Below are 230686 nucleotides of genomic sequence, written 5' to 3'. Positions count from 1 at the left end.
GAACACCCCTGCGGGCCCCTGCATGAAACCTACCGGGATGAACACCGCGGCCATCACAATGGTAATGGAAACGATGGCACCGGAGATCTCCTTCATGGAACTAACGGTTGCCTCCTTGGGCGACATATGTATGGCGGACATCTTGGTATGGACGGCCTCCACCACCACAATGGCATCATCCACCACAATACCAATGGCCAGTACCAGTGCGAACAGGGTCAGCAGGTTGATACTAAAGCCAAATAACTGCATGAAGAAGAAGGTACCTATAATAGCTACCGGCACTGCGATGGCCGGGATCAGCGTGGAGCGGAAATCCTGCAGGAAGATGAACACCACGATGAACACGAGGATGAATGCTTCTATCAGGGTGGTTTTCACCTGGCTGATAGATTCGTCCAGGTATTCCTTGGTGCTGTAGATAACGGATTGTGTAACACCGGTGGGGAAAGCAGCTTCTGCTTTCTTCATCAGTTTCAGGATAGACTCCTGGATCTCGTTGGCGTTGGAACCGGCTGTTTGGAATACAGCGATACCAATACCGGATTTACTGTCCACTTTTGTATCTGCAGCATAACTGAAGGAGCCGAATTCAACGCGGGCTACATCTTTCAGGCGTAATACAGAACCATCCGCATTTGCTTTGAGGATGATATCTTCATATTGTTCCCCTTTATTGAGTTTCCCTTTGTATTTGATCACATATTCAAATGCCTCTTCTTTGCTTTCACCGCCGAATCTGCCGGGTGCGGCTTCCACGTTCTGTTCGCGGATAGCGCCTAACACTTCCTGTGTGCTCAGGCCGTATGCTGCCAGGCGTTCAGGTTTGAGCCAGATACGCATGGAGTAGTCCTTTGCACCGAACACCATGGCCTGACCAACACCGGGCACCCGTTGAATTTCGGGGATGATATTGATCTTGGCATAGTTCTGCAGGAATGTTTCATCATATGCTTTGTTCTCACCGGTGAGGTTCACCACCATGATCATACTGTTCTGTTGTTTCTGCGTGGTGATACCGGCAGCTACAACTTCAACAGGCAGCAGTGCGGTAGCTTTTGCCACGCGGTTCTGTACGTTCACAGCTGCCAGATCGGGGTCTGTACCCAGTTTGAAATAAACGGTGAGTGTCATGGAGCCGTCGTTGTTGGAGTTGGAGCTCATGTAGGTCATGTTCTCCACACCGTTCACGGCTTCTTCTATGGGAGTAGCAACAGAACGCGCCACCACCTCAGCGTTTGCACCAGGGTACGAAGCCGTCACCTGAACGCTGGGAGGTGCAATGTCCGGGAACTGCGTCACTGGTAATGATACCAGCGAGAGCAAGCCCAGCAGCACCAGTATGATGGATACAACCGTTGCTAATACGGGTCTTTCTATAAATCTTCTTAACATGAATCAGGTTTTGAAAAGTAAACGAATCCTCTCCCCGCCTATAAAACATAAGCAGGTTTCCGTTCTTAATGATTTGATCAGAGTGGTTTCGCTTTCAGTAAACTATCGATCGTAATAGGTTGCGGTGCTATTACGGCGCCATCACGGAGGCGGTCCAGGCCGGTATACACAATACGTTCGCCTGCTTTCACTCCTTCTTCCACAAACAGGTATCCACCACTTTTACCGGAGATAGTGATCAGTTTGCTGACAACTTTATTACTGTCTCCTACTGCAAACACAAACACTTTATCCTGTAATTCGAAAGTAGCTTCTGCAGGCACTATCAGGGCATTGCTATGCTGCCTGGGGATGCGTATTTTACCGGTTGAGCCGGAACGAAGTACACCTCCTGCATTCGGGAAGGTAGCGCGGAAGCTGATAGCACCCATGGTTTTATCAAACTGTCCTTCTACTGTTTCTATTTTACCTTTCGATTCGTAAATACTGTTGTCTGCCAATACCAGTTCCACCTGCGGCAGTTGTTTGATCTTATCCTGGATGGTGGCGCCGGGGATCTCTTCTTTAAATTGCAGGAAGTCTATTTCACTCATGGAGAAGTAAGCATACAGGTCTTTAACATCGCTTAACACGGTTAAAGGCTGCAACTCTCCTCTTCCAACGAGGCTACCTGCTTTAAAGGGGATACGGCCTACATAACCGCTTACGGGTGCAGTGATCACGGTATAGCCAACATTGATATTAGCATTACCTACCTGGGATTGTGCCTGTGCAACCTGTGCTTTAGCCGCCAGTAAAGAGGCCTGCGCTGTTTTCAGCTGCACTTCACTCACTACGTTGTTCTCTACAAGGGGTGTGAGCTTTTCAACTTCCAGTGCTGCTTTGTCCTGGTTGGCCTTAGCGGCTTGCAGGGCGGCGCTGTTATTGCTTAACTGCTCCCTGTAAGGACGGTCGTTGATCTTGAATAAAGGCTGGCCTTGTTTTACATAAGCGCCTTCATCTACATAGATCTTTTCCAGGTAACCATCTACCTGCGCCCGGATCTCTACATTCACCTTGCCTTCCAGCGCGGCGGTGTATTCACGGAAAGTAGTGGCTGGCATGGACTGCAGGGTAACTACAGGTAATGCCTGCGCCTGTGGAGGCGTTTCTGCATTACCGGAAGAAGAGCTGCATCCATATAATAGAATAGCAAAGGCGATACTCGCTAAAGCGCCTGCTATCAGCTTTCTGTTAAAAGAAAATAATAACGATTTCATACTACGGTTTTTATAGATCATAAACACAGATTGCGCAACCATGTTCCCCTGCGCTGGGAATTAGTTAAATTGATTTGTATCGGGCATGACAGTCCCTCCGTAATCAGAACATGGAGTAGAAAAAAAGGAAGACTACACTAAATACTGCCTGGGCTTGCAGTATATCCATAATCGTTCGAGGTATGCTTTTTGTTACTGCTGTTGTAAAAAAAGTCCTTTCCCGATCATAGTTAGGTTACATGATTTTCATGATTCGTTCAAACTTGATGCGTTGCAATTGACAATGCAAATTTAGAATAATAGGCGACACTTTACATGTTCCATATCGCGGGATTAGTTGTACTTTTCACGGATAGTCTTTTGAAAGAGTGCCGGCGTCTGCCCCGTATGTTTTTTAAAGAAACGGTTAAAATACGCGTCATCGTCAAAATTCAATTCCCCCGCAATCTGCTTCACAGAGTGCTGTTGCCAGAACAGTAGCCGTTTTGCTTCCATTATACGTTTAGCGTCTATGATCTGCTTGGCACTCCTGCCTATGGTAGTTTTTACTGTATCGTTCAAATGTCCGGGGGTTACGTGGAGCATCTCCGCATAGTCCGTAACCTGTACTTTTTCACGGAAGTGCTGGTCTACCAGGATCTTGAACTGGATGCCCAGGCCACTGAAACTGGTTTCGGTGCGGTAGAGGTCCACATTATCCTCCGGCCTGGCAATACGCCCGCAGGCAATGATAAAAGCACTGAGCACATTCCTGATAATGGCTTCCTTCCGGGGTTTGTCGTTCCTGAACTCAGCCAGGAGGATACGGGCGAAAGAAAGCACTTCCTGCAGCTGGCTTTCTTCCAGGCGCAGTATATTATCCTTGAATACACATTGCCAGCAGCTCAGTACGCCTAAAGTTTCCGTGATCAGGAAATCCCGGGTAAAATACAGGCCTATCACTTCCGCGTCCGAACTCATATCATACTGGCGGATCTGTTCCGGGTCCATCATGATCACGGCAGGTGCATTAATAATGTGTTTCTCGAAGTCTATATATAATGTAACGGAGCCTCTCAGCAAGATGTCTATGGTGTACCCGTCATGCCGGTGCGGCACTTCGAATCCTTCCCATTTGATATCCTTCAGGTTGGTCCGGTGGATCATGAACTGTGAGCCTTCTACGGCAAGACTGTTATCCTGCAGGGTGATCAAGGGTATCTGATTATATTTAGCCAGCTGCATGTTTTTGTATTTATAGGTTATTCAACTTTCTGGCGTTCCTGTACTAATACGAGGTCGCTCATTTTTACATTGATGGGAATATTCCCTATCTGTACGATGGCACTCTTATTCCTTAGTTCTGTTACTTTTCCTACCTGGTTATTCGTCCGGATCTTTACCCGGTCCCCCACTTTAATCTCTCCTGCCAGTTCTTCGAATTTATCCTGTACCTTTTTCTGTAATTTCTCGTTGATAGACTTTTCTTTCTTACGGAAAAGCAGCGCCTCTGCCTGTTTGATCACTTTTGCCTTATCGTCTGTGCGCTTCCATTCAAATACGATCTGCTTCAGTTTGCGTTCCATATCCTTCAGGTAGATGATCTCTTCTTCCCTGATCTTGTTCTGCAGCTTTAGCAGGGTGTATTGCTGCTGTACGCGTTCTTTGTCAGACAGTACTTCGTATTCCTTTTTAAGTTTTTCGTTCTCTTTGAGTAGTTTTTGCAGTTCTTTTTCTTTGCTTTCTACTTTTTGCAGGTCCTGTTCTGCTTTATTCAGTAATTTATCTAAGCGGAAATGTCCGTCATCTACTAATTTGCGTGCCCTGTTGATGAGGGCGGGGTCCAGGCCTATACGCTGGGCAATGGAGAATGTATAAGAGCTGCCGGGTTTGCCGATCAGCAGTTTATACATGGGGAGCAGGTTCTCTTCATCAAATCCCATGGCGGCATTCACAATTCCTTTCACTTTACCGGCCATGATCTTCAGGTTGAGATAGTGGGTGGTAACAATGCCAAAGGCATGTTTCCTGGCCAGCTCTTCCATGATCACCTCTGCAAAAGCTCCGCCCAGGTTAGGATCGGAGCCGCTGCCCAATTCGTCAATGAAGAACAATGTTTTACCATTGGCGTTCTCCATGAAGTATTTCATATTCTTCAGGTGTGAACTATAGGTGCTCAGTTCAAATTCCAGGCTCTGGGTGTCCCCGATGTGGATCATCAGGTTCCGGAAGATGCCCAGCTGGCTGCTGGGGTGTACCGGTACTAATAATCCTGCCTGCAACATCAGCTGAATGAGCCCTACAGTTTTCAGCGTCACCGTTTTCCCTCCTGCGTTAGGGCCACTGATCACGAGGATGTGGTTATCCTTGTTCAGCGTCATGTTCACGGGGATGGTGGGCTTTCCCTGTTTGCGGTTATACAATAGCAGCAAAGGATGATAGGCCTCTACCAGATGCACCTGCGCGTGTGGCACGAGCATGGGGTAGTTTCCGTTGATATCCAGTGCCAGGCGGGCTTTTGCTCGTATAAAATCATAGATCCCAAGCAGGGTATGATATTGCTGCAATAAGCCATGGTGTTTGGCCAGTTCTGCCGTGAGGTTCTTGAGGATGGCATAGACTTCTCTCTGTTCATCCCTTTCCAGGGAAAAGACCTCATTGTTCAGCTGAATGGTTTCTTCCGGTTCCAGGAAAGCAGTGCGGCGGGTATCTGATTCGCCGTGCAGGATCCCTTTCACCATTCGTTTTTGTTCTGCAAAGATGGCCACTACCCTGCGCCCGTTGAGGAAACTCTCTTCGATATCCGCCAGGTAGCCCTGTTTCTGCAGTTTACCCAGTATCCGGTCAAACACCCTCCGGAGATCTGTTCTTTTACGGAACAGGTTTGTCCGGATCTTTGCCAGCTCAGGTGTTGCATTGTCGCGCACCTGCCCGGTTTCATCCAGCACTTCATCTATCTGCGAAACGATCTTCTTTTCGTAATGGGTTTCTTTGATCAGGCTATACAGCCCCCAATATGTCACTCTTCTGTCTGCATCAAAGAACCGGACGATACTGTTCATGCTTTCCGCCAGTTTGCGGAGTTGCATGAATTGTTCCCCGGCGAGCACGGCCCCCTGAATTTCCAGCAGGCGTAATTCCTGCTTGAGATTGAGGACGTGATCATTGGGAAAGTGCTGCTGGATCAGCACCAATTGCTTATACTCATGCGCCTGTTGAAGCGCAGTCTTTACGTAATCGATATGTGTATGCAGGCGCAGCTCATCGGCCATTTGCTTGCCCAGCTCCGTTTTACAATGCTCCTGCAACAAAATCTTTACCTTGTCAAATTCCAACTGCACCGGCGCCGATTCTGGAAAATATTTCACCTTCTGTTTTTTTAATATACGGCTGCCGGCCCATGCAGCCTATCCTTTTTTTCGTTCCGCAAAGTTGGCCTATCCACCGGAATTGATAAAAAATGATTGATCAACAGCCAGTCGCGAATGACAAATGCGGTTCATCATTCATACGTTCTCCAAAAGAATGTTAAAGTTACTTAACTTGTTGATCCAAACCGCCATGGATATCGTAATTTGATGTACAGTTAAAGATTATGAGACAGCTAAAAAGATACCTTTTGTTCGTGGCTATGCTGGGTTCCAGCCTCGCATCCTGCGCTCAGCAGCAAACAAAAACCGAAAAAGAACCAGGAGATATGACCATTAATAAAGACACAAAAACCGCAACGGCCATCTTTGGAAATGGCTGTTTCTGGTGTACAGAGGCAATATTCCAACAGTTAGAGGGGGTATTAAAGGTGGAATCCGGCTATTCCGGTGGCGCCAACCCCAATCCCACCTACGAGGAGGTATGTACGGGCCTTACCGGGCATGCGGAAGCGGCCAGGATCACCTACGATCCTTCGAAGATCAGTTATGCCACCCTGCTGGAAGCATTCTGGGGGAGCCATGACCCTACTACTTTGAACCGCCAGGGGAACGATGTGGGTACGCAGTACCGCTCTGTGATCTTCTATGAGAACGAAGAACAGCATAAAGAGGCTGAATTTTACAAAAAGAAGCTGCAGGAGTCCGGCGCTTATGATCAGCCGATTGTAACGGAAATTACCCCATTTAAGGCGTTCTATGTAGCGGAGAACTATCATCAGAACTATTACAACCAGAACGGTTCGGCACCATATTGTACGTATGTGATCAAACCTAAGTTGGAAAAATTCAAGAAAGCATTTAAGGATAAGCTGAAACACTAGTTAATTAAATATAATATTGGAAAGGAAGAGGGGTCTTGGGGCTCCTCTTTTTTTGTTTATCAGAGAGGGAGCTAAGGAGGGTCAAGGCCGTTATAAGGCCGATCAAGGCCGTCACGAGGCCGGTATAAGGCCATTAAAGGCCGTCACGAAGAGTTACAAGGCCAGTTAAAGGCGGCTTTACAATAGTTCCAGCTTTTTACTACCCTTGTACAACCAGGACAACATAAAATAGGCAATAGCAGTGATGATGAGTACATAGCCGATAAAACCGACCGTTAAAACTGTTTCAATGCGAACCCAGTTTTGAAGTTCCGCAAAGTAAGCGAGTACTGCGAGCAGCACTCCTGTTAATCCACCAATAATGGTTACCGTTTTCATGAGGTGTTTATTTGGGTTAAATAGTTTCGGTTGTTCATATAACGTACCAAAAAGTAAAAGGTTTACAGGCTGTTTTAAAGAATTTTGAAATATCATTAATGTTAATAGCTTTGCCATCAATATTCGATGCACGCTAATTTTGCTCTAGTTGAAGAACTACTCTGATGTTCAGTTGCTGAAGATGCTCCGGGAGGACAGTGAACAAGCATACCGGGAAATCTATGACCGGTACTGGAAAGTATTGTATGAAACCGCCTTCCGCAAAACTACAGCAGACGATGCCTGTGACCTGGTGCAAGATATTTTCCTCTATTTGTGGAAAAACAGGCACACTATCTTTCTGGAAGTGCAGCTCAATACCTACCTGCAGGCAGCCTTACGCCACAAGATCATAGACCTTTACCGCCTCCGTTCCGTACGGGAGCGTTATTATGCACAGATCTTCCCCTCAGGTGCGTTTTCCGGCAATGAATATGAACTGAAGGAACTCAACCAGGTGATCCGTTCCGCCATCAACCGTATGCCTTCCCGCATGCGCGAGATCTTTCTGCTTAACCGGGATGGAGACCTCCCCTCCGCCGCCATCGCCGAAAAGCTTTCCCTCTCCGATCAGACCATCCGTAACCAGATCTCCACGGCCATTCAAAGGATCCGCCTGGCTGTAGACCACTACCAGCGCAGCAAATAATTTTTTTTATTCCATCTGGTACAATCCTCTTCGTAGCACGACTAAGAGCATGACCATTCTATTCACCTTAAAAATCCACGTCATTGAACCAGGAAAGAATCGATCAGCTTTTAACGCTCTACGGCCGGAACGAATGCTCCACGGAAGAACTGGCAGAACTCCACAAGTGGTATCAGCAACTGGACACCAACCAGGCACCGCCTTTTACAGATGATAAAGCAGCAGCACAACTGCAGGCGCAGCTTTGGGAACAACTCAAAACAGCCCGTCAGCCAACCCGTGTATTCCGCCTGCCCGTATGGGCAAGAGTGGCTGCTGTAGCCATTGTACTGGCCGGCGCGGCATTCTGGCTCGTACAAACCAATTCATCCAAAACCACTACTCCCCTGGCAGTGACACCTGCGCCCAAAAAGATCAGCATACCTTATGGCGCTACAAAGAAAATCCAATTACCGGATGGTACGGAAGTATGGCTGAATGCCGGTAGTGAACTGCTCTATGCTGCTGATTTCAACACCAGGCACCGCACCGTACAACTCAGCGGGGAAGCCTTTTTTGATGTAAAGAAAGATGCAGAACGGCCCTTTATCATTAATACGGGCAAAATGAACATCCGTGTACTCGGTACTGCTTTCAATGTAAAAGCTTACCCGGAAGATAAAACATCGGAAGCCTCCCTGATCCGCGGTGCGATTGAAGTAAGCATGCACGGTGATCCGAAAAAGAAATTCATTCTCCGCCCGAACGAAAAGATCGTGTTTCCCAACAGGCCTTTACCGGGCAGCAACGATCTGGAGGCATTACAGCGGGAAGGATATGCCCTCTCCAGTGTATCCATCAACCCGGTGGATAGCAGCGTAGTAGAAACGGCATGGACCAATAACCGCCTGGCCTTTATGAATGAACGCTTCGGGGATATTGCGCAGCAGCTGGAAAGGAAGTTTGAAGTGAAGTTACATTTTGAAGACAGTACAGCCGCGGGCTTACGTTTCACTGCTACTTTTGAGGATGAGGATATCCGTGAAACGCTGGAAGCACTGCAGTATTCATTGCCTTTTAATTTCAGGATAGATAAAAAAGATATTTATATCACACGTTAAAAAACTGCCTATGTAGTACGTAAAGCGATACTAAAAGAAAACAGGGAAATGTTTGCGGCACTTCCCTGTAAGAATTTAGAAAACAAGACAGGTACTTCAGTTGGGACCATAGTCCTGTCATTATTTTATTGACCTAAATCCACTTAAAAGTATGAAAAAAATCAGACTTCCGGGCGTCTTATTGCCATCACCGGTTGCCGTTTTAAAATTGCTGCTCTTTATGAAATTGATCTTTACAATTGTTCTCATAACGTGCATGCAGGTATCAGCCAAAGTTTATTCACAGAAGACCAAATTAACATTCCGCGCAGAAAAGGTACAACTGGCCAAAATCTTACGATTAATAGAGAAACAGACTAACTATCGCTTTGTATACAGTAATGAGGTCCTTCCCGCTGAAAAAAAGATCACTGTCCACGCTTTAGAAACGCCATTTGACGAGGTGATGAAAACTTTGCTGGATGATACCGGCCTGAACTTTAAATTATTGGCCAACAACCTGGTGGTGATTGCACCGGGGCGTATGGTCATAGAAGATATCACCATCAAAGGAAAGGTATCTGATGCTACGGGTGTACCCTTGCCAGGTGTGAGTGTAAGAATTGAGAACACCACCAAAGGCACCTCCACCAATGCCGGCGGCCAGTTTGAACTGCAGGCACCCGGCACTGCCAATCTCGTATTCAGCTACCTGGGATATTTAACGCAGGTAATACCTGTAAATAGCCAGACTACAATTAACGTTATACTAAAAGAAGATACCAAAGGCCTGAATGAAGTAGTAGTGGTAGGTTATGGCAGCCAGAAAAGAGTGAACATGACGGGTGCTGTGGCTACAATCAGCCCCGCACAGATCACAGAGCGGCCGGTTACTTCTATCCAGAATGCTTTACAGGGCCTCACTCCGGGCTTAACTGTACTCAACCGCCCCGGCGATGTAGGCAGTGATGTAGGTACACTTACCGTACGCGGAAGAACAAACCTCGGCGCTCCCGGCCCATTGATCATCATAGATGGTATACCTGCATCCAACCGCGAACTGGCTTCGCTGAACCCTAACGATGTGGAAAGCATGAGTGTGTTGAAAGATGCTGCCTCCGCTGCCATTTATGGTGCCAGGGCTGCCAATGGCGTAGTACTGATCACTACCAAAAAAGGGGTGGAAGGAAAGATGTCCATCGACCTGAATGCCAATTACGGCTGGCAATCCCCTACCCGCTTACCGGACTATCTTGGCTCCGGAGATTTTGCCCGGCTGTATAATGAAGCCATGAAAAATGCCGGCAAACAACCCCGTTATACCGCAGAAGAGATCAGCAAATTTGATAACGGCACGGATAGGGACCTTTATCCGAACACAGACTGGTATAAAGAAGCGCTGCGTAAAAACCCTGCCTACAAAGACATTCAGCTGGGTGTTAGCGGCAGCAGCAAACTCACCCAGTATTATCTGAGCACCGGGTATTTTGGCCAGGAATCGCTGGTACAGAACAAAGGGCTGAACAGGTATACGATCAGGTTAAACACCAGTTCACAGGTATTACCCATCCTGAACATAGGCACCAATATGTCCTTCCTGAAACAGGACCTGGACACAAAAGGCGGGGAAATGAACTGGGTAAGTCTTAACCGCCTTGGCCCCACTATGGCTGCCCGTCACTCAGATGGTTCCTGGGGAACAGTCAATGGCGGTAAAGTAGATGCTACGCTCGCTAAAGATAATGTGCTCCGTAACATGGCAGAAGGCGGACGCAGCTGGACGCGCAACCAGGTGATACAAACTGCGCTCAATGCTACACTTACTCCATTACCCGGATTAACCATTAAAGGACTCGGTTCACTCAAATACAACAATGAACTCAATAACAGTTTCACGAACGAATTGCCCGCACTGATCAATTTCATTACAAAGGCACCCATTGCCTCTACGGCAGTAACGCCTAATGAAATGACGGAATACTGGGGCCGCCGGCAGGAAATACTGGTGCAGGCCTATGCTGAATATGATAAACATTTCGGCAAACACGGCGCAAAGATCATGGTGGGCGCTTCCCAGGAAAGCAATGAATACCGTAATGCTTTCATCGGCCGCAAACGCTTCCCGAACAACGCCGCCACAACAGTAGGACTGGGTGCCGGTGGTTCCGAGAACATCAGCTCAGATGGAACTGGTTCCGCTAACCGTTCCACTGCAGAAGAATGGGCCATCCGCTCTTACTTCGGCCGGGTGAATTACAATTACAACGACAAATACCTGCTGGAAGCAAACCTCCGTATGGACCTTTCTTCCCGTTTCCATCCGGATCACCGTCTTTCTCAATTCCCTTCCGTATCTGCCGGATGGCGTATTTCAGAAGAGCCTTTCCTGAAAGGGAATGTTTCCTGGCTGAACAACCTGAAACTACGCGGCTCCTGGGGTATACTGGGTAACCAGGACAATGTGGCCATAGGCAACTATTACGACCGGCTCAATACAGGGTATGCCTACAATTTTGAAGGCGCTCCTGCAGATGGTGTATGGCAAAGCATAGGCACCAATAAACTGGCCAGCTGGGAAAAGGTGAACATGACTGACATAGGTATAGACCTCACCCTGTTCAATGGTTTGCTGGATGTAACAGCGGATTATTATGTAAAGAAAACCAATGGCATTCTTTTACCACAAAGCGTACCCAGCACTTATGCGCTGGATGCAGCTACGGTAAATGCAGGTTCTACCAGGAACACCGGTATTGAATTAATGCTTTCTCATAATAACCAGATAGGCAAGGATTTCCAATACCGTGTAAGTGTGAACCTTTCACACATCCGTAACAAGATCGTATTCCTCGGTAATGGTGTGCATGAAAGACTGGCAGACAGGTGGATAGAACGTGTAGGCGAATCCGTGGGTTCTTTCTATGGCTGGGAAGCACAGGGTTTATTTAAAGATCAGAAGGATGTGGACGATCATGCCAAACAATCTGCTTCCACCAAACCGGGCGACATCAAATACAAAGATCAGAATGGCGACAAGGTGATAGATGCCAGTGACCGTGTGATCATTGGAAATGATGTGCCCTGGCTCAACTACGGCGGCGCAATAGGTGCCAGCTATAAAGGATTTGATTTTGAAGTACTGATCTATGGTGCAGCCAAAGTAAAAACTTACCTGGATGGCGAAGCTGCATTCTCTTTCTTCAATGGCGCCAGCGTAAAAGATTATCACCTGAAACGCTGGACAACAGAAAACCCTGATCCGAATGCAGCTTATCCGCGCATCCTGATCAGTGCTGATGGTAAACACAACTACGATAACCGTTCTTCTTTCTGGCTGTTCGATGCATCTTACCTGCGGATACGCTCCCTGAGCCTGGGTTACACCATTCCCCGCCAAATCACCAAAAAAGCAGCTATGCAACAGGCCAAAGTATTTGTGAGCGCCAACAATCCCTTCACTTTTATGATGGACAAAAGGCTGACGGACTATGATCCTGAGATCGGCTCCGGAAGAGGTGGTTACCCTGGTGTTAAAACATGGGCCGTTGGTTTGAATGTAAGATTCTAATACAGAACATTAAAGAGATTATTGTATGACGAAGTATAAATTCCATATCGTTACAGCTATCACTGCTGCCTCCCTCCTGCTCTCCTGTAATAAGGATTTCCTGGACAGGCCGCCACAGAACCAGCTTTCAGAAGGTACCTTCTGGACGGGAGAAAAAGATGTATATGCCGCATTGAATGCCATCTACAACCAGATAGATGGTGGTGAAGGCAGCATCTTTGAAGATGGTTCCACGGATAATGCCCATGCGCAATACCCCTGGGAAAGCAATGCCACTACTATCTCTCTTGGAGATGTGACCACTTCCATGAATGAAGGCTGGAGTTTTACAGCCATACGCCGCGTGAACTACTTCCTCGAGAATGTGGACAAAGTGCAGATGGATGCTACGCTGAAAGAACGTTTCAAAGCAGAAGCCCGTTTTATGCGCGCCTTCCGCTATTTCAATATGACGAACAACTTCGGGGATGTGCCACTGATCACTAAAACATTATCTGTGGAAGAGTCCTACGTAGCACGTACGCCTAAAGCAGATGTATTGAAATTTGTGCTGGATGAGTTAACCGCAGTGTCCGCCATACTACCTCCCAGCTATAGTGGCGGCAAGAATAACGAGAAAGGCCGTATCACCAAAGGCGCCGTTATTGCTTTGAAAGCAAGGGTGCATTTATACAATGAACAATGGCAGGCCGCTGCTGATGCAGCTTCGCAGGTGATGGGAATGGGTTATGAACTGTTCACCATCACAGCAGAAGATGCCAAGGACCAGGCAGACGATTATGCACAATGGGTGAATTTTGCAGATGCCACAGAAGCAGCAAAGTTCCGCTTAGGGCTGCGCAGTTACGAAAAGCTTTTCTGGCAAACGAATGAAAGCAACAAAGAAGTGATCCTGGACAGGCAGCATATTCCTGAGAAGGATGCACAGTTCGTGAACACTTACCTGCTTTCTGATGATCTGGGAGGATGGAGTTCTGTTGCCCCCACGCAAAGCCTCGTAGATGCTTACCAGAGCTTTAAAACGGGAGAAGCTATTACACCGGTTGCACCAGCTGCCAGGGCAACGCTGTATGCCGCCCGTGGCACCAACCCTGCCTTTTATGATGAATACAAAAACCGCGACCCACGTTTCTATGCCAGCATCCTTTTTGATAAAGCATCCTGGAATTTCATTGAGCAGGGCTACCTGTTCAAATGGGTGAAAGGTGGTAATAACTGTTCCAAAACGGGATACAATTTCCGTAAGTATGTAGATCCTCCCACCTGGGCTGCACAGGTTGATAATCATGCCAACCATATTATCATCCGCCTGGCAGAAATATTGCTCACCTATGCGGAAGCAAAGAACGAAGTAAGCGGACCGGATGCCAGCATCTATGATGCGGTAGACAAGATCCGTGTACGTGCAGGTATGCCTGTGCTGGACAGGGCTAAGCTCAATACAAAAGAACTGCTTCGTGCAGCGATCCGTAATGAACGCAGGGTAGAACTGGTGCTGGAAGGACAACGTTTTATGGACATCCGCCGCTGGAAGATCGCGCCTGCAGTAATGACCAACTTATACGACCTGGAGAATGGCCTGGTGCAAACAAGAAGATGGGATAACAAATTGTACCTGATGCCGGTACCACAAGCTGATATTGATAAGAACCCCAAGTTGAAACCTAATAATCCTGGTTATACGCAGTGATTATTTAAAGGTGCTACTCTTTATGAAAAAGGCCGCTCTGTTATGGAGCGGCCTTTTTGTTTTATTTCTTTGTAAGGTCCTTGATGCGGATGTTCCTGAAACGTACCACAGAACCATGGCCCAGGAAACCAATGTGCCCGGTAGTGTTCTTCAGACCGGGATGGTCTTTATGGTCCAAAGTACCTTTATCACGTGCTTCAGCAATATCACCGTCTGTGATCACAGTACCGTTCAGTTCCACGGTGATGCGCGTGCCTTTTACGGTTACCTGCTGATAGTTCCACTCTCCTACCGGTTTGAGGAAACCACGTTTGGCAGGGATCACACCATACACAGAACCATGGTATTGATAAACCTGCAGGTTCTTGTAGATATCTGCTTCGTTATCCAGGATCTGTAATTCCATGCCCTGGTAAGCAGCATCTCCCGTGAGCGGAGCGCGGATACCCAGCCCGTTGTTAGCACCGGGAGTAAGCTGGAATTCCATGCGGTAAACGAAATCAGCATATTCATCTTTGGTATAAAGATTACCGCCGCCACCGTTCTTCGGATAACAAACGATATCTCCGTTCTCAATGATATAGCTGGTGGTGTTACCTGTCCATTCGTGCATGTTAGTGCCATCGAACAGGATCTTGTACCCTTCTTTCTTTTCTGCTTCGCTGAGTTCGAAAGGTTTTACTTTCTCAAACTCGCGGATGTAGAGATTACGGTAAGCTACGTAGGTGCCGTGTGCCTGCAGTTCCAGCTGCTCTTCGGCAAAGATGGGCAGCTTGCGGTCCCAGTAGTTTTCCAGCATCACATTGTTCACCACCAGTTCACCGTTCAGGTATACCGTTACACGGTCTCCCTTCATGATGATGTGGAAGTTGTTCCACTCACCAATGGCATTATCCGCCAGTTTGAGGGGTTTGCTTTCGTTCTTCTGGTTATTATAAAGACCACCGGAACCTACCTGTGCACCCACATCCCTGCGGGAGGTATCCCAGATCTGTACCTGTGGTGTACCGCGTAAATAAATACCGGCATCCCCATCTTTGGTGATCTTCCAGTCCACAAACATTTCAAAATCGCCGTATTTCTTTTCGGTGCAGAGGTTATCTCCATGACCACTGAATACCAGCAATCCATCTTTCGCACTCCATCCTTCTTTCATTTTCACATCTGCTTTCTCCTGTTCTTTTTTCAGGGTGGCAGCATCCATTTTAGCGCGTTTGATGGGATCAGCTACGAGGCCTTTCCAGCCGCTGAGGTCCTTACCATTGAACATGGATACATATCCTTCGCCGGCAGGCATTTCAGAGAGGTATTTACGAATGGCTTCGCGTTGATAATCCGCATCGCCGCCTTTCAGTACTTTGGAAGTTTTTTCCAGCAGGCCGCGTACGGTTGCACCACTATAGGTTTTATCAGCCAGTGCAATGTTCATCACGGCTATTGCAGCTTCCTGCTGTACGCTTGCATCATCCAGGAAATTACCGGCAAAGATCAGTGCGGGGAATGTTTTGCATTGCTCTGTCTGTTGCAGGATCGCTTTCTTCAAACGTGCATCCTGTGCCAGTTCCATAGCATTGGTGAGCATCAGCAAACGCTGGTCCGGAGTAGCAGCAGTTTTTGCCAGGCGTACGTAACCATTCAGCGCAGTTGTGCGGTATGTTGCATCAGCGCGTGCGATCTTTAAGAGTGTTACGGCTGCGCTGCCATCTTTCCATTCATTCAGAGCTGATACGGCAGCTTGTTTCTGGGAAGCATTGCCATTCTCAAATGCCGCATTCACTTCACTCATAGCATCCGCACCGCCGATACCGGCCAGGATAGCATAGTAACGTTCTTTCTTAGCAGGCGCTTCCTGTGCCATTTGTGCCTTAATCGCTTTCGCATCAGCACCGGAGTTGATCACGGCAGCCTGTAGTGCTTTGATATCTTTAGCATTCTCTGCTGCAGATAACAGTTTGAATATAGCAGGCAGGTTCTCTGTGGTTACGAGATCCTGTAAACCATTGATAGCTGCTGTACGTACGCTTTCATTGGGAGATGTTGTGAGGGCCAGTACGGGTGCCACCTGTTGATCTGCTTTGCGGGCAGCTACCACATCTATCAATGCCACCTGTGCGGCAGCAGGCATAGCAGGAATAGCAGCAGCAGCCTGTTGCGCTACTTCATCTCCTTTGATGGTTTTCAACACCCCTTGTACCGCAGCTACTTCTTTTGCATCACCTTTCTTCATCACAGCCAGCAAAGCAGGAATAGCCTGTACTCCGCCAGCCTGGCCTGCTGCTTTAATAGCAGCCAGTCTTACGCCGGCATCTTTATCAGTTAACGCTTTGAGGATAACAGGTACTGCTTGCGTTGCTTTATTGTTACCCAGCATGCTGATCACGGCAGCTTTGCCGCCGTTATTCGCTTTTGCCAGGGATTTGATCCAGAGAGCGGTAGCAGCGGGATCCAGCGCACTGCCTGCATATTTTAATGCAGCATCGCGGAATTCCGGTTGCGGGTCATTTACTGCTGAAAGCAATACAGGCAGATTTTTGCTGCCATCTACCTGGTTGAGCAGATACAATGCTGCAGTGCGCACATGCACCTGGTCTGCAGCTTTGGCTTCTTTCACTAATGTCTGTGCGATCTTAGCCGCTGCAGCGCTTTGACCTTTTACATGCAATTGCTGTGCATACAGGAGGTAAGAAGCGGTAGCATTCGTTACATCATACTTATAACCTGCTTTTGCTGCTGCTCCGGATAACGCGCTGCCTGCAGCTGCATCGCCGATATGCGCGAGGGCATAGAGAGTAGTTTTGGTGAGCATGGGATCCTGGTTGAGCAGGGGCAGCAATGCTGGTGTAGCATTTGCTATCTGGCCATCTCCGATCACTTCCACCAGTATTTGTTTATTGCGGCCGTTTACCTGGGGCAATGCAGCCAGCAGGGCTTTTTGTGCAGCCGGTGTGTTGATCTTCACCAGTGTACGGGCAGCGGGGTCGCAGAGGCGTTCATCCAGCAGGTAAGGTTGCAGTACGCTTACAGAAGCATCGTTACCTACCTGTTGCAGTTGAAGGATAAAGAAGGATTTAAGTTCTTTATCCTTTACCAGGTCCAGTGCATTGCCAAATGCTTTGGCAGCAGTTGCACGCTGGCTTTCTTTACCGGGTTGTGTTACATAAAAGGCATAACCGGCCAGCGCATATTCCAGCGCGGAGTTATCTCCCTTACCGGGTGCAGCCAGCATAGCAGCCATACCCATGATGCCCTCTTCGCCCAATGCAGACAATGCGTCCATATTGGTCTGTAAAGCGGCTTTATTTTTTGCAGGCTGCTGTGCCAGCAGGTCTGCTATTTTAGTATGTGCGGCACGGTTATCCTGCTTCGGCTGTGCCATTACGGCCATCTGAGCGATACAACATGCAGCTATTAATAGAATCTTCTTCATGCTTTTTTAAGTTTAGATGGTCCACGGTCCGCGCATCGGTTGAAAGATCAGCCTGTTAGCGCCTTCATCGTTGATGAACTCCTGTTTTACCGGATCGAACTGAAGATCACGGCCTAATTGCAATGCAATCTTACCCATGTTCACAATGGTAGCAGAGCGGTGCCCGTTCTCTTCGTTCAGTGCAAATTTCTGACGGTTCTTAACGGCGCCTACAAAATCTGTTACCTGCGGAGCAGGATCAGGGAATGCAGCCAATTTCTTTTCCAGGTCCGGGATATCCGATTTGAAACCCGGGTACAGCTTGCCTTTCGGGCCTTCAATATAAGCCGCCTTGGTTTCAGTGCCAGCACCATCCAGTATGATCTGGCAGCCATCTGCATAAGTATAGGTGATCTTACGCCAGGTACCTACTGCATCGAAGTGTTGCTGTGGTGCATCTATTTCTACTTTCACAGGGCTGGTATCATCCTTGCCCAGGAAGTACTGAACGGGGTCCAGGTAGTGTTGACCCATATCCCCCAAACCACCGCCATCATAATCCCAATAACCTCTGAAAGTGCCATGCACACGGTGAGGGTTATAGGGTTTATAGGGAGCGGGGCCTAACCACATATCATAATCCAGTTCTTTTGGAACGGATTGTTGTTCCAGGTTGGTTTTACCCACCCAGTAGAATTTCCAGTCGAAGCCCGTGTGTTTGCTTACCGTTACTTTTAACGGCCAACCCAGCAGGCCGCTATCTACTAATTTTTTGATGGGCTCTACGGTAGTACCCATGCCATAAAATCTGTCTGAAAAACGGAACCAGGTATTGAGCCGGAAGATCCGTCCATGCTGCTGCACCGCTTCAACGAGGCGTTTGCCTTCGCCGATGGTAGCCGTCATGGGCTTTTCACACCAGATGTCCTTTCCTGCGCTTGCTGCATCTGCAGCAATGATACCATGCCAGTGTGGCGGGGTGGCAACGTGAACGATGTCTACTTCAGGCAGCTGGATCACCTCACGGTAGTCGCTGAAGGTTTTAACGCCTTTAGCTTTTTCGCCTAAAGCGTCCAGTCCTTTCTGGATGTGATTTTTGTCCACATCGCAAATAGCTACTACTTTGGTGCCTGCGTACTCAAAGTGGCCGCGGCCCATGCCGCCTGTACCGATAACTGCTTTTGTAAGGGTATCACTGGGTGCCAGGTAACCGCGCCCTAATACGTGGCGGGGTACAATAGTGAATGCAGCCAAGGCCCCCACGGAGTTCCTGAGGAAGGACCTCCTGGAAGAATGGATTTCTTTCTTTCCCATGGTTTTATTTAAAGTAAACGTGAATGTCAGCTGTTGACGACACACAAAATACAAATTACATTTTTGGATTTCTGGTGGAAATTTTATGAATGCTGGTAATAAATGAACGGTGAGCAGCGTACTGCTCACCGTTTAAGTGTTAGTAGTCATCGTTTTGTTCCATATTGGGATTAGAGAGCATCTCCTTTTCCGGAATAGGCCAGTAGTAGTCCCTGGCTGTATAGGCCCTGTCCTGCACCTTGATGGCAATGCCGGTAGCGGGGTCAGTTGCGCCAAATACTTCTCCGTTCATGACGGTGCTTACAGTGCCCCAGCGGCGGATGTCGAAGAAACGTTGTCCTTCAAAGCATAACTCTGCCTGGCGTTCGCGGCGAACGAGGGCACGCAGGGATGCCTGGGAGTTGTAGCGGGCAATTGCTACAGGCGGCATACCTGCCCGGCTGCGGATATCATTCAAATGAGTAATAACATCCGGGTTTTGCCAGTCGTTGTTTTCTATCAGGGCTTCCACATAACTCAGCAATATTTCTGCATAACGGATGAACATGAAGTCCAGCGTACCGCTTTTCGCCTGCCTGTCTTTAGCATCGAGGTATTTACGTACCCAGAAGCCGGTGGCAGTGGATTTCTGCTGACCGATCCTGTCCAGGTTCAATGGGTTTGGATCGAAAGGTTTCAGAATGTAGTTAGCGTCAATGAAGTTCTGACCGGGAACCAGTAACGCGCCGGTTAACCTGGGGTCCCGGTTATTTTTGAAGTTAGGATTGATCCTGTAGGCCAGTAAAGAATCTGCACCCAGCTCCTGGATGGTGAAGCCCTGTTTTGTTTCAAAATTATCCACTACCGTATTGGTAGGAGATAAATAAGTTTCACCGCCAATGCCGGCAGGTGCAAACCTCGTCCATGCACTACCGCAACCATCCCTCCGATACCAGATACGTTCTTTATTGAGTTCACCTGTATAAGTGAACAACTCTGCATAACTGTTCACCGTGGCATTGGTACTGCGGTGCAACCTGTACACACCGGAGACGATCACTTTCTTTGCGGCATCGATGGCCACATCATACTTCTTGAAATACATGGCCATACGAACGATCAGGGCATAACAGGTACCACTGGATATACGCCATGCTTCTTCATTGGAATATTCCTTTGGTAATTTCTCTCCGCAGGCATTCAGTTCAGTGAGGATAAAGTTATATACTTCTTCCTCTGTATTGCGTTTGAGTTTATTCTCCTCCGGTGTTAGTGAAACGGTGGAAATAGGAATGCGGCCAAAGAACAACAGGCATTCCAGGTGATAATATGCACGCAGCGCTCTTGCTTCATATTTCATACGGTCCCGTAAAAGGGAATCCATGAAACATTTATCTACATTCTCCAGGAACCTGTTGGCGCGGCGGATATCCAGGTAGTTATCGCGCCAGATCCATTCCGCCACATCCCATGTAGGGTTCTGTAATCCGCGGGTATAGAGATCGTATTTCCCGATATGATCTCCGCGGTTCACTGCTTCATCGCTCAGACCTGAAGTAAGCATTACATTCCTTCCGCTGGAACCATCCGGTACACCTGCGTAAACGGAACCCAATGCACCAATGGCATTGGCTTCCGTGATCCACCATTCAGCATCTGAAACACGGGTAGGGTGATCGTTGGTCAGGAATTTTTCACATCCTGTTAGTGCTACCGTGATAGAAAAGGCAGCTATGCATATATAGGAAAATTTCATTTTCATGATAACAGAATTTAGAATTGAACAGTTGCACCCAACATGTAGGTTTTCATGATACCATACGTCCACTGGTTACCCTGGCTTTCGGGATCAACGAGCTTCATGCTGGTGATCACAAATGGGTTCTGGGCATTAGCGTATAATCTCACACCTTGTATACCGGCACGTTTTAATTTTGCGCTGCGAAGGTTATAACCCAGCTGGATAAATTTCATGCGCATGTATGCACCATTCTGAAACCAGAAGGTGGAAGATGCTTTGTTACTTTCCGGCGCTACGTTCAGGCGGGGGAAACGGGCATTCGGTCTTTCCGGCGTCCAGTAATTTTCTGCATAATACTGCGTAGGAACACCACCATCAGCAGACATATCCAGTGGATATGCCAGCATTCCTTTCATGGCGATATCAGCATGAGACACACCTTGTATGAGCCATTCCAAGTCCCAGTTCTTATAATCCACTCTGAAGTTGGCGAAGTAATTATACTCGGGGTTTGCATTACCGATCAGTTTCTGGTCCCTTGAATCTATGAGGCCATCAGCATTTTGGTCCATGTAACGGATATCACCAGGCTTTTGCCCAACAGCAACAGGTACCAGACCCTTTCCATCTGCTCCGAAGTCGGAGGTTTGCAGCAGTCCATTTGCCTGGTAACCATAAATACCGAAGACGGGGCCATTATTCTGGTTAATGGTGCTTGTATTCAGATCCGGCGTAATGTACGGGCCTCCGATGAGCAATAAGATCCTGTTCCTGTTATAAGTGATACCAGGGCGGACAGAGAAGCCAAAGTCTTTATTCACTCTTTCGTTATAATTCACAGCCAGCTCCCAGCCTTTATTGCTTACTTCACCTGCATTGAGCGGAACTTTACCTAAACCACCCACATAAGAAACCGGAGGTTCTAACAGGATACCGCTGGTCTTCTTATCGTAATAATCAAAGGTCACTTCTACTTTATTTTTGAACAGTCCCAGATCAAAACCAAGGTCTGTCATCTTTACTGTTTCCCAGGTAATCTCCGGATTACCCCAGACCTCTTCTACCCCACTGCTGGTATTGATCAGGTTCTGATAACGATAAGCGCCGATATCCTGGTTACCCAGCTGGCCATAAGAAGCTCTGAGCTTAAGGTTACTGATGGCGCGGGAATCTTTCAGGAAGTTTTCTTTATGTATGTTCCAGCCCACTGCTACCGAAGGGAAATAACCGTACTTGTTCCCGGGGCCGAATTTGGATGATCCGTCCATACGGAGCGCTGCTTCCAGCAGGTATTTATCATCATAAGAGTAGTTCACTTTAGCGAAGGTGCTGAACATGGAAGCGATATCCCACTCACCACTCTGCTGTTGCTCTACTGAAGTTCCCAGCATGGCAAAGAAATGATGCTTCTTTAAGTCAAAAGTATAATCGGCAGAACCACTGGCGTAGTAATAAGTACCTCTTGCAGTTTCATAAGTACGCTGAAGTGCCCATGTCTGCACGAGGTTGTTGTTATAATAATCGAAGAAGTAAAAATTATCCCTGCGGGTACGGGTAGCATCACTATTCAGGCGGTAACTGAACTGGCCTTTTAAATTGAAGCCAGGGAACACTTCCCATTTAGGCTGCAGATTGATACTGCTTTGCATGGATTCAAATTTTCTCTCCCCTCCTTTTTCTGCATAAGCGATAGGATTGGCAATATCCACATAACGGCCGTAACTATCAGGTTTTCCTGGTCTGGACGGATATTTAGGCAGAATTGTCGGTGGCACCCTATATATATCTTCCAGGATCCTGTTACCATCAAAGTTATTCGGCCTGTTTGGATAAGTCACATTCCTTTTAATGGCCATCATATCCATAAACACCGTGAATTTCTTACTCAGCGATACGGAAGTGTTGGCGCGGATATTATATTTCTTAGAATCATTATCCGGCACCATACCGCCATGATACTGATAGTTGGCAGATAAAGCAAAACGGGCCATGTTATTACCACCGCTTACGGAGAGGGAATGACTGGTGATAGGTGTTGTTCTGTCTATCACTTCTTTCTGCCAGTCTGTATTGGGATATTTAATTGGATCAGTTCCTGCAATGGTCTGATCAATATCGTTCTGGGTATAGAAAACAGGTTTGCCTGCATTTACCTGTGCTTCGTTATACATCTTCATGTAAGTAGCAGCGTCTACCAGTTTAGGCATAGTGGATGGGGTCTGAATTCCATAATAACCATCATAGGTAACCTGTACTCTTCCCGGCACACCACGTTTAGTGGTTACAAGGATCACCCCGTTACCTGCACGGGCACCGTAGATAGCAGCTGCTGCTGCATCTTTTAATACGGTTACACTTTCTACAGTGAGCGGGTCAATAAAGTTCATATCCATAGGTATACCATCTACCAACACCAGGGGACTGCCACCGCCTGAGTTAGTGGTACTAAGCCCCCGTATTTTGATAGTAGCCGCATCGCCACCCGGTAAACCCGAGCCCTGGCGTACCTGTAAACCGGTTACCCCGCCCTGTAATGACTGAGATATTTGTGTAATAGGTTTCCCTGCTATCTGTGATTCTACATTTAAAGATCCTACCGCACTGGCAATGTGTTTGCGTTGCATTTCGGAAAGTCCCACCACTACTACTTCATCCAGTGCGGAAACATTTTCTTTAAGGGAGATCGTTAAACTGTTGGTTGCTTTTGTTACAGTATATTCCTGGGGCTCAAAACCCATCAGGCTAAACAGGAGTACATCATTCTTCTCTGCGTTGATGGAGAAATAGCCATCTGCATCCGCCATTACTCCTTTATTTGAATCCTTGATGCGGATCGTAACACCGGGGATACCGCTGGGTGGTTCCTTGGTATCGAAGATGCGGCCTTTTACGATAAAACCGCTATCTGCCATGATGGGCATGTAAAACAAGCGGTCTTCTTTCTCCACGATTGCCACCTGCTTGCGGATAATGCGGTAAGTAAGTTTTGTATCTGCCAATGCCAGGTCCAGCACTTCCCGGATGTCTTTATCTTTTACATCCAGGCTTACCTTCCGCTCATTAAGCATCAGATCATCCTTATAAAAAATGCGCCAGCTGCTTTGCTGCTTGATCTGAGAGAACAGTTCAGGCAGACTTCCTCCCGTCAGCTTAATACTAAGCCGGCCCTGAGAGTACGATTCAGATGAAAAGGCACAGGTGGTTGTTACTAACAATAAAAAGAGACTTAGCTTCATAATCCGTAGCACTTTTAAAACAGCCTCTCCCCTGCGCGGGGAGCGCTTGCAGACATGGATTTTTTGCATACATTTACAGTGTTTAATTTAGAAAATAGTTAAGCCTGTCCCGCAGTCATGCGGGACCAGTAACCGGGAGAAGGGCCAACTTCTTCCGGTTTTTTCAGCTCTTTTTGGTTGTTTACTTTATTTTTTAAAGATGAATCCCTCTTCTGTACGTTTGTAAGTTAATCCTGTACTGGCGCTTACTGCGTCCAGCACTGTTTCTACATCGTCCGCCAGATCAAGATCTCCGGAGAATGTTGCCTGTTCACTGGCTTGTAAGGTGATACGAATGTTAAAATACCTGCCTAGTCTCTTTACTATATGATTTAATGGTGCATGTTCAAATTGTAATTTCCCGTCTTTCCAGGAAGTATATTCCAGGGTATTAACGGTCTGTTTGCTAAGACGCTCATCACTGATGGTGAACCCGGCTTTTTCGCCCGGTGATAATAACTGCTCATTATTGCTGCTGTTGGCTTTTACCTTTACATTGCCGCTCACCAGCACAACAGATTGCTCTGCATCATCCGCATACGCACTTACATTGAAACCGGTTCCCAATACCGTGGTGCGGAGTTTATTCGTATAAACAAAAAATGGAACGTCCGCTTTTTGTGATACATCAAAGTAAGCCTCTCCTTCCAGGAACACCTCCCTTTTCAACCCATCAAACACAACAGGATAGATCATCCTGGAACCTGCATTCAGCCAGGCTACCGTGCCATCTTCCAGTGTGATGTGTGCACGGCGGCCGTAGGGTACGATGAGGGTGTTATACTGTTCCCCATTATGCGCCTGGTCCACCTGTTGCGAATTGTTCAGCAATACCCCCTGCTGATTGTATTTCAGCGTGGCATTGGTACCATTTAATGTCATCTGCCGGTTGTTACCCAGCATAAGCCTGGTTTCCGTTGTTGTATCTGAAATATGTTGTTGTTTCGCAAACTGCAGGATACCGCTTTCTCCTTTCTCTGTTTTACCCGGCAACAGCCACCATGTGGCAGCTATTAATACAGCAGCAGTGGCGGCCACTGCCTTCCAACCTATCCGGCGGTAAAGTGGTTGTTTTACTGCAAAGTCATTTTCAATACGTTCCCATAACGCCGCTTTTTCCTCCTCCTGAAAAACCTCATTCCCCGCGGACAGGCTGATCTGTTTTACAGATGCCTCCAGCGGATCGTTTTCTCCGGGCTGTTTTTCTTCATGGGTGTACTGCGTCATGCTTGATTTATTGTATAGAGTGAGGGAATAGGTATATATAGACTAACGGGAATAACTTTTTAGAAAAATTATTTGAGAAGGGCCAAAAGCACGGCAGCCAGGTAATAAACAGGGACTTGCTTAAGCTGTTCACGGAGCTGCTGGAAAGCACGGTATGCCAGGGTACGGCAGGTAGGGATACTGATCTTCATCACGGAAGCGATCTCTTCATAACTTAATTCTGCGTTATAACGCAGGTAGATCACCTCTTTTTGGCGGGCCGGGAGCTGTTTGAGGGCAACTGCCAGCTGACGCATGGTTTGCTGCTGTTCTTCGTCAGCGATCTTCAGGTGTTGTGTATCATATTCTATGAGGAATTCCATTTCCGGATCTACCCCGGCCTGCCAAACGGCGGCTTTTTTACTGGCTTCGTGGAGCCTTCTGCGGAAGGCGCCCAGCAGGTAAAAGCGGATATTAACTTTGGCGGAAAGGTTACGGGAATAACGGTGCAGATCAACAAAGAGATCATGGATACAATCCTTGATGGTATCAGCGTCTTTCAAATAGCGAAGGCCATAACGATACAGGACATCCGCATACGCTTCATACAACTCCTTAAATGCAGCTGCATCACCATCCTTAATGGCGGACCACAGCGCATTTTCATCTTTAAAATGCTTCAGATTGTCCAATTGCGGTTCTTGATGATCTTATTTAGTGGAAAGATGCAACGCCAATATATAAAACTTTTCGAAATGATTCCTGAAAGGTAAGTTAACTTTATGCAAGTGTATCTCACCTTCCAGCCTCCGCCGCAACTGGCCCGGCATGTGCGCATGTTCTGGGTGTTCGAGTACGATGTGCCCGAAGGGCAACCTTATGTATATCGTTCTATGGCAGATGGTTGTGCCGAAATGGTTTTCCATTACCGGGGGGATTTTTCGGAGGTTGATTCAACAGATTACCATCCTGCAGTGCTGCACGCACAAACTAACCGGCACCGGCGCTTCCTTACCCACGGGAGCTTTGGTATTTTCGGTGCCTACCTCTACCCTACGGCCTTACCACAGCTTTTTGGCCTGTCCTCTTCCGCATTCAGCAACCAGATGCCGCAATTAACGGATTTCCTGGGGGCTGAGGGCCGCTTTTTAACCGAGCAGATCATGACCGCTCCCAGCCACAAGCTGCGGGTACAGCTGCTGAGTGAATTTTTACAGCGGCGGTTGGGTGAGCGTGAGCAGGAAGAAACAGCTGCCCATGTAGCCGTGAAACATATCATTCGTGTGAACGGACAGGTGGATGTTGCGTCTCTTGCCTCCCGTATTTGCCTCTCCACCCGACAGTTTGAAAGGAAGTTCAAAGAGTTCAGCGGCTTCTCCCCCAAGATATACACCCGCATCATCCGCTTTCAGCGTGCCCTGGCTGAATATGGGAACAAACAGCTGAATATGACAGAAATAGCCTACCAATGCGGGTATTATGACCAATCCCACTTTATTCACGACTTCCGTGAATTCTCCGGATATCATCCCCGCCAGTACTTTTCCGGCCGGCCTGAGGGGATAGAGTACCGGGAGGGTTAAAATGTCGTGTTTCTCCAATTTTGGTCTGGCTTTTGCCCGTTATTTTGTGTTCATAAAACCTAATTATATGGCACATCCTACTGTAAGCCCTTATTTCATCTTAAAAGATGGCGCGGCTTTTCTTTCATTTCTGACCAAGGTATTTGGCGCAACAACAATTGCGGTTCACCACAATGACAAAGGTGGTATTATGCATGGTGAAGCAGGCATTGGTGACAGCGTGGTGATGTTCGGGGAAAGTAACGGTGCTTTTCCTGATGAAACAGGATCTGTATTTATTTATGTAAAAGACACGGACGAAGTTTATCGCAAAGCGTTGGCTGAGGGCTCAGAGTCCCGCCAGGAGCCCGAGGATAAAGATTATGGACGTGCAGCCGGGATAAGAGATCCGTTTGGGAATTCCTGGTGGATCACGCAGGTGTAGGTACTGCTGTCAGGTCTTCTGCTCCTCCATGGGCTAAATAATGGTCCCACATCATCATAAAGATCTTTTCCTTCAGTGCAGGCAGGTCTTCCTTTGTGAGGCCCTTTGTTTCCACAGGCGGCAGAAAGTGATAGTCTATCCTGTGCGGTAAAGCGAAAAAGAATTTATCGGGCACCAGTATTTTGCGGGTATGAAAAATTAAGGACGGAATAATGGGCGTTTGGGTTTCAATAGCCAGCGCAAACGCCCCATCATAAAACCGCTTTAACGGGAAGGGTGTGCGGTTACGGGTACCTTCAGGGAATAAAGCCATGTGCATACCCATTTTCAAGGCGTTCCGCATATGTTCAAAGCTCTGTTTGCGGCTTAGATCATCGTTGCGGTTCACTATAATGCCCCCGATCTTGTACATCATACCAAAGATTGGCACATTCACCAGATCATGTTTAGCCAGGGTTTTATTGGTACCGGGAATGCCGGGTGTGGCTACCAGTACATCCACAAAAGAATTGTGGTTGCATACCACTACGTAGACCTTTCCTTTTTCAAAATACTGCTTGCCTTTGCGGAAAACAGGGCAAAAGATGAGGGTCATATAAACTTTCATCCATATCCGGCCTAATATCAGGAAGTTGCGTGTCTTAGCAGGATCGGGTAAAAAGGAGAAGATCCAGATAGGGATAAGTACAATCAACATGGTGATCACGAAGAGTAACAGTCCGTAAACTGCAAAAACACGACCAACGATGTTTCTGAACAATTTTATCATAGTTATAGTTGCCAGTTAACCGGTTCTTTTCCCTGCTTCACAAGAATCTCATTTGTTTTGGAAAAGTGGCGGCATCCGTAAAAACCTTTATCTACACTAAATGGTGAGGGATGGGCCGCTTTTAAGATATAATGCCTGGTAGCGTCTATCAAAACCTGTTTATCCTGTGCAAATTTGCCCCAAAGCAGAAAAACAAGGCCTTCTTTTGTATCGGAGAGCCTTTTTATCACGGCATCTGTAAAATTCTCCCAACCTATTTTACTGTGGGAAGCGGGCTCCCCTGCCCTCACTGTCAACATGGCATTCAGCAACAGGACGCCGTTTTCTGCCCAAGGCGTGAGATCGCCGGTATCGGCAATGGGAATGCCCAGGTCCGTATTCATTTCCTTGTAGATATTAACCAGGGAAGGCGGTGGTTTAACGCCTTTCTGTACGGAGAAACAAAGGCCATGGGCCTGGCCCGGGCCGTGATAAGGATCCTGACCTAATATCACTACCTTTACCTTATCAAAGGGTGTTTTATCGAACGCATTAAAGATCAGGTTACCGGGGGGGTATATGGTCTTTCCGGAGGCCTTTTCATGCTTGAGGGACATGACGATCTGCTCAAAATAGGATTTTTGGAATTCGTCTTTAAGTGCCTCTTTCCAACTGCTTTCAATCTTTACATCCATTTAATTAGCTTTGAAACAACGGAATATTTGATTTATTGATGGAAAATTATATAAATTTGCACTCCCAATAAAAAAATAATTTATCTGTGGGGTAAGTTAGGGATTATTGGGGAGAATGAGCGGCAGCTTCCCAAGCTGAGGGTGCTTAATCTTGACAACAAACATGTTGGACCGGTAGCTCAGCTGGATAGAGCAGCTGCCTTCTAAGCAGCAGGTCATTGGTTCGAATCCAATCCGGTTCACTTTTCTAAAAGCAAGTCTGTAAGGCTTGCTTTTTTTATTTCGTTAGCTGGATAGAGCATCCCGCTTTTGAGCGGGAAGGTCATTGATTCGAATCCAATCCGGTTCACTTTTCTAAAAGCAAGTCTGTAAGGCTTGCTTTTTTTATTTCGTTAGCTGGATAGAGCATCCCGCTTTTGAGCGGGAAGGTCATTGATTTGAATCGAATCCAATCCGGTTCACTTTTCTAAAAGCAAGTCTGTAAGGCTTGCTTTTTTTTATTTAGTTAGCCGGATAGAGCATCCCGCTTTTGAGCGGGAAGGTCATTGATTTGAATCGAATCCAATCCGGTTCACTTTTTTAAAAGCAAGTCTGTAAGGCTTGCTTTTTTTATTTCGTTAGCTGGATAGAACATCCCGCTTTTGAGCGGGAAGGTCATTGGTTCGAATCCAATCCGGTTCACTTTTTTAAAAGCAAGTCTGTAAGGCTTGCTTTTGTGTTTAGTTAGCTGGATAGAGCATCCCGCTTACTGGTTAAGCCAGGCATGAATGGCCAATGTAAACCCGTTTTACATAGTGTTTACATTGTTTTACAAAACTTTTTACACTCTTTCTGGCTACACCAGCAGAAGAACAAATAGGTTTGCTAACTATGAAAAAAATCAGTTTAGCAGTCCTTTTGTGCCATTGGCTTACGGCAGTCACCGCACAGCAGCATTACTCCAAAGCCGTAAACGAACAGATCTCCCGGGTGGAAGCCAACGTATCGGGCAACCTGATTATCGACGGTAAACTATATAGCCTTACCGAAAGAATGAAGCACTACAATGTGCAGGGATTAAGTGTCGCCGTTATCGACAATTACCAGATTGTGTGGGCCAAAGGGTATGGTTTTGCTGACAAAAAAGAAGGCAGGAAAGTAACTACCAGTACCATGTTTGAACCCGGATCGATCAGTAAGTCACTAAACGCCGTTGGCATCTTGCAATTAGCGCAGCAGGGAAAGCTGGATCTTTACCAGGACATCAACCAGTACCTGGGCAACTGGAAATTCCCTTATGATACTGTGTCCCATGGCAAGAAAATTACAACCGCCCAGTTGCTCAGCCACACCGCAGGCCTGGGGGTTCATGGTTTCCCCGGTTACCACCGCGATAGTGCAATTGCATCGGTCACCGATATTTTAGATGGCCGGGCTCCGTCGAACACGGAAGCCGTAAGATCGGTGGCGGAACCAGGCACGGGACCCCGCTATTCCGGGGGAGGCACCCTTATCACGCAACAAATACTTACCGATCTTACGAAACAGCCATATGAACAATACATGTATGAGCATGTGCTCCGGCCACTGGGAATGACCAACAGTTCTTTCAATCAGCCCCCTGCAGCCAGCCAAAGGAAAAATCTGGCAACAGGATATAAAACCAATGGCAATGAAGTCCCGGGTAAGTATTTTGTATACCCGGAAAAATCAGCGGCTGGATTATGGACTACACCTACAGATCTATGCAAATACATGATTGAAATGCAGCAGGCTTACCAGGGTAAATCATCAAAGGTGTTGAACCAGGAAATGGTCAAACTGCATTTGACGCCCTACAAAAATGATATCGCTCTGGGCACATTCATACAGAACAGGAATGGCGAGAAATACTTTGTTCACTCGGCGAGTAACGAGGGATTCACAGGTTATTTCCTTGCCGGACTCACCAATGGGAAAGGAATGGCGTTGTTTGTGAATTCCGAAGATGGTTACGTTTTACTGGAATTAATCAACAGCATAGCACTGGAATACAATTGGGCTGGTTTCAAAAAACCTGAACAAATAACTACTGTGCCGGTAAACGACACGCTCATCTCAAAATACATCGGCGAATATATACTAGACGGATTTTTTTCAGAAATAAAAAAAGAAAAAGACGGACTTTACTTGTGGACCGATGGCATTAGCAGCAAAATGTATTTTACGTCGTCAACCGATTTTCGCAATATCGAATTAGGGGGCACAAAGACTTTTACTTTCGATAACGCCGGGACAGTAACCGGTTATTCGAATACGATTAATGGTCGGCTGCGTGCAACTGGACAAAGGATAACCACTTTAGATACACTGAAACCGAGACCCGGGCAATCGGGTGTTTTGGGTCGTCATTTGCTGGAGACTAAAAATTACGACAAAGCGATTGGCTTTTTATCGAAGGGTTTGGCCAGCGAGCCTTCAGACTCGTCGCTGGTAAAAAACTTAGCTCACTCGTATCTCTTTAAGGGCGATGTCACCAAAGCGATTGAGCTATATAGACAATATTTAAAGTCAGGGCACACTGTGAGCGAGTTAAGCAAAAGTTTGAAAGATGATTTTGAATATTTCCGCAATGCGGGGTTTGACCGTTCAGTGATAAAAAAGGCAAGCGAGATGCTTTCACTATAGAATCAATAAAAAAATTATCAAATATGCATACGTATATGCTTTGTTCCTGGTGTTTGCTTTTCACGCCTTCTGTGGATAAAACAAAACAAACGTACCACAAGATAATATCAAGTCCGAAACCAAAAACATAGTCACTTCCCTCGGAGCTAATCCGGTTCACTTTTAAAAGCAAGTCTGCAAGGCTTGCTTTTCTATTTAATAGCTGAGATACCCGTATTCCAATGCACAGTTAGCGATCGTGCATTACTTTATCATAAAGACGCTTTAATTGGGTGTCACCAAAACCATAAATGCTTTCTCTCCTCCAAAACTCTTTGAGCACTTCATGAAAGTCAGTAGAAATATTTTCTGTGATGTCTTCAATAACTTTTTCAGGTCTTCCTTTTGAGCCATCTTTTGGAAAACGGTCAACATGCGCCTTTACTGCTTCCTGTATATACGGAAAAGCTAAAGATTGATCCTTTGAAAGATCTGTCAACTCTTCAAGATTGCCATTTCTGTAAGCTTCCCACAAGTCTTTCCCTAAATTTAGGTCGGCTTCACTTAAAGGAATTTTATTCGCATAACAAACTTTAAGTTCATCTGAATTTGCTGGCCCAAAGCCATTCCAAAATTGTTTATTGGCTTTGTCTAAATAAGAAGTATAAACAGCAAAAACGTTTTTCTTTATGGGCAAACTACTGATAACTGAAATAACAAACCACATATTTACCTGACAAAACAAGTCATACTCAAACCAAAGATTAAACACTGAATTATCAGGCGCATTCCTTATTTTTTCAAACTCTTTTACCACTTTATTATGGTATTCCGTTTCTGTTAATCCTATATATTTTGCCCTTGATTGCCAAAAGTCATGCAGATTGCCGCCTGACAGATCTCCATCTATAAGAGCTTCTCTAACAACTATTACATCTCCTTCAATTTTCGTGTCTGGGAAACTGTAAGCAAGAGAGTCGCCGTTTAAAATATTATAGATCATGATTGTGATGTTTTTTGGGTATTACTGCTAACGCTTGCATCAACACAGCTAAATTAGCATTATTTGCATAATTGTAACAGCAACATTTTAGGGAAGAAATCAGCCAAATTACCGTTTTGGGTAGATTTTGCCCTTTAAAATCCCATTCAACAACCTTTCTGCCTAACCACTGGTTAAAACTGTTGCCGTTGAAACGTTATCTTTGCCAATATGGTACTCCAGGAATTTAAGCCACACTCCCACCTGTCATCATATATTGATGCATATTGGGATATCACCGGCAACGCCGGGGCTTTCTCTATGGACAAGGTCGTTCCTGACGGATGTATTGATATCATCATCAATCTCGGAGAAGCGTTCCATGTCAGCACCGTAAACGAGGTACTTAAAAGCGAAAAGGCTTATCTGGCAGGTGCTATCACCCATTCCATGGAGGGGGAAACATTTCCAGGTACCCGCTTAGTCGGTATTCGTTTTAAGCCCGCTGCTTTCTCCTATTTCTATTCTTTTGCATCTTTACATGACGTCACCAATCGTTTTATAGAACTGGACAGTCATTTTATCCCTGAAATCAGGGATTTATTCGACGATATCCCTTCAGCATTTGATTTTCATTTGTCGCGCAGGTTGATGCAGCCTAAGCATTTTTTACTGCCTGTTGTAAATAATATCATCAATAGAAAAGGGAACGTGTCTATACAAAATTTAGCCAGTGAACATTGTACTACTATCAGGCAACTGGAAAGAAGCTTTAAATATCATGTTGGCCTGAGCCCCAAAGAATTCGTCAATATTATCAGGTATAAGTCTGCGCACGATGTTATCATCTCGCAATACCCCCAAAAAGACCTTCTTGAGATTGCACTGGAGTTCGGTTATTATGATCGCGCTCATCTTAGCAATGAAGTAAAAAAATATGCCGGTGTGATACCCTCCGCGCTGGTTAAGAAAGTTTAATCCTCCCTTCATTTTGTCGCATTTCTCCAACTGTATAGTTCATAGATATGCTAGTTTTGCGGCAAATAAGACAATGAGAACTTTAATCACCAAACACATTGGCAATATTATTATCATTACGGGCGTATTACATCTGATGCTGGGGTTCTTTGTAAACTGGCAGACAGCAATGGATATGTATCGTTCCGGCCTGGTAAACACGGCGGATCAAAACGTAGAGCGATTTGGCTTTTTCTGGTTTCAGATAAACGGGCTCTTTGTGTTATTTACAGGGAGCTTCATACAACATTATACAACCGTATCCGATAAGCAAATCCCTGTGAGATTTGGTTATTATCTTTTATGTATTGCCCTAATAGGTTGTTTGCTGGAGCCTTTGTCAGGGTTCTATCTTTATGCGATACTGGCGCTTTTTATCATTTTCCAGAAATGATATAGACATATTCTACAAACATATTAATTCTTAACAATGGCAAGGATCAGTATAATATTAGCTTCAGCAATTTTATTGTTTTTTGGACTGCTGCATTTGCAGGGTACATTTTTTTCAACAGATCTTCATCCCGAGAACATAGATTTAGTTGAAAAACTTAAATCGTCCAGCATACAAATGACTAAAGCCGGAAATATTTGGAAACTGTGGATAGGATTTAATGCAATGTTTAGTGTCGGTCTCATTTTTATAGGTTCTATAAATCTGTACCTATCAGCAAAACATTTTCAATTATTGATCAGCCAGCGTTTTATACTACTGTTGACAATTCTTTCAAATGCTTTTTTTGTATGGGTAGGGTATCAATACATGATAACAGGTTTTATCATTAGTATGTCTATTCCATTATTATTATTCGTTACAGGATTTACATTAATTCAATTTAAACAATCTAAGCACTACGCTTAGGGGTGGGTTTGTATTAGTTATCCCCTGTCACCGCGGACTAACAGATGGTCCTATTCCCTCTCTTTATACTATTCCACACAAAAACATACCCTATTCATGCATTTTATAAAATCTGGCATTGAAGTTGTCCAGTGCGTGGGTCTAATTTAAATATTAACCTAACTCAAAACACACATTTTAGTATGACTCGAATTCACGCCAGTTTTCCCAAATTTTCTTTAGCAGTTTTTACATTGAGTGCGTTACTGGCTTCTTCCTGCAGTAAGGACAAAGGCGATTATCCAAAAAAAGAAGATGTAGTATTCCAGGACAATTTTGACAATGGAGTTACTGCCATCTGGCAACCAGGCACCAGCGGCCCGGTGACAAAATCTGTGGCGGACGGCCATTTTGTATTGACCCATAGTGGTACCGCTGCGGCTGTTTATAAAACATGGGCCAGTACAAAGGTTTTTGCTGCCGCACACTCGAAGCAGGCTATTGAAATCAAGCAGACTCATGTTAAAGGTCATGAGTACGACAAAGCTGGTCTTCTTTTTTCCGTTGCCGATGAGAATTACATCCTTGCCTTCCAGGTGGGCGATAAAGAGTTCCGGATATATCAGAAAGTGAATGCCACAAATACCAACCTGGTTCAGTGGACAGTTTCTCCGCACATCAAAGGAGCATTGAATGAATCCAATAAGCTGAAGGTTACACTGGCTGAGGGTAAGTTACAGTATTATATCAACGATGCCCTGGTAGCAACCATGGAGGCTGGTCCTATTACTACCCTGGATAAAGTGGGCTTTGAAATTGTAAAAGGTGCTTCTGCGGAAGCTACTTACAAAGTAGATTACCTGAAGGCGATAAAATTATAATCGTACACCGGGCAGGCCTTACGCGCATTGCCCGGTTTCTATTTTTATGGGGAATTTAGTGACTCCCCTTCTTATACAAGTCAAACAGCTCCATAATTTCATCTGGCTTTTTAGAGAACTTATCCACGGAAACACGTTTCGAACTTCCGTCTTCAAGTGCCAAACTAATTGAATGAACATCACTCTCATGGTAAGTACTGGTTTCATGTGAATAATACCTGTCAGTTTCCGTTATCAATTGGTAAGACTTAATATCCTCCCATTTATAAAAAAAGACTACAGAAGCATTCTTCCTATGATTATCCTGAAAAGCCACACCTTCCGTAGTTAAGGTCAAAGAACTATGGTATCTGAAGATCACCCTGAAACTAAAAACCGCAATAACAACTACTAAGAGCGTAAAAAGTGCAGCAAGGATAAAAGCAAGATCCGCAGGACTGTTTTCAGACATGATATACAAGCCCGGAAACAGGGCCAGGATGGCAATGAGAACCATCATTGGCACATCACCTCTCGTTCTTTTTATGGTTACCGTTTTCATTTTCAAGCGGGTTAAAACACAAAAATTTCCTATAAATATATTAAGCTAAGAATTATATTTGAATACATAAGCCCTAACCGTAAATTCCCACTGTGAAATTTCTTACTTCAAGCCTCCTATTTGGTATATTCGTCCTATGGATCTGGACAACATACTCGACAATATATACCCGCTGCCTGAACAGTCAAAGACCCTGCTGAAGGAAAAGATCTATGAGATCACTTATCCCAAAGCACATGTGCTGTTTAAGCTGAACAGGATAGCGCCAAAAGTATATTTCATCAGGAAGGGAATAGTGCGGGCCTATGCCAGTCCGGAAGGAGAAGAAGAAATAACCTTCTGGTTCGGAAAAGAAGGGGATGCCGTTCTCTCCATGAAGAACTATGTTGAAAACCAAAAGGGCTACGAAACCATCGAATCACTGGAACCATGCGATCTCTATCAAATACAAACGGAGGATCTGAGGGCCTTGTATAATACGGACATACATATCGCCAATTGGGGAAGAACGTTCGCAGAACAGGAATTGATAAAGGTTGAAGAGCGGTTTATTTCCAGGCAATGCAGGACAGCGCTGGAACGCTATAAAGAATTAATGAACAACAACCCTGACCTGTTGCAAAGGGTACAACTTGCACATATAGCTTCTTATCTGGGAATAACCCCGGTATCCCTGAGCAGAATCCGGTCTGAACTTAAATAATTATCATTTGTTAATTATTCCCGCCTCCCTTATCACGAACTTTGCAGGTATAAAATCTATAAGTCGTGAATTGGATTATTTTAATTATCGCTGGTTTATTTGAGGTAGCCTTTACCTCCAGCCTGGGAAAGGCCAAAACAACAACAGGCCTAGAAATGTATCTCTGGTATGGCTCATTCCTGGTTTCGCTGGTGGCAAGTATGCTGCTGCTGATGAAGGCAGTCCAAACCCTGCCGCTCGGAACCGCTTATGCGGTATGGACAGGTATAGGTGCCGTGGGCACCGTTCTGGTGGGTATCTTTGTATTTCATGAAAGTGTGAACTTCTGGCGGTTATTCTTTATAGCAACATTGATAGGATCCATTGTTGGATTGAAATCAATGGCGCACTAAGGCTCCCTGGACAGATCATTCATCGTAAACCTCAGATCCCTGATCTGCCCGTTATAGGATTGGAGCTTGCCCTCAAGCTCCTCTCCCTGTATCTTACCACAGGTCACATATCCTCCTTTTATTTTAGTAAGGTCTTTCTTCAATGCTTTAACCAAAATGGTTTTCTGGTTAAGTTTTACTTCCAGTTCGCCTTGTGAAGATAATTTTAATACCAGTTGTCCCTGCTTTCCGGGGATCATTTCACTTTCCAGTTCAGTACCATCCGCCAGTTTCAAGCCTATTTTGTTGCGGTAGGCATACAGCCTGAAATTGGAAAAATAGTCGCAAACAACACCTCCTTTATCCATATCGTTCAGATAGGCGGTAATGAACAATACATCCGGGTTCCATTTCTTTTTATTGAAAGAAAGATCTGATGCACTTTTTTGCTGCCTGATGGTATAGCTCTGATCAAAGAAAACCGGCAGCGTTCCTTCTGATATCATCTCACTGGTTTCGCCCAGCCTGTTTAATTCCTTATCAAGCAACTTTTCCAGCTCCATCAGTTTACTATTGTAAACGGGATTATAGACGAGATTCTTAAACTCATCACGGTCTGTATCCAAATTATACAACTCTTCCGGCTGACGATAGCTATAGCGGTTGAGCAGAAAGCTGATCTTAGGATCATTTTCGGCAGCTGCCACCCAGGTATCAAAATAGAATTCATTCTGCCCGGCCTTATCTATATGGGTAATAAAGCGAACACCGGGATGATAGTTTCTGATATAATGGAAACCGTCATTGCTAATGACAGTACGGGAAGGTGTATAGTTGTACCAGAAATGAGGTTCCATGGACGTTTCCGCGAAAATGTACTGATGGTGGTCTTTCTTCTTATTTAATAGTACATTTTTTAACGATTCTCCATCCAGTCCCTCCATCTTCTTTCCACCGGCAAGGTCCACCAGTGTAGGCGTCAGGTCTACCAGTGATACAAGCGCATCTGAAGTAGTGCCCGCTTTAACTTTACCGGGCCATCTCACAATCATGGGTACTCTTAAGCCCTGATCATATACGGTCCATTTTGCTGAGGGGAATTGCGCGCCCTGATCAGCAATAAACATAAACATGGTGTTGTTTTTCTGGCCCGCTCTATCTATTGCCTGCATTACTTCCCCTAACATTTTGTCCGCCTCTCCTATACTTTGATAATACGCGGCCAATGCTTTGCGGGTAGCTTTGGTATCTGCCAGGTAATTGGGCATTTTTAATTTCTCCGGATCAAAATCTCTGTTCGGAAACCAGGGTACATGCGGAACCCATGGCGCCACGATCAGGCAGATGGGTTGCTCAGGATGCTCGCTGAAATGCTGCGCTATCATCTGCACAGTTTCCTTCTTTCTATCCAGCCGGTTTTCAATGGGGGCATATTTGCCAAACTCCTCACCTATTCTTTCAAAAGGGAAATTATGTAGCGGAAAAACATCCGTTTTACCGGCAATCACTACCCGGTACCCCAGTTTCTTCAGGAACTGTGGCAGGTTAGCGGTGTTGGGCTTTACCGTAAAGTGATTCATTTGTGAGCCATTGCGGAAAGGGTAAAGCCCTGTAAACATGGCACTTCTTGAAGGCGTGCACATCGGGGCCACGGCATAGGCTTTATTAAACCGCATGCCGCCGGCAGCCAGCGAATCCATATTAGGTGTTCTCACATCTGCATTGCCATAACATCCAACATCCATTTGGTTCAGATCATCTGTAAGGAAAATGACCATGTTGGGCTTGTCTTGGGCATAAGAAGAACATAAGCCGGCAAAAAAAGCCATAACAATAAAACGAAAAGACAGCATTTACAAAGAATTATACGCTTAACGAACCACGGAATCCCCTCACACCATAATAAGAATCCGCACCGTTATGATACACGAAAACTTTGCCATAACGGAAATCACAGAACAGCGCGCCACCCAGTTCACGAATATCATCGGGTGTTTGAATCCAGCTGGATGTTTTAGCATCAAAATCTCCCAGTTGCTGCAACTCCCGGTACTGTTCTTCCGTTAGCATTTCAATACCCATAGCTGCAGCCATGTCCATAGCGCTGTCTGCCGGTTTGTGCTGTTTCCTGGAATCCAGTGCTTCCCGGTCGTAGCAAATGCTTCTGCGGCCTTTAGGAGTTTCAGGGGAGCAATCATAAAAGATGAATGCATCTTTCTTTTTATCATATCCCACTACATCCGGCTCACCACCGCTTATTTCCATTTCTTCCAGTGACCACATTTTCTCTGGACTGGCTTCCAGTTTTGCCTGTACTTTAGCCCATGAAAGGCCCGTATGGCGTTTCATGTTTTTCTCAAAACGGGCTTTCAAAATCTTGAGGAGCCCTGCAGTTTGTTCTGCTGACAACTTCTTTTTGATCTTGCTCATATAATAAGGTTTATTCCTATCTACAATATAAACATCATGGATCAATAAATCACGTGTAAACCTGACAATTGTTTCTCCGTTTTTCTATCCTGCTGTATCCGCATAAACAAGCAAAGCCCCGATGGATCATCGGGGCTTTGCTTGTTTACCTAATGAAAACTTATGCTATATCAAACCTGTCCAGGTTCATCACTTTATTCCAGGCAGCCACAAAGTCCTTCACAAACTTACCCTGCGCATCTGAACTTCCATAGACTTCTGCAATAGCTCTCAGTTCTGAATTAGAACCAAACACAAGGTCTGCACGGCTACCTATCCATTTTATGTCACCGATAGTACGGTCCGTTCCTTCATACAATTCTTTTGCATCAGACACTGCTTTCCATGCAGTGCTCATATCCAGCAGGTTTACAAAGAAGTCATTGGTCAGCTGGCCGGGGCGTGATGTGAAAACACCGTGGTTAGAACCATCAAAGTTAGTGTTCAACACACGCAGGCCACCCACCAGTACTGTTAATTCAGGTGCTGTAAGTGTAAGCAATTGTGCCTTATCTATCAGCAACGCTTCAGTGGATACCTGCAGTTTTGATTTGCGGTAGTTACGGAAACCATCAGCAGCAGGCTCTAAAAATCCCATTGATTCAACATCCGTCTGCTCCTGCGATGCATCCATACGGCCAGGTGTAAATGGCACTGTGATGGTATGACCTGCATCTTTTGCCGCTTTTTCAACACCTGCACAACCAGCCAGTACAATCAGATCTGCCAGTGAAACCTTCTTGCCACCTGTGTTAAATCCTTTCTGAATGCCTTCCAATACCTCCAATACTTTTTGCAGCTGCGGCGGATTATTTACCAGCCAGTACTTCTGGGGAGCCAGGCGGATACGTGCTCCATTCGCTCCACCACGTTTATCCGAACCACGGAAAGTGGAAGCAGAAGCCCATGCTGTGGAAACCAATTCAGATACGCTTAAACCTGATGCCAGTACTTTAGCTTTCAGCGCTGCAATATCATTGCTGTCTATCAATGCATGATCAACCGCAGGGATCGGATCCTGCCAGATCAGTACTTCTTCCGGTACATCTGGCCCCAGGTAACGGGCACGGGGTCCCATATCACGATGTGTCAGTTTAAACCACGCCCTTGCAAAAGCATCTGCAAATGCATCGGGGTTTTCTAAAAAGCGCCGGGATATTTTTTCGTAAGCCGGGTCAAACCTTAAAGCGAGGTCAGTAGTAAGCATAGTAGGTACATGCTTTTTGGAACTATCGAACGCATCAGGAACAATAGCCGGAGCATCTTTAGCTACCCATTGATGAGCGCCGGCAGGGCTTTTAGAAAGCTTCCATTCAAAACCGAAAAGGTTTTCGAAGAAGTTATTGCTCCATTTAGTGGGCGTGGTTGTCCATATTACTTCAAGGCCGCTTGTAATGGTGTCTGCACCTTTACCGGAGCCATAGGAGTTGCTCCAGCCCAGGCCCTGTAATTCCATGCCTGCAGCTTCAGGCTCCTTGCCCACATGGGAAGAAGGAGCAGCACCATGGGTTTTACCAAAGCTATGCCCTCCTGCTATCAGGGCCACGGTTTCTTCATCATTCATTGCCATGCGGCCGAAAGTATCACGGATATCTTTAGCGGCTGCAATAGGATCAGGGTTGCCATCAGGGCCTTCAGGATTCACATAGATCAAACCCATCTGTACAGCAGCCAATGGTTTCTCCAGGTTACGGCCATGCACATTACCATCTGCATCATCGTCTGACGACACTACACCATGTTCTTTTGGCACTCCATGGGAACCATGCGCATAACGCAGATCGCCACCCAGCCAGGTGGTTTCTGAGCCCCAGTACACATCTTCATCCGGTTCCCAGACATCTTCACGCCCTCCGGCAAAACCAAATGTTTTAAAGCCCATTGATTCCAATGCCACATTACCGGTAAGGATCAGCAGGTCTGCCCAGGAGATCTTGTTACCATACTTTTGTTTGATAGGCCAGAGTAATCTGCGCGCCTTATCAAGGCTCACGTTATCAGGCCAGCTGTTAAGCGGAGCAAAACGTTGCTGTCCTGCACCGGCACCACCACGACCGTCACCTACACGATAGGTACCTGCACTATGCCATGCCATGCGGATGAACAAAGGGCCATAATGCCCGAAGTCTGCAGGCCACCAGTCTTGCGAGTCCGTCATAAGTGCATGAAGGTCTTTCTTCACTGCTGCCAGGTCGAGGCTTTTAAAAGCTTCGGCATAACTAAAACCTTCATCCATCGGGTCCGATAAGGACGAGTGCTGACGCAGGATACTTAACTTTAAATGGTTGGGCCACCAATCACGGTTCCTGGTTCCGCCACCACCTACATTCTGCTTCATACTCCCATTATGAAACGGGCATTTACTGATGTCATTTGATTCTCCCATTGTTATAAGTTTTATGGTATTGAATGGACAATTGCTTGGATCATAAAAGTATGACTTCAACAATATAATCAAAATCTATTTAATAGATATTTAGATAGTTAAAATCTATCCCTACTCTCCTGCTCCAATAATTCAACAATTGTACGGGGCTTCTTGTTGAACTGATATTTCACCCAATCCTTTTCCTTCAACCTGGTAAGCGCCAGGAACATGGCCAGCCCTTCTTCCTGTGACCATTGGTTACGTTTCCTGCGAAAGCCGGAGATAGCAGTATCTCTGTTCACACGGCCTCCCCGGGGATGCATCAGCCAGTATACCGCCACGTATTGCCCCAGCCCTTCCATGGAAAGGAAAATATCATCCAGTGTTTTCAGGATCTCTCTGTTACCTGTAAAATATTTTGCCTGCCTTGCTTTCAGTAAGGAAAGTCCCTTCCTCACAGCATCCTTTACCTCTTTTTTGTCTGTTGCAGCAGCGGCAGTATAAAAAGCATCTATCTCTTCCCGGAAGCTTTGTACATAATCACTGTCTGCTTTAAAATAGCCCTGTACAATATCATCAGACAAGGATACCTCCCTGAAGGTATGTACACGTTCTATGGAATCCACCAGGTGCCCAAAACTCTTTTGCTGCCTGGTATGCGTGAATTCATGCAGGAATACGCCGGTGAGCATTTTATCCAGCGTAAATGCACTGCTTTCAATACCAGCTGCTTTCCAGAATGCAGGGACTGCCATTACAAAGAAACTTCTTCCATCGGGAGCAGGTGCAGCGAAACTCATTAAACCAACCGGTACACGCTGGCCATCCGGTAATGTCAGCGTATCGCTGTGCCGGTTTTTCTTCCATTGCAGCGGTTTTCCATACATGCGCGGGCCGTTCATGACGGAACCAGCAATAGCAGCAGTAGTATATACCCAGGTATCATCATAAAATACCATTTCAGGTGGCCTGTCAGCAGGAAGTAGCAGCAGTTCACGGTCCACCAGTTCCCAGGCGTGAAACTAATTATCTAACCATTGTTCTTTGCTTTGAGATTGTGCATGTAGAGAGGTTAAAATAAAAACGAAACATAGAGTTATTTTCATGAAGCATGTTTGTCAAAAGATAACATTTTCGTTTTAACTTTTCATTAAAGTTCCCTTAACTTTTTATTCTAATATCAATGTTCAACTTACGGCATTATCTCATGCCTTAAAATTGATGTTATGCTTAAAAACTTTACCCTCGCAGCATTACTCCTGTTAACAACTGCATATGTTAATGCACAAACAAAAATTGCCTACATCCATATGCAGCAACTTATTTCCAGCATGCCGGAAACTAAACGGGCGCTTGATACGCTGCAATTATATGAACAGGAACTCAATAAAGACGGGCAGGTACTGGTAACAGAATTTCAGAAAAGGGTGGCGCTTTTTACAAAAGAGGAGCCTACCCTGAAACCGGATATCAGAGATATAAGGATAAAAGAACTGGAAACCGCTAAAACAAGTATTGACGACTATAAAATGCGCATGGAGCAAAAACTGGCGCTCCGTGAACAGGCACTTACTGACCCGATCATAGCAAAGGCTAAAAAAGCAGTAGCTGACCTGGCAGCAGAAAAAGGATTTGTTTGCGTGCTGGATAGTTCAAAAGATATAATAGTGGCAGCCACCTGTGAAGACCTGATGGCCCCGGCCAAACTGAAGCTGGGGATTAAATAGGAACGAAAACAATAAAAAGCCTTCAGGGTCATTGAGCCCTGAAGGCTTTTTATTTATCAGTGCCCGTTACCCGGACAAGAACACTACCCCATTTGGCAATTAATATTAACTTTACTACCTAACTAATATAAAGTGATAAGCCATTGGTGAACGATATTTCTCAGCATAATAATGAACCGGAACTACTGAAGCTGCTCGCCATTGGCGATCAGCAGGCATTTACGGCTATCTATCTTCATTACCATGGCGGCATTTATAACTACCTGCTTAAATTCACCAAAAACCCTAAACTTACCGAAGACCTGGTACATGATGTTTTCCTGAAGATCTGGGAAGTAAGGGAGCAGCTGGACATTAAATCGTCCTTTTCGGCTTACTTGTACCGCTTTGCCAGAAATATTGCCATTACCCAGTTAAACCGGATCGCTTTATATAGTACCATCAGAGACGAAGTACTGCACCGTGTTTCATTGAATATAAATGACCAGGCATTAATGGATGCCGTTGAGAGCAGGCAATATGAAGAATTATTGCAGAAAGCGATCATAAACCTGCCGGTACAACGCCGTGAAGCCTTTATCCTTTGCCGTCAGCAGGGAAAAACGTATGAAGAAGCGGCTGCATTGATGAATATTTCCCGTAATACGCTAAAACAGCACCTGGCGCTGGCTGTAAAGTCGATCAAGGCGTACCTGCTGGAATATGGTGATATTTCGCTGTTGATGCTCTTAGTGTCGCTAAAATAATTTTCCCGGCTCATCCACCCATTTCATTTACTCGTTAGTCTTACTATTATGGAGCTGAAAAAGATTCCCGAAACAGACCTGCTTCAAAAATACCTGGATGGCTCCATATCGGAGGCAGAGGGCATGGCATTGTTCGAATGGCTAAAGGAAAATTCAATTGAGGATAATGCAGGAATTGAAGAGTTGCTGCATTCCGTATATGAACAGTCGCTTGCTGAAAAACCAGGAATCTCCGCAGAGGCCGGCAGACGGATCCTCTCCGGCTTATTGGACGCTGTGAACAAGGAGATACCGGCAGAACAGGCCGTAGTCCATTCTATGCCGGCAAAGCGCCGCCCATGGATACGTTATGCAGCAGCAGCTATACTAATTATCGCGGTTTCAAGCGCCATTGTGATATATACAGGCAGCATCAGGAAAGATACCCGCCCACTCGCTGGTACAAACAGGACTATACTTAAGCTCGCTAATGGTAAAGAAGTATTCCTGGACAGTATTGAAGGCAACATCATTCAAAACGGAAGTTTTGTCATTAATAACAAAGGCGGTGTGCTGAATTACCCCGGTAACACGGGTGCAGTGGAATACCATACGCTTTCTACTCCACACGGAAAGCAATACAGAGTACAATTACCGGATGGTACAAACGTTTGGCTGAATGCCCGTTCAAGTATCACTTATCCTACTGCTTTCGTTGACCAGCAAAGAAAAGTAAGGATAACCGGCGAAGCATACTTTGAAGTAGCGCAGAACCAGGAAAAACCATTCATTGCAGACATAGATGGCGAAGCCACTGTAGAGGTACTGGGTACCCACTTTAATATCAGCGCGTATAAGGATGATCCGGGGATCTATGCCACTTTACTGGAAGGGCGTGTTAAAATATCCCATCAAACACAATCTGCCGTGCTGAATCCCGGTCAACAGGCGTTGATCAGCCAACAGCAGATGAAAGTAGTTGATCATGCAGATATAGACCAGGCTATTGCCTGGAAGAACGGTGTTTTCCGTTTTGACCACACCAGGCTGGATGATGTAATGCGCCAGCTGGCAAGGTGGTACGAAATAGAAGTGGTGTACGAAGGCAGTATCCCTGCTATTGTACTCAGCGGTGAAATAAAAAGGGATGCAGGCCTCCCGCAGGCACTCGCTGTATTAAATACAATGGGGCTTCGTTTCAGGCTGGAGGGGAATAAAGTGATCATCGCTCCCGGTGAATGATCAGAATATAAGTGAAAAATAAAAATGTGGATGTGAGAAGGTCAGAAGCAACCAGGCTTCCTGGCGGAGCTTTGCCTTAGCAAAAAATATGCATACAGTCTGTTTATAGTTGCCGATGCGCGCCGGCACATCATTATCAATACTTATCAACCAAATTGCAATGTTAAGATCAAACTTTAACAACCGGTTGACCGGGAGAGAACTGTGTCCTCCTGTCCGGGCCAATCAACCATTAAAATGGCTGTTCGCGTTCCTGCTATTAAACCTCCCTTTAAAAAGCATTGCTCAAACGATCACCTGGAGTGGCAGGCAGATCCCGCTGCAGCAGGTTTTCGCTGAAGTAAAAAAGCAAACAGGTTACACGGTGGTCTTCAATCCGGAACTGGTAGACGTGCAGACCAAAGTAACGGTAAAAGCAAAGGAGCAGCCACTGGAAGCTTTTATGAAAGCTGTGTTTAACGGGAAAGGATATACACATACGATCGTTGGTACTACCGTTGTAGTAACGCGCAAGCCAATATCAGAATCAAAAATACCATCGGACACCACGGAAACACAACCATCCGGCCGGGAGATCAATGGTATCGTTTTAGATGAGAAAACGTTCGCCGTTGTTCCCGGTGTGACTGTTATAACAGAGGATGGCGCCAAAGGCACACAAACAAACGAAAAAGGACTATTCACACTGAAAAATGTGGCGGATAAGGTTACGCTTATTGTCACCTGCATCGGGTATGAAAAAGCAATCGTTAAGGCAGACGGGACTACTCCTCTTGTAAATGTTCATCTGAAAGTTTCCACGAGCCAGTTGGACCAGGCAGTAATACAGGGTTATGGGATCACCAGTAAAAGGCTGGCTACCGGTAACATTGCCAAGATAACAGCAGAAGAAATTGCACGGCAACCAGTGATGAACCCGCTCCAGGCATTACAGGGAAGGGTGCCCGGATTGATAGTGACACACACCAGGGGCTATGCCAGTTCCCCGCTGACAGTAGAGATCAGGGGAAGAAATTCGCTGAACAAGCAATTTCTTTCAGAACCCCTGTACGTGATCGATGGAGTACCACAAACCATCCTGGATGTGAAGGGATCTACCCGTTACAGTTCAAACACCTCACCTGGTTTTGTACAGGGTGGTGCTTCCGCAACCAACGGTCAAAGCCCTTTATTCAGCATCAACCCAAAAGACATAGAAAGCATTGAAGTACTGAAAGATGGCGATGCAACAGCCATCTACGGCTCCCGCGCAGCAAATGGCGTGATCCTGATCACCACCAAAAAAGGAATGCCAGGTAAAACATCTTTCAATCTCAATATCTCTAAAGGAGTGGTTACCGTGCCCCGTTACCGGGAAATGCTGAACACGCAGGAATATGTGGCCATGCGGCTGGAGGCACTTAAAAATGACGGCATTCCCGTAAATGCGGCTTCTGCGCCGGACCTGGTAATATGGGACACCACCCGTTATACTAACTGGCAAAAGGAAATGCTCAGTGCAGGCAGCGAAACATCTGTTTCCGCAGGTCTCTCCGGAGGTGATAACCGCGTCTTCTTCAATCTCAATACCAACTATACAAAGCAGACAGATCTGATGACCAGGAACGGCGGTAATCAACGCGCCACATTAAACTTCAACATCAGGCACCGCAGCACCAACCAGAAACTGAATGTGGGTTTTGGCGTGAAATATGGTTACACAAAGGTAGATGCTATTTCAGACCGTACCTCGGCATTTACCCTTGCACCTAATGCCCCTCCCATCTTCAATGAAAAAGGTAATCTTAATTTCCAGGCATGGAATGAGGCAAACATGTTATTCGATTTTCCTTTCACCTACCTGCTCAGACCTGCCACTGCTAAAACACAAAGCCTGAACGGCAATCTGAATATCAGTTATCAGCTGGTGAAAGGCTTCACACTGAATGTTGACGCCGGGTATACTTTCATGCAGAACAACAATGATTTTTTAACGCCCATCTCTTCCCAGAATCCATTATTTAATCCCTCGGGGAGTGCAGTATTCGGCAAGTCAGGGAATAATAACTGGATCATTGAGCCGCAACTCAGGTATTCGCGGATGATCAGCAAGGGTACACTTTCCATACAGGCAGGCGCAACACTTCAGAATACTTCTACCACTGGCACCACAATAATGGGAATGGGGTACACTAATGATGTACTCCTCCACAGCATTGCCAACGCTCCTGTTCAGAGAGTGATGGAAGGCATCAGCGAATACAAGTATGCCGCTGTGTTCGGACGCATCAACTACAACTGGGGTTCCAAATATGTAATCAACCTGAACGCACGCCGCGATGGCTCATCGCGCTTTGCGCCTGGCAGTCAATTCGGTAATTTTGGTTCTGTTGGCGCAACCTGGATCCTGTCCGAAGAAAACTGGATGCGCAACACACTCCCCTCCTGGCTCAGTTTGATCAAGCTCAGGGGAAGTTATGCCCTTACCGGCAACGATGCCATCGGAGATTACCAATACCTCTCGCAATGGAGCAGAACACAACCTTATTCATTCACACCATCATATGCATATGACGGCATCAATCCTTTTGTGCCGGTACATGCCGTGAACCAGAACTATCGCTGGGAAGAACTCAGGCAATTGGAAGGTGCACTGATCCTGGGATTCCTGGAGGACAGGATCAACCTGGAAGTGGCCATGTACCGCAAACGCTCCGGCAATCAGCTCACAGACTATCCCACTCCGCAGTACACCGGCTTTCAAAGCGTAACTGCAAACTGGGACGCAGTTGTGCAGAACAGTGGCCTGGAGGCCACCTTGCTCGCAAAACTGGTACAGCAAAAAGACCTCTCATGGAACTTCAACTTCAATATCGGCAGCAACCGCAACAAACTCATATCTTTCCCCGGATTAGCCTCCTCTCCTTACGCCACTCAATATAAGATCGGGGAATCTCTGAGCGCTGTTTACCTGCTGCATTACCTGGGTGTTGATCCGCAAACCGGGGATTATGCGTATGAAGATTATAACAAAGACGGAAAGGTCAGCAACAATTTCAGCGTAGTACCAGGTACAGGCGATGACGACCGTTATGTTGCCGTAGACCTGAATCCTTCCTTTACCGGCGGCTTCGGGTCTGACTTCCGGTATCGGAACTTCAGCCTGTCTTTCTTTTTCGACTTCATTAAACAGATGGGTACGCATCCATTCGCCACTATAACACCCGGCAGAATGAATAACCTGGTGATGCCGAAGGAAGTAATGGAAGATCACTGGCGTAAGCCTGGGGATATTGCAACCTATGCCCGCTTCTCTACCACAGCTCCCAACACTCTTCTGGGTTCTGACCGTGGATATATCGATGCTTCTTTTCTCCGTTTTAAGAATGTTTCTTTCAACTATACATTACCGGAAAAACTGGTCAAAAAAGCCAGGATGCAATCCTGCAACTTTTCCATCCATGTACAGAACCTCTGGACCATTACCAGGTACAACATGGACCCGGAATTGCAGAATGCCACCTTCAACCCTATTCCGAGGATCATGACCTGTAACTTATCCTTCAATTTTTAATCTCCCGGGTATGCACTTTCAACAAATCAATAAGCCGATCATTTTTACCTGTGTGCTTTTATGCATAACATCCATTTCATGCAAAAAGCTGGTGGAGATATCCGCACCAACAGATACCATCACCACAGGTGAGATCTTTAGTACAGAACCGCAGGCAGAAGCCGCCATGGCTGGTGTATATAACCACATGATCCATGGCGCCGATCCACAATTCACCGAATCCCCAGGCGTCACCACATTCAGTGCCGGGCTGGCCGGTATAGCCGGCGGCCTGTCTTCCGGGGAACTGTATAATTACCGGGGTAGCGAGCAACAGGACTTTTACGCGCTCAGCACTAATAAACTCAGCATTTATAACAATGCACCCGCTACCAACATCTGGAATTCTGCCTATACGATCATTTATAACGCCAACTCCGTGATCGAAGGTATCGCAGCATCTAATTCGCCATTGCTGCGTGATAGCGTTAGAAAAGAATTGACGGGAGAGGCAAAGCTGGTACGTGCATTTTGCTATTTCTACCTCACTAACTTTTTTGGAGATGTACCACTGGCGCTTACTGTCGATTTCAATAAAACAGCAGGCATACCTAAAACACCTCAGCCAACAGTATACCGCCAGATCATTCAGGACCTGAAAGATGCAGAGGCTGTACTGGCAAAGGATTACTCCGTTGCCAAAGGGAAAAGGGTACGCCCTAACAAATGGGCGGCGGCGGCTATGCTGGCTAAGACTTACCTGTTCACCGGAGACTATCAGAACGCTGCGCTGAAAGCCACGGAAGTGATCAGCCAGGCGGACCTTTATCAGCTTGAGCAGGACCTGAATGCCGTATTCCTTACCGGCAGCCGCGAAGCTATCTGGCAACTGAAACAGACAGAACAAAGCCCTGTATTAAAAAATTCCACTCCGGAAGGGATGACGATGCTTCCCGCAGTGGCCTATACAAGTACTGCCAGTTTCTGCCTTTCCGATGCACTCATCAATGCTTTTGAACAGGGAGACCTCCGGTATGTACATTGGGTGGATAGTACACTGAACATCCTGAATGGTGTATCAGCTGGCAAAACCTATTACCCTGCCAAATACAAGACCGGGGGCAACAATGCCATGGCTGGCGCGCCGGCAATGGAATACCATATGGTGATGCGGCTGGCAGAAATGTACCTGGTAAGAGCGGAAGCAAAGATCAATGGTGCTCCCGGCGGTAAAGAGGGAGCTATAGATGACCTGAACGCCATACGAAACAGAGCAGGGCTTGGCATGCTTGCCGGATCGCTGAGTGACCAGGCTGTTAAAGCTGCCGTGGCAAAGGAAAGGCAGATTGAGCTTTTTGCAGAAGGAGGTAACCGATGGTTTGACCTGAAGCGCACCGGCGCAGCACATGCCGTACTCACCACAATACCATTGAAGTTACCCTGGGAAGGAGACTATCAGTTGCTTTATCCTATTCCGGTCAGAGAGATTCAAACCAATAGTTCACTAATACAGAATGACCGTTACTGATAACAGAACAACAGGCACAAATACAGAGTAAAAACATATTATGAGCAGTATACTTAAAATAGAAGGACTATCACACAGGTACAGCGCTGCATGGGCAGTACGGGATGTGAACATGGAAATAGACCAACCCGGCATTGTGGGACTGCTGGGTTCTAACGGCGCAGGTAAGTCTACCACCATGAACATCATCTGCGGTGTATTGAATCAAACAGAAGGCCATGTTTATATCAACGGTGTAGACGTAAGGAAAAAACCTCAGCAGGCCAAACAGCTGATAGGTTTCATGCCACAAAACCCGCCGCTGTATCCTGACCTCACAGTGGATGAATATCTCTCCTATTCTGCGGAGCTGCGTAAGATAGAAGATCATAAAATAAAGGCGGCAGTAGAAGAAGCAAAAGAACGCTGTATGATCACCCATGTTAGTTCCCGCCTGTTACGCAACCTCTCAGGTGGTTACCGGCAACGTGTGGGTATTGCACAGTCCATCATTCACAAGCCGCAATTGGTAGTAATGGATGAACCTACAAATGGCCTGGACCCTAACCAGCTCATAGAAGCCAGGAAACTGATCCGGGAGATCGCTAAAAACTGCACCGTTCTGTTATCCTCGCACATCATGTCAGAGATCCACCTGCTTTGCCGGGAAGTGATCATGATCGAAGGAGGCAGGATCATCTTTTCTGATTCAATGGATGCATTCAATAATTATGTACAACCCAGCAGCCTGCTGATGGTTATGGAAAATCCACCCACCGCATCGGAGCTCATGAAAGTAGCCGGGGTTACCCGCGTGGAGTTCCTCACTGCCAAACAAGTGCGCGTCTATTTTGAAGGAAGCCAGGATATCACCGAAAAAATGATCGCTGTAAGTGTACAACACGAATGGCGGCTCCGTGAGATCAGCCTGGACAAGACCCTGCTGGACGATGTATTCAAACAATTATCCAATCAATCCTTACAATAAGACCAACAGATGAAGATGATATTTAAAATCGCAAAAACAGAACTGCGCAATCTCTTTTATTCCCCGGTAGCCTGGTTCCTGGTTATTGCGTTCCTTGTACAATGTGCGTTGTTTTATTGCATTCCCCTGGCTAAGATAGCTACCTACCAGGATTTAATGATACGGAACAGTCCGAAATTCACAGACACAGGAATTGCGATAACAAAGTTTATCTTCCTGAGTGGAGACGGTGTTTTTCTGAACGTCCTCCAAAACCTTTACCTGTTTGTTCCATTACTTACCATGGGGCTCATCAGCCGGGAAATAAACAACGGGTCCATTAAACTATTGTACTCCTCTCCCGTTAGAACACGCGAAATAGTACTGGGAAAATACCTGGCCATCCTGATCTATAACCTTCTGCTGGTAGCTATTGTAGCTATTTTCATTGTGTCCGGCCTGATCAATATCAGGAATCCTGACCAGGGCATGCTCTTGTCTTCGTTACTCGGATTTTACCTGCTGATATCCGCTTTTGCAGCTATTGGTATGTTCATGTCCAGCCTCACTACCTATCAGATCGTATCTGCCATTGCCACCTTTCTGCTGATATTCGTTATTGAACGTATCGGCGGGCTTTGGCAGAAGTATGATTTTATACGGGACCTCACCTACTTCCTGTCTATGAGGGGGAGAACAGCAAAAATGCTGTATGGGCTGATCACCTCAAAGGATGTTATTTATTTCCTGGTGATCATTTATATGTTCCTCGGCTTTACCTTGTTAAAACTGAAAGGGGGAAGGGAATTCAAGGCATGGTACCTGAAAGCTTTCCGGTATCTGGCGGTGATCGCTTCTGCATTGCTCATTGGATATGTTACATCACAACCCGGCCTGACCGGCTACTGGGATACCACCTGGGATAACAGGAATACCCTGCACGAGAAAACGCAGGCCGTTATTGCAGACATGGAAAAGGACGAAACACTTGAGGTAACATTATATGTGAACCTCCTGGGGAAAGGTTTAATACAAGGGCTTCCTGAAGCAAGGAACGCTTACCTGAATGGTTTATGGGAACCATTTCTGCGTTTTAAGCCGGATATCAGGTTTAAATACGAATACTATTACGATGTGCCCCCGGATAGTTTAGTATGTAAGACCTTCCCCGGTAAAACCGTCAGGGAGATCTCTGTGGAGATCGCCAAAGCAATGGGCGCTGATATTTCCAGGTTCAAAACTCCTGAAGAGATGCGCGCGATCATTGACCTGGCCCCGGAAGCTCACCGCCTGGTAATGCAGTTGAAATATAAAGGCAAAACAACATTCCTGCGCACATTCGATGATAGCGGTTTCTGGCCGGCAGAAACGCAGGTATCTGCTGCCCTTAAACGGCTGCTGCAAACGAAGATGCCGAAAATACTGTTTGCTACCGGCAACCTGGAACGCAATATCCACAAATCAGGCGAAAGGGAATACAACTCCCACAGCACGGCAAAATATGAGCGTAATTCGCTTATCAACAACGGGTTTGATGTGGATACCATTTCGCTGGAAACAACGGATATTCCGGCAAACATCTCCTCACTGGTGATCGCAGATCCTAAAACCGAATTGAGCCCCACTGTGCTGGCAAAGATACAGCAATACAAAGATGCCGGAGGCAACCTGCTGATCTTTGGCGAGCCAGGGAAGCAACACATCCTCAACCCTGTTTTACAGGACATGGGGCTGCAGTTCAGCTACGGCACACTGGTACAACTTTCTGCAAACGAGATGCCGCACATGATCACACCTTACTTTACTCCCAGCAGTAACGAGATGATCGATGCAGATGATTTCTTTTCCAGGAGAGGGCGGTTTCTTGAAGACTCCCTGAAATTATATACACCGGGAGCAGCAGAAGTAGCCACAACCGGCAACAGTCCTTTCACAATTACAACACTATTGAGAACACTGCCCAAAAACCAGATCTGGAATAAAGCCGGTCATCTTGTAACGGATTCCCTTCCTCCTGTATTCTCTGCGCAGGAAGGCGATATAAAAAAGGATTCATTCGCTATTAGTCTTGCGCTCAGCAGAACTATTGCAGGCAGGGAGCAACGTATTATCGTGTGCGGAGATGCTGACTTTATGAGCAATATGAGGATCATAGGCTATCCCAGCGTTGCCACAGGGTTATACAGCTGGTTAGACTATGGCAGGTTTCCCATTTATACACCACGCCCGGAAGCGAGAGACACCATGCTGAATATTTCACCTGCCGGCGCAAATACATTACGGATCATTTATGTATGGGTATTGCCTGTACTGGTGTTACTGCTTTCCATTATCCTCCTGATACGCCGTAAAAGAAAATAATGAATATGATGATCTTGCAAACAGATGACCAGACGATAGAAGACCTTCGGATCTTCGGCCGGCAGAACAATGCCGGAATATTTGATCTGTATAACAATACCCATACCAGGGGGGCAGAGATCCGGCTGCGGGATATGTTCAGAACTCCGTTATCAGATATGGGGGAGATTAACAGAAGAAGCAGTATCATTGAACATTTTGCCAGGATGAACGCCGCCTTCCCTTTTTCCGCCACGCAATTTGATATGGCGGAGAAATATCTTGTTAACTCCGGAGAACAAAGCCTGCTGGGGGAAAAAGAGATCCATAACGGGGTCACGGCGGTAATAGCGCTTATACAGGAAACAAAACGGTTCATCGCACAACCTGAGGTAAAAAATATAATTGCCTATACAGATGAACGACAGGCAATGGAAACACTGCTGGCCGACCCTGCCTTCCGGCCGGTGCTGAACGAACAGTTCAAAAGCAAATTGTCCTACGGAGCTGTCACCGCTTTTGACGTATTGTTAAGAATAAGGGAAAGGAACAAAATAGAACAACTGCTGGAATGTATCTATCAGCTGGATGTATATCTTTCCGTAGCCAAAGTTGCCATCGAAAAGAAGTTCATCTTCCCGAAAGCGCTTGCTAAAGGCCAGGGTAAACTTGTACTGGAAGGGGTATATCATCCCGAACTGAAACAACCCATTGGCAATAACATGGCAATGCATGCAGGCAGGAACCTTATTTTCCTCACCGGGGCGAATATGGCAGGAAAGTCTACCTTCCTGCGTTCCATGGGTACGGCGGTATATATCGCGCACATGGGTTTTCCCGTAGCAGCAAAGGCCATGGAATTCTCCGTGATGGATGGCCTCTATACCACTATCAACCTGCCGGATAACCTGGGTATCGGAGCCAGCCATTTTTATGCGGAAGTATTACGGGTGAAAACAGTGGCTTCAGCACTGAACAACGGTAAATCCCTGTTCGTCATCTTCGATGAACTTTTCCGGGGCACCAATGTAAAAGATGCGCATGAAGCTACCGTGGCCATTACCCAGGCCTTTGCCGGTAAAACGGACAGTATGTTTATCATTTCCTCCCATATCGTGGAAGCCGGCGAGGAACTGAGACAACGTCCCACAATAGGGTTCAGCTATCTGCCTACACGCATGAAAGGCCATACGCCGGAATATACTTACACACTGGAAGAAGGCATCACCAACGACCGGCATGGTATGATCATTATCCGGAATGAGGGCATACTGGATACCTTGAAAAACGGCAGAAAACGTGCCGGCCTTGCAGGATCAAATTAATCACACAAGCACATGAGTTTCAGAATAGACAAGCAGACACTGGATGAGTTGAACCTGTTGGGAAAGTTCCGGCACGGATCAGTCTATCACCTGTTCAACCAGGTGAAAACAAGAGGCGGGGAACAATTGCTGGAAAACATGTTCCGTTACCCACTGGAAGATGCTGCCGACATCAATGAACGAAGCAGTATTTTCAGATCTTTCCAGCAATTACAACTGGCTTTCCCTTTTGATGTGCAACAGGTAAGCCTTATGCGGGAATACCTGGATGCAGGTACAGGAACAAACATACTGATGGTGGCAGCAGACACTTTGATAAAAAAAATGCTATCGTCTCTTACCCGGGATCAACGCTATAAGAAGAATATCCAGGGATTGCAGGCTACTATCCTCACCCTGCAAAGATGTTACGCTGTAGCAGAGATGATACCTGTTCACAACAACCCGTTTTCCGGCAGGCTGAAAGCTATCAAACAGATCCTCGCCAATAATCAGTTGCAGAAACTCCGCGATACTGATATCTATAAAGCACTATCCATAAAAACGATCGCACTTTATGATCACCTGCTAAAAACCAGGCTGCATAAGGAGATGGCCAACATCCTGTCTTTCATTTACGAACTGGATGTGAACATTGCCGTGAGTGATGTGGCAGCTGCTAAAGGTTTCATCTACGCTACTGCACTACCCGCTGAACGGAACGTGCTTTCCGCTCAGAAGATCGCTCATCCCTGTATTGACGGCGCCGTAGGTAATTCCCTGCATATGGGAGAGAACAGCAACGTAGTATTCCTTACCGGGGCCAACATGGCCGGCAAATCCACCCTTATGAAATCCATCGGTATAGGAATGTACCTGGCACATATGGGCTTCCCTGTTGCTGCATCACATATGGAGTTTTCCGTACGGCAGGGGCTGTACACCTCCATCAATGTGGCGGATAATATCAGCCTTGGTTACAGCCACTTCTATGCGGAAGTGATAAGGGTAAAGCAGGCTGCTGAAGCCGCCAGTACCGGCCAAAGGCTCATGCTGATGTTCGATGAGCTGTTCAAGGGCACCAATGTGAAAGATGCCTACGATGGCACACTGGCGGTAACAGAAGCATTTTCCGAATACAGGGACTGCCTTTTCATCGTTTCAACACATATCATAGAAGTAGGGGAAGCTTTAAAAGGAAAACCGAATATTCAGTTCAGATATCTGCCTACCGTTATGGATGGCGCCCGTCCAAGATATACTTACCAGCTACAGGAAGGCATTACCGAAGACCGCCAGGGTATGATGATCATCAGGAACGAAAAGATCCTTGAACTGATCAATTCTTAACAGATAAACTTTGTCAGACCAACACACCAATAGTTGCATTAAACATAAAAAAATGAAAAAGAATTTGAAATTTGGCATCACTGCCATATTGGTTCCTTATTGCCTCACAACGTCCGCACAGGAGAAAACACTGCCAGGCCTGAAGCAGGCTGATCTTATCGCCGATTACAGGCTCGCGGTTGACATCCTGAAAAAACAACATCCTAATCCATATAAATTCATTGACTCCATTTCCCTGGAACGGAAGGCAGACTCACTCATAAAAAAAGCAGCTGCGCAGCCAGGCATTCTCAGTAGCCGGCAGTTCTCCCCTATTCAACTGATAAGGGACGTACACACCAATATGAGCTTCTCCGCAGAGAATTCCAGGGATATTTACGCCATGATCGATTTCTTTCCTTTCCCTGTTGTAATAGAACGGGAAAGGATCTTCATCAATATTAAAGGCACAGAGATCCCCTTTGGGTCAGAAGTGCTCCGGATCAATAATATGCCTGTAAAAGATATTATCAGTGCATTATCTGCCTCTACTTACAGCGATGGCCATATCACAACCGGTACCGACAGAGCATCGGCCGATTTCCAGTTGCTCTTCAGTCTGCTGGCGCCCAGCCGTAAAACTTTTGAGATTGCTTATCTTGCACCTGGCAGTAATTCACCCAGGAAAGTAACAGTGCCTTTCGCCAAACCATCCCAGGCCTTCCATGCTAACAGGCAGGCAGTTTTCCCTCTCAATCTTTTGCAGCGGGCATACCTCGTATACAGGAACTATGATGATGAAACTCAAACCGGCGTGCTCACGGTAAATACATTCGGCTTACACGAATCAATGGCCTATAAGGAATTCAGCGAATTTTTCAGGGAAGTGAACAAGCGGAAATACAAGCAGGTTATTATTGATATCCGTAGTAATGGCGGTGGTAATCCCGGTATATCTGCCTTACTTTATTCGTTCATGGCAGAAGCTTCCTTTAAGAATGTATATAATTACCGGACCAAAACAATTAATATAGCTTACCCGGAATATGCTGTGGACGATAATGGCAGAAGGTTATCCGATGAGGATATTCAGAACAATAAAAACTTCCTTTACCAACGTTTTGATAAGGACAGTTCCGGATTTTATGTGGGTAACGAGAGATTAAAAGATGGATTGTCTGAGAATTTCCCGCCGGATAAAGATGTTTTTAAAGGAAAGGTATATGTACTGACCGGAGGAGGTACTGTTTCTGCCGCTACCTATTTCGCTTCCCTTGTACAAAAGAACAAACGGGGTATGATCATCGGAAAGGAAACCGGAAGTGGCGAAAACGCTACTACAGCCGCTTGGTTCCTGAGATACATGTTACCAGGAACCAAATCCATACTCACCGTACCTATGTCTGAACTTTATTTCTTTAATGCCGCAACAGATAATGGCCGTGGCATTTTGCCGGACCGGGAAGTACCTCTGGAAAAATTCACAGGCTATCTGCAGGCAGGCCAGGACCCGGAAATGACTTATGTGCTTGAACTGATCAGGCTCGGCAAATAATCAACCTGTATTACCTGCTATAAACCGGATCCACCATTGTACAAAGAAGCCGTCTCATGAATAATGAGGCGGCTTCACATATGTCAATGCCCCAAAAAGTGTTCAACTTTTTGGGGCATTCTATCGTACGCTTTTGATACAAGCCATTAAATACCCGGATCAGCCGGTGTACTCGTATTGTTATCTCTTTCAATCAAAGGATAAGGATAAAAGTTCCTGTTCCTTTCTTCACCCGCTACATTGGGCGCAGGCCGTGCAAAACGGCGGCTGTCCTCTAACTCCTGGCCACTGATGAACATCTCCAGCCTTCTTTGTTTGTAGATATCCGTCAGCAAAGCTGCCATGGTCATTGCTCCGCTGTATGCAGGCTGGGAAGCCCCGATGCCATATATATCGGTTGTTTTGGTACGCACCGCATCCAGGGCTGTTTTACTTTGCGGGAACATAGATTGCCGTGCATAGTTCTCTGCTATGATCAGGCTCATCTCTCCCGGTAAATAAACAGGATAGGAAGCAGTTGTATTCAGGGCAAATGCTTTCAGCGGATAAGTAGTGGGCCCTGTTCTGCTGATATAGAATCCTACGCGCGGATCAGTAGCTGCAGGTACCGGCGCCAGGCCATTCCTTAAACCGAGTGTGGAATCAATAGCCCCGAAAACATTCACGGTAAAGTTCCATTCACCCAACGGATTAGTGGTAACGGTAGAAAACCGGAATTCAGATTTAACGACCTGACTGGCGGCTGCGGCAAAGGTCAAAGCCTTATTGCCGGACGCTGCATTATAAGTACCACTGATCATGCTCTGTACATTATAATACCTTGCCAGCAATGCTTTTACGGTATTCTTAATATCAATACCTGCAGGAATTTTAGCAAGGAACTTTGCACTGGGATTAGCAGTTGCAAGATCTGTATCCGCACTTTCCAGTGCCTCGATGGCTTTTTGCAGCGCATCCGCACGCGGATTAAAGGGTGCATTCTCTCCTTTCACCAAAGGGATCTGTTCAAAGAATTGCACCATGGTGCCAAGGCTCAGCGCATAAAAGATACTGGCGTATGCTTTCATCCCTACCCTGTCTCCAGGGTCTGCAGCTATCGTCAGATTACTTAAAACAGTTTCTGCTTCCGTTTTGGTGAGCAGGCATTGCGCCCACAACTGGGTTATTACTGCATTCCCCTGTGTTACGGCACCTTTGCCGGTTTCCAGTTCCTTTTCAGCGGTATTACCAATGTTAATGGTGTATAATGCATATACACTATATCCACCGGCAATAGGCGCACAATACAAAGGGCTCTGGCGGCCGATCGTAAACCTGCGCTGCAATCCGGCACAAAGGGTCATTAATCCATCCACACTGGTTGTTACGCTTGGAACGGATGCCTGACTTGGATTAATATATTCTTTATTACAGGACACAATGGGGAAGCAACTGCCCAGCATCAGTAATAAAATAGTTTGTTTTATTCGAAGCATTTTCATGTTACAATAGTTTGAGATTAAAAACTGGCCCTGAAGGATAACTGGAATGTTCTGGGAATGGGTACATTACCAAAATCAATCCCTCTCAATACAGAACTGTTTCCACCGGCATTCGTTTCAGGATCATACCCATCATAATCATCCCAGCTGATCAGATTCCTTCCTATTAATGAAATGGAGGAAGACCTTATAAACCTTGCAAAGGTGGGTAATTCGTAAGACAGGGCTACTTCTCTTAACTTCACATAGGAAGCATCTTCCACCCGCCATTCTTCGGTATTATAGATAGCGAAAATGTATCCCCTGGGTAATTCTCCCTTTATTTCCTTTTCGGAATAATCACCAATGCCCACACCCTGCCTTGTTCTTCTGTCTGCATTAAATACCTGGTGCCCTAATGCACCATCTACCAGGAAACTCAGTGTCAGTTTTTTATAAGCAAGGCTGTTATTAAAGCTCACTATCCAATCCGGATTGGGATCGCCGAGTATTTTCCGCTGCAGCACTTTTGCCGTAGGGTTATTCACTGCAGCAATAGGCCTGCCCGCGGCATCAAGCGAGAGGTTACCATTCGCATCCCTTTCAAAATAGTTGCCATAGAAAACGCCCAGCGGCTGGCCAGCCAATATAACAGATACAGAACCGGCGGCATTAGCCAATGCGATTGGCGACACCTGGCTGGATGATGTAACGAGGTTCTCATTCTTGCTGACAGAGGCACCGATATTCCAGTTGAAATTATTACCGGAAACAGGATTGGCGGTGATCCCAAGTTCCCATCCCTTGTTGGTAAGGTTACCTACGTTCTGTACTTTGTTGCTGCCTCCGGAAGATGGAGCAAGTACCCTGGCCACCAGCAAAGAACTTCCCACTATCTTTTTATCATACACGGTGAAGACCACACCCAGTTTATTATTCAGGAAAGACAGGTCTGTACCGAATTCAAATTCGCTCGATCTTTCAGGCTCCACTGTTTCATTACCCAAAGTTGGGTTGATATTATAGGTAGCCACTCCATTAAGGCTCCCGGAGAGATAGGTGCTAAATCTTTCATAAGACCCAATACCGCTAAGATTACCCGCAAGCCCCCATGAAGCCCTCAACCTCGCTGAACTGAACCAGCTGCTCATGCCTTTCCAGAAGGACATATCGCTGAGATTAACAGAAGTACTCAGCTTTGGATAAAAATACGTTCTTGTATCCTTTGGAAAAGAAGTACTGCCATCGATCCGGCCGGCTGCTGTTATGAATACAATATTCTTATAACCGAAGGTCTGCTGTAAAAACCCTCCGTAGATCTGCCTTTGATCATAGGTGTAACGTGGATCCAGCCTTACTGCCGCACCCATCACATTTGAGATCCCGGGCAACAGGTCCCGCCCTTCATTGAACAAGCCTGTAATTTTCTGGTATTGGTGATTGAAACCAACAACGGTTAAAGAAGAAAAGTCACTGAACTTCTTATCTAAGGAAATATTAATGTCGTTATTGAGCTGCATGGAAGATACCAAAGCATTGGAAGCATACCCCAGGCCTTCCTGCGCTGCTATATACGGATACCTTTCTATAAGGTTACTTCCTTCCTGGGCGTAGTTATCAATACCAAGGATATAATCTATGCTCAACCCTTCCAGCGGCCTGATCTTTACCTGTATATCACTGATCGTTCTGCTGACTGACTGCTTCAGGCTCATGTCTTCGATCACACTCAGCGGATTCACACGGGTAGGCTCTACATTTTTGAGGTTACCATTCACATCCCTTTCCTTTATATTATAGATGTTATTGGTGATGTTGATGGAATTAATAGGGCTCCAGAATACGTTCCCATTGGGTTTTTCATTAGACATACTATTCACATAGGATATACCGCCTATCACCGTCAGGTATTTATTAACGGTCTGCTCAATCCTGGTTTTAAAATTAAACCGCCTGAAATTTGTATTCTTTATAATGCCTTCATTGTTATAGTAACCACCGGAGAAATAATACTTTGTTTTATCTGTTCCGCCGCTCAGTGAAATGTAGTTATCCGTGCCAATGCCGGAGCGGAATATCTGGTCCTGGTAATCATAGCGGGTAACATCTACCAGGTCTGTTGACAATCTCCTCACCTGCCCGTCCGGCCTTGTATAGATTGTAACATTCCCCGGCCCATCGCTGATATTCCCCAAACGGAGTGCGGCAGATCCAAACTGCTTTCCATAGGTGGAAATGTATACTTTCTTCCGTAATGAGTTGGTGATGATGCTGGTACCAAAATCAATTTTCAGTTGCCCGGCTTTTCCGGATTTGGTAGTGATCAGCACTACGCCATTACTGGCCCGTGAACCGTAAATGGCAGAAGCGGAGGCCCCGGGTATTATATCGATCTTTTCAATATCATTAGGATTAATATCCGCCATACGGTTAGTTCCCAATTCAGCAGTACCTGTTCCCACACCCAGGTTCGCTACACCCGTAGCAGATACGTTGAGGTTTGTGACGTTAACTGTTGAATTACTCACCACCACACCATCAATAACGTACAAAGGTTCTGAAGATCCCATAATGGTACTTGTTCCTCTCATACGAACAGAAATTCCACCGGAAGGATCACCGGAAGTCTGCTGGATCTGTGCACCAGGCACTTTCCCCTGAAGGGCTGCACCTAGATTACCGGATCCTGTATTGGTCAGCTGTTTTGCGTTCACCGAATTAACGGTGTTCCCCAGCTGCTTCCTGGATTGCCTCAGAGAAGAACCGATCACCACTATTTCATCCATCTTCAACACATCCTCTTCCATCTGCATATCCGCGGTAACAGCATTGCCGCTTACAGTAATGCTTTTTCTCATTGATTTGAAGCCGATACCGGAAAACTCCAGTACATAGTTACCCGGCTGAATGTTGGCATTGAAACTGTATTTACCGGAGGCATCTGTATTGTCTCCAACGGTGGCATTCTGCAAGCGGACGGTAATACCAGGCAGCGCTGTTCCATCAGGCGCTGTCACGGCTCCGCTTATACGCACCTGTGAATAGGCAAGGGCGGTAATTAATTGAAAAAACAAGATCAATGAGTATGTTTTCCATCTCTTTTGTTTCTTCATGAATACATTTTTCATGATGTGCAATTTTGGCGTTAGTAAAAGAATACAGCTTCAGGGCTTGCGAGGTTGTGGAGTTCCTCAGCCGCTAAAGCATTCATGCGATCGCTGAATAGTAAGTGGTGGCATTGCAGGGGGAAACAACAGCACTGCTAACCGAGGCGCTGCTCGTAACAGCGTTTTTCACGGTTATATGTACTCGTAAATGATTTTAATGCCCGGGCTTATCAGTAAGCAGCGAATTGATCTGGTTGAAATAATAATCCTGAATGTTCTCTTTGTAAAAGCCTTCCTTTGTAAAGATCCAATGCGTTTAATCCTTCTTTGACGGTTACTATAAAGATAAAGATAAAATGCCGTGAAAAGTTTCTTAAGCCCCTTGTTTTCAGATATTTAGAACAGGAATTTCTTATCAAGGTGCTCCTTCCCTCCTGAATTGACGTAATCGCCCTCTATTTTGGCGTAATCACATCCCTGCTTGTTCATTATTTGGATGTAAGTTTGCTCCACTTAAAACAACGCATCACATGCAGACGACGAATAAGAAAGCCGCCCTCGGCTTCATCTTTGTTACATTACTGATAGACGTAATGGGCTGGGGTTTGATCATCCCGGTAATGGCGGACCTGGTGGCAGAATTAAAAGGCCTGCCGATCAATGAAGCCAGCACCTATGGCAGCTATTTGCTAACCGCCTTTGCTGCAACTCAGTTTGTATTTGCACCACTATTGGGAAATCTGAGTGACAGGTACGGCCGCCGCCCTGTTCTTTTATTTTCATTACTTGGTTTTGGCGTGGACTACATTATCCTGGCGTTATCACCAACATACGGATGGCTGTTTGCAGGCCGTATCATTGCCGGTATTACAGGCGCCAGTTTTACTACCGCCACCGCCTATATTGCGGATATCAGTCCGGATGAAACATCCAAAGCCAAAAATTTTGGTATGATCGGTGCCGCTTTTGGTTTAGGATTTGTGCTGGGCCCTGCCCTTGGTGCCCTGCTGGCAACATGGGGTATCAGAGCTCCTTTTTATGCCGCCGCTGTACTTTGCCTCGTGAACTGTTTATATGGATACTTCCTGCTGCCGGAATCACTCAGCAAAGAAAACCGCAGGCCCTTTGAATGGAAACGGGCCAACCCTTTCGGCTCATTGAAATTCCTGACCAAACACCCTGAGATAGGAGGACTGGCAGTAGGTTTCTTCCTTATTTATCTTGGCGCGCAGGCTGTTCAAAGCAACTGGAACTTCTTCACCATTTATCGTTTCAACTGGAGCGAAAAAATGGTGGGTATTTCATTAGCTGTAGTAGGCGTGCTCGTAGGAGCCGTACAGGGAGGATTGACAAGAGTGGTTATTCCAAAGATCGGAAATGAAAAAAGTATATACCTGGGCCTGGGGCTTTATACATTAGGCCTCTTCCTCTTTGCCATTGCCACACAGGGATGGATGATGTTCGCTTTCCTGGTACCATATTGCCTCGGGGGTTTATGCGGCCCTTCATTGCAATCTGTTATATCGGGCCATGTTCCTTCTAATCAGCAGGGAGAACTGCAGGGAGCACTTACCAGTTTGATGAGCCTCACTACTGTTATAGGCCCGCCGATCATGAGCGGCACATTTGCTTATTTCACCTCCGCCCGCGCACCCTTCCATTTCCCGGGAATACACTTTTTAATCGGAGGCGTATGCATGCTGCTGAGTATAGTTATTATCAACAAGGTGCTGAACCGGGAGAAAAAAGAACATCCTGAATTACTGGAAGTGATCAAAGGAACCGGGGGATTAAGTGAAACACCTGTGCATTAAAACAAGCAAAACTTTCTAAAAAAAGGCTTTAAGTCTACCACGACTTAAAGCCTTTTTCATTCAAACTACTTTACATTAATTTTTTTAACATAAGTAAACAAAAGCTGTTCAATTGATATTTATTTCTGCTTATGCTATGATTTTCTATATTTTTTTTGTTCTTTTATATCGCTAAGTAAATATCATCGTTAAAAATTGGATATTAAAAATAAATACCATTCTTTAGATGAATCTATAATTCTTGCTTCCCTGAGAGAAGGCGACATGGAAGCCTTTAAACATATTTACGATAGCTACTGGCCAAAATTATATGGTTATGTATACAATCGCCTGAGGAGTAAAGAAGTTGCAGAAGAAATTATCCAGGAAGTTTTCTTCGCCCTGTGGAAGAAACACAAAGAACTGGAAGTAAACCACTCTCTTTCCGCCTATTTGTTCTCCGCCGTAAAATACCAGCTGTTAAATTATATAAAGGCAAGCCATATCCGGCAAAATTACAACCAACAGTTTTTAACGTCTGAAAGAACAGCAGATAATTCCAATGAAGAGCAGGTGAATGCCAATGATCTGAAAAAGACCATGGATAAGGCTGTGGCTATGTTACCTGAAAAATGCCAGCAGGTTTTTCGTATGAGCCGGCATGAACAGCTCTCTATCCGCGATATTGCAGATGCCCTTCACATTTCCCACAAAACCGTGGAAAACCATCTCACCAAAGCACTTCGGCAATTGCGGGCCGTATTGGGCCACTACTTCTGATAAGAAAAAAATTTATGCCCGGAGTAGGTGTTCTCTCCTTTTCAGTTTACTTACTTATAAGAACATCATCACCACGTAGCAATTATGGAGAATAATGCAATAAAAGAACTGATCGATAAATACCTGAAAGGTCTTCTTTCCGCCCAGGAAGCAAAACAGGTAGAACAGTTACTGGAAAGAATGGCGGATGAGCAGGCATTTGAGACCCTGCCGGAAGAGGAACGGAAAGAAGCACAGCAGGGAGGTTACGATCGATTATTAAGCCGCATCCAGGCAGCAGAACAACCTGCTCCGGTGAGAAAAATATTCACGGTAAAACGATTAAAGATAGCTGCTGCTGTTGCACTCTTTATCATAGCCGGCACGCTGTACAGGAACAGTTTACTCAACATGGTGGCGCCGCATCGCCTCACAGATCTATCGAGCACCAGCGGTAAGATCAGGAAGCTGATCCTTTCCGATGGTTCTATCGTATGGCTGAAGGATAACAGCAAACTGATCTACCCTGTTACCTTTGGTAAAGGCAGCCGCGTTGTAACGCTGGAAGGGGAAGCATTGTTTGAAGTAGCGAAAGATGCAGAACATCCTTTTTATATCCATTGCGGCCCGCTGACCACACAGGTATTAGGTACCAGTTTTAATATCAGGAGCAATGGCCGGCAAACAGAAGTAACTGTACTAACAGGCAAGATCTCTTTATCAACGGAAAAAGCAGGCCGCATACTGTTATATCCAAATGAAAAAGCCGTTTATGCTGTATCATCTGAAACAATTGCCAAAGACAGCAAAACAACAACACCTTTACATGAGCTTACACGCGGCACAGAGTATAATATGGCTTTCAACGATGCACATATGCCGGATGTAATAAAACGCATAGAAAACAAATTCGATGTACGGATCCTGCTGAAAGACACTACCATCAATCATCATCTGATAACTGCCGATCTTACTGATCAATCATTAGACAACACCATGAAGATGATCGGGCAGGCACTTAACCTGGAAGTAGTAATAGAGGGAAGAACGATCTCCCTGCAACAACAAAGAAAACACAACTAACAACAACCAAAATCAAACTGAAAAGGAAAAGCCTATGACTAAAGTAAGCACTGATTAAAAAGGAAAGCAGGAGGGCTGACATCCCTCCCGCTACAAAATGACAGCCCTCTTATTCACCGCATGTGCGTGCGGTAAGGGAATTCCTTGTGTCGTTCAACCAAATCTACTAACAAGAAATCCGGACTATGTCTACAAATGTAAGCGCTAAGGCCCTCCTCTCCAAATCCATGCGAACAGCGTCCATGCACCTTATAGCGGTGATCTTCCTCTTCGGGATGGCTTATCCTCAGACAGGTTATTCACAGAGCATCCTTAATAAAAGGATCTCTATACAGGTGGATGACATGAGTTTAAAGAACGTACTGCATCAGATCGGGAATAAAGCGGATGTAAAATTCGTGTACAGTTCCAGCCACATTGCATTAGACCAAAAAGTAACGGCCAGTGCACGCCAGGAAGAGTTGGGTAAAGTATTGAACAGGTTATTCAATCGTACTGAAATTGATTTTGAAGTAAGCGATCGTTTTATTATCCTGAAAGAAAATGAAACAAGCCCTCCTCCTGAAATGTCTGCCATACGCCCGGTGGCAGATTCACTGATCAAAGGGAAAGTACTGAGTGAAACAAATGATCCATTTCCCGGCGCCACCATCCTGGAAAAAGGAACCGGCAATGGCGCCACATCCGGTGCGGATGGTGCATTCTCTTTAAAAGTAAAACAGGGTGCCACGCTGGTAGTAACTGCTATCGGTTATCAACCGCTGGAGATCAACGCCTCCAATGCCCGCACTATCCATTTAAAAATAGCTGTAAAACAATTGCAGGATATTGTTGTGACAGCGGCTGGTATTGCCCGCCAGAAGAACAGCCTGGGCTATTCTGTATCTACCGTTACATCAGATAAACTGGCACAGAAATCGGAACCTGATCCTGTAAGGGCGCTCACCGGAAAAGTAGCAGGCGTGAATATTCAATCGGCAGGGGGTGTGGCAGGAGGCGCCACCAATATAACTATTCGTGGCAACTCTTCTCTGAATGGCAATAACCAGCCTTTATTTGTGGTGGATGGGGTTCCTTTCGACAACTCAAGTTTTGCAAACGTAGGTGCTACCACAGTAGGTGGTGTAGGTGTTACCAACCGCGCGTTTGACCTGGACCCTAATAATATCCAGAGCATGACAGTACTGAAAGGTGCTGCTGCCGCAGCATTATATGGTTCCCGTGCTGCCAACGGTGCCATCATCATCACTACAAAGGCTGGCAAAAAAATGAGCCGCAAAGGAACAGAGATCACTTACAGCACCTCTTATGCTTTTGAAAATGTAGCAGGGCTGCCTGAATATCAAACAAAATACGGACAGGGTACCAATAACGATTACCGCCATGGTGTATACGCTTCATGGGGGCAACCTTTCCCAGGTGTAAACAGCCTGCTCCCTACCCGCACCACTGTTCCACATCAGTTGACACGGACCTTTGGTTCAGATATATTCCCGCAATTCTATGAGGAAGATGGCGTAACGCCCATACAGGTACCCTACAGATCATATGCAGGCCAGAATGTAAAGAACTTCTTCAGAACAGGGAATGTATATGAGAATGCGATCACCATCTCTTCCGGCAGTGAAAAAGGGAACTTCAACGCAGGTTTCTCACATACCATGAATAACGGCGTAGTGCCCTCCAACGAGATTAACCGCACTTCTGTGAACGTAGGTGGTAATATCAAACTGGAGAATAAATTCTATGCCAGCGGTTCCATCAATTATGTAACAACCCGGCAAACCACCCCTCCTATTGGCGGCACCACAGGATCTATCATGTCTGCCCTGATGTATGTTCCCACCAGCTTCGACCTTACCAACTATCCATACGAAAATCCAAAGGACGGTAGTAACGTGTATGACTATACCGGTGTGGACAATCCTTACTGGTCTGTAAAACACAGCCCCTCCACCAGTGCGGTGGACCGTTATTATGGTAACCTGATCCTTGGTTTTGATCCCACTCCCTGGCTGAATATTCAGAACACCATCGGCTTCAATTCTTATACAGACCGCCGTACGAACGTGCGGGGCAAAGGATCCGCATCCTACCCCAATGGCAGTATCACTACAGACAACATCTATCGCCAGGAGCTGGACAATACGCTATTGGCAACGGTGACCACTAAACTGAAACCGGACCTTTCCCTGCGGGCCATCATAGGCAACAACGTGAACCAACGGTTAACGGACCGTAAAGCCTTCTATGGTGATAATATCATTGTAGCAGACCTGGTGGACATTCATAACACCAGTTCCATTACGCCCATTCAGCTCAACAATAACAGGAACCTCCTGAAGCAGCGTTACTTTGCTTTCTTTACAGATATCACTTTCGACTATAAGAACTTTGCCTCCCTCAACTTTGTAGGGCGGAATGATGTATCCTCTACCCTGCCCAAAAATAACCGCAGTTACTTTTACGGTGGCGTGAATGGTTCATTTGTATTTACAGATGCCTTTCAGTTATCCGACCGCATCCTGAGTTTTGGTAAGATCAGAGCGGGTTATACCAGGGTAGGTAATGAAGCGTCTCCTTATCAGACAGCTGCTTTTTACCAGATCAATCCTTCACTGGGCGCACCAAATACTCCCGGGAATGTAGGCTTACCTTTCACCGGCAGCAATGGCTCTTATAATGTTGTAACAAAAACAGACGTGCTCACCAATGCCAACCTGAAACCTGAATTCATCACGGAACTGGAGTTAGGTACAGAGTTACGTTTCTTTAATAGCCGTATTGGAATAGATTTCACTTATTACAATAAGAAAAGCACTTCGCAGATCTTTGAAGTAACCGCTGCTCCCTCTTCCGGTTACACCTCCCAGATCCTCAACCTGGGGGAAGCCACGAACAAAGGAGTGGAAATAGGCCTCACCATCGCAGCCTTACAATCCAACAACGGCCTTAACTGGAACATCAATGCCAACTTTACACGCAACCGCAATATCATCCAGGACCTGGGAGGTTATGACCGCTTCAGTTATGGCGGCGCAAGTGGTACCAGCAGCGTACACATTGTGGGGCAGCCATACGGACAGATACAGGGTACGGGGTATGCACGGGATGATGAAGGGAACATCCTGATAGACCCTAATACCGGCAAACCATTGGTATCAGGCACCTTGCTACCCATCGGAAATCCGAACCCTGATTTCATGATGGGCATTACCAACACTTTTCACTTCAGGAATTTTGGCCTCAACGTTTTATTCGACTGGAAACAAGGTGGCAACTTATTCTCTTCCACGGTGGGCAATATGATGTCCCGGGGTGTAACAAGGGATACAGAAAACCGCGAGTTCCAGATCGTAGCACCTGGTGTATTGGGAGACATCAATACCCAAACCGCCCTGCGCGATCAAAGTGGCAAGAAGATCCCTAACAATGTAGCCATCTCCTATGAAGATCATTTCTTCAGCGGAGGCATGGGGCCTGGTGGTGTGAATGAAGGTTCTGTGTTTGATGCCACCGTTTTCCGTCTTCGTGAAATAGGGCTCTCCTATGATCTGCCCAAATCCATGCTGGGCAGAACTCCTTTCGGCTCCATCTCCCTTTCCCTTTCCGGCAGGAACCTCTGGTACAAAGCACCCGGCTTCCCGAAGTATACCAACTTCGATCCTGAAGTAAGTACACTGGGCGCCGGTAACTCCCAGGGATATGATAACCTGGGTGTACCTACTACAAAACGTTTCGGGTTTAACTTAAAATGTTCTTTCTGATGAAACTAAAACATATAACACAGGTAATTGGTATCGCCGCGCTCCTGTCCGCAGCAGGTGGTTGCAGTAAATTTGTGGATATCAATTCTGATCCGAATAACCCTACTACGGCCCAGTTATCTTTACTGTTGCCTTCTACGGAAATATCGCTGGTAGGAAATATGTATGCACTGAACAGTGGTACTGCCACTTTTGTGCAGCATACCATTTTCACCAATGGACTGAGCCGTTACCAGCAACAGGGCACCAGCTTTGATGATCCCTGGACTGGCTTTTACACCCAAACCTTAAACGACCTGCAATCCATTATCACCAGTGGTGCTGCACAGGACCAATGGGGATATGTAGGCATTGCACGATTGGAGAAGGCTTACCTCGTTACCCTGATGGTAGATATGTGGGGAGATATCCCTTATTCTGAAGGAACAGAAGAAGGCCCGGTGAATGTGAGCCCAACGTTCTTAAAAGGTGCAGACATTTACGAAAAATGCCTGGTGCTCATAGATTCTGCATTGGCAAACCTGAACAGTGTTGCCGGCACTTCACTGGTACCCGCGGTAGCCGACCCCATTTATGGCGGCAGTAAGGCAGCCTGGATCAGCATGGGAAAATCTTTACAGCTAAAACTCTATAACGGCATCCGGCTTGTGGATCCTGCACGTTCTGCCAATGCTATCAAAGCATTGCTGACAGACCCTTCCAAACTGATCAGTTCCAATGCCTCGGATTTCACCTTTAAGTTCGGCACGGTACAGAATCCCAACAACCGGCATCCATGGCATCGTTCGGAATACCAGGGCGGCAAGAGTTTCTACATGAGCCAGTCACTGATAGACCTGTTGTTCAATAACGATGATCCCCGTTTGCGTTATTATATCTCACGGCAAAACACCACTGCCGGTTTGAACAACTCTAACAACAGCAATGGTTATTACGGACGTAATCCGGGTGATGGCACAGCCTCCCCTGCAGACCAGAGCCGCCGGTCTTCCTTTGGCATCTATCCTGCCGGCGGCCGCTTTGATAATGCAGCTATCAACAACCTGCCTCCTGCTAATCTTTATCTTACCAATGCAGGTGCTACAGGTACAGCTAAAGTACTGGCGGTAACAGATGGTACAGGAGCAGGTATTATGCCTATGATCACCTACGCCATGGTAAAGTTCATTCGCGCGGAAGCAGCCTTAACACTGGCCACAGGGGATGATGCAAGAACAAGTTTCAGGGATGGTATTATAGCACATCTGAGCAGCATGAGCACCTATGCAGCTGCTAACGGAGGTAATGCACTGGCACAAACAGTGATCGATGCTTTTGCTGCACGGCTGGTAGCACAATACGATGCAGCAGATAATGCCGGCAAGCTCAACCTGGTGATGACGCAGAAATATATTGCACAATATGGTAACGGCATGGAAACCTATTCAGATTACCGCCGCACGGGCCTGCCTGTTCTGCGTGCACCACTATCACCACTGAATACTTTCCCCCTGCGCCTCTACTATTCTGAAGCAGAACTAACGGCTAACACCAATTTAGGTGCAGAACCCGGCCAGCTGCAACTGGCACAGCAAACCACACCTGTATTCTGGGACAAATAAAAACAACATCATGATGAAACCAATAATATGCCTGGCCACTATTATGATCGTAATGATATGCTCCTGTAAGAAAGCACATTATGAATGGGAGAACTATCAATACACCGCAGTGCCCACCGTAAAGATCGATACAACTAAATCTGCCCTCCCTACTTTTCAGAATGCAAAGGTGGTGTTCTTTAATCTCAATGATCCCAACCTGGCGAATGAACAATTTGCATTTGAACTGAACTGGGAAGGTTTTGGCAGAGAAGAAGTGAGCTCTATAGAAGTCTATGCCAGCTTCAATAAAGCGGAAGCCAGCGTACCGGCCTATCCCCTGGTGATCTCTTACCCTGGCAACCTGTATCCTAACATTGCGCAATTCCCTTTACCCAGCATTGTAGGAGCAGGCGATATACTGCATGAAACAGTGACCAGCTTCCCGAAAAGCTATTCCTTTACTGCAGCACAGCTGGCCGCCATTACCCATGTAAACCTGGCGAATGTGGCAATAAATGACTATTTTCTTTTTAAATTCATCCTCAACCTGAAGGATGGCCGCAGGATAGTAACCTTTTTCAATAACATAGCCGATGAAGCCCGTGGAGAACCTGGTGATTGCCGCACAGGCGCCAGGTTTAAGAGAGCTTAAAAAATACAATAAATTCTTATGATGTATAAATTCTATCGCATGTTGATCCTGTTGTTACTCATGGTAACAATAGCCTGGGCACAAACCGTTCCCTCTCCCAAAGAGCACTTCGGGTTTAATATCGGGGACGATTACAAACTAGCCACCTACACACAAACAGAAGCATACTTTAAAAAACTCGCTGCTTCCGGCCGTACCAAACTGGTAGACATTGGTTTAACCGAAGAAGGAAGGCATCAGTATATGCTGATCATTTCAGACCCGGAGAACCTTTCCAAACTGGAGCGCTACAGGGAGATCTCTCAAAAGCTGGCACATGCGGAAGGATTAACGGATGAGGATGCACGCAACCTCGCTGCCGAAGGGAAAGCAGTGGTATGGATAGATGGCGGCCTGCATGCAACAGAAGTAGTAGGCACCCATCAGCTGATCGAAAGCATGTATCAGCTGGTAAGCCGCAACGACCAGGAAACAAAAGACATCCTGAAGAACGTGATCATCCTGATGGCACATGCTAACCCTGACGGGCAGGAGATTGTATCCAACTGGTACATGCGGGAAAATGATGTAAAGAAACGTGCACTGAACATCCCGAAGGTGTATAACAAATACGTGGGCCATGATAACAACCGGGATTTTTATATGATGAATATGAAAGAGAGCCGGAACATCAGCCGGCAGTTATTTGTAGAGTGGATCCCTCAGATCATGTACAACCACCATCAGCGTGGCCCCGCAGGTTCCGTTCTGGCAGGCCCTCCCTATCGTGACCCTTTCAACTATGTGTTTGATCCCCTGATCATGACCACTACGGATGCAGTAGGTGCCGCCATGAATAACAGGCTGAACGTGGAAGGCAAACCCGGTTATACAGAACGGGAAGGCTCCCAGTTCTCTACCTGGTGGAATGGCGGATTACGTACAACGCCCTACTTTCATAATATGGTGGGCATTCTAACGGAGATCATTGGCGGCCCTACCCCGGAAAATGTTCCGCTGGTACCGGAAAGACTGATCCCCAAAGGCTCCACTCCTAACCCGGTTGTTCCACAGGTATGGCATTTCCGTCAGTCCATCGATTATTGCATATCCCTCAACTATGCCGTACTGGACTATGCAGCCCGTTATCGCAGCAGCCTGTTGTATAACATTTATAAGATGGGTAAGAACGGAATAGAACGTGGCAGCAAAGATAACTGGACCTTCTATCCTAAATATGCGGATATGATCAAAGCCTCCAACAAGGCGGCAGACAGCAGCAAAACAGAATCAGCGACCGGTGAAGGAGGTGAAAGTGAATTCTCTTTTGGACGGGAAGATACCACCAGCACTAAATTCTTTGATGCTGTACTTAAGAATCCTTTATACCGCGATGCCCGTGGTTATGTGATCCCGGCGGACCAGGCAGATTTTCCAACGGCAGTGAAATTTATCAATGCACTCAGCCGCTCAGGAATTACCATACATAAAGCCACCGCTGCCTTTATCATTGGCGGGAAAAATTATCCTGCAGGCTCTTACATAGTGAAAACCGCACAGGCTTTCCGCCCACACGTGATCGATATGTTTGAACCACAGGACCATCCGAATGATTTTGCTTATGCAGGAGGCCCTCCCATCCGCCCTTACGATGCAGCGGGATGGACACTCGCCTTTCAGATGGGCGTTCAGTTTGACCGCCTGTTGGATAACTTTAACGGCCCGTTTGTACAGTTGCCTTATGGTCAGATCGAAACACCACCTCAACAAACTATCGTGGCAGCAAAAGCAGGTTACCTCATCAGCCCAAAGATCAATAATGCATTCCTGGCGGTAAATGACCTGCTGAAAGCCGGTTTAAAAGTATTCCGTGTAACCACTGCCGCAGGAGCTTTTTATGTTCCCGCATCTGCCAAAGCGCAATCCATCTTACAACAAAACAATATAGTAGTGAGCAACCTTGCCCAAAAACCAGATGGCCTCAGCCCCATATCTTCCATGCGCATTGCCATCTGCGATAACTATGGCGGCTCTATGCCTGCCGGCTGGACGAGATGGTTGTTTGAACAGTTCAATTTCTCTTATGAAATGATCTATCCTAAAACAATAGATTCCGGTGAATTGCGTAAGAAATTCGACATGATCATTTTCACTTCTGGCGCAATCCCCGATACAGGAAAACCAAGAGCAGGTGCAGCGAGAGGAAGAGGCGGCGCACAACCCAAAGCAGCAGACATCCCTGCTGAATACCGCCCCTGGTTGGGCCGCATCAATGCAGATACTTCTATCCCGCAATTGAAAAAATTCCTGGAAGAAGGTGGTCAGATCGTTACCATCGGATCCAGCACCAATCTCGTTTATCATCTGAAACTTCCGGTAACCAATGCACTAACAGAGAAAGGGCGCCCTTTGGCCAACACTAAATACTACATCCCCGGCAGCCTGCTGATAGCAGACCTGGACACAACAGCCCCGGCCAACTATGGTATGCCTGCAAAGAACGATGTGTATTTCGATCGCAGTCCTGTATTTAAATTTACAGACAGCACAAACCTGCAAAAGCTGATGTGGTTCTCTTCAGAAACACCCTTACACAGCGGATGGGCCTGGGGTCAAAAATACCTGAAGGATGGCGTAGCTGCTTTTGTAGCACCCGTAGGAAAAGGAAAACTGTACGTATTTGGTCCTGAGATCACTTTCCGCGCGCAATCACACGGCACATTTAAGTTATTGTTCAATCAACTGTATCAAACGAAATAATTGCTGCATGAAAAATAAATTCCCCCTGCTGCTTGCTGCGGTGTTGCTATTGAATAGCGCAACAGGCTTTGCTCAAAAAGTACCTTCACCCAAAGAACATTTTGGCTTCAACATCGGAGATGATTATCAGCTGGCTAATTACACACAAACAGAAGCTTATTTTAAGAAACTCGAAGTTTCAGATCGTGTAAAGCTGGTGGATATTGGTTTAACGGAAGAAGGAAGGCATCAGTATATGATCATTGTTTCCTCTCCAAAAAACATAAAGGAACTGGACAAGTACAAATCCATCTCTCAGCAGCTCGCACATGCAGAAGGGCTGACAGACGAGCAGGCCCGTTCATTGGCAGAAACGGGAAAAGCAGTGGTATGGATAGACGGCGGCCTGCATGCAACAGAAGTAGTGGGTACACATCAGCTGATCGAAACAGCCTATCAGCTGATCTCCCGTACAGATGCAGAAACTATGCGCATCCTGGATAATGTGATCATCCTTTTCACACATGCCAACCCCGACGGGCAGGAACTGGTATCCAACTGGTATATGCGGAACAGTGATCCTTTAAAACGGTCTACCGATCTGTTACCTGTGTTATATGAAAAGTACGCAGGGCATGATAACAACCGGGACTTCTATATGATGAACCTGAAAGAAAGCACCAACATGGGTAAACAATTGTACATAGAGTGGATCCCGCAGATCATGTACAACCATCACCAGCGTGGCCCGGAAGGTTCAGTACTGGCTGGTCCTCCCTACCGTGACCCATTCAGTTTCTTCTTTGATCCGTTATTGGTGACCGGCATCGATGCATTAGGCGCCGCCATGATCAACCGTTTGAATGCGGAGAATAAACCCGGCTTCACACGCCTGAACGGCTCCAGTTTTTCCACCTGGTATAATGGTGGTTTGCGCACTACCTCTCAGTTCCATAACCAGATAGGTTTGCTGACAGAGATCATTGGCAATCCTACACCGGAGAAAATACCCGTAGTACCACAAAGGCTCATCCCTAACGGTGCAACACCTTTCCCCGTATTACCTAATGACGACTGGCGTTTCCAGCGCTCTATCGATTATTCCGTGTCCCTCAATTATGCGATACTCAATTATGCAGCAAGGCAGCGGGATGAAGTATTGTTCAATATCTACAAGATGGGAAAGAACGCCATTGAGCGTGGCAGCAAAGATACCTGGACGCTTTCTCCCAAAACTTCTGATTCTATTACACAGGCTTTCAGAAGAGACCAGGATGCGAAAGGTGTTAAACGGCCGGAAGATGATGGCTCAGATCCTTACGGCTGGAGAAGAAGAGGTAATAATATACCCCAGAGCTTTTACGATGGAGTACTAAAGAATCCTGCTAACCGGGATGCACGGGGTTACATTATTCCGGCTGATCAACCAGATTTCGGCACAGCAGTGAAGTTCATCAACACACTGGTTAAAACAGGCATTGCTATTGAGAAGGCAACTGCTCCTTTTACAGTTGCAGGCAAACAATATCCTGCAGGGTCCTACATCGTAAAAGCTGCACAGGCATTCCGCCCTCATGTATTGGATATGTTTGAACCACAAGACCATCCAAACGATTTCCAATATCCCGGTGGCCCTCCTATCCGTCCATATGATGCAGCCGGCTGGACACTCGCTTTCCAGATGGGTGTGAAATTTGACCGTATTATGGATGGCTTTGAAGGTCCTTTTCAAAAATTGCCTTATGGTGAATTACAATCTCCGCCAAAACAAACCATCGCTGCCAATGCAGGTGCAGGATATTTATTAAGTCCGCATGAGAACAATGCTTTCCTTGCTGTGAACGATCTGCTGAAAGCAGGCGTGAAAGTGTTCCGTATGACAGCAGGCAGTGCCGGCATAGCACAGGGAACATTCTTTGTACCGGCAGGCGCCAAAGCAAAAGAGGTACTGCAGGAAGTGGGATTAAAAGCCACCCCGGCTAAAAAGCGCCCGGCTAATACCATCAGCGTGAACCAGATGCGCATTGCATTATGGGATACATATGGAGGTTCCATGCCTTCCGGCTGGATGCGCTTTATCATGGAGCAATTCCATTTCCCTTATACCCTCATCTATCCGAAAGATATTGATGCGGGTAATCTGAACAGCAAGTATGATGTGATCATCTTCCCTACACGCGCTATCCCCGCACTGGCCGGCCGTGAAAACCCTGCAGGCAATAGCGGCTTTACCCCGCGTGAACCAAAAGAAGAAGAAACACCTGCGCAATACCGTGCTTTCATTGGTAAGATCACTCCGGAGAAATCAATACCGGAACTGCAAAAATTCCTGGAAGCAGGGGGGTCTGTTGTTACCATCGGTTCCAGTACCAGCCTGGCTTATCATCTCAAATTACCAGTGAGCAATTACCTGGTGGAAAAAGATAAGGAAGGAAAAGAACGTCCGCTGCCCGGTACTAAATATTTTGTACCAGGCAGTATCCTCCATGTATCCATTGATAGCACATTGGCAGATACCTGGGGCATGCCGGCTGAAGGCAATGTGAACTTTGATAACAGCCCTGTATTTAAGCTGGAAGCTGATGCTGCCGGCAAAGGCATCAAACCCATTGCATGGTTCTCTACTGATCATCCTTTACGAAGTGGCTGGGCTTTCGGGCAGGCCTATCTGAAAGATGGTGTGGCAGCATTCATAGCACCAGTGGGGAATGGTAAGCTATATGCATTTGGACCGGAGATAACTTTCCGAGGACAGTCGCACAGCACTTTTAAATTACTGTTCAATGGTTTGTATAACCTGGGCATGAAATCGTCATTGTCTAACGACAAGAAGTAGTTAGCGTTTCAATCAACTAGTGGTAAGTGAGCGGAGCCTTTGGGCTTCGCTTCTTTTTTGAAATAGGTACAAACCAATTTTTATTTCTTAATTTACCCCCGGATCAACCAACATGCAGGACCGGGCCCTTATTGAAAATGAAACATTACACCTTGTGGCTACAGGAGACAGGGCGGCATTTAACAGCCTCCTGCACGCATATTGGAATAAAGTCTACACCCTCGCCCACACCTATCTCCGCTCTCCGGAAGATGCCCAGGAAGTAACACAGGATGTTTTTCTCAAGGTCTGGCAGGCCCGGCAACAGTTAACAGGTATTCAGAATTTTAACGGCTGGCTCTTTGTACTCACGCGTAACGAGATCCTTTCTGCATTAAGAAAAAGAAAAGTACGCCCCGTGATTTCAGCAGAACCGGGAGAAAAAGAAGAAGATACCATCCTTCCTGATCACCCCTTGCTGTATAAAGAGGCCAGTGCCATCATAGCCACTGCCATTAATGCCCTGCCCCCGATACGCAAAAGGGTGTTCACACTTAGCAGAATGGAGGGAAAGAGTTATGAAGAAATTGCCGCCCTCCTCCAGATCTCCCGCAACGGGGTGAAAGATCATATTGTAAAAGCCCTCCATTTTCTCCGGAATTACCTGCGTGAACATGCCGGAGACGCGCTGCTGCTCATTCTTCTCTTCATTCAGCAGCACATCAGAAAATAATTTTCGTACCGGACTACCCTACCCTCTTTTTCATGCGTCTCTTATATTATGAACGGATCCCGATTCAGCGTTTTGCTGGAATTATATATTACTGCGCAATTATCCCGGGAGGAAAAAGCCGAATTCCTTCAGATGCTGGACAGCGGGCTTTACAACGCCCAGCTTGAAAAAGCGATGGAAGAAGACTGGCATACCGGCAGGTACGAACAGGAGGAAGATCTTCAGTTGCGTTCCCTGATCACGGAGCAGGTAAATAAAACCATAGACAGTAAGCCCATTCGCCGCCTGCCATTCCTTCAAAGACCATGGCTGCGGTATGCCGCTGTTTTCATACTCCTCTGCAGTATAGGTACTTACATCTGGCGTTCGCAACCTGCTGAAAGTACAAAGGTGGCAGATATTGCACCCGGTGGTACCAAAGCGATGCTCACACTGGCAAACGGTACAGTAATAGCACTGGACAGTACCGGCCATCAAAGCATACAACAGGGAAAAACGGCTGTGATGCAGCAAGGCGGGCAATTACAATATGATGCCCGGGAAGTTGAAAATGAAATGCACTACAATACACTCACAACACCACGTGGCGGCCAGTTCCGGATCGTTCTGCCGGATGGCAGTAAAGTATGGCTGAATGCAGCCTCTTCCATCCGCTACCCTACTGCCTTTGCAGGAAAAGAAAGATTAGTGGAGATCACAGGAGAAGCTTACTTCGAAGTAACCCGTAATGAGAACATGCCCTTTCTGGTAAAAATGCAGAAGGGCAATACAGTAGAAGTGCTGGGCACACATTTCAACGTTAATACTTACCCGGACGAACCCAAAATACAAACCACATTACTGGAAGGCGCAGTTCGCGTCAGCAATGCCACCGGCCGGTTTATATTATCTCCCGGCCAGCAAGCGCAGGTAACAGCAGACAATAACATCAGGATAGTACAAGCAAAGAACATGGCACAGGTAACAGCATGGAAAGACGGGCTTTTCAATTTTGAAGATGCTTCGCTGGATGATGTGATGCGCCAGCTTTCCCGCTGGTATGATATTGAAGTAGTGTATGAAAAAGGCGTACCGGACATTGGTTTCGGCGGTAAGATGGAAAGAGACCTCTCGCTTACCCATGTACTTGGTATTCTTGAAAGAGCGGAAGTACATTTCAAACTGGAGCAAGGCAGAAAACTGATCGTTACACCATAGCAGAACCAACCATTAAATAATAACACAAGCCTGTTCATGTAAAAAACCGCTCCGGCTTAGGACCCGGAACGGTTGGATGATGACAAGCTTTTGAGACAATCAATTTGGAGATCAATTGTTTATTCACTTATCAACCAATGCAAAGCTATGCAAAAAACAGCTATTTGTAATCGCATGCCCATGTCCGCAACGGAAGCGTTTTTGAACCTGCACCCGGACAGGCATGGAACCAAAATCAGGCTGTTCAGCCGCCTTTACCGGAAAGTGGTGCCCTGGCACATGAACAGCAACACAATTGTGAATGCAATGAAACTGACCTTCCTGCTGCTGCTCGCAGCATTCCTTAGTGTACATGCTTCCGTTCGGTCGCAAACAGTTACGTTCACCGGCCAGCGGGTGAACCTGGTGAAAGTTTTTTCTGTGATAGAAGAACAAACCGGCTATGTGATCTTCTACAACCGTGATCTGCTGAAAGCAGTAAAACCGGTGACCGTGAATGCACAGGCCATGCCCTTGGATGCATTCCTCAAACAGGTCCTTGGGCCACAAGCCTTAAAATTTAATCTGACTAATAAGACCATCTCCGTTTTCAGGAACCCTGAGCCACTGTCTCCCCTGAGTGAACAGATCCTGCACGTGGAAAAAATGGCAAAAGACCTGAAAGGCCAGGTGCTGGATATGGAAGGCCATCCCGTTCCCGGCGCCACCATTGCCGTAAGGAACACCACCATAGCCACTTCTGCCAATGCAGATGGCAACTTCGTTTTACAGGGTGTGCCGGATGATGTTACCATTATTATTTCTGCTGTTGGATTTACACCTACAGAGATCGGTTTCCGCGATGGCATGCCTTATGCAAAAGGGAAGGCAGCAGAACTCAGCAATCGTGGTGATGGTGGCTGGCTGATCCGCATCGCTAAATCGAATATCAAACTGAATGAAGTGCAGATCACTGCCTATAATATTGAGAAACGTACAAAAGAATTAGGCTACTCCATCGCTAAGGTCAGTGGCGAAGAGATCAACAAAGCCAACTCCGGTAACCTGCTCACAGGGCTGATCGGAAAAGTATCCGGCATGACCATCACTACGCAGAGTTCAGATATGACGCCGGAAATGCGCATCCTTGTAAGAGGTATCCGCTCCTTTGGTGCCAACAGCAATAACCAGCCGATGTTCATCCTCAATGGCGCTCCATTATCTTTTGGAACAGATCAAACGGCTGCGCAGCAGGTGATGGCCTTTATCAATAACATCAACCCTGCGGACATTGATAACGTAACCGTATTGAAAGGTGCCAATGGTACAGCCCTGTATGGGCCGGAAGGGATCAATGGCGTGATCATCATCACTACCAAAAGAGGCGCTGCAGGCAAACCTTCCATCAACTTCCGCAACAATACTTCCTTTCAGCGTATCGATTACCGGCAGGAAAGAAGACAACGGGCCTTTGGCAGCGGGTCCGGTGTGATGGATGCTTTTGGGAATGGCTTATTTGATTCCAGATCCAATTACGGATGGGGCCCTGCCTATGACGACAGCATGGTGCCCATTGGTTACCCGGATGAAAATGGCGAATGGCAAATGGTGCCTTACCAGGATACAAAGCAGGCACGCAGATTTATGAATGTAGCTAAAACTGTCAGGAATAATCTCTCCTTCTCTTCTTCCGATGCACGTTCTTCCTTTTACCTTGGCCTTGGCCAGACTTTTCAAACAGGCCTGCTGCCGGGTGATAAGCAACAGCAGCAAACGGTATTGCTCAACACCAGCAGAAATTTTGGTGTAGTAGATATCCGCATGAACATCAACTATGCACGCAGCACTGATGACCGTGGACCGGAAATTGCTGATGCTGTACGTAACCTTCCTACTTATATCCCTATACTGAGATACAAAGACTACAGGAATGACCATTGGTCCCATCATGATCGTTACTGGAATTACATCAGTCCCTATGAAATGATCGACAACATCCGCTCCAAATCAACTACCAATGCGATTTCCGGCAACCTGATCTTTGAGATCAAACCATTTACCTGGCTGAATATCCGCGATCAGCCGGGAATGAATTATAACGGTGTATATAGGAAAGCAACCAATGCACCCATCTATTTTTCCGATTTCGCGGCGCAGGATTATAACAAAATATATGACAAGTATGCGACTGTAGGAGAAGATATGCTGGTGGCCACTTCTATCAATAACGACTTCGTGATCTCTACCATTCATCATCCCGGTAATTTTCTCATCCGCACCAATGTGGGCAACACCATCCGGGAAAACTATTCAAAGAATTTAAAAGCCGGAGCATCCCTGGTAATTCCTGTATACAATCTTGCCTTCTCCCAGTTTTCAATAAACCCTACTGAAGTAGCCGTGCTATCAAGGTCCTGGTCGCTGTTCGGAAATGTGCTGGTGGGATATAAGGACAGGATCTTTCTTGAACTCACCGGCCGTAATGAGTGGGATTCCAAACGGGCCAAAGTAGCCAGGGGACAGGATATGTATTTTGGTGCCAACACTTCCGCTGTGATGACGGAAATCTTTCCCGTGATGAAAGAATGGAAATGGCTGACCACTGCACGCCTCCGCGCATCTGTGGCACAATCTGCCAACATGAACATTTCACCTTACCAGTCTGAACGCACATTGGGGCTGATCAATCCTCCTTATCCCGTAGTGAATAATACCACCGGCGATTACCTGCTGGGTTATGTGTTTTATCCCGATAATCCTAACCCTCTCCTGAAGCCGGAAAGAGTGATATCACAGGAGTATGGCGGGAATTTCTCTTTCCTGAACGACCGTATCATACTGGATGCCACCTACTATTATCAACGCAATAATTCCGTGATCCTGGGTGTAAACAATTCATGGCTGAGCGGTTATCCCAGTATTGATAATGCAGGGGATTTCCAGAACAACGGATGGGAAGTTGATTTGAAAGTAGATCCCATCTTCCAGTTGCCCAATAAAATGGCCCTCTCCCTGGAAACCCGCTTTGCGATCAATGACAACAAAGTACTATACCTCACAGATATATACAATGGCCTTTTCCCTGTAATGGACGGCAATGGTCAAACCTATTATGCTGAGGAAGGTAAACATGCCTTCTCTTATGCATTCCGCGACTGGAAACGTGATCCGCAGGGAAGAGTGATCGTGGACAAGGTTACCGGATTGCCGGAATCTCAGGGGTATGATGAATTCTCCTTACGCGGAAGGACCCTGCCCAAATATTCCCTTTCCTTTGGCCTGAATTTTACCTGGAAGAATTTCACAGCCAGTGTATTGATGGATTACCTGGGTGGTTACGATCATAAGTTCAGCACGGACATAGGGCTCTATACCGGCCTGCATACCCTCACCACCCTCAATGGAAGGGAACGGTTTGTATTCCCTAATTCTTCTTATGATGATGGTTCCGGGAAATATGTGCCCAATACAGACGTAGTAGTAAGTAATGCAAACCAGGAACTATTTGCAAGGTTCTCACAGGTGAGTATGCATGGTTTCACGAGTGCAGCTTTCTGGAAAGTAAGGGAAGTTACTTTTCAATATCAGCTTCCTTTCAAAAGGGGCATTCTCAAAGAAGCTACCTGCAGCTTATATGGCAGGGACCTCTTTTCCTTCTATCCCCGCTCCAATATCAACGGAGACCCTGGTTTGGTCAAGGGCCCCGGCCAGCGCGACTTCTCCACGGTTTCCAACAATCTCACCGGAGGGAGTTCTGATCAGACCGCACTGCCCGGAACAGTATTATATGGTTTCACCCTTGGCCTTAAATTTTAAAAATGATAACGATGCGTTTTTCAAATAAGATATTACCATTACTCCTCTGCCTGCCTTTGCTGATAACAGGCTGCAAAAAAGGATGGCTGGATGTGAACTATAATCCAAGGGACCTTACCAATACAGATGCCACACCAGACCTGATAACAGCACCTCTCCTGGAACGTGCAGTGGCCACACAGGACACAAGATTCCTGCAAAACTGGATGGGCTATTGGGCCTATTACCATTTCCCGGCCGGGCACCCCATACAAACATACGACCGCATACAGTTGAGTTCGGAAACTTACAACGGCAGTATTCCTCCTGAGCTTACCTTTCTTGAAACAAGGTCACGTGAATTAAAGATGACATTCTATACCGGTATTGCCAAAGTACTAAAAGTGTTACATTTCCAGCGTACTGTTGATATAGTGAGCAGCATGCCTTACAGGGATGCCTTTAATGCTGCCATCCTGCAACCAAGGTATGATGATGGGCTGATGATCTATGAAGACCTGATGCGCCAGCTGGATACAGCTTCCAACCTGATCAGGGATGCCAAATCAGCGGATAATATAAAGATCAGCACCGTAGACATCATGTTCCATGGAGATCAGGCCAAGTGGCTCAAATTCATCAATACTATAAAACTGCGCTTACTGGTACACCAGGCTAACCGTACAGACCGTGCTGCATATATTGCCGCTGAAATAGCTAAGATCAAAACAGAAGGCTCGGGCTTTCTTGAAAGCGGGCAGGATGCATCCGTTAATCCCGGATATATCATTAATAGAAAACTATCTTATTACTATGGCTGTTTTTCCAGTCATAATCAATGGGGTGGCGGGGATTTCAATGCGGTGACGCAAGTGGGTTCCTGGGATTGGGCACATGCGAATGTATTTGCCATGAACCTGCTGAAAGAAAATAACGATCCCCGGCTGGGATTCTTTTACAGCACCATAGATATGCCCTTGCCTGCCGGTGCACCGGAACCATTTCCTCAACCCGGTTCACAGAACTTCAGGGGAAATAAGTTCGGCATATATGTAAACAGCGGCACCTACCCTTACCAGGGTGGCGCATATGTTTCGGCTGTTGGCGGCTCCCGGAATACGGATGTGGTGAAACCAACTGCCAGCGGCATCATCAAAGGAAGAGACATGGCAGACTGGGTAATGACCAGTATTGAAAGTAAATTCCTGCAGGCCGAAGCTGTACAACGCGGATGGCTGCCCGGTGATGCAGAAGAAGCTTATAAAGATGCCGTAAAAGAATCTTTCCGCTGGTTGAATGTGGGTGGTAACACAGCTGTACCCTCTTTATCAGATGCGGTATTTGACACCTGGTACAATGCAGAAACCCTTGCAGGAAATATAAATGTAAGCTGGGCCGCAGCACCGGATAAATACAAACTGCTGATGTTCCAGAAATACATGGCCTTCAACGGCATTGAACCAATGGAAGCATGGACGGATTACCGCCGCAATGGCCGCTATCCTGATGTTCCCGTTTCCGCTGATCCTGCCCGTGTAGGCAATACCGTTCCCTTCCGCCTGATGTACCACAGTAACGAATACATCGTTAATGCCGCCAATGTAAATGCGGTAGGGCCAGTCAACGTATTCACCAGCAAAATATGGTGGATGCCTTAATCAATTTCCTGATCTCAACAATGCAACACATGAAACATACTCCTTCCGCCCTTTTATTAATCTTCCTCTTATCAGGTTGCCTGAAAAATAATGTAGTGCTTGATTATAGCGGCATTCAGCCTATTGTACTGATACCTGATTCCAACTGGCCCGCGCGGGGATCCAGCGCCACGCCTCTGACAGATAGTATAAAAGGCACCACCCTCCTAAACCTCTATGCAAAAGTATCCTACGTTAATGCGCTGGATAAAAATGTACTGGTAAAATTTGTGCCGGACAATGATCTGATAACAGCTTACAATGCACAATGGGGAACGGATTACAAATTACTGCCAGACAGTTGCTACACGGTGAACAGCCTGGAATTAACCATTCCTGCAGGCACCAAACAGGCGTCATTACCTGTAACGCTGATCCCTTCAAAGATCAACGGGCAGTATGACTACATCCTGGCTTACACTATTTCCCAGGCAGGTACAAGCACCATTGCCTCGAATTTTAAGAGTATGATCTTTACGTTGAAAGGCCAGTAAAAAAAAGAAAAGCCGTCTTCTATATACGGAAGACGGCTTTTATCAATATCCTGTAATGATCGTTGTAACACTGGCCGGTGCTATATCAATTGCTCCGGCCATTACTTTTTGTTTCTGCAGCTTACTGGTTGAACTGGTCACATACATTTCCAGTACCCGCTTAGGTAGGATCAGTTTCTTCACAACAGGTTCTGCATTGATCAGTACCACTACGATCCGTTTACCTTTTTCCTGCTTAAATGCAGAAATCATACAGTTCGCCGGTGTATCAAAACCCGCTTCTATCCTTTTCATGCCCGGTCTCACAAACCGGCTGTAATTTCCCAATACCCAAAGCATTTTACTGTCGTAAAAGTTGCCATCCTCTTTTCCCTTATCGATGTAAATGAGCCCATCTTTATAATTGTAAGGAGAAATGGCCAGCCACCACTGCCAGGCAGCAGCATTCGCCACCGTCAGGTCTGTATGGATGGTACGGGCAACATACAAAGCAGCATGCATACCTGTATCTCTTTTCTCACCGTTTATTTCCCCGTTGTTATCTCCCAGGATGCAATATTCCGATTGCCAGTATTTCAATCCTTTTATTTCTGCCATGCGGCGGGCAATGGCCTGCCTTATTTCTACGGCGGAAGATAAGGGAGAGGTAGAGAAGTAACTATGTGCCGCCACTGTTTTGCTGACGTTGGATAAGTTGCCTGTATAAAAAGGAGAAGTTGGATTAAAAAATGCATTTACCTGGTTACCTTTTCCCGGTTTGTCTTCATCTGCCAGCAGGTATTTCACATGCCCTGCTTCGGGGATCAGGATCTTTGTGGGCAAACGATTAGCCAGTAGCGATGCACTCAATGATCTTACCACACCAGCTACCTGCCCGTTACTATATGGGTTTCCCTCCTGCCCGCCATCACTCCAGTCCCATTGCGGTTCATTGACCGGGCTTACGTAATCCAGCGTAATACCTGTACGTGATCTTATTCCTTTCACCACACCGGCAATATATTCGCCCAGTGCATCATACTTCGCCTGGTCGATATTACATTGTGCCTGGGAGGCGAATGCTTTGCCATTATTGGTAAGATGTACCGGCGGGCTGTTCAGGAATCCCAGGAACTGTTTTACGCCCCGTTCTTTTGCAGCCTGTAATAACCATACCTGGCCAGCTACTTCCTGCCAGTTATATTTACCATCCTTACCCAGCAGATTTCCGGCACGCCGCCATTCATCCCTGATACCACTTTCCCTTCCCTGCTCCCTGCTGCCTGCACCAATATTGTAACGCCACATGGAAAGGCCAATACCTTTCGGGCTGCCGTCAGGGAAATTCCCTGTGCTGAATAACAAGTCAGCAATCGCATTCTTTTTAGCCGCTGGCCATGTTCCTACAAACTGGCCGGACCATGCATCGGATGCCGCGAAATTCTCTATCACCTGGTATTCTTTCGCCGGATCTAAGATCACTTTTACCTGGCCGGATATGCTGTTATACAGCAGCATACCGGCCAGGGATAAAATTTTAGTAGCCTTCATTCTGGGTTATCTTATTATTAGACGCCTGTATCTCTGCCCTTGGAATAGGAAGCCAGTAATGCTTCGTTTGAAAGAGCCTGCCTGTTAGTGCAACTTTACGTGTATACGTAAAGGTATTGCCATTTTTAACAACATCTATACCGTAAGCAGGTACATTCTCTGTTACATCGGCAATCTTCCAGCGGCGTACATCATAAAAACGATGCTCTTCAAAAGCAAGCTCTACCCTTCTTTCATTCCGGATGCGTGTACGCATCTCTGCCTGTGAAAGCCCGGCAGGTAAAGGAGGCATGCCCACACTCTGTCTTTGCCTTACCCTGTTCACGGCATCGTACACTGTTGCATCAGGACCAACGGCTTCATTCTGTGCTTCCGCATAGTTGAGCAGCACTTCCGCAAAACGCATGTAGATCCAGGGTTGGAAACCTGCCACATCCCATGGGTTATTGATCGGATAAGCATCATTCTGAAACTTCTTTGTATAATAACCTGTTTTGGAAGTATTCCAGTTCTCGTTACCATCTTTACTATCCCTCCCGCCCGGTACAAAAGTTTCTACAACACGTCCTCTGTGATTCGCCGTATTATATAGGATGGAAGCAGCGAGGCGCGGATCCCTGTTTACATATGGATTTTGCGGATCATAACCGGATGTGGGATCAGTGATGAATTTACCGGAACTCGTTTCATAATCATCCACCAGGTTCTGCAGAGGCGTATTACCACCCCATGCACCATAACCGTTTGGTGAGGATGCTATTTCAAGCGGGAAGTGAGAAGCATTTTTTGTATAAAGTCTTTCAAAGATGATCTCATTACTTTCCGGTGTGAGGAACAGGTTGGCATAACCACCGGTATGCAAACTGTAACGGTTTAAGTCTATCACTGCTTTGGCAGCGGCTGCAGCGGCTGCCCAGGTACCTGCGTTATACAATGGACTTGCAGCATACAGAGCCAACCTGGCTTTTAATGCCAATGCAGCACCATTAGTGGCCCTGCCCAGTTTCCAGCTATCGCTGTTGGTTGCAGGCAGGTCTGGTGCGGCTGCAGTCAGTTCTGCCAGAATATAATCTACTGTTTGTTTGATGGTAGAACGTACAAAAAGTGCAGGATCTGAAAGATTGTCTCCAAGATTATATACTTTATCTCCCATCAGTATCGCACCGCCATAATTGGTGAGCAGATCGAAGTAACGATAGGCCCTGATGAAACGTAATTCCGCTGTCAGCATTTTTTTATGTCCTTCAGAAAAGGGTACTTCACTGATATTCGTCAACGCATAGTTACATTCCCTGATGCTACGATAACTCCTTCCCCAAACTGTTCCGGCAATACCCAGGTTTTCCGGTGCCAGTTGCCCTCTTACTATCAGCCAGGTATTATCGTCATTATTATAGATGCATTCATCACTTAAAGAACTCCACATGGCCCAGGTGAAACCTCTTCCGAAACCGGGAATGTCTTCTTTGTCCTGCAACCTTGCGCCGAGGTAACGATTGGTAACAAATGCTTCGAACAAAGTAGAGTCCGCCAGCAGGAATTCCTGCGAAACCTTATCTGTTGGCTTTACCTCCAGGAAATCTTTCTGGCAGGACGCTGCCGTTGCCCAGATGGCAACTAAGCTCAGTATATATATAATGTTGTTTTTCATTGCTGGAATTTTTAAAATTAGAATCGCACGTTTACGCCAATATTCACAATACGCTGTTGCGGATAGAACTGTCCGCTGTTGCTGTTCCCTTCCGGATCATAATCTTTCACTTTGGTGAAAGTGATCAGGTTGAAAGCATTTACATATAGCCGGAGTGATTGCATCCGTAACATCCCTGCCGGGAAGTTATAACCCAGTTCAACATTTTTCAATCTTAAAAAAGAGGCATCATTCAGCCAGAAAGTATTGGGATATAATCCTCCATTTACAGAAGAAGAAGCCCTGGTATCTACTCTTGGATAAGTGCCCTGTGTGTTGGAAGGGCTCCAGCGGTTATCAGCCCAACTGCTGTAAAAATTCCCTACGGTTCCTGATTCCGGCAACACGTACTGGCTCACCCTGGACTGGCCAGCCCATACCATAGAGATGTCAAAGTTTTTATAGTCGGCATACGCTGTGATACCATAAGAGATCTCAGGAATATTTCCGTATTTGGAACGTACCTGGTCATCAGCTGTGATCTTACCGTCTTTGTTATAATCTTCATAGATCAGGTCTCCCAATTGCGCACCGGTGAGGTGAGGATTTTTATCCAGGTCCGCCTGCGTGCGGAAGATGCCGATGTTGTTATACAGGAGGTAAGTATTTAAAGGCTGACCTGTTTGCCGTTGATAAGGCAGTACGCCGGGAGCTTCATCAATGAATACGATATCACTCTTTGCGTAAGTGAAGTTTCCGGAAACGCCATAGTGGAACTTTCCTTCCCGGCGATCATAACCGAGCGTAGCTTCAATACCATTGTTATCTATCTTTCCTATATTTTCTGAAGGCACCAGCGGGTCTGCGCCAAATGGATTAACGATACCGGAAACAAAGGGAATAGATGCATTCCTTACGGCCAGGATATTAGAACGCTGCTGCCTGAAGTAAATGAACTCAAAAGAAAAATTATTGAATATGGTTCCTTCAATACCGATGTCTGTTTTCTTTGCTTCTTCCCAATGTATCGCCAGGTTGGCCAGTTTAGTGAGGTCAATACCTGGTGTGATATTAGAGCCGGATACAAATACGTTATTGAAAGAATAGTTATCAAAATACTGGAACTGCGCCACGTTATCATTCCCCAGCATACCATAGGAAGCACGAAGTTTTAAATTATTCACAAAAGCCACATTACTGAACCAGGGTTCTTTGGAGATCCGCCAGCCAACTGATGCTGCGGGGAAGGTTCCATACCTGTTGCCTTCAGGGAAAGTAGAGGAACCATCGATACGAACCTGTACTTCTGCCAGGTACTTTTCATGGTAATCATAGCCCAGTTTACCGATAAAACTTCTGCGGGTGAAGTTGTAGCTCTTACCACCATTATTCCTGTCCGTTGCCGCAGTACCTCCCTGGGATAGTTCAGGTGTAAGCACGGTAGGGAAATTCTGCCGGGAAGCACCGAATGTATCCCGTTTGAAAGTGCTTTGCTCGTAACCCGCAAATGCATTCACATTATGATCCCCGAATCTCTGCTGATAGTTCAGTTTAATATTGGTAGTTACCTGCGCCTGGTTCTGCTGGTTCTCATTCAGAAAAGCGGCTCCTGAAGAACCACCTACCACCCTTTTATTATAGGTGTTAGCCGTTTTATCATAACTATACAATACATAAGGGGTACCAAATGCTTTGCTGAAATTCCATGATTTATCCACGGCAAGGAATCCATCCACAGAAAGCCCCTTTACCCAGGGGAGTTGGTAACTGCCTTTCAGGATACCATTAAATACCTGAGTAGGGTTCCTGTTCAATCCGCCTGCATCCGTAGCCATCATCACGGGATTATTCCCTTCAATACCTTCTGAAGGCAAACCATTCGGATACCTGGCATTAACAGTGGAATAAGCCCTGTAAATAGAACGGAAAATATCTCCGGCGCCAGTCATGGGAAACCTGCGGTTTTCTTCCCGGCCAGAGAGATACAATCCTACTTTAAAGTCTTTGGTAATATCCGCATCAATATTAGAGCGGAAACTGTATTGGGTGTATTTGGTAGCGCCATTTTTGTACAGCCCGTCCTGCGAAAGCATGCCGGCAGAAATATAATAATGTATGTTTTCAGAACCGCCTGAAACCGCAATATTGGCCTGGTTCTGTGTGGTGGTTTTCTTCAGTGTTTCCTTTGCCCAGTCTGTATTAGGATAATTGAGCGGGTCTGAACCGTCCGCGAATTTCCTTATCTCGTCTGCACTATAATGTTGGTTCATGCCACCGCCCGGGTTATTATAATAATCTATCTCATTATTAATAGCGGCATAAGTTGCGGCATCTGCCATTTTAGGCAGGCGGGTGGGAGAAGAAAATCCCTGGTTGAAACTGGCGGAGATGGAAGGTTTGCCTGATTTCCCCCGTTTGGTGGTAACCAGAATCACCCCGTTTGCAGCACGGCTTCCATAAATAGCCGCAGAGGCATCCTTTAAGATAGACATGCTTTCAATATCATTCGGATTCAGCCTTTCCAGCCCTCCGATCTGACCCGGCACCCCATCTACCACAACGAGCACATCGTTATTCCCGGTAGTGGCCAACCCGCGGATAGTGAAATTAGAGCCATCATAGCCCGGCTCACCGCTCCGGTTATTGATCACGATACCTGAAAAACGGCCGGCCAGTGAATTGGACACATTGGCCTGAGGGCTTTTAACAATATCCGCCCCTTTGAGTACAGAGATGGAACCTGTGATCGTGGCTTTTTTCTGCGCATTATAACCTACCACCACTATTTCACCCAGGTCTGCATTCTTTGATTCCAACTGTATTAAGATACCGCTGCGTTCTTCAGGGCCCAGTACAATTTCTTTGCTGGCATAGCTCATGTGAGAACAAACAAGGGTGACCTGGCCGGTTGCGTTAAGGGAAAACTTTCCCTCCCCATCTGAAACGGCTGCCACCTTGGTTCCCTTTACTAAAATGGTAGCGCCGGGTACAGGGCCGTCAACGGACCTCACTGTACCGGAGATCTGTTGCTGCGCAAACCCCAGCAGGCTAAAAAGCTGGAAACATCCCAGGAGGAGTAACCTGAGGATAGTTTTGCGGTACGGAGATGCCACCGCATCATTGTGCAATTGTCGTGATTTTTTCATAACAGACATACGTGGTTTAAATGTGGTAAAATGTCATTGGTTGATATGAGCGCGGGTATTGTTCACTTCCCCCTTTCATGGAATTATACTGCACAAAGTAGCCTTAACAGCGGGGATGCTATGGGGGGTAAATCACTTAAAAGAGGGGGTAAACTAACAGTCCGGGGGATTTTACCCCCTATTTTTCTTCTGTGCGGATCACGTTAAAATCCCGGTTAAAGGAATGGCGGTATTTTTTAATATATTCTGAAGGAGGCATTCCAAAGAGTTTCACAAACTGCGCCCTAAAATACTTGATATCTCCGATGCCTACATGAAAGGCAGCCTGGCTAACATTCATACTTTCCGTTAACATCAGCACCGCTGCCCTCCTCAACCGGATGGAGCGGATAAAGGCATTGAGCGACTGGCCGGAGATGGATTTTACTTTCTGGTATAAGCCGGAATGGCTCATGCCCATCAGCTTGGAGAATTGTTTGATGGTAAAATCCTCTGCTTCCAGGTTGGCTTCTATCACGGTTATACATTTCTGGAGAAAGTCCTGGTATTCCGCCGGAACTTTTACACTGGTTTTCTTCAGGGTGATATTATCCAGGAAATAGCGCTGCAGGAGACCCCGGTTTTTCAGAAGGGTATCCAGCCTGGCCAGCAGCAATTCCGTATCAAAAGGTTTGGTAATGTAATCGTCTGCCCCGCTTTCGATCCCTCTTAATTTAATATGTGTTTCCGTCATACCCGTGAGGAGGATCACGGGAATATGGCCGGTACTTTCCGTTTCCTTTATTTTACGGCACAATTCCACGCCATCCATTCCAGGCATATTGATATCACTGATAATAAGGTCCGGGATGAGCTGCTGTGCAATACGGAAACCATCTTCACTGTCCGTAGCCGTATAAAGCAGGTACCGTTCAGCAAATACCTGTTGGAGGTAGTCTTTGATCAGGGGGTTATCGTCAATTAGTAGAATGGCCTTTTTCCCGGTAACGGTTTCTTCCGCCGTCATGCCTTTTTGCTCATTCACTTTATTTGTTTTCAGCGGCTCCACATCTTCCCTGAGTTCCTCCAGCAGTTCATGTTCCTTCACCTGTTCCTGCAGCAGGTGGTCAGCAGGCAAATGGGAGGAGCCTTTTAGCAGGGTAATGGTGAATACGCTCCCTTTGTCCGGAACGCTTTCGCAAACCACGGTACCCTTATGGCTTTCTACAAAATGTTTCACCAGGTATAAACCAATGCCGAATCCCATTTTATGGGAGATCTTACGGGAGTCCGCCTGCCGGAACTTCTCAAACACCCGGGTGAGGTCTGCCGATTCGATCCCGCAGCCATTATCCCGTACTTTGATCATTACCTCACCGGCCTGGTCTGTTACTTCCAGGGAAATGCTGCCGCCCTGGGGTGTGAACTTAAATGCATTAGAAAGAAGATTGAAAACAGCGATCTCTGTTTTTTCCTGGTCGAGGGATAATTCCAGGGGACCTTCCGGTGCAATGAACTGGTAATTGATCCCTTTAACTTTTGCCTGCTGTGCAAAGCAACGGAATACTTCATCGCAAAGTTCAATCACATCCAGCCGGGAGATCTTCAGGAGATCTGCTCCGCTATCTGCTTTCCTGAAAAGCATTAACTGGTCCACCAGGTTCAGCAGGCGGCGGGCATTACGGTACACCACATCCAGCTCCGGATCATTTCCGTTGCTGTGCTGCACCATTTCTTTCACCGGGTTAATGATCAGGGTAAGGGGTGTTCTGAATTCGTGAGAAACATTGGTGAAGAAAGACAGTTTCCTTTCATTCAGTTCTTTTTCCTTTTCCTTTTCCAGGTGCGCCAGTTTCACTTCATACTGCAAACGCTGCTTTGCAGCCGTATAACGGATATACAGCCAGATGCAGCCTGCCGTGAAACTGAAATACAAAAGATAAGCCCACCAGGTACGGTACCATGGTGGTAACACAACAATCTTCAGCGCCGTTACCTCCTGCCCCCATTTACCCTGTGCATCGGTTGCTTTGATCCGGAAATAGTAAGTGCCTTCCTCCAGCCAGGAATAGTTGGCCGTATGCACACTGTTACTGTAATTCCATTGTTTGTCCCAACCGTCCAGGAAATAGGCATACTTTATCTTATCGGAAGCATCATACTCCAATGCAACAAAGTTGAACGAAAGGGAAGACCGGTTATAAGGGATGCGGATGGCCTGTACATTTTCCAATGTTTTTTCCGTAATGAAAGAACTGCCGGAGGTAAGGGATTTCCCGTCTATCCGGATGTCCGTTAAAAGCAGCTCCGGCGGAGAAACCTGTCCTGTGACACTATCCGGATAAAAGATATTGAAACCTCTTATGCCGCCGAAAAGGAATTCCCCTGAACGCAAGGCAGCCGCAGCATGAAAACTGAACTGGTTACTTTGCAATCCATCCTGTGTTGAAAAGGGCCTGAACTTAAACTCTTTGGTATCCATCCGTACAAGGCCTGTAAAAGAACTGAGCCATAAATATCCCTGTCCGTCTTCCAGGATCCGTAACACAATATTGCTCTGCATGCCATTGCTCTCATCAAACCGTTTAAAAGTACCCGTTTCGCGGTTAAATAAAAGCAATCCCCCACCCTGCGTACCGATCCAGAAATTCCCTTTTTTATCTTCATGGATACAGCGGGCAGTATGCCCCAGTTCATAGACCTTATGTTGTTTGGAAACACGGTCTATCTTTATCAGTGTGGTGTAGTTTCCGCCCCATAGGTTACCGGCACTGTCTTCTCCCAGGCATTGTATATTCACAATACTCCTGTCGAATACTTCAAAGGTATTGGTGGTTTTAGAAAAGCGGTATAAAGTGCCATCGTTTGTAGTGCTTGCCCAGAGGGTCTTTTGTTTATCTTCATACAACAACCAAACCCTTTTCTCCTGGCAGGTATAATGCTCAAATGATCCCGTTCTTTTATTAAACCGGGAGATCCCGCCCAGCCAGGTGGAGACCCAGATGTTATTCTCCGCATCGTTGATAATGCTGGTAATGAAATTACTGCCGATGGTGTTTTTATTGGCAGGATCATGTGTATAAACCGTATGGGTATTTTGTTTGCGGTTCCAGTAACGTAAACCTCCCCCATCTGTTCCTATCCATATATTCCTGTCCGCATCTTCGCAGAAAGAGAGGATGAAATTATTGTTAGGGTTATTATTCTTCTCATCTTTATAGACAATTGTTTTGAAAGGGTCCGGGTGTGGCTCCACTACATTGATCCCTCCCCTCAGCGTGCCTATCCATTTACGTCCCTCTTTATCCTCATAAATGGAATACACGGCGGCACTATTGATGAGGGATTTGCCATCCTGGGAGATGAAGGGTTTTGCTTTGGCGGTGGTGCCATCATAAAACAGCACACCTTTTCCATCTGAAGCGATCCACAATACGCCCTTCCTGTCAATGCAGAGGGAAGTGATCTTGCAGGTCACATCTATATAGTTGGCGGACAAAGTATCCGTTTTCCTGTTATACCTGAATAAACCACTCTCCGTTCCTATCCAGAGGTCACCGGAGACATCTGTTTTGATACAGCTCCCCTGCCGCATGGACTGGTTCACGATAGTAACCACTGTATCTGTGGGCGCATACCTGCACAGCCCTACATTCTGTACAAATAACCACAGGCTTCCGTCTTTCGGATCTTCTTCCAGCGCCGTCACCTGGTAGCTGTTCAATTTATAACGTGCATCCACCAAAGGGATCTGGCGGCCGACAGGGTTTCCGGATTTAAATTGCAACAGCCCCGCCATTTCTGTTCCTGCAAAGATGGCTCCCTTCTTAGTTGTAATGATGGTAGTAACGGAAAAGGAAATATTCTTCTTAACAGGGCTGCCACTTTGCGTATAATAAGCAGGAGCAAACAAACGGCGCCCCGGATCGTATATGCTGATCCCGCTCCTGTTCACGATCCATAAATTATGTGCCGCATCTTCCGTGAGAGAATAGATCTCATTCCCGTTCAGCGAAGTGGTATCATTGATCTTGTTCCTGAAAACAGTGAAAGTGCTGCCATCGTATTTATTCAGTCCATCGTAAGTGCCAAACCACATAAAACCTTTATGGTCCTGGAAAAGACAGGTTACTACGTTATTGGACAAGCCATGTTCTATCCCTATATACTTTACAGGAGGGTCTGCTGCGAATAATGCAACCGTGAAGCAAAAGAGAATAAGCATAACTACCGCCGCTTTTCTGACGCAGAACAACATAACGTGCGATTTAGATCTGGAATGGCCTCTCACTACTAAGATAACGCAATTTACATTCCAGCCCTGTTTTCCTCCTCGTTTTTACTGTTCTGCTTTCCTTTGTGTGTAGACCTTCCAAAGCTGTAATTCAGCGTAGCCACTACTCTCCTGTTACCAAACCAGTGGGAAAGTTCATTATTCAGGATCTGCTTCTCCCGGAATATGTAGTATACCCGGTAGGTATCCAGTATATCATAATAACTGATCTTGGCATTCAGCTTTCCTTTCATCCAGCTTTTCTGCAGGCTCAGGTCAACGCTGCCAAGGGGTTTTATCCGATAGATACCATTACCGCTACGGGATTTGTAATAATAAGTGAGGTCGAAAGTGATGGCATGAGGCAGTGTGAACACCTGGCTTCCTGAAATGGTGTAATCAGTGATGGGGATGGTATAAATAATATCGTGATAGGGTGTTTGTTCTTTCCTGTAACCACCTCTGATGCTATGCTGCATCCGCCACCAGGGTTTGGGAGAAAGCGGGAAGCTAAACTCTATAGCGGCAAAGTCGCCATAAGGCAGGTTGCGGCCTAAGTATTCCAGCTCATTGGTGGCACTGTCGTATTCAGGATACCGGGCCATGGGACTTAACTCACGGCCTACCTGCACCGCCACGTTAAAGCTTTTATGCGAATAAGTGAGGCTCAGCGTATTTGTCTGGGAAGGCTGCAGCTGCGGATTACCCACTACGTAATTAAGCGGGCTGAGATAAAACCGGAAAGGGTTCAGCTGTGTGAAATTAGGTCTCGTCATCCGGCGGCTGTAAGAAAGATGCAGTTGCTGTGTTGCATTAATAGCATAAGTAAAGAGGAAACCGGGCAGCCAGTTCAGGTAATCCCTTGTAATGGTATCTGCCACGCTGTGTGTATGTTCCGCACGTAAGCTGAGGGTATAGTTCCATTTACGCCAGCTCCTTTCATAAGAAACATAGGCTGCGGAAATATATTCGTCATACTGAAAATTATTAGTGCGGCTGCTGTCCAATCCAAAATCATTATTCGGGAGCAGTGTATCATAACGAAGGTCGTTCTTAGTAGTGGTATAGGCGAACTTGGCTCCTGCCCCCACTTTCCCTTTCCATACCTGTAAAGAAAGATCGGCCTGCGCCATGCGGATCAGGATGTCATTTTTCAATGCAGTTTTCCAGTAGTCCAGTAACGTTTCTGCTTCCCTGTTCTGAATATCCTCATACTGCCGGTTGCTGACTTTTGCAACAGTACTCAGCAGATCCAGCTGATGATTCCCGAACTGAGCGGTATAATTGAGATTGGCGGCATAGTTACGTTGTTTGGGTGCGGAAATGTTAATACTATTAGTATGGAAGACGATTCTTTTAGCAGATGAATCCGTAGCGAAAAGTGTATTGAAAGCATCCACATCCCGGTTCAGATTAAAAACCCTCAGCCCCACATCTATCCGTTGCCCCTTCCTGAAACTGTATTCCGCGCCTAACTGGTAACTTAAATTATTATTACCGGTAAGCGTTTCCGTATTGGTGGCCATGATGTTTGTATTCGCCTGATGCTGTAAAGCGGCATAACGATGTACTGTGGTACCGGCTCTGTAACCCAGGCGGGCTGTATAAGCAACCTTTCTTGTCTTGTAACTGAGCTGAACCGTATTTTCAGATAAGGTATGATTGTTCCTTTGGAGGCTGAGGAATGCATTTCCTTTCCAGCCTAAGGTCTGATCACGTTTCAGCTTAATATCAATGATGCCTTTGTATTCTCCGTCATACCGGGAAGAAGGATTGGTGATCACTTCTATGGAGGCAATCATTTCCGGGGTGAGGCTGGCCAGGTATTGCTGTAATTCTTCCGCATTCATCAACACCGGTTTCCCATCAACAAAAACTCCCGGCGTGATCCTGCCGGACATGGTGATAGTGCCATCCCCGTTTACCTCCAGGCCCGGTACTTTTCTTAGTATATCAAATGTATTGGCCGAGGCGGTAAAAAGTTTGTTCCCGGAAACGCTTAAGATCAGTTTATCCCCGGTTCGCTGAATGGCAGGCCTCCCGCCGGCAACAACCACTTCGTCCAGCAAACTGGCATCGGCGGCCATGAGGATATCCCCCAGGTTTCCTGTTTCCGCCGGTTTCCAGGTTTCCTTATACCCCAGGGTGGATAAACGCAACAGGTAAGTACCCGCCGGTATCCCGGAGAATTGAAAAACACCGGCAGAATCAGATACCTGTCCTGCTATCAGCGTAGTGTCTTTTAAAGATAACAGGCTCACGGTAACGAAGCCTATGCCCAGATGCGTTTTGTCGTCCACCGCTTTACCACGGAGAACAGTTTGCGAGAAAACAGGAAATTGTAAGATAAGCAGGCTAAAGAACAGGGATACCCGTACCATCATCTTTGTTTTCCGCAAACCTAAAAATGGAATGGATAGCCGGGGTGCAGGTTCCCTGAATCAGGCGTACGGATTTATAAAACCGTACTCGTTATAACTGATTTTCAATGCTTTCTCTATACGGCACCGGTCACAGATCAATGCTTTTGCAATACAGCACCGGTCACAGATCAACGCTTTCTCAATACGGCACCGGTCACAGATCAATGCTTTTGCAATACAGCACCGGTCACTGCCCAATGCTTTCTTTATAAAGGGCCGGCGTCATATCCTTGATCTTCCGGAACGCCGCATAGAAGGTAGACTTCGAATTATACCCCACTTCATACCCGATCGCTTCAAAAGTAAGCCGCTCATTGGTGGTGATCAGCTTACAGGCTTCCGCGATCCTGTATTCATTGATATAGGTAGAAAAGCTTTTTCCGAGATTGTCATTTAACAATTGTGACAACTGGTGCATGGAGATATTAATATGCTGCGCCAGGTCGTTCAGTTTCAGGTTGGGATCTTTATAAAGCGCCTTATCATGGATCACTTTCTCCAGCTTATCGATCCACACACTGGCATCCGTTTCTGCGATCTTCTTCCTTTCCGGTTTACCATTGTTCTCAAACCCCGCCCCTGATAAACTAAAGAAAACCGTGAGGAATAACATGAAAGTGAAGCAGATGCCGCCACTGATATAGATCCCATGCACTACCCTGAAGAATGCCAGCAGGTAAGCCAGGAAAATAAGACAGTTGCCCAGGAACAGTATCAGCCAGAATTTCTCCGTGTCGCTAAGTGCTGAGGGGTTCACAAATAAAGTCTTCAGCACCTGTTTCAGTAAAAATCCCGTAGCCACCAGGTAACAGGGCCATTGCAGGTAAATAACGTACACAATGATGTTATTCCATACATCAGGACGGCTATGATAAGGGAACAGCATACCCACCACCACCACAGTGCCCAGCAGGATGCCCCAGATCCATTTCCACGAATTGGGGATCCCCGTACTTTTTAGCAATACCGCTTTGAAAAAGTAATATAAAGAAGGCCCTATAAGGAAACAGGCAGACAATCCTATCTGTAAGCATATTTTAGGAAGGCCGGGATTGAAAAACAGGAATACTGATTTTGTTACCCGGATACTGAATGCCAGCAGCAGCAAACCCAGGAAAAAGGAGGCTACGGACCTTCTCTTCTTACTTAAGAAAAGGTAAACGCTCAGGATAATGCCGTTAAATGCGCCTAAAGCACTGACAAGAAATAATAATTGCCGATCAAGGTCCATAGTATAAACGGGTTAAACAGAAAACCGGGCTTCCCGCGTATGCGGAAAAGCCCGGTTCAAATATAAATGTATCCCTCTATTATACCAATCCCTGTATGGATTGAATAAGCGTTTTTTTGTTAAACGGTTTTTCCAGGAAAAGATCAGCACCGTTTTCCAATGCAACATCTTTAGCAGCAGCATCTACTCCGGAGATCATAATGATCTTTGTAGCTGGATATTCCGCCCTGATGAAGTTAATGAAATCAATACCGTAGCCATCCGGCAACCTGTTATCCAGTAATACAACAGAAGGCGCTTCCTGTTGAAAATATTCCACAGCATCGGAAATTGTTTGCACATGATCTATCTCCATCCCTTCCCCATCAAGCAGGAGATTGATCAGTAAACACATTTCCCCCTCGTCTTCCACGATCAGTAATTTTTGTTTGCGAATGGTATCTGTAGCGGCATTTGTCATAAAGCTGGCTTTAAAGGTTTGTGTTAATAACTTAAAAACCATACCAACAATTAAAAGAAAAACTTTAGGCAACCGAATAGTTGCCTATATTTGCAACCTAATGGTTGCCTAACCCATTAATAATCTACCATGAGAAGAGATGTATTTCAGGCAATAGCCGATCCTACCAGGCGGGAGATCATTGGCTTGATTGCCCAACAGGCCATGACGCACTCTGCCGTGGCAGACAGTTTTGACGTGAGCCGGCAGGCTATTTCAAAACACATTAAGATCCTCACAGAATGCGGCCTTATTGTGATCAAACAACAAGGAAGAGAAAAGTACTGCGAGGCTAAACTGGACAGGCTGAAAGAAATAGCATCCTGGGTGGAACAATACAACAAATACTGGGAAGTGAAACTAGATTCACTGGAGAGATATTTAGATAAACTTCAAAAAGATAAAAAACATGGCAGAAAAAAGTAAGTCCTTCCGCCAGGAAGGCAATGCACTGATCCACACCAGGTTACTGAATGCTCCCCGCGAGCTGGTATGGGAAGTATGGACGGAACCCCAACACATCAAGGAATGGTGGGGTCCCAACGGGTTTACCTTAACCCACCGCTCTATGGAAGTAAAAGAAGGCAAAACATGGGATTTCATCATGCATGGCGGGGGGCAGGATTGGGACAACAAGATCGAATACCTGGAAGTAGTAAAGCCCTCCCTTCTGAGGTACCGCCACGGAGATGGCAAAGGCGAATTGAGTTTTATGGTAACTGTTACGTTTGAAGAGGAAGACGGTAAAACACTGCTTACCATGCGTTCCGTATTCAAGTCAGAAGAAGTGATAGCTATGCTCGACAGAGAGGTGAAAGCAATAGAAGGTGGTAAACAAAACCTGGACAGGATGGAAGAATACGTTAAAAGGCAACTGGAAATACGTAAGGATTCAAAATGAACGTTGTTACCAACGTTCATTTTGTAAAAGGGAAGGCGCAGCTAAACAGCTGCGCCGTTCCTCTTTACATCTTTAACAGTATGGAGCCCCCCGCAATCTTTTGCGAGCTGAGATCAAACACTTCCAGGAAATAAATACCTTTTCTCAACGAAACATCCGGCACTACCGTAAACCGGTGTAAGCCATTCGCAAACGTAGTATACAATACTGTTCCATTGAGTGCATGTAGCGTGAGTTTATAACTTTTAGCTGCATCCAGCCCTTCTACAACAAACTGTGTAGTGAACGGATTCGGATAAACGAAAATTGCGCTTTTATTATCGAAGTCTTTACCCGGAATACCGGATAAGAATGTTTTGAGTATGCGGATGTTATCTGTTGCTGTGCTATCTCCTATGCGCAGCCTTACATAAATATCGTTCTCCCTTTTGGTCAATGCCGAAGGATGAAGTTTTAATACGGAATCAGCACCCTCCGGCCTGAAGAGGTCTGTAAACGCAGCATCCTTCGCAAAAGTGAAAAGCCCCGGGCCATTTCCATGTGCAGTGAGCACAACCGTATCGTTGTTATTATTGATGATATTCCTGTTGGCAGACAAAGTAACCACCGGCTGCAAAGGAACCGCAGCAGCAGGAAATAACCTGTAAAGAGAATCTGCATAAGCAGCAAACCAGGTAGCGTTATTATAAAAAATACCAGGTATCAAGCCTCCATTCCACATAATAGGAACAAGGTGCCTGGATGCACTGTCCAGTGCCGTGTAATGAAAACCATTCTGCCACATATAGTCATTCTTCCTCACCAGCAGGCCGCCTGCGTCATTCACACCCCAGATCTCGGGATACACATAGGATACATTCCTCGCTCCTATCTGCTGAAAACCTAACCTTCTTCCCCCATCAGCCCCTCTCACATATATATTCGTTTCCGCAACAGAATAAGGCCAGATCCCCTGTCTGTCTACAGACACAAAAGCCACATGCCCATTATTAAGATGATATTGCCTTTTAGGAAACACCTGCTGATGCACGCCACGCAGTATGGCTACCGTATCCGTTGTAATGCCATTGTAAAGATAAAGTGTGGGCGACTGCTGTGCTTTCTCCATCATATACAATACCTGCTGCTTATCTATTTCCGCGTAAAGAAATCGTTCTGCGGTTGTCTCTCCTGTCGCAAAAGCCGCAACAACCCCATTCTGATATTTATACAAAGTATCATTGAGGCTATACAGGTACCAGCCTTCAGGGGACATGGCAAAGGTCCCCGGATTGGTAGATACTCTTACCACTTCTTCCCGTGGCCGCTTATGATAGAAATATCCCCAACTGGTAAACAAGGCATAATTGCCTCCTACTTCCACACTGGTAGCCTGTTTTTCTATCTCTGTAAGTTCATTGCCCCGCCATTCATACAATGCTACCATACCTGAAATTGTAGAAGCCGTAGTTATGAATGCACCGCTATCTGTTAACCATCCGCGTTTGATCTGTTTCTCCGCAAAGGCAGGCGGGCTATTCAGCGGAATATCAATGATATCCGGTGTGTTAAGCTGATGAATATGATAAGCACTGTCCCGCCAGAAAAGCAGGCGGTTACCTTTAAAGTCCAGCACTTCTGCCGGTCCGCCGGGGATATCATAATAAAATTGCAATTGCGCATATGCGCTCAGTTCAGTTAGCAACAGTAAGCTAAATAAGAGGTAGAGTTTTTTCATAAAGACGGGGTTGAGGGTTTTACTAAAATTACTTTCAATTCCGATGAAAAACGATACTTGAACAAGTAGTTATTTGATCATGAAAAAAAGCCGCCGCCAACTGTGCTATTTTCGCCGCCGGCTCACCCGTTTCCGGGAATGGCTAAACAGCAGTTCAGCTGTTTACAGATATGTTGACTTTTGAGGTAGTAATATTTCCTTACCCCGGTATGTATCAGAAGATCAGCATATTACTTTTACTGCTGCTTGTTAGTCCCCTTTTCCTGCAGGCACAAAATGTGGAACAGTTATTACGTTCCAAACCCTTTGGCTTCTCCGGCAAAGTGGACGTAAACACCATTTTCTATAATGCAACAGGTATCTCCAACAGGTACCTTCCTTTTAACTATGTTATTTCCGGCGCTCCTGTTATTTCCATTTACGGTATGCAGATACCATTTTCCTTTATTATTGGCAAGCAGCAGAGCAGCTTCACGCAGCCCTTTAACCAGTTTGGCTTAAGCCCCTCTTATAAATGGATCACGGTACATGCCGGCTACCGGAACCTCAGCTGGTCCCCCTTAACCCTGGGTGGGCATACATTCCTGGGAGCGGGTGTGGAACTAAACCCCGGCAAATTCCGCTTTGGCGCCATGTATGGGCAGCTGAACAAAGCCACTGCACTGGACACAGCACAAAGCATGTATTTCTCCAATTTTTCTTATAAACGTACCGGCATGGCCGTAAAGATAGGCGTAGGTACAGAAAACACCTTCTTCGACCTGATTGCTTTAAAGGCAAAAGATCATGAAGGTAGTATACAGGGTAATAAAGGGCTGGCAGACAGTCTCAGTATAACACCCGCAGAAAACACGGTGGTAGGTTACAAGATGCAACTGAGCTTCTGGAAACAACGGCTCACTTTTGAAAGTGACGGCGCACTCAGTCTTTATACAAACGACATCAACGCCATCCCTTTGCAGGACTCCTCATTCGACAAAGCCGTAAAAAGATTCAGCAACCTTATACCCGTAAACATCAGCAGCGAACTATTCAGCGCTATACAGGCCAGCATACGTTATAAAGCAAAATACTTCTCCCTCCGCCTGCAATACCGTCACATAGATCCCGGATATCAATCCATGGGCGCTTATTTCCTAAACAATGATCTGGAGAGTTATACCGTTGCACCCGCATTTACACTGTTAAAGAACAAGCTGCGTTTCAGCGGAAGCCTGGGTATACAGCGGGATGACCTTGCCAATGTAAAAAGGGCAAAGGCCAATAAGGTGATCGGGTCTGCCAATCTGAGTGCAGACATTACAAAACAACTGGGTATCGATCTTAGCTTCAGCAATTACTCTGTTAATCAGACAATAAAAACAGTGCGTTTTGCAGACTCCCTGAAAGTGGTGCAATCCAGCCGCCAGTTGTTTTTCATGCCGCATTATATGATCCCCGGCATCAACATGTCCCACAACATCACCTTTTCCGCCAATCTCAGCCAAGCTAAAGAATTGAATCCTGCCAGGGCTGATAGTATAAATGGCGATATCAATACCAATAATTATGCACTTAACTATCAGCTGAATTTTATCCGCGAACAACTGGGTGTTTTCATGTCTTTAAACCATACAAAAATGAAAAGCCAGGTACTCCAGGATGGTAATATGGGTGTTACGCTCGGCGGCTCCAAAAGCTGGTTGAAGAACAAACTGAACATTTATGTTACAGGCGGGTACCTGTTAAGTAAAAGAAATGAAGAGAAAGGACATATCATTAACGGAAGCATGCAGGGCCGGTACAATATTTACGGTCCGCATGCCTTTCGTGTAAGTGCTTTTTATACGGTGAACACCCCTGATCATCCTTCTGTATCCTATCCTAAATTTTCAGAGTTAAGGGCAGAAGCAGGTTATGGTTTTTCATTCTGATGTAAACTATTGTTATAATGAAAATTGCAGTATACATAAGCCTCATCCTGTTGTGCAGCAGTCTTTCTGTTAAAGCGCAGCAGGAGATCAGTGTGCGGATCCAGATAAACCGTTTGCCCAACGGTTCCTCCCCCACCAAGGTCTACCAGTTTCAGGCAACACCAGGCCTGGTTACTGTTACATTGATCAATCGCACCAATACTGATCAAAGCATTTATCTTACCGGCACCGTAACGGGAGACAATGGTGTAAAAGTAAGCACTGCCAAAGGATACCGGCCAGGCACCATTGCACTGAGACCACTGGAAACAAAAACCCTGAACGCAATAGAGGCCGGCAACCTGTTTGATGTCAACTACCTGGTATATACTTCCGGCAGCAATAACATCAAACCATCCATACTGGGAGAACAGGGATTACCTGAGGGTAGTTACCAGGTTTGTGTGAGAGCTTTTCATGCCGGCACATTTCAACCCATGTCTGAAGAAGAACCTATTGGCTGCAGCAATGTGTTCTTCATTACAACACTGGAACCACCGGTGATCCTGAACCCATTCAACGAATCCTCCATACCCGCAGATCCCGTTCAGAACATTGCATTGCGCTGGACAACCCCACCCGGCGCACCACCATCTGTAAGCTACCGTATCAGGATAGTAGAATTATTCAACAACCGCAACCCCAACGATGCCATACTGTCCACCCCCACTCCTTTCTTTGAAACCACTGTACAGGGAACACCGGCATTACTGTATTCCATGCAATATCCCCAGCTGCAGGAAGGCCGCAGTTATGCCATGATGATCACTGCTACAGATCCAATGGGAGGTGCCAGCTTCCGTAACCAGGGCCGTAGTGAGGTGATACGGTTCACTTATGGGAAAATAGCAGAAGAAGTAACACAACAGGGCAATACGCAAGCCCCTGCAGAATATGCCACCAATGTTCTTAAGGGGCGCCTTTTATGGACATTCAAAAAAACGGAACAGGGAAATCATAGCCTGTACACCGGGAAAGTTGTGAGTGCTGTACAAAAAACAACTACCACAGCGTATGTTGCAACCAATGCATTTCAAAAGCAGGTAGCCACCACGCCCTTGATCAAAATGAATACTCTGCTCGCCGTCAATACAGATAATACACTAAAAAAAGTAACCACTATAGCATACCTGCCATCCCTCCCCACCGATGTACTGGCAGATGCAAGAGCCAGCAGCACCAGCTGCACGTATGAAGATATTACGGTAGACTCATCCGCAGAAAGGTATCCACTGGAAGGTGTGAATGTTACATTGAATATTGCGGACCCCGCTGCAAAAAACGGTACTACCCTGCTGGCAACCGGTAAAACAGATGGCAGCGGAATATTCACCCTTCAATTCCTCCATCCTTCCTATACTAATATCAGCAACAATGCTACACTAACATTATCCGTACAAACAAGCGATTTTGAATCCAGCACCTTCCGCATACCCGCTTCCGCTATCCGGAACAAAAATGCGGCAGACATTGGAACTTATCTGCTACTGGCCAAAACCTATCGCTTTTACACGAAAGTAACTTTCCAGGAAAGTGATGATACCGATGCAGGCAATTATGGTGTTCATCTATACCGCGACGCCACAGAGCTGGAAACACGGCCCTGGTTATTGTATGAAGGCCAGGCTGGCGGCAAAAAGCAACAGGTGATCACAGTGGATGGGAGAAAAGTGATAGAGATAGGAAGAGATAGCATTACCGGAACAAAAATAACCTCGCTCCGTGCTCAAATAGAAGCCTGGGGAACAGGAAGGATCTTTTACGGTGGTAACACCTACCTGAAAATTATACCCGCCAGTGCCAGCTATCGCACGCTTAATTCAACCATCGCCGTACTGAATACACCGGTACCTTCCGCTAAAATATTACAGGCCAAAGCTACTTATGAACTATACACCAAACCTTCGCATATTGAAGGTACCGTTGCCCTGTTCCTGAATGAACAGGGAAGTGTTCCTGTAAAAGGAGCCACTGTGCGGATGCTTTATAAAACGGTGGATGTAGAAAAAGAAGCTCCCGGCCTCCTTACAACAGGGCTGACGGGGGTAAAAGCCACTGCTTATCTGAGCGCGGTGAACAATAAACAAAATGTTTCCACTACACTATCCCAGATGAAATACACCCCGGCCATACTTGTTCAGCAAACCAGCGATAATAAAATGATGGCAGACCTGGCTACATCCGCCTTTTCTGTGATCAATACCCCTCCTGCCATTCCTGATGGCTTCAAAGCCCTCACGGTTACTACGGATGAACAGGGACAATATTATGTGAGTAACCTGCCTGTATTGAAAGCTGGAAAAACCTTCCTGGTAGAGGTGATCAAAACACCTTATGAGTTCAGCACATTTGTTGTGCGCCCGAAATCAGGTGGAGAATATCCTGTTCCCGCCAGCATAGGAAAAGGCATTTCCAAACAAATAGACTTTGCAGTAGATGCCGATGTAGCAGATGTTGTGGGGCGCATTGTAGATGATAAGGGCCAGCCCCTGCAAAATGTGCGGGTTAATTTCAAAGGGAATACGCTGTGTACATCCGGTGAAAGCGGCATTTTCCAGTTCAAGCTCTACCCTGGCAACCATACCGTAACGCTGGATAAAGAAGGTTTTGTAGAGAAACAGGCTACCATCAATATCCCGCAGTTAACCGGCAATAACAAAGAGCAACAGGCTTATCTGGCACAATGGAAGAGTTTAAGCGTTGTACAAAAACAACAGGCTACACTGAGCCGCATTGCAGAATCCCCCACCGTAAAAGCAGCCCTTTCCAGGGGCAATACACTTTCCGCGGCCATGTTTGGTATTGCAGCAGACACCAAAGGCGGTGCACTCGCAACAACCACACAGTTCAACTCCAGCCTGGCCGTTGCATTCGGAATGCCGGTAAGCGGAAATACACCGGGATATGAACTGCCAAGGAAATTTGCAGTAGACGTCCGCGATATTGGCTATCTGTCAAAGATCAGCGGCAAAGTACGCTTCCGCATTGTGGATGAATTGAATAATAGTACCCGTATACCCGGCGCCGTTATCAGCCTGTTTGATACTACGCATGTTACAGATAACAATGGCGAATGGTATTACGAAGGATTTGGCGGTACTACCACCATTACAGTAACCCCTCCCCTCAATTCCACGTATGTACCGGAACAAAGGACTTTTGCTTTAACAGAAAATGGTACGGAAGAAGTGATCTCCATTTCCCTGAAAAAAGGTGTGCGGATAACAGGAAGAGTTACCTCAGGCGGACAGCCACTGCGGGATGCAAGAATAGCTGTAGACGACCAGGATTTCCTTTCTGCTGTTACAGATGCCCAGGGGAATTATGTGTTATACACCACTGCCGGCGAACATATCCTGAATGCACGCAAACAGAATTATGTAGGCATGGATAATACCAGTGTCATTCCAGCTGCCGGCACTACCATCAACTTTGAGCTGAAAGGAGGAGACGGAAGAAAGAATTACGGCAAACTGCTGGGCTTTAATATTGAACTCTCTGCCGTAGAAACACTCCCTAATGGAAAAGAAAGATGGAGTGGTGCTTTTACAGACCTGAAACCGGTGAATGTCTCCGTTTTCAGCATTGCTGAAAAACTACGGATCCCATTCAGCAACCTGGTAGTAAGTTTCGAAGCAGGTACAGGGAATGCCATACCAGATGGCCAGTCCGTAAAAACAGATATGACGGCTTTATCTCTCCGGTTATTCGGCTACCTGCCTGTAAAACTGCAGGGCGAAGAGGTGATCACTTTTACCCGGACTGCCGGAGGAACCGGACAGCTAAGTGGTAATATACGCATCGACTTTAACGCCATACAGGGATATCGCGGATGGAGCATCAGTGATAATGTACCGGTAATGCTTGCTGCTGCTGATAAAATAATAGTGTTCAGCTCTGCTGCACAAGCTCCTGCCCTGCCTGATAAATATATCATCGCAACAAAAGCGGCCGGTAAACTTTATGGCTTTAACATTGCCCTCAACAACGGTGCTGTAATAGACAACAACGGCATAGAGTTCAAAGGCACCATTGCAACACCTGCATTGGGACCGGTGAAATCCATGAATATCGGCCTTAACAGGTTATTCCTCAACCGCGCACTGGCTGTAGGAGGTACGGAAATTCAAACAGAACAACTTCCTTCCCTTGAAATAGCCGGTTGGAAAGCAGCCATCAATAACCTGCTTTTCAACGAAGATGGATTTAAGCTGGGTGGCACCCTCTCGCTGACCATCCCCCGTTCAGGAACTTCGAACATCAATTTCACCAACCTGTCTATCGCCAAAGATGGTATGTTCGGAGGTAGTTTCTCCATTCCGGAAAGTGGCATCAACATCTTATCTGTTGCCAACATCAACACAGATGGAAGCCCGCTCTCTTTCAGCAGATTGGGGAACAGTAATGTCTACCGTGTAGGTGGCAAAGCCAATTTCAAAGTGAATGTTGACATAGTGAACAAGTCATTTAAAGTTCCTTCATTTGAAATAATGACCAATGGTGATTTCAGCTTGCAGGTACCGGCTAACTATTCTACCACTATCGGGCCTTTCGGTTTTTCCATTGGCAATATTTACATCAATACAACAGACAATACACCCTTTATTGGTATACAGGGCACATTCAAGGCCGATCTCGATTTCCTGAAATTTGAAGTAGCAGATCTGAAAATAAAACCAACTGCATCCGGCCCTTCCTGGTCCATAGAAAAGCTGGGCGTAAAACTGGATGTGCCTGTTGTGCAGACGGATGCGCTGGTAGCCTTCAGCCATGAAGGATTCTCCGGTAATGGATCTTTACGGATACCTGGCACACCTGTGAATGGTTCCATAAAATTTGAGTATTTCAAACGTGCCAACGGTACACAATTGAAAGCAGACTTCTTTACCAACCTGCCACCCGTTCCCATAGGAGGCCCTGTTACGCTGGATGGTATTGGCGGTGGCTTTGCCTATAAAGAAGGAGGTGCTAACGGAGGATTCCAGGTAGATGTAAGAGGGAAACTTTCTTTTGCCGGTACAGGGCCCCTGGTAGCCGTGAATCCTCTCGGACTTACCGTGAGCAGTGCAGGCATACTGAAAGGATATGGAGATGTGGAAGTAGCTTCTTACCTGAAAACAGCGCATGCGGAAGTGATCTTTGATGGCCCTGATAAAACCTTCACCATACAGATCAATACAGAAATGTCGCCCCTGCAGGGCCTGATGTCTCAGAAAATAGAAGGTGCATTGGTGATCAGCGCCAAACCTGATGATGAGTTTGCTTTTCTTGGCTGCAGGATAGGTGTTAAACTGCTGGGGCTTATTAATAACCATGGCGAGCTGGCAATGGCCATCCGCCTGAAAAATCCTAAAACCCGCGGAGGTATTATTTCCCCCTACTTTGAATATGCACCGGAAGATTTTATGCGGGAACGCTTTTCAGGTGTATATGTGAATGCCGGTGCACAGTTAGGCATTCCCAAAGACCGCCCTTTTGAATTTGATCTTTTTGTTGCCAGCGCCAAATTGTGGTGCAGCTCTGAATACAGGGCCAACCTCCTGCTGAACCTGGAAGAAATGGCTTTCCAGATAAAATTCGGGGGCAAGTTTGATGCAGGTATAGAAGGATGTGTGGCAAAAATTGCCTGCGTGGGCCTTTCAGCTGGTCTCTGTTATATGGTGGAAGGCAGTAGGAATGATACGCAGGGATGGTATTTCGGAGCAGTAGCCTCTGGTGAGGCAAGTTTTTCTGCACGTCTCGGAGTTGGGAATTGCAAACCGGGATGTAATGAAATAGTGACCATTACGGATGGATGTGTTGGCGGCTCATTTAAAGTATGCGGGGCCGCTTCCCTTGATTTTGGTTTTTCTGAAAGAGAAGGTGTGCGGTTCAAAGCCCGCGCAGGAGGAACCGGTGCCCCTTGTTTCTGATCTATAACAATAAGAAATATGTACAGGATAATCATCTGGATACTGTTTTGTTTTCTGCAACTGCGTGCGTCTGCCCAGCAGTTCAGGCAATATAGAAAGATGGCCACAGATAGTGTTCTGATGGCCACCTGGTATACTGCGGGCATCCATGCCGTTTCTGCGAAAATATTCAGGGCTTCAGACAAGAACGGGAAATATGCTGAAAGTGCCATTCTTCCTGTGTATGTAAGAAAAGATACTACGTTTGTTACTTACAGTACGGCCACAAAACCAGGCCAGATGTTTTCGCTTTTCCTGCGTGCTGAAGATACGCTTGGCAGAACAGGCCCGGCTTCTGATACCATCCACCTGTTAGCACTCAGCCTTTTAAATACCGAAACTGTTAACGGTTTAACGGCAACGGATACACTCGGCGGGATCCTCCTGCGATGGTCTCCCCTGCCTGCCAAAGCTTATTTTACCGGCATACAGGTGATGAAATCCCGTTCCGCCACAGAGGATTATATCATCGCAGATACTTTACCTCCCGGCGCAACTGCATATATAGATAGAAAAATATTACCCGGTGTCCAATATCACTATACCCTAACTCCTGTCCTGTTTAACCTGAAGCAAAGTGGAGCGGTTACACCAGCCCGTATAACCATACTGGCCAATGCAAAGCCCCGGAATATCCCGGCGCCGCAAGGTGTAACCGCATCTTTCACGCCTGCCGGTGATGTGAAACTTCACTGGCTGCCCAACAGCGAATTGAACATCTTTGCCTACTATGTGCTGCGCGGTACTTCAAAAGTAAATATGCAGGTGATCTCAGGAGCCATAAGAGATACGGTGTACATAGACTCTCTCAAAAATACGGAAGCCGGCACCAGTTATGTTTATGCGATCAATGCAGTGGATATGGACCTTCACAGAGGGGATACTTCAGACCTGCTGATCATGCAGCCGCAGAAAGCAAGGATAGTAACAGCCCCGGCAGGGCTGATCACCAAAACAACACCGGGGGGTATTAAACTGTACTGGAATGATGTAACAAAGTCAGACGCTTCTGTTATTGGCTATATGCTCTACAGAAGAAAAAAAGGAGACAAATATTTCACAGCACTAAGCAACAAACTTATACCCGGCACCTATTTCACAGACACGATTGCTACCCCCGGTATTTATCAGTATGGATGTGCAGCCGCCGATGCATCCAACAATCAGAGCATCCTTTCCACATTGGCTGAAGTAACCGTCACCAATGATGCGGCTGCATATCCGCCCGCAGACTTCAATATCCGGAACCTGACAGCCGGGATTGAGATCAGCATCCCTCCCTTTGCCAACGGGAACGCCAGCCAGGTCAGTTACGTTATCTACAGGCGTACTACAAATGCCTTTAAAAAAATAGCTGAAATCCCTTCCAGGGAAGGGAGCTATATAGACAGGCAGGTGATCAGTAAACAATTGTATGTATATGCCATCAGCATAAAACAGTTGCAGACAGAAAGCCCGAAGAGTGATGAAAAAGCTATCAGAAGAAAATAACATCGTTTAAATACTTTTTATGAACCGCATCGTTCTTTTTTTATTAGCAGGCATCTTGTTTTCCTGCGCCAGGAAAAATGTTTTTGATGAACCACCTGCCCAGCCGGTGATAGACAGCATAGCACCAAAGTCCGGCACAACGGGCACGCAGATACGATTGTACGGCAGTGGGTTTTCCCTAAGACCCTCCCTTCATACCGTAACTATCAACGGCGTACCTGTTCAGGTAGATTCCCCCTCCACCAGCACCGTATTAATGGTTACCGTGAACAGTAGGACCGGCACCGGAATTGTACATGTAAAAGTGCATAACAAAGAAGCAGATGGCCCGGTATTTACCTATGTAGATGCTCCCAGTTCTAACCTGGTGGTAAGCACAGTGGCAGGAAGCGGTACACGGGGTTATGTAGATGGTGCTGCGCTTACAGCTCAGTTCCGTACAGTCTGGGGCCTTGCTATAGATTATTCCGGCAGTATCATTTTAGGAGATGGAGATAATAACCGCATCCGCAGAATATCTGCCGGTGCAGTAAGTACAATGGCAGGCAGTGGTACTGCAGGTTTTTCCGATGGTTTACAGAACGTAGCGCAATTCTATAATCCATTAGGCGTAGCAGCAACCGGCTCTGGTACATCTGCCGGGGTATATGTGGCAGATGTGGTCAATCACCGTATCCGTTATATTGCAGCAGCCGGCAATGTAAGCACAAGAGCAGGCACCGGCGTTTCCGGATATACAGATGGCACCGGCACTACTGCCCAATTCGCCAGGCCTATGTCAGTAGCCATCAATACACAAGGTATCCTTTACGTAGCGGACATGGATAATAACTGTATACGCATGATCCCTCCTGCCGGTGGCGTAAGCACCATAGCCGGTAATGGCACCGTTGGCAATGCTGATGGAAATGGAGCTGCCGCCAGGTTCCGCACACCATTTGGTGTAGCAGTGGACCTACAGGGAAATGTATATGTGGCCGATTATGGCAATGACCGCATCCGGAAAATAACACCGGCCGGAGTAGTGACTACATTAGCCGGTGGCAATAGTGGTTACCAGGATGGTGTTGGTGCAGCAGCCAGGTTTTCCGGCCCCCGCGGAGTTGCCGCAGATGCACAGGGCAATGTATATGTAGCAGATGCAGGCAATCACCGCATCCGGAAAATAACACCGGATGGCACGGTTAGCACCATTGCCGGCAGCACACAAGGTTATGCGGATGGCCCTGCATTACAGGCCAGGTTTAGTGACCCCAGCACAGTGGTGGTAGATGCGCAGGGCAATATATATGTAGGAGACTCCGGGAATTACAGGGTAAGGAAAATATCACCGCAATAACATGCGCAAAGCATTAAACAATTTATCAGTAATTTACAGGAAACGAATTCCCTTGAAAGGCATGTACCGGTATTGCCTGTTTATCACGGCCTTATTGTATACCCAAACGCTGATGGCGCAGGCGGACAGCCTGCGTTTCAGCAGGTTGGGACTGGAAGACGGATTACCGGATGCAGCCATCACCGCCATCGTACAGGATGCAGAAGGTTTCCTATGGCTCAGCACCACAAACGGGCTCAGCCGTTATGATGGCACCGCATTCAGGAATTTCTTTCACGACAGCAGTAAAAACTCCCTCCCCGGCAATCACATTCAGAACATCGTGAACTATGATGCAGACCACCTGGTGATTGCCACCTCTTCAGGCCTCGCTTTATTAAACACGCGCACCCTTCAGTTCAGGAACTTCCTGGTGAACAGCAAACCATTTATGTTCAGCCGCGATAATAATTTCAGGGCTTTAGCCATTGACGCCAACAAAAATATCTGGGCAGGTACAAGAACAACATTATATTGTTTGAATGCAGAATTAAAGGTCCTGAAAACATTCAGAGGTTATAGTGAAAAAGACTATAACAGGTTGCGCATGAACTACGTTTCTGACATTGGCGTATTGCAGGGAAATGAAATCCTGGCATGCCTTCAAAGGGAAGACGAAACAGGCGAGCTCTACATCTACAATCCACAAAAAGATTCGCTGCAAAAAATACAGCAACTCCCCCAGCATCCATTACGTGCGCTCAATAATGCCATAAGCACCTACTGGAATATCGATGAAAATGGAGCTGTGCGTATTGTACAGTTCCTGACGGACAGTTTAATATATTTCAGCCCCCTTAACCAAACCCGCCAGGCTACCAGGCTCCTATTCAGCAATTCATCCAGGCGGATAGAAAGTACAGTGACCAGGATCATAAACGTGGAGGATCACCTTCGCGGCATTATTTTTCAATCAGGAGGTTTTGTACTGCTTCCTCCATCATTTACGGGCCAGCCACTGCACGTCTATCTTCCGGAAATAAATATTACTGCCGTTAAAAAAGATAAAGACGGTAATCTTTGGGTAGGCAGCACAAATGGTTTGTACAAGGCCGTTGGTACTGCAAAAGGCATAAGGTCTGTTGCGATCAGTTGTGATACTGATACAACTGACTGGCAGCTGGAAAATATCTCATTCGTGAATGATACCGTATGGTTAAGTTCTACGCCTTCAGGTTTTTTCCTCTTTTCAAAGGACCTCAACGCGCTGGACCATGTGGTGCTTAAAGGGCATGCTTATGAAAATATCACCTGGTATGCCCTGCAGTCAAATGCCAGGGATACCTTATGGCTCAGTACCCAATCGGGCATGCGCTGGTATCACCAGGCCACACGCACATTTGGTATACTGAAGGAAAAAGGCAAACCCGATGTGATGGACCGGCATCCTGTACTCAATGCCTTCAGGGATAGTAAAGGACTAATATGGATGGGCATCGGTTTTGGAAATGGCGTAGCAAATTATGATCCGGCCGATCGTAGTTTCAGCCATTATCCCTCCAAAGAAAGCAGTAACCCGCTCCCTATCCGTCATGCATATGCGATTGCAGAAGATAACGAAAGCAATTTATGGATGGGAAATGTAGATGGCGTTGGGCTGGCCCGCTGGAAAAGGAATACCAACACTTTTGAATTGATCCCGCAGGATTATTATTCAACATTCGACAATGCCTCAATTTTTGCATTGCTCTGCAACCGCAGGCCTATACTCTGGGCAGCTACCGGAAACGGGCTTTTCAGATATCATATCCCCAGCCGCCTTTTTTCAAAATACACCGTTGCAGATGGCCTGCCTTCCAGTTCATTAACCACTATGACGGAAGACAGCAAAGGCCGTTTATGGATAGGCACCAGCAATGGGATCAGCTGCTTTCTGCCGGAAGAGAATAAGTTCATGAATTTCATGTATCCCAATGCCCTGCCTGAACCCAAAGTAGCAAATATGGCGTACGACAGCAGCTCCGGGAAGATCTTTTTTATCACACAACATTACCTGAGCTCCTTTAACCCGGATAGCCTGCTGGCACAACGGCCTGTACTTTCCTTAAAGATCACCGATGTACGCATCGGCAATACCTCCTGGCCCATTCAGGCCAGCTACCGCATTCCATATACGCAGAACGACATCAGTCTTGGTTTTACCGCCATCAATTTTTCCGATGGCCCCCTGAACAGATACTTTTACCGCATAGACCATAAAAATTGGATCCCGGTTGGCAATCAGCGCCAGATCAGTTTTTTGAACCTCCCTCCCGGCGAATATGCCATTGCTATAAAAGCCGTCAACAATTCCGGTATCTGGAGCAATGAAACCAGTATTCATTTCACCATCCTGCATCCCTGGTGGAAAAAATGGTGGGTGTTAACAGCTGCTATTTTAATAGCTGCAGCCATCATTACCTGGCTGGTAAAGCGGCGGATCAAAGGGATCAGGAGTGTAGCCGGCCTGAAACAAAAAATGACCGAGATAGAAATGCAGGCCCTGCGTGCACAAATGAACCCACACTTCATTTTCAACTGCATCAACAGCATCGATGGCCTCATACAAAGCAATGACAAATACCACGCCACCGTATATCTTAATAAATTCGCCAAACTGCTGCGCAACATACTTGACAGTTCCCGGCAAAACACGGTAACACTGGCAAAAGACCTGGAAACATTACAGCTTTATATAGACCTGGAACAACTCAGGAATGAAAACAAATTCACCGTGCAGATAGAAGCAGATGACTCACTGTTACAGGATGATTATAAAGTGCCTGCCCTGATCGTGCAACCTTATGTGGAAAATGCGATCATACATGGCTTGAAGAACAGGCCAGATAATGAAGGCAGGTTATTTATCAGGATCTCTCACCGGCAGGACCATATCGAATACCTGATAGAAGATAATGGTGTGGGCAGAGAGGCATTTAAAAGCAATACCCGCAGGCAGGATAACTCTTATGGCATGCAAATGAGCCGTGACAGGATCCGTTTTTTCAATAATGAAGAAAATGCTTCTGTATCGGTGACCGATCTGAAGAAAGAAGGAAAGGCAGCAGGTACCATTGTAAAAGTATTATTAAAGATCCAATGATGCTCACAGCTATTATCATAGACGATGAACAAAAAGGGCGCCTCGCGCTCCGGGAAAAACTGCACGACTACTGTCCGGATGTAAAACTGATCGGTGAAGCGGCAGATGGTATAGAAGGTCTGCAACTCATCAGGGAAAAGAAACCTGCTATTGTTTTCCTGGATATTGAAATGCCCCGCATGGATGGATTTGACATGCTGCAGGAACTGCCGGAGAAAAATTTTCACCTGATCTTTACTACCGCATATGATCAATATGCCATTAAAGCCATCCGGTATGCCGCGTTTGATTATCTGCTAAAGCCAATAGACATTGAAGAACTCAGAAATGCTGTTAAAAGAGCAGGCACCCAATCGCAGCCACATACTAACGAAAAGCTGGAAGTATTACAGCAGAACCTGCAAACCAGGCAACAACTGAATAAAATTGCCATCCCTACCCTGGAAGGCATGCTCTTCTTTAATACCACAGACATTGTGCACCTGGAAGCCCAGAGCAACTATACTACTATTTATTTCACCAATGCGCCCAAACTGATCGCATCGCGCACCCTGAAAGAATTTGAAGAATTACTCCCCTCAGATATTTTCTTCCGCACACATCATTCTTTCATCATCAACTTACATCATATCAAACGTTACATCAAAGGAGATGGCGGACAGATTGAAATGCAGAACGGGCATTTTGCATTACTGTCCCGGCGAAAGAAAGATGGATTCATGGAGATCTGGGGCGGAATGATATAAAACCCTTTATTCGATCTTCCAATCAAAAGCTTTGAGTTCCGCAGGTGTTTTCGACTTCGCCGCCAATGCACTTAGCTCCTTTACCTTACGGGGTTGCTGATTGGCCAGGTTATGCTGCTCTCCTATATCATTCGCCAGGTTATACAACTCTACTACCCCGGGTTCTCCTTTCGATTTAATTTTTACCAGTTTCCAATCCCCTTGCACCACTGCTTCTTTATATTGCTTTTCATTGAATTGCCAATATAAATATGCATGTTGCTGTACCTGCTTTTTCCCCTTAAGGGCATTTGTAAAAGAGATGCCATCGATCCCTGCAGGCACAGCGGTATTCGTAAGACTACACAGGGTTGGCAATACATCCCAGAAAGCCCAAATATCGTTACGGGTAACATTAGCCGGAACTTTTCCCGGTGCCCTTACCAATAACGGTACACGGATGCCCCCTTCATACAGATCTCTTTTAATTCCCCGTAAAGGGCCATTGCTGTCAAAGAATTCAGGATCTCCACCACCTTCTTTATGCGGACCGTTATCACTCGTGAAAAATATGTAGGTATTATCATCCATCCCCAGGGATTTCACCAATGCCAGTACACGCGCCACATCATCATCCAGTTTGGAGATCATGGCAGCAAAAGCGGCATGCGGTTGTGGCTGGGAATGATAACTGGCTATGTTACCTGTTACAAAAGGTGTTTCAGGCCCCAGTTTACTGCTGCCATCTGCGTTTTGATAACGTCTCATGAAAACTGGGGGCGCATGTAATTCCGCATGCGGGATCGTTAAAGGAAGATACAGGAAGAAGGGTTTGTTCCTGTTATCCTCTATAAAGCTCAGGGCCTTCTGTATGATCAGTTCATCAGTATACTGCGTGGAATCCAGTTCAACCCTTACCGTTTTTCCATGCTGTATTTCAAACAGGCGGTTGGTATAATAATGATGTGCATGTGTTTGATTCAGGTAACCATAAAAAGCATCAAAGCCTTGCAGCTCCGGAGCCCCTGTAGTATTCTCCTCTCCCAATCCCCATTTACCAAACATGCCTGTGGTATATCCATTATTACGCAAACGGGTGGCCAGTGTGGTATCCTGCAAACGGATAGGCTCACGGCTGTTGCCACGGATATAAGCATGGCCCATGTGTTTCCCCGTCATCAAAGCACAGCGGCTGGGGGCACATACTGTACTGCCGGAATAGAACCGGGTGAATTTAATACCTTCTTTTGCCAGCCTGTCGATATTAGGCGTAGGCACTTTGTGCGCTGGATTATAAGCAGTAAGGTTACCATATCCCAGGTCATCTGCAATGATGAAGATGATATTGGGCGGCTTTTGCTGTTGTGCCATTGCGGCGGGAGCATATGCTGCCGTAAGTATCAGGAGGCTTGCTAATTGTCTGATCATACAGTATAATTAGCAATTTTAAGTCATAATATCAAGCAATACCTGGAATATGCTGGGCGGATATTCCGCCACCCTGTTCAACAGGTAGAGATACCATTCCTGGCCGTATACAACATAGATCCGGCAACGATGTCCTTCTTCCTTCAATGCTGCTAAAAGGTCGTTTTCAATACCGAGCAGGCTTTCAAATTCATATCTTTCTTTATCAGGCTGAATGGTGAGCAGTATTTCCTTCACAGCTTCCTGGATAAGGATATCATGCGTGGCAATAGAGCAGTGATGATCAGTTGATAATAACCCGTATGCGTATTCCAGGTATACTTTATTTAACGCTTCGCCTCTTTTATAGGCAACATGGTCCGGTACATCAAAAGCCCCTTTCACCAGCCGGATCTTATTCGGCAGCTTTTTCAGTTCTATCAGATCATCTTTACTCCTGTAGAGATATGCCTGTACAGTAATGCATAAATGAGGATACTTTCCACTGAGTGTTTTGTATACCTCATGGATACTATCTGTTCTGTCAATTCCTTCCGCACTGATCACTACTTCCTTCCCTATCTTTTCAGCAGCATCGCAGATCTTTGACAGGTTCTGCATCGCCAGTTCTTTATCTATCACCAAACCAATGTGCGAAAGGTCCAGGGAAATACTGCTGTTCAATCCATGTGTACCGATGGCCTCACATACCCGGAGGAACTCGGCTGTTGCTTTATTCGCCTCCTCTTCCTTCCGGATACTTTCTCCCATAAAATCTGTGGAACAGGCAAAACCGCGGGCATTTAATGCTTTAAGGGTTGAAATTGATTCCAGCAGATCATCTCCGCCAAGATACCTTTTAGCCCCTTTCTTAAATAAGCCGTTCAATTCCTGATTGGCAAGCAGGTAAGCTTTGGCATCTTCATTTAAAGCCGCTTTGCGTAATGCAGCAGCAGCCTGGTCCATGAGTTCTTTGTGTAACATAGCCCTCCTAAGTTAGCTGAAAATCAAGCAACTAAAAAAAGATTTATACATTTCGATATATCTATTTATATTTGCATTGTAAATGAGGAAGTATGGACAGTAAAAAGTTTGAAAAGATCTCTAAAGCCTTGAGTGACTCAAGCAGAATTGCTATTCTCGAGAAGTTCAAAAAGAAAAAAGACGACTGTTTATACTGCACCGAAGTACACGATTTTCTTGACCTGGCCCAACCCTCCATTTCTCATCACCTGAAGCAACTGGTTGACGCGGACCTTCTCATTCCTGAAAAAGAAGGACGAAACCTGAAGTACTTATTAAACCAGGCCGTCCTGGATGATTACATTAAATTTCTTAGCGCACTGAAATGCTAATATAGACCTCTGAGAAGAACCCAATTTAATCACTTGCGATGCAAAACATCGAAACATTTGAATGTTTGAATTTATGAAGAAGTCGATCTATATTATGGCGCTTGGCGCATTTGGTATTATTACCACAGAATTTGGCGTGATAGGAATTATGCCAACCATCGCCAAAGAGTTTGCTGTTTCTATTGATACAGCGGGATGGCTGCTGAGCGGCTTTGCTTTAACGATTGCATTAACGGGGCCCTTTTCCGTAATGCTCACATCAAAGATCAACCGTAAGCTGATGATGTGCCTGGTGCTGGGCATCTTTGTGTTATCCAATATCATGTCTGCCCTCGCACCTAATTTCACGGTGTTGATGATTGCACGGATCTTACCTGCATTCCTGCATCCTGTTTTCTGGGCAGTAGCTACCGTGGCGGCCTCTAAACAGGTAGAGCCGAAAGACGCCCCCAAAGCAGTGTCTGTTGTGTTAGGCGGATTGAGTGTAGCTGCTGTGTTAGGCGTTCCCATCACCACTTATGTGGCAGAACTTTATAACTGGCAGGCCTCCTTTTACCTTTCAGGGCTCATTAACCTGATCGCCTTTGCAGGGCTGGTGGCTTACATCCCCTCTATGCCGGTAAAGGAAAATGTAACACCGGAAAACCAGTTAAAAATATTAGGCAAACCACAGCTCTGGGTAAACCTGGTTGCTACATTGATCATGATCGCTGGTATGTTTGCCACCTTTGGTTACCTCGCGGAATTTTTAGGAAAGATCTCTCATATGAGCGGAGGTCACATCAGTCTCATGTTGTTACTGTTCGGCACCACCGGTATCGTTGGTAACTGGCTTACAGGGATTGCCTTAAGTAAAAATGTGATCCTTACCACCAGGGTATTCCTGCTTTCGCTGGTAGCAGTACATCTCCTGGCCTATGCTTTCGGCGGATTATTTGTACCCATGGCTATCATCATATCCATCTGGGGATTCATCCATACCGGCGGGTTCTTAATCGGGCAGACGCGCTCTACATCCGAAGCGCCTGAAGCAACGGAACTGGCAGCCAGCCTGATGGTTTCTTTCGGGAACGCAGGTGTAACATTAGGCTCCTTATTAGGTGGATTTATGATCATCCATTATGGCATTCAACAGGTGATCTGGATCAGTATCGTCCTGTTTGCCGTAGCCTTTGGATTAACCTTTGTGAAAGTGCGGAAATTAGTTACGCAGGAAGTGGAAGAAGAAACAACAGAAGAAGCAGAATTGGAAGAAGAACCTGTGCTTGAGCTTGCGAGGGACTAAGTGAAACAGTGTGTATGTTCCGTGAAGACCTGCAAAGGTTTTCACGGAACTTTTTATTTTGAATAATATCCTACTACCTTATAGTTGCCCTGCACTTTGCCAAACACAAAAACAAAGTGGTTGCCTGTTTGTGCAGTATGCACTTCAAACAGCTTGGCATCTTTGTCTGTTGTTTTGCGCAGCTGTGTATAATAAGTTTCCTGGTTACTGGCAGCTACTTCCTTTGTATGCCCCTCTCCCGCTTTGGGTATTAAGTTCCTCACATCTGCATTAAATACTTCTTTGTATTTCGAATGAAAATCCGCATCACTCAGCTCCCCGTCTGATGTCTGCAAAGGGAAATGCATCATACCTTTCAACAACTCTTCACTGTTCTGCTCTACAGCTGTTTTAAAGCTGCCAAAGGCTGTTTCAAACAACTGATCATCTGTGCTCACAGAAGATTTAGCGCCACTGCCCGGCATTTGCGCCAGGGTATCTTCTGTTGCCGGAATGGAAGTACTGGAAGTTTGCTGCGGGTTACTGTTGTTGCAAGCCAGAACGGCCATACATAAACAACTTAATAATAAACGTGGGTAGATCATAACACAAAAGTTTTGATCTGATAAGGGAACAATTAACATGCCCTTTTATCGAAGAATACTATATTTCCTTCAACTTCAGTTATACTTTCTTCATCTTCAGTTTCAGCACACCCGCCGCTTTCGTATAACCGCCTTCTGCCCCGTCCACAAAATGAATATGATCATCTTTCAGATCACGCACGTAACAGGACATTACAGACTCACTGCTGACATATAACGCATACCTGATCTCTCCGGCCTCCTCCAATGCATTTAACGCATCCTGCAAAAGCAAACGCTGCTGCGCCATACCGGTTATCACCGTATTGATCTTACCGTCCACTACCAATGTATCAGACATCTCTACCAAACGGTTCAGGTAATTCTTTCCATTCTGCGTCCGGAAGTAAATGAACCCCAGCAAAGCCGTGAACCAATCCTGTATCAGCTTAAACATCTTCACATTGCCGGACTTCATCCGCATTTCCTGCCTGATAGCTGCATAAGTGGATTTCAGTTTAAGCTTTGCAACTGATATGGGTTGCCTTTTCTGTGGCATGCCATAGATCTCATCAATAGCTGAGATCACTTTTTTATAAGCCGTGGATTGTTTAGTTCCCTCTGCCGCAATAGCCAGTAAGGTCACAACTTCAAAATTGATTTCAGGTGGTTTGATCTTATCCCACCTGCACATCATACCCGTAAGGTCCAGCTCATGATCAGGCGCCTCCAGTTCACCCAACTGGTAATCTTCTCCCTTTATCACTTTCTCTGCATAGTTCAGGCCATCGCCTAATATAACAGGGATGGCAAAGTTCCCTGAGCTGCTGAACTTTGTTACTTTCAGTTCATGCCCTAAAGCATAAATGGCTTTAACCGGCACGGTGCCTGCACGTAATTCAAGATTAAAATCCCGGAGTATGTTCTTCCGGTACAACTGCAATGCCCGCATAGCAGTATCTACAACAGCAGGTGGTACAATGAAAGTAGCCCCATCCCCTCCAAAGAAGAAAGGGATGGTGATATTTGCCTTATAACTGATGTTGAGTACAGCCACAATACTTCCTGTGGCAATCAGGTTAACGTTTTGATGCAGCCCGTTCTGTATGGCTGAAGTGGAGTTTTTAATGTCTGTGATGATAACATGCCAGTTCTCCGGCACATTATAAAATAAATGGTCCTCAGTTAAAAGATCACTGAGTGCAATGCGGTTTACCGGCAACCTGGAATAGAACTGTTCGTTGTTATCAGACATGCATCCGAAATTTAAGATAAATTACGGATACATGTGTCTTTAAGCTTTATAAGGACTGCCTGCTCCGCCATCGTTCACTTTTGCGGCTGCGCCACTATAGTCTATTGACCACCAGGCAGCAATACCTGTGGTAAGGACTGAAAAAATAACTTCCGCTGAAGCCTGAACTGCCAGGCTGCTCCTGTAATCTGTTGTTGTCATAAGATGGTTCCTTTTATACAAAAATAAAGGCCGCAAAACCAGGGAAAGGGGGCTAAAAAGACAATACACCGGGGCAATTTGGCCAAAACTATGCCCTAACTTTGTTTCAAACGGATTTTCCATGAAAACGCTCACCATCTTAGTACCCGAAGGACAGGATAACTTAACCAGCGTAGTAGGGGCTTATAAGTTTTTCACCAAGGCAAATGCCTATTATAAAAAAGAAGTATTCAAAGTACAGCTCGCAGGCGTCACGGATGTGGTAGACCTCTATGATGGTTTATTCGCCATCCGCCCACAGATCCATATCCGGGATATTGAAAAAACAGACCTGATCATTATACCTGCACTCGCCCATAACAATATCCCCGGCGTAATGGCCAGGAATAAGGAAGCCATTGACTGGATAAAGCAACAACACAAACTGGGTGCAGAAATAGCAAGCATCTGCACAGGCGCTTTCCTGCTTGCCTCCACTGGGTTACTGAAAGGTAAGGTTTGCTCCACCCATTGGAATGCAGCCGGCAAATTTGCAGAACTCTTCCCGGATGTAGATCTGCAAACGGATAAAATAATCACAGACGAACAGGGGATTTATACCAACGGGGGCGCTTTTTCTTTCATGAACCTGCTCTTATACCTCATCGAAAAGTATTACGACAGGGCAACTGCTGTATTCTGTGCAAAAGTGTTCCAGGTAGATATAGACCGTAGCAGCCAATCCCCTTTCACCATTTTCAACGGGCAGAAAGATCATGCGGATGAAGAGATCCGCAAAGCGCAGACTTACCTGGAAAGTAATCTCTCCGATAAGATCTCCATGGACGAACTGGCCAGCAGTCTTGCTATCAGCAGGCGCAACTTCGACCGCCGTTTCATCAAAGCAACCGGTAATACGCCCATTGAATACCAGCAAAGGGTGAAGATAGAACTTGCGAAAAAATCACTGGAATCCGGCCGTAAAACCATCAATGAAGTAATGTATGAAGTGGGTTATGCGGATACCAAAGCATTCCGCGACCTCTTTAAAAAGATCACCGGCCTGGCGCCCATCGATTACAGGAATAAGTATAACAAAGATGCAGCGGTGAATGAAAATTACTGAGTACGGTCTGCGATCAGCATTGAAATAAAACATCCTATGCCGGCAACAGTACGCAGGAGGTTAAAGTTATCCCAGGTGTGCAGTATATCCTGCCAGTTTGCAGGAGGCGCATCCGGCGGCCAGGTTCTCATCAGCTGATTGATAGGCACATTCCCGAACCTTGTTACCAGTAAGGAAGTCAATGCAAGGCCAGCCGCAACAAACGCAAACTTACTCCGGAACAGGTATGCATACACCAAAGGTGCAATAATGGAAAAACCCATCAGCGTCTGTACCGTAATGCCATTATGGTTCATGAGCTGTACCCGGAAAATGAGATGGATATTCACAGGCACTTCATAAAAAGCAGGTACCAGGTTCACATAACCATAAAAGAAAGACCCGGCCAGCAATCCGCTTGCTATTAATGCGATGTACCTTGTAAGCGTTTTCATGAAAACAATTTTAACTGATCAGGGTTTTCTGATACCTGTGTGGTCAGTTCCTCCAATTCACTTTCTTCATCCGGGTAGGATACGAAATGGATATTCAGGTTGATGATATTTTCATAGAGGATACATAAACTATGCCCCTCGATATTTTTCTGCTCACCGGGCTCATTGATCATTCGCTGATTACCGTCCTCCCCTGTTTCCTGTTTCTTAAAATCCCTTTTGATCACATTCTTCAGGTAGATCTGGTTCAGCACTTCTCCTTCACAATCAAAATCCACCAGGAAGCCGGAGTAGATCATAGTGCCTTCCTGCACTCTCACCAGCGCGTCTACAAAGATGATATCAAAATCTTCCCCTTCCGGTTTGTACCCGTTAAAGTAGTAATACCACCGGTTATATAACCTGAACAATTCGTACCTGGAATGAAGGGAATACCTGATCACCAGCCATCTTAATCCACGGCCTAATACAATACAGCTCAGCAGCAATACCAGGTTATAAAAAGCAAAGCCTGTGAGCAGGGATTTAAATGCCGTATTGGAGATCTTTGTATCAAACGATTTGAGATCGCCTCCGGAAATTAAAGCGAGTATATCAAAACGGATCTCTTTTGAAATGAACAGAACGGCAGCGGCATGTATCAGTAAAGAAAAAACGGCGGAAGCCATTAGACCTTCCAGTAAAGTGAATTTGGGACCTGATTTAGGAAATCGACCGAATGAATAGGAAAGATATAAGGATAGTGGCGGAATGAGGAGAATGAAGATAAGTACCGCGCTAAGGGCAACGTTCATGGATATGGCATTTCAGCAAACTCCTAGGAGTTCAGTCTGACATTAATTTTTTTCTCGGCATCAATGGTCACAGAGAGATTACGGCCGGACACCCCGGACTTCATCTCACTGGCTACGATCGCCTTTGCAATAGCAGCCGAAACCTGGCTGTTACTCAGCACGATCCTTGCCTTTTTTGAAATTTTTGCATTTGACATATCGTAAAGTTAATGAATTTATCGGAAAATCAGGTAAGGTCCTTTGTGTATACATTCCCCATCAGGTCATACGCCTCTACCCTGCGGGCCTTCTTTTTCACCGGGTATTCCCACACCTCTTTCTTCTTGTTAAAAACCGCCGGTTCCCCGTCTACCAGTACTTCTTTTACGCTATGGTCATTTTTCATCTTCACGGTCACCGCTTTATCGGAAACGTTCACCCCGGTGATCTCAGCTCCATGAAAAGCATCACTAAAGGCAACATTATAGGCAGATTGGCCGTTTTGGGCACGTTTCTGGTACTGTGCTTTCCTTACGGGGTCTGCGATGGCTTCTTTGGCAAATGCATTCGCTTTGGCAAAACGCTCCTGGTTAGCCACCTGGGTAGCCGTTTTGGGCGGATAGGGCTTCGGGAGCTTGCACATCACCGTTTTCCCGTTCCTTTGCCGGAAAACCACTTCTCTGCCAAAGGTGCCCTGGGCGCCTTTCATGATAGAATTGTTATCTATTATTGCCATGAAGCAAAGGTAGTGAATATATCTGACATAGGCTTCACATAGGGTCAAAATAGGGGGATCCTATACTTTGCCTATATTTACAGTATGCTGAAGCTGGAAAGATCACAATACCTGGGTACTAATGTGCATAATTTTAGCACAGGAGGCCTCACAGTGAGTGAAACCATCTACCGGCAAAAGGTATTTGAGGGCTGGCATTACCATGAAAACCACCATATTACGCTGATCCTCAGGGGTGGTAACCGGGAACAAAGGAAACAACAGGAGATCATGGCCGCTCCGGGGGCTGTTTTACGTTATAACGAAGGGGAATTACACCGGAACATGCATACCCAACACCCTTCCCGGAATATCAATCTTGAAATTGAAGGGGATTTTCTAACCCGGCACCAATTACAATTCACTGATCTGCAACACTCCCCGGGCCTCAGACTCTCTGTTCTGAAGATCTACCGGGAAAGCAAACTGGCGGACACCTGCAGCCAGGCCTCCATCGAAACTTCCCTCCTGCAGTTGTTCAGCAACAAAACATCCCAACACACCCCGCCCTGGATAACGCGGCTAAGTGACCTGCTGCACGATCGATGGAATGAATCATTTTCTTTAAATGAACTATCTGCCCAGCTCAATATTCACCCGGTAACCATCTCCAAATACTTCCCCCGTTACTTTGGCTGCACATTGGGAGAATACCTGCGTAAACTGAGAGTAGAAAAAGCAGTGGACCTCATGCAGCAGGGTGACATGTCCCTTACGGAACTGGCTTATCATTGCGGCTTTTTTGACCAAAGCCATTTTATCAGGGCATTCAAAACCTACACCGGCTTCCGGCCAAAAGAATGGGCTAATTACATACAATTTTAAATTCCTGCACTAACAGACCTTTGCTGTTATGAAAGGCATTATACTGATCATCATATTGAGCACCAGTTTTGCTCAGGCCCAGCAAACGATCATAGAAAAAACAGCGCAGCTGATCAAAGCGCACTATGTATCGGAAGAAAAAGGTGCAAAGATCGCCGCGCACCTGTTGCAGCAATACAAAGCAGGTACTTTCAACACTAAACCCCTGGACTCCGTAGTCACCGCCGTATTGCAAAATTTCAGCCACGATGGGCATCTCTATCTTTTCTATGATACAACAATCCGCCGGGAAGAAGAAGGTAACGAAGACATGTTCTACTATGGACCAAAAGCCAAAGAAGATAATTACGGCTTCCGGGAAGTGAAGATCCTGGATGGCAACATTGGTTATATTAAACTCTCCGGGATCAATATCTCCGATAAAAGCCTGCCCTTACTCTATGCCGCCATGCGGTTTGTATCCAATACAAAAGCCCTTATTATAGACCTTCAATACAATGGTGGCGGTGGCAGTAATATCGGTTCTGTGCTGGAAAGTTACTTCCTTCCAAAGAACACCCCACTGCTGGAATTCAAAAGCAGGACCGGCGGTGTGGAAGTAGAAAAAACAGTTAGCTGGCTGACAGAAGAGAAGTACAATAAACCCTTATACATCCTGGTGAATGGCAGAACAGCATCTGCCGCAGAAGCCTTCGCCTTTGTATTACAAGCCCGTAAAAGAGCGAAGATAGTTGGCCAGACCTCTGCAGGCGGGGCCAATATGAATCAATTCTACCGTGTGAATAATGAATACTACGTGTCTGTTTCCATTGCAGCACCTTCATTGCCGGGAACGGATAGTTCCTGGGAGCAGAAGGGTATTCAGCCAGATCATGTAACCAAGCCGGGAGAAGAGATTAAAGTGATCAGGGAACTTATTGCCGCTGATAAGACTGTAACTGCAACAGGCAGAACATTTACTTCTTCTGATAAAACAGCAACCACAACATTAGATAGCCGTTAGCTACCAGGGGCAGCGCCACATCACAATACGGATCGAAATTCTCGATCACCAGGATGTTGCTGATATAATGCGCAACGGAAGGATCCGGTTGTAAGGACTGCGTGTGCATGGGTAACAAATATAATCAATCCTCCTTCCAATCCTCACTCCAGCCGCCCAGCACAGGATGGTACATTTCATCTCCCGAATGCTGGGTGAACTCTATGTTCAACCGCTGCAAGCCCAACACCTCCTCACAACAGGCGATCAGTGCTTCTGCCAAGGCAGCTCTTGTTTCCACCGGCCGGCCGCGCCGGATATCACACATCAGCAATGCTGCGGGAACGGGCGTTTCTGCATTGCAACGCCAGACGGCCCCTTCCCCCAGCTCCCTGATAGTGATGGTGATCCTGTTCACATCCGCCTTCATAATGCCGGCGTAAAGAGCGCCCATTCTTTGAGCCAGCAGCTGTTTGGTGGCAACAGGATAATGATCATTTACATCCAATTGTAGATACGGCATTCCTTTTTTATAAAGGTACCGCTTTGTAGGTAACGATATCTATACCCACCCCGTTGGGGTCCTGGATGGCAAAGTGACGGTCGCCCCAGGGTTCATCCCTGATAGCTATTTTAATATCCACTTTTTTGGCTTTCATTTTTTCGTACACCTCGTTCACGTTATCCACCTCTATGGTCAGGTAAACACCTTTACCGGCAAAGGGAGTCCGGAACAGGGGTTGCTGGGAAGCATGCTCCGGCAGCAGGAAACTGAGTTCTGCCTGCTTATTTGGTGTATGGAGTAATAGGTAGAAGTCGTTTTCAAAGATTACGCCAAAGCCCAGCACTTCCGTATAGAACTTTTTACTTTCCGCGATCTTAGACGTTACGATCCCTGCATTGAGTTTCATTTGTGCATAAATATTAGTGATGAATAAAGAGAAGATCAGCAATAAGAGTAAGCGTTTCATGTGTTACGATTTATACAGCAAAGTTATCCCGGGGTTAAACAGGAACATTGTAAAAAACGGACAACTTACTTCAGCAGGGCCTTGCCGGGTGTAAGGCCATAAAGGTTTTTGAACTCTTTGATAAAATGGGCCTGATCGTAATACCCTGAGTTCAGGTAATCTTCCGGCGCCTGCAAGGTTTTCTGGAACCTTACGATCCGGGAAAACTCCTTCGGCGTATCCCCGATATAGAATTCAAACAACCGCCGCAACTGCCGGACGCTGATGCCCTGTGGCAACTCCTTCTCTATACTTACCGTTCCCCCGTTCTGCAGGATAAGGTGAATGGATTCATACAAACGGCTATCTGCATCAATACGGATGTTTGCAACATGCCGGAGGAAATGTTCATCCAGCAAGGCTTTCAGGTTTGCCGGGGAAAAGGTATCGGAAAAGGAATCCGCTATGAACTTGGCCAGATCCGGCAACACCTCATCCAGGGATGCTGCCCGGTTGCTTAATTCAGCCGCGCTGATCTTATACAGCTGCGGGAACATACTGGGAAAGAACCGTACGCCCACGTAGTTGAAAGTCCTTGCCAGCTCAAACTCCACAAAGGAATTCGAGAAGCCCATCACAAAGCTCTGATCCGGTTGTTCCAGCTCAAAATAAACATCCATACAGCCGTCTGCGATAACCCTGTAATGGAAGGGGTCTGCCAAAGGATGTTTGGTGCGCAGTTGCCAATAACAGTAAATATAGTCCTGTAACCTTTGGTCAGGAAGGATCTCCTGGTACATCACCCCTTCGGCAGGATGTTTGAAATTGGGCTGTACAGGCAGATAAAGTAATCTTATGTTAATCGGTGTTTTCAGTACTTCAAGATAGTTATTTATAATATTCTGATAAAATTTCACTAACTTATGCGTGCCTTAAAACCGCCACAGGCAAGGATAAGTGGTCAGGTAATGGTGTTGATGGCTGTCGATCACATTCAGAAATACGCTGAAATCCCCGCTGGTGGCCTAACTACAAAAACAATGACACCGACAATTGTTCACACAGAACCAGTACTAACCGTACACAGTGTAGAAGAAACCATTAAATACTGGCAGGAGGTCTTTGGCTTCCCCGATAAATGGATGTGGGGAGACCCACCTACACATGGCGCAGTTTCCTGGCATGGCGCCCAGGTACAATTCTCCTACGATCCTGCATTAGCCGCCACTTCCAGGGGCAATGCCATCTTCGTCCGGGTAAGGCAACTGGAAGCCCTATACGATTTCCACAAGGAAAGAGGGGCCGACATCGTTTCCCCCCTTGAAAACAAACCCTGGGGCATGGCTGGTTACACCGTCCGCGACCTCAATGGTTATTACATTGACTTTGGCGGGCAAACCATCACCATCCGGCAAAAAAGTCAGAGTAGTTTACCTTCCTACATCCAGGTCCTGAAAAGGACGCCCACTCCGGAAGAGTTCAGGCGTATAGCCATCTCAGTAGGTTGGGCAGATCCTGAAAGGGACAATATGGAAAAGATCGCAGCTATGCTCGCCCCGGTAACACATTCCATAGTAGCAGTAAACGGCAATACCGGAGAAGCGGTCGGATGTGCCCTGTTACTCGGAGATAAAGTCACCTTCTATTACGTAAAGGATGTAATGGTGCATCCCGACTGGCAGGGCAAACGCATTGGCACCGCCATGATGAAAGCACTGATCGACCTCGTGGATGACGACATTATGGTCACCCTTATTTGCGGAGAAGACCTCGCCCCCTTCTATCAACAGTTTGATTTTATCCCAACCTTTGGCATGATCCGTTTTAAAAGGATCAGCGCATAACCCCTCCATATCCTACTGATAATTTTAACCGATCCTCACAAACTGCACCCATTATGGGGCGGGATTCTTTTTCTTTGTAAAAAATAAATTCACCGGCAGGTACTTAAACTGGCAAGCGGCTCCCTTTCCGGAAAACTGTAGGACTGATACCCTTGTTCTTCCTGAAGAACTTATTCAGGTGGCTTTCATCTGTAAACCCAAATTCCGTAACGATCTCTCCCATGCGCAGATCACTGTGCAGCAGCCGGTGTTCGATCATTTTCATCCGGTAGCTGGTAACGTATTGCTGCATGGTTTCGTTCGTCTGCCGTTTGAAATAACGCCCGAGATAGGATTCAGATACCCCAAACTTTTTACTGATCACTTCCGTTCTGATCTTCTCCGGGTAATAGATATTGTTTTGAATATAGGAAAGGATGTCCAGCGCCTTTTCATCTGTCTGTTCCCCCACCTGCTGCGGCATGTATTTGGAAATATTGCGCGCCACTACTACGATCAGCGTATTCACCAGGTGCTGGATCAGTTCCCGGTTATAACAATCCCTGTTCACATGTTCCCTGATCACCGCTTCTACCAAAGGATGTACCAGGCTTTTGTCCACCTTATTCTTCAGGATACAGCCGGGTTGATGGTTGGCGTTCTGTAATATAAATTCCAGCCTTTGAACATTATCCGTATGAATGCTGTTCGACTGAAGGTAGATGTTATTAAACCGTAAAAAGAAGAAGGAAGTAGTGGTTTCAATCTGGAAGGAATGGCAATCTTCCGGTGTGATCAGGAACATATGCCCTTCATGATACCGGGAGGTATTGTTATTAATGCATTGGGTACCTGTACCCGAAAGGATATATACCAGTTCAAAGAAGTTATGGGTATGCCCGGACTTGGGGCACACATCCAATGTTTCAATAAACTCAATAGAAAATGGCTCATGCAGGTTTTCCCGTTTCATGGTGTAAATATACCTAATTATGGAAAACATCTACCAGCAAACATCCAGTTAACAGGTATAAATTTGCTATACAAACAGAAACAATGAAAGCTATCACATTAAACGGATCCGGGGGCACAGAACAGCTCCGGATTACAGAACTCCCCCAGCCTGTTGCGCAGGAAGGAGAAGTAGTAGTACAGGTTAAGGCCTTTAGCATCAATCCTGTTGATATAAAAACAAGGAATGGTAAAGCCTTGATGGGCAGGTTAAAAGACGAAAAACCTATTATACTGGGCTGGGATATTTCAGGCATTGTAACAGCCGTAGGTGCAAACGTCACTGGCTTTAAGGAAGGGGATGCTGTTTTCGGGATGGTTAATTTTCCAGGGCATGGTAAAGCTTATGCAGAATACGTAGCCTCACCGGCAGCGCACCTGGCTTTAAAGCCGGATAATATCAGTTATGAAGAAGCTGCCGCTGCTACCCTGGCAGCACTTACAGCTTGGCAGGCATTGGTAACGCATGCGAAGATCAGATCCGGTGATAAGATCTTAATACATGCAGCGGCTGGTGGCGTGGGCCATTATGCTGTACAGATCGCCAAATACCTGGGCGCACATGTTACAGGTACTTCTTCTGCTGCCAATAAAGAATTTATTTTAGGACTGGGTGCGGATGTACACATCGATTACAAAAGCCAGCGCTTTGAAGAAGTGACCGGAGGTCTTGATCTTGTACTGGATGCATTTGGTGGAGACATGATAGAACGTTCCCTGGAAGTAATAAAACCCGGCGGGCAATTGATCACTTTACCTTCAGGAGCAGTAGAAGGCCTCACCGAAAAATCCGCTGCGAAAGGTATTAAAGGTTATCATTTCATGGTATCCTCGAATGGAGAAGATATGGTTAAGCTGGCGGAGTTGCTGGAGAAAGGGATTATTAAGTCGCATGTATCGCAGGTGTTCCCATTTGCGGAGATAGCGAAAGCACATCAACAGGTGGAGACGGGGAGAACTGTGGGCAAGGTGATTGTTAGGCCTTAAGTATTCACACGCTAACTAAATGCGCCGAAACCAGCGTATGTATTTTTTTAAGGAAAAAAACTAGCCCAATGTTGCGCTTAGGCAATACGGACAGCTTTCCTTAAAAAAATACATACGCTGGTTTCTCTTTTAGGGCAGTGTTGAGAGGCTAAGGGTATTCAGGTATTTAGGTATTCAGGCATTTATAATCCCGGCAAATAATAAGCTGCTTACACAACCCAGCAGCCGAAGGAGCAAATAAAGGGGTGTATTTTTTCAATAAATACTGATCCCCACTGCCTAAATACAATATTGGCCCAGTTTATTTATTGAAAAAATACACCCCTTTATTTGCGCTCCGCCTCCATGATATTTTCGAAACACTTATTTCTTCAGCACTTTAAAATCTTCAAACACTACATCGAATTGCTCTTTCCCCGGGGCTGCAGCTACAGGCCCTATCTGCACTTTCACCTTTGGCGGGAAATATGCCAGGCGCAGCATTTTAAACTCCTTATTGTCAAAAGAATATTCAATCTGCACATAATCTCCTTTACGCAGCAGTTTCAACCACATGCTCTCTGGACTATCATGCCGTGGAACCACAGACCAATCAGACACTTCCCGGGTTACCACTGCACTCACATTCTGCACACCATCCACATATTCAATGCCCGTTTTGATCCAGTTCTTTGCATCGATACGGATCATCAAACCAGCCTGATGGAACAACTCTTTATACTGCCCTGTGATCTTCACACTGGCTTCAAAATCCCCTTCCTGCTCCTGGTAATAGAACGGCCCGTTATCCCGCTTAAAGCCATAATGTGTCACCTGCCAGTAATCTGTACCCGGATCTACGGTCACCGCCAATACGGAAGTCTGTGCCCATTTTTTAGGTTCATTAAACCATTTCATTGTTTGCGCTTTCAATCCATTTGAAAATAATATACACGCAATAATAACCAGTTGTTTCATTTATATCCTTATTTACTTTTAGACCATATATCCTTAATCGTCTCTTCCAGGTTCATGCCATCCGGCATAGTCGCAGAACGTGTATTGGCACGGTTCTTCACCATAGGTTTACCTCTTCCTAAAGATACGATCCGGCTCACCGGCATTTGCAGGAATGCACTTTTATCATGTTCTTTGATCCATTTATAAGCATACCGCAACCAATCCTGCCGGTACTTTTCCGGCTGCAGGTAAAACCAGCTGACCTCATCATAGCCCCAGATAAAATGAGAAGTAGTATCCGCCACACCTGGGTTCCGGCTGATACCGAAATTATCAAATTCTACAAGAAAAGGTAAAGAAGGAGAAGACCAGCCACTGGGTGTGATACATGCTTTACTTCTTCCGAATAAAGCATCCAGGTATCCCATCTGAAGAACACCTTCCTGCGGTTTATCCACCACTTCTTTGATACGTAAAGGGAAAGAATTGAAATCCAGCAGGCTCTTGCCATTCACCACCATACCACCGGAAGGCGTATGTGCATCCAGCAACACCCATTTATGCCGGGTATGTTTTTTTGCATACTCCCGCACTTTCACCAGGAAAGCTGCCCAGGCTTCCAGCTTGGGATCTGCCATTCCTATCAATGCTATCTGCCCCAGATGCAGGGCTTCACAGCCTATATTCATATAAGTACCGGCCAGGAACATAAACCAGTACTGTGCTTCTTTGGTGGTGATATCCGGCACACTGCTCCCCTTCCGCCAGTGGTCAACAAACTTACCATTGGCATTGAGCATATCATTATACCGGAAATTCCGCTTTTCCACCTTATCGCCGAAAGTAGTGAACACCCAATCAGGAACCGGGATATCATTCACCTGTTGCGTGATGCATTCAAACAAAGCTGCCTGAAAAACAACTTCGGGATCCTGCTGCTGTACTTTTTTGATCAGCGCTGCTGCCTGGTCCAGGTAATCCTGGTTGGTTAATATAGCTTCCTTGCCCCAGCGGTAAATAGCCCGCCCGATAAATTTAGCGCCGATGTTTTTGATCAGCCGGATATCATCTTCTTTATTGGGATAAGCAGCATCCACCGTATAAGGGTCTACTGCCAGGAACTCTGCCATGGTAACGGAATGTTCCAGGTAATGTTCCAATACTTCTTTGGAGATACCTTTTTCGTTAAAACCCTTTGTGGGGCGCTGGGCGTAACTGGTTAACGTGGAAAAGACGATAAGCAGGAAGAACGTGGTTTGCCTGTTCAATAACGTCATGGGATCTGATGTTTTGAACAAGATACGGCTTAGCATTTTTACCTGCCCTGCTAAATATTGGGTTGATTAATTTTAGCAGTAACGATCCGGGTGATCAGATCCAAGGGCATAGGCTGGCTTAACGGGAACTGAAGAGTACCCTTTCCACTCTTATAATGTGCAAGCTCTTCATTCACAATACCTGCTCCAAAAAAACTGATGTGGTGCTTATATGCCGCGAAGTGGAAGAAGTTCTTCCCGTCCAGTATGAAAGTAGGCATATCATATTTGATAGCTTCTTCCAATGCAGGAGCTGCCTTTTTAATGGCAGCTCTTATTTCCTTCAACGGATCCTGGATCTCTTTTGGAAATCCGGCAATATAGGAATCAATGTTTTTTGCTTTCATGTTTACAGCGATTTAGATGCCTTCTTCAAAAGCTCTCCCAACTGCTTGTAATTCACTTCCTGCCCTTCTGTAATGGTAGCCGTTTTCCGCTCCGGGCCTGTCATGGATTTAAAGAACCCTTTGATCTCTGCCAGCTCTGTAGCATTGAAAAGCATGAAAGATACTTTATCCTTTGCTGCATGAATAACAGCCGCATAATGCCCGTTCTTCAGGTAATGCGGTTTACCATATTGTAAACGCTCTTCCACGTCAGGAATGATCTCCTTTACTGTTTTTCTTAATTCCTCACAAACCTTCACCTGCCATGGCTGCAATTTCTTGATATACGTTGTAACTTCCTGGCTCATATTGATAGTTTTAATGTACCACAAACATACCCCGTCATTTCAACATAGGAATAGGGTAAATGCGACAATTACAGGGGATAATTACGTCAATTTTCACGCGTATATTTGGTAACATGAAAAACACCGCAGAACAATTCATCGCTGCCGTAAAGAAACTCAGTTCTCCCGCTGATCAGAAAAAGATCCAACGTTATTTTAAACCGGATGAAGCAGATGTATTCATCGGCGTACCCATGGGAAAACTCTTTGCATTAGCCAAAGAACATATAGACATGCCGGTTAGTGAACTGGAGAAACTGCTGGACAATCCCATTCACGAAGTAAGGGCCGGTGCACTCAGCATCATGGATAAAGATACCCGCCGCAACAAGATCCCCGAAAACCGCCGTAAAGAACTCTACGATCTCCACATGCGCCGCCACGACAGGATCAACAACTGGGACCTCGTGGATGTAAGCGCCATATACGTTGTAGGCAGATACCTCTTTGACAAACCCCGCAAAATACTCTACAAACTCGCACGCTCTAAAAACATCTGGGAACACCGCACTGCCATTGTAAGTACCGCCTACTTCCTCAAACACAAAGAAAGGGACGATACCTTTGCCATCGCAGAACTACTGGTAAAAGATAAAGAAGACCTCATTCATAAAGCCGCTGGCGGCTGGATCCGCCAGGCCGGCAAAGTAGATAAGGCAGCATTACTCGCGTTCCTTGATAAATATGCCGCCACCATGCCCCGCACCATGTTACGCTATGCTATTGAACATCTGGATGTTAAGCAGAAGAAACACTATATGGAGCTGAAAAAGCTAACATAAGTAAAGGATTTTGCCTATTTTTCTAATACTATGGCAAACTTAAATCTGAAAGCAAAGGAAGCAAACACCTATGATGCAATTGTGGTAGGCTCAGGTATCAGCGGAGGATGGGCCGCTAAAGAACTCTGTGAAAAAGGACTCAAAGTATTGATGCTGGAAAGAGGAAGACAATTAGAGCATATAAAAGATTACACCAATGCTATCAAAGCTCCCTGGGAAGTTCCTCACCGTGGCAGGCTCACCACTGCACAGAAAGGCAGCCACCCTTATCTTATCCGTGAACGCGTATACAGTGAATTCAATGAAAGTTACTGGATGAAGGATGAAGAAAGCCCTTACACCGAAAAGAAACGTTTCGACTGGACGCGCCCTGACATTGTAGGCGGCCGTTCCATTATGTGGGGCCGTGGTTCTCTGCGCCTGAGTGAAATGGATTTTGAAGCCAATGCAAAAGAAGGCATTGGTATAGACTGGCCCATCCGTTACAGGGACATTGCTCCCTGGTACGATTATGTAGAAGCCTTTGCAGGCATTGCCGGAACAGCGGAAGGACTCCCCCATCTCCCCGATGGCATTTTCCAGCCCGCCATGGAAATGAACTGTTTTGAAAAAGAAGTGAAGAGCCGGATCGAAGGAAAATTCCCCGGCCGCAAAATGACTATGTACCGCACTGCCAATCTCACCCAACCTATCGGCGACAGAGGCAAGTGCCAATACAGAGATCGTTGTGCCAGAGGATGCCCCTTCGGCGCTTATTTCAGTACACAGTCCTCTACCTTACCCGCTGCCGTAAAAACCGGCAACCTTACTTTACGTCCTGATTCTATCGTGAATTCCGTCATCTATGATGAAGAAGCTGGCAAAGCAACCGGCGTAAAAGTGATCGATAAACATACCAAAGAAGTGATAGAATATCATGCCCGCATCATCTTCCTGAATGCCTCTACTTTGGGAAGCACCTTCATTATGCTGAATTCCACTTCCAACCGTTTCCCAAAAGGCCTGGGCAACGACAGCGAAGTACTCGGCAAATACCTGATGGACCATCATTTCCATGCAGGCGCCAGCGGCATTTCTGAAGAGTTCCCCGATAAATATTATTACGGCAACCGCCCTGCCGGTTTTTACATTCCACGCTTCCGCAACATCGGAGAAGACAAACAAAAGTATCTCCGGGGTTTTGGCTATAGCGGTTACAGTAACCGCACAGGCTGGGCACGTGGTATTGCAGAACTGGGTATCGGCGAAGCCTACAAAGATTATCTCACAGAACCTGGTCCCTGGCAGATGGGTTTAATGGGTTTCGGCGAATGCCTCCCCTACGAAGAGAACCAGGTATACCTGAATCACGGCCAGCAGGATGCATGGGGCCAGCCTGTACTTGAATTCAACTGTGAGTTCAAAGAAAACGAAATACTCATGCGCAAGGATATGAACCAGGATGCGGTTGCCATGCTGGAAGCTGCAGGCCTGAAGAATGTAACACCCTTCAACAGGGATTCCTATCCCGGTGGTGCCATTCATGAAATGGGCACCGCGAGGATGGGCTGCGATCCCAAAGATTCCATATTGAATGAATGGAACCAGGTACACAGCGTAAAGAACGTATTCGTAACAGACGGCGCCTGCATGACCTCTTCCGCATGCCAGAACCCTTCATTGACGTATATGGCTTTAACAGCCAGGGCAGCGGATTATGCCGTGAGTGAATTGAAGAAGATGAATTTATAGAAGCCAAAAAAGAGTTTTTCTTTTTTAATTAAAAATAAAGAACCCCTGAGAGAATTGAAGAAAATCAATTTGTAAAAAGAAAAACACTTTAAACGCATAAAAGAAGCACATCAAAAAAGAAAACATACAGTAAGTAAACAATACAAAAGCAGCCTTCAAAAAATATCCTCTCTTCGTAATAAAAAAAACTCCGCCCTCTTTTGCGCGGCAAGCTTTACGCCTGAAAATATAAAACCGGCAGATCAAAACAATCTGCCGGTTTATTTTTCTCTGCAAACAAAATATAATCCCTAATCTATCAACCCCAGGGCCTTCAACTTCGCCACAGCCTCTATCAGCATGGCGCCACTCAGCTGGGTAGACAGATCGGTAGTAGTAACCACACTCGTCCATTTGGGGCCATAAATAATGGATGGACGTGAAGTACCCTGCAACCACAAGGTTTCTCCATTCAATTTCAGGAAGTTGATGAACTTGGTTTTATCCGTACTGCTCAGGTTACCATCCGTGATAAGTAATAAAAGATTACGTACCAGGATGCCTTTAAACAAACCTCCATCTCCCCCTCCTTCATCCTTCATAATATTGCCCTGCGTAAAATCACCCGTCAGTGAATTATTCGCCGTTTTAATCGCATCATTGATATACACCGCTTCCCCTGTGATCTTATACAACTCAATCCCTGCACCGATATAAACACCCTGGTTGTAAGTGAACTTCCAGTCCTTGTTAGTACCATTCCCGTCAAGGCCATCCCATACAAGACCGGATACAGGGTCCACGAGATTCGCTTTCTGCCACTGGTAACTCTTCTTAGCCCATTCAAGGTCAGCAGGGTTTTGCGTTACCTGGTACATCCGGGAAGCAATGATACAGGCAGGTGCATTGGCTGGTGTATTCTTGTTTTTCCGTTCTTTGTTCCAATAGAAGCCACCACCCCAGGTATCATCCCATCCACCTTTAATGTCCGTCCAAACCTGCTCCGCCACCGTTTTGTATTTCACATCACTGGTAGCTTCATAAGCACGCAGGCAGGCTAATGCCATCCATTCCATATCATCGTAGAAGTGATTGATGTAAGTATTGCCATTCTTGGCTTTCATGCCATCCAGCAATTCATCCATCCGCGTTTTGATCTGCGGATCGTTCTTGCGCACATAAGCATCAATCAGTACATCCAGCGCATGCGCATTCCGCCAGTAGTGAAAATCCGCTTTACCGGAATTGTTCTCATTGTAGTATTTACCCGGCTGATTGTAAAAGTTACCGATCAGGGAAGTATAAGAAGAGTCCGCAATCTGCGCCCAGTTAAACACATAGGCCTTATTCCCGGCACCAGGCCCCGGGCCTTCATCCACAGGCTCTTTCAGGCAGGAAGCCAATGAAACAGTCAGCAGTAACGCACAGGTTATTTTTAGAAAAGAATGAGGCATGGTCATTTATTTTACGATTACTTCATGTGTATAATTCTTGTCTGCCTGGAAGTAGACGTTCACATCACAGTTCTTTGTGTCTACAGCAGCTTTGAATTTATAGCAGTAGTTCCACTGGTCGTTATTGGTGATGGTCCTGATCTCCCAGAAAGCAGCCGGTGTTGCATCAGTAGGCCGGTTGTTGTCTGCATTGGAGCTGCCTACCCACTCTTCTCCTGCTACACCTGCGGCATTCTTCACATTGATCCTGAATTTGTAACGTTCATCACGGCCCCAGGACTCCTGTTTGAACGTGATCAGTTTATTCTGGAAGCTCCAGGTGCTGTTGCCTGCGTATGTAAGATCATACATGATCTTGTTATCAGGTGCAAACCAAAGCCCCATGCCCGTAATCTCCGTAACCGTTGCGGCTGCGTTGTTGAAATCTAAACGGATGCGGTATGCTTTGGTACCGCCAGCCTGTGTACTTTCGCCGTTCTCTTTCAGCAATTCACCTTGCAGGTAAAAGGTATTAGGCGTACCTGTTTTCCTGTCTACGAACTGGTATTTACCGTCTTTTAAGGAAGTATAGATCTCAAACACGCCAGCTGTCACCGCCTTCATCTTCATGGCGTTCGCTAATGTGGCGCCGCCTTCTGTAGCAGCACCGGTCAGGAATACATCTACCGGTATTTCTGCAAAACCATTTGGCCTTTCCAGTTCAATGATCCTGCTTTCTTTCGCCGGTTGAATGTTATACCCTTTGGAAGCATTTACAGACCATTTCAGTTTACCGGTAGCCAGTGCAGCAATACCAGCTTTTCCGGCCATACTGTTCAGGTCTTTATGAGAGAGGGTGAGTTTATTCTGGATACCGCCACCGTCTGAAGCTATCTTGGCAATGGGGTTAGAGAAATCGCCATTCTCTTTATCGAACACCACTTCATACAATACCAGGGAACCATCTTCTGCCCTGGCCTGCTCCCATTCAAAGCTGAGTGCAGCGCTGGTAGCAGGTTGCAGTTTGGTGAATTTATTGTTGACCGGGGCACTGAGTTTTTCCACCGGCTTCAGGTTAATGTTCAGTTTATAGTCGTCCTTCTTACATGCTGGCAGGAATGCGGCCAGGGTAAGTAAAGCAATGATGTATCTTTTCATAACAGTGATTTAAGGTTGAGTGATTATTGCCATCCCGGGTTCTGACCAAGGTTTTTATTCTGGTCGCGCTCAAAAGTGGGCACCGGCCATAGGTAATGTTTAGGATTTTCGAAGCGCCTGTTTTCCACGATGATATAGCCGTTAGGGTCTTTATTAAAAGCCCCGGAGCTTACTTTAATACCTCTTACCGGTACATTCAGCACAGCATCCGCAATCTTCCAGCGGCGGATATCAAATGCGCGGATACCTTCAAAAGCCAGCTCGGCTCTTCTTTCCCTTTGTACGATCGGCCGCAGCTGATCTTTGGCACCACCGGGAAATTCTGTAGCACCTGCATCTGTGAATTTAGCACGGACACGTATGGCACGGATCGTTTTATTCCAGGTGGCCGCATCCAGCCCGCCCAGTTCATTCACAGCTTCCGCATACATCAGCAATACATCTGCAAAGCGGATCAGTGGAAGGTTCAGGGTGGAGTTATAGTTAGCCGCAGTAACATCATAATGTTTCTGGAAGTAATAACCGGTAGGCGAAGCCCCCTGATCATCCACACTATTGGTGGAAGGATTGGAACCGGGTAATGTAAGGATGGTTTGAACTTTATTCTCAAAATCTGTAATGGTAGAACCATGGTGCAGGATAGTGAGTTTGAAGCGAGGGTCCCTGTTGGTGTAAGGATCGTTCTCATTGTAACCGGAACCTGCTTCTTTAATGCCTTTTCCATTCAGCATGATGTATGCATCCACCAGGTCCTGCGTAGGTACCAGTGTACTTCTCAGCAGGGCTACTGTTTGCGGGAGGAAACTCCTTTGTGTACTGAAAGTTCTGCCGCCGCCATATTGCAGGTCGAGGATCACTTCGCTGTTGAATTCACCGGATACCTTGAACAGGTTCGCATAATTGTCTACCAAAGTGTAGGTACCGTTTGCAGTGGAATTGATCAGCAGTTCGCATTCCTTCTTTACTTCTTCCCATTCCCCGTTATACAATCTTACTTTCGCGCTTAAGGCAATGGCCGCGCCTTTGGTGATACGGCCCCTGTCTTTTTCCGCATACTGTACATTGGTAGGCAGATCGTTCCGCAACTCAGCAAGTTCTTTCAGGATGAACGCGATGATCGTAGCCTTTGGTGTACGGGCGATGGTTTTGGATTCATCAATAGAGATCAGGTTGGTGAAGAAAGGTACATCACCAAACCAGGTGGTCATTTCAAAATAAGAATACGCACGAATGAAACGGGCTTCTGAAATGATCCGTTTCTTGAGTGTTTCATCCATGGAAGGCACCTTGTCGATATTCAATATCACCAGGTTGCATTTACGGATACAGGCATAACGGTAACTCCATTCACTCCTTACCCTTGCATTGGCAGGGTCATAACTGCCACCTGCCACCAGGGATACACCATTAAACCCTCCGCCGGCCACAAACCCGTTATCACTCAACGCTTCGTTACCGAAATAGTAAAAGTCGTTGGACATGTTCTCATAGCAACTGGTGAGTGCGTCCAGTGCATCCTGCGCATCCCGCCAGTAGGCTTCTTCTGTGAACTCACGCGTATTCGGCTGCTCCAGTTTCCGGCAGCTGAACAAGGCAGTGATACAGCATATTATTAGCAATGATCTTTTCATAATTAACTCGTTTATCAGAATTTGATATCTAACCCAAAAGCAAACGTGGCTGAATTTGGATAGTTACGGCCTGCGATGGCGTTATAATTATTAAACCCGAGTTTATCATCATACTGCGTGAACTCCGGATCTACCCCCAGTTCGCGGAAACGGCCGGGTGTAATGGTCAGCAGGTTCTGGCTGGTGAAATATACCCGCACGCTTTGCATCCTTACCCTGTCTGTAACGGATTTAGGCAAAGTATAACCCAGTTGCAGGTTCTTTAACCTTGCATATTTGGTATCAAACATCCAGTAATCAGAATAGGCAAAATTGTTCGCATTGGCTGTACCAATGGTCAGGCGGGGATAAGAAGCCCCCGGATTGGTGGGCGTCCAGCGATCGATATGTTGTACGAAGGCATGGTCTTCATTATTATGAAATGCTTCCACAATATCTCCGCGAAGGAACTGGGAACGTTTACCTACACCCTGCCAGAACATGGTGAAATCAAAGTTCTTCCAGGAAACATTGTAAGTAAAACCAAATGTATAACGCGGGAATGGATTGCCAAAAACATAGCGGTCGTTCGCATCTATCACACCATCTTTATTCCGGTCAATGTATTTGATATCACCCGGCTGCACCTGCTGATTATAAGCGAAAGGTACTTTCGGTGCGTTCTTGATATCGTCCAGGTTCTGATAGAGCCCATCTGATTTATACCCGAAGTAAGAAGCGATGGGGAAACCTTCCCTGATAATGAAAGTATAGTCTGAGCCACGGATGGATTCAGGGCCATACGTGATCACCTTGTTCAGGTTATCCGCCAGGTTGGCGCTCACGGTATGATTGAACTGGCCAGTTTTTCCGCGGTAAGAAAGGGCTATTTCCCAGCCTTTGTTCTGCACCTTGCCTACGTTCTGCAAGGAGGAACCGATACCTGCAGTACCTGGTACTTCCTGTGTGAGATAGATGCCGGTGGTTTGTTTATCGTAGTAATCAAAAGAAAGCGAGAGTTTATTACGGAACAGGTCAACATCCACACCATAGTTGGTCATGGTAGATATCTCCCATTCCAGCTGTTCATTATACGCCGTAAAATCAGCACCCGGATTAGCCGTATTATTGAACGGATATTTATTCGGGTTAAGGTTCACACGCGCCAGGTAATTGAATCCGCCGATATTGGAGTTACCCACCTGGCCCCAGGAATAGCGGAGCTTCACATTGCCGAAACGGCTCCTGAAATCTTCCATGAAGGCTTCTTCTGTTAAACGCCAACCCAGAGAGAAAGCGGGGAAGAACTGCCAGCGATGGCCGGGTGCCAGTTTGGAAGAACCATCATACCGCCAGGTGAACTCAGCCAGGTACTTGTCTTTATAAACATAGTTCAACCTCCCGAAGAGTGAGTTCAACGCATGCAGCTCAGGGTTGGTGATACCATTGTATTCCCCGATGGTGGCATAATCCAGCGTTCCATCAGGTTTGGGAATATATCCTCCGCCAATGGTCCAGTCGTCATCCAGGTTGGTACCTCCATACCTTCTGGACATAAAGCCATAATTCTGATTGATGGCATCGCTTCTCGCGCCCACTTGTGCTTTCACATAGTGATCGCCAAAAGTGTTTTCATATTCAGCAGTGGCGTACACGTTAGTAGTAAGGTCCTTGTATTCTGATACTTCCTGCCTGTTATACGGTGGAGGGTTTGCTGTAGTATAATAAGGTGCATAAGCATACTTATTCTGGCGGTTCACGAAGTTGTTGATCGTATAACTGCCGGAAGCGTTCAGGTTGATGCGGAAATGCTCTATAGGGGTGATCATTACATTCAGGCCGCCCAGCAGGTTATCTCTTTCGTTCCTGTTGTATCCCTGTTTTTCCAGTTGCGCGATCACGTTGTTGCTGTTCAATGCCGGCACTACATAATTCCCCAGGGAATCCTTCACGGGGTAGATACGTGGTGTACGCATCGCATCCCGCATCAGGAAACCGATATCTGCCTGTTGTTTGTTGAAATAAGATTTCGCATAAGCAATATTCACATCCACTTTCACATACTTGCTTACATCCACAGAAATATTTGCGCGGGCATTATACCGTTTGTAGAACAGGTCTGCATCAGAAGGCAGGTACTTGTTCTGCAACATATTGCCCTGGTTCACATATCCTAGCGAGATCAGGTAGCTGGTATTTTTGCTGCCGCCTGTTAAGCTAAGGCTATGATTCTGCTGTGGTGTGAACTTACGGAGCATCTCTTTCAGGAAAGCGGGTTCAGACCCTCTGTCCTTCCAGTATTTGATCTGGCTTGGGGTATATTGCGGGGTTTTACCGGAATTCACCAGGGCTTCATTCTTCAGCGTCATGTACTCCCATCCTTCCACCTGCTCAGGTAAAGCAGTTGGGATCTGCCATCCATACATCCCATTATATTGCACCACGGGTTTATCATCCCGTTTCCCTTTTTTGGTGGTTACATAGATCACGCCATTGGCAGCCTGCGAACCATAGATTGCGGAAGAAGCCGCATCTTTCAATACAGAGATGCTTTCCACATCATTGGGGTTCAGGTTCTGCAAACCATCGCCGCCGGTTTGTACCCCGTCGATAATGATCAGGGGGCCGTTGCCGGTAAGACTTCCCACACCACGGATATTCAATGTAAGTGCAGCACCCGGTTCTGCCGTGCTCTGCTGCAGGATAAGGTTAGGGGCCGTTCCCTGCAAAGCCTGGTACATATTGGCCACCGGCCTGCTTTCCAGGTCTTTGGAAGAGATAGTGCTGATGGCAGCAGTTACCTGTTTCTTCCTTTGTGAACCATATGCCGTGATCACCACTTCACCCAGTTCTTTTGAATCCGTGCTCATGACCACTGTAATGTTGGTGCGGCTGTTAATAGCCACCGTAGCAGGTGTAAAGCCCACGGAAGTGAAAAGCAGTGTGCCGTTGGCTTCCTTTGCCGGGATCTGTAAAGTGAAATTACCCTGTTCATTGGTAACTGTTCCCACATTGGGAACATTCTGCAGGCGAACGTTTACTCCAGGGATGCCTTCACCGTTATCACTTACCACCCGACCATTAATGGTCACGTTCTCCTGCTGTGAAAATACGGCGGCGAATACGTTTCCCTGTTTCAGTATGATCTTGTTATTGATCAGTTCAAAGCGGATGTCCAGGGGAGAAAAGATCATCTCCAGAATCTCTTCCAGCTTTTTGTCTTTTACATTGAGCGAGATCTTTTGTGCAACGCTGATCTCATCATTCGAATACACAAACACATAAGGCGTTTGCTGCTCGATCTTTTCCAGCACATCCGTCAGCTTCTGGTTCTTCACCTGCAAGCTGATGCGGTTTTCAAGCGGTTTTTTTGGGTCCTTTGCCTGTTGTTCCACGGAAACAGCTCTCCTGTTGGCAGCATATAATTGCTGCGCTTTCAGGTCAAGCATGCTGAAAAAGGCTAAGCAGCCAATCAGCGGCAGGAACAACGAACGGAAAGGCGCCATCAATTGTAGCGTTCTTTCTTTCATAACGTTAGCGAATTTGAATCTCAGTTTTTACTCACCGATCAGCAGGGTGCTGTCAGTAATGGAATATGAAAAAGATTTTGATTTAGTCAGGTAATACAGTATTTCCTGTAAGTTGTTGTTCTGAAATGATCCGGTCATCCGGTACAGCCGTACTTTATCTGATTGAAACTCGATTTTTTTGCCAAATGTCCTTTCTAATTCAAGGCAGATGTCTTCCAGGGAAACATCCCTGAAAACAAGCCTTCCTTCCGTCCAGGCCCTGTCATCTTCTCCTGACGTGGTTTCTTTTACGATGTTATGTGTAGTGGGTTTGTAGATCACCTTTTCATCCGGTGTGATGTAAAAAGTATCAGGGCTGCCCTGCTGGTTTTCGTACCGGGGAATAAAGGCCACCTTACCTGTGCTCACAGAAGTTTGCACAGGTTCATTATCATAAGCACGTATGTTGAATGAAGTACCCAGTACTTTCACCATACCATTGTTCAGATGTACAATAAACGGCCGGTCAGGATTACCTGTTACCTTAAAGAATGCTTCCCCGTTCAGGTATACTTCCCTGCTGTGTTTACCGAATACTTCAGGATAAGAGATGCGGCTATCCGCATTCAGCCAGATCTTGCTGCCATCTCCCAGTTCTATCACCGCCCTGGTGCCTTTTCCATTCTGGCGGTTGAGCCATTGCGCCGTATCTTTCAATACTGCCAGTTTCACTTCCTCCGTACGTACCGGCCAAAGGAATACAGCAGCAATGGCGACTCCGGCAACAACTGCTGCGGCAGCGCCGATCCACTTCCAGCGGTTACTTTTGGCTTCCTCCTGTTGTAAACTGATCTTCCCCCAGGTACGTTGAAGGGCCTGTTCTGTATCCGTAGCCGATTGCCAGGTAGATTCCGTAAAATATTGTTGTAATAGGATATAACGCGCTTTCAGGTCCTCATGCTGTTGCAAAAGGTCTTCCAGCTCCTGCAATTCTGCTGCCGTGGCTTGCCCTGCCAGTTTCCTGGCAGCCAGTGAGATGAATTGTTCTTCGTTTATCATATAGCATAAGGACAGCCCGGAATCAAAAACTACTTACAAGCTTTAAAAAAATAATGGGATGATGGAAATAAGGATCAATAAAGGCGGTTTCTTTTTAGTGGGGAGGTAGGGAGAAAGCGCTTCATTTAAACGCCGTACCGCACGGTACAGCTGGGTTTCCACTGTTCTGGAAGAGATGTTCAGGATCACTGCCACATCTTTATACTTAAAACCTTCTTCTTTGATCAGCTTAAATACCTTCCGGCATTGGTCCGGCAGTTTGTTCACTTCATGGTCCAGCTGCAGGCGCATCTCCTTCCATTCCATTTCTTTTTCAGGATCAGCAGGCCCGCTCAGTTGAGAAAGCCCCGTATCGATGGGGGTAATGCGCAGGGAGGAATATTGCTGCAGGTAGTTGAGGGAGTGGTTTTTAACGGCCACAAAAAGATAGACTTCCAGGTTGGAGATAGTCATCAGTTCCTTCCGCCGGTTCCAGATCTTTACGAACACATCGGAAACAATTTCTTCCGCGGCTTCCCGGGAATAGACGTATTGCATGCAGAACCGGAGCAGGCGGTCATACAACAGCCTGAACAAGCCGGAAAAGGCCTGTTCATTACCGTAACGTGCAATTTGTAGTTGCAACTCCCTGATATTAGTGTTGCTATCCGCCATATTTCACCTTAAAGGACAGTGAAGGGGTATAAAAATACTTACAAGGAGGGGAAAAATATTTTAAATTTAACGAAACCCCTCAAAACCGGCATTCTGACATAGCCCGAAGCGGGAAAGGGTACAGATATACGGGAAATGTTCTACGCTGCCAAAGCGGGAGATCCAGCGGGCGGCAGCCGTGATATTCAGCAGGTAACGGAAGCTTAAAACTTCCCCGTTTCTTCAATCAACGATGCCATCAATTGCTTTGCTTTGGTATGCTTCAGCAGAGGCGCAATCTGTCCTCCCCAGAAAAACACCATATTCAATTTCTCCTCCTCTATCAATGCCTTCCGCAAGGGCGACATAAAAGTAGTCTGTAAAGGGAAAGGCAGGAATTGTTTTTCCTTGCCTGATAGCTCCGTAGAGATCCGGTTGCTTAAACCACGGCCCAGCCTCCCGGTAAATGCCCTGGATAAAACCGTACGTTCTGCCGCTTTGGAGAATAACATCTGTTTATGAACAGGCAAGGCGTTGGATTCATCACAGGCCAGGAAGGCCGTACCGATCTGGGCAGCATCTGCTCCTAAAGTTAAAGCAGCCGCTATTCCACGGCCATTGGCAATACCCCCTGCTGCAATAACCGGTACTTTTACTTTTTCTTTGATCAACTGCAACAACACAAAAGTACCTGTGACGGAAGTTTCCGCCGAAGCCAGAAAAGAAGGTCTGTGCCCGCCTGCTTCAAAACCGGAAGCAATGATCATATCAACACCACTTGCATCCAAAGCTACTGCTTCCTCCAAAGTAGTAGCAGCGCCTACTGTAATGATGCCCAGCTTGCGGCATTGCTCCAGTACATCAGCAGATAACATTCCAAACATAAAACTGAAAACCTTCGGACGGATATCCAGGATCACCTGCAACTGGTTTTCAAAACGCGAAGCAAAAGAAGCGGGCTTACCGGGTAAGGGTATGCCTGCTTCTTCAAAATATGGTTTGAATAATTGCTGCGCCTGTTTAAATTGTTCATCTGTAACCGTACCATTCACCGCATCAGTATCCGATACCCATAAGTTGATGTTATAGGGTTTATCAGTTGCAGCCCTGATCTGCCTGTTGATCTCATAGATCTCCTGTGGTTCCAAAGTATAAGCGCCATAACCTCCCAGTCCGCCCATATTTGATACTGTAGCTACCAGCTCCACGGAAGAAAGCCCGCCGCCGAAAGGCCCCTGCAAAATGGGATAATCAATCCCCAATAGCGCTGTTGCTTTTGTATTATACCACATAACGTTAGTTTTGGTCACTCATCATTTTGGTAACGATGACCCAGTTATCATTGATCTTGTGAAACGACAGGAACTCATGGTAATGGAATTCAAACATCTTCACCCTCACTTCTGCAACAGCAATAGAGTTCACCACTTTAATGTTCAGGATCTCTCCCTTAAATGGTTTACCTGAATCTTTTGGACTTTGGCGGCTTTTTACGGCATCAATGTATTGCTCATATGTTTTTGCATATGGCTGGCCTTTCACATCGCCAAAAAGTAAAGCATTCGGATAAAATATGCGGTTCATTGCATCAAGATCTCCTTCATAAATACCCTGGAAGTAATCTTTCTCCAGTAGCTGCGAAATTATGCTTTCTTGTGTTTTCATGATCTGTTAGTTAAGATTATGACCGGCAGCCAGGCCACCGTCTACATTAATGATCGCGCCATTGATGAAATTACTTTTAGCAACGGCCAGCACCATCTCCGCCACATCTTTCACTTCCCCCACCCTGTTCACGAGATGTAAACCTGCAGTTTGATCAGCATTATCACCATGCATAGGTGTACGGATGGTACCGGGAGCAACCGTATTCACCCTGATATTATGCCTGCCGAATTCAGCCGCCAGCTGAACGGTCAATGCATGAATAGCACCTTTGCTGGACATGGGCGCCGTAATAGGCACGCCACCAAAAGCCTTATTAACAAGCGGTGTACCGATATTGATCACCACACCACCCCGTTGTTGCAGCATAGCCGGGATAACCGCCTGCGTGGTAAAGAAAGTACCTTTCAGGTTAGTGGTCAGAAAACGGTCCAGGTAAGCTTCGTCCACTTCAAGGAAAGGCCTGGTTTCAAAGATCCCCGCATTATTCACTAATACGTCCACTGAACCAAATCTCGTAATGGCTATGCGCACCAATTCTTCCCCGGTTTCTTTGTGGCTGATATCTCCTACCACCATCGCGAGGTTGGCGCCAGCGCCCAATTCCTGGTAAACCTGTTCCAGTTTTTGCGCTGTGGTGGAATTAATCACTACGTTATCGCCATTCTCCAGGAAGTACCTGGCTACTTCTTTTCCAATACCGGAGGAAGCACCTGTTATAATAATGGTTTGTTGTTTCATTTTGTTTATTTTTTATCAGCTGTAATGCCTTGTTCTCTTAATACGGATACCTGTTCCCCTGCGTAACCCCAATCATCCAGTCCTACTTCCTGTATCACCACATGGGTCAGGTGCGGGTCTTTGTTGAGCACGGCTGTGATCAGATCAGTTACGCCTTTAATAAGTTGCTGTTTTTGCTGACGGGTAACCCCTTCCTTCGTCAGTTCAATTTTAATGTATGGCATCTTAGTTAGCTTTAGCGGTGAGTGTTACATTCAGGTCGAAGTCGTTATAGATCAACGTATCTCCAAGGTTTTTGAAGAAGTTGCCGGAACGGAACTTAATGCCGTAAAGGGTACGGTCCACCACTATCTTACCTGCTGCTTTAAGGGTATCCCCGGCAACGGTAACGAGTGCATCAAAACCAATAGGATGTGTGATACCTTTAATGGTAAGGTCTCCCTCTACGTGATTGTTATTCACAGCTGTGATCTGGAATACAGCTTCAGGATATTGGGCGGAGGCGAAGAAATCTTCAGAAGCCAGGTGACCTGCAAACTGATCATTGGTAGCCGGATCAGTAACGTCCAGGATCCTGATGGAAGTAGTGTCTATAACAAACCTGCCACCAGCGAGTTTACCTTCATTTACAGCAAGGGAACCTTCTTTAATGGCGATGGTACCAAAGTGTGAACCGGTCACTTTCCGGCCTGTCCAATCGATATTGCTTTCAGCAACGGCGATTTCAAAGTTTTGCTTTTTCATTGTTTTGAGTTTTAATTGATACCTCAAAGTTGATGAGAAAGCGTGAAGGCATTACGTGACCTATATCACATTAGAATGGAGAGGGGTATTTTGTGATCTATGTCACATTTAGCCGGCTCAGGGTTTCCCGGGATACACCCAGGTAAGCGGCAATTAAGTGTTTGGGAACGATGTTATATAATTCAGGGTACTGCTGCATGAGTTGTTCATAACGTTGCTTAGCATCGTTATTCATAAAGGATAACAATCTTTTCTGTAAAGCCACAAATCCCCTGTTGGTACGCCAGCGGAAGAAATACTCTACGCCAGGTATTTCCCGGCAGATCTTTTCCCTGTTGCTATTGGAAAGGCTTAGTACTTCGGCATTTGTGATACAGTCGACATTAATCGTTGCGGGGTTGCCGCTATATAGCGCATTAAAATCGGAGACCCACCAGGTAGGCATGGCAAACTGCAGGATGAACATCTTTACATCATCATTGATATAAAATGATTTCAGGCATCCATCCAATACAAAATACTCGTGTTCTACTTTCTCTCCCTCGGAGATGAGGGCCTGGCCTTTTTTGAAAGACTGCCGGGTAAAATGCGAGAAGAAATAACCGAACTGCTCCTCTGTTAAGGAGATCGTTTTAGCGATATGCTGTTTTAATATTTCTTCCGCATTCATTTGTGCGTAAAAGTAATATATTTTTACGCTATCGCCATACGCCCTTCCTGGTACCAGCAGTGAAATACTTTTTCAAACGCATCAAAGATCCTGTTTACGATCAGGTGCGCATTCCTTATCTCTGTTTCATCTGGCTGGTAGTCGCTCTCCTCTTCTTCATGCAGCGCATGGTTTGCTTCCGAATGCGCATGCACCTGGCCAAAGTATTCCAGTTCATCCTGCCGGCCCATATTGTTCACCAGTCTGAACACCGGATCATTAAAGCAATCAAAGGTAGCTTCCAATGCTTCAATGATCACCAGCTTATAGAAGGGCGTGTTATAGGTCTTAACCAGGTGGATACTTTCATATACCACCTCCCGGGCCGCACTGTAGGGGGCAGACCAGATCTTTTCAAACATCGTTGTTCCGGGATGTTGCAGGAATGCTTTACCATAGCTGATACGTTCCAGGTCTTTCAGGTACCATTGCCAGTGAAAAGAGTCTTCATCACAATGTGTGTTCACGCTTTGCTGTAAGGGGTCTGTGCTGTTTTCAACCTTCATGGTATCCAGGATATCTTTAAATCCCATCACAAAAAAAAGCATCACAGGAGTGAATCCTAAGCGGGATTCCATGGCCAGGGAAGCATCATCGATCATTAAACATAATGGGGAACGGCGGAGTTGTTGCTGGCGGTTTTCCAGCACTTGCTGAATGTATTGCATGCAGGTGTTATTTTTTGGCAAGCTACATTTTTGCTTCCTGCTGTATTTACACGTTTGCGCGAAGTGTCAGGAATACTACCTGAAATGCTTATATTGTAATATGCTGTTAGAAAAAAGCATCCTCATCAACGCTACGCCCGCCAATGTCTGGCAGGTATTCACCAACCCGGAAGTAACCCGTAGGATGGGTGGCGAATATGTATCCAACTGGAAAGTGGGCAGCTCCTTTGGATGGAAAGGGTTGGATGGGAACATGTACACGCGGGGTGTTATCCTGCAGATAACACCCAACAAACTGCTGCAGCATCATCTTTTCAATCCGGATGAAGGGCGTTCGATATTGTCCACCATCACCTATGAACTGCAGGATAAGAACGGCAGCACTTTATTGCTTGCCAAAGAAGATCCTGTAACATCATATGAAGATGCTTCAGCAGGATGGGATGCTGCCTTGCAGGCGGTGAAAGAATTAGCGGAAAGCCTTTAATAAGTGCCCACTTCTATAGGTGTTTCACTAAATACATCCTGCAACCGGGAACGCCATCCGCTCAATGCTTCCTCCCTTTCTGCCGAAGATATCCTGGCCGGCCCGTATACCACCTGAGGCTGCAATACAGAGAACCCGGTGAACTGAAGTATTCCCCTGTGTAATGGTTTCAGCATACTAAGCAGATCACCATTAAACCCGTTCTTCAGATAATCCGCTTCTTTTCCACCGGTAGTAAGGGAGAGCAATGCCTTTTTACCACTAAAGATCCCTGTTTCATAAATATGCCCGCCTCCATAGGTACGGCCCATTGCAAATACCCTGTCCACCCAGCCTTTCAGGATAGCCGGCACACTGAACCACCACAAAGGGAATTGCCAGATCATCAGATCGCACCATTCCACTTTCTGCTGTTCTGCATCCAGGCCGGGAATAAAACCATTCACCTTTGTAGCATGTACTTCTTCCAGTTGCTGTTTGAAGAATTCCGGGTCAAGTGTACTAGTGAAATTATGCCTGTCTGATACGGGATTGAACTGCATGGCATACAGATCTGTTGTTTGTACTTCGTGCCCTGCTGCTTTCAATGTTTCTATCGCCTCATGGAACATAGCAGCGTTCATGCTTTTGGACTCAGGATGTGCGTATACGATTAATATCTTCATAGGGCCAAAATTACCGGCATGTTCGTTAATTTTGTATAGCTACAGCCCGTTGTACGCAACACACAAAAATGTAAGTAATGGCGAAAAGGAAATTAACATCCACCAATAGTATCAATAAAGAAACGCTTGCCAACTTCTGTGGGATGATCTACGCCGTAGATATACTGGGCGGAAGATGGAAACTGATCATCCTCTATAAACTGGAGAAACGCACCATGCGTTTCAATGAACTGAAAAAGATCATTCCCGGCATTACAGACAGGATGCTCACCCTGCATTTGCGGGAACTGGAAAGGGACGGATTGGTAGAAAGAACAGCCTATGCAGAAGTACCTCCAAGAGTGGAATACAGCCTGTCGGAAAGTGCCATGGCGCTTATTCCCATCTGGCAGGAATTGGAGCACTGGGGGCTTGCACATAAAAAACGCGCCCTTAACCTGGTATAGCTTTTCTCACAGCAGGCGCTACCTGCGTTCCAAACAATTCAATAGCGCGTAATACTTTATCGTGTGAGATATATCCTTTCACGATCTGTGCGAGGAAACGGGTATGTTTGAATAAGCTATGCTGATAGATGATCTTCTCCGTGATCTCCTTCACACTTCCTACAAACAAAGGCCCATCAGGCATCCGCAGGTATTCAAACTGCTCCCGCGTCATAGGATGCCACCCTCTCTCCTGCCCCACCCTGTTCATCAGTATCTCATAAGAAGGATAAAATTCATCTGCTGCCTGCTCTGAATCTTCTGCCACATAAAATTGCGAATTGATGCCCAGTTGTAACTTCTCCACATCATGCCCTGCCTCCAAAGCAGCCTGGCGGTAGAGGTTGATGAAAGGCACAAACTGCGCAGGTTTGCCACCAAGTATCGCTACCGTCATGGGCAGGTTCAATCTCCCCGCCCGCTTTGCAGAAGCAGGTGTGCCGCCAACTGCCAGCCATATGGGTAAGGCAGGTTGATAAGGCCGTGGATAAATACCCCGCTGCATGAAAGGCGCCCTGAACTTGCCCTTCCAGGAAATGATCTCACTTTCGTTGATGCGCAGCAACATCTCCAGTTTCTCTGCAAACAAAGTATCATAATCATTCAGGCTGTAACCGAACAAAGGAAAGGATTCCGTAAAAGATCCCCTGCCCGCCATGATCTCTGCACGCCCCCCGGAAACAAGGTCCAGCGTGGCAAAGTTCTGGAACACACGCACAGGGTCTGCAGAACTTAACACGGTAACGGAACTGGAAAGCCGGATGTTTTTTGTAACAGCTGCAATAGCGCCCAGCGCCACTTCCGGCGCTGAGATAATAAAATCCGGGCGATGATGTTCCCCCAATGCAAAAACATCCAGCCCTACTTCATCCGCCAGCTGGCCTTCCGCGATAATTTCCTGCATCCGTAAAAAAGATTCTGCTGCATGACCTGAAACGCCCTCAGGTTTCACTTCTCCGAACGTACTGATACCTAATTCCATGACCACAATTTATAAGTTATGTATAAAAGCCAGCATCAATCCTGTTAAGAAATGATGTGCTTTTGTTTCTTTCGTATCGCCCAACAAAAAGTTTTCATCATTGGGCTGATCAAAGTTCACAGGCTGTATATATTTGCCTGTTTGCCCGTATGCCAGCAACAATCCTACCCGCAGGTTGTATTTCTTTCTCCGCAGATTCCCTCCCAACTGGCAATGAAAATTATTCCATGCTGCAGTATAAGATGTATTTCCTGAACCGCTAGTGAACAAACTGTTATCCGCATAAGAGAAATCCGTTCTGAAGGAACAATACGCTATAATATGTTCCTTTACCTCGTAACTGGCTCCCAGGGCCATATTAAAAACAGCCTTGCGGGCATCTTTCAGTTGCAGTACTGCAGCCGTCAGCAAATTATTATTCCCTGTATCAGGCCGCAGAAAATATTCATTACGCGGCGTAACAACCCCATACTCTTTGATGGGCAGGAAATATTCCCCGGCCACATAGATCTGCCCCTTTGCATGATCATATGCATACCCCGCTGCTACACTCAGGGGCATCTTCCAGGTAGATTTCAGTTTGGTTTGTCTTGTACTGGCCAGCAGATGGATCATCTCTCCTGAATAAACATCCCTGATATTGGCAAGCGCCAGATCCCCGAACAAGGTAGCCCTTCCCCCAATACCTATCAATGGCGAAGAGATCAGCAGCCCTGCATGATGCCTGTTATGCTCATACGCCAGCCCGCCTTTTACACGGAAACCGATGTGATTATAGGACACTTCGTATAAAGCCTCATTACTGGCCAGTCTTAATGAAGAGCCGCCTCCATTGATCAATGCCCTTGAAACAATATTGTTACTATAACGCTGACGGTAGAACGAACCTTCTGCCGTAGCACCCACTGCCCATCTCTCATTTAGCCGGTAACCCGCGCTCAGCGATGCTGCGGATGATTTGATCTGGTTCTGCAAAGTCATCTGGCCAATGTAATATTCCGTACCCGGGCTGTAAGAATCATGTAATACATTCATCTGCGCCTCCTTCCGCTGGGAGGCAGAAAAATTAAGGATGGAAGAATTGATCAGGGCATAGGATACATAGAATGGTTTTTTCTTCCCTAACATCACCGTACCTGTGAGCATCTGTGGTATACTGGAAGTATTGCTGGACAGGAGGTCCTTTCCGGTGCCTGCCCCGTTTTTCATTTTAATGGACTCCAGCTGGTAAATACTCCCGCTGACGGACACCGCTTTTTTATGGGACAAAGCCAGCAGGGCCGGGTTATAGAACAACACCCCGCTATCTTTATTGTTAGCGATCACCGCCCCGGGGGCAAAAAACCCACCCGGGCCGTAGTAGGACGACCAGTAATTAGCATCCTGCGCACCTGCCGCCAGGGAACAGAGCAATAACAGGAAAAAGGTAAAATTCTTCATAAGCGGGGTACTACTTACTAATATAACAAAAAACTTATGCTCATAGTCATATACTTATAATATATAATTATTGTATATTTAGGGAACCTATACACCTATTATCCTATGCAAAACAACCAGCAGTTACTGACTGACACCTATTATGAAACCGTGGCAACTGAAATTTACAACCTGGAAAAGATCAGGGACCAGCGCGAAGAAGTGCCACGGATAGGCTCTCTTGAGCAGGCCAATGTAGTAAAAGCCTACTACGCCATGTTCCAGGAACAGGATTTTGACAAAGCCCGGCAATACTTCTACAAAGCCGCCCTTTCCGGGGAATACATGATCAAACGGTATAACTGGCGTTTCAATGGAGCCATTAACCTGATCGGTTACGCTGTATTAAGTGACCACAGTGGTCTCATCAAACGGTACAGCCTGCTCCCGGACCATTATGCCAATGAAAACATACTGGCATATGCCTACAACAAAGCCATACAGGATGTACTCACCGGTAAACGGCAGGACCTTGAAAAACAGATAGCCGTTATTAAAGCGCAAACCGCCTTTGCAGCCTGGCATGGATGTGCAGATGTATTTGAGGGCTTATTGCGGGATGACCAGGAGAAAGTGGAAATTGGCCTGCAGAAACTGATCAGAACGCATAACGACCGGAAGCTGAATGACCTGCAATGCAGGTACTTTTCAACGGAAGCAGCGGTGCTCACCAAACTGGCTTACCGCATTGGGATGTATGTACAAATAGACAGTTCCCTGGTGCCACAGCCCATACTGCCGCTCAGGGAACTGTACGAATATGATGGATACGAATTCTTTAAGGAACTATAATTTCACCCGCTTGCTGAGGAATGCCAGGTATTTGGTGTCTTCTTCGGCAAAAAGACCTTTGCCGCCCATCCTGTAAGCTTTTAACAGGTGTTCCAGGGCTTTATCTTCCTGTTTCATTTCCAGGGAGGATTGTCCCAATCTCATTTGATTGAATGAATTCAACTTGCCTTCCTGGCTTTGGATGGCGTTATTGAAGTACTTACCGGCATTTTCAAAGTCGTCCAGCATAAAGTACATGTTCCCGATACTGGAATATAACCAGGTACCGGCCTCCCATTCATGCTTTGGCTCCGGTACCAGCTCCAGCGCCTCCTTGAACTTTTCGATCGCAGCGGCATACTCTTCATCGTCCGCGAAATCGTTCCCCATTTCGGAGATCAGTTCTACCTGTTCATAAATTTCATCCTTTAAAATCTTTGCAGCCATTGTTTATCCACTTTTTGATTGTTGGCCAAATCTACTTCATATTTTTTTGCCCTCCATCACCTAAGCCTGAGATTCTCCACTTATACCTATCCATAAACCGAGGATAAGCTGTAGATAAGCCGTATCTATAAAGGACGACTTATCTACGGCTTATATACGGGTTATATACGGCTTATATACGGCTTATCTCTTCTAAATCAAAGAGAAAGGGTTGTAGATAACTTAGTTATCAATAGAATTATTATGGTATCTACTTTTAATTTAAAATCAGTTAGTTATATTTGTCCTAACAATTATCCCTTACCCTTTATGAAAAAATTACTCTTCCTGGCATTTGCAACCCTTGGTGTTTCCAATGCCTTTTCCCAAAGTTTCATGCATGGCGCAGGTGTTGGGTTCTATGTTGATAAAGTGGAAAATATGGATGCCCGGCTTTCTTTCGCCCTTACGTATTCTCCGCGGTTTAATTTTGTGGAAACGGAATCCATGTCTGTTTCCGTAGGTATCCCCATGAGTGTTGGTTTTTCCGGGAGTTATAACTATAGCTATAATAGCGGCTATAGCGAGGAAACTAATACCCTTGGTTTCATGTTCAACGCTCCCGTGATGGTGAACCTCAACCTGGCTGCAGGCTCTACAAAAGCTAACAGAAGCCGCATAGGAGGTTTTGTAGGTGGCGGATTCGGATATCATTACAGCGCTTCTACAGATTCGGAGTATTATGATGAAAATGGCGAGCCGGTTATTGTTGAAGGAAGTTCAACAGGCCCTGCTGCTAACGCAGGGATGCGCATCCGTGTTGGCGGAGGCCACAAAGCAATAGAGATCAGGATGTCTTACTTTAAAGGTATTACAGGTAGTAAGCTGGACCTTTTCGGTTTGGGTTGCGCATTTAATTTCTAAACAAAAAAGCAAGTCTTCGCGGACTTGCTTTTTTGTTTATACGGGCCTTTCTCTGACCCGCTACAAATCGAAGAACTGCCGCGTTCGGTTTATCCGGAGGTCCCGCAGGATACCGGCTTTTGGATTGATGGTGATACTGAACTGGCGGTAACTTCCGAATGGCACCAGGTTGATACTCATCTGCCAGCAGTGCAGGTCGCGGGAGATGGTAAGATTGGTATATGAGATCTGTTTTAACCGGAAATCGAACCCGCTGGAAACAATGATCTTCCATTTGGGGGTAAGGCTGAAATCCCCGTTAAAACCAAGGAATTGCTGGAATATGGTGGTATCGCGCAAACGGTCTACCGTTCTGCTGCGGGTATAGTTCAAACTGTAAGAAAGGTCCAGGCGCCAGGGAATATCAAAATCCACATAATCTCCCGGGTTAGCCCGCATCATTTCCATTTGCCGGCGTTTTTCTTCCAGCGCAGCATCCAATGGCACATCCCCGTTTTCTTCTTCCTCTTTCTTCCTTGCCTCTTTTTCCTTGCTCTTTTTATCCTGGCTCTGGAAAGAAGTGCTGATAGCGATATTGGCCTGCGTTAAACGGCCAAGGCTGAAGTTGCCACCTTTCCAGGTATATCTGTCTATACGCGTACCAACACTATCCAGCTGGTAAGGATCTAAAGTGCCGCCAAAGGAAATGTTTATTTTATCAAACAGGTTAGTACGGGCATTCAGGGAGAAAGGAGCCAGGTTGAAAGAATCTGCTACCAGGTTATAGCTGCTGCTGATACCAAAACCATCCAGTAATTTGATCTTACGTACACCGGAAGTATCCTTCTTTGATTTCACCTTCATTTCCAGGTTGTTATCCAATCCAAAGGTCAAACCCGCAAAGGTTTCTGACGGAGAGGGCCCAAAAGGCGCACCATCATAATAAGAGAACCGCTGGTACTTGTTCAGCGAAGCGTATGGCGTTGCAGGCTCCATGTAGTAATCCTTGCTGGCCAGGTCCGGAGAGTAACTGATACCAATGTTCGGGCGCATTACGTGACGCACGGCCTGTATAGTGGAATTCTTATTCTTGAAGCTATACATACCATATACTGCAGTAGCCAGTGAAGCACCGGTAGACATGGCGCTGCTCCTGAAGAAACCATTTTCGTAAATGGTATCGTAACGTTCTTTTACCTGGTTAAATTTCAACCGTAACTTGCGGATGTACCACTTCTCCGTATAGTTGATACTGGGAGAAAGCGTAAGGTTCTTAGCCACGGGGATGGACAAGGTAACCGGAATCTGGTGCTGTATACCTGCCTGCAGGTTATCAAACATTGCAGGGCGGCCAAAGGCGGTATCAATAAAACTCATGTTATTCCGCAGCAATGCATTATAACTGATCCCAATCTTCTCATACCAGCGTGGGGTGCCCGTCATTTCCTTTGCCTGGAAAGGATAGATAGTGTTCACGTTGAAAGAACCGTCCGGAAAGTTAATATTCACCTGCCGGGTGAGATTATTCTGACTGTGGTTCAGTGCCAATGTAAGGTTATACGGTTTCCCCTGCCAGCTTTTGGAATAGTTGATGGAAGAGCTCATGTTGTTATTGAGCCGCGTAGCCGCATCCGTTATATTGTACTGATTGTAAGAAGTAGTACCAAAATTCACACTGGCGCCAAAATTGGTTCCCGGCCTTGCCTTACCATCCATACTATGGCTCCAGGTTACCCTGAAGTCACGCGAGCGGGTGAATTCCGATTTGATCTCCGGGTCGCCACTGCGCGTATTGGCAAAAGCCAGGTTAAATCCTCCGTTATATTTATACCGTTTCCGGTAGGTAGGGCTTAAAGTAAGTCCCCAGCTCCCGTAGGAATATACATCTCCCCGTACGGTTAGGTCCAGGTACTCACCCAGCCCGAAATAATATCCCCCGTTTTCCAGGCCAATGCCTTTCTGCTGGTTCACCACGTATTGCGGTGGCAGCAAACCGGTACGTTGCCCGTTGCTGAGCGGGAAAATAGCAAATGGTATGAATAAGGGTGTGGGAATACCTTCAATTTCGAGGTTGGCAGGGCCGGACACGATCAGTTTATCAGGTATCACCTTGATCTTACGTGCTCTGAAAGCAAAGTGTGGCGTATCCAGGTTACAGGTGGTATAGCCGTTCCTGAAACCAAAAACAGTATTATCCGGCTGTTTCTTCACTTTAATGCTGCTCACAAATCCTTCCCCGTACTGTGCACGGGTCTGGAAGATCATGGCTTTACCGGAATTGAAATTGTACTGCACGGAGTCCATGTCTGAACTGGTGGTACCATCGTTCAATACGGCTTTGTCGATTGGCTTTCCGGCAGTGTCTATCCCCATCCGGGAGGTAAGGATGCCCGTTTGCTGGTTAAAGTCCATGGTATTACCCGTCAGCTGCGTGGCACCATATTTAACGTCCGCCTTATTATACAGGCGGAACTCCTTCTTTTTCACAAACATCACAATGGAGTCCTGCGCCTTATAAAATACAGGAGCGGTAAGACTATCCTTGGAGAGTTTAACGTTAGGTATAGTATCAGTCTTTACATTCACACTGTCCATGGTGAGGCTATCTACCGCTTTCCCCGGTGAAATACTATCAATTCCTCGTTTTATCACGGGACGAATAGTATCTTTCGGTTTGCGGGAGGTATCCGTCCATTCAGATTTAGCAGGAAATTTCACAGTGTGCGGCAAAGGAACCGTGTCTGTGAAAATTTTGTTAAAGTAGTGAGCCGGAAGTGCCGATGCGCGGGCATATGCGTCTATAAACAAAGGCGAGGCCAATATTAATAGAAGAATCAAAGGCAGGAATACCCGCCTTAAAATGTTTTTATAATTATTTTTGCAGAGAGGGTCCATGTGTTAAGCGGGCACAAACCTACATGATTTTATACAAATTATTAAATACTGTATTAAGTGCCTGAAAAGGGATAATGCGGAAGGGAGGCGGATAAGCGTGTTTCATATGAGTATTAAATTATTGTGTACGTTGAACAGGAACCTTTGCCAAATTGAATACAACCCATTAAAATAAAATGTTGACATGCGCTGGAAAAGAGTTTTATTTTCAGGACTAGGTATAGGCCTTATCTATACCTTGTTCATTCATGCAAAAACTACACCGGATTCCCCCGTACAGGATAAACCTATTCGTACGATCGTGATCGATGCCGGCCATGGAGGAAGTGATCCCGGTGCCAAAGGAAGTTATTCACACGAAAAAGATATTGCGCTGGACGTTGCACTGAAACTGGGAAAGATACTGGAAGAAGCGCTGCCTGATGTAAAAATAGTGTACACCCGCAAAACAGACCGTTTTGATGATGTGCACAAGAAGGCTGCCATTGCCAACGAAGCACAGGGTGACCTGTTCATTTCCATTCACTGTAACGCCGCGGCGGACCTTTCCAGGGTAGTAGGTTATAAAACACAAACTTACAGGAACAAAAAGAAAAAGAAGGTGACCAGGAAAGTGGCCATCTATGAAAAATATCCTAACCCTGCCAAGGGTACGGAAACTTACGTGTGGGCTACCAGTAAGAATAACGCCAAAACAGAATCCCTGCGGAACAACTCCGTGATTGTGTTTGACGCCAATTCTGAAGAAACCAAGGAACTGATGGCCAATTCAGATCCAGAAACCCTGATCATGCTCAATACCCTCCGCAACGTGTACTTCGATCAAAGCCTGCGCCTCAGTACGCTGGTGGAAGATGAGTTCACCCGCGTGGGCCGTATCAGCAGAGGTGCCCGTCAACGGAACGATAAAGGCATCCTGGTACTTCATGCTACCGCCATGCCCAGCGTACTGGTGGAACTGGGCTTTATCAGCAACCCGGAAGAAGAGAATTACCTCAATTCCGCTGATGGCCAGTCTGAAATGGCTAATTGCATAGCCCGCGCCGTGAAAAGATATAAAGAGGAACTGGAAAGAATATACAAAGCTGCCGAAACCGGCCGTAAAGTTACGCCCGCAGAAACACCGGCGCCGGTTCAGCAGGCTCCCGTTCAAAATATAGCCGCCTCCGTTAGTGTAAAAACAGAAGCCCCTCCTGCCCCTGCCGCAGACCCCTCTGTACATTATAAAGTACAACTGATGACCTCAGAAAAGATCTATGCCCGGGGAGCTTCCCTCTTCCAGAAACTGAATGGTACCATAGAAAGAGAAGACCTCAAACAAGGAAGGAAAAAAGTACATAAATATATATGGGGCAGTTTCCGCACGGAAGCGGAGGCACATGCTGCCGTATATAAAGCCAAAAAACAAGGTTTTGCTGATGCTTTTGTTGTAACTTACAAGAACGGCGAACGGGTAGACCTGTAGCCGTATTTGGCCCGCCTTTTGCATTATTTCTGTTTTCCTACAGCTGCCACACCGTTGTTTTTATCTATTTTTGCACGAACTATACTATATCTCGATGCTTAAAATGTCCAATGAAACGAAAGTAGGCATTCTGGCCGCCGCCGGCATTGTGTTACTGGTACTGGGTTTTAACCTCCTGAAAGGACGGAGCTTGTTTTCGAATAAAAAGATCATTTACGCTGTATATACACAGGTAAACGGTTTGCAACCTTCCAACGCCGTGATGGTCAATGGCCTCACTGTGGGGAATGTGCAAAGCCTGGAGGTGATGGACCAACGTGCAGGAAGGATCCTGGTAACGCTGCAGATCAGCAAAAAGATAGAGATCCCTAAAAATTCCGTAGCTCGCATCAGCTCAGACCTCCTGGGAACCCGCAAAGTGGAAATAGATTTTGGTAATACCAACGAATACCTGAAAAATAAGGATACCATTTATGCAGATGTGGCCGGCTCTATCACAGATGCATTGAAAGAACAAATAAGCCCGCTGGTAAAGAAACTGGAAGTGACCCTTGGTGCTGTGGATACCCTCCTCCTTACCGTAAACTCACTGTTCGACACTACTACCAAACATAATATCCGTGGTACGATATCCGGTTTGAATGCTACCATGTCCAATCTTTCAGTGGCCTCCCGTTCCCTTACAGGTATGCTGCAGGAAGATGGAAAGATCGGCAGCACCTTCGGCAACTTTGAATCGGTATCTGCCAACCTGAAAAATAATAACGACAAGATCTCCAATATTCTGACCAACTTTGATAAAGCATCCGGCACACTGGCTAACGGTACGCTGGACACTGCTATGAATCAATTGCGTTTCACCGTTACCCGTCTGAACGACATGGTAACCAAACTGGATAGTAAAGACGGGTCCCTCGGCCTGCTGATCCACGACAAAAAAGTGTATAACAATCTACAGGCATCTACCAGCAGCCTCAATAAACTGTTGGAAGACCTCCGGTATAATCCCTGGAGATATGTGCACCTGAGCGTATTTGGCAGAAAAAACAAAGTGGTGCCCATCCCCTCTGATACGGCGAAATTTCTACAATAACAGACATGTTAAAAGCTTTACGATACGGCCTTATTTTGCTGGCAGGGATTGGTATGACCTCACTGATCACAGCAAATAACAGCCTGCGCCCTATTACGCCGGTTCAGGAAGATACCTCAAAAAAGATCAACATCATTCATTCCAGGACGATGACCTTCGTCACGAAAGATTCCGTGGATGAAAGACGTTTCAGCGGCGATGTGGCCTTTCGCCAGGCTACCAGCTACCTGTATTGCGATAGCGCTATTTTAAACCAGGCAAAGAACATGATCGAAGCATGGGGACGGGTCCATATTATCCAGGACGATAGTATCCACACCTACTCTGATCATCTCATCTATATGGGTAATACCCGTATAGCTACCCTTGATGGCAACGCCAAACTCACTGATACTAAGATAGTGCTCACCAGCCCTGAGTTGCAATATGATATGAATACCAAGATCGGTACTTATACCAAAACAGGTAAACTGGTGAATGAAAAATCTGTACTGACCAGCCAGGAAGGTTTCTATTATGCAGATACAAAAGATGTGTATTTTAAGAAAAATGTGGTGATCGTAGATCCCGGCTTTACTTTAGGCACAGATACCCTCTTATATAACACCACTACCAAAATAGCCACTATCCTCGCTCCCACTACCATCAACGATGGTAAGATGACGATGTACGTAACGGATGGTTATTACAATACCGATGCAGGATATGGCAGCTTCAGCAAACGCCCTGTCATTGAAGACAGTACCAATACTTTCACAGCCAACGAAATACAGACAGATAAAGCTTCCGGCATCTCCATTGCTACCGGCAACATGATCTGGCGCGACACTGCGCAGAAAGTGTCCCTGCTGGCCAACTATGGCATTGTGAACCAGTTCAATAAAACGGTACTGGCTACACGCAAACCGGTGATGCTGCTGGAAGGAAAAACAGATACTTTATTTGTAGCATCGGATACGCTCTTCTCCGGGATCGTTCCAAGGGATACTGTTTTAGTGGATTCCACTACTGCTACCGATCAAAAAGATACCACGGAAAAAAGGTTCGTGATCGCCTATAATCATGTGAAGATCTATTCTGATTCCCTGCAGGGTGTGGCAGACAGTCTATACTATTCCGGCGTGGATTCCATTTTCCGGCTCTATAAAGATCCTGTGCTCTGGGCCAATGGCAGCCAGCTCACCGGCGATACCATCTTTCTCTTCACCAAAAACCAGAAAGCAGATAAACTGTTAATGGACCAGAATGCTTTGATCGTGAATGAAGTAGGCCCCGGCATGTATAACCAGGTGAAAGGAAATACCATACTGGGTTTCTTTGGAGAGGAAAAACTGGATTCCATGTATGTGAACGGGAATGCGGAGAACATTTATTATGTGCAGGATGATGACAGTGCCTTTATCAGTATCAACCGGTTATTGTCTGCCGCCACGCATATCTATTTCAGTAATGGCGAGCTGGACAGGGTCGTGTTCGTGAAAGAAGCGGAAGCCACCATGTACCCTTTCACACAAATGCCGGAAGAGCAAAAGCAGTTGCCTGGCTTTAAATGGGTGATCAACCGCAAACCGAAATCGAAGTACGAGTTGATAGGACAATAGTTTTCACTAAATATTACGCATGAATTCCGGGAGCTTTAAGAACAGGTTCATATCACCGATATTTCAATTCCTGCAGGACAGTCGCGCTGTAGGCATTGTATTGATTGCATGCACCCTCATCTCCCTGGTGATCGCTAACTCTCCCTGGCAGGATGCTTATACCGGGTTCTTCAACACCCTCTTTGATCCTGCAGGCGGGCATCATTATAATTACAAAGGTTTACACCTGCCCAATTCATGGCTGCTATGGATCAATGATGGTTTCATGGCCCTCTTCTTTTTCCTGGTAGGTATGGAGATCAAACGGGAACTAACCACCGGAGAACTGGCCTCCGTAAAGAAATCCCTCCTGCCCATACTTGCCGCTATTGGTGGTATGCTGGCACCGGCACTGATCTATACGCTTTTTAATGGCACCTCCCCTTATGCACATGGCTGGGGAATTCCCATGGCTACAGATATTGCTTTTTCACTCGGCATACTTTCCCTGTTAGGTAAACGCGTGCCGCTCAGCCTGAAAATATTTTTAACAGCTCTCGCCATCATAGATGACCTGGGCGCCATCCTGGCCATCGCTATCTTTTATACGGATGCGCTGCATATGCTGTATCTCTATATAGGTGCTGGCATATTTGTTTTGCTGCTGCTCATGAACTACTTCAAAGTACAGCGTATTATCCTATACCTGATCCCTGGCCTGGTGCTCTGGTACTGCATCTTCAACTCCGGTATCCATGCTACCATTGCAGGGGTTCTGCTGGCTTTCTGCATTCCGTTGAATAAGATACACAGTCTTGAACATACCCTGCATGATCCGGTGAACTTCCTGATCATGCCCATCTTTGCGCTGGCCAATACAGCCATCGTATTTCCACCAGACCTTTTTCATGCATTTACCCATTCCGTGAGCTTTGGGATCATTGCAGGGCTGGTACTAGGCAAACCTTTAGGTATTTTCTTCTTCTGTCTGGTAGCTGTAAAAATGAAAATGGCCAGCCTTCCCGCCAACACAAACTGGAAACAGTTATGGGGGGTAGGCATGATCGCAGGCGTCGGTTTTACGATGAGTATATTTATTGCCACTTTAGCTTTCAAACCTGTTGATATACAGGTGATCTCCGTGATGTCTGTGATACTGGCATCGCTGCTCTCCGGTCTGGCAGGTTTTATATTTTTGAGGGCTATCAAATAAATTTCCTGAATAGCCGTTTCCCTACTGAAATTCCTTTGGCATTGTTATTGCAAATACTTAACAGCATGAAATATCGGATCATTGCTGCCTTTGTTGTATTGTGCTTTGCACAGGGTGTAAAAGCCCAACAGGCAGCCGGACAAATTGAAGCAGGTGTAAGGTTGGGGTTACCATTAGGAGCAACCGGAAGATATTTTCTTACGGACCGTTCCGCCGTAGAGGGCATCTTTGGACTGTATAATACAAGAGCGTCATTAACGGCTTTGTATCAATATCACTGGGACCTCTCTGCATTAACTATGGAAGGTTTTGGCTGGTATGCAGGCGGTGGCGCACATATCGGCGGAAGGGAGATCAGAGGGGAAAAAACCTTCTATGCAGGTGTAGATGGATTAGTAGGGTTGAATTATTCATTCTCTAACATTCCGCTGAACCTGAGCCTGGATTGGAAACCGGCGCTTCATTTCAACACACCTTCCGAACTGGCAGACTTTGGTGTTTCCGCCCGTTATATTTTCGGAAGAAATAAAAAATAGTTTAAAACAAAGACGACTATATGAAAAGGATCCTGTTACTCTTCGGAGTACTTTCTTTGATGGCCTTCCAGGCAAATGCGCAACGCCGTACAAGTGGCGGTGGCTCTCCTGGAGATTACCAAACCGCTATCGGTGCAAGGGTTAACCCATGGACCATCGGTTTTACCGCAAAGCATTTTATTAAAGGACCACATGCAATTGAAGGAATTGTAAGCCATTATTTTGGAAGTGGAGATCGTGATGTAACCAATGTAACTTTTACAGGTTTGTATGAATACACCTGGAATGTCTTCGGTAAGTCAGAATGGAACATGTATGCCGGCGGTGGTGCACACGTTGGTATATGGAGAGACCGTTACTATGAGAACGGCAACAAACGTTACCACTCAGAAGCCGTTGTAGGCCTTGATGGTATCTTTGGCGTGGAATATACTTTTAAAAATATTCCATTGAACCTCAGCGGTGATATCAAACCATTCGTAAACTTCAACGGTGGTCATGATTTCTTCGGAGAACAACTGCTGGGTGTTTCTGCCCGCTACACGTTCAAATAATTTCTTTTAAAACAAAGTAAAAAAGCCCTCCGGTGTTCCGGGGGGCTTTTTGTATATTTATTATCGATATGAAAGTCCTTTCCGCACAACAGATCCGCGAAGCGGATGCTTACACCATCACACATGAACCCATCAGCAGCGTATTACTGATGGAGCGTGCCGCTGCGGAATGTGCCGGCTGGATGGTACATACTTTCGGAGAGGCGCCCCCACCCTTTTACGTGTTCTGCGGCATGGGCAATAATGGTGGAGACGGGTTAGTGATCGCGCGGTTACTCAGGGACCAGGGCTATAACGTACATGCCTATATGGTACATCATTCGGAAACGGCTTCTCCTGATAACCTGGCCAATCAACCTTATGTACAGGATGTACAGTCCATCTATTCCCCCGCTGATTTTCCTTTAATGGAAACAACCGGCGTAGTGGTAGATGCCATCTTCGGCACCGGGCTCTCCCGCCCTGTTGAAGGATGGGTAGCATCCATCCTCCACAAGATCAACGATGGTTATGGCAGGCATACCATCGTATCCATAGACATGCCATCAGGACTTATGGCAGACAGTGTTACCGGGCATGCAGCCTGTGTGCACGCCAATTATACACTCAGCTTTCAGTTCTATAAACTCGCCTTTCTGCTGCCGGAAAATGCTGTCCGTGTAGGCGAGGCCGTGATCCTTCCTATCGGTTTGCATCCCGACTTTATCAACAGCGTGGAAACGAAGTATCATGTGGTGGATCCCCGGATCGTCAAAACTATTTACCAGCCCCGCGATCCTTTTGCCCATAAAGGCACGTACGGTCATGCACTACTGGTAGCCGGCAGTTATGGTAAGATGGGAGCGGCCATCCTGGCCGCCAGGGCCTGCCTCCGTGCCGGTGTTGGATTATTGACAGTACATATCCCGCAACGGGGTTATGAAATACTGCAAACCGCCGTGCCGGAAGCAATGTGTGAAACGGAAGACCAGCCCACTGCTTTCAGCGCTCATTTCCATGAACCATTCAAACACCACCAGGCACCCGGTTATGCCACTATCGGCGTGGGGCCCGGGTTGGGAACGGCGGCCGCTACCGCCAGGGCTTTGGAAAAACTCCTGGAACTCTATCATAAACCCATGGTGCTGGATGCTGATGCCCTGAATATGATCAGCGAATACCCCTTTCTCCTGCAAAAACTCCCTAAAGATTCGATCCTTACCCCGCATCCCAAAGAGTTTGAAAGGTTATTTGGCCCCAAAGAAGATCAGTTTGAAAGGCTGGAGCTGCTTTCCGCCAAAGCGGTGGAATTCCAGGTCTACATCCTGCTCAAAGGCCGGTTCAGTGCCATGGCTTGTCCGGATGGAGCCGTTTATTTCAATCCCACCGGTAATCCGGGAATGGCCACCGCTGGCAGCGGGGATGTACTTACAGGTATTTTAACCGGTCTTTTATCGCAGGGATATACCCCTAAAGCCGCTCTCCTCCTGGGCACATGGCTGCATGGGCTGGCCGGGGACCTTGCAGCAGACGATATTTCCGAAGAATCCCTTATTGCAGAGGATATCATCAATTATCTCGGCCAGGCCTACCTGCAACTCCGCAAGTAAGCTTCGTACCCCGAACTATATTATTAATCAACACAATATGTTGAAGCACTAGTAAAATAAATCCTAATACATTATCTTCGTCAACCTTGTAATTTTTAAAAGGCTTATAAAGTATGAGTATAGTTTACATTATTCCACTATTTGGACTGTTAGCACTGTTATTCACAGCGGTACAAAGTGCCTGGGTTTCACGCCAGGATTCAGGCAATGAAAAAATGACGGAGATAGCCAAACATATTGCAGAAGGTGCGATGGCGTTTCTGAAAGCTGAGTACAAGATCCTCACCTATTTTGTGATCATTGCGGCCCTGTTATTGGGCTATATGGGATATTCCCACCACAATTCAGACTGGACGATTGCCCTTGCATTTATTATAGGCGCCATCTTTTCGGCCACTGCCGGTTTCATCGGTATGAAAATAGCCACCAAAGCGAATGTACGTACAGCACAAGCTGCCCGTACCAGCCTTTCCAAAGCATTGAAAGTTTCCTTCACCGGAGGTTCTGTAATGGGAATGGGTGTTGCCGGTCTGGCTGTTTTAGGACTGGGTGGACTGTTCATTGTACTGAAAGCTTATTTCGGCGCTGAAGCAGGTACTGCTGAAATGATCAAAACAATTGAAGTACTCACCGGTTTTTCTCTCGGAGCCGAAAGCATCGCGCTTTTTGCACGTGTGGGCGGCGGTATATATACTAAAGCTGCGGACGTGGGAGCTGACCTTGTTGGTAAAGTAGAAGCCGGCATCCCCGAGGATGATCCCCGCAACCCTGCCACCATTGCCGATAACGTTGGAGACAACGTTGGAGACGTGGCCGGTATGGGTGCTGACCTTTTCGGTTCTTATGTAGCCACCGTGCTGGCTACCATGGTATTGGGTGTTGAAACTACTTCCCTGGATAACTTCGGCGGCCTCGCTCCTGTTATCCTGCCCATGTTCATTGCCGGCATTGGTATTGTACTTTCCATCATCGGTACTTTCTTTGTAAGGATCGGAGATAACGCAGGTTTAAGCACCAACGCTGTTCAACGTGCCCTGAATATGGGTAACTGGGGTTCCATTGTACTCACTGCTATTGTATGCTACTTTGCGGTGAACTGGATCCTTCCTGAAACCATGACCCTCCGTACCCATGAATTCACCCGTACAGGTGTATATGGTGCTATCTTGGTTGGCCTGGTAGTGGGTACCCTGATGAGTATCATCACTGAATATTATACCGCCATGGGCAAACGCCCGGTGAATTCCATTATCCGCCAGTCTTCTACCGGCCATGCCACTAACATCATCGGTGGTCTGGCAGTAGGTATGGAATCCACTTTCCTGCCCATCCTGGTGCTGGCAGGTGGTATCTACGGTTCATTTGCACTTGCCGGCCTCTATGGTGTTGCTATCGCAGCTGCAGGTATGATGGCCACTACTGCTATGCAATTGGCTATTGACGCCTTCGGCCCTATTGCCGATAACGCCGGTGGTATCGCAGAAATGAGTGAATTACCAAAAGATGTTCGTGAAAAAACAGATATCCTCGATGCTGTAGGTAACACTACCGCCGCTACAGGTAAAGGTTTCGCTATCGCCTCTGCTGCATTGACCGCTCTTGCGCTGTTTGCAGCTTATGTAGGTGTGGTGGAAGCCAACGGATATAAATTATACAATGCCATCAATATCTATAAAGCAGATGTACTGGCGGGCCTTTTCGTAGGTGCCATGATCCCCTTCATCTTCTCTTCCCTCGCTATCCGCGCAGTGGGTGAAGCTGCTATGAGCATGGTGGAAGAAGTTCGCCGCCAGTTCAGGACCATTCCCGGTATCATGGAAGGAACCGGCAAACCGGAGTACGACAAATGTGTGGCCATCTCTACGGAAGCTTCTATCAAAAAGATGCTGCTGCCTGGTGCCATCACTATCCTGTCTCCCATCCTGATCGGTTTCATCTTTGGACCTGAGGTGCTGGGTGGTTTCCTTGCCGGTGCTACTGTGAGTGGTGTATTGATGGGTATGTTCCAGAACAACGCCGGTGGCGCCTGGGATAATGCCAAGAAATCTTTCGAAAAAGGTGTTGAGATCAATGGTGAGATCTATTACAAGAAATCAGAACCACATAAAGCTTCCGTTACCGGCGATACCGTAGGTGATCCTTTCAAAGATACTTCCGGCCCGTCTATGAACATCCTGATCAAACTGATGTCCATCGTTTCCCTGGTAATTGCGCCAACCCTGGCTGAGATTCACGGTAAATACCAGACAGCTACGGCTAAAGTGGAACAGGAGGCTAAAAAACCGGTTGCCATAGAGAAAACAACTGCCATGTTACCTAAGTAATTCAAGGTAATCTTATAATAGGATCCCGGTAATGATGCATTACCGGGATTTTTTTTGGTGGTATCATTCCGGGCTCCTATCTTTGTACTGTAATTATAAATATTACAGAATTGATCCGCAGTAAATTCTCCACATCCGTACACATTCTCTCCCTGCTGGCCCTTCAGCCGGACGAATGGTTATCGTCTGACTACATTGCCAGCTCGCTAAACAGCAATCCTGCACTGGTGCGTAAAGAACTGGGTATGCTCAGGGAAGCGGGTCTGATAGAAAGCAAGGAAGGGAAAAACGGCGGCAGCAGGCTGGGAAAGGCTACAAAAGACATCCGTATGTCAGACATTTTCCTGCTGGTAAAGAATGGTCACGTTTTTGGCTACTCCCCTAATGAACCTAATCCCCAATGTGCAGTGGGTGCGCGTATCAATGGTGCACTGGATGAATTGTTCGGGGAAATAGATAATAGTATCTACGAGAAACTCCATACCATTACCCTGGCTGAATTCACTAAAAAGTACTTCTGATTTTTTTTGCCTTAAACTGTAATGATTTTAATAACATTTTAAGTATAACTGTAACAAAATTCATAACAATTAATCTTTTCAACAATGTCAGATCAAGTATTAGTTCTCGGTGCTACCGGTTTTGCCGGAAAACAAGTTGTAAATGCCCTCACAGCAGAAGGCGTAACAGTAAAAGCCGCCACCCGTTTCCCTGAGAAATTTGTAGTTCCTGCAGCCAATGTATCCCCGGTAAAAGTAGTACTGGAAGATCCCACAACCTTTGCTCCAGCCCTCGCCGGCGTTGACAAGGTTTTCCTGGCAGCTTTACCCCTCGATGCAGATGCGCACCTGAAGCTGAACCCTTTTATTGATGAAGCAAAGAAGGCCGGCGTTCAAAAGATTGTTTTCCTTTCTGCTATTGGTATGGAAAACCTGCCGGACAGTCCTTTGCGCAAGATTGAGGTATACCTTCAAAACTCCGGCATCACGTATAATATCGTGCGTCCTAACTTTTTCATGGAAAACTTCTCGGATGGTTCATTCAGCGGTACCGTTAAAGCGTTGGCACAGATCGTTATCCCGGCGGAAGATGCCAGGCTGAGCATGATTGCCACTTCGGATATAGCAGCCGTTTCCGCAAAACTCCTGCTGGATGATACATTAAAAGGACAGGAACTGACCCTTACCGGCCCGGCTTCCCTGAATGCATATGATACGGCTGAGATCATCAGCAAAGCCAGTGGTAAAAAGGTAACGTATGTTCCGGTAACTGAAGATGAAATGACGCAGGCAGTAAAAGCCCATGGCCTGTCTGACAGTGAAGCCCAATACATTGCTTTATTGTTCCAGGGCGTGAGAGCGGGTTATATGGAAGTGGTAACCACTGCGGTAAAGGATATTACCGGTAAAGACCCGATCAGTTTTGAGACTTTTGCAAAAGCGAACGTAAGCAGTTTCCAATAGTATTTGTCAGTGATATGCTGCAGCATATCACTACATACCTTTCTTTACCTCACTGGGGCTTTGACCGAACTTCTTCCGGAAAGCGTGGCTGAAGTGCTGCAGGGAAGAATAACCCAGTTCATCCGCAATGTCTGTAAAGGAAAACGTTCCTTCCCGCATCATTTGCTTTGCCTGATCCAGGCGATAATCGCTCAGGTATCCGAATACGGTATTGTCAAATACTTTCTTAAACCCGTTTTTCAATTTAAACTCATTGATGCCGGCTTTACGTGCCAGTTCTGTGAGGGATAAGGGATCCTGCGTATGTGCCAGCAGCAGATCGCGTGCGTGATAGATCCTTTCTTCATCCGTACGGGATATTTTCTGTACTTCAGTGCTCTTGCGGCCTTCTATCTCTATCTGCTCACTTTGCAGGGCTAACAGTTCTATTGATTTGGATTGCAGGAAGAGTTTCTTTAATCCACCTGTGAAATGGCAGTTCCTTACCTCGTCTATCACCTGTAGCATACGGGGGGTGATATAATATCCTTTACGATGGAACACGGGTTTGCGGTTCTCTACCCGTTCCGCCATCCTATCCAGTACCGGCCCGTTATTCGCCGCAAGCTGCACGAACTTATCGCTCATAAAGCTCAGGCCGAAGACCTCCATTTGCGGCTGTGGCTCTACCTTCAGTGATTCCTCGGTTTCAGGGTTGTAGTAGATATTGTGCTGATGACTGGATGTTCTGATGTTTTTTGCTATCCCGTTTATATTGGCTGTTACCTCTCCCTTAAGCATAAAATGCATGCCTATCTTCTGCAGGAAGTCTTTGCTTTCTATATGTAAACGCTGGTATACGCGCATGCTCCCAAACCCCAGCATGATCCCGTCAAAATGCATTTCATTGAACTTCGCTTTACCGAAGTCGAATTCCAGCGTATGTACAGATTCTGAGAACACCGGCGAATTGTACGTTTCCGGCTCAAAGGTCTCATCGCTGTGATAGAGTACGCCTTGCGTGTCGTTTTTGATAGTGACTGGCATATAAAAAAATCCGTTAGGTATAAATAATAATCCGTTTCGTGCAACCTTTAAAAACCGGCGGATGCGAATTTTGCTTAAAATTATTCAAATTAAAAGACATGATCGGCATCTTCAAAACAAACATCAGCACCCTGCAGGATAAAAACAGGGTCGTTTCTGCAATCGCCGGACATTTCAGCACCACCGACTGTACACTGGACCTGGAGGACTGCGATAAGGTCCTGCGGGTAATAAGCCAACAACTGGAAGAACAGCATGTTATCTCATTTGTGCGCAAACTGGGATACCAATGTGCCGTACTGGACTGATTTCCTACTATTAAATTGCAGCCTTTTCTACTGATAATCTATGATATTCATCAGTTAGCCCCCTATTTCCCCCCTTTAATGTGATTTATTTCTTACCTATAGGGGTATGCTCTACTTTACACGTCATATTCTCGGAAAAGCGCATATACACGCTCAAAATCCAATAAAACGACAAAAACCTGGAAACCAATATGAAAACAACAGCAAACACGCTAACGCTCATTTGTTTGTTACTGCTGACAACATTTAGCTTAAAGGCACAACAGCAAAGGTATACGGTTAGCGGATATGTTAAAGACGAACATTCCGGTGAATCATTAATAGGTATCTCTATTGGTAAACCCGGCACCTCCATAGGTACGGTAACCAATGAGTACGGATTCTACTCCCTTACCCTGCCGGCAGGCACACACGAGATCCAATACTCTTACATGGGTTACAAACCTATTAAGATGACGATCGATCTTACCAGCAACAAACGCCAGGATATTAAACTGGCAACGGCAGACCGCCAGTTGAACGAGGTGGTGATCACCAGCAAACAACAGGAAAAGAATATCAATACTGTCAACACCAGCATGAACAAACTGGAAATTGCAGAAATGAAAAAGCTGCCAACGTTCATGGGTGAAGTAGATGTATTACGCGCTATCCAGACCCTTCCCGGTATTAATACGGTAGGTGAAGGTGCCGCCGCCTTTAACGTACGCGGTGGTGCAGGAGACGAGAACCTGATCCTGATGGACGAAGCCCCTGTATATAACTCCACACACATGCTGGGTTTCTTCTCTGTATTCAATCCGGACGCTGTGAAGAATATCAATATGATCAAAGGTGGTTTCCCGGCCGAATACGGCGGCAGAACAGCTTCTGTGCTGGACATCAGGATGAAGGACGGAAATAACCAGAAACTGGGCCTTACAGGCGGTATCGGGAATATCTTCAGCCGCCTTGCCGTTGAAGGTCCCATTCAGAAAGATAAATCCTCTTTCATTATTGCAGGAAGAAGGTCATACATGGATGTGATCATGAAGCCCTTCCTGAAAGGAGATATGAAAGATACCAAGCTGTATTTCTACGACCTTACCGCCAAAGTGAATTTCAATCTCAATAAGAACAACAGCTTATTCGTAAGTGGTTATTTCGGAAGGGACGTGTTTGGTTTCGGTAACGAAGTGAACATGAACTGGGGTAATGCCACTACGTCCATCCGCTGGAACCACATCTTCAATAACCGCCTGTTCATGAACCTCACCACTTATTATACCAAATATGATTACAGCCTGGAGTTCAAAAGCAAGGAAACAGATGTTAACAAGCAAAGTTATAAGTGGACCTCCAACATCATCAACTACGGTGTTAAACCCGCTTTTACTTATTACCTGAACTCCAATAACACCCTCCACTTTGGTGTACAATCCATCCTCTATACCTTCAAACCGGGTAAAGGTACCGGTACTGACGGGAATGATGTGAATGAGATCGTACTGAAAGACAAGAATGCGCTGGAAGGCGCTGTATACCTGGACCATGAGCTGAAAGCAGGCAAGTTTGGGGTACAATATGGTGTACGTGTATCTGGCTTCCAGTTCCGCGGAAAAGGTACTGCTTATTATTATGCAGACACTACTGCCGGAATCCGCAAACGCCTGGACCATACACAGGAATTTGGCGCCGGCAAAACCATTGCAGATTACTACAACCTGGAACCACGGATCTCCGCCAAGTATAAACTGAATAATACAACGGCCATCAAAGCTGCTTACAGCCGCAGTGCACAATACATGCATCAGCTGAGCAACACCGCATCCCCTACCCCTGTAGACATCTGGACGCCGGTGACCAATAACGTAAAACCACAGCTGACAGACCAGGTAACAGCCGGTTATTTCTACAATGCTCCCGGAGACAAGTTTGAACTTTCTGCAGAAGTGTTCTATAAAACAATGCAGGATCAGCTGGATTATATCGACAATTCCGATCTTGACCTGAACGAATTCATTGAAGCGGACCTGCTGGCTTCCAAAGGCCGTGCTTATGGTTTGGAACTCTATGTTAAAAAGGATGTAGGTAACACTACAGGCTGGGTAAGCTATACCCTCTCCCGTTCCGAACGTAAAACGCCCGGCATCAGCCAGAACGAATGGTTCATTAACCGTTACGACCGTACACACAATGTGAACGTGGTAATATCCCATGAGTTCACCAAAAGGATCAGCATGGGTGCCAACTGGGTATTTGCATCCGGTACGCCTGCAACGTTTGCAGATGCACGCCTGGAATTCCAGGATTGGGATATTCCTTACAACACAACAGAAAAACGTAACAACTACCGCCTGAAACCATTCCACAGACTGGACCTCTCCCTTACCTGGAAAGGCAAACAATTGAAACGCTGGAAAGGAGAATGGGTATTCTCGCTGTATAACGTATATGCCCGCAGGAATGCTTATACCGTGTATTTCAGGCAGAACGAGGATGATCCGGGCAAGAAGGAAGCCGTACGCCTTTCTATCATCGGTTCTATCATCCCCGGCATTACCTACAACTTCAAGTTTTAATCATTCGCAAAGCATTGAATTATATGAAAAGGATCATCAACATATTCGCCATACTAGTTACAGCCGCCGCTTTCACTTCGTGTGAAGATGTGATAGACGTGGATATTCCCAAAGGAAAAACCTTTGCTGTGGTAGACGCATGGATCACCGATGAAGCAGGCAAACAGAGTATCCGTATTACGGAAACTGTTCCCTACACATCTACAGGCACAGCTCCTGTTGTAAGCGATGCCATAGTAGTATTAACAGATCTCACAGACAATAAAACCTACCCCTTCACTTTTGCCAACGGCGTGTACAGTCATGATCCCGGGCTGGATAAAAGCATTGGTGTATTGAACCATGCCTATAAGCTCAGGATAGAGTTGAAGTCTGAAGTGTTTGAAGCCATCGATACCATTAAACGGGTAACCGAGATCGACTCCATCTCTTACGAGTTCAAAACAGCTGAGAATTCAGCGACTAACAAAGAAGGATACTATGCCCGTTTTTATGGAAGGGACCTGGCGGGTGCTTCTGATTATTACTGGGTAAGGAGTTATCGTAACACTAAGGATAACCGTGTAAACGATGCATTTGCCGTAGATGGTTCTTACCAGGAATATGTGTCTGACAGTGCTGTATTCATCGTTCCCATCAGTGAAGCCATTACCGACTGGGATAAACCATTTCTGCTGAATGAAACGGTGATCGTACGCCTGGCCTCCCTGACCAAAAACAGCCACACCTTCCTCACGCATGTGGAATCACAACTGCAGAACGGTGGCCTGTTTGCCAAGATCCTGGAGAACGTAAAAAGCAACCTGAAGAACACTAATGAATCCAGCAGCGTAAGAGTGCTTGGTTGGTTTGGTACCTCTGCCGTGAAGTTTAAGGAAAAAACTATTCGTTAATCATTCATTCCATTTTATGAAAACAGCGAAACTAAGTTTAGTACTCTTTACCATGCTGCTGGCTCAGCTCAGCTTTGCACAGGATAGTAAAATAGAATCACTGGCCGGAGGGAAGGGAAAGATCAGGGTAGGTGGGTTTGGCGCTCCTACCATTAAGTTCACCACTTTTGATGATCAACTGGGCATTCTGATGGGTGGTTATGCAGGTGTAATGCTGAACAGCAAACTCATGCTTGGCGCAGGTGCCTATGCCCTGGTGAATAATATTGAAGCAGCGCGTACCAATGCAGCAGACCCTACTTTATATTGGAATATGTGGTACACAGGGTTTGTGCCTGAGTATACCATTAAATCAAATAAACTCTTCCATACTGCCGTAAGCGCCCTCATTGGTGGCGGCGGTGTGATGAAGAACGAACGTTACAAAGGTTTTGATGAAAGTGAAAACCTGGATTACAGCGGCTTTTTCGTTGCGGAACCACAGGTGAATTTTGAAATGAATATCACCTCCTACCTGCGTATAGCTATCGGCGGCTCTTACCGTTTTGTAAGCGGGTCCAGCACGCAGGGTATTACAGATGAGAAGCTGAGCGGCCCTGCTGCACACTTTTCCATCAAGGCAGGAAGGTTTTAACTAATTATGGATTGTCAGTTACGAATGACGGATGAGCGGTTACAATTAGGCAAAAAATTGTTAACTTTTGGTAGAAAGAATATACATCATTCGTTTTCGTAACTGATAATCTGTAATTGATCCTCATGCCTGACCTGATCCATTATGCCATCCCCGGGTTTGTGTTACTGCTTACGGCGGAAGTGATCTTTTCCGCCTGGGACAAACGCGGGCTTTATGAAACAAAAGATGCTGCGAGCAGCATAGCCATGGGGCTGGGGAATGTTTTCATAGGCCTGCTCACCAAAGGCATTATCTATCTCATCTACACACTCATTTACCAATTCAGGATCTTTACACTCGATGCCAGCCTCTGGTGGGTTTGGGTGTTATGTTTCCTGGCAGACGACCTCTCCTATTATTGGTTCCACCGGCTAAGCCATAATATCCGTTTCTTCTGGGCCTCTCATGTGGTGCATCATTCTTCCCAAAAGTATAATCTCTCTACCGCGCTCCGCCAGAACTGGACCGGCAACCTTACCGGCACCTTTGCTTTCTGGCTCTGGATGCCATTCCTGGGTTTTCATCCGGCTATGGTAATGACCATGCAGGCCATCAGCCTGATCTACCAGTTCTGGATCCATACGGAAGCCATTCATAAACTCCCCCGCCCTTTTGAGTTTATATTTAATACTCCCTCCCATCACCGCGTACACCATGCCTCGGACCTGAAGTACCTGGACAAAAACCATGCGGGCGTATTGATCATCTGGGACCGGATGTTTGGTACTTTTCAGCCGGAGGAAGAAAGGCCTGTATTTGGGCTGACCCGTAATATTAAAACATATAACCCCTTAAGGATAGCCACCCATGAATGGGCTGAAATTGGTAAAGACCTTCGCAAAGCGCCTACCTGGCGGGATGCATGGCATTATTTATTTGCCCCTCCGGGCTGGAGCCACGACGGCAGCAGGAAAACTACCAGCCAGTTAAGGGCAGATGCAGCTGCTTCCACTCCTCCTGCTTCTTCACCATCCATATAAATATTTTAAGGGGTATTTTGTTATTACGAAAAGTATCGTACATTTGATTACGAAGATATTCGTACAAAACAAAAAGCGCAATGAACAAGCATATAAAACCGACTGAAAGTGAACTGGAGATCCTGGGTATCCTTTGGGAACGCGGAGCAAGTACAGTAAGGGAAGTGCATGAGATACTGGAGCAAAGTAAAGAAGCCGGTTACACCACTACCCTTAAGCTGATGCAGATCATGCATGAGAAAGGGATCCTCAGCAGGGATGCAAGCGCCAAAACGCATATCTATAAAGCGAGCATTTCCCGCGAAAGTACACAACAGCAATTATTGAATAAGATGATCGATACGGTGTATAATGGTTCCGCTACACAATTGGTGATGCAGGCGCTCGGCCACCATCGTTCTTCCCAGGAAGAACTGGATCAGATACGTCAATACCTGAACGAAATGGAAAAAAAGCAGAAATAAAACTTTTGCCATGAACTCGTTGCTTCCTTTTACCACAGACATTATCCGTGCATTCGGCTGGACACTCCTGCACTCCTTCTGGCAAGCATTTTTCGTGTATGCCTGCCTGCGGATCGTATTACGGATATGGCCCATGGCCAGTGCCGCTATCAAGTATCATTTGTCCTTCCTTTCCCTGGCCGGGATTGCAGGATGGTTCCTGGTTACTTTCTACAACCAGTTAGATGCCATCAGAGAAGCTCAGAAGATACAGGAAATGGCAATGACCTGGGATACTGCCACCATTGCTGCAGCGATGGAGCAGTTGCCAAAGCAAAGCAGCGGGCTGCAAACAATGCTTCCCGGAATGGAATCGTACTTCCCTCTCCTGGTGGCTGTTTACATTGTAGGTGTTACCCTTATGACCATCAAGTTGTGCCTGGACCTGGCACAGCTACGCCAGATGCGGCAGGAAGGCATCTCCACGATGGGCAGAACATGGGATGAACATCTATTAAAACTGGCTGCGAGCATGGGGGTTACCCGTAAGGTACAACTCTTCATCTCTCAGCATTTACAGGTTCCGGTCATGATCGGTTTCCTGAAACCTGTCATCCTGCTTCCGGCAGCCATGGTCAGTAATCTCAGCCCGGAACAGTTGGAGGCCATCCTTCTTCATGAACTGGCGCACATTAAACGCAATGATTACCTGTTGAATATCTTCCAATCAATTGTAGAAACCATCCTGTTCTTTAATCCATTTGTTTGGTGGATCTCCAAAAACATCCGCCTGGAAAGAGAACATTGTTGTGATGACCTGGTGATTGCCGGAACCGTGCAGCCACTGCATTACGCCAAAGCACTGGTAGCACTGGAAGAATATCGTTTAACAGCCAATCCCATGGCCATGGCAGCAGCGGATGATAAACATCATTTACTTCACCGCATCAAACGCATCATGGAAATGAAAACTAAAAACCTTAACTATAGCCAACGTGTACTTGCCCTGCTCATTATTATGGTAGGCCTGGTATCCATTGCCTGGTTAAATCCTGGAAATAAAAATGAAAAGAAAGAAAAGAAACAATCCAGTTTTATAGGTGTAACAGCAACAGACACCATTCCTCTCCCTCCGCCAACACCCGTTTCACCATCTGCTGCCAAACCAGCACCCGCACCAGTACCTGCACCGGCTCCGGTACCATCTGTACCTCCGGGATCACCGGTACCAGAACTTGCGCCTTTAGCGCCTTTAACGCCTCCGGCACCATTATCGCCTGCGCAGCCTTTAACACCAATGGCTCCGATGGCTCCGATGGCGCCCCTTGCGCCTATTGCACCGGGTAGTTTTTATGTACCCGCAACTCCTGTTCCCCCACAGGCACCAGCGTATTATTCAGCTTACACATCATACTTTGCAGAGGGAGACACAACAACTCCCCGTTCCAGAAAGATCATTGTAAAAGGAGATGATGGTGTGGAAAAAGCTTATAACAGCATTGCAGAAATGCCGGAAGCTGATCGCAAAAAGATGGAAGAAAATTACATCCGCATGCAGCAACAGTATGCAGACATGCAGAAACAGCATCAGCGGAATTACAACTATAACTACAGCTACAATTACGACAAGGCTTTTAAATTCAATAATGAAGAGTTTAAAAAAGCCATGAAAGCCGCAGAAGAAGCCATTAAGAAAACAGACTGGAGCAAGATGGGGAAAGAAATTGAGGCCAGTATGAAGAAGATAGACTGGAATAAGATGAATAAAGACGTGGCTGAGAAAATGAAGAAATGGAACGCGGATCATAAATTCAATGAGATCCAGTTCGATAAACTGCAGGAGGAGATCAAACGCAACTTTAATAAAGCTGATTGGGAAAAGATCAACCAACAAATGCAGGAAAGCCTGAAAAAGGTAGACTGGGATAAGATCAATCAGCAAATGAAAGAGAGTATGGAGAAGTATTGGGCTGATACAGCCAAACACTTCCGGTATTTCCGGGATGGCTCTCATAACTGGGATGAAGATCGCGCCAGGGAAATGGCCGAAGACAGGAGTGCTCAGAGAGAAGCGAGGCGCGAAATCGACCGGGCTCAGAGAGAAGCAAGACGTGAAGCCGCAAGGGCTCAGGCAGATGTGCAGAAGGAGATCGCAGAACAAAGAGCTGAAGCTTCCCGCGTTCAGGCTGAACAACGTGCGCAAAACGCAAGGATACAAGCAGAACAAACTGCACGTAACCGCCATATCCAGGCAGAACAACGTGCTAATAACGACAGGGTCCGGGCCGAACAGCACGCCGCAAGTGCCGAGATCCGCAAAGCAGAAGCAGAGAAACGCGCTAAAGTAGCCCAGGAACGCAGGGATGTCCTCAATAATATGCTGGATGGCATGGAAAAGGATAACCTGCTGGACCGTAATAAAGACTTTGAAATTGAGAAGAAAGGGGATGAACTCTACATAAATGGGAAGAAGCAACCAGATGAAGTAAGTAAGAAATATGAACAATATCTTAAAAATAAGAACGTTACTATAAAGAAAAGTAAAGATAATTTTCATATGAACTCCCAGGATAACCGTTAAACAGCCCTGCTCTTTAACCTTCATGCTAACCAATTTGCCGCCATTCTATCAACATAAAGCTGCTGCCTGTATGGGTAGCAGCTTTTTTTATTATATTTGCTCCTCGTTTATTCACCATTAAAAAACCCGTTTATGCCGTCTTTCGACATCGTGAGCAAAGTTGATCTGCAAACCCTGGATAACGCTATTAATACCGTAAAGAAGGAAATTACCACCCGTTATGATTTCAAGGGTTCACATGTTAGTATCGAACTGGACAAAAAAGAACTGATACTGAAGCTTGAAGTGGAAAGTGACATGAAGCTGGAACAGGTGATTGAAGTGCTGATCAGCAGAACCATGCGCCAGGGCCTTGATGCTTCTATCTACGATCTGAGCAAAGACCCCTACCAGAGTGGAAAAGTGTATAAAAAGGATATAGCTGTAAGGAACGGGATCAAACAGGAGGATGCCAAGAAGATCGTAAAGATGATCAAAGATGCCGGTCTGAAGGTACAGGCCGCCATTATGGATGACATTGTGCGGGTTACAGGCAAGAAAATAGATGATTTACAGGAAGTTATACAAAAAGCGAAGGAAGCCAACCTGGGTATACCTTTGCAGTATGTAAATATGAAAAGCTAGAATTTTCTTGGCTATTTTAAATTTATCTGTTACCTTTGCGTTCTGATTTTAACTTTTTTTGATATGAAACAGGGAATCCATCCGGAAAATTATAGGTTCGTAGTGTTTAAAGATATGTCTAATGGATATAGCTTTCTGAGCCGCTCAACTACTTCTTCTCGCGAAACAGTGAAATGGGAAGATGGTAACGAATATCCGTTGATCAAACTTGAGATCTCCAATACATCACACCCTTTCTACACTGGAAAGAATGTAATGCTGGATACCGCAGGTCGTATCGACAAATTCAACAAACGTTACAAGAAAGACGCTAAATAAGCGCTTTGTAAATAATTTAACGATCCCACCGGTTAATATCGGTGGGATTTCTTTATTTTAGCCAGTTATGAACCCGCATTACATCCTGTTTGATACGCCTGAGCGCGACCAGTTATTCCCCTTCACGCATACCCGTGCGGTAGCGGCCTGCAAAACAGGTTTGCTCACCATCCGGGAGAAATGGGAAAAATGGTTGCAGACCTCCCCCATCAGCTATATTACGATGGATTACCTCGAGGCAAAATACCCGCTGATCAAAGCCCCTAAAAATGCCGTGAATGTATTAGTGAACGGCCATCTCCTCCCCTCCATCGCACTTTTAAAGACCATCCGTAAAATGACGGCTGGCCAGGAATTGTACAAAAATGGCCGGTTGCTTGTGAAAGTAGTCAGCGGGGACGACTTCTTTATGCCTCCCAGCCAGAGCAGGATTGATTTTGAAGGAGAAGTAATGCGCATCGATCATCCCTGGCACATCGCACAATACAACGACAGGGCCATCAGGGATGATTTTGAATTATTGACAAAGGGACGGACCTCCACCCCTATCTCTTCTACCAACCAGGTTTTTAATGCTGAACAGATATTTATAGAACCGGGGGCCTCCGTGGAATGCAGCGTACTGAATGCCATGAACGGCCCTATTTACATTGGAAAAGATGCTTTGATCATGGAAGGCTGCCTCATCCGTGGCCCTTTTGGCATCGGTGAAAGCTCAGTGCTCAAGATGGGCACAAAGATCTATGGCGCCACCTCTATTGGCCACCGTTGCGTGGTAGGCGGCGAAGTTAAAAACACCGTTTTCTTCGATAATTCCAACAAGGCCCATGATGGTTACCTGGGAGACGCCGTGATCGGTGAATGGTGTAACCTGGGCGCACATACCTGCTGTTCCAATATGAAGAACAACGCCAGGGAAGTACGGGTATGGATGGAAAGCAAAAACGAAGCCTGGTCTGCCGGAAATAAATGCGGCGTACTGATGGGCGACTACAGCAGATGCGGTATTAATACTATGTTCAATACCGGAACAGTAGTAGGTGTATCCAGCAACGTGTTTGGAGGCAATTTCCCGCCCAAATTCGTGCCTTCTTTCAGTTGGGGAGGCTCAGATACCCCTGAGCGTTACAGGCTCAATGAAGCCCTCCGTGATGCAGATTCCTGGATGCAACTGAAGGGGCAGGAACTCACCCCTGCCGATGAGCAAATATTAACACATTTATTTCAAGGGTAATTGTGTATTTTTCGCGCTTCAAATTACCTGAATCGAAATAACAAATTCATATGAGAAAGAAGATCGTAGCAGCTAACTGGAAGATGAACCTTACGCTCGCACAAGGCGAACAACTGGTGAACGACATCATTGCAGCTGGTATCAAATTACCGGAAGGTCAGGAAGTGGTGATAGCACCGCCGTTCCCCTACCTGGTTAAAGTAAAACAACTCATCCGGAACTATCCCGGCATCTACCTGGCCGCACAAAACTGCTACAGTGAAAAATCCGGTGCCTACACCGGTGAAGTTTCCGCAGAAATGTTACAGTCCATTGGCGTTGATTTTGTGATCATCGGCCACTCTGAACGCAGAGAGTATTTTTCCGAGAGCAATGCCCAGCTGGCCAAGAAAATAGACCTGGCACTGGCAAATGGTATCAAACCTATCTTCTGCTGCGGAGAGCCACTGGAAGTGCGGAAAGCTGAAACACAAAATGCTTATGTAGCGCAGCAATTACAGGAAAGCCTGTATCACCTGGATGCAACAACCCTGAAGAATGTGGTGATTGCTTATGAACCTATCTGGGCCATTGGCACAGGACTTACAGCCAGCGCGCAACAGGCACAGGATATGCATGCTTTCATCCGTTCTCAGATCGCAGAGAAATTCGGACGTGAGGCTGCTTTGGGCATTACCATCCTGTATGGCGGAAGCGCAAAACCTTCCAATGCCAAAGAACTGTTCTCTTCACCTGATGTGGACGGAGGCCTGATCGGCGGCGCATCCCTGGTGGCAGCGGACTTTACAGCAATTGTACAAAGCTTCTGATCATAACGGGTTCCGCATCAATATCTTTTGATGTGGAGCCCATTTTTTTTAGTATTATTTGCTAAAATTATTAGTATTTCCAAAAATGTTAGTATATTCGTGTTGTGAAAGAGAGGATAGATATTCATTATTGCTGTTAATGATTCAGATCCAATCAAATTGATGATTGCACAATCGTAATGACATGGAACAAGAAGTATTATATGACTACATGTTGGTAATACATCCTGATGCACAAACGGTACAGGATGTGAGTATGTTCAAGCACCTGATCGCAGAGGAACTGGGACCCTTTAATGGTGCTTTTACACAGCCACACATCTCATTATTCCGATCCGAATTCCCGGAACGGTATGAAATGGATTTTATCCAGATGTTAGAAACCCTGGCAACAGACCTCTCTGCTTTTACCGTGTATACATCCAGGATTGATCACTGCAGGCAGGGAGAGACCGGTCACATGTTATATGTGAACGTGGCCAACCCCAAACCGGTAGAAGACTTGCATAAAAAGATCCTGCATACGTTTGAGCTGAAAGCCGGTTCTTACAAACCGCATATCACACTGGCAAGGTCCATTAATACCCAGCAGTTCAACAAATTGGCGCCTTACTTCTCCAACAAAATGTTTGTACGCAGCTTTCACTGTCACAGCTTCAGCCTTCTGAGGAAACCTTCAAAAGGAGGCCGATATGAAGTAATACGTGAATTCATGTTTGGAAAAGACCAGTCAGCAGATCAATCGTTGTTTCAACATACCCAGGCAGTGGAACGCCGCCTTCCGGTAAGAGCTTAATACGTAGTAAACTTCCGCCTTTCAAGAGTCAGTATCAATATCCCTCTAACGGGTCGGGCGTTCGTCTCCCGGCCCCTCCTCTACTACTTACGACCCAACAAATTCACCAAACATACTGCATGCACCTGCATCGCTGTTTAAAAAGCATGTTCTCAACCGGCTGTAACCAGGCGTTACAGGGCCTGTAGAGCTATACTTTTTTCAGCTGTTATAGTGCGTACTTAGACATGAGATTATTCATCGGAGATGAAGATAAGGATCTGTTATGTGCATAGAAATATGCCTAGCTGGGTGAATGCCCTGCATCCATGATACTTCTTCTCCGTAAATTTAAATACATGGAATGGGTTTCAATTAAACCATGCTACCAGGATGGGAAAATGCAACAGTCTTCAGAACAAGTTATATTTTCTCTTCTTACAAAAGCGGGTTTTCAGCTGGAACACATGAGGAGAGCTGTTTTTCCTTCTGCCATTGAATACTTTTATTTTCATCCATCATTATATATACAGGTGCATGAAGTGCAGGGTCCGAACACTGAGGCATCTCAATTCTTTATTTTTTACCCCGGTGGCAGTACTGCCTTTGCTGAAGGCGTTGAGCAGCTACAGCAAAGGCTTGCCACCGGGCACAACAGGTAATTATTATTTATCGATAGCTTTGCTATTATAATTCGTTCAGCACATGATTCATAAGGAAATAGTCGTAATAGGAAAAGTGCAGGGAGTGTACTTCAGAGCCACCGCTAAATCAGTAGCAGATAAAATGGGTGTACGCGGTGCAGTGAAAAACCTCCCGGATGGCAATGTATGGATAACTGCTGAAGGAAGTCCGGAAGCCGTTGAGGAGTTTATTGACTGGTGCCGGTATGGCCCTTCAGGAGCAAGGGTTACCAGCTTGGAAATAACGGATCGTCCATTGCAGCACTTTGAAGATTTTGATATCCTGCACACTTAAAAACGTGCAGGATATTTAAATTAATACATTATCCCATTGTGTTAGTCCCCATACCAAAACAGCCACCATACTACATTACAGCGTGTCATTATAAAATAAATACCACTGATGGGTTAGTACCCCTCACTTAATCGAAATAATTTAGCCAATTTAGATGCTTAAGATAGAAGACTAATGCCTACCCAAGCCCCGGATATATTAATATTATTCGGGACAAACCTCCGCAGGATTCGAAAAGATAAAGGTTTCAGCCAGCGGGAATTGTCCTCCCGCTGCAACATTGATAACGCAGATATTTCCCGCATGGAGAATGGAGCCATTAATATTACACTCACAACACTTCAGCAATTAGCTGATGCCATGGATATTGCCGTATGGGAATTGCTGGTCCCCAGGGGATAAGCAAGGTTGGGAAAATATTTTATTCTCCAATTTAGCCCTTATTATTTCTCCCATGTAGCTTAAAAAAGCGAGGTAATTGCCTCGCTTTTTTTATGTCTCATAATTAAAAAATACCACAATGTTGCTGGAGGATCCTCCAGCAGATTTCCTGAACAATTCAGCCAAATTGCCGCTGAATGCCTAAGAAAAAAGGGATACGGGGTTTATTGAGTTCAAATCTTCTCAGAATCAGGGAGGAAAAAGGCTATTCCTTACGAGAGCTGGCGGCACGTTGTGAAAAGGCAGACAATTCAGATCTTTCTAAATATGAACATGGGGATACAAATATAGGGTTGGAAAAATTAGATGAAATTGCAAGAGCATTAGAAGTTCTTGCTGCTGAATTGATCCTCCCACCTGAATATGAAATACGCAAAAAGGAATAAAAAAAGCGAGGTTCTCACCTCGCTCCTATTTATAAAACATAACCTTAGTTTATCTTCAACTTCTTCAGCAACGCTTTATCCAGCGAAGCTTTCGGTACAATCACATTTATAGTGTTCACCGCAAAATAAGGCTCTGAAACATACACATATCCTCCAAATGGAGAAGAGGTTGTACCCCAGGAATTCTTCACGATAAAGAAAGGTTTTCCCTTCTTACTCTTACCAACTCCGGTGATATGCATCAGATGATCATCCTGTGTAACCAGGTTTTCAAACAGTCCCTGACGGTATTCAGGTGTTACCTTCACCTCCGCCAGATCCGGATCAGGATGTGTTTTATTAGGCACCGTATCATGCTCTGGAGAAAAAGCATAACCATACTTTGAAACAAATCCCTTGTTACTCACATCAGCATCCCACATCACCGTATAACCCTTTTGCACCGCTGCTTTGGTAGCTCCTATCAGTTCTTCCAGTGTTACGTTGTAAAAACTTCCGTTAGCATGGTTATCAGGGATCTCCAGTACAAAAGAACTGTAAAAAGGATGATGGGTGAAAGAAGTAAGGCTGATATAATCATCCGGATTGAACTTCACCACTTCCTTAGCATACTTTTCAGGAGTATAGGTTTTACCCTTGTAATCAAAAGAAGCAGGTGGTGTTTGCCCCATGTATGCATCCATGATAGCAGTATAGCCTGTTTCCCAGTCACGTGATACCGGACGCTTCTTCAGGATGCTGTCCAGGTAGGCCTTCAGGGCTTTCTCCATTTCATTGTGGTCAAAGCGCTTCTGCCCTTCCTTTAATCCGCTGAAAGCAGATTCAGGCATTAATCCGTATCTGCCTGCAGCATTCAAAACATCGTGCCCCAGGCCTCCCTGTCCGAAACGGGAATCTCCCTGCCGCAGCACGTAATTACGTGCTTTGTACAAATAGGTATTCCGTACGGCATACATTTCGGAAATATCGGGCTTCTCAGCCCCGGTGCGCAAACATTCGCTTTCAATCAGGGATATAGTGGCAAAACACCAGCAAGTGCCGGTGTTTCCCTGATCTTTCACCGCAGTGGCGGCATTATTCTTTAAAATGGAAAAACCATTGTTATCTGTAGTCTGAATACTTACAGGGTTTTCCTGCGCAGCAGCCTGGAAACCTATCGCCAGGCTGAGTATCAACGTCATCTCAAATCTCATAAGCGGCATATTTGATTCCAAATATACAAAACCCCGCTAGTTTTCGTGCTCTACCCTGCCATTTCCGGAAACGAACTGGTTAGTGGTAGGAGAACCTTTGTATTTCACTTTGCCATTACCGGAGATGGCTACTTCCAGTTTCTTATCTACGTTCACATGGGCATTTCCATTACCTGAAATGTTGATCTCCATGTCCTGGGATTTCAGTCCGGGTGCATTGAACTCTCCGTTGCCTGATATATTCACTTCTGCTTTGGTAGCTGTACCGGCGAGTTTTACGGAACCGGAACCAGACATACCTAATTCAAGGTTATCATAATTCAGGTCCAGGTCCATCTCTGCTTTGCCGCTCAGTCCTATTTCCAGTTTATCTCCTTTAATAACTCCTTCTCCTGCAAAGCTGGAAGCGCCACTGGATGAGATCTCTGACAATTTAGAAAGGGTAACAAAAACGGTTATGGTACCGCTGGGCTTTACATTATATCCTTTTTTAGTATGCACCTGCAAATCCTGATCATTCACTTCTGTTTCAATATAAGGAAGCAGATTTTCATCGGCCTCTACTTCAACAGATGAAGTGCTGCCCTGCTTGATGATCACCTTATACTTGCCGGAAACGCTGATTTCATCAAACGTACCGCCGGTGCTCCGCTTCTCTTTTTTGATCTTACCATTACCGGTAACTGTTTCCTGCTGGGCACTTACAGCCAGAGACAGGAAGAGGAAAAATAGGACGAAATACGATTTCATGTTTTCTTGATTTTAAGATGAGGTTTTAGATTATTCTCCTGCCAGTCTTACATCGCTGTACGATCCATTGATTTTAATGATCGGTGAAGCATCTGTAGCATTGGCTGTTATGGCGGAAAAGGAGAGGTTATTGTTCTTTTTTACATGGTTTACATGCTTCCATTCAAAACCCTTGGCATCCAGGTCTCCGTAACGCAGGTTAGCGGTTATCCTGAAAGCGGTCTTCAATGCTATACCTAATTTCACATCTGAATTAGTTGAATTGATATTGATAGCATTAAAAGAAGAAGATAAATGGCGTATCAGCACATCTGAGTAAGATACCCTGAAATCTCCTGCCGTCTTCAATCCATTCATCTTGATATCAGAGTAATTGGAATTGTATTTAATATTCACGATCTGATCCACTTTATAATCATCGTAGTTACAATCAATGATGAGATCGTCCACTTTATTCAATGTATAACTACTGTAGTTGGAATTAAGCCGCAGGCTGGACACATTGTCTGCCTTCAGGGAAGAATAATTTGCATTTACTACCACCTGATCTGCTTTACCAATACGGGCTTTATCTGTGTAATTCATGTTCACTTTTAATCCGTTGTCAGACTGACCAATATCAAAGAAGCCGTAGTTAATATTAACATGCGTAGGGAAAGGAAGCTCCCTGGCAAGGATATCTCCAAAATTATTATCGAGGGCCAGACCTCCAAGGTTACGGGGTACATAAAGTACATAGTTCACCTGCACATGATCTTTAGAATCTCTTTTCCCAAAGTTGAACCATTTGCTACCGGCCGGGCTGTACTTTGTTTCTATCTTCACATTATCCGGTGAAGAGGCGCCCATATTGATTTCCACCATCTCTGCCATTTTACGGGCCTGATCATTGGAATTACCATAACCAATGATCTCTATCTCTGCCTTGCACTCCATTTTATCCCAGGTGTTGACAACGATCTTTCCGTATTTGTTTGTAATACCCACGCGGGCTTTGGGGTTAAGTTTAACTTCTTTAGTAAGACGTATCTTATGCTCCTCATCCCCTTTTGCTGCCAATGCGGCAAATGGAAGAAGCAGAAAGAATAAAAGAGTAGATTTAGAGAACATCTTTTTTAGTTGAAGGTGAGTTAGTATGTTTTTCCTGTTCTGAAAGTATCCTGTCCAGCAGATCCAATTTCATCTGGTAGTAGCGCACCATGGCTGAACGAATCCTTTCATTTCCCGGGTTGTTCACCAGTTCTTTTTCTAACAGTTGATAAGTTTCGTTCCGTAATTCCAATTCTGCCATGGTAGTGCTGTCCAGCCCCAACTGATCTGCCGGTATTGTTTTCAGCTCATCCAGCTTTTGCTCAATTTTGGATGTATAATAAAGTTCCATTTCTTCCATTTCGGGGATCACCACGGCTACATCCTGTTTGGTATTGGCATACTTCACCAGCAGGCCGGCATTGGCGATCAGCGCAACAAGAATGGCGGCTTTCCACCAGTGTTTTGCCATCATTCTTACCACGGATGTTTTTTGGCGGACGGGCAGCTCCTTCTCAAGACGGGCCCATACACCCGGCCCTGGTCCTTCCTCTTCAAAAGAGTCTCTGTGCTGCTTTATAAAATCCTCCAGTTTCATGTTCACTGTGTTTTAAGTTTTACGAGTTGTCTCACTTTCTCTTTTGCCCGCATGAACTGCGTTTTAGCTGTAGATTCCGAGATCCCCAGCATACCTGCTATCTCCCGGTGAGAATACTCTTCAAAAATATAAAGGTTCAGAACTGTCCGGTAACCATCCGGTAATTGCCCTATCGCGTCTTTTACGGCGGACACCGTCATGGCATGATGTGTTTCATCCACCTCTGTTTCTTCCGGTGCATCCGCCTCCCCTACCTCTTCAAAATATACTTTCTTCTTTCTCAGGTAACTCAGGCAGTGATTCACTACAATCCTTTTGATCCAGGCGGTTAGACTGCTTTCTGAGGTTAGTTTATCCAGGTTTTTAAAGACCTGTATAAAAGCTTCCTGCAACACATCTTCCGCATCACTGGCGTGCCCCGTCATCCTTAGACAGATATTGTACATCGCCTTGGAATATGCCTCATACAATTCATGGAAAGCCCGGGCATCGCCCTTGCGGCAGCGCACCACGATTTGATCTGTTACAGGCATTCTTTCCAAATTGCTAGATGATATACTCATATTAAAGACGACAGTTGAGGACTATGGTTGCATATAGGGTTTACTTTTATTTCAATTTACGATTAACAACCATGAAAATCAAGTGATTAAGCTTATAAAAACAGAACGCGACCTGCAAGAGGCCGCGTTCCTTCCATCCTTATATACCTAAAACATGATTAGGTACTCATTTGTACTACTTCACCCGGTTCAGTTCATCCTCAAGGCCGGTTTTACGGTTACGGGCCTCTTTTACATTGGAATTACCAAACCTGTAGGAGAAGGAGGCGCGGAATTGACGGCTATCCCAACGGTTAGCCAGAACCAATGCGCGGTTGGTGGTGTTATACGTACCACCAAAACGGTTCGTATTGAATATATCGTTTACATTGAAGCGGATCGTACCCTTCTTTTTCAGGACCTGTTTTGAGATCCCTCCGTTAAAAGCATACATAGGGTTCATCCTGAACAACCCTTCCTGGGATATTTGCGTAGAGTTGTAGTAGAACGATAGTTCGGAAGTAAACCCTTTACCTAATGTAAAGGTATGTTGGGTCTGACCAAAGAAGCCACCGGAAGCACGTTTGATCCGCTCCTCATTTACCACCGTTTCAAAAGCATTGTAGAAAACAGATATTGTTGTAAAAGAATTCCACCATTTGGTGATAGGAACGGGAGCTGAAATATTCAGGTTCACATTATCCCTGGTGGCCACGTTCATGTACCTGTATACCACGATGGTGGTGTCTCCTGTTTTAGGGTCTACGCCCGCTTCCAGTATCCTGGACAGCATGTCTTTGGTGTGGCTGTAGCCTATAGCCGTGGTCAGGAACGATCTGAACGTATGCGTCAGGTCAAAGTTGCTGGAATATTGCGGGCGGAGATTGGGGTTGCCGCCTCCTTTGGTATAACGGTCTATATAAAACTCAAAGGGATTCAGATCATCATAGCTGGGGCGATTCAGCCTGCGACTATAAGATACTCCCCATTGATGGTTCTTATTGGCGTTATAGCTCAGGAACACGCTCGGGAAAAAGTTCAGGTAAGTGGTATCATTGATCTGCTTTAGGGTCAGAGAATTCCCCCGTACATGCGTATGTTCCGCACGTAACCCCGCCTGGATGCCCAATTTCTTGAATTGTTTACTATAGTTAAGATAAGCTGCATTCACGTTTTCCTTATACAGGAAGTGATTGGAACGATTTACATCGTATATCCAGTCAGGTCCTTTTAAGGTATCAAACCGGGAATCATTATCTGAATCCACAAAGCTCAGTTTTATCCCTGCTTCGATCTTAGCCTCCTTCTTCAGGGGATGCGTATAATCGATCTTGATGGTTTTTATATTGATAGTGGAAGGTTGCAGGCTGCGGGTAGTATCTCCCCGGAAATGGATCTTTCCGCTCGCATCTCTGAAAGAAGAGAACAACTGGTTATTCTGATCTTCGTTGTTACGGGAATAATCCAGGTCAATATTGATCTCTTTTCCTGTACTGTCAAGCTTTCCTTTATAATTAATATTATAGGACTGGCGGTTCCAGTTGGAAGTATTGATCCCTTTTGTTAACAAGCTCGAGTCAATGTTCTCCCCGTTCCCTATCCAGGTATTTGATTCATTCAGCCCTTCCCAGGTGCTTTTGCCGAGGTTCACCATTACACCAAGTGTATGGTTTTTATTGATGAAATAATCCAAACCTGCCTTACCTCCATGATAATGCGAGGTTTTATCCATATAACTTTTCTGGTCAAAGACCATCCGTCCCTTGCTTTCCTGGTTATCCCTAAAGATATCCAGCTGCTCAAAGTTCCTGTTATAATTATAGTTATAGGAACCATACACATTGATGTGCTTATTACGGTGATTCAGATTGAGGCCCCCATTGAGTTTCGGTAACTTACCCTGGCCCCCGCCGATATTCACGGAGCCATTTGTACCAAAATTCGAGTTCTTTTTCAGTTTGATGTTGATAATCCCGGCGTTGCCCGCTGCATCGTATTTGGCGGAAGGATTGGCAATCAGCTCTATCTGATCTACGTTAGAGCTGGGCATATTTTTTAGCAGCTGGGCAACGTCCTGGGCAGACATGTTCGTGGGTTTGCCGTCGATCATAATGATCACACCGTTCTTACCACGCATGGATATATTATCGTCTTTATCGACTTGTACACCGGGTGATTGTTGCAGCACTTCCATGGCAGTACCTCCTGCAGCAACGATGCTGTTTTCTACATTCACCACCATTTTATCTGCTTTTTGCTCAATGAACGGGCGTTTGCCGGTTACATTCACTTCTTTCAGATTACGGGAATCTTCGCTCAGTATCAGGGCAGGTACTTTAACAGGACTGCCATTTACAGTGAACTGGGCACTGAAGTTCTTTTTCATACCCATGTTTACGGCGGCTACCAGGTACTTCCCTTCTTTGATCCCTTCAAATTCATACTTCCCGGCAACGTCTGCAATGGCACCTTTAACAAGGGTGGAGTCTTTAGCTCTGAGGAGTGTTACGGTTGCAAACTCAACCGGTTTGCTGTCTGTACGGGTTACGATCCCATTGATCTTTCCTTTTTCATTACCAGGCCCATTGGAGTGCTGGGCTTGAGCCATGTAGCTACTACTTATGAGTAACATGCTCAGGGTCAATAACTTACTAATTGCTTTCATATAAGGCGGATGATGTTAGGTTATAACGATTTAGACGATTTGATGATTCTTACAGTTCCTTCCTTTAACAAGAACAGTGTAAAGGTAGGTATTATGCTTTACATAGTACATAGTTTTACACAAATGGTTATTATCTGGTGACGATTGGTAAAAACTGTTCTTTGCTTCCTTGCATAAAACAAAGACGCCTGTCAAATTCGTTTGTTACAGCATTTTGCCAGAAGAGGGATGAACGGAGAAATTAAGGGGTTAAATGAAAAATGGCGCAGCGGGATCTCCACTGCGCCATTATATAATAATGTATGAGTATCAGGAATTTTCAAAGTTGATCTGGTCCATCACATCGGGCAGCATTTCCTGCAACTTCTCAAACGCTACTCTCTCCTCCTTCCTGATATGTGCTTCCAGGCTGCGGGCCAGGATGTCCATATCCCTTTCCACATCCGGACTATCCACCAGGGCACTGTACATGCCTGAAATGGTGCGGTGCTCTTCCAGCAATTCGTCCAGCATCACGTCTATTTCTGCATGGTGGCCACGGCACAGTTCAAAGAGATAATCTTCTTTCTGGATATGCGGCACCATTACTTCCTGGAAGATCTTCACCATGTATTCCAGTTTGGCTTGTGTTTCCAGGGGGAACCCTTCGTAGGGAGCAGCATCAGTTTTAAGATACCTGCATACGAAAAGCAGGCGTTTGTGCTCATGTGATAGTGGAACCAGATTCGGGTGACGCTGCATATCTTATTACTATGCTGTTTTTACCGGATTCGTTTTGCGGGCATACCATATAAGAATGGCGCCGCCGATCACTAACAGGCTGGCGATGATCTCCGCCTGTGTGGGATGGAATCCAAATATATCGTACTTCGTATTCACTCTTATTTTTTCAACAAAGAACCGCTCTACCCCATTTAAGATCAGGTAAATACCAAAGATCACTCCGGGTGTGGTCACTTTTTTGCGGATGGCCATCAATACAATGAAGAACAATCCGCAAACCAGGATCTCATATAACGGGGTTGGATATACGCCAACAGGCAATGCGCTGCAGTATTCGCCATTACAGCCCTGGAGTTGAATACCATCGTTCACCACATTATGCGGATAACTATAGGCGAAAAAGAAATCAGGTAAGAAACTGAGCGAGGCCGGCTTTTCAAAGTTCCGGTGTGGAACGTTTTCAAGGCTACCAAACTGGCGGACGAAGTAAGCAGAGTCCCTGTGCAGTATTTCCTGGTATTGCGCTTCCGTGATCTTTTCCACTTTACCGGTTGGGTTAGTACCGTAGGCACTATTATTAATACCCCAGTCACCGTCTCCTGAAAACTGGCACCCCATCCGGCCCACTGCATATGCAAGCATTAATGCCGGAGCGGCACTATCTACCAGGTGTTTCCAGTTGATCTTCTTTTTAGTGGCATAACGGATGATCACATATGCCGCCACAATCAGGCCACCATAAAAGGTAAGCCCACTGGCAGAAAATATAGAACCCCATGGATCCCTGACGAATTCACCCCAGTTCTCCAGGTTATGAAATACTTTGGCGCCTATGAGTCCTGCTACGGCAGCCTGGATTGTAAAATCAGGTACCCGCTGATGAGGCCATACGTTCACTTTTTCTTCTTTAGGTTTATCCAGCGCCGTTTTCTTTTTGGAATAATATTTCCAATAAGCCAGTGCCGCTGCACCAAGCACCCCGCCTATAATACTCCCCTGCCCTGATAACAGGTAATCCCTGAAATCGCTGGTGTTACCAAAAAGACCAAATAATTTAAAGCCAAGTATAAAACCGATAGCGGCACTGATCAACAGATCTGTGATCGAAGCAGGTTTACCAATGGTTATGGTTTCCTGTACCGGGGCTAATAACCCCAGCTTTTCCCTGCGGCGCAGTTCAGCAGTCAATACATATGCAGCAGCCAAAAATGCTATGGCTACAAAGAAGCCGAACGTCTGCAAAACCTTTAATACTGGTATTTCGATCCCAAAGAGATCCTTAAACGCGTAATATAAATTAGGATACATAGGCGTATAAAAAATGGTGATCTGAATTTTCCTATGAACAAAGCCGAATTATATCAAGAGGAAAATCAAACCACCAAGTTAGCTTTTCAATTACGAATTATCAATTCCATTTATAAAAGATGTACATCCTTTATATAAGATTAATACTCGTGAAAGCACAATTGAATTAACAATATTCATCAAACGCAGCCAGCAAATTGGTTGCGATCAATTGCGCTGAACGTCCTTCAATCATGTGACGTTCTATGAAATGCACCAGTTGTCCGTCTTTAAACAATGCAATAGCAGGTGAAGATGGAGGATAAGGCAACAGGTGTGTACGGATCTGCTTAACAGCATCTCCATCAAAACCGGCAAAGCTGGTTGTCAGCCTGTCTGGTTTCTTTTCACTGGTAGCCACAGCCATCAAAACACCAGGGCGGGCAGTACCTGCTGAACAACCACATACGGAGTTGATCATTACCAGGGTTGTGCCTGCTTTAGATAAGGTTTCATCCACCTTTGCAGGTGTCAGCAATTCTTCAAAACCATTATCTGTTAATTCTGCCTTCATAGGCATCACGAGTTCCGCAGGGTACATAATATTCCTTTTTTGCAAAGTTAATAATATATCGACAAACATAAATAAATAATAAGAAAACGACATTATGTCTTGCTCACACAACCAAAAACGACATTATGTCTTATTCAAACAATGGTTTCCTAACAAAATAGCAGCTTTTTGGCATTGGTATTCCGTTTGATCTACTCCCTGCGTGACCGAAAAACTTAAAATGGTTTCACTTAAAAAATTATAAAGACTATGACACTCGTAAAATTCAATCAACAACCGGTTAAGACCCTTAGCGGCATCATGGACGATATTTTCAATGGCAAGTTCATTAATAAGGACTTCGCTACTTCGGATTTCTTTGGCGCTCATGCACCCGTGAATATCCGTGAAACAAAAGATGCTTATGTATTGGATGTTGTAGCCCCTGGTTTTGAGAAAGGTGATTTTAAGATCAACCTGGATGGCCAGACCCTGACGATCAGTTCTGAAAAGAAGACAGAACAGAAAGTGGAGAATGAAAAACAGATCCGCAGGGAATTCAGCTTCCGCTCCTTCTCCCGGTCATTTACCCTGGATGAAAATGTGGATGCAGACAAGATCAATGCTAAATACGACAACGGCGTTCTGAAACTGACCCTGCCTAAAAAAGAGGCAAAACAGGAAGCCGCAAAAGAAATTATAGTTGCATAGGGTTAGGAATAGTTGTGATTTGATCTCAAATTCGACTTATAAAGAGCTGCTCCTCCGGAGCGGCTCTTTTTTTTTGTGCCGGTAAATTTACCACAAACGTTGAATGCGCAGGATACGGGATCAGAGTACCTTGCTGATAGTTCACTTAAACTGTTTACGCCTCTTTCCATGTTAACAACCATCAGGAGTCTGCGTGTTTTAGCCAATAAATTATATGGAAGTACCGAAAGAACGGTAACAGCTAACCTTATTCAGCATACCAGCAGTGCCCTTGAACAGGCCCGCATCAAAATGCTGTTCGACTTTATCTTTTTCTATTGCCTTCTGATAAGTCCGATATTCTTCACCGTAATATATGTGCAGGATTATACTAACCTGATAGTGAATGGATCTTTCTACGCCATCTTTGCGCTTTGCCTCTTTCTCATGCAGAAAGGTGTTTCTATCCAGGTGGTAGGGACCATTGCCGCACTGAACACCATGATCATCCCCATGTTATCCTCCTTTGCCAACGATCTGGATGTATCCCCCTTATATGCTATACCCTGGCTGATGTCCTGCCTGCTGGGTTACTTTGCAGTAAACCTTCGTACGGCGCTGGCATTGGGTATTGTTCTGTTCTTATACCTTGTGCTGGTGGCATTTATGAAAATACAGAACATACCGGTACTACTCCCCCCCACCTATTCCATGATGGATAAATACCTGGTCACACCTTTCTTTATGATGGTATACCTGGTATTATGCCTGAGGGTATGGGGTGTTTATTACAGAAACATCACCCGGCTGGAGCACCAACGGGCCATGGAAGAGCAGCAACAGTTCTCTGCACTGATCAATCAAAACCTTACCAAACAGTTCCTGCTGGTAAAAGGCCTCTCCCGTTCCGGGAAGAGTGAATATATGGAAGGAAATATAGAATTACTGGACGCCTGCTTTACCGAGATTGAAAAACAATGTGATACCGCCATTCATTACCTGGACGGCCCTAAAACAGAAAAATAGATCTTACTTACAGGCACTTGTCCTTTCTGCGGGTATCTACCAGGTAGATGATCTTCCAACCCGTTCCCGATCTGTATAACTGAAAAGAATTCACCCCGCAATGGGAAAACTTGTCGTTGAGGAAAAAACGATAGGGAGTCCATACACTTGCTAACGATCCATCGATCAATATCTTATCAAACGTGATCCGCTCATCCCACACGTCCGTGTGAGGAGTACCCACCGCCGTCAAAAATTGTGCTAATGTTAGTGAAACTATTGCTGTTGTGCTGTCTTTTTTATTCTGAACTGTTTGTAAAATAGCCTTATCTGCAAACGCAGCCTTTACCATTGCGCTATCGCCCTTCCTCATGCCGTCAAAGAGTTGCTGAATGGCACTTTTTACTGCCTCCTCCTCGGAAGACTGTGCCCGTGCTGGATAAGAACATATAAGTAATAAAATGAAGGGGATCGCATAATAACGTTTCATAAATATTGATATTATATAATTTAAAATCGATTATTATGTTTGAAAATTGTTAGCAACGTTTTTTTCGTTAATAAGTTGCAAAAAGATACAACTAAATGGTATTTGCAATCGATGCTTCTACAACTACTTTTGTTCTATCATAACCTATTGACCATATGCCTATTGATTCCTATTTCTCTGTACCTCGATCATTTTCCCTATTACACTATGTTTTAAAGTTTTCCTTTTTACTCTGTACCGTGAAGTTTTCTTATTTCTCTATGCCTTGAAGTTTCATTTGTCCCTTGCTATGAATGTTGGATCGATCTATCCTATGAAATTAAATGCTCTCCCGCAAGGAGAGCATTTCAATTTTATAAGCGGTTATTTCTCATATATGGGCAAAAAGAAACCCCTCGGAGAACCGAGGGGTTTTTAAGTGGATTACTAACCCATTTTTTTAATAACCCAAAATCTTTAACATGCTTTGGGAGGTTTGCTCCTTGGCATATAACCAATCTTTTAATTGTCCGTTTTTATCCTGCCCTACGATCACATGTTTCGGGGAAGGGATCAGGCAGTGCTTGATACCTCCGTAACCGCTCAGTTGATCCTGGTAGGCGCCGGTGTGGAAGAAACCGATATATAAAGGTTCCTTTCCATTCGTCAGCTTGGGAAGGAACACAGCGTTGATGTGTTCTTCCGAGGTGTAGAAGTCATAACCGTCACAGGTTAATCCCCCCAGGTGCACCTCCTGGTATTCCTGGTCCCATTTATTGATGGGCAGCATCAGGAACTTCTCCCCGATACCCCAGGTGTCTGGCAAAGTGGTAATAAAAGAACTATCGATCATGTACCAGCTCTCCCTGTCGTTCTGTTGCTTTTCGCCCAGAACGCTATAGATCACGGCACCGCTCTCTCCTACTGTGAAAGATCCGAACTCGGTGTAAATATCCGGAACTTCTACTTTGTTCTTTTTACAAACACTCTTGATGTTGGCAACGATCTCGTTCACGATGTAAGCGTAATCGTAATCAAAACCCAGGGAATGTTTGATCGGGAAGCCACCGCCGAGGTTGATGCTCTCCAGTTCCGGACAGATCTTCTTCAGCTGACAATAAAGGTTTAATACTTTATTGAACTGGCTCCAGTAAAAGATATCGTCTTTAATCCCCTTGTTCATAAAGAAGTGGAGCATTTTCAGCTCGAACTTCGGATTACCCTTCAGCTTATCCACGTAAAACTCGAGGATGTCCCTGGGGGCAATTCCCAAACGGGAGGTATAAAAGTCAAATGTCGGCTCCTCTTCTGCGGCTATCCGGATCCCGAGTCGAACCGGGTCTTTAGACCTTATGAATTTGGAGTAGTCATCCAGCTCCTCCTTGTTATCTAATATCGGCAGTACATTCTTAAAACCGCTATTGATCAGTTTGGCGATGCTCCGGGTATAAGTTTTTGTTTTATAACCGTTGCAGATCACAAACACGTCTTTATTGATCTTTTTCCTTTCGTACAACTTGGTCACAATGTCCAGGTCGTAAGCAAAGGAGGTTTCAATATGAACCTGATGCTTCAGGGTCTCCTCCATTATAAAGGAGAAGTGGGAGCTTTTAGTACAATAGCAGTAATAATAATTGCCATCGTACTTATTCTTCTTAATTGCGTCCTGAAACATCTTTTTTGCCCTGTTGATCTGCATTCCGATTTTGGGAAGGTAGGTCAACTTGAACGGTGTTCCGTACTTATCAATCAAGGCCCGGATATCCAATCCATTAAATAGCAGATTGTTATCCTTCACTTCGAAACCCTCTTGCGGGAATTCAAAGGTTTGGTGAACGAGGTCCGTGTAGGTGTTGTTCATTTAACGCTGTGAATGAATTTTAAGGATTAGTAGTAAAACTTAAAGCACAATTTAAATGAGCTGGGAAACTTCTGGTTTATACACCTACGTAAGTCGTTTGACCAGCAAAATTGGATGCAAATCTACAATTTTGTTCCAATGCATTTCCAAAAAAAATTCATCTTTTTTATGAAAGGCTTTTAAATAGCTTAATTAATTGGATAATAGCTATTTAATGTGATCTATATTGAATATAAATATTAAATAAATGCAGCCTTACCCTCCCTATCCCGGAAAAGTACAACCCATTCATAATCACTTCAATAGTTCCAATCCCCGTTTTCCTTCACAGAATAACAGATCGAGGATGCTAAGGTTCGGGAAGAAGCCGGTCCGTTCTCCAAAAACCTGGGCGTAAGTTGGAAGCCCTTCCTGATCCTGACCGGGTATAAATTGATCCCTTTTATCGATGATGCCTGTGGCGGGGTCGTACGACTTTTCAAACTCATCCGTCAATTGGACCTCCTTTGAAATGCCCAGGACCTTGTTGGCCCATTCGAGGCAGGCCATGTTCCAATCCAGGAGGAAATCGAATTTTTTCTCATATAACCCCTCGAGGTCATTTTCAAAATATTCAAACCAGGGGGACCGGCGGTAAGCAGAAGTTAAAGTCTTCCAATGTAAGCCCTGCCAATTTTCAACATTGCTGATCCGGACGTCCTTCATAATTGTCCGCTGATTTTTTCCTTTCGATAGGGGAACGCTCAGGAGGATCTTTCCATTGGGTCCGGCAATGTAACAACGATTGCGAAAACTGACCTTTTGGTAGTGTTCATATCTCTCTATCTTTAATATATCTGCTTCAATTAAAGTCTTATAAAAACAAATTGGTGGAAAGTATTGAGATTCAATAATTAAAGTTCTGTTTTCAGACTGTTCTGTCATATAGTCACAATTAAAAGTTTTGAAGTGTAAAATTGATCATTTTGTGCTGCCTGTAATTAAATGTTAAGTTACAGTTGTAACAGCATAATTTATTGAATAACAGTTCATAGAACCATATTAAATATGCTATTAACTTTAGTAAAATTTTACTTTAAGCAGAACTTTAAAAGTCAACAAATTTACTAAAGTTATTAGTTCTAAAAATGATTGATTTTGACCACTTTTTACTTAAAGTGAAATTTGAAGTGCGGGGGTCACTCCCATCCTGTTGGATCAAATCTTAACTTCTTATTAAGGGGGAGTTTTGTACGTTTGGGGAATTTTATGCTAATCCATCATTCATGAAAAGGTTTCAATTTGGCATCCTGGTGCTCTTAGTTTGGGGAACGATCAGTTCCTGCGGGAAGATGAAAGACCTGGAATTTCTCCGGATAGCCAGCTTCAATTTTGATAATCTGAGCTTTTCAAAAAGCACGGTCAGGATGGAATTGGCCTATTACAATCCCAATAATTTTTCCCTTCGTCTGAAAGATGCCGAGTTCGATGTTTTCCTCGATGACCGGAAAGTGGGTCACTCCCTTCAGGATACCCTTATTGATATTCCGGCCCGGGATACTTTCTATTTTCCGGTAAAACTGGAGGTGGATATGGGACATGTTTTTCAAAATGTCCTGGGGGCATTGACCAATAAAGAGGTCACAATTAAGGCAGCCGGAAACTGTAAAGTGGGGAAAAAAGGGATCTTTTTACCCTTCCCGATCAAATGTGAAACCAAGCAAAAACTTGATTTTCTCTGATCCTTTTGTCAATTTCAGGGGATGATCTTTGGGGGTTCTGAGGTTGAAAAGGGTGATTTTTGACTTTTGAGCATAGATGATATTCTGGATTTTCGAGGTTCAAAAGGGTGATTTTTGACTTTTGGGGTAGATGATATTTGGGATCTTCGAGGTTTGAAAATGCGATTTTTGACTTTTTGGAGTAGATGATGTTTGGGATTTTCGAGGTTTAAAAAGGGCGATTTTTGACTTTTTGGGGTGGATGATGTCTGGGATTTTCGAGGTTCAAAAAGATAGTTTTCCACTTTTTGGAGCTGAGTTAAGGAACGATTCTTTACATTTTGGGAGTAAGAAAAAGTGATTTTGGGGATTTTTAGCGAGCGAGTTAAGGAGAGCTTTTTGCATTTTGGAAGGTAAAAAGTGGAGTTTTTTGAATTCGGATGGATGAGTTTGTGAGCTGATTTCTCTTTTTTGAACACTCATTTTGCGTTGATTTTTCATTTCCATGTCTCCGTTAGAAAAGTCAATTTCATATTTTTGAGCCCGGTTTTTCACTTTTCAGCCATCGGCCGGAAGTTCGATTTTCTTCTTTCGGGTTCCATTTCCCCCTTTTTTAAGAGCTCTGTTGAAAGGCCGATTTCCCATTTTTTCAGGTCGATTTTTCATTTTTGGCGCCTACCAGGAACCTGATTTTCACCTCTTAAGTCCCGTTTTTTTCATTTTTTAAGAGCTCTGTTGAAAGGCCGATTTCCCATTTTTTCAGGTCGATTTTTCATTTTTGGCGCCTACCAGGGAACCTGATTTTCACCTCTTAAGTCCCGTTTTTTTCATTTTTTAAGAGCTCTGTTGAAAGGCCGATTTCCCATTTTTTCAGGTCGATTTTTCATTTTTGGCGCCTACCAGGGAACCTGATTTTCACCTCTTAAGTCCCGTTTTTTTCATTTTTGATGACTCCGTTGAAATACCAATTCCCCATTTCTGAGGCTAATTTTTCATTTTTAAGCCCCTGATTCAAGCGCCGATTCCCTTCTTTTTGATCCTGTTTTTCCATTTTTAAGGCCTCAGTTAAGGGCTAATCTTTTATTTCTAAGATTGATTCCTCCGTTTTTCAAGTCCTGATCATAGGACAAATTCCCCCTTCCAAGGGTCAATTTCTCATTTTAAAACCTCCTCGTAAGCATCCAACCTCCCAGTTTAATCTCCCATTTCCCCTCAAAATCCTACATTCATTTTATATTTTATTCCCCGCATAGGGGTAAATTCCACTTTGCGTGTTCTATTATTAACTACGGAAAAAGCCATTTTCGAGACGGCTTCGGCAGATTTTGGACAGTAAGAATAAGCAGGATATGACCCATGCCTTTCGGCAGCTTTTCATAACCCATTATGAAAAACTGCATCGTTATGCATTCACCTTACTGAAAAATGAAGCCGCCGCAAGTGACGCCGTTCAGTCCGTTTTTACCAGGTTATGGGAGAAACAGGGAACAATTATTTTAGATGAGGGCATTAAAAGTTACCTGTACCGCAGCATCCACAACCACTGCCTGAACATCATCCGGCAGGGAAATAACAAGGAGAAGTATACTTTATACCAGGCACATAACATCCAAAAAAACACCTTTTCCGGAGAACCGGAGGAACAAATGGTTGCCCGGGAACTGCAAACGCGCATCCGGGAAGCCATGGAATCCCTCCCCGCACAGTGCAAAGTTGTATTCTTAAAAAGCCGGGAGGATGGGAAAAAGTATACCGAAATAGCTACTGAATTGAATATTTCTATAAAAACGGTTGAGGCACAAATGGGCAAGGCATTAAAAATATTACGGGAGAAATTGCAGGAATACCTGGTCATTTTTATCATTCTCCTTTATTAAATCAACGACTTGGATAACAAACAGCACATATCAGTTACCGAAGATCTGCTTGCGAAATACCTGGCCGGAGAGGCCGGGCCGGAGGAAGCGATCGCAGTCGACAATTGGCTGGAGGCCCTTCCTGAAAACCGGCAAACCTTCGATCAGCTGGCGAAAGTATGGGGAAATGCAACGCTTTCCTCCTACCAAAAGCCAGATGTTGAACGGGAATGGGAACGCTTTTCCCAAAAGCAGTCACCCAGGAAAAGGATTTATACCTGGCTGGCAGTGGCAGCAACCCTTGTATGCCTGATAGCGATATATAAATTATTACCTGTTGGAAAAGCAAGCTCGGAAATCATTTCCCTGCAGGCTCAAAAGGATATTATACGTGATACTTTACCGGACAATTCTTATGTAGTAATGCCTCCGGGTAGTGCGATAAGATACCCGGCAGCCTTTACTTCCCGGCAGATCCAACTAAAAGGAGAAGGTTATTTTGAGGTACAACCCTCTTCCCAAAGTCCATTTATAGTTGAAACAGGCGATCTTAAGATCCAGGTATTAGGCACAGCCTTCAATGTAAAGACCAGCCCGGAACAGATCATCGTGCAGGTAAATAATGGAGCGGTGTTGGTATCCAGCAAAACGAGCGCTATAACCCTTAAGGCAGGGCAAGGATGTATCTATAACCGCGCCAGTCGTACGTTTGACACTGTTTCAACAGCAGAAAACGGCAGGAATAACTATGCTTATGCCACCCGGATGCTGCATTTTCAACATACTTCTCTGAGTGAGGTAGCCCGGCAGGTATCCAAAACCTATAATGTGGAGATCAGGCTTGAAAATGAAAAGATGGCGGAATGCCATATTAGTACAACATTTGAAAACAAGCCCTTATCCTATGTATTGGATGTGATCACGGCTTCCCTTGATCTTCAATACCGGACTGAGCGAAATGTAATTTATATTAGTGGGGATGGATGTAATTAGATGGGGTACACTTATATATATAATGGTATGCCTGACTATCTCAACTAATATTCAGGCACAGGAAAACCGTGCGGCTCACCAAAAGCAGGTGCGGATCACGAATACCTTGTTCTCCATAGACTCATTATCCACGTTGATCACAGTGCAGACCGGGGTTTTCCTTTCTTTTAATTCCAATAAAGTAGCTGCAGGGAAAAAGATCGTGACCCAGAGACGTTCCTATGCAGTGGAGGAGTTACTGGAATTGATAAGAAGTAATACAGGGAGTGACTATAAGATGTATAAGGACCATGTGATCTTTCATGGAGGTGATAAAAAGCATGCTCCCATAAAAGAGACAATTCCTTCTGATGCGAAACGGGCTACTGTTCAAACAGCTTCTAAATATAAAACCAGCGAATCATCTGCAGGTACAACTAAAACAAACGCCTCCTCTGCAGCTAAAAAGGCTGGCACCAACACAATTTCACCGGATAAATCTAAGCTATCATCTGCAAAATCCGCTGTCACTAAAGAAACAAAGCCTCTTTCTGCAGCAAAAACAAACTCAAGCTCCCTGGATAAATCCAGTCGATCATCTACAATAACCATCGCTGAAACAAAACTTCACACAGCTTTTGTGGATAAAACCAATGCAAAATCCTCGGCCACCACTGAAACCAAGGAGACTACCTTCAGCCAATCATCCACAAACCAGAACACCACCACTGATACAAAAGACACAATTTTCAGCCAATCATCTCCAAAATCCTCAGGCACCACTGAAACCCAAAACACAACCTCCAGTCAGTCACCCACAAACCCAAACACCGTAGAAATAAAAACGAAAAACACGCCCTCCTTCCCCCTCGAACCATTGAAACCCAAAGCCCCCCAGATGCTAAAACCATCCATCACCCTGTTATTAACACCAGCCATCATGGCCCAACGACCGATACCATCACCACCACGAACAAGGTGGTTCGCAGATGGCGGTTTTACCGTAGATGATGTCCTTTACCTCAATGCCTCCATCACAGCAGGACACAAATACCTGCACGGATTCTTCAGCTGGAGCAGTAGTTTTAAAGTAAGCGGTTTCAGATACGGACTGGGCAGCATGATCCCTTTGAACAATGAATGGCGTATAGGCATGATGGTGACCACCGGCAAACTCAGCCGGAATATTGACTTCTCAGCTATTAGGGATACCCTCAAAAACATAAATGTAAAAAGTGAATTGCACCGCTTAGCCTTGCAGGTAGAAAAATCACTCAGGCCCAATCTCGTGGTAAAAGCCGGCCCTGTATTCAATCTGCTCAAATCCTCCTATTTCCAGGACGGCACTCCTGTAACCGTTGCTACAAGTGGGTATGAAGGCACAAATGGCGACAGGGAATTTTATACGGTAAGACCATTATATACACTAAGTAATTCTTACAAAGACACAGAATCAACTAACACCAAAACCTGGATTGGTTTTCAGGTGAGCCTCTGCTACCGCTTCAATTTCTGAAGAAACAACACCTAACTATATACATATAGGCTACAAAGGAAAATCCTATAAACAAAAAAGCCTCCCGTTTATCACGGGAGGCTTAAAAATTTTAACCTTTCTTCTTTGGATTTAGTGGTCCGCCACCATCTTCCGGTTTCTTGCAGCACTTGGGCAGATCATTATAAGAATCAGGATTTGCTGCTACATCATCCGCATCATATCCTGCGTTAGCAATACCTGTTTTAATATTCTCGATGTTGGTGCGGTCTGTATAATATTTTACAGTCGCTTCTTTCTTCTTCACGTCCACCACCATTGATTTCACGCCTTCTTCTTTCAGAAAATAACGCTGAATGGCATCTTTGCACATGTTACACTGAACTGAAGGTACCTTGATCTTAGCAGTTGCCAGAGTGCCTTTCTTCACCTGGGCCATTGAAACTCCTGCTCCGGTGAGCAAAAGCACGAGCACTAATTGAATAATACGCATAGCATGATTTTTTTATCACCCACAATATACAAAAATTTCTAAATGTATACTATTATTTACCCCAAACATCAGGTGCAGAACGCCAGGCCTGAAGGGTTTCCTGTTCTGTTGCAGAAACAAGGCCTTTTTCCACCGCCAGCTCTATCAGCGCGCTGTAGTTACTGAGTGATTTATAGGTAACACCGGCTGCTTCAAACGCTTTTACGGCAATATCAAATCCATAATTAAAAATAGATACCATACCGATCACTTCCCCTCCTGCTGCACGGATAGCTTGTACTGCTTCCAGGCTGCTTTTGCCGGTGGAAATAAGGTCTTCTATCACTACTACCGGCTGGCCGGGTTGTAATACACCTTCTATCTGGTTGCCCATGCCATGTTCTTTTGGTTTGGAACGCACATAGATAAAAGGAAGTTTCAACTGATCTGCTACCAGGGCTCCATGAGGAATACCTGCTGTAGCTACACCTGCAATCACTGCTGCATCCGGGAAACTTTCAAATACGGTATTGGATAATTCCGATTTGATGTAGTCGCGGATATATGGGAAGGACAATACCGTACGATTGTCGCAGTAGATGGGAGACTTCCATCCGGATGCCCAGGTAAAAGGCTTTGCCGGGCTTAGCTTAACGGCCTGAATCTGAAGTAGTTTCTCTGCTACCTGTTTTTCGCTGATCTTGTTCATAACGCGGCAAAAGTACAATTTACCTGCAAATAGTTCGCTAATACCTAATTTTGCAGGATGGAAACACCCGTTAATATATATATCAACGAAAGGCCCATCGTCATTGCAGGCACTCAAACTAAACTCGATCCAAAATATTTAGGCGCTCCCACCCTCTTTTCCCCCACGGAGAAAGAGATTGAGCAGACGGTTAAACTCCTTGGCCAGGATGAACTCCCCATGGCTGTGTTCCGCCATTCTGCTCCCGAAACGGTGTTTGCCAACGTAAAAGCACAGTTCACTGTGTATGAAGCAGCGGGCGGAGTTATAACAAATCCGGATAATGAAGTATTATTGATGTTCAGAAGGGGGAAGTGGGACCTCCCCAAAGGTAAGTGGGATGATGGTGAAACACTGGAAGAGTGCGCCCTGCGTGAAGTTCGGGAAGAAACCGGCTTACATACCGTTAAGCTGGGACATAAGATCACAGAAACTTTCCATTATTATCCGCTGAAGCAAAAGAAGATCCTGAAGCACAGCCACTGGTACCGGATGTATTTTACGGGAACGGAATTAACGGTGGCGCAGATTGAAGAGGATATCCTGGATATTCAATGGATCCGGCCGGAGAACCTGGGAAAATACATGCAATATTCCTATCAGAATATCATCGATGTACTGCTGAAAGCAGGCTATAAACTATAACTATGAAACTATGAGTGTAAAATCCCACTATGACAACCACCTGGCAGCCTTCTATGCCTGGATGACAGGTAATTTCGAGACAAAACAAAAAGAACAGGAAGCCTATTTCGTCAGCAAACACATTGCGCCTTTTGCAAATCAGGCAGCTATTGACCTGGGGGCAGGCCATGGATTACAAACAGTTTCCCTCGCCAACCTGGGGTATACTGTGTATGCGGTGGATTTTAACCAGCATCTCCTGTCTGAACTGAATGCCCACACAAAAGGCCGTTCCGTAAGGACCATTCTTGCCAACATCGCCAATAGCAGTCAGTACTCCATGGAAACGGAGCTGATTGTTTGTATGGGTGATACGCTCACGCACCTGGACAGTCCTGAGCAGGTTTCCGTGCTGATCAGGGAATGGTATAACATGCTGCTGCACAAAGGGAAGCTGGTACTTTCTTTCCGTGATCTTACACAGGCATTGGAAAATGAGGAAAGGTTTATTCCTGTTAAGGCAGATGATGACCGGATCCATACCTGCTTCCTGGAATATTTCCCCGGTTTTGTAAGAGTGTTTGATATGTTGCTGGAAAAGCAGAGCGGGCAATGGATACAGAAGGTAAGCAGTTATCAGAAACTGCGGTTAGGGGTTGAACAGGTGAAGATGATGCTCACTGCAGCAGGATTTTTTGTGCATGATCATGAAGTGATCAGCCGGATGCATTACCTCGTAGCTATTAAGAGGACTGAATAACATTCAGTGCAAAGCAAAACGCAACGCGCCAAAATCTAGCTATTAAGAGTCCTGAATAACTAAACACCCCGCTTCGGTAATACAGCCACTGTGAGTCTGCTCACGCATACCAGTTTATGCTGATCATCCGTGATCCGTATATCCCATACATGCGTGGAACCACCTATATGCAATGGTTTCACCAAAGCATGCACATACCCTTCTTTGATCCCGCGAACATGATTCGCGTTGATCTCCAGCCCCACACAGATCTGCTTTTCCGGATCAATGATCAGTGCAGATGCAACACTGCCCATTGTTTCAGCCAGTGCAGCAGAAGCACCGCCATGTAATAAGCCATAAGGTTGTTTGGTACGATGATCCACCGGCATCATGGCACGCAGGCAATCAGGGCCGATCTCTGTAAACTCCATACCCAGGAGTTCAGCCATATTACCTTTGCCCATTTCATTGAGCTGATCCAGCGATATGTCCAGTGAGAACCAGATTGATTTCATATAGAAGATTTGAGGTTAATCGAATTCGCAACAACATCCGGCAGGAACTGCGCGGCATCTCCTTTATAACGGATCACATCACGCACAAGCGTGGAAGCGATGGTAGAATATTCAGGAGAACAGGTAAGGAAAATAGTTTCTACTTCATGTTCCAGTTTACGATTGATGTCCGCAATGGCTTTTTCATATTCAAAGTCGCTCACATAACGGATCCCGCGTAAGATGAACTGCGCTTTGATCTCTTTGCAGAAATTCACGGTCAGCCCTTCGTAGGATGCCACCTTAATCCTTGGTTCATGTTTATAGATCTCCCTGATCCATTCTACCCGCTGCTCAACAGTGAACATGGGCACTTTGCTGGAATTGATACCAATGCCTATCACCAGTTCATCAAACAAGGGCAGGGCACGATCAATGATATCGGTATGACCAAGGGTAACGGGATCGAAGGTTCCTGGGAATAAGCAGATACGTTGCATATGGTAAATATTATTCGCCGGCTGAGGGTTTCCTCAGTTCTTCCCGGTTAATGAATATGGAAAATATGGTGGTTCCGTAATTTCTTTCTGAGCGGTAATAACTGAACTGTTTGTAATTATTACGCGGCGTGTGTTCCAGCACAAACCAACCTTCCGGCTTCAGCAGCTGCCGTTCAAAAACAATCTTCGGCAGATCATCGATAGTGCTCAGTTGGTAAGGAGGTCCTGCAAAAATGAAGTCGAACTGTTCGGTACACTGCTGGAGGTATTTGAATACATCCATCCGGTGCAGCTTCAGTTTTACGTTCAGTATTTCCGCTGTTTTGGCAATGAAATCGGCCATGGCATTATCCTTTTCCACAATCGTCTGATCTGTTGCGCCACGGGATGCCAGTTCATAACTGATAGCACCGGTACCGCCGAAGATATCCAGTGTTTTGAGAGAGGAAATATCCAGGTTGTTTTCGATGATGTTGAACAGGCCGCCTTTCGCGATATCCGTGGTTGGACGGGTATGCGGCATATTGGCAGGCGGATTGATCTTTCTGCCACCCATTGTTCCTCCTACTATACGCATAAGGCCAATGCATAAAGATTGTGAAAATGATGCGCAGGCACTTCATTCATCTTGCCGATGTAAAGGAAACCTTCCGGTTTGCTTACCCAGTCCAGCCGTGGTAAAAAACGGTTCAATTCCTGGTACACCTGTGAGTCTTTTGTGAGCGCACCACCGAGTTTTATTTTCGCCTGTAGTTCCGTCAGTTCAAGCTGACGCAGGGAATTAACGATGTAGTATACGATATCAAGACCGCTGCGGTAAGGTAACTGCTGTTGCAGCAATAATTTACCGGCAGCATAAATAGTAAGGGCAAATTGTTGTTGTTGAACTTCAATGAACACCACGCCATCGGAGAACATGATATCACGGTCCTGTTTATAGGATTTCAGCAAAGCTGAATGCGCATGTACCACACGGTCTGAAGAAAATTCTTTGCGGAGGAAACCCAGGATATCTTTATCCGTAGCATATACATTCACCATGCCCAGGTCAGGCAGACTGTCTGACAATACAGCTTCCTGCATCCTTTCCAGGTGTGCGGTATGGAGGTAATCCTTTTTAAGCTGGCCGGCGAATAAAGGTTCCGGCACCAGTGTATTATCAGGAGAATCAAAAGCCAGCAGTACTTCTTTGAAAGCAGTGAACAGTAATTTATCTGCATCAAAGATCTGTTCGATCATTTCCAGATCGGCCACCGCCAATGTTTTGGGCTGATAGCTGTAACTCTTCAGCGCCAGGAACTTGCGGGTATTTGGCGCCAATACGGCATAACTGAAGGTGCCGCTACCGATGAGCACCAGCAGGGTGCAGATCGTCAGATCCGTTTCCAGCAGAGTGGCATCGTCTATCGCGTAAGTCGGTTGTATGGTATAAGCCACGGGCATGCGTTTCAGTGTTGTAAGGCACAATAATAATCAAAATAAATGAGAGTTATGGATGGGGTAAAGAGCGTATTTTTGCACTGCCCAACGGAAACCGGGGAGTAAATACCTGACTAAATGCAAGTTAACTTATCTAATAGACAGATCCTGAAGATTGCGGGCCCTATCTGCCTGGCCCTGATCCTGCCACAGATCAATCATATGACCAATGCCGCTTTCCTGGGTCACCTGGGAGAGTTCCCTTTTGCCGTGAACGCTATTGCCGGAATTTACTACCTGGTGATGTACATGATCGCCCATGGCCTCAACAACGGTTTGCAGGTACTTTTTGCACGGAGGGCGGGAGAATTGAACTATGCGGGCATGGGCCGTTATTTTTCGAACGGTTTGATGCTGGCCCTGCTTTTTTCCGCCGTGGCCATCCTCCTCACCTATTCACTCGCGCCCTACTTTTTTGCGCATAGCCTGCACGATGTGCATATCCGGGATGCAGCCACTTCGTTCATTCGTATCCGTATCTGGGGTTTGCCCTTTCTGATGCTGATGGGCTTATGCAATTCCTTTTATACAGGCACCGGAAATACCCGCCTGCTGGCCATTACCTCCCTTTTCCAGGAAGCGGTGAATATCAGCCTGGATTATGGATTGATCTTTGGCAAGATGGGTTTACCCGCATTGGGCCTAAATGGTGCCGCCTATGCATCTATCATTGCAGAGTTCGTGGGTTTCCTGGCAGCCTTTTCTTTGCTGTTCGGATTTAAATTCCCTAAGAAATTTCATCTCTTCGCCTGGCTGAAACCAGATATGACGGCTATCCGGAACATACTTAGTATTTCCGCACCGCTGATCATACAGTTCCTTTTTAGCATTGGCAGCTGGCTGATCTTCTTTATTTTCATTGAACACCTGGGGCAAAGGCCACTGGCTATTTCCAACATGATGCGGAGCATCTTCGGGCTCTTTGGTATTTTCACCTGGGCGCTGGCTTCTACCTGCAATACCATGGTCAGTAACCTGATCGGGCAGGGAAGGGAAAATGAAGTGATAAAAACGGTAAAGAAGATCTCCGGGTTTGCATTCCTTTGCGCCATGGTGGTAAGCCTGCTGATCAACATCTTCCCCTACCAGTTACTGCATATCTATACGCCGGATACAGCCATGATCACAGAGGCACTTCCCTCTATCCATGTATGTACACTCGTTACCTTGCTTTCTTCTGTAACGGCGATTGTATTTAATGGCGTAACCGGCACCGGCAATACACGCATCAACCTGTTCATTGAATTTGCAGCGGTGACGGTATACCTGATCTATTGCTTTGTAGTGATAGAACGCTGGCAAAGTCCGCTGCACTGGGCCTGGGGAGCAGAGTTCGTTTACTGGATCACCATGATCTCGCTGGCTTTGTGGTATTTAAGGAGTGGCAGATGGAAAGGGAAAACTATTGCATAGCTTCCAGCATCTTCTTCATTTCTAACTTATAACCCTGGTCGTCCTGGATAAGGGGACGAAGCCGCAAGCCTTTGTTCAGCACTTCCATGGCCTGTGTTTCCTGGTTATTATGTTTGAGAGCAATGGCGAGATCAAGATAGTTCTGGATGATGCTCGCTTTTAGCTGATTGCATTTTTCATAACTGGCAATGGCGCCTTCAATTGTTCCGGGAGGTACACCGCCAAACAATACTTTGGCTGCTGCTTTTTCAATACCGTTGAAGTTGGACAGCTCATAATTCCATCTTCCCAGCAGGTGATAAGGTTCCGCGTAATCCGCTTTGAATTTGATGGCGAGGTCTGCATATTTTTTGGTCTCCGAATAAGCTGCTACTTTTTCTTTGGCACCGGATATGGCACCAATGTAGGCCCATGACATGGCCATGGCGTAATTGGCAACGGCATTTTCGGGTTCTACTTTCAGGGCTTCGAAAGCATAGATCTTTGCCTGGTTGAAATACTCCAGTTTCTGTGCTTTGTCTTTCTGCCGCGCACCTTCTCTTCCACAGATCAGGCTGGCCTGGTTGAAAGAGGGCACATGGCCCGGAGATACCTGTAAAACTTCTTTGTATTTGACGAGCGCTTCCGCATCCTTCATTTGTTTTTCGAGCAGCTGCGCCTGTGCAAACAGTTCTTCAACGGTTTGCGCTTGCAGGGAAATTGAAACCCAGCAGGTTAGAAACAGTAAAATGGTTTTCTTAAGCATAGGACTACCTTGAATTTATGGGTATCCAAAAATAAGTCATATTGGCTAAAGATCAGTATTGTTTTTCGAGTGTTACCGCGGAAAAAGCAAGGTCTCCACCAAAGGGCGGCGCCTGTTTTTTCAGTACTACTTTTGAACGGCTCACGGCAGGGAAAGTGCTTTTGATGGTCACCGAAATATCATGTACCACCTGTTCCAGCAAAGGCTGCGGTGTTGCCATAATACGTTTGGCGATAGCGTGTAAAACCTCGTAGTTAACGGATTCGATCAGGGAGGAAGGATGTTGCGGTTCCGGGATACTTACTTCAATATCCAGTAAGAAATAATTGCCTATTACCTGTTCTTCCGGGTAAAGGCCATGATAAGCGTAGAATTTTAATCCCTCCAGCGCAATAGATAGCATAGTATAAAATATCGAAGGATCAATGTTTTACACTGATCCTTCGTGATGAAATTAATGTCCTTTTGCAGAGAGGTATCTTTCTGCGTCTAATGCTGCCATACAACCGCTGCCGGCTGCAGTTACTGCCTGGCGGTATACTTTATCCTGCACGTCTCCACAGGCAAAAACGCCTTCCACACTGGTTCTGCTGGTACCGGGGATGGTTTTGATATATCCCTGATCGTCCATCTCCAGTTTATTGGCAAAGATGCCGGAATTAGGCTGGTGACCAATGGCTACAAAGAATGCACTCACTGGAATGGTCTTTTCTTCTTTCGTTACGGTATTCTGGATACGAACACCGTCTACTTTATTTTCACCAGTCACTTCCAATGTTTCGGAGTTCCAGTAAACCATAATGTTAGAAGTTTTGAGCACACGGTCCTGCATTACTTTGGATGCTCTCATTTCATTCTTACGTACCAGCATATGAACGTTAGAGCAGATCTTGGAAAGATAGAGTGCTTCTTCTGCTGCAGTATCTCCTGCTCCAACAATTGCTGCTTCTTTTCCTCTGAAGAAGAATCCGTCACACACGGCGCAGGCAGAAACGCCGCTGCCGTTCAGGCGTTGTTCAGAAGGGAGGCCCAGCCATTTGGCAGAAGCTCCTGTAGCTATAATGATGGCATCTGCCGTGATTGTTTTTTCTTCGTCTATTTCTACTTTATATGGCTGAGAGGAAAAGTCCACGGCGGTAGCTAATCCATAACGGATATCGGCACCCATGCGGCTCGCCTGCTTTTCAAAGTCCACCATCATTTCAGGTCCCTGGATACCTTCCGGATAACCGGGATAGTTTTCAACTTCTGTAGTGATGGTCAGCTGACCACCAGGTTGAATACCCTGATACAATACCGGTTTCAGGTTGGCACGGGCGGCATAAATAGCAGCCGTGTATCCCGCCGGGCCTGATCCGATGATCAGTACGTGTACATGCTCTTGTGGAGTGTTGTTTTCCATGCTGTTGTTGCTGTTGTTGGTTTTTGATTATTTTGGTATAGTAATGGTCTTGTATGTTACGCAATACCCTCCCCAGTTACCCAATGCTCCCTGCACATTACTGATCACACGAATAGGTTTTGAGAATGGATTGCCGGTATCATTATATGCATAATCCAGCGTACGCCAGAAATCATAAGTACCATGATCTACATTACAGAACTTAAGTGAAACGGTATCACCTCTTTTAAAGAATTGATGTTCACTGATCTCTGTTACTTTATTCTTGTCAACACCTGCGTCCAGTGGTATTTCAAAAGTAGTGCCGTTCACCACTTTGTCATCAAACACGGAGTTGAGCCCTGCCATAAAGTCTTCTTTATTGCGGGAAGTAAAGTAACGGATATAATTACCTCTTTCAGGCGGGTCTGTTACTTTCACAAACAGGCGGACCTTTGAAACATCCGGACCTTCCACTCTTTTCCATCCGATGGAATCCAGGGAAAACCTGCCCTCCGGGATAGTGGTAATGGAAGTGATCACTTTGCCTTCTGCTTCTATGCGAAGCGTATAGCTCATCCCTCTTTCCCCTACAAAAGCACTGAGGATGTTTGCCGTATCTACGGTATAGAAACAGGTACCGGTACCATTGCTGGTATCAGAACTGTATTCCCTCAGCTGGTGTGTTGTGATACCGTTGGAAACGGTCACTTTTGCACCATGTACAAAAGAGGCCAGTAATTGCTCGGGATCAATTTTTGAAAAGTAATCCAGGCTGCGGCTCAGCGTTACTGTCGGGAATTTGCCATCCTCAATCATCCCCTCCACCACCAGTTGCGCTCCTTTGTCCCGGAGATCAACAGAATTCCCTTTTTGGCAGGCCGTGCCCAACATAATTGTCAGGATAAGCGGAATAGGTGCGTTTCGCATAAGATTGCAAAAATAACGGGTTGTGAGCAGAAAACCGAACCGGCAGGTACGAAAGGTATCTATACGGGTATAATCGTAAGCTATGGGCATAAAAAAAGCATCCCGCCATTTGCATAGGCGGGATGCTTTTATCCCAGATTCGAAGATTAAAATTAAACCAATTATCCCAGATAGGATTTCAATGCACCGCTATAGCGGGCTTTTTGCAGCCTTTTGATAGCTCTTTCCTTGATCTGGCGGATACGTTCCTTTGTCAGATCATACTTCTGCCCTATTTGTTCAATTGTTGCGCCATTTTCACCATCCAGACCAAAGTAAGCGTTCACAATTTCCGCTTCGCGGGGGCTCAGGGACTTGAGCACGCGGCGGATCTCTTCCCTCAGGGAATCCTGCATCACATCATCATCAGTTACAGCGCCACCTTCCAGCAGATCGCCCATTGCTACATCTTCTGCTTCGTGCACGGGTGCATCGAGAGACATGTGGCGGGTATTGCTTTGGAAGATATTGTTGATCTCCGATTCAGACATTTCCAGGATCTCAGCCAGCTCTTCTGTTGAAGGCTCGCGTTCGTTCTCCTGTTCAAAAGCCATGTACGCTTTATTCGCTTTATTATAAGTGCCAATTTTATTTTGCGGAAGACGAACAAGACGGCCCTGTTCAGCCAAAGCCTGCAAAATGGACTGGCGAATCCACCATACAGCGTAAGAGATGAATTTGAAACCTTTAGTTTCATCGAAACGTTGTGCTGCCTTGATCAACCCTAAATTGCCCTCATTGATGAGGTCGGAGAGGCTTAAGCCCTGGTGTTGATATTGTTTGGCCACAGAAACAACGAAACGAAGGTTTCCTGTAGTTAATCTTTCTAGAGCCCTTTGGTCCCCCATCTTAATGCGTTGGGCCAATGTGGTCTCCTCTTCTGGAGTTAACAATGGGATCTTCGAGATTTCCTGCAGGTACTTTTCTACCGCCTGCGAATCACGATTGGTGATCTGGGTGGCAATTTTAAGTTGCCTCATATTTTAAAATTTGGTTTACAAAAAAAAGTTTGATCGCACATCACAGAGAATACTAACGTTATAACACTGGAAAGATATTTTTTGTTGTAACATTAAAATGTGATATCTTACACAGTTGCGAAATTAGCGTGCAAAGATCGTGCTAATCCCCCACTCTTCCAAATAACTTGATATGGTGTAAAATGGGTTACGATTTGCGGGGCAACTTCAGCGTTAAGTGTTCATTGTCAACTGTTCATCGTTTCTCAATTAAGCCTCTATGTCTCAATTAGTATAACAAAGTACTCCATATAAACGTATTTTTATAGCGTTTTAGTCACTATTTCAGGGGCTTTAGGCAAATTTTAACAATTGAAAATAAATACCATTCAAATTAATAACTTCTCTAATTTATTATAATACTCATTGCAAAATTTTCAATGGACTACAGAAGCGACACTTTTACAAAACCCAGCAAAGGCATGCTGAATGCCATGTTAGAAGCCCAGACAGGAGATGACGTTTTCGGAGAAGATCCTACCGTGAACAAACTGGAAGCCATGATGTCAGAACTTTTTGGCATGGAGGCTGCCCTTTACTGCCCTTCCGGCACAATGAGTAACCAGATTGCCATCAAAGTACATACCCTCCCCGGCGATGAAGTAATTTGCAGCACCCTGGCGCATGTGTATATATATGAAGGAGGCGGCATTGCCTTCAACGCCGGCGCGCAGGTGAGAGCTTTGGAAGGAGACCGTGGCATGATCACTGCCGCCGATGTGGAAGCTGCCATCAACCCGGATGATGTACACAAAGCCAGAACTTCCCTCGTTTGCCTGGAAAATACTTCCAACCGTGGCGGCGGATGCTGTTACGAATGGGAACAGATAGAAAAGATCCGGGAAGTCTGCAGCAATCACGGCCTGAAATTACACCTGGACGGCGCCCGGCTTTTCAACGCCCTGCTGTCCACCGGCCAAACAGCCGCACAATTCGGCGCCACGTTCGACAGTATCTCCGTTTGCCTCAATAAAGGAATGGGCTGCCCCATGGGTTCCGTACTGCTGGGATCTGCCGCATTTATAAAAGAAGCCCGCCGCGTGCGTAAAAAACTGGGTGGCGGTATGCGCCAGGCCGGTTATATGGCCGCAACAGGCATATATGCATTGGAAAACAACCTGGAACGCCTCGCAGAAGATCACCAGCACGCAAAACAGATTGCTGCCGCCCTGCTGGAAAGAGAATTCACCGGGCATATGCTGCCCGTGGAAACCAATATCCTCATCTTTGAAGTGAAACATCCCTGGTCGCCCATTACCTTCCGGGATTTCATGCAGCAACAGAACATTCGCGTGATGGCCATCTCCCCCACACAGGTACGCATGGTACTCCACCTGGATATTACACCTGAAATGGTGGACAGGACCATTGCAGTGATCCGGAGCATGGAGTGATCTCCCTTACATAATTGTGCAAATACCGTCTGAAATTTGCCTTATGGTTGTATAATCCATGCTTCATCCTTGCTTCATCCTTGTGCAAACCTGCTCCGGACGAGGACATGAAGCAAGGATAAAGCAACCATGAAGCTAGGATGAAGCAAGGATACCCTGCTTTTTACGGTTTTATTCAATATTTTTGCAAGCCTTAAAATGGCCTTAATCAAGAAAATGGAACTTTCGAAGAATTATATCCCTGCCTCGGCAGAAGACAAGTGGTACCAGTACTGGATGGATAAACAATACTTCCGTTCAGTACCCGATGAACGTCCTCCTTTTACGATCGTGATCCCCCCGCCGAATGTAACAGGTGTGTTGCACATGGGGCATACGTTAAATGAGACCGTCCAGGATATCCTTGTCCGCCATGCCCGTATGAGCGGTTTTAACGCCTGCTGGGTCCCGGGATCTGATCACGCTTCCATTGCCACCGAATCCAAGGTGGTAAATATGCTGAAAGATGAAAAAGGGATTGAGAAAAGCCAGCTCAGCCGGGAAGAATTCCTGAAATACGCTTACGAATGGAAAGATAAATATGGCGGCATCATCTACCACCAGATCAAAAAACTGGGCTGTTCTGTAGATTGGGACAGGGTGAGCTTCACCATGGACGACCATTATTATAAAGCGGTGATCCGCGTATTTGTAGACCTGTACGACAAAGGGCTCATCTACCGCGGCGCCCGTATGATCAACTGGGACCCCAAAGCCAAAACCGCCCTCAGTGATGAAGAGGTGGAATACAAGGAACTGAATGGTAAACTCTACCATGTTAAATATGCGATCGTAAACGGAGATGGTAAACCTACCGGCGAATTCATCACCATTGCCACACAACGCCCTGAAACCATCATGGGTGATACCGCCATCTGCGTAAATCCGGAAGATGAAAGGTATGCACACCTCAATGGCCACTTTGCCGTAGTGCCTTTGGTGAACCGGAAAGTCCCCATCATTTATGATACGTATGTTGATAAGGAATTTGGAACAGGCGCGCTGAAAGTGACGCCCGCCCATGATATCAACGACTATAACCTGGGTCTTAAACACAACCTGGAGATTGTTGACACCCTCAATGACGATGGTACCTTAAGCGCTGCTGCTGAAGTATTTGTGGGAGAAGACCGCTTCCGCGCAAGAAAGAAAGTAGTAGCTGCCTTACAGGAACAAGGCCTGATGGTGAAGGAAGAAGAATACGCCACCCGCCTCGGTTACAGCCAACGTAACCCGGATACGGTAGTGGAACCCCGCATCTCCACACAATGGTTCGTGAAAATGGCAGACATGGCGCAACCCGCACTGGATGCTGTTGTGAATGGTGATGTGAAGATCCACCCCGGCGATCGTTTCCTGGCTACCTACAAATACTGGATGGAAAATGTGAAAGACTGGTGTATCTCCCGCCAATTGTGGTGGGGGCAGCAGATCCCCGCCTGGTACGATGATAACGGTCAGTTTGTTGTAGCAGAAACACATGATGCAGCGTTGAAATTGTATGCGGAGAAATTCGGCAAACAGGCCACTAAATTAAAACAGGATGAAGATTGCCTGGATACCTGGTTCTCCTCCTGGCTCTGGCCGGTAGAGGTTTTCAACGGTATCAGCGACCCTGACAATAAAGATATCAACTACTACTACCCCACCTCTGTATTGGTAACAGGGCAGGATATCATTTTCTTCTGGGTGGCACGCATGATCATGGCGGGCCTGGAATACAAGCAGGTAAAGCCTTTCAGCGATGTATACTTCACCGGCATGGTGCGTGACAAGCTGGGCCGCAAAATGAGTAAACAATTAGGCAACTCACCTGATCTGCTGGAACTGATTGAAAAGTATGGCGCAGATGCCGTACGTTTCGGTATCATGATCTCCTCTCCGGCAGGTAATGATCTGCTGTTTGACGATACCAGCTGCGAGCAGGGCCGCTTCTTCAACAACAAGATGTGGAATGCCCTCAAGCTGGTGAAGATGTGGAAACCTGTTGAAAATACCGGTGCCCCCGTTCCCACATTTGCAGTGGAATGGATGGAGAACCGCCTCAACGAAGTGCATGCAGAAGTAGAAAAACTCTTTAAAGACTTCCGCCTCAGCGAAGCGCTGAAAGCTATATACAGCCTGATCTGGGACGATTTCTGCAGCTGGTACCTGGAATGGATCAAACCTGGTTTTGAACAACCCATCGATGCCGGTGTGTATGAAAAGACCATCGGTTTCTTTGAACGCCTTGTGCAATTGCTGCATCCGTTCATGCCTTTCATCACAGAAGAACTCTATCACCTGCTCCGCGAACGCAAAGCAGGAGATGATGTAGTGATCCGTCAGTTTGCCAGACCTGCAGCTGCTAACAATACTGTACTGGTGGAAGGTGCACTGGCAAAAGAAGTGATCAGCAGTATCCGTGATGCCCGTAACAAAAACCAGTTCAAACCGAAAGATGAGATTGGCTTACATATTGAAACACATCACGAAAACGCATTTAAACGGATAGAAAACATCATTGCCAAACAGGTGAATGCCAACGTGGTAGCTTATACGAAAGAAGCTATCCCCGGCGCAATTGCCCTGGTGATCGGGAAAGACAAGTTCTATCTGGTTACAGAAAGAGAAGTGGACCCCGCCGCTCAAAAGGAACAATTGCTCAAAGACCTGGAATACCAGCAGGGCTTCCTGAAGTCTGTAGAGAACAAATTATCCAATGAGCGCTTTGTGGCAAATGCCAAACCGGAAGTGGTGGAAGCAGAGCGAAAGAAGCAAGCGGACTGTATCGCCAAGATCCAGGCAATTGAAGAAAGTTTGAAAACTTTATAATTTTAAAGATCGTCCGGCGTTGAATAACCGGACGATCTTTTTTAATAAGCCTATGACGCAGAAACTCTTTTATACTGTCACGCTGATCTGTTGTTGCGCACTGGGTGCTGTTGCACAAAGCAATAAACCGGCTGTTAAGAAACCGGCGCCAGGCAAAACACCGGCAGCTACTGCTGCTCAAAAGCCATTGCGCTTCCGTACCACCTGGGGCATCTTCCTCAGTGATACCCTCCCCCGCCCTGAAGTATTGAAATTATTGGATTCTGCCCTGATCGTCAGGGATGGCAGTAATCAAAAATTCCCCGTTGTTTCTTTTGATTTCACCTGGGAAAAGAAGGAACCTTATTTGAACGACACCACGAATGAAGTAGGCTTTTATACAGAGTATATCGGTGATTCCTTTAAATCAAACAAGATAGATACCACCTGGAGCAATAGGTTGAAAGAAACCATCCAGAAAGGTGAAGTATTGTTCTTCAATAATATCGTGATCAAATACACCGGCGATAAATTCTACCGGGCTCCTGAGCTGAAGATCACTATTAAATAATTATTCTCCCGACCCCATTAAGATCCCCCAGGGCTTCATACTCGGCACCCTGTCGAAGATGATCTTCAGCAGCGCCATAGCCGGAATGGAGATGAACATGCCTGCTATCCCCCATATCATACTACCTACAAATACGCCCAGTAAAGTGATCATGGCATTGATGGACACCTTCGATCCAACAATACGAGGCAGCAATACATTCGCATCTATCAGGTGAATAATAAACAGGGAAAGCGCTGCCCACAAAGCCAGTGCAGGCGTTCCTGTAGTTAAGGTCACCACCAGTGTGATGATAATGGTTACAATCATACCCAGGTAAGGAATGATGTTAAAGATAGCCCCCAATGTCCCCAGCAACACAGCATATTTTACACCCAGCAATAACAATGCAGAAATATTCAACACCGCTACCACTACCATTTCTATGAATAATCCCACCACATAACTTTTCACTACCACCCGTGCATGTGCAATCACTTCATGCACTTCATCCGCATGATCGCGATGGAACAGCTTCAACAGGAAACGTACCAGCAGCTTGCGATAGAAGAGCAGGAAGAAAGTATACATCGGTATGAAGATCAGGAAAATGAGAATGGCAGAAACAGAAGAAACCGCATTCATCGCAAATGCAGAAACAGTGGTGATACTCTTTGCTGCTGTTTCATTGATCCAGGCGATCTGCTGATCAGAATCGATCTTGAACTTTTCATCTATCCAAAGCGTAAGTTCATTCGCCTGTACCATCAGGCGCTTTTCCAGTAAGGGAAGATCTGTTAAGAACGAAGAGGTTTGCCAGGAGATGAAATATAACAATCCTGCCATTAAGAGGATAAATAACAACACTGCTACAGTGGCTGCGAGACCGCGGGAGAACCTGATCCTTTCCAGCCCCTGCGCCACAGGTAATAAGAGAATGGCGAAAATAAAGCCGAAGGCTACGGGCGCCAGTATCTCCTTCATGGTGCGGAGAATGATCACAATCAACACCAGGCTTAAAAGCGTATGACTTAATCTGATGTAGAAAGGATCTCTTTTCTGTAGCGGTCTCATGCACGAATTTTAATAATTGAATAATTGCTGCAAAGGAATGATCACTTCAAACCTATCCTTCCGTAACGGATCTCCCGGGTTGGTGTTCAACAGGTGGCTGTACCTTACACCAAAGGTAAAAGGCAGCACATTCCCCAGTTTAGTATCGAAGAACATTTCCCCGCCGGTAGATGCATATGTAACATCCTGCCTGGACCTAAAGTTGTAAGCCACACTATGATCGTAGAATACATTTCCTCTCAGGCGGTTGAAGAACAGGATATTCGCAAATCCCCAGTCAGGGTATGCGATCGGGAAATGATAGTTGGCCCCGAGTTTATACATATGCTCGTAGAAAGGTTTGGTATAACCTCTTGCATACACAAAGTAATCCGTAAAGGCATACCGCAGGCTGGTATCTTTCTGCTGGAACGCACCTTGCAGCACAATGCTGTGGTTTGCTGAAAAACCCGGCAGGTAAAGATCTAAACGGCCATACAGCTGTTCTGCCGGAATACCGTTGATGGATCTGTTATAACGGAACTGCAGTGATTGCGCAAAATGCGAATTGATGTTCTGCAGTGCTTTGATGCGTTGATTGGTAAAACTACCGTTCAGATCAATGTATTGAATGTTGTTATCCCGGAAAACATATTTCGAATTGCCGCTGCGCGTACGGGTCACCTGGTGGTAGTTACCATTCAGGGTGAGGTAACGGTAGTATTTGCCGGAAGTGAAATTCAGCGGGATGCTTACACCGCCGTACCAGTCCAGCTCATTCCATTGTATCTGGACGGTATCATTCACATTCAGGTAACGCTGCATCCGGTAATCCACTCCTGCACGCAGGTAAGGAAACCAGGCGCCATACAACAGGGAGGCACTTACACTGGGACTTTCTTCATTGTAGTTATATCTCACTCCTACCATGCTCTGTAAAGTTCCCAGCACGTTCTCTCCATGCAGGAATAAACCATACTCCGGATCATCTATTTCCGGTAACCAGCTATGGAAGTTAAAGATCCGGTGTGTTTTAGGGTATTTACGGACCCGATGTTCTCCGGCAGGTATTTTATCGAGAATGTTCCCGCCTTCGCCAAAATCGGGCTGTAACCAGGCGCTGTGATGATTTACGAAAGCATTTGAAGACAGTCCCGTCCGCAACAGCTTATAACCATCTGCGGTAAACTCGCTGAATACAATATGATCTCCTGCAACAGCCATATGCTGTACACCATTGGGCCTGTTCGTTACCTGTTTAACTTCTGTGCCATTTAAGGTATAAACATTGTCTGCATCTTTGAATGCTGCCGTGAAGTAAATGTTCTCTCCCTGCACGGAAGAAATTCCGATCGTTTGTACGCCAAAGGGCACCAATATCTTCACACTGCCGTCTGCGATGGCCTGTTGTATAAGGGCCATCCTGCCTTCCTGGTCACGCACGGCACTGATAATATGCCGATCGTCTGCCGTGAATTTAGGATAGGTGTAATACCAGTTCTCAGGATTCGGGAAAGTATGCACTGCTGCCCCTGTTGCTGCATCCAGCAGTTTGAGCTGATATTGTTGTGTGGGCGTAATGGTTACCACCACTATTTTTTGCCCGTCAAAAGAGAGATCCGGTGAAAAACAACGGCGCTCCTGACCCAGTATTTGCATTTGCCCGCTGCTGCGGTCGAATACTTTCACCACGGAATTGTCTTTCCAGCTCCAGCGTGCATCAAACCGGCTTTCGGTCCACAGCAGTTTATTGTTACGGTAGCTGAAATAATCATCGAAGCCAATACCCGGCCGCACGATCAGGGTTTCATGCCCTTGTGCATCCCGCTCATAAAACCCGGGGATCTTTTTATAGGAACTCTTGGAAACAATGTAACTGCTGTCGTTAACAGCGTATACGTATTTGTAGTTTGTAACGGTATTCGTAGCAGGTGTGAGTGTATCTGCAACTGGCTTGTCTGCTGCATTCCAGGCTGCCGCATATTCATCCCAGGAAGCTTTAAAGAAGGCAGCGGCATTTTTGCCGGTACGGTGTTTCAGGCTTTGGGAGAAAGGATAGAACACACGGCGATAGCGGACTGCATCATCTGTTACATCTTTCCAGAATGTTTGTCCGTAATGTTTTCTGCCGTAGCTGGTCATCATATACCCCGTGGCATAATGGTCCGGTATAAAGTTGCGGTACGATCCATTGCGGATCTGCATGAAAGAATACTTTTTACTGGCCAGCGTCAAAGCCCTGAAATCATTGAAGAAGGCTGGTAAACGTCCCCTGCCCTGTAAGCTCAGTGCCGTTTCCATTACCACCGCATCCCCTTCCCAGAACCAGTTGGGCACGGCAATGTTGGTGATGGCTGCCTGCCCCAGTTCTCCGCCCAGGTAGTAAAATACCTTGCTGAGCCCTTTCCGGAAATTGTTGTTCTGCAGTACGTGACGGTATTCATGGAGGGCCAGCTGGTCCACCCAGTTCACAGAACCCACATCATTGCTGGAAGGGGGTGGTGTAAGGAAGAATTCAGACCGGAAAGGCCCTAACTGCACGTAACCGTTGGATTGCATGGTCTGAGGCTGCAGCACAATGCTCACCTTGTGTTGCAAGGGGCCTATACTGCTCCTGTGATAACGGCTGATCTGTTGTACGATATCCGTTACCCGCTTACCCTGGGCATCCATTCCTTTCGGAAAGATCACCCGCACTGTATCCGTATTGATCTGCTGCCATTTGAGAGAGGGCGGATTGCCGCCGAATTGTTGGGCTGTAACCTGCTGTACCAGCACTACAGCCATTGCAAGGCATAGAAGTCTGCGCATATTGGATAACAAATTACATACAATTTTGAAGTATGCCTATTAAATTTCATATTTAGAGGCCTGACATCAGTGTGACAACGCACATACTGCATTTTTCCGTATTTTTGTAAGACTAAATGAATGGAAACATGGAAACAATCGCACAATCACCCATAAAATTGACCAGCGGCGCCGTTCAGGAGCTGAACCGTATCAGGCAGGAAGATGGCTTTGATGCATCCCAATACCTCCGTATTGGTGTTAAAGGCGGCGGTTGCTCAGGATTGTCCTACGTGCTGGGATTTGATGCCAAAATGGAAGACGATGATGTTTTTGAACTGGAAGGAATTCCGGTAGTGATGAAGAAAGCACATGGCATCTATCTCCTTGGTATGGAAATAGACTTCCAGAACGGCCTGAATGCCCGTGGATTTACTTTCAGTAATCCCAATGCAAGTTCCAGCTGCGGCTGCGGTACTTCATTTGCGGTATAGCATATTTAAAAGATCTGAACCGGCTTCCAAAAGGAGCCGGTTTTTTTGTGCCTGGTAATATGATTTTACCACTTTTTTCTTGGCTCTTTCCTTGCTCTACATAAGCTCTTTCAAAGCTCTCTCATTGCTTCACCCCTCTTTGTTAAGATATCATTAAAACAACAAGGGCCGCCTCATCACTGAGCCGGCCCTTGTTATATGTAAGATAAGTAAAAGCTTATTTGCCGCTTACTAACGGAGGAGCTTTCTGTATCACTACAGCTTCTTTCTCGTTAGAGAGGGTATTCTTCTTATCGAAGTCCACCAGAACTGGTGCAGCTACGAAGATAGAAGAATAAGCACCGGTGATCACACCTATCAGCATCGCAAAGGCGAAACCGCGGGTTACTTCACCACCAAAGATGAAGAGGATCAGGATGGTCAGGAACACCGTTACAGAGGTCATGATCGTACGGCTCAAAGTATCGTTGATCGCACGGTTGATCACTGTTTTGGTATCCGCACCCTTCATCAGGCGGAAGTTCTCACGGATCCGGTCAAACACAATCACCGTATCGTTCATCGAGAACCCTATCACTGTCAGGATCGCCGCAATAAAGTGCTGATCGATCTCCAGGGAGAAAGGTACCCAGGTACGGCAGAAAGAGAATACTGCCAGTGTTACCAATACGTCGTGCAGCAGCGAGAAGATAGTACCGATAGAGTACTGCCATTTCGAGAAGCGCAACAGGATGTACAGGAATACCACGATCAGGGAGAGGATAGTGGCTTTCACCGCACCTGCTCTTAAGTCGTCAGAGATAGTAGGCAATACAGTCTGAGAACCTACAATATATTTATTGAGGAACGTTTGTTCGTCAATGTTACCTGCATAATGACCTTTCAATCCCTGGTAGAGTTTGGATTTCACCTCAGCTACAGCAGCATCGGAGTTGTCTTCTATCTTATAAGGAGTGGTGATGTTCAGTTGATCTTTACCACCGATGGTTTTCACGAAAGTTTCTGAACCATAGATCTCGCTCAGTTTCTCACGCACTTCTTCTTCATTCACCGGTTTCTCGAAGCGTACAGTGTAGCTGCGTCCACCGCTGAAATCCACACCATGGTCAAAACCATGGAAGAAGGAACCAATACCCAGCACCAGTACTACTGCAGAGATAATGTAAGTGTACTTACGCATGCCTACGAAGTTGTAGTTGGCATGTTTGAAGATCCTGCGGGAAATAGGAGTGAAGTATTCCAGGTGTCTTTTCTTATTTGTCCACCAGTCAGTGATCATACGGGATACGAGGATACCGCAGAACAGGGACAATAAGATACCGATGATCTGTGTGGTAGCAAAACCCAATACAGGGCCAAGACCGAAGTAGAACAGGATACAGGCAGTGAGCAGGGAAGTGATGTGACCATCCAGTACAGGTGCGTAAGAACGTTTGTAACCGTCTTCCACAGCCTGCTGGTAAGTTTTACCACGGCTCAGTTCATCCTTGATCCTTTCAAATATAATTACGTTCGTATCCACAGCCATACCAATAGTCAATACCAGACCGGCGATACCAGGCATCGTGAGCGTGGCGCCCAGTGAAGCAAGGATACCTACGGTGAACAGCAGGTTGAGGATCAGTGCGATGTTTGCAACCCAGCCACCAGTGTTAAAGTACACCAGCATCAGGATGAAGATCACAATGAAAGAGATGATGAAAGATTTAGCACCTGCCTCGATGGATTCCTGCCCGAGGGTAGGTCCAACCACTTGCTCCTGCACAATCTTGGCAGGGGCAGGCATTCTACCGGATACCAGGATGTTGGCAAGGTCAGTTGCTTCTTCCAGGGTAAAGCTTCCGCTGATGGAAGAGTTACCGTTTGGAATTTCTGTATTGATAGAAGGTGCAGAGTATACTACGTTATCCAGAACGATCGCAACATAGTTAAATGTACGGGCATCGTTAGGGTTGGAAGGTTTCAATGCGCGGGTAAGGTTACGCCAGTCGCGTGTACCTACGTTATCCATAGACATGGTCACTTCCACCTGGTGGTTATCCTGTCCGAAATCAGCTTTCGCTCCGGTCACCCTTTCACCGGTGATCTTGGCGATAGGATTAGCAGGATTTACTTTGATACCATATACAGGCAGTGGTTGTGAACGGTCTTCACGGTTAGTAGGACCATATACGAACACGAGGTCTTTTGGCAGAATAGCCTTCACACCAGGCGTTTCTATATATCTGCGGAAAGTAGCCGTGTCTTTAGGGAAGATGCGGCCGAGCATAGAGCTGGGCAGGATCTGACCTTGCTCATTCACTGTAGGCATGAAGATAGCGAACAGTGGGTTTTGCTTGATCTGCTCATCACGCAGTGCATCCAGTTGTTTGGCGGAGTCTGCACCCAGTTTGGCAACACCAGAATCCTTAGCCAGCAGGCTTGTAAGGCTGGCAGCTGAATCTACAGGAGCTGCAGCAGTGTTAGCGGCAGAATCCTTTACAGCAGGAGCAGCAGAATCTTTTTTAGCAGTGATACCCTGAGAGATCTTGATGGCCTCGTTCATGGGTTGCAGTACTGTTAAATAAAATTCTTCACCGCTTTTATATGTTTCACGGAATTCCAGGTTAGCGCTTGCCTGCAGGTATTTGCGTACACGTGCAGCATCATCCACACCGGCCAGTTCCACGGAAATGATACCGCGGTTCTCATCCAGGTTTATGGTGGGAGAAGCTACCCCGAACTTGTCGATCCGGTTTTGCAACACTTTATAGGTGTTCCTGATAGCTGCTTTAGATTCGCTGCGGATCACATTCAGCACCTGATCGTTGGTACTGTTGAAGGTGATCTGCTTTTGCTGTGCATTAGCGAAAATAGAAGCCAGCTTACCATTTGGTGCTTCTTGTTTATAAGCTTCGCCAAACAGGGTCACGAAATCGGACTGGCTGTTCTTTTTAAGCTCAATGGCTTTCTTAATGGCATTGTTGAATGCCGGGTCCTTGGAATGACCGGAGAGTGCGCGTACTACGTCTTCCACACTAACTTCTAACACCACATTCATACCGCCCTGTAAGTCAAGACCGAGGTTCAGTTGCTTTTCTTTCGCTGAGGTATAGGTGGTAAACCAGGGAAATCCCGCAATCTGCTTGCCACTGGCGCTGTCCAGCATTTGTTCTGTCCTTTCCTTGATCAGGTCATTCAGTGTGTCGGCATAAAGGGCTTGCGCTTCCTTGTTACCGGCATACTTTTGTTCAGCGGTAGGATATTGGTGGGCCACAAAGTCTTCGGCCTTGGTCTTTATCTTTTTCTCAT

188 protein-coding genes and 1 tRNA gene (2 of these 189 running past the window's edge) are annotated in these 230686 nt (G+C 45.9%); 97 read left to right on the top strand and 92 right to left on the bottom strand.

Annotated features, from left to right (window positions below; translation table 11 throughout):
- The 4 genes from AAHN97_RS05820 to AAHN97_RS05805 form a co-directional block, all read right to left on the bottom strand.
- Window positions 1-1395, bottom strand: partial view of an efflux RND transporter permease subunit gene (locus AAHN97_RS05820; RefSeq protein ID WP_343306614.1) — the 5' portion only. It extends 1761 nt beyond the left edge of the window; only the first 1395 of its 3156 coding nucleotides appear in the window; the start codon lies at window positions 1393-1395; its stop codon lies beyond the left edge, outside the window.
- Window positions 1396-1472: 77 nt separating this feature from the next.
- Window positions 1473-2654 carry an efflux RND transporter periplasmic adaptor subunit gene (locus tag AAHN97_RS05815; protein ID WP_343306613.1) on the bottom strand — a complete coding sequence of 394 codons (1182 nt, stop codon included), beginning with the start codon at window positions 2652-2654 and terminating at the stop codon, window positions 1473-1475.
- A gap of 333 nt (window positions 2655-2987) precedes the next feature.
- Complete coding sequence (locus AAHN97_RS05810) at window positions 2988-3878, bottom strand: helix-turn-helix domain-containing protein (protein WP_343306612.1); 891 nt, start codon at window positions 3876-3878, stop codon at window positions 2988-2990.
- A 17-nt stretch (window positions 3879-3895) separates the two neighbouring features.
- A complete protein-coding gene (locus tag AAHN97_RS05805) occupies window positions 3896-6001 on the bottom strand; it encodes an endonuclease MutS2 (protein ID WP_343306611.1) in 2106 nt (701 codons plus the stop codon).
- Window positions 6002-6228: 227 nt separating this feature from the next.
- Here AAHN97_RS05805 and msrA point away from each other — a divergent pair, with 227 nt between their 5' ends.
- Window positions 6229-6885 (top strand): peptide-methionine (S)-S-oxide reductase, encoded by a 657-nt coding sequence (msrA, locus tag AAHN97_RS05800; protein ID WP_430516963.1) that lies wholly within the window; start codon window positions 6229-6231, stop codon window positions 6883-6885.
- 177 nt (window positions 6886-7062) lie between these two features.
- On the opposite strand, the gene AAHN97_RS05795 is transcribed toward msrA, so the two are convergent.
- On the bottom strand, window positions 7063-7263 hold the full coding sequence (locus AAHN97_RS05795; RefSeq protein WP_343306610.1) for a hypothetical protein: 201 nt from the start codon (window positions 7261-7263) through the stop codon (window positions 7063-7065).
- Window positions 7264-7411: 148 nt separating this feature from the next.
- On the opposite strand from AAHN97_RS05795, the gene AAHN97_RS05790 reads away from it, so the two are divergent.
- The 4 genes from AAHN97_RS05790 to AAHN97_RS05775 all read left to right on the top strand — a co-directional run bounded on the left by AAHN97_RS05790 (window position 7412) and on the right by AAHN97_RS05775 (window position 14288).
- Window positions 7412-7951 carry an RNA polymerase sigma factor gene (locus tag AAHN97_RS05790; protein ID WP_343306609.1) on the top strand — a complete coding sequence of 180 codons (540 nt, stop codon included), beginning with the start codon at window positions 7412-7414 and terminating at the stop codon, window positions 7949-7951.
- Window positions 7952-8034: 83 nt separating this feature from the next.
- Window positions 8035-9051: a FecR family protein gene (locus AAHN97_RS05785; RefSeq protein WP_343306608.1), complete on the top strand. Its 1017-nt coding sequence runs from the start codon at window positions 8035-8037 to the stop codon at window positions 9049-9051.
- A gap of 220 nt (window positions 9052-9271) precedes the next feature.
- Entirely contained in the window at window positions 9272-12598 is a 3327-nt protein-coding gene (locus tag AAHN97_RS05780; protein ID WP_343306607.1) for a TonB-dependent receptor, read from the top strand.
- Between the two features lie 25 nt (window positions 12599-12623).
- Window positions 12624-14288 (top strand): RagB/SusD family nutrient uptake outer membrane protein, encoded by a 1665-nt coding sequence (locus tag AAHN97_RS05775; RefSeq protein WP_343306606.1) that lies wholly within the window; start codon window positions 12624-12626, stop codon window positions 14286-14288.
- Between the two features lie 61 nt (window positions 14289-14349).
- Here the strand turns inward: AAHN97_RS05775 and AAHN97_RS05770 are convergent, their stop codons facing one another.
- From AAHN97_RS05770 to AAHN97_RS05745, 6 genes are all read right to left on the bottom strand, one after another.
- Window positions 14350-17715 carry a DUF1080 domain-containing protein gene (locus AAHN97_RS05770; protein WP_343306605.1) on the bottom strand — a complete coding sequence of 1122 codons (3366 nt, stop codon included), beginning with the start codon at window positions 17713-17715 and terminating at the stop codon, window positions 14350-14352.
- A gap of 12 nt (window positions 17716-17727) precedes the next feature.
- On the bottom strand, window positions 17728-19008 hold the full coding sequence (locus AAHN97_RS05765) for a Gfo/Idh/MocA family oxidoreductase (protein ID WP_343306604.1): 1281 nt from the start codon (window positions 19006-19008) through the stop codon (window positions 17728-17730).
- 139 nt (window positions 19009-19147) lie between these two features.
- A complete protein-coding gene (locus tag AAHN97_RS05760; RefSeq protein ID WP_343306603.1) occupies window positions 19148-20749 on the bottom strand; it encodes a RagB/SusD family nutrient uptake outer membrane protein in 1602 nt (533 codons plus the stop codon).
- Window positions 20750-20760: 11 nt separating this feature from the next.
- Window positions 20761-23964 carry a TonB-dependent receptor gene (locus AAHN97_RS05755; protein ID WP_343306602.1) on the bottom strand — a complete coding sequence of 1068 codons (3204 nt, stop codon included), beginning with the start codon at window positions 23962-23964 and terminating at the stop codon, window positions 20761-20763.
- Between the two features lie 186 nt (window positions 23965-24150).
- Window positions 24151-25230, bottom strand: a complete 1080-nt coding sequence (locus AAHN97_RS05750) for a FecR family protein (RefSeq protein ID WP_343306601.1) — start codon at window positions 25228-25230, stop codon at window positions 24151-24153.
- Window positions 25231-25298: 68 nt separating this feature from the next.
- On the bottom strand, window positions 25299-25901 hold the full coding sequence (locus tag AAHN97_RS05745) for an RNA polymerase sigma factor (protein ID WP_343306600.1): 603 nt from the start codon (window positions 25899-25901) through the stop codon (window positions 25299-25301).
- Window positions 25902-25991: 90 nt separating this feature from the next.
- Between AAHN97_RS05745 and AAHN97_RS05740 the strand changes: the two genes are divergently transcribed.
- Together AAHN97_RS05740 and AAHN97_RS05735 are read left to right on the top strand one after the other, a co-directional pair.
- Window positions 25992-26792: a helix-turn-helix transcriptional regulator gene (locus AAHN97_RS05740; protein WP_343306599.1), complete on the top strand. Its 801-nt coding sequence runs from the start codon at window positions 25992-25994 to the stop codon at window positions 26790-26792.
- A gap of 67 nt (window positions 26793-26859) precedes the next feature.
- A complete protein-coding gene (locus AAHN97_RS05735; RefSeq protein WP_343306598.1) occupies window positions 26860-27216 on the top strand; it encodes a VOC family protein in 357 nt (118 codons plus the stop codon).
- On the opposite strand, the gene AAHN97_RS05730 is transcribed toward AAHN97_RS05735, so the two are convergent.
- Window positions 27203-27985 (bottom strand): lysophospholipid acyltransferase family protein, encoded by a 783-nt coding sequence (locus AAHN97_RS05730; protein WP_343306597.1) that lies wholly within the window; start codon window positions 27983-27985, stop codon window positions 27203-27205. The genes AAHN97_RS05735 and AAHN97_RS05730 overlap by 14 nt on opposite strands.
- A 2-nt stretch (window positions 27986-27987) precedes the next feature.
- A complete protein-coding gene (gene ung, locus AAHN97_RS05725) occupies window positions 27988-28659 on the bottom strand; it encodes a uracil-DNA glycosylase (RefSeq protein ID WP_343306596.1) in 672 nt (223 codons plus the stop codon).
- Between the two features lie 168 nt (window positions 28660-28827).
- Between ung and AAHN97_RS05720 the strand changes: the two genes are divergently transcribed.
- Together AAHN97_RS05720 and AAHN97_RS05715 are read left to right on the top strand one after the other, a co-directional pair.
- A tRNA-Arg gene (locus tag AAHN97_RS05720) sits at window positions 28828-28901 on the top strand.
- Window positions 28902-29529: 628 nt separating this feature from the next.
- Window positions 29530-31305 carry a serine hydrolase gene (locus tag AAHN97_RS05715; protein ID WP_343306595.1) on the top strand — a complete coding sequence of 592 codons (1776 nt, stop codon included), beginning with the start codon at window positions 29530-29532 and terminating at the stop codon, window positions 31303-31305.
- 229 nt (window positions 31306-31534) lie between these two features.
- On the opposite strand, the gene AAHN97_RS05710 is transcribed toward AAHN97_RS05715, so the two are convergent.
- Window positions 31535-32287, bottom strand: a complete 753-nt coding sequence (locus AAHN97_RS05710; protein WP_343306594.1) for a hypothetical protein — start codon at window positions 32285-32287, stop codon at window positions 31535-31537.
- A 210-nt stretch (window positions 32288-32497) separates the two neighbouring features.
- On the opposite strand from AAHN97_RS05710, the gene AAHN97_RS05705 reads away from it, so the two are divergent.
- From AAHN97_RS05705 to AAHN97_RS05690, 4 genes are all read left to right on the top strand, one after another.
- Window positions 32498-33244 (top strand): AraC family transcriptional regulator, encoded by a 747-nt coding sequence (locus AAHN97_RS05705; protein WP_343306593.1) that lies wholly within the window; start codon window positions 32498-32500, stop codon window positions 33242-33244.
- 73 nt (window positions 33245-33317) lie between these two features.
- Window positions 33318-33677 carry a DUF6463 family protein gene (locus AAHN97_RS05700; protein WP_343306592.1) on the top strand — a complete coding sequence of 120 codons (360 nt, stop codon included), beginning with the start codon at window positions 33318-33320 and terminating at the stop codon, window positions 33675-33677.
- Between the two features lie 36 nt (window positions 33678-33713).
- Window positions 33714-34145, top strand: coding sequence for an LIC_13387 family protein (locus AAHN97_RS05695; protein ID WP_343306591.1), 432 nt, complete (start codon window positions 33714-33716; stop codon window positions 34143-34145).
- A 182-nt stretch (window positions 34146-34327) separates the two neighbouring features.
- Window positions 34328-35005: a hypothetical protein gene (locus AAHN97_RS05690; protein WP_343306590.1), complete on the top strand. Its 678-nt coding sequence runs from the start codon at window positions 34328-34330 to the stop codon at window positions 35003-35005.
- A 55-nt stretch (window positions 35006-35060) separates the two neighbouring features.
- Here the strand turns inward: AAHN97_RS05690 and AAHN97_RS05685 are convergent, their stop codons facing one another.
- A complete protein-coding gene (locus tag AAHN97_RS05685) occupies window positions 35061-35546 on the bottom strand; it encodes a hypothetical protein (RefSeq protein WP_343306589.1) in 486 nt (161 codons plus the stop codon).
- A 136-nt stretch (window positions 35547-35682) separates the two neighbouring features.
- On the opposite strand from AAHN97_RS05685, the gene AAHN97_RS05680 reads away from it, so the two are divergent.
- The gene (locus tag AAHN97_RS05680) at window positions 35683-36249 is read left to right on the top strand and encodes a Crp/Fnr family transcriptional regulator (RefSeq protein WP_343306588.1); all 567 of its coding nucleotides are present in this window, start codon (window positions 35683-35685) and stop codon (window positions 36247-36249) included.
- A gap of 65 nt (window positions 36250-36314) precedes the next feature.
- Entirely contained in the window at window positions 36315-36641 is a 327-nt protein-coding gene (locus AAHN97_RS05675; RefSeq protein ID WP_343306587.1) for a DMT family transporter, read from the top strand.
- On the opposite strand, the gene AAHN97_RS05670 is transcribed toward AAHN97_RS05675, so the two are convergent.
- The 4 genes from AAHN97_RS05670 to AAHN97_RS05655 all read right to left on the bottom strand — a co-directional run bounded on the left by AAHN97_RS05670 (window position 36638) and on the right by AAHN97_RS05655 (window position 42461).
- Window positions 36638-38398 (bottom strand): sulfatase family protein, encoded by a 1761-nt coding sequence (locus AAHN97_RS05670; RefSeq protein WP_343306586.1) that lies wholly within the window; start codon window positions 38396-38398, stop codon window positions 36638-36640. The two genes, AAHN97_RS05675 and AAHN97_RS05670, sit on opposite strands and share 4 nt — an antisense overlap.
- A gap of 85 nt (window positions 38399-38483) precedes the next feature.
- Window positions 38484-39050, bottom strand: a complete 567-nt coding sequence (locus AAHN97_RS05665) for a DUF4256 domain-containing protein (protein ID WP_343306585.1) — start codon at window positions 39048-39050, stop codon at window positions 38484-38486.
- A 160-nt stretch (window positions 39051-39210) separates the two neighbouring features.
- Window positions 39211-41475 (bottom strand): catalase/peroxidase HPI, encoded by a 2265-nt coding sequence (katG, locus tag AAHN97_RS05660; protein ID WP_343306584.1) that lies wholly within the window; start codon window positions 41473-41475, stop codon window positions 39211-39213.
- A gap of 98 nt (window positions 41476-41573) precedes the next feature.
- The gene (locus AAHN97_RS05655; RefSeq protein WP_343306583.1) at window positions 41574-42461 is read right to left on the bottom strand and encodes a hypothetical protein; all 888 of its coding nucleotides are present in this window, start codon (window positions 42459-42461) and stop codon (window positions 41574-41576) included.
- Between the two features lie 222 nt (window positions 42462-42683).
- Here AAHN97_RS05655 and AAHN97_RS05650 point away from each other — a divergent pair, with 222 nt between their 5' ends.
- From AAHN97_RS05650 to AAHN97_RS05605, 10 genes are all read left to right on the top strand, one after another.
- On the top strand, window positions 42684-43184 hold the full coding sequence (locus AAHN97_RS05650) for an OmpH family outer membrane protein (RefSeq protein ID WP_343306582.1): 501 nt from the start codon (window positions 42684-42686) through the stop codon (window positions 43182-43184).
- 146 nt (window positions 43185-43330) lie between these two features.
- Window positions 43331-43930, top strand: coding sequence for an RNA polymerase sigma factor (locus AAHN97_RS05645; RefSeq protein WP_343308266.1), 600 nt, complete (start codon window positions 43331-43333; stop codon window positions 43928-43930).
- Window positions 43931-43978: 48 nt separating this feature from the next.
- The gene (locus tag AAHN97_RS05640; RefSeq protein ID WP_343306581.1) at window positions 43979-45151 is read left to right on the top strand and encodes a FecR family protein; all 1173 of its coding nucleotides are present in this window, start codon (window positions 43979-43981) and stop codon (window positions 45149-45151) included.
- Between the two features lie 160 nt (window positions 45152-45311).
- Window positions 45312-48704, top strand: coding sequence for a SusC/RagA family TonB-linked outer membrane protein (locus tag AAHN97_RS05635; protein ID WP_343306580.1), 3393 nt, complete (start codon window positions 45312-45314; stop codon window positions 48702-48704).
- 10 nt (window positions 48705-48714) lie between these two features.
- Window positions 48715-50211, top strand: a complete 1497-nt coding sequence (locus tag AAHN97_RS05630; protein WP_343306579.1) for a RagB/SusD family nutrient uptake outer membrane protein — start codon at window positions 48715-48717, stop codon at window positions 50209-50211.
- 40 nt (window positions 50212-50251) lie between these two features.
- Entirely contained in the window at window positions 50252-51178 is a 927-nt protein-coding gene (locus AAHN97_RS05625; protein ID WP_343306578.1) for an ABC transporter ATP-binding protein, read from the top strand.
- A gap of 15 nt (window positions 51179-51193) precedes the next feature.
- Window positions 51194-53518 carry a Gldg family protein gene (locus AAHN97_RS05620; protein ID WP_343306577.1) on the top strand — a complete coding sequence of 775 codons (2325 nt, stop codon included), beginning with the start codon at window positions 51194-51196 and terminating at the stop codon, window positions 53516-53518.
- 5 nt (window positions 53519-53523) lie between these two features.
- The gene (locus AAHN97_RS05615; protein WP_343306576.1) at window positions 53524-54822 is read left to right on the top strand and encodes a MutS-related protein; all 1299 of its coding nucleotides are present in this window, start codon (window positions 53524-53526) and stop codon (window positions 54820-54822) included.
- Window positions 54823-54834: 12 nt separating this feature from the next.
- Window positions 54835-56151, top strand: coding sequence for a MutS-related protein (locus AAHN97_RS05610; protein WP_343306575.1), 1317 nt, complete (start codon window positions 54835-54837; stop codon window positions 56149-56151).
- A gap of 52 nt (window positions 56152-56203) precedes the next feature.
- Complete coding sequence (locus AAHN97_RS05605; RefSeq protein WP_343306574.1) at window positions 56204-57685, top strand: S41 family peptidase; 1482 nt, start codon at window positions 56204-56206, stop codon at window positions 57683-57685.
- A gap of 146 nt (window positions 57686-57831) precedes the next feature.
- Here the strand turns inward: AAHN97_RS05605 and AAHN97_RS05600 are convergent, their stop codons facing one another.
- Together AAHN97_RS05600 and AAHN97_RS05595 are read right to left on the bottom strand one after the other, a co-directional pair.
- Window positions 57832-59166 (bottom strand): hypothetical protein, encoded by a 1335-nt coding sequence (locus AAHN97_RS05600; protein WP_343306573.1) that lies wholly within the window; start codon window positions 59164-59166, stop codon window positions 57832-57834.
- A 17-nt stretch (window positions 59167-59183) separates the two neighbouring features.
- Window positions 59184-62273 (bottom strand): SusC/RagA family TonB-linked outer membrane protein, encoded by a 3090-nt coding sequence (locus AAHN97_RS05595; protein WP_343306572.1) that lies wholly within the window; start codon window positions 62271-62273, stop codon window positions 59184-59186.
- Window positions 62274-62782: 509 nt separating this feature from the next.
- Between AAHN97_RS05595 and AAHN97_RS05590 the strand changes: the two genes are divergently transcribed.
- From AAHN97_RS05590 to AAHN97_RS05530, 13 genes are all read left to right on the top strand, one after another.
- Complete coding sequence (locus AAHN97_RS05590; protein ID WP_343306571.1) at window positions 62783-64066, top strand: TCR/Tet family MFS transporter; 1284 nt, start codon at window positions 62783-62785, stop codon at window positions 64064-64066.
- 195 nt (window positions 64067-64261) lie between these two features.
- Complete coding sequence (locus AAHN97_RS05585) at window positions 64262-64825, top strand: RNA polymerase sigma-70 factor (RefSeq protein WP_343306570.1); 564 nt, start codon at window positions 64262-64264, stop codon at window positions 64823-64825.
- A gap of 84 nt (window positions 64826-64909) precedes the next feature.
- Window positions 64910-65887 carry a FecR family protein gene (locus tag AAHN97_RS05580; RefSeq protein ID WP_343306569.1) on the top strand — a complete coding sequence of 326 codons (978 nt, stop codon included), beginning with the start codon at window positions 64910-64912 and terminating at the stop codon, window positions 65885-65887.
- Between the two features lie 185 nt (window positions 65888-66072).
- A complete protein-coding gene (locus tag AAHN97_RS05575; protein WP_343306568.1) occupies window positions 66073-69654 on the top strand; it encodes a SusC/RagA family TonB-linked outer membrane protein in 3582 nt (1193 codons plus the stop codon).
- Entirely contained in the window at window positions 69654-71255 is a 1602-nt protein-coding gene (locus tag AAHN97_RS05570; protein WP_343306567.1) for a SusD/RagB family nutrient-binding outer membrane lipoprotein, read from the top strand. The genes AAHN97_RS05575 and AAHN97_RS05570 overlap by 1 nt, the downstream gene beginning before the upstream one ends.
- Before the next feature lie 10 nt (window positions 71256-71265).
- Window positions 71266-71889, top strand: coding sequence for a hypothetical protein (locus tag AAHN97_RS05565; RefSeq protein WP_343306566.1), 624 nt, complete (start codon window positions 71266-71268; stop codon window positions 71887-71889).
- A 39-nt stretch (window positions 71890-71928) separates the two neighbouring features.
- Window positions 71929-74628 carry a M14 family metallopeptidase gene (locus AAHN97_RS05560; protein ID WP_343306565.1) on the top strand — a complete coding sequence of 900 codons (2700 nt, stop codon included), beginning with the start codon at window positions 71929-71931 and terminating at the stop codon, window positions 74626-74628.
- Window positions 74629-74635: 7 nt separating this feature from the next.
- A complete protein-coding gene (locus AAHN97_RS05555) occupies window positions 74636-77443 on the top strand; it encodes a M14 family zinc carboxypeptidase (RefSeq protein WP_343306564.1) in 2808 nt (935 codons plus the stop codon).
- A gap of 112 nt (window positions 77444-77555) precedes the next feature.
- Window positions 77556-78155 carry an RNA polymerase sigma factor gene (locus AAHN97_RS05550; protein WP_343306563.1) on the top strand — a complete coding sequence of 200 codons (600 nt, stop codon included), beginning with the start codon at window positions 77556-77558 and terminating at the stop codon, window positions 78153-78155.
- A gap of 48 nt (window positions 78156-78203) precedes the next feature.
- The gene (locus AAHN97_RS05545) at window positions 78204-79352 is read left to right on the top strand and encodes a FecR family protein (RefSeq protein WP_343306562.1); all 1149 of its coding nucleotides are present in this window, start codon (window positions 78204-78206) and stop codon (window positions 79350-79352) included.
- Window positions 79353-79532: 180 nt separating this feature from the next.
- Window positions 79533-83147 carry a SusC/RagA family TonB-linked outer membrane protein gene (locus AAHN97_RS05540; RefSeq protein ID WP_343306561.1) on the top strand — a complete coding sequence of 1205 codons (3615 nt, stop codon included), beginning with the start codon at window positions 79533-79535 and terminating at the stop codon, window positions 83145-83147.
- 11 nt (window positions 83148-83158) lie between these two features.
- Window positions 83159-84784, top strand: coding sequence for a SusD/RagB family nutrient-binding outer membrane lipoprotein (locus AAHN97_RS05535; protein ID WP_343306560.1), 1626 nt, complete (start codon window positions 83159-83161; stop codon window positions 84782-84784).
- A gap of 29 nt (window positions 84785-84813) precedes the next feature.
- Window positions 84814-85317 carry a DUF1735 domain-containing protein gene (locus AAHN97_RS05530; protein ID WP_343306559.1) on the top strand — a complete coding sequence of 168 codons (504 nt, stop codon included), beginning with the start codon at window positions 84814-84816 and terminating at the stop codon, window positions 85315-85317.
- 42 nt (window positions 85318-85359) lie between these two features.
- On the opposite strand, the gene AAHN97_RS05525 is transcribed toward AAHN97_RS05530, so the two are convergent.
- The 7 genes from AAHN97_RS05525 to AAHN97_RS05495 all read right to left on the bottom strand — a co-directional run bounded on the left by AAHN97_RS05525 (window position 85360) and on the right by AAHN97_RS05495 (window position 99989).
- Entirely contained in the window at window positions 85360-86847 is a 1488-nt protein-coding gene (locus AAHN97_RS05525) for a glycoside hydrolase (RefSeq protein WP_343306558.1), read from the bottom strand.
- Entirely contained in the window at window positions 86834-88498 is a 1665-nt protein-coding gene (locus tag AAHN97_RS05520; protein ID WP_343306557.1) for a RagB/SusD family nutrient uptake outer membrane protein, read from the bottom strand. The genes AAHN97_RS05525 and AAHN97_RS05520 overlap by 14 nt, the downstream gene beginning before the upstream one ends.
- A gap of 17 nt (window positions 88499-88515) precedes the next feature.
- Window positions 88516-91623, bottom strand: a complete 3108-nt coding sequence (locus tag AAHN97_RS05515) for a SusC/RagA family TonB-linked outer membrane protein (RefSeq protein WP_343306556.1) — start codon at window positions 91621-91623, stop codon at window positions 88516-88518.
- Between the two features lie 178 nt (window positions 91624-91801).
- Window positions 91802-95827 (bottom strand): hybrid sensor histidine kinase/response regulator transcription factor, encoded by a 4026-nt coding sequence (locus AAHN97_RS05510; protein WP_343306555.1) that lies wholly within the window; start codon window positions 95825-95827, stop codon window positions 91802-91804.
- 83 nt (window positions 95828-95910) lie between these two features.
- Window positions 95911-98256: an outer membrane beta-barrel protein gene (locus AAHN97_RS05505; RefSeq protein WP_343306554.1), complete on the bottom strand. Its 2346-nt coding sequence runs from the start codon at window positions 98254-98256 to the stop codon at window positions 95911-95913.
- Window positions 98257-98485: 229 nt separating this feature from the next.
- Window positions 98486-99529, bottom strand: coding sequence for a helix-turn-helix domain-containing protein (locus AAHN97_RS05500; RefSeq protein WP_343306553.1), 1044 nt, complete (start codon window positions 99527-99529; stop codon window positions 98486-98488).
- Between the two features lie 79 nt (window positions 99530-99608).
- Window positions 99609-99989: a response regulator gene (locus AAHN97_RS05495; protein ID WP_343306552.1), complete on the bottom strand. Its 381-nt coding sequence runs from the start codon at window positions 99987-99989 to the stop codon at window positions 99609-99611.
- Window positions 99990-100118: 129 nt separating this feature from the next.
- Here AAHN97_RS05495 and AAHN97_RS05490 point away from each other — a divergent pair, with 129 nt between their 5' ends.
- Together AAHN97_RS05490 and AAHN97_RS05485 are read left to right on the top strand one after the other, a co-directional pair.
- The gene (locus AAHN97_RS05490) at window positions 100119-100454 is read left to right on the top strand and encodes an ArsR/SmtB family transcription factor (RefSeq protein ID WP_343306551.1); all 336 of its coding nucleotides are present in this window, start codon (window positions 100119-100121) and stop codon (window positions 100452-100454) included.
- Window positions 100438-100929 carry an SRPBCC domain-containing protein gene (locus AAHN97_RS05485; protein WP_343306550.1) on the top strand — a complete coding sequence of 164 codons (492 nt, stop codon included), beginning with the start codon at window positions 100438-100440 and terminating at the stop codon, window positions 100927-100929. Before AAHN97_RS05490 ends, AAHN97_RS05485 begins: the two co-directional genes overlap by 17 nt.
- A gap of 64 nt (window positions 100930-100993) precedes the next feature.
- Here the strand turns inward: AAHN97_RS05485 and AAHN97_RS05480 are convergent, their stop codons facing one another.
- Window positions 100994-102646: a T9SS type A sorting domain-containing protein gene (locus tag AAHN97_RS05480; protein WP_343306549.1), complete on the bottom strand. Its 1653-nt coding sequence runs from the start codon at window positions 102644-102646 to the stop codon at window positions 100994-100996.
- Between the two features lie 209 nt (window positions 102647-102855).
- On the opposite strand from AAHN97_RS05480, the gene AAHN97_RS05475 reads away from it, so the two are divergent.
- The 6 genes from AAHN97_RS05475 to AAHN97_RS05450 are packed head-to-tail and all read left to right on the top strand — an operon-like array spanning window position 102856 to window position 117246.
- Window positions 102856-104559 carry a hypothetical protein gene (locus AAHN97_RS05475; protein WP_343306548.1) on the top strand — a complete coding sequence of 568 codons (1704 nt, stop codon included), beginning with the start codon at window positions 102856-102858 and terminating at the stop codon, window positions 104557-104559.
- A gap of 17 nt (window positions 104560-104576) precedes the next feature.
- Window positions 104577-110510, top strand: coding sequence for a carboxypeptidase-like regulatory domain-containing protein (locus AAHN97_RS05470; protein ID WP_343306547.1), 5934 nt, complete (start codon window positions 104577-104579; stop codon window positions 110508-110510).
- An 18-nt stretch (window positions 110511-110528) separates the two neighbouring features.
- Window positions 110529-112040 carry a fibronectin type III domain-containing protein gene (locus AAHN97_RS05465; protein WP_343306546.1) on the top strand — a complete coding sequence of 504 codons (1512 nt, stop codon included), beginning with the start codon at window positions 110529-110531 and terminating at the stop codon, window positions 112038-112040.
- A 19-nt stretch (window positions 112041-112059) separates the two neighbouring features.
- Window positions 112060-113379 (top strand): IPT/TIG domain-containing protein, encoded by a 1320-nt coding sequence (locus tag AAHN97_RS05460; RefSeq protein WP_343306545.1) that lies wholly within the window; start codon window positions 112060-112062, stop codon window positions 113377-113379.
- Window position 113380: 1 nt separating this feature from the next.
- Window positions 113381-116500 (top strand): ligand-binding sensor domain-containing protein, encoded by a 3120-nt coding sequence (locus AAHN97_RS05455; RefSeq protein ID WP_343306544.1) that lies wholly within the window; start codon window positions 113381-113383, stop codon window positions 116498-116500.
- Window positions 116500-117246, top strand: a complete 747-nt coding sequence (locus AAHN97_RS05450; RefSeq protein ID WP_343306543.1) for a LytR/AlgR family response regulator transcription factor — start codon at window positions 116500-116502, stop codon at window positions 117244-117246. The genes AAHN97_RS05455 and AAHN97_RS05450 overlap by 1 nt, the downstream gene beginning before the upstream one ends.
- Window positions 117247-117252: 6 nt before the next feature.
- Here AAHN97_RS05450 and AAHN97_RS05445 read toward each other — a convergent pair whose 3' ends face one another.
- Both AAHN97_RS05445 and AAHN97_RS05440 read right to left on the bottom strand, forming a co-directional pair.
- Window positions 117253-118653: an arylsulfatase gene (locus AAHN97_RS05445; protein ID WP_343306542.1), complete on the bottom strand. Its 1401-nt coding sequence runs from the start codon at window positions 118651-118653 to the stop codon at window positions 117253-117255.
- 18 nt (window positions 118654-118671) lie between these two features.
- Window positions 118672-119616, bottom strand: coding sequence for a proline dehydrogenase family protein (locus AAHN97_RS05440; protein WP_343306541.1), 945 nt, complete (start codon window positions 119614-119616; stop codon window positions 118672-118674).
- A gap of 92 nt (window positions 119617-119708) precedes the next feature.
- Between AAHN97_RS05440 and AAHN97_RS05435 the strand changes: the two genes are divergently transcribed.
- Window positions 119709-119987 carry an ArsR/SmtB family transcription factor gene (locus AAHN97_RS05435; protein ID WP_074239359.1) on the top strand — a complete coding sequence of 93 codons (279 nt, stop codon included), beginning with the start codon at window positions 119709-119711 and terminating at the stop codon, window positions 119985-119987.
- 73 nt (window positions 119988-120060) lie between these two features.
- The gene (locus AAHN97_RS05430) at window positions 120061-121272 is read left to right on the top strand and encodes an MFS transporter (protein WP_343306540.1); all 1212 of its coding nucleotides are present in this window, start codon (window positions 120061-120063) and stop codon (window positions 121270-121272) included.
- Between the two features lie 53 nt (window positions 121273-121325).
- On the opposite strand, the gene AAHN97_RS05425 is transcribed toward AAHN97_RS05430, so the two are convergent.
- The 3 genes from AAHN97_RS05425 to AAHN97_RS05415 form a co-directional block, all read right to left on the bottom strand.
- Window positions 121326-121820 (bottom strand): hypothetical protein, encoded by a 495-nt coding sequence (locus AAHN97_RS05425; RefSeq protein ID WP_343306539.1) that lies wholly within the window; start codon window positions 121818-121820, stop codon window positions 121326-121328.
- Window positions 121821-121935: 115 nt separating this feature from the next.
- The gene (locus AAHN97_RS05420; protein ID WP_343306538.1) at window positions 121936-123090 is read right to left on the bottom strand and encodes a DUF3095 domain-containing protein; all 1155 of its coding nucleotides are present in this window, start codon (window positions 123088-123090) and stop codon (window positions 121936-121938) included.
- Window positions 123091-123129: 39 nt separating this feature from the next.
- On the bottom strand, window positions 123130-123291 hold the full coding sequence (locus tag AAHN97_RS05415; RefSeq protein ID WP_343306537.1) for a hypothetical protein: 162 nt from the start codon (window positions 123289-123291) through the stop codon (window positions 123130-123132).
- Between the two features lie 121 nt (window positions 123292-123412).
- Between AAHN97_RS05415 and AAHN97_RS05410 the strand changes: the two genes are divergently transcribed.
- Window positions 123413-124396, top strand: coding sequence for a GlxA family transcriptional regulator (locus tag AAHN97_RS05410; protein WP_343306536.1), 984 nt, complete (start codon window positions 123413-123415; stop codon window positions 124394-124396).
- Here AAHN97_RS05410 and AAHN97_RS05405 read toward each other — a convergent pair.
- Genes AAHN97_RS05405 through AAHN97_RS05390 form a run of 4 tightly spaced genes read right to left on the bottom strand, consistent with a single transcriptional unit; the run spans window position 124390 to window position 126339 of the window.
- On the bottom strand, window positions 124390-124830 hold the full coding sequence (locus tag AAHN97_RS05405) for a DUF1772 domain-containing protein (RefSeq protein ID WP_343306535.1): 441 nt from the start codon (window positions 124828-124830) through the stop codon (window positions 124390-124392). The two genes, AAHN97_RS05410 and AAHN97_RS05405, sit on opposite strands and share 7 nt — an antisense overlap.
- Window positions 124827-125624 carry a hypothetical protein gene (locus AAHN97_RS05400; RefSeq protein WP_343306534.1) on the bottom strand — a complete coding sequence of 266 codons (798 nt, stop codon included), beginning with the start codon at window positions 125622-125624 and terminating at the stop codon, window positions 124827-124829. The genes AAHN97_RS05405 and AAHN97_RS05400 overlap by 4 nt, the downstream gene beginning before the upstream one ends.
- A gap of 23 nt (window positions 125625-125647) precedes the next feature.
- Window positions 125648-125821 carry a hypothetical protein gene (locus tag AAHN97_RS05395; RefSeq protein WP_159442255.1) on the bottom strand — a complete coding sequence of 58 codons (174 nt, stop codon included), beginning with the start codon at window positions 125819-125821 and terminating at the stop codon, window positions 125648-125650.
- 29 nt (window positions 125822-125850) lie between these two features.
- On the bottom strand, window positions 125851-126339 hold the full coding sequence (locus tag AAHN97_RS05390) for a hypothetical protein (RefSeq protein WP_343306533.1): 489 nt from the start codon (window positions 126337-126339) through the stop codon (window positions 125851-125853).
- Between the two features lie 84 nt (window positions 126340-126423).
- On the opposite strand from AAHN97_RS05390, the gene AAHN97_RS05385 reads away from it, so the two are divergent.
- Together AAHN97_RS05385 and AAHN97_RS05380 are read left to right on the top strand one after the other, a co-directional pair.
- Complete coding sequence (locus tag AAHN97_RS05385; protein ID WP_343306532.1) at window positions 126424-127203, top strand: helix-turn-helix domain-containing protein; 780 nt, start codon at window positions 126424-126426, stop codon at window positions 127201-127203.
- Window positions 127204-127231: 28 nt separating this feature from the next.
- Complete coding sequence (locus tag AAHN97_RS05380; protein ID WP_343306531.1) at window positions 127232-128206, top strand: S41 family peptidase; 975 nt, start codon at window positions 127232-127234, stop codon at window positions 128204-128206.
- A 124-nt stretch (window positions 128207-128330) separates the two neighbouring features.
- Here AAHN97_RS05380 and AAHN97_RS05375 read toward each other — a convergent pair whose 3' ends face one another.
- The 3 genes from AAHN97_RS05375 to AAHN97_RS05365 form a co-directional block, all read right to left on the bottom strand.
- Complete coding sequence (locus tag AAHN97_RS05375; protein WP_343306530.1) at window positions 128331-128708, bottom strand: hypothetical protein; 378 nt, start codon at window positions 128706-128708, stop codon at window positions 128331-128333.
- 7 nt (window positions 128709-128715) lie between these two features.
- Window positions 128716-129156 carry a VOC family protein gene (locus AAHN97_RS05370; protein ID WP_343306529.1) on the bottom strand — a complete coding sequence of 147 codons (441 nt, stop codon included), beginning with the start codon at window positions 129154-129156 and terminating at the stop codon, window positions 128716-128718.
- 65 nt (window positions 129157-129221) lie between these two features.
- A complete protein-coding gene (locus AAHN97_RS05365) occupies window positions 129222-130052 on the bottom strand; it encodes an AraC family transcriptional regulator (RefSeq protein WP_343306528.1) in 831 nt (276 codons plus the stop codon).
- Between the two features lie 6 nt (window positions 130053-130058).
- Here AAHN97_RS05365 and AAHN97_RS05360 point away from each other — a divergent pair, with 6 nt between their 5' ends.
- Window positions 130059-130979: a GNAT family N-acetyltransferase gene (locus AAHN97_RS05360; protein ID WP_343306527.1), complete on the top strand. Its 921-nt coding sequence runs from the start codon at window positions 130059-130061 to the stop codon at window positions 130977-130979.
- 103 nt (window positions 130980-131082) lie between these two features.
- On the opposite strand, the gene AAHN97_RS05355 is transcribed toward AAHN97_RS05360, so the two are convergent.
- Window positions 131083-131931: a helix-turn-helix transcriptional regulator gene (locus AAHN97_RS05355; RefSeq protein WP_343306526.1), complete on the bottom strand. Its 849-nt coding sequence runs from the start codon at window positions 131929-131931 to the stop codon at window positions 131083-131085.
- Between the two features lie 83 nt (window positions 131932-132014).
- Here AAHN97_RS05355 and AAHN97_RS05350 point away from each other — a divergent pair, with 83 nt between their 5' ends.
- Window positions 132015-132956 carry an NADP-dependent oxidoreductase gene (locus AAHN97_RS05350; RefSeq protein ID WP_343306525.1) on the top strand — a complete coding sequence of 314 codons (942 nt, stop codon included), beginning with the start codon at window positions 132015-132017 and terminating at the stop codon, window positions 132954-132956.
- Window positions 132957-133319: 363 nt separating this feature from the next.
- Here the strand turns inward: AAHN97_RS05350 and AAHN97_RS05345 are convergent, their stop codons facing one another.
- Genes AAHN97_RS05345 through AAHN97_RS05330 form a run of 4 tightly spaced genes read right to left on the bottom strand, consistent with a single transcriptional unit; the run spans window position 133320 to window position 135905 of the window.
- The gene (locus tag AAHN97_RS05345) at window positions 133320-133913 is read right to left on the bottom strand and encodes a DUF1349 domain-containing protein (protein ID WP_343306524.1); all 594 of its coding nucleotides are present in this window, start codon (window positions 133911-133913) and stop codon (window positions 133320-133322) included.
- An 8-nt stretch (window positions 133914-133921) separates the two neighbouring features.
- Entirely contained in the window at window positions 133922-135172 is a 1251-nt protein-coding gene (locus tag AAHN97_RS05340) for a hypothetical protein (protein WP_343306523.1), read from the bottom strand.
- Between the two features lie 50 nt (window positions 135173-135222).
- Entirely contained in the window at window positions 135223-135558 is a 336-nt protein-coding gene (locus AAHN97_RS05335; RefSeq protein ID WP_343306522.1) for an iron chaperone, read from the bottom strand.
- Window positions 135559-135560: 2 nt separating this feature from the next.
- A complete protein-coding gene (locus AAHN97_RS05330; protein WP_343306521.1) occupies window positions 135561-135905 on the bottom strand; it encodes a DUF1801 domain-containing protein in 345 nt (114 codons plus the stop codon).
- A gap of 113 nt (window positions 135906-136018) precedes the next feature.
- Between AAHN97_RS05330 and AAHN97_RS05325 the strand changes: the two genes are divergently transcribed.
- A complete protein-coding gene (locus AAHN97_RS05325) occupies window positions 136019-136726 on the top strand; it encodes a DNA alkylation repair protein (RefSeq protein WP_343306520.1) in 708 nt (235 codons plus the stop codon).
- A gap of 30 nt (window positions 136727-136756) precedes the next feature.
- A complete protein-coding gene (locus AAHN97_RS05320) occupies window positions 136757-138457 on the top strand; it encodes a GMC family oxidoreductase (RefSeq protein WP_343306519.1) in 1701 nt (566 codons plus the stop codon).
- A 290-nt stretch (window positions 138458-138747) separates the two neighbouring features.
- Here the strand turns inward: AAHN97_RS05320 and AAHN97_RS05315 are convergent, their stop codons facing one another.
- From AAHN97_RS05315 to AAHN97_RS05255, 13 genes are all read right to left on the bottom strand, one after another.
- Window positions 138748-139890 carry a glycoside hydrolase family 76 protein gene (locus AAHN97_RS05315; RefSeq protein WP_343306518.1) on the bottom strand — a complete coding sequence of 381 codons (1143 nt, stop codon included), beginning with the start codon at window positions 139888-139890 and terminating at the stop codon, window positions 138748-138750.
- A 6-nt stretch (window positions 139891-139896) separates the two neighbouring features.
- Entirely contained in the window at window positions 139897-141027 is a 1131-nt protein-coding gene (locus AAHN97_RS05310) for a SusE domain-containing protein (RefSeq protein WP_343306517.1), read from the bottom strand.
- A 23-nt stretch (window positions 141028-141050) separates the two neighbouring features.
- Entirely contained in the window at window positions 141051-142658 is a 1608-nt protein-coding gene (locus AAHN97_RS05305; RefSeq protein ID WP_343306516.1) for a RagB/SusD family nutrient uptake outer membrane protein, read from the bottom strand.
- 14 nt (window positions 142659-142672) lie between these two features.
- Window positions 142673-146167 (bottom strand): TonB-dependent receptor, encoded by a 3495-nt coding sequence (locus tag AAHN97_RS05300; protein ID WP_343306515.1) that lies wholly within the window; start codon window positions 146165-146167, stop codon window positions 142673-142675.
- Window positions 146168-146194: 27 nt separating this feature from the next.
- On the bottom strand, window positions 146195-147205 hold the full coding sequence (locus AAHN97_RS05295) for a FecR family protein (RefSeq protein WP_343306514.1): 1011 nt from the start codon (window positions 147203-147205) through the stop codon (window positions 146195-146197).
- A 42-nt stretch (window positions 147206-147247) separates the two neighbouring features.
- Window positions 147248-147859, bottom strand: coding sequence for an RNA polymerase sigma-70 factor (locus tag AAHN97_RS05290; protein WP_343306513.1), 612 nt, complete (start codon window positions 147857-147859; stop codon window positions 147248-147250).
- A 203-nt stretch (window positions 147860-148062) separates the two neighbouring features.
- Window positions 148063-149130: an NAD(P)H-dependent flavin oxidoreductase gene (locus tag AAHN97_RS05285; protein WP_343306512.1), complete on the bottom strand. Its 1068-nt coding sequence runs from the start codon at window positions 149128-149130 to the stop codon at window positions 148063-148065.
- A gap of 4 nt (window positions 149131-149134) precedes the next feature.
- On the bottom strand, window positions 149135-149503 hold the full coding sequence (locus tag AAHN97_RS05280) for a nuclear transport factor 2 family protein (protein ID WP_343306511.1): 369 nt from the start codon (window positions 149501-149503) through the stop codon (window positions 149135-149137).
- Between the two features lie 6 nt (window positions 149504-149509).
- Window positions 149510-150244, bottom strand: a complete 735-nt coding sequence (locus tag AAHN97_RS05275; protein WP_343306510.1) for an SDR family NAD(P)-dependent oxidoreductase — start codon at window positions 150242-150244, stop codon at window positions 149510-149512.
- 5 nt (window positions 150245-150249) lie between these two features.
- A complete protein-coding gene (locus AAHN97_RS05270) occupies window positions 150250-150468 on the bottom strand; it encodes a tautomerase family protein (protein WP_343306509.1) in 219 nt (72 codons plus the stop codon).
- Between the two features lies 1 nt (window position 150469).
- Entirely contained in the window at window positions 150470-150988 is a 519-nt protein-coding gene (locus tag AAHN97_RS05265; RefSeq protein WP_343306508.1) for a YceI family protein, read from the bottom strand.
- A 97-nt stretch (window positions 150989-151085) separates the two neighbouring features.
- Window positions 151086-151658, bottom strand: a complete 573-nt coding sequence (locus AAHN97_RS05260) for a Crp/Fnr family transcriptional regulator (protein ID WP_343306507.1) — start codon at window positions 151656-151658, stop codon at window positions 151086-151088.
- 23 nt (window positions 151659-151681) lie between these two features.
- Window positions 151682-152365 (bottom strand): hypothetical protein, encoded by a 684-nt coding sequence (locus tag AAHN97_RS05255; RefSeq protein ID WP_343306506.1) that lies wholly within the window; start codon window positions 152363-152365, stop codon window positions 151682-151684.
- Between the two features lie 100 nt (window positions 152366-152465).
- On the opposite strand from AAHN97_RS05255, the gene AAHN97_RS05250 reads away from it, so the two are divergent.
- Window positions 152466-152852, top strand: coding sequence for an SRPBCC domain-containing protein (locus tag AAHN97_RS05250; protein WP_343306505.1), 387 nt, complete (start codon window positions 152466-152468; stop codon window positions 152850-152852).
- Here AAHN97_RS05250 and AAHN97_RS05245 read toward each other — a convergent pair.
- The gene (locus tag AAHN97_RS05245) at window positions 152849-153517 is read right to left on the bottom strand and encodes an NAD(P)H-dependent oxidoreductase (RefSeq protein WP_343306504.1); all 669 of its coding nucleotides are present in this window, start codon (window positions 153515-153517) and stop codon (window positions 152849-152851) included. The two genes, AAHN97_RS05250 and AAHN97_RS05245, sit on opposite strands and share 4 nt — an antisense overlap.
- A 77-nt stretch (window positions 153518-153594) precedes the next feature.
- Between AAHN97_RS05245 and AAHN97_RS05240 the strand changes: the two genes are divergently transcribed.
- Complete coding sequence (locus AAHN97_RS05240) at window positions 153595-153963, top strand: winged helix-turn-helix transcriptional regulator (RefSeq protein ID WP_343306503.1); 369 nt, start codon at window positions 153595-153597, stop codon at window positions 153961-153963.
- Here AAHN97_RS05240 and AAHN97_RS05235 read toward each other — a convergent pair.
- Both AAHN97_RS05235 and AAHN97_RS05230 read right to left on the bottom strand, forming a co-directional pair.
- Window positions 153950-154984, bottom strand: coding sequence for an Atu2307/SP_0267 family LLM class monooxygenase (locus tag AAHN97_RS05235; protein ID WP_343306502.1), 1035 nt, complete (start codon window positions 154982-154984; stop codon window positions 153950-153952). The two genes, AAHN97_RS05240 and AAHN97_RS05235, sit on opposite strands and share 14 nt — an antisense overlap.
- A 9-nt stretch (window positions 154985-154993) precedes the next feature.
- Window positions 154994-156424: a hypothetical protein gene (locus AAHN97_RS05230; RefSeq protein ID WP_343306501.1), complete on the bottom strand. Its 1431-nt coding sequence runs from the start codon at window positions 156422-156424 to the stop codon at window positions 154994-154996.
- Window positions 156425-156529: 105 nt separating this feature from the next.
- On the opposite strand from AAHN97_RS05230, the gene AAHN97_RS05225 reads away from it, so the two are divergent.
- Window positions 156530-157255, top strand: coding sequence for an Imm49 family immunity protein (locus tag AAHN97_RS05225; RefSeq protein ID WP_343306500.1), 726 nt, complete (start codon window positions 156530-156532; stop codon window positions 157253-157255).
- On the opposite strand, the gene AAHN97_RS05220 is transcribed toward AAHN97_RS05225, so the two are convergent.
- Complete coding sequence (locus AAHN97_RS05220) at window positions 157250-157681, bottom strand: hypothetical protein (protein ID WP_343306499.1); 432 nt, start codon at window positions 157679-157681, stop codon at window positions 157250-157252. The genes AAHN97_RS05225 and AAHN97_RS05220 overlap by 6 nt on opposite strands.
- Before the next feature lie 309 nt (window positions 157682-157990).
- Here AAHN97_RS05220 and AAHN97_RS05215 point away from each other — a divergent pair, with 309 nt between their 5' ends.
- Window positions 157991-158584, top strand: coding sequence for a hypothetical protein (locus AAHN97_RS05215; protein WP_343306498.1), 594 nt, complete (start codon window positions 157991-157993; stop codon window positions 158582-158584).
- Between the two features lie 60 nt (window positions 158585-158644).
- Here the strand turns inward: AAHN97_RS05215 and AAHN97_RS05210 are convergent, their stop codons facing one another.
- Window positions 158645-161371, bottom strand: coding sequence for a putative LPS assembly protein LptD (locus AAHN97_RS05210; protein ID WP_343306497.1), 2727 nt, complete (start codon window positions 161369-161371; stop codon window positions 158645-158647).
- Window positions 161372-161642: 271 nt separating this feature from the next.
- Here AAHN97_RS05210 and AAHN97_RS05205 point away from each other — a divergent pair, with 271 nt between their 5' ends.
- The 10 genes from AAHN97_RS05205 (at window position 161643) to AAHN97_RS05160 (ending at window position 173275) form a co-directional block, all read left to right on the top strand.
- Window positions 161643-162923, top strand: a complete 1281-nt coding sequence (locus AAHN97_RS05205) for an N-acetylmuramoyl-L-alanine amidase family protein (RefSeq protein WP_343306496.1) — start codon at window positions 161643-161645, stop codon at window positions 162921-162923.
- A 94-nt stretch (window positions 162924-163017) separates the two neighbouring features.
- A complete protein-coding gene (locus AAHN97_RS05200; RefSeq protein WP_343306495.1) occupies window positions 163018-164016 on the top strand; it encodes an MlaD family protein in 999 nt (332 codons plus the stop codon).
- 5 nt (window positions 164017-164021) lie between these two features.
- Window positions 164022-165617, top strand: a complete 1596-nt coding sequence (locus AAHN97_RS05195; protein WP_343306494.1) for an OstA-like protein — start codon at window positions 164022-164024, stop codon at window positions 165615-165617.
- A 19-nt stretch (window positions 165618-165636) separates the two neighbouring features.
- On the top strand, window positions 165637-166809 hold the full coding sequence (gene nhaA, locus AAHN97_RS05190) for a Na+/H+ antiporter NhaA (RefSeq protein WP_343306493.1): 1173 nt from the start codon (window positions 165637-165639) through the stop codon (window positions 166807-166809).
- A 65-nt stretch (window positions 166810-166874) separates the two neighbouring features.
- Complete coding sequence (locus AAHN97_RS05185; RefSeq protein WP_343306492.1) at window positions 166875-167345, top strand: hypothetical protein; 471 nt, start codon at window positions 166875-166877, stop codon at window positions 167343-167345.
- Between the two features lie 20 nt (window positions 167346-167365).
- Window positions 167366-167899 carry a hypothetical protein gene (locus AAHN97_RS05180; protein WP_343306491.1) on the top strand — a complete coding sequence of 178 codons (534 nt, stop codon included), beginning with the start codon at window positions 167366-167368 and terminating at the stop codon, window positions 167897-167899.
- Between the two features lie 68 nt (window positions 167900-167967).
- Window positions 167968-169488, top strand: a complete 1521-nt coding sequence (locus AAHN97_RS05175; protein WP_343306490.1) for an NAD(P)H-hydrate dehydratase — start codon at window positions 167968-167970, stop codon at window positions 169486-169488.
- 113 nt (window positions 169489-169601) lie between these two features.
- A complete protein-coding gene (locus AAHN97_RS05170) occupies window positions 169602-171812 on the top strand; it encodes a sodium-translocating pyrophosphatase (RefSeq protein ID WP_343306489.1) in 2211 nt (736 codons plus the stop codon).
- A gap of 110 nt (window positions 171813-171922) precedes the next feature.
- Window positions 171923-172333: an RrF2 family transcriptional regulator gene (locus AAHN97_RS05165; RefSeq protein WP_343306488.1), complete on the top strand. Its 411-nt coding sequence runs from the start codon at window positions 171923-171925 to the stop codon at window positions 172331-172333.
- 84 nt (window positions 172334-172417) lie between these two features.
- Entirely contained in the window at window positions 172418-173275 is an 858-nt protein-coding gene (locus AAHN97_RS05160) for an NmrA family NAD(P)-binding protein (protein ID WP_343306487.1), read from the top strand.
- Window positions 173276-173305: 30 nt separating this feature from the next.
- Here AAHN97_RS05160 and AAHN97_RS05155 read toward each other — a convergent pair whose 3' ends face one another.
- Window positions 173306-174301, bottom strand: coding sequence for a helix-turn-helix domain-containing protein (locus tag AAHN97_RS05155; RefSeq protein ID WP_343306486.1), 996 nt, complete (start codon window positions 174299-174301; stop codon window positions 173306-173308).
- A gap of 98 nt (window positions 174302-174399) precedes the next feature.
- On the opposite strand from AAHN97_RS05155, the gene AAHN97_RS05150 reads away from it, so the two are divergent.
- From AAHN97_RS05150 to AAHN97_RS05080, 15 genes are all read left to right on the top strand, one after another.
- Window positions 174400-174609 carry a hypothetical protein gene (locus tag AAHN97_RS05150; protein WP_343306485.1) on the top strand — a complete coding sequence of 70 codons (210 nt, stop codon included), beginning with the start codon at window positions 174400-174402 and terminating at the stop codon, window positions 174607-174609.
- 191 nt (window positions 174610-174800) lie between these two features.
- Window positions 174801-177170, top strand: coding sequence for a TonB-dependent receptor (locus AAHN97_RS05145; RefSeq protein WP_343306484.1), 2370 nt, complete (start codon window positions 174801-174803; stop codon window positions 177168-177170).
- 23 nt (window positions 177171-177193) lie between these two features.
- On the top strand, window positions 177194-178063 hold the full coding sequence (locus tag AAHN97_RS05140; protein ID WP_343306483.1) for a DUF4249 domain-containing protein: 870 nt from the start codon (window positions 177194-177196) through the stop codon (window positions 178061-178063).
- A 16-nt stretch (window positions 178064-178079) separates the two neighbouring features.
- The gene (locus AAHN97_RS05135; RefSeq protein WP_343306482.1) at window positions 178080-178697 is read left to right on the top strand and encodes a hypothetical protein; all 618 of its coding nucleotides are present in this window, start codon (window positions 178080-178082) and stop codon (window positions 178695-178697) included.
- A gap of 125 nt (window positions 178698-178822) precedes the next feature.
- Window positions 178823-179719: a sterol desaturase family protein gene (locus AAHN97_RS05130; protein ID WP_343306481.1), complete on the top strand. Its 897-nt coding sequence runs from the start codon at window positions 178823-178825 to the stop codon at window positions 179717-179719.
- A gap of 80 nt (window positions 179720-179799) precedes the next feature.
- On the top strand, window positions 179800-180183 hold the full coding sequence (locus AAHN97_RS05125) for a BlaI/MecI/CopY family transcriptional regulator (protein ID WP_074239427.1): 384 nt from the start codon (window positions 179800-179802) through the stop codon (window positions 180181-180183).
- A gap of 10 nt (window positions 180184-180193) precedes the next feature.
- Window positions 180194-182743: a M56 family metallopeptidase gene (locus AAHN97_RS05120; RefSeq protein WP_343306480.1), complete on the top strand. Its 2550-nt coding sequence runs from the start codon at window positions 180194-180196 to the stop codon at window positions 182741-182743.
- 132 nt (window positions 182744-182875) lie between these two features.
- Entirely contained in the window at window positions 182876-183367 is a 492-nt protein-coding gene (locus AAHN97_RS05115) for a YajQ family cyclic di-GMP-binding protein (protein ID WP_074239430.1), read from the top strand.
- 63 nt (window positions 183368-183430) lie between these two features.
- On the top strand, window positions 183431-183685 hold the full coding sequence (locus AAHN97_RS05110) for a type B 50S ribosomal protein L31 (protein ID WP_074239432.1): 255 nt from the start codon (window positions 183431-183433) through the stop codon (window positions 183683-183685).
- Window positions 183686-183752: 67 nt separating this feature from the next.
- The gene (locus tag AAHN97_RS05105) at window positions 183753-184919 is read left to right on the top strand and encodes a putative sugar nucleotidyl transferase (RefSeq protein ID WP_343306479.1); all 1167 of its coding nucleotides are present in this window, start codon (window positions 183753-183755) and stop codon (window positions 184917-184919) included.
- Between the two features lie 50 nt (window positions 184920-184969).
- Window positions 184970-185728: a triose-phosphate isomerase gene (gene tpiA / locus AAHN97_RS05100; RefSeq protein ID WP_343306478.1), complete on the top strand. Its 759-nt coding sequence runs from the start codon at window positions 184970-184972 to the stop codon at window positions 185726-185728.
- A 184-nt stretch (window positions 185729-185912) separates the two neighbouring features.
- Window positions 185913-186524, top strand: a complete 612-nt coding sequence (locus AAHN97_RS05095) for a 2'-5' RNA ligase family protein (RefSeq protein WP_343306477.1) — start codon at window positions 185913-185915, stop codon at window positions 186522-186524.
- Between the two features lie 684 nt (window positions 186525-187208).
- Complete coding sequence (locus AAHN97_RS05090; protein ID WP_343306476.1) at window positions 187209-187481, top strand: acylphosphatase; 273 nt, start codon at window positions 187209-187211, stop codon at window positions 187479-187481.
- 174 nt (window positions 187482-187655) lie between these two features.
- Window positions 187656-187883, top strand: a complete 228-nt coding sequence (locus AAHN97_RS05085) for a helix-turn-helix domain-containing protein (RefSeq protein ID WP_343306475.1) — start codon at window positions 187656-187658, stop codon at window positions 187881-187883.
- A gap of 176 nt (window positions 187884-188059) precedes the next feature.
- The gene (locus AAHN97_RS05080) at window positions 188060-188308 is read left to right on the top strand and encodes a helix-turn-helix domain-containing protein (protein WP_343306474.1); all 249 of its coding nucleotides are present in this window, start codon (window positions 188060-188062) and stop codon (window positions 188306-188308) included.
- Between the two features lie 44 nt (window positions 188309-188352).
- On the opposite strand, the gene AAHN97_RS05075 is transcribed toward AAHN97_RS05080, so the two are convergent.
- The 9 genes from AAHN97_RS05075 to AAHN97_RS05035 all read right to left on the bottom strand — a co-directional run bounded on the left by AAHN97_RS05075 (window position 188353) and on the right by AAHN97_RS05035 (window position 197696).
- Entirely contained in the window at window positions 188353-189501 is a 1149-nt protein-coding gene (locus AAHN97_RS05075) for a C1 family peptidase (protein ID WP_343306473.1), read from the bottom strand.
- Window positions 189502-189537: 36 nt separating this feature from the next.
- On the bottom strand, window positions 189538-190251 hold the full coding sequence (locus AAHN97_RS05070; protein WP_343306472.1) for a head GIN domain-containing protein: 714 nt from the start codon (window positions 190249-190251) through the stop codon (window positions 189538-189540).
- A 30-nt stretch (window positions 190252-190281) separates the two neighbouring features.
- Window positions 190282-191361, bottom strand: coding sequence for a hypothetical protein (locus AAHN97_RS05065; protein WP_343306471.1), 1080 nt, complete (start codon window positions 191359-191361; stop codon window positions 190282-190284).
- A complete protein-coding gene (locus AAHN97_RS05060; protein WP_343306470.1) occupies window positions 191351-191878 on the bottom strand; it encodes a hypothetical protein in 528 nt (175 codons plus the stop codon). Before AAHN97_RS05060 ends, AAHN97_RS05065 begins: the two co-directional genes overlap by 11 nt.
- Before the next feature lie 2 nt (window positions 191879-191880).
- The gene (locus AAHN97_RS05055) at window positions 191881-192411 is read right to left on the bottom strand and encodes an RNA polymerase sigma factor (protein ID WP_343306469.1); all 531 of its coding nucleotides are present in this window, start codon (window positions 192409-192411) and stop codon (window positions 191881-191883) included.
- Between the two features lie 205 nt (window positions 192412-192616).
- Window positions 192617-195028 carry a TonB-dependent receptor domain-containing protein gene (locus AAHN97_RS05050; RefSeq protein WP_343306468.1) on the bottom strand — a complete coding sequence of 804 codons (2412 nt, stop codon included), beginning with the start codon at window positions 195026-195028 and terminating at the stop codon, window positions 192617-192619.
- 366 nt (window positions 195029-195394) lie between these two features.
- A complete protein-coding gene (locus AAHN97_RS05045; protein ID WP_343306467.1) occupies window positions 195395-195826 on the bottom strand; it encodes a hemerythrin domain-containing protein in 432 nt (143 codons plus the stop codon).
- A gap of 9 nt (window positions 195827-195835) precedes the next feature.
- Window positions 195836-197116, bottom strand: coding sequence for a prolipoprotein diacylglyceryl transferase (locus AAHN97_RS05040; protein WP_343306466.1), 1281 nt, complete (start codon window positions 197114-197116; stop codon window positions 195836-195838).
- A 166-nt stretch (window positions 197117-197282) separates the two neighbouring features.
- Window positions 197283-197696, bottom strand: coding sequence for a BrxA/BrxB family bacilliredoxin (locus tag AAHN97_RS05035; protein WP_074239448.1), 414 nt, complete (start codon window positions 197694-197696; stop codon window positions 197283-197285).
- A 222-nt stretch (window positions 197697-197918) separates the two neighbouring features.
- Here AAHN97_RS05035 and AAHN97_RS05030 point away from each other — a divergent pair, with 222 nt between their 5' ends.
- Window positions 197919-198359: an Hsp20/alpha crystallin family protein gene (locus AAHN97_RS05030; protein WP_343306465.1), complete on the top strand. Its 441-nt coding sequence runs from the start codon at window positions 197919-197921 to the stop codon at window positions 198357-198359.
- A 168-nt stretch (window positions 198360-198527) separates the two neighbouring features.
- Window positions 198528-199364: a hypothetical protein gene (locus tag AAHN97_RS05025; protein ID WP_343306464.1), complete on the top strand. Its 837-nt coding sequence runs from the start codon at window positions 198528-198530 to the stop codon at window positions 199362-199364.
- A 7-nt stretch (window positions 199365-199371) separates the two neighbouring features.
- Here the strand turns inward: AAHN97_RS05025 and AAHN97_RS05020 are convergent, their stop codons facing one another.
- The 3 genes from AAHN97_RS05020 to AAHN97_RS05010 all read right to left on the bottom strand — a co-directional run bounded on the left by AAHN97_RS05020 (window position 199372) and on the right by AAHN97_RS05010 (window position 202597).
- Window positions 199372-199833 carry a nuclear transport factor 2 family protein gene (locus tag AAHN97_RS05020; protein ID WP_343306463.1) on the bottom strand — a complete coding sequence of 154 codons (462 nt, stop codon included), beginning with the start codon at window positions 199831-199833 and terminating at the stop codon, window positions 199372-199374.
- A 439-nt stretch (window positions 199834-200272) separates the two neighbouring features.
- Complete coding sequence (locus AAHN97_RS05015; RefSeq protein WP_343306462.1) at window positions 200273-201673, bottom strand: arginine decarboxylase; 1401 nt, start codon at window positions 201671-201673, stop codon at window positions 200273-200275.
- 294 nt (window positions 201674-201967) lie between these two features.
- Window positions 201968-202597 carry a WbqC family protein gene (locus AAHN97_RS05010; protein WP_343306461.1) on the bottom strand — a complete coding sequence of 210 codons (630 nt, stop codon included), beginning with the start codon at window positions 202595-202597 and terminating at the stop codon, window positions 201968-201970.
- Between the two features lie 341 nt (window positions 202598-202938).
- Between AAHN97_RS05010 and AAHN97_RS05005 the strand changes: the two genes are divergently transcribed.
- The gene (locus AAHN97_RS05005; RefSeq protein WP_343306460.1) at window positions 202939-203394 is read left to right on the top strand and encodes an LEA type 2 family protein; all 456 of its coding nucleotides are present in this window, start codon (window positions 202939-202941) and stop codon (window positions 203392-203394) included.
- Between the two features lie 901 nt (window positions 203395-204295).
- Here the strand turns inward: AAHN97_RS05005 and AAHN97_RS05000 are convergent.
- Window positions 204296-204424, bottom strand: a complete 129-nt coding sequence (locus AAHN97_RS05000; RefSeq protein WP_343306459.1) for a hypothetical protein — start codon at window positions 204422-204424, stop codon at window positions 204296-204298.
- 298 nt (window positions 204425-204722) lie between these two features.
- Here AAHN97_RS05000 and AAHN97_RS04995 point away from each other — a divergent pair, with 298 nt between their 5' ends.
- From AAHN97_RS04995 to AAHN97_RS04985, 3 genes are read left to right on the top strand one after another with little or no spacing between them, the layout of a single operon-like run.
- The gene (locus tag AAHN97_RS04995; RefSeq protein ID WP_343306458.1) at window positions 204723-205250 is read left to right on the top strand and encodes an RNA polymerase sigma-70 factor; all 528 of its coding nucleotides are present in this window, start codon (window positions 204723-204725) and stop codon (window positions 205248-205250) included.
- A gap of 9 nt (window positions 205251-205259) precedes the next feature.
- Complete coding sequence (locus AAHN97_RS04990) at window positions 205260-206222, top strand: FecR domain-containing protein (protein WP_343306457.1); 963 nt, start codon at window positions 205260-205262, stop codon at window positions 206220-206222.
- A complete protein-coding gene (locus tag AAHN97_RS04985) occupies window positions 206209-207717 on the top strand; it encodes a hypothetical protein (protein ID WP_343306456.1) in 1509 nt (502 codons plus the stop codon). Before AAHN97_RS04990 ends, AAHN97_RS04985 begins: the two co-directional genes overlap by 14 nt.
- A gap of 91 nt (window positions 207718-207808) precedes the next feature.
- Here the strand turns inward: AAHN97_RS04985 and AAHN97_RS04980 are convergent, their stop codons facing one another.
- Both AAHN97_RS04980 and pyrE read right to left on the bottom strand, forming a co-directional pair.
- Entirely contained in the window at window positions 207809-208189 is a 381-nt protein-coding gene (locus AAHN97_RS04980; protein ID WP_343306455.1) for a heavy-metal-associated domain-containing protein, read from the bottom strand.
- Window positions 208190-208241: 52 nt separating this feature from the next.
- Window positions 208242-208877, bottom strand: coding sequence for an orotate phosphoribosyltransferase (pyrE, locus tag AAHN97_RS04975; RefSeq protein ID WP_343306454.1), 636 nt, complete (start codon window positions 208875-208877; stop codon window positions 208242-208244).
- A 57-nt stretch (window positions 208878-208934) separates the two neighbouring features.
- Between pyrE and AAHN97_RS04970 the strand changes: the two genes are divergently transcribed.
- Window positions 208935-209561: an NUDIX hydrolase gene (locus tag AAHN97_RS04970; RefSeq protein ID WP_343306453.1), complete on the top strand. Its 627-nt coding sequence runs from the start codon at window positions 208935-208937 to the stop codon at window positions 209559-209561.
- 10 nt (window positions 209562-209571) lie between these two features.
- Complete coding sequence (locus tag AAHN97_RS04965; RefSeq protein ID WP_343306452.1) at window positions 209572-210300, top strand: class I SAM-dependent methyltransferase; 729 nt, start codon at window positions 209572-209574, stop codon at window positions 210298-210300.
- 59 nt (window positions 210301-210359) lie between these two features.
- Here the strand turns inward: AAHN97_RS04965 and AAHN97_RS04960 are convergent, their stop codons facing one another.
- Genes AAHN97_RS04960 through AAHN97_RS04945 form a run of 4 tightly spaced genes read right to left on the bottom strand, consistent with a single transcriptional unit; the run spans window position 210360 to window position 212719 of the window.
- Window positions 210360-210797, bottom strand: coding sequence for a hotdog fold thioesterase (locus AAHN97_RS04960; protein ID WP_343306451.1), 438 nt, complete (start codon window positions 210795-210797; stop codon window positions 210360-210362).
- Window positions 210794-211276, bottom strand: a complete 483-nt coding sequence (gene coaD / locus AAHN97_RS04955) for a pantetheine-phosphate adenylyltransferase (RefSeq protein ID WP_343306450.1) — start codon at window positions 211274-211276, stop codon at window positions 210794-210796. Before coaD ends, AAHN97_RS04960 begins: the two co-directional genes overlap by 4 nt.
- Window positions 211277-211286: 10 nt before the next feature.
- Window positions 211287-211853 (bottom strand): RsmD family RNA methyltransferase, encoded by a 567-nt coding sequence (locus AAHN97_RS04950; protein WP_343306449.1) that lies wholly within the window; start codon window positions 211851-211853, stop codon window positions 211287-211289.
- Window positions 211844-212719, bottom strand: a complete 876-nt coding sequence (locus AAHN97_RS04945; RefSeq protein WP_343306448.1) for a DUF3822 family protein — start codon at window positions 212717-212719, stop codon at window positions 211844-211846. The genes AAHN97_RS04950 and AAHN97_RS04945 overlap by 10 nt, the downstream gene beginning before the upstream one ends.
- Before the next feature lie 114 nt (window positions 212720-212833).
- Here AAHN97_RS04945 and AAHN97_RS04940 point away from each other — a divergent pair, with 114 nt between their 5' ends.
- Window positions 212834-214168, top strand: coding sequence for an MATE family efflux transporter (locus AAHN97_RS04940; RefSeq protein WP_343306447.1), 1335 nt, complete (start codon window positions 212834-212836; stop codon window positions 214166-214168).
- Here the strand turns inward: AAHN97_RS04940 and AAHN97_RS04935 are convergent.
- The 5 genes from AAHN97_RS04935 to AAHN97_RS04915 all read right to left on the bottom strand — a co-directional run bounded on the left by AAHN97_RS04935 (window position 214158) and on the right by AAHN97_RS04915 (window position 218243).
- A complete protein-coding gene (locus tag AAHN97_RS04935; RefSeq protein ID WP_343306446.1) occupies window positions 214158-214913 on the bottom strand; it encodes a hypothetical protein in 756 nt (251 codons plus the stop codon). The genes AAHN97_RS04940 and AAHN97_RS04935 overlap by 11 nt on opposite strands.
- A gap of 52 nt (window positions 214914-214965) precedes the next feature.
- Window positions 214966-215316 carry a dihydroneopterin aldolase gene (locus tag AAHN97_RS04930; protein ID WP_343306445.1) on the bottom strand — a complete coding sequence of 117 codons (351 nt, stop codon included), beginning with the start codon at window positions 215314-215316 and terminating at the stop codon, window positions 214966-214968.
- Window positions 215317-215367: 51 nt separating this feature from the next.
- A complete protein-coding gene (gene trxB, locus AAHN97_RS04925) occupies window positions 215368-216315 on the bottom strand; it encodes a thioredoxin-disulfide reductase (RefSeq protein ID WP_343306444.1) in 948 nt (315 codons plus the stop codon).
- Between the two features lie 27 nt (window positions 216316-216342).
- Window positions 216343-217224, bottom strand: a complete 882-nt coding sequence (locus AAHN97_RS04920; protein ID WP_343306443.1) for a DUF4249 domain-containing protein — start codon at window positions 217222-217224, stop codon at window positions 216343-216345.
- A 161-nt stretch (window positions 217225-217385) separates the two neighbouring features.
- Window positions 217386-218243, bottom strand: coding sequence for a sigma-70 family RNA polymerase sigma factor (locus AAHN97_RS04915; protein ID WP_074239472.1), 858 nt, complete (start codon window positions 218241-218243; stop codon window positions 217386-217388).
- A gap of 419 nt (window positions 218244-218662) precedes the next feature.
- Between AAHN97_RS04915 and AAHN97_RS04910 the strand changes: the two genes are divergently transcribed.
- From AAHN97_RS04910 to AAHN97_RS04900, 3 genes are all read left to right on the top strand, one after another.
- Window positions 218663-219676, top strand: a complete 1014-nt coding sequence (locus AAHN97_RS04910) for a threonine aldolase family protein (protein WP_343306442.1) — start codon at window positions 218663-218665, stop codon at window positions 219674-219676.
- Window positions 219677-219892: 216 nt separating this feature from the next.
- Window positions 219893-222529, top strand: a complete 2637-nt coding sequence (locus tag AAHN97_RS04905) for a valine--tRNA ligase (RefSeq protein WP_343306441.1) — start codon at window positions 219893-219895, stop codon at window positions 222527-222529.
- A 52-nt stretch (window positions 222530-222581) separates the two neighbouring features.
- Window positions 222582-223079 (top strand): hypothetical protein, encoded by a 498-nt coding sequence (locus AAHN97_RS04900; RefSeq protein WP_343306440.1) that lies wholly within the window; start codon window positions 222582-222584, stop codon window positions 223077-223079.
- Here the strand turns inward: AAHN97_RS04900 and AAHN97_RS04895 are convergent, their stop codons facing one another.
- Window positions 223080-224132: an AI-2E family transporter gene (locus AAHN97_RS04895; protein ID WP_343306439.1), complete on the bottom strand. Its 1053-nt coding sequence runs from the start codon at window positions 224130-224132 to the stop codon at window positions 223080-223082. It abuts the gene before it with no gap.
- A gap of 9 nt (window positions 224133-224141) precedes the next feature.
- Window positions 224142-226922, bottom strand: a complete 2781-nt coding sequence (locus tag AAHN97_RS04890; RefSeq protein ID WP_343306438.1) for a hypothetical protein — start codon at window positions 226920-226922, stop codon at window positions 224142-224144.
- A gap of 128 nt (window positions 226923-227050) precedes the next feature.
- On the opposite strand from AAHN97_RS04890, the gene AAHN97_RS04885 reads away from it, so the two are divergent.
- Complete coding sequence (locus tag AAHN97_RS04885) at window positions 227051-227395, top strand: HesB/IscA family protein (protein ID WP_343306437.1); 345 nt, start codon at window positions 227051-227053, stop codon at window positions 227393-227395.
- A gap of 217 nt (window positions 227396-227612) precedes the next feature.
- Here AAHN97_RS04885 and secDF read toward each other — a convergent pair whose 3' ends face one another.
- Window positions 227613-230686, bottom strand: the 3' portion of a protein-coding gene (secDF, locus tag AAHN97_RS04880) for a protein translocase subunit SecDF (RefSeq protein WP_343306436.1). It continues 91 nt past the right edge of the window; 3074 of the gene's 3165 nt are visible here — the last part of the coding sequence; the start codon falls outside the window, past its right edge; it ends in the stop codon at window positions 227613-227615.

This window comes from Chitinophaga niabensis, assembly GCF_039545795.1.
Lineage (GTDB): Bacteria > Bacteroidota > Bacteroidia > Chitinophagales > Chitinophagaceae > Chitinophaga > Chitinophaga niabensis_B.
The sequence above is the reverse complement of the archived record's forward strand: the minus strand, read 5'-3'. Positions and strand labels throughout refer to the sequence as shown.

Bases quoted from the DNA above. Each gene is read 5' to 3' on its own strand.
- AAHN97_RS05715 (WP_343306595.1), top strand. From the start codon at position 29,530: ATGAAAAAAATCAGTTTAGCAGTCCTTTTGTGCCATTGGCTTACGGCA.
- AAHN97_RS05815 (WP_343306613.1), bottom strand. From the start codon at position 2,654: ATGAAATCGTTATTATTTTCTTTTAACAGAAAGCTGATAGCAGGCGCT.
- AAHN97_RS05385 (WP_343306532.1), top strand. From the start codon at position 126,424: ATGCTGAAGCTGGAAAGATCACAATACCTGGGTACTAATGTGCATAAT.
- AAHN97_RS05075 (WP_343306473.1), bottom strand. From the start codon at position 189,501: ATGAGATTTGAGATGACGTTGATACTCAGCCTGGCGATAGGTTTCCAG.
- AAHN97_RS05775 (WP_343306606.1), top strand. From the start codon at position 12,624: ATGACGAAGTATAAATTCCATATCGTTACAGCTATCACTGCTGCCTCC.
- AAHN97_RS05635 (WP_343306580.1), top strand. From the start codon at position 45,312: ATGTTAAGATCAAACTTTAACAACCGGTTGACCGGGAGAGAACTGTGT.
- AAHN97_RS05260 (WP_343306507.1), bottom strand. From the start codon at position 151,658: ATGAATGCGGAAGAAATATTAAAACAGCATATCGCTAAAACGATCTCC.
- trxB (WP_343306444.1), bottom strand. From the start codon at position 216,315: ATGGAAAACAACACTCCACAAGAGCATGTACACGTACTGATCATCGGA.
- AAHN97_RS05090 (WP_343306476.1), top strand. From the start codon at position 187,209: ATGATTCATAAGGAAATAGTCGTAATAGGAAAAGTGCAGGGAGTGTAC.
- AAHN97_RS05670 (WP_343306586.1), bottom strand. From the start codon at position 38,398: ATGGTCATTTTCCTTACAGATGATCTGAACCAAATGGATGTTGGATGT.
- pyrE (WP_343306454.1), bottom strand. From the start codon at position 208,877: ATGAACAAGATCAGCGAAAAACAGGTAGCAGAGAAACTACTTCAGATT.
- AAHN97_RS05275 (WP_343306510.1), bottom strand. From the start codon at position 150,244: ATGAAACAACAAACCATTATTATAACAGGTGCTTCCTCCGGTATTGGA.
- AAHN97_RS04895 (WP_343306439.1), bottom strand. From the start codon at position 224,132: ATGAGACCGCTACAGAAAAGAGATCCTTTCTACATCAGATTAAGTCAT.
- AAHN97_RS05405 (WP_343306535.1), bottom strand. From the start codon at position 124,830: ATGAAAACGCTTACAAGGTACATCGCATTAATAGCAAGCGGATTGCTG.
- ung (WP_343306596.1), bottom strand. From the start codon at position 28,659: ATGGATGTAAAGATTGAAAGCAGTTGGAAAGAGGCACTTAAAGACGAA.
- AAHN97_RS05215 (WP_343306498.1), top strand. From the start codon at position 157,991: ATGAAAAAATTACTCTTCCTGGCATTTGCAACCCTTGGTGTTTCCAAT.
- AAHN97_RS05355 (WP_343306526.1), bottom strand. From the start codon at position 131,931: ATGAAACGGGAAAACCTGCATGAGCCATTTTCTATTGAGTTTATTGAA.
- AAHN97_RS05630 (WP_343306579.1), top strand. From the start codon at position 48,715: ATGCACTTTCAACAAATCAATAAGCCGATCATTTTTACCTGTGTGCTT.
- AAHN97_RS05035 (WP_074239448.1), bottom strand. From the start codon at position 197,696: ATGTACCCTGCGGAACTCGTGATGCCTATGAAGGCAGAATTAACAGAT.
- AAHN97_RS05545 (WP_343306562.1), top strand. From the start codon at position 78,204: ATGAACGGATCCCGATTCAGCGTTTTGCTGGAATTATATATTACTGCG.
- AAHN97_RS05295 (WP_343306514.1), bottom strand. From the start codon at position 147,205: ATGATAAACGAAGAACAATTCATCTCACTGGCTGCCAGGAAACTGGCA.
- AAHN97_RS05085 (WP_343306475.1), top strand. From the start codon at position 187,656: ATGCCTACCCAAGCCCCGGATATATTAATATTATTCGGGACAAACCTC.
- AAHN97_RS05640 (WP_343306581.1), top strand. From the start codon at position 43,979: ATGGAGCTGAAAAAGATTCCCGAAACAGACCTGCTTCAAAAATACCTG.
- AAHN97_RS05505 (WP_343306554.1), bottom strand. From the start codon at position 98,256: ATGGTACGGGTATCCCTGTTCTTTAGCCTGCTTATCTTACAATTTCCT.
- AAHN97_RS05695 (WP_343306591.1), top strand. From the start codon at position 33,714: ATGGCAAGGATCAGTATAATATTAGCTTCAGCAATTTTATTGTTTTTT.
- AAHN97_RS05200 (WP_343306495.1), top strand. From the start codon at position 163,018: ATGCTTAAAATGTCCAATGAAACGAAAGTAGGCATTCTGGCCGCCGCC.
- AAHN97_RS05305 (WP_343306516.1), bottom strand. From the start codon at position 142,658: ATGAAAAGATCATTGCTAATAATATGCTGTATCACTGCCTTGTTCAGC.
- AAHN97_RS05490 (WP_343306551.1), top strand. From the start codon at position 100,119: ATGAGAAGAGATGTATTTCAGGCAATAGCCGATCCTACCAGGCGGGAG.
- AAHN97_RS05175 (WP_343306490.1), top strand. From the start codon at position 167,968: ATGAAAGTCCTTTCCGCACAACAGATCCGCGAAGCGGATGCTTACACC.
- AAHN97_RS05810 (WP_343306612.1), bottom strand. From the start codon at position 3,878: ATGCAGCTGGCTAAATATAATCAGATACCCTTGATCACCCTGCAGGAT.
- AAHN97_RS05535 (WP_343306560.1), top strand. From the start codon at position 83,159: ATGCGTTTTTCAAATAAGATATTACCATTACTCCTCTGCCTGCCTTTG.
- AAHN97_RS04935 (WP_343306446.1), bottom strand. From the start codon at position 214,913: ATGCTTAAGAAAACCATTTTACTGTTTCTAACCTGCTGGGTTTCAATT.
- AAHN97_RS05235 (WP_343306502.1), bottom strand. From the start codon at position 154,984: ATGGAATTAGGTATCAGTACGTTCGGAGAAGTGAAACCTGAGGGCGTT.
- AAHN97_RS05285 (WP_343306512.1), bottom strand. From the start codon at position 149,130: ATGTGGTATAATACAAAAGCAACAGCGCTATTGGGGATTGATTATCCC.
- AAHN97_RS05095 (WP_343306477.1), top strand. From the start codon at position 185,913: ATGGAACAAGAAGTATTATATGACTACATGTTGGTAATACATCCTGAT.
- AAHN97_RS05125 (WP_074239427.1), top strand. From the start codon at position 179,800: ATGAACAAGCATATAAAACCGACTGAAAGTGAACTGGAGATCCTGGGT.
- AAHN97_RS05250 (WP_343306505.1), top strand. From the start codon at position 152,466: ATGCTGTTAGAAAAAAGCATCCTCATCAACGCTACGCCCGCCAATGTC.
- AAHN97_RS05330 (WP_343306521.1), bottom strand. From the start codon at position 135,905: ATGAGCCAGGAAGTTACAACGTATATCAAGAAATTGCAGCCATGGCAG.
- AAHN97_RS05530 (WP_343306559.1), top strand. From the start codon at position 84,814: ATGAAACATACTCCTTCCGCCCTTTTATTAATCTTCCTCTTATCAGGT.
- AAHN97_RS04920 (WP_343306443.1), bottom strand. From the start codon at position 217,224: ATGCGAAACGCACCTATTCCGCTTATCCTGACAATTATGTTGGGCACG.
- AAHN97_RS05325 (WP_343306520.1), top strand. From the start codon at position 136,019: ATGAAAAACACCGCAGAACAATTCATCGCTGCCGTAAAGAAACTCAGT.
- AAHN97_RS05155 (WP_343306486.1), bottom strand. From the start codon at position 174,301: ATGCCAGTCACTATCAAAAACGACACGCAAGGCGTACTCTATCACAGC.
- AAHN97_RS05520 (WP_343306557.1), bottom strand. From the start codon at position 88,498: ATGAAAAACAACATTATATATATACTGAGCTTAGTTGCCATCTGGGCA.
- AAHN97_RS05380 (WP_343306531.1), top strand. From the start codon at position 127,232: ATGAAAGGCATTATACTGATCATCATATTGAGCACCAGTTTTGCTCAG.
- AAHN97_RS05080 (WP_343306474.1), top strand. From the start codon at position 188,060: ATGCCTAAGAAAAAAGGGATACGGGGTTTATTGAGTTCAAATCTTCTC.
- AAHN97_RS05665 (WP_343306585.1), bottom strand. From the start codon at position 39,050: ATGAGCAAGATCAAAAAGAAGTTGTCAGCAGAACAAACTGCAGGGCTC.
- AAHN97_RS04965 (WP_343306452.1), top strand. From the start codon at position 209,572: ATGAGTGTAAAATCCCACTATGACAACCACCTGGCAGCCTTCTATGCC.
- AAHN97_RS05485 (WP_343306550.1), top strand. From the start codon at position 100,438: ATGGCAGAAAAAAGTAAGTCCTTCCGCCAGGAAGGCAATGCACTGATC.
- AAHN97_RS05600 (WP_343306573.1), bottom strand. From the start codon at position 59,166: ATGAAAATGCTTCGAATAAAACAAACTATTTTATTACTGATGCTGGGC.
- AAHN97_RS05420 (WP_343306538.1), bottom strand. From the start codon at position 123,090: ATGTCTGATAACAACGAACAGTTCTATTCCAGGTTGCCGGTAAACCGC.
- AAHN97_RS05345 (WP_343306524.1), bottom strand. From the start codon at position 133,913: ATGAAACAACTGGTTATTATTGCGTGTATATTATTTTCAAATGGATTG.
- AAHN97_RS05710 (WP_343306594.1), bottom strand. From the start codon at position 32,287: ATGATCTATAATATTTTAAACGGCGACTCTCTTGCTTACAGTTTCCCA.
- AAHN97_RS04960 (WP_343306451.1), bottom strand. From the start codon at position 210,797: ATGAAATCAATCTGGTTCTCACTGGACATATCGCTGGATCAGCTCAAT.
- AAHN97_RS05010 (WP_343306461.1), bottom strand. From the start codon at position 202,597: ATGACAGAACAGTCTGAAAACAGAACTTTAATTATTGAATCTCAATAC.
- AAHN97_RS05390 (WP_343306533.1), bottom strand. From the start codon at position 126,339: ATGGCAATAATAGATAACAATTCTATCATGAAAGGCGCCCAGGGCACC.
- AAHN97_RS05340 (WP_343306523.1), bottom strand. From the start codon at position 135,172: ATGACGTTATTGAACAGGCAAACCACGTTCTTCCTGCTTATCGTCTTT.
- AAHN97_RS05070 (WP_343306472.1), bottom strand. From the start codon at position 190,251: ATGAAATCGTATTTCGTCCTATTTTTCCTCTTCCTGTCTCTGGCTGTA.
- AAHN97_RS05450 (WP_343306543.1), top strand. From the start codon at position 116,500: ATGCTCACAGCTATTATCATAGACGATGAACAAAAAGGGCGCCTCGCG.
- AAHN97_RS05025 (WP_343306464.1), top strand. From the start codon at position 198,528: ATGTTAACAACCATCAGGAGTCTGCGTGTTTTAGCCAATAAATTATAT.
- AAHN97_RS04915 (WP_074239472.1), bottom strand. From the start codon at position 218,243: ATGAGGCAACTTAAAATTGCCACCCAGATCACCAATCGTGATTCGCAG.
- tpiA (WP_343306478.1), top strand. From the start codon at position 184,970: ATGAGAAAGAAGATCGTAGCAGCTAACTGGAAGATGAACCTTACGCTC.
- AAHN97_RS05135 (WP_343306482.1), top strand. From the start codon at position 178,080: ATGAAAACAGCGAAACTAAGTTTAGTACTCTTTACCATGCTGCTGGCT.
- AAHN97_RS05375 (WP_343306530.1), bottom strand. From the start codon at position 128,708: ATGCCGTATCTACAATTGGATGTAAATGATCATTATCCTGTTGCCACC.
- AAHN97_RS04900 (WP_343306440.1), top strand. From the start codon at position 222,582: ATGACGCAGAAACTCTTTTATACTGTCACGCTGATCTGTTGTTGCGCA.
- AAHN97_RS05540 (WP_343306561.1), top strand. From the start codon at position 79,533: ATGTCCGCAACGGAAGCGTTTTTGAACCTGCACCCGGACAGGCATGGA.
- AAHN97_RS05605 (WP_343306574.1), top strand. From the start codon at position 56,204: ATGAAAAAGAATTTGAAATTTGGCATCACTGCCATATTGGTTCCTTAT.
- AAHN97_RS05550 (WP_343306563.1), top strand. From the start codon at position 77,556: ATGCAGGACCGGGCCCTTATTGAAAATGAAACATTACACCTTGTGGCT.
- AAHN97_RS05735 (WP_343306598.1), top strand. From the start codon at position 26,860: ATGGCACATCCTACTGTAAGCCCTTATTTCATCTTAAAAGATGGCGCG.
- AAHN97_RS05470 (WP_343306547.1), top strand. From the start codon at position 104,577: ATGAAAATTGCAGTATACATAAGCCTCATCCTGTTGTGCAGCAGTCTT.
- AAHN97_RS05180 (WP_343306491.1), top strand. From the start codon at position 167,366: ATGAAAAGGATCCTGTTACTCTTCGGAGTACTTTCTTTGATGGCCTTC.
- AAHN97_RS05480 (WP_343306549.1), bottom strand. From the start codon at position 102,646: ATGAAAAAACTCTACCTCTTATTTAGCTTACTGTTGCTAACTGAACTG.
- AAHN97_RS05525 (WP_343306558.1), bottom strand. From the start codon at position 86,847: ATGAAGGCTACTAAAATTTTATCCCTGGCCGGTATGCTGCTGTATAAC.
- AAHN97_RS05245 (WP_343306504.1), bottom strand. From the start codon at position 153,517: ATGAAGATATTAATCGTATACGCACATCCTGAGTCCAAAAGCATGAAC.
- AAHN97_RS05005 (WP_343306460.1), top strand. From the start codon at position 202,939: ATGAAAAGGTTTCAATTTGGCATCCTGGTGCTCTTAGTTTGGGGAACG.
- AAHN97_RS05170 (WP_343306489.1), top strand. From the start codon at position 169,602: ATGAGTATAGTTTACATTATTCCACTATTTGGACTGTTAGCACTGTTA.
- AAHN97_RS04980 (WP_343306455.1), bottom strand. From the start codon at position 208,189: ATGCGTATTATTCAATTAGTGCTCGTGCTTTTGCTCACCGGAGCAGGA.
- AAHN97_RS04930 (WP_343306445.1), bottom strand. From the start codon at position 215,316: ATGCTATCTATTGCGCTGGAGGGATTAAAATTCTACGCTTATCATGGC.
- AAHN97_RS05030 (WP_343306465.1), top strand. From the start codon at position 197,919: ATGACACTCGTAAAATTCAATCAACAACCGGTTAAGACCCTTAGCGGC.
- AAHN97_RS05435 (WP_074239359.1), top strand. From the start codon at position 119,709: ATGGACAGTAAAAAGTTTGAAAAGATCTCTAAAGCCTTGAGTGACTCA.
- AAHN97_RS05320 (WP_343306519.1), top strand. From the start codon at position 136,757: ATGGCAAACTTAAATCTGAAAGCAAAGGAAGCAAACACCTATGATGCA.
- AAHN97_RS05650 (WP_343306582.1), top strand. From the start codon at position 42,684: ATGCTTAAAAACTTTACCCTCGCAGCATTACTCCTGTTAACAACTGCA.
- AAHN97_RS04905 (WP_343306441.1), top strand. From the start codon at position 219,893: ATGGAACTTTCGAAGAATTATATCCCTGCCTCGGCAGAAGACAAGTGG.
- AAHN97_RS05020 (WP_343306463.1), bottom strand. From the start codon at position 199,833: ATGAAACGTTATTATGCGATCCCCTTCATTTTATTACTTATATGTTCT.
- AAHN97_RS04970 (WP_343306453.1), top strand. From the start codon at position 208,935: ATGGAAACACCCGTTAATATATATATCAACGAAAGGCCCATCGTCATT.
- AAHN97_RS05370 (WP_343306529.1), bottom strand. From the start codon at position 129,156: ATGAAACGCTTACTCTTATTGCTGATCTTCTCTTTATTCATCACTAAT.
- AAHN97_RS05565 (WP_343306566.1), top strand. From the start codon at position 71,266: ATGATGAAACCAATAATATGCCTGGCCACTATTATGATCGTAATGATA.
- AAHN97_RS05620 (WP_343306577.1), top strand. From the start codon at position 51,194: ATGATATTTAAAATCGCAAAAACAGAACTGCGCAATCTCTTTTATTCC.
- AAHN97_RS05690 (WP_343306590.1), top strand. From the start codon at position 34,328: ATGACTCGAATTCACGCCAGTTTTCCCAAATTTTCTTTAGCAGTTTTT.
- nhaA (WP_343306493.1), top strand. From the start codon at position 165,637: ATGAATTCCGGGAGCTTTAAGAACAGGTTCATATCACCGATATTTCAA.
- AAHN97_RS05510 (WP_343306555.1), bottom strand. From the start codon at position 95,827: ATGCTTATTCTCTTTTGCTTCACGGTTGCATTATTCGCAGCAGACCCT.
- AAHN97_RS05455 (WP_343306544.1), top strand. From the start codon at position 113,381: ATGCGCAAAGCATTAAACAATTTATCAGTAATTTACAGGAAACGAATT.
- AAHN97_RS05115 (WP_074239430.1), top strand. From the start codon at position 182,876: ATGCCGTCTTTCGACATCGTGAGCAAAGTTGATCTGCAAACCCTGGAT.
- AAHN97_RS05130 (WP_343306481.1), top strand. From the start codon at position 178,823: ATGCCTGACCTGATCCATTATGCCATCCCCGGGTTTGTGTTACTGCTT.
- AAHN97_RS05040 (WP_343306466.1), bottom strand. From the start codon at position 197,116: ATGTATCCTAATTTATATTACGCGTTTAAGGATCTCTTTGGGATCGAA.
- AAHN97_RS05740 (WP_343306599.1), top strand. From the start codon at position 25,992: ATGCAAGTGTATCTCACCTTCCAGCCTCCGCCGCAACTGGCCCGGCAT.
- AAHN97_RS05465 (WP_343306546.1), top strand. From the start codon at position 110,529: ATGTACAGGATAATCATCTGGATACTGTTTTGTTTTCTGCAACTGCGT.
- AAHN97_RS05410 (WP_343306536.1), top strand. From the start codon at position 123,413: ATGAAAACGCTCACCATCTTAGTACCCGAAGGACAGGATAACTTAACC.
- AAHN97_RS05310 (WP_343306517.1), bottom strand. From the start codon at position 141,027: ATGAAAAGATACATCATTGCTTTACTTACCCTGGCCGCATTCCTGCCA.
- AAHN97_RS05415 (WP_343306537.1), bottom strand. From the start codon at position 123,291: ATGACAACAACAGATTACAGGAGCAGCCTGGCAGTTCAGGCTTCAGCG.
- AAHN97_RS05240 (WP_343306503.1), top strand. From the start codon at position 153,595: ATGGCGAAAAGGAAATTAACATCCACCAATAGTATCAATAAAGAAACG.
- AAHN97_RS05000 (WP_343306459.1), bottom strand. From the start codon at position 204,424: ATGGAAAAACAGGATCAAAAAGAAGGGAATCGGCGCTTGAATCAGGGG.
- AAHN97_RS05255 (WP_343306506.1), bottom strand. From the start codon at position 152,365: ATGCAATACATTCAGCAAGTGCTGGAAAACCGCCAGCAACAACTCCGC.
- AAHN97_RS05195 (WP_343306494.1), top strand. From the start codon at position 164,022: ATGTTAAAAGCTTTACGATACGGCCTTATTTTGCTGGCAGGGATTGGT.
- AAHN97_RS05795 (WP_343306610.1), bottom strand. From the start codon at position 7,263: ATGAAAACGGTAACCATTATTGGTGGATTAACAGGAGTGCTGCTCGCA.
- AAHN97_RS04950 (WP_343306449.1), bottom strand. From the start codon at position 211,853: ATGCGTATAGTAGGAGGAACAATGGGTGGCAGAAAGATCAATCCGCCT.
- AAHN97_RS05750 (WP_343306601.1), bottom strand. From the start codon at position 25,230: ATGACGCAGTACACCCATGAAGAAAAACAGCCCGGAGAAAACGATCCG.
- AAHN97_RS05770 (WP_343306605.1), bottom strand. From the start codon at position 17,715: ATGAAGAAGATTCTATTAATAGCTGCATGTTGTATCGCTCAGATGGCC.
- AAHN97_RS05145 (WP_343306484.1), top strand. From the start codon at position 174,801: ATGAAAACAACAGCAAACACGCTAACGCTCATTTGTTTGTTACTGCTG.
- AAHN97_RS05400 (WP_343306534.1), bottom strand. From the start codon at position 125,624: ATGAACGTTGCCCTTAGCGCGGTACTTATCTTCATTCTCCTCATTCCG.
- AAHN97_RS05425 (WP_343306539.1), bottom strand. From the start codon at position 121,820: ATGGCCGTTCTGGCTTGCAACAACAGTAACCCGCAGCAAACTTCCAGT.
- AAHN97_RS05705 (WP_343306593.1), top strand. From the start codon at position 32,498: ATGGTACTCCAGGAATTTAAGCCACACTCCCACCTGTCATCATATATT.
- AAHN97_RS05395 (WP_159442255.1), bottom strand. From the start codon at position 125,821: ATGTCAAATGCAAAAATTTCAAAAAAGGCAAGGATCGTGCTGAGTAAC.
- AAHN97_RS05570 (WP_343306567.1), top strand. From the start codon at position 69,654: ATGAAACTAAAACATATAACACAGGTAATTGGTATCGCCGCGCTCCTG.
- AAHN97_RS05110 (WP_074239432.1), top strand. From the start codon at position 183,431: ATGAAACAGGGAATCCATCCGGAAAATTATAGGTTCGTAGTGTTTAAA.
- AAHN97_RS05360 (WP_343306527.1), top strand. From the start codon at position 130,059: ATGCGTGCCTTAAAACCGCCACAGGCAAGGATAAGTGGTCAGGTAATG.
- AAHN97_RS04910 (WP_343306442.1), top strand. From the start codon at position 218,663: ATGGACTACAGAAGCGACACTTTTACAAAACCCAGCAAAGGCATGCTG.
- AAHN97_RS05460 (WP_343306545.1), top strand. From the start codon at position 112,060: ATGAACCGCATCGTTCTTTTTTTATTAGCAGGCATCTTGTTTTCCTGC.
- AAHN97_RS04945 (WP_343306448.1), bottom strand. From the start codon at position 212,719: ATGCCCGTGGCTTATACCATACAACCGACTTACGCGATAGACGATGCC.
- AAHN97_RS05185 (WP_343306492.1), top strand. From the start codon at position 166,875: ATGAAATATCGGATCATTGCTGCCTTTGTTGTATTGTGCTTTGCACAG.
- AAHN97_RS05730 (WP_343306597.1), bottom strand. From the start codon at position 27,985: ATGATAAAATTGTTCAGAAACATCGTTGGTCGTGTTTTTGCAGTTTAC.
- AAHN97_RS05765 (WP_343306604.1), bottom strand. From the start codon at position 19,008: ATGGGAAAGAAAGAAATCCATTCTTCCAGGAGGTCCTTCCTCAGGAAC.
- AAHN97_RS05595 (WP_343306572.1), bottom strand. From the start codon at position 62,273: ATGAAAAATGTATTCATGAAGAAACAAAAGAGATGGAAAACATACTCA.
- AAHN97_RS05610 (WP_343306575.1), top strand. From the start codon at position 54,835: ATGAGTTTCAGAATAGACAAGCAGACACTGGATGAGTTGAACCTGTTG.
- AAHN97_RS05500 (WP_343306553.1), bottom strand. From the start codon at position 99,529: ATGGACCTTGATCGGCAATTATTATTTCTTGTCAGTGCTTTAGGCGCA.
- AAHN97_RS05440 (WP_343306541.1), bottom strand. From the start codon at position 119,616: ATGTTACACAAAGAACTCATGGACCAGGCTGCTGCTGCATTACGCAAA.
- AAHN97_RS05755 (WP_343306602.1), bottom strand. From the start codon at position 23,964: ATGAAGCTAAGTCTCTTTTTATTGTTAGTAACAACCACCTGTGCCTTT.
- AAHN97_RS04885 (WP_343306437.1), top strand. From the start codon at position 227,051: ATGGAAACAATCGCACAATCACCCATAAAATTGACCAGCGGCGCCGTT.
- AAHN97_RS05430 (WP_343306540.1), top strand. From the start codon at position 120,061: ATGAAGAAGTCGATCTATATTATGGCGCTTGGCGCATTTGGTATTATT.
- AAHN97_RS05515 (WP_343306556.1), bottom strand. From the start codon at position 91,623: ATGAAAAAATCACGACAATTGCACAATGATGCGGTGGCATCTCCGTAC.
- AAHN97_RS04995 (WP_343306458.1), top strand. From the start codon at position 204,723: ATGACCCATGCCTTTCGGCAGCTTTTCATAACCCATTATGAAAAACTG.
- AAHN97_RS05780 (WP_343306607.1), top strand. From the start codon at position 9,272: ATGAAATTGATCTTTACAATTGTTCTCATAACGTGCATGCAGGTATCA.
- AAHN97_RS05580 (WP_343306569.1), top strand. From the start codon at position 64,910: ATGGAGAATAATGCAATAAAAGAACTGATCGATAAATACCTGAAAGGT.
- AAHN97_RS05290 (WP_343306513.1), bottom strand. From the start codon at position 147,859: ATGGCGGATAGCAACACTAATATCAGGGAGTTGCAACTACAAATTGCA.
- AAHN97_RS05220 (WP_343306499.1), bottom strand. From the start codon at position 157,681: ATGGCTGCAAAGATTTTAAAGGATGAAATTTATGAACAGGTAGAACTG.
- AAHN97_RS04985 (WP_343306456.1), top strand. From the start codon at position 206,209: ATGGATGTAATTAGATGGGGTACACTTATATATATAATGGTATGCCTG.
- AAHN97_RS05575 (WP_343306568.1), top strand. From the start codon at position 66,073: ATGTCTACAAATGTAAGCGCTAAGGCCCTCCTCTCCAAATCCATGCGA.
- AAHN97_RS05615 (WP_343306576.1), top strand. From the start codon at position 53,524: ATGATGATCTTGCAAACAGATGACCAGACGATAGAAGACCTTCGGATC.
- AAHN97_RS05205 (WP_343306496.1), top strand. From the start codon at position 161,643: ATGCGCTGGAAAAGAGTTTTATTTTCAGGACTAGGTATAGGCCTTATC.
- AAHN97_RS05560 (WP_343306565.1), top strand. From the start codon at position 71,929: ATGTTGATCCTGTTGTTACTCATGGTAACAATAGCCTGGGCACAAACC.
- AAHN97_RS05300 (WP_343306515.1), bottom strand. From the start codon at position 146,167: ATGAAAGAAAGAACGCTACAATTGATGGCGCCTTTCCGTTCGTTGTTC.
- AAHN97_RS05495 (WP_343306552.1), bottom strand. From the start codon at position 99,989: ATGACAAATGCCGCTACAGATACCATTCGCAAACAAAAATTACTGATC.
- AAHN97_RS04940 (WP_343306447.1), top strand. From the start codon at position 212,834: ATGCAAGTTAACTTATCTAATAGACAGATCCTGAAGATTGCGGGCCCT.
- AAHN97_RS05350 (WP_343306525.1), top strand. From the start codon at position 132,015: ATGAAAGCTATCACATTAAACGGATCCGGGGGCACAGAACAGCTCCGG.
- AAHN97_RS05625 (WP_343306578.1), top strand. From the start codon at position 50,252: ATGAGCAGTATACTTAAAATAGAAGGACTATCACACAGGTACAGCGCT.
- AAHN97_RS05225 (WP_343306500.1), top strand. From the start codon at position 156,530: ATGCAAAACAACCAGCAGTTACTGACTGACACCTATTATGAAACCGTG.
- AAHN97_RS05555 (WP_343306564.1), top strand. From the start codon at position 74,636: ATGAAAAATAAATTCCCCCTGCTGCTTGCTGCGGTGTTGCTATTGAAT.
- AAHN97_RS05315 (WP_343306518.1), bottom strand. From the start codon at position 139,890: ATGCCTCATTCTTTTCTAAAAATAACCTGTGCGTTACTGCTGACTGTT.
- AAHN97_RS05055 (WP_343306469.1), bottom strand. From the start codon at position 192,411: ATGCCTGTAACAGATCAAATCGTGGTGCGCTGCCGCAAGGGCGATGCC.
- AAHN97_RS05335 (WP_343306522.1), bottom strand. From the start codon at position 135,558: ATGAAAGCAAAAAACATTGATTCCTATATTGCCGGATTTCCAAAAGAG.
- AAHN97_RS05160 (WP_343306487.1), top strand. From the start codon at position 172,418: ATGTCAGATCAAGTATTAGTTCTCGGTGCTACCGGTTTTGCCGGAAAA.
- msrA (WP_430516963.1), top strand. From the start codon at position 6,229: ATGAGACAGCTAAAAAGATACCTTTTGTTCGTGGCTATGCTGGGTTCC.
- AAHN97_RS05050 (WP_343306468.1), bottom strand. From the start codon at position 195,028: ATGGCTCAAGCCCAGCACTCCAATGGGCCTGGTAATGAAAAAGGAAAG.
- AAHN97_RS05150 (WP_343306485.1), top strand. From the start codon at position 174,400: ATGATCGGCATCTTCAAAACAAACATCAGCACCCTGCAGGATAAAAAC.
- AAHN97_RS05230 (WP_343306501.1), bottom strand. From the start codon at position 156,424: ATGAAGAATTTTACCTTTTTCCTGTTATTGCTCTGTTCCCTGGCGGCA.
- AAHN97_RS05760 (WP_343306603.1), bottom strand. From the start codon at position 20,749: ATGAAAATGAAATTTTCCTATATATGCATAGCTGCCTTTTCTATCACG.
- AAHN97_RS05140 (WP_343306483.1), top strand. From the start codon at position 177,194: ATGAAAAGGATCATCAACATATTCGCCATACTAGTTACAGCCGCCGCT.
- AAHN97_RS05065 (WP_343306471.1), bottom strand. From the start codon at position 191,361: ATGTTCTCTAAATCTACTCTTTTATTCTTTCTGCTTCTTCCATTTGCC.
- AAHN97_RS04890 (WP_343306438.1), bottom strand. From the start codon at position 226,922: ATGCGCAGACTTCTATGCCTTGCAATGGCTGTAGTGCTGGTACAGCAG.
- katG (WP_343306584.1), bottom strand. From the start codon at position 41,475: ATGGGAGAATCAAATGACATCAGTAAATGCCCGTTTCATAATGGGAGT.
- AAHN97_RS05445 (WP_343306542.1), bottom strand. From the start codon at position 118,653: ATGATCAGACAATTAGCAAGCCTCCTGATACTTACGGCAGCATATGCT.
- AAHN97_RS05045 (WP_343306467.1), bottom strand. From the start codon at position 195,826: ATGCAGCGTCACCCGAATCTGGTTCCACTATCACATGAGCACAAACGC.
- AAHN97_RS05060 (WP_343306470.1), bottom strand. From the start codon at position 191,878: ATGAAACTGGAGGATTTTATAAAGCAGCACAGAGACTCTTTTGAAGAG.
- AAHN97_RS05265 (WP_343306508.1), bottom strand. From the start codon at position 150,988: ATGAAAAAGCAAAACTTTGAAATCGCCGTTGCTGAAAGCAATATCGAT.
- coaD (WP_343306450.1), bottom strand. From the start codon at position 211,276: ATGCAACGTATCTGCTTATTCCCAGGAACCTTCGATCCCGTTACCCTT.
- AAHN97_RS05015 (WP_343306462.1), bottom strand. From the start codon at position 201,673: ATGAACAACACCTACACGGACCTCGTTCACCAAACCTTTGAATTCCCG.
- AAHN97_RS05270 (WP_343306509.1), bottom strand. From the start codon at position 150,468: ATGCCATACATTAAAATTGAACTGACGAAGGAAGGGGTTACCCGTCAG.
- AAHN97_RS05590 (WP_343306571.1), top strand. From the start codon at position 62,783: ATGCAGACGACGAATAAGAAAGCCGCCCTCGGCTTCATCTTTGTTACA.
- AAHN97_RS05120 (WP_343306480.1), top strand. From the start codon at position 180,194: ATGAACTCGTTGCTTCCTTTTACCACAGACATTATCCGTGCATTCGGC.
- AAHN97_RS05105 (WP_343306479.1), top strand. From the start codon at position 183,753: ATGAACCCGCATTACATCCTGTTTGATACGCCTGAGCGCGACCAGTTA.
- AAHN97_RS05475 (WP_343306548.1), top strand. From the start codon at position 102,856: ATGTATCAGAAGATCAGCATATTACTTTTACTGCTGCTTGTTAGTCCC.
- AAHN97_RS05280 (WP_343306511.1), bottom strand. From the start codon at position 149,503: ATGAAAACACAAGAAAGCATAATTTCGCAGCTACTGGAGAAAGATTAC.
- AAHN97_RS05680 (WP_343306588.1), top strand. From the start codon at position 35,683: ATGGATCTGGACAACATACTCGACAATATATACCCGCTGCCTGAACAG.
- AAHN97_RS05685 (WP_343306589.1), bottom strand. From the start codon at position 35,546: ATGAAAACGGTAACCATAAAAAGAACGAGAGGTGATGTGCCAATGATG.
- AAHN97_RS05700 (WP_343306592.1), top strand. From the start codon at position 33,318: ATGAGAACTTTAATCACCAAACACATTGGCAATATTATTATCATTACG.